The sequence below is a fragment of the Leisingera sp. CC-HEC096 genome (assembly GCF_059429235.1).
In genome coordinates this window covers 1,945,698-2,175,160 of the sequence record NZ_JCAIJS010000001.1, presented here as the reverse complement: position 1 = coordinate 2,175,160, position 229,463 = coordinate 1,945,698, and the positions used below count along the sequence as shown (strand labels likewise).

The window sequence follows — 229,463 nt, the reverse complement described above, 5'->3', positions numbered from 1 at the left end:
AGCGTCTCATGCCGAGGAAGATTGGATGCCTCTTGCCGGTAGACAATAGATCTCCTCGTCTCCCGGCAATAAATCACTCACGGATGCTTCCAGCCTGCAGATTGATAGGGGTAAAACCGGAAGGCAATCGCGCGGGCAGCTGTATTGCTGTGCTGAAAGCCCGCCTAAATTAGCCGCACTCGTCATGGGCAGCACGATCTCATCGGGAATTTTGTGGGCTTTCTAGCCGCCCCAGTCAATAGCGCCAAAAATAGCTCAGCTTTTTGTCCGTTCACTGGTAAACGCGTGGAATACAGATAAGGTTTCTTCGCTGACGTGGTGCTCGATCCCTTCGGCATCATATTCGGCCACCTCTTGCGACACGCCAAGAGCCACAAGGAAATCCACAACGATTCTGTGCCGTTTGCGGCAGGCTTCGGCCAGCTGGCGGCCTTCTTCCGTCAGGCGGATCGAACGGTAGGGCTCCTGCAGAATCAGCCCTTCCCGTTTCAGGCGGTTCAGGTTCTTGGAGACCGTGGGCTGGGTCACGCCTAGACGCTCGGCGATTTCAACAGGCCGCGCTGCGCCGTTCATGTGAATCAACTCGGCAATCAGCTCGACATAATCTTCGACCATCTCGCTTTGATGAGCCGTGCGTACGGCCTCAAAACCGCTTGCCTGTTCATCTGGGCTTCGATTGAGGGCGTTTTCATCTGTTTCGGTCATGTCGCTCATAAGATCGCATGTCATTTTGGCCTCCCTGTATGCCTGCAACAAGGCGGGTTGACAACGGCATAGAAGAAACTACACAATTTAGCCAAAGCTAACTTTTGTAGGTTCGACCATGAAAAACCTCATTTCAGCGGCATTAGTCGGCCTTTTGCCGGTGGCCGCCGGGGCCACAGCGATTGAGCAAGCCCCATGGGCGCCGCGCTCTGCCGCTTACCGCCTGACACTGTTCATGGGGAACCTGACCCCGGTTCCCTGGGAAAAAATCGAAAACAGCTGGACCGCACCGGCACCGGGCAGCGCATTGTCTGAAGATGCCATGTCGCGGGTGAGCCCGGATGAGGCCCGCGCAATCAGCGCGGCTCTTGCATCGCATGACCGCCAGGCGCTGTTCGAGGCGGCCACGGCAGCCGTGGCCCAGGGTATCCTGCGTCACTTGGCAGCGGCAGAGACTGCGCTTGGACAGCCCTACGCAGCACATGAGGTTGCCAATGCCGAAGCGCTGTTCCGGGCGTTCGAGGACGGCATCAAGGCGGCGGATGCGAATGCCGCGCGCGATCTGGGGCGGGCATGGCTCGCCCTGAACTCCTCGCTTGGCACTGCTGGCGTGCTTGGCCATGGAGCGCAAGAGACCGATGCAGAGAGCTTTGCCGCAGCACGTGCAACGCTCGAAACCTATCTGACAGAAAATTATTTGCCTGCCGCCTATGCGGAACGCGAAACGCTGACCCCGGTCCCCGAAAGCGCAGTGCGCTCGGGAACGCCGGTGTCGCTGCCTGCAACCTTGCCGCCGGGGTCGAATATCGCCGATCAGCAGGAATTGCCCCGGCTGGTGCTGCAATTTGAAGAAGCTGGCGAGGATGAGGCGAACCTGCCGCTGGTTGCCTATGGCGACATGCTGTTCGACAGCCCGGAAATTTTTGGCGGCCCGGCTCGCGAACTGGGTATTGCCTGTTCCACCTGCCACAACCGTTCGGATGTGAACCGGGACTTCTTCATCCCCGGACTGTCAAAATACGCGGGCGGCATGGATGTGGACGGCTCCTTCTTCAACCCGATGTTCAATGACCGGGTAGACGACCATCTGGACACGCCTTCAATGCGGGGCATCCGCTTTACTGCGCCTTACGGGCGCGATGGGCGCGAGCCCAGCCTGCGGCGGTTCATCCGCAATGTGATCGTGACCGAGTTCGCAGGCGATGAGCCGACACCCTTCCAGCTGGACGCGCTGGAGGCCTATGTCAAGCAGTTCGACTTTCTTCCGAATCCGAAAATCGACAGGGCGGGCAGGCTGACGAATTTGGCCTCGGAAGCTGCCAAGCGCGGGGAGAAGCTGTTCAACACCGATTTCGCCGGACTGGGAGACCGCTCCTGCGCCTCGTGCCACACGCCCGAGCGTAACTTCCGCGATGGTCTCACATACGACATCGGCACTGCCGAGCCCCCCTTCCCGGGCGGTACGCCAATCCACTTTGAAACGCCCACCTTGCGCAATATCAACTTCACCGCGCCCTATATGCACGACGGGTCGCTGCCAACGCTGGCCAGCGTTGTGGACTGGTTCGACGAAAGCAAAGTTCTGGGGCTGGATGAGGCACAGCGTGCCGATCTGACCGCCTATCTCGAGGCTGTCGGAGATGGTGAGGAACCCTATCAGGCGTTTGAAGGCCGCGACAGCGTGTTCCGCTTGTCCTGGGAAGAACTGACCACTTTCGCAAGCACCCTGGATACGCTGCTGCCGATGCGCGATGCCGAAAACATCGCCCTTCTGGTGGATACGGTCGCCCCTGATCTGGCGGCAGATGCGAGTGTCATGGTTAATCAAAACTCCAAGCCGGAGATCTATGAGTTCGCGGCCATCCTGCGGGCTGTCGGCGATGCAAGCGCCAAAGGCGATTGGGAGGAGGCAGGCCGCCAGTGGGACCTGTTCAAAGCGATGCAAGCCGATATTGACGAGAGGATGTTCTGATGCTGTCGCGCCGCAATTTTCTGGCCGTATCGGCCGCAATCCTCGCCGCGCCAGCCTTGGCAGCGGGTGAGGAGCTGAAACTGGCCTTCATTCCGCAAGAAAACCCCGAAAAGCTGCTGGGCGACATAAAGGCGGTCACCGGCTGGCTGTCCGAACGCATGGGAATGCCGGTGACAGGGTTTGTGACCTTCGACCATGCCGCCGCCGTCGAGGCGCTGCGCAACGGCGATGCAGACATATCTTTCATGGGCGCTCTGCCTTATGTTCTGGCCGAGGATCAGATTGGTGCCGTGCCACTGCTGTCCGAGGTCTACCGCGGGCAGCCGAGCTATGCGGGTCGCGTGTTTGTCCGCAAGGACAGCGGCATCGAGACGCTGGCCGACCTCAAAGGGCGTGACATTGCCTTTGCCGATCCGGTATCGGAGTCCGGCTATCTATACCCGCTTGATCTGTTCGTGCGCGAGGGGCTCATCGCCGATGCCGCCGATGCGGACAATTTCTTTGGCCGGAAGTTCTTTGCCGGGGGCTATCAGCAGGCGATGCAGGCCATGGCGAATGGGCTTGTGGATGCCGCCGGCGCCAGCCAGTATGCCGATCTTCTGCTGACGCCGGATCAGCAGGCAGAAGTCAAAGTCCTGGCCGAAAGCGAACAGATCCCAAGCCATGCGGTTGTTGCACGGCCCGGCCTGGACAAGGGCGTGCAGGCCAAGTTCATCGAAACCATGTTGCAGCTCAATGAGCCAGGCAACCGCCACCTGCTGGCGTATCTCTATGGGCCGGACGGCTACATCGCGGTGGACCGGGACGTTTACGAAGGCGTGCGCGAGACGGCACGGCGCTACGGGTACCTGAAATGACAGCAGCTTTCACCCTGAATGCAGTGTCGCACCACTTCGGCGGCGCCGCGGCGCTGTGCGAAGTGTCGCTCAGCGCCGCACCGGGTGAACGGGTGGCCCTGCTTGGCCCGTCGGGCGCCGGGAAATCCACCCTGCTCGCACTGCTCGACGGCCGCCTGCGCGGCTGGCGCGGCGAGGCCGAGGTTCTGGGGGTGCCGCTTTCGGCAACGCAGGCTCCGCCGCGTGAGCTGCGCACCGGTGCCGGGTTCATCTTTCAGGAATTTGCACTGGTTGACCGGCTGACTGTCTATCAGAATGTGATGAACGGGCGGCTTTCCCGGATGCGCATCTGGCCCTCCCTTTGGGGGCGGTTTGGCGAGCAGGACCACCTCAAAACAGCTGCCGCGCTCGAAGATACCGGTCTCTCCGATCTGGCCCGGCGTAGGGCGGACCAGCTTTCAGGCGGTCAGCGGCAGCGGGTGGCAATTGCCCGTTGCCTGGCGCAGGATCCCAGGCTGATCCTTGCCGACGAACCGGTGAGCAACCTTGACCCCGCCCATGCGGAACGGATCCTCGGCCTGATCACAGGCGCAGCTGACAAACGCGGCATCGGAGTCGTCTTCAGTTCGCACCAGCCAGAACTGGCGCGCCGCTTTGCCGACCGGATTGTGGGGCTGCGAGCCGGCGCAGTGCAGTTCGACAAACCCTCCGCTCAGGTGACCAGCGACGACATCGCCGAACTTTACCACGGCACGGTTCCCGGCGCCGGGCTGCGCGTGGTCAGTTGATGAGCCAGGTGCTGACTTGGATCGTGCTGGCGGCGGCCGTCCTTTGGTCCGCCACAAGCGCAGAAATGGGGCTGGACAAGCTTCCCGGTGCAGGGCCTCGCCTGGGCGAATTCCTCGGGCGGATGATGCCGCCGGACCTGTCGATCTGGCGCGAAGTCATGCGGGGTCTGGCAGAAACCCTGCGGATTGCCATCCTCGGTACTTTCTTTGCGGTCATCCTGTCCGCTGGGCTGGCAGTTCTCGCAGCCGAGACCCTAGTGCCGTCATCCGTTTGGCGCCCGGTGCGCGGCCTTCTGGCGATGATCCGCTCCATTCCGCTGATCCTGGTGGCGATGCTCATGGTTGGTGCGGTGGGGCTTGGGCCCTTGCCCGGGATCCTCGCCATCACCTTCCATGCAACGGGGATGCTGGCGAAATTCTATGCCGAAGCGATCGACAATGTGGCCGCCGCCCCGGTGGTAGCACTGGAAAGTGCTGGCGCCAGCCGCACGCAGCAGCTGCGATGGGCGATTTGGCCTCAGATGGCGCCGGTCATCCTGCGGGACACCGTGTTCCGTTTCGAACTGAACCTGCGCGAAAGCCTAATCCTCGGCATTGTCGGTGCGGGCGGCATCGGGCTTTATGTCCAGACCTACGTGCGCTCGTTCCAATATGACAAGGCCGCGACGGTAACCATGGCCATTGTTGTGCTTGTGCTTGCGTCGGAGGCGGTCAACTCCGCCCTGCACAAGCGGTTTTCCTGAGCGGATCCTTACAGTTTATGACTACGGTTATAGGCGGCTGAAATGCTGAGTGGCCGGCGCCCCTCCACAGCGCGTAGCAAGGGATTCCGAACTGAAGGCTGGAGCCAAGGGAAACAGAAGGGCTCCAGCCTTCTTCTAAGATTGCTTGCCGGCGGACGTTAACTACGCAACGGCATCAAAATGAGAGCGCTACCGATCAGGCATATCATCATTCCTGCTATATCCCAGCGGTCGGGGCGATTGCCTTCGGCCAGCCACATCCAGAACATAGAACTGGCGATATAGACGCCGCCATAGGCGGCGTAGGCCCGCCCGGCAAATGCGCTGTCTGCGCGCGTCAGAAGATACGCGAACAGCACAAGGCTTGCGATGCCGGGCACGAGCCAGAGCGGCGAACGGTCGAGGCGCAGCCACGCCCAGAAGGCAAAGCACCCGGCGATTTCCGCCAGGGCTGCCAGGGCAAAGATCAGAAACGTCCCGGTCAAGATGCCAGCGCCTCCAGCACCGGGCACTCCGGGACATCCTCGCCGGAACATTGGCCTGCTGTTGCGGCCAATACTTTTTCGATCCTGCGAAGGTCTTCAATTTTCCGGCGCACATCGCTGAGATGGCGTTCAGTCAGGGCTTTCACTTCGCCGCAAGTCTGGGTGCCGCCATCCACGAGGCCAAGCAGCCCTTTAATTTCGTCAATGGCAAAGCCGAGCTCGCGGGCCCGCAGGATGAAACGCAGACGCTGAATGTGGCTCTGCCCGTAGATGCGGTGGCCCGCAGCCGTGCGCGGCGGGTCCGGCATGATGCCGGTCTTCTCGTAATATCGGATGGTTTCAAGGTTGCAGCCCGTTGCCTTGGCCAGCTCCCCCCGAGTGAGAGATGTCGCGTTTTTGTGATCTGGCATCGTAAATAACCTCCTTGCCCCTGTAGCTACTACAGGCCCTACACAAGGTGCCAGCCCTATTCGTGAGGAGAAAAATATGAGGATTGCTGAAAAGCAAACCGGAGAAGCGGACACGGGTGTGAACCGAAGCAGCAAAGGCTGGCTTGCCGCGGGCGGTCTGCTTGGCGCGGTTTTTGCGTCCGCCTGTTGCGTCGGACCGCTGGTTTTGCTCACGCTCGGTATCTCGGGGGCCTGGATTGGTAACCTGACCGCACTTGAGCCCTACAAGCCGGTATTCGCTCTGATCGCGCTTGGCTTCATCGGCGCCGGCTTCCGGCAAGTCTATTTCCGCAGGCCAGCCACCTGCGAACCTGGCTCCTACTGCGCCAAGCCTTCTTCGGCACGCATCACCAAAACCGCACTCTGGATCTCGCTGGTTCTTGTTGTGGCAGCTCTGACCATCACCTGGTGGGCGCCGCTCTTCTATTGAAAGGAATATCTCATGAAAAAAATGCTCGCCGCGGTTCTCGGCTTTGGCCTTCTCGGAATGGCGTCCATCGCCTCCTTTGCGCTGCCCGCTGCCGCCCAAAGCGTTGCAGCGGAGGAGACTGTAACCTTCGCAGTTGAAAATATGACCTGCGCGCTCTGCCCGGTGACTGTGAAGCACGCCATGGCGGGGGTGGGTGGCGTGCGCTCTGTAGACGTGGATTTTGAAGCAAAGACTGCCACGGTTGTTTTTGACAGCGCGGCAACAAGCGCTGAAGCTATTTCGGCAGCCTCCGCAAATGCTGGTTATCCGGCGATGGAGAAGGGCTGATCCTGTGCGCGACAGTCTGATGGGAGGCCTCGCCGCGACAATCCTGGCGGCACCGCTGGTGATAATCTGCTGTGGCGGCCGTGTCCTTTTGTCTGCGCTTGTCGGAACGGTTGGCGGGTGGCTGACCGGGTACGGCATGATTGCCATTGGGCTGGCGGCTGCGGCTCTTGCATTGGTCTGGCGTTCGATGCGCTGCGGCTGTTTCTGCCCCCACTAGGATGGTGCTCCTTTGGGGCTGAATCTGATCCCGGCAAAGTTCGCCGGAGCATGAACCAATCACAAAACAACGGCGCCCGCGCGCGCCCTGAAAAGGATCAAAAAATGAACAGCGACTGCTGCACGCCGAATGGAGAATATGACCTTGCTGTCATTGGGGCCGGATCGGCGGGTTTCTCGGCCGCGATTACTGCGGCCAAAGGCGGCAAACGCGTGGCGCTGATCGGGCACGGCACCATCGGCGGCACCTGTGTGAATGTGGGTTGTGTGCCTTCGAAAACGATGATCCGTGCCGCCGAGGCGGTGCATGGCGCGATGGCTGCGCATCGCTTTCGCGGTCTGAAAGCCAGCGCAGAAGTCACAGACTGGGCTGCGATAACCGGGGCCAAGGATGATCTGGTCGCTATGCTGAGGCAGAAGAAGTATGCCGATTTGCTCCCAGGATACGAGGGTGTCACCTATATCGAAGAAGGCCCCGCGCGGCTGGTTGCGGGCGGTGTCGAGGCAGGAGGCCGGTTTATCCAGGTGCCGAAGGTGATCATCGCAACCGGCGGGAGGCCAGCACAGCCAGACATCGCGGGAATTGAAACTGTGCCGTCCCTGGACAGCACGTCTCTGCTGGAATTGGAGCATTTGCCTGAACGCTTGATTTTTCTGGGCGGCGGATTCATCGGCGTTGAATTGGCGCAGATGATGTCCCGGATGGGCGTCAGTGTGTCTCTTGTCTGCCGCTCTCGCCTGCTGCCGCAGGCTGAGCCAGAGGTCTCCGAAGCGCTGGCGGAAATCCTGCGCGACGAAGGCATTACGATTTTGGAAGGCGTTAGCTACGAGGGTAGCCACCGTGAAGGCAGCGAAGCAGTTCTGCACGTGCAAAAGGACGGTGCGGTGCAGGATCTGGAGGCAGATTATCTCGTCCTGACAACCGGGCGCACCCCGAATACCGAGGGACTTGGCCTTGCGGAGCTGGGGGTTGAAACGGATGCGCGAGGGGCCATTGCTGTCGGCGTGGATATGCAATCCAGCCGCCCCGGCGTCTATGCGGCCGGGGATGTGACGGACCGCGATCAGTTTGTCTACATGGCAGCCTATGGCGCGAAACTGGCAGCCCGCAATGCAGTTCTGGGCGGTCAAGAGACCTACGATAATGCGGCGATGCCCTGGGTTGTATTCACCGACCCGCAGGTGGCGGGCGCCGGCCTGACCGAAGCGCAGGCGCAAGCGGCGGGCCATGAGGTGAGAACCAGCGTTCTCACGCTCGACAACGTGCCGCGCGCGCTTGCGGCTCGGGACACGCGCGGCCTGATTAAACTGGTGGCCGATGCCAGGACAGACCAGCTTCTGGGAGGTGTTATCATGGCGCCGGAAGGCTCCGACAGCGTCCAGACTCTGGCCATGGCCTTGAAATTCGGAATGACCGCTAAGTCACTTGGAACTACGATATTTCCCTATCTCACTACCGTAGAAGGGCTGAAACTCGCAGCGCAGACCTTTGACATGGATGTAGGTCAGCTCTCCTGCTGCGCAGGGTGAATTGGGAGCACATCGGATGACCGGTATTGAAGCTCTCCTGCAAGACATTGACAGCCTGTCGCTTATCACGGTCGGTCTGCTGCTTCTCGCCGGTTTGGTGGTAGCATAGCCCGAGTTCGTTTTGCTTGATTGCCGTAGCGACAGGGCTTGGCGCCAGAACGTGGCAGTTATGTTTGCGGCCTTGGGGGTCTGGGGCACGGCAAGCGGTTGGCCTGACCTGATTGTTGCTGCGGTCATGGCAACGTTGTTTCTTTCCCCTGCTTTCCAGATCGTGCGCCAAGCGCTCGCCGAGCGCCGGGAAGTTGGAGAACATCAGCATGTTTGACGAGGATCAAGACAACCTATCTCGAATGATGCGAAATTTGCTCAACTGAGTCGCAAGTACAGAGGACTCTCACTATGCACCTGAAACGCCGCCAAATACTGACTTACGCCGCAGGCTTCGCCAGCACAGCACCATTTGCCACGTTTGCGCAAAACACACCTTCCATCCATGTTCTCAAGGATCCGAATTGCGGCTGTTGCAGTGCTTGGATCGATATCCTTCGGCAGGAAGGCTTTCGCGTTACCGAGGAGCGCAGCTTTGGAACACTGCTCGTCCGCCACAAATTGGACAACGGCATTCCCGAAAAAATGATCTCCTGCCACACAGGCGAGATCGATGGCTACATGATCGAGGGGCACGTACCGGTTGCCGACATTCGTCGTCTATTGGAGGAGCGACCTAGCGCCATTGGACTTGCTGTTCCTGGGATGCCCTACGGTTCGCCTGGGATGGGGCCGGAAGATCGTCGTGAGGCCTACGACGTATTCTTGATCCTTAAGGACGGCAGCACCGAGGTGTTCACGAGTTACGAAGCGGCCTGAGGCGACATTCATCGAGCGGAATCAGTAAGGAGGAGAAGATGACACGGCGTGGATTACGCATTCTTGCCCTTGGCGTTTTGTCTATCGCTATTGCCGGTGTGGCCGGTGCCCAACAGCAAGCAGGAGACTGGTGGGGTCATGGGCCAATGGGACCGGGCCACATGAGGTCTGAACGCATGCCTGGTTGGGGGCATGGCAACATGGGACCTGGCCAGCAGCAGCGCATGCAGCGACACTGGACATACATGAACGAGGGCGTGCCTTCAGCCTATCGGGGGGCTCGAAGCACCATTCGCGCGACACCCGGAAATCTTACGGAGGGTCAGGCACTTTACACGGAAAACTGCGCGAGGTGTCATGGCGCCAAGGGTTTGGGAGATGGTAAAGCCGGACGCTCGCTCGTTCCCTCTCCGGCCCTCCTGAGATGGTTGATCCAGATGCCGATGTCGGGAGATGAGTATCTTCTTTGGGCTATCTCCGAGGGTGGAGAACGCTTCGGAACAGACATGCCAGCTTTTAAACAAACGCTGAGTGAAGAAGACATCTGGAAGATCATCGCCTACATGCGCTCAGGTTTCCCTTGATCTGTCGTCAATCTGCTGGTCTTCGAAGAGATTTTTTGCTGTCGATACTGTGACGATAGTTCCAGCAGATAAAAGTCTGACAAGGCGGCATTCTGGTAGGAAACACGGAAACAGACATTCCTGTAAGCCGCAGCACCAGCAGGTTAGGGGCTCGAAACTCGATTTCGCCGCACGCAGCATAAACGTCTGCTTGCTCCGATGGCAAACCAATGAGTTAATAATGAAGACTGGTGCGAGAGAGGGGAGTCTGCTGAAAAAAAGATTGAGGGGTTAGTGGCGCCTTAGTGAAAAAACTATGTGTCACCCTTCACTAATTGACGCAATCTGACGGATGAGCGCGGGGTCAGCTTGCCGCACCCCGCCTGCGAAAGTGAATGCGCTCATGGCTAAAAAATGGCGTATATGCGGAGCCTAGGCTAACCAAATCAACTTTTTCACCCCGGCATCCTACCTACTTTATCACCCTGATCTTTGCCCCGAAAATGGCTTTCTGCCCCTGATCGGCCTGCAACTGTGTACGGAAGTCCCAGCCGTGCGCCAGAAGCTTTTCTGGCAGATCGGCGGGGGCCAGCTTGGCATACTTGAGCGCCATATCTGGTTTCTTCCAGCCGCCACGCGTCATCAGCAGAAGCAAGTCCTTGTTCATCGCATAGTGCCATGTGGCAAAGGTATGCCGCAGCGTGTGCGGTGTCACATCGCCGCCTAGTTTGGCCGCAACACGCGCCTTGGTGAAGGCAGCTTCAATCTGACCGCCGCTGCCGGTGCTGAGCTTGTATGCCTTTCCCTTCGGCGTGCGGAAAACAGCCCCGGTTTCCGGCAGTCCTGAAGCAGCAAGCAGACGCATCACACGCGCCGGAAATTCGGCCATTTTCAGCTCGCCATTCTTGGATGTCGGAATGAGCGCTTGACGGGTTTCTAGGTGAAGGTTTTCACATTGCAGTCCCAGCGCCTCGCTGGTGCGGCAGCCGGTTCCAAGCAGGAATGTCACGATCGGGAGCAGGTGTGGCTCGCTTGCTTCCAGTAGATCCTCGGCCTCGCCAGGTGTCAGCCAGCGGATTTTGGACTGGGGCTCCTTGCGACGGCGGAAGCGGCGCGGAGTCACATGGCCATCGTCAGCGGCTAGATTGTAGATGGCGCTGATGGGGGTGATGATCTGCCGGTTGATGGTGGCGGGTGCAGCGTCGGGCATCAGGATCGCCCGTGCCGCTTTGTTCGCCGCGTCATTGTCGACGTCGGCCAGCCGTGTCTTTTCCCCGAAGTGAATCAGCAGCGGTCCGATGAACCGGGTTTCCCCACCACTTTCCATGTAGGTCAGCGCAGCCTCGGCAAAAGTCAGGGTTGCCGACTTACCAAGTGTCGCACGCTCGATGATTTCGGCTGACCGTCTTACACGGATGATTTCTGCGGCTTTTTTGTCGCTAACTCCAGTGCTCTCATAAATGCTTTGTCCTGCGAGGGTACCCCGGATGACGAAATTTCCGGTGGGTTTGCCTTGGCTGTTTTTGCGCCGAAAGAGAATGAGGGGCATCTCTGAACCTCCCCCTTAAAGAATGCGTTTAGCAGATCCGGCGGACGGTAGAGGATGCGAACTCGTCCGCTCACCTCAACCCGTGCGAGGCTGCCGCTTTTGAATTTGGAGTCCAGCCCGCTGCGACTGGTGAAGATTTTGAAGCGGGCGAGATAGGCTATAGCTTCCTCTGTGGTCAGCAGACGCTCCTCGGACAGTGCATGCATCGGATGATCCTCAAGCAGGCAGTTGATTGTGGCCGGGCGACCGGGTGTTTCCGGCGCCTGCTGGCTTTTGGCATGTCTTCTCCGGTCCCGTGCCATTGACCGAGGTCTCCTGTCTCCGGCGGGCGGCGGCCGCCCGCGTGCGTTGATGGAGACAGTTTACGGCGCTCGATTGGGTTGGATCGACCCGCGCTATGAACCTGTAGAGGCGAGAGATGTGGATAAGTGCCTAGAAATACGGAACTTTCCCTCTGCAGAGGGCGCCGGGCAGGGACGTTGGGCAAAGAACTGTCCGGCAGGGGTTTTGGGCAAAGTTTTTCCAGGAGGGAATTATCCGGATTTTGGGTCAACCGGTGCCTGCACCGCGGAAGTTTGCGCATAAGCTTTGTGCAAATCCGGTGGCGGCGCGGCTTGGTTGGCGGGCGCATCTACTGGTCCTGGACCGGCTCCGGACCATTTTTGCGCGGCACGTCGCGCAGCCAGGACCGGACCGCTTTGGCATCGAACTCTCGTTTCTGCACCAAGTCTGCAGCCATGTCCTGCAGCAGCTGCTGATGGGGGTACAGCAGCGCGCGCGCGTGGTCCTCGGCGTAGTCGAGTTTCTCACGGAGGCGTTTGCGGTCGGGTTCAGCCAATTGCGCGTGATCCTGCGGTCCAAACCAGCTGTTGCCGAAGGCGCCTAAACCCAGTTCAAAATCCATTGCCAGGACCATCCGCGCTGCTTTCCCGAGGTCGGACGTGGCACTGCCGCCAGCGCCCGCGGACACAGTATTAAAGATGAGCCGCTCCGCTGCCCGACCGGACAAGTGGACGTACAACTGACGGTCGAAATCCGACGGCAGACCTGCATTCGGAGGAACATCCCGTTCGATTGTTCCGCCTGCGGCAGCCACCCGGACCTGTGTGATCGCCTCGCCGAAGATCCAGGCGACGATGGCATGGCCGCATTCATGGACGCAGATGCGGTAAAGTAAGTCATGGCTCTCCTTCAGTTCCATGACTTGCAGATGGCGGCGTAGAAGCTGGAGATCGAGCGGGCAGCCGCTGTGCCGGGCTTCACTGCGGGCAGAGCGCACCGCGGCGTCGATGTCGGCGGCGGTCTTGCCGATGCTGTCCCGCGCCAGCAGCTGCAGATCCCCCTCTTGGACTGCGTCCTGCAGCCGCTCAGCAATGAGGTGCTGCAGCATCGCCTTGCTTGGCAGCGGCATCTCGATCTTGATGTCAAACCGCCCGGCTCTCAGCACCGCGGGGTCTAGGTGCTCCGGGTGGTTGCAGGCACCGACGACCATGATCCCTTCCTCCCGGCTGACGCGGTCCATCTGCTCAAGGAACCCGGCGACCACCTGGCGCCTGTAGCTGGCACTGTTGTCGCCGACGCTGTCGCGGGAACCGATCGCGTCAATTTCATCCAAAAAAAGGATACAGGGAACATTCTTCTTCGCTTCATCGAAGCTTTTGCGCATCGCAAGCAGGAGGTTACCCAAGTGACCGTTGGCCTGCCATTCAGCGCAGCTGGTCTCGATGCAATTAACCTCGGCGCTCCCTCCCATTGCCCTGGCCAGATAACTTTTGCCGGTGCCTGGCTTGCCAAAAAGCAGCAAGGAGTGCGGGATCTCATTCCAGGCCACGCCGCCTTCGGCCCACAGGCGCAGGTCAGCAACCAGTTGCTGGGCGGTGTCATATGCTGGGCCAATGCCTGTGATCTCTTCCCTCGGGGCGTGGGCTTCGGGCGGTGAAGCCGCAGCGGCAGCAAGCGCTTGTGTGATGCGCTGCGCGACCCTTTTGGCAGTGGGCGCACGCAGGGCGAAAGAGAGTGTGGGGGTGGAGAGTTCTTGCAGCTGGCCGCTCGGGGGCAGCGCGGCGCGGGCGGCGGCTTCATCAATGCGGCCCGTGCGGCTGTGGGTCCGACGCAACAGGGCGATCAGAAAATCTGCGTCCACCTGTGGCAATGCCAGCTGATGACAGTGCTCCGCCACCAGCGGCGCCGGCAGGGCCATCTCATCCGGCAGGCAGATCCACAAAGGCTGGCTGTGCGCCAGGCCTTTGATGATTTGGTCGCGCAGCTCATCAATGTGTTGCTGTTCAATCGCACCATCGCGGGCACTGGGGACAGCAAGGGTCACGCGCTGAGGCAGCTGCACCTGGCGCCGGGCGTCATAGGCCTGCCAGCCCGGCGGCAGCAGGGCGTGGTTAAGGAGGTTTTCCACGCTTGAAAAACCGGAAGCAGGAACGTTGCGAAGGATCAGCACGGCGCCACGGGCAAGCTGCGCGTCCACTGCAGCCGGGGAGCCGAAGGCCGCGGCGATCCGCAGCAGCAGAAGCAGCTTGTCTGCCGGCAGGTCTGGGTCCGGCAGCCAGCGGCCCGTGTTGTCACAGGCATATGGGTCGGCACCTTCCTGCTCCAGCGCTTCCCAGAGTTCCGGCGGCAGATGCCGCGCGTCCGGCTGCTCGCTCAGATGTTGCAGCAAAGAATGGGGGTGATCCGGTGCAGGGGGCACAAGGGGCTCCTCGGCGCCAGCACTGTCGTCTGGCGCGTCTTCTTTGAGTGTCTTGCGGCGCGCCTGCTGCAGCTCATGGTAATAGAGATGATAGCGGCGGGCGCAGCCTTCGGCGAACTGCCACCAATCGGGGCGTGCGGATTTGGAGAGATCGAGCTGGCTCATGGCAAGCCTCCTGTGAACAGGCAAAAGGGATCGGGCGCCCGGTGAAACCGGGCGGGAGATGTTGGAAATTGAAGGGGAGGGGGCGCTTAGCTGTCTTCTTCTGCCTCGATGGCGTCGAGCATCGCGAAGATCACCTGGGCCGCATCGGCGAAATAGACCTCGCTGCGGACCCGCAGGGCGTCACTGTAGAGCTCTGGCGGTGCGACTTGATCGGAAAACCCCGCCTGCAGCTTCGCGTGCAGCCGCTTCTCGGCCTGCAAGGCCAGCTGCCCGGTTGCCATCGGAACGGTCTTCAGGATCTTCGCGTCCAGGTCACGGTGCTTCAGCAACTGGTGGCGCAGGCGGGAATCCGGGTTCCGTGAAAAGCCAAGCTTGACGAGGCGCAACCCGGAGGCCAGCCGGAATTGCATCGCGTAGAGGTAGCTTGGTGCGGCAGGCCAGTCCTCACCGCATTGCCCGCAGGCAAACCGGCTGGTTTGCATGTTGGCACGGGCGATCCTTTGTTCGTGGCCGCAGGACGCATGCCGGTACAGACGGTAGTTCTGGTTGCCACCTGTGTCTTCTCCGATCAGGTGCCACCCCCGTTCTTCTGCTTCAGCCTGTTCTTTGTCAGCGTGGCAAATCTCGCACCGTACACTGCACAGGCCTTCGGCTGCCCGCTTCACCATCTCAAATTGCCGGCGCAAGTTATGGCCGCAGGGGGCGATATAGTGGCCATAGTGACGGTCTTCCGGATCGCGGCCTGCCCACTTTAAACCTGCGGCCGCGGCGTCGGCCTGCCAGCGCGCTTCGATGCAATGCGGGCACTGCGGCTGGCTGTTCATTAGAACAAAGATCTTGCTGGCATGTGCCAAGCCGCAGCTTTGGCAGGCTAGAAGCAGATGATACCGGTCTTTGATGCGCTGGACGATTTTGAATCCTTTTGCGTTGGCGGCGGCGCGCCAGTGGGGATGGACCGTTTGCGGGAAATGTTCGCAGGTTGAGTGGGGCATAGCAGCCTCCGCATAGGCAAAATTGGGCTGGGCAGGCGCCGGAACTGGCGCTTGCTGAAACTTCAGACATGGCATGGCTGAGCCGGGCGCAGCGGCGTGTCCGCCGCGGGCCGGGTCAGAAGAATGCTGGGATGGTGGGCCTAGTTGGGCAGAAAGTTCTGCGCTTCAGCCGCCACAGAGAGTTCGATGAGAGCGTTCATCTGTCGCGCGCCTGTCTGCAGCAGGGCTTGGCAATCACCATCTTCGACGGTGAACAGCTCCTGGTTCTCATGGAACAGCTGCTGAAATCTGAGAGCCTCTTCCGGCCCCGTGGACTCGATGAGGAAGTGCAGCAGCATGCTCATGCGCTGCAAAGGCAAGTCGCTGGCCCGGACCACCTGCGCGGTCAGGATGTCGCCGCTGAGTTTAAGGCAATCCTGCCATTTGGCTTCTGCGGCCTCTTGAAAGTTGGTGCAAGCGGGATCCCAGGCGAGGGAGTGAGACAGATCACGCTCCAAATTCAGGGCTTCGTCCACTGCCTTGGTTAGTGCGCCGAAGGTGTGGTTGATGAAGGTGGGGCTGCCATCTGCGACAGATGCGGGCCACGGGTCTTTCAGCGCGCACTCGCGCATGATACGGAAAGTATCAGCCATAGTCGGTCTCCTTCCGCGAGATCGGTTTGGTTAGGGCCGGGCGGGGAGCTTCCACCTTCCCCTCGGTCCGTTGCAAATGTGTGCAACTAAATGCAATATGCACCCATTGAATCTGAATGTCAACTGCACACAAGTGAACACATGGCCAGAACATCAGCGATATCTGTACGAGTGACTGAAGAAACCAAGAAAGCCGTAGAAAAGGCAGCGGCGGAGGATGACCGGTCTGTAGCCTCTTTTGTTGAACGGCTTCTGATCGCGCACCTTAAAGAACAAGGGTATCTGCAAAAGTAAGTGCGGGCGCCTGGAGGAAATGACCCAGGTGTCTGGTTCCAACTTCGCATGATCGGCTTGCTGCCCTTCCAGATTATCGAAAAACAATAAGTCATCCCAGGCCCCCGGCAGGGCGAGTCCAGCAGGCTGCTGGCCGCAGGAAGCATGTTTGGGCGGAGCCCGGACTGCGACCGAGGAGGGGATCGAAGGGGGTATCCCCCTCGCGAACTGGCAAGTTGAAATTCCGGGGTCCAGCCCGGGATTGCAACTTGCCTAGTGAGTTACAAGCCTCACAAAAACAAAAATAAGCCTATCGGGATTTTCTTCGTCTTCGCGGAGACTCGGATCAGAGAAGCAGATCCGAGCAGCAAGATGACAGTACAGCCCAAGTTTACCAACTCAAAGCCCGTAATTCTTAATGAAGCACCGGTCGTGCTGCGATTTGCAGGCTTGTTTCCGCGGGACCTTGGCAAGTTCAAGATGCATGACGAGCGCGGCGGCGGCGACCTGGATCATGTCGACCAGGAGTTGTCGCGGCTGAACCAGGTGCTGGCCGGCGAGCCGGGCTGGCAGCAGCAGATACGCGGCGAAATTGCTGAGATGCGCCGTCACAATCACGAGGAGCATTTGCGCGCTCTGAAGGCCAAGTCACGCATGAAGGACGCCAGGAAGCTGGAGGCGGAAGGGCCTGCAGACCCCTGGCGATCCTGCAGCAGAGGCCCGCTTCGTGAAGGCATATTCACTGTCAACAAAGACTGGTTCGGCGGCGCAGGGCTCTCTGAATGGGATCCGGAACGTGTCTCTGCTTTCCGCAAAACCGCCATGTCGTTCCTCCGTGAAAACTTTCCAAACGGTCAACTGCGCTATGCCAGTGCCCACGTCGATGAGGAGGCTTATCACATCCACTTTGTCGTGGCCGTTTGGACCGAGAAACCATCCGCCAACCGCGGGCATCAGATCCTGCTGCAGGCATCTGAGAACCCGCTCATCAAAAGCTATGAGCATGCCCAGGATCTTGCCGGAGAAGCCTTCGAGACAATTGGGATCACTCGGGGGGAGCGCCGTGCCGAGGCCCGGCGCCAGGCTCGGGCAGAGGGAAAACCTCTGCCCGAGCGGCGGCAGCATGTGCCGCCGTCAAAGTGGCGTGCCGAGGAGCGCCTCAAGGCGCAAGCGGAGAAGAAGCGCATCCTGGGCGATGCCCAGGACGAGGCAAAGGCGGCCGTTGAAACCGGCCGGGACCTGGCCAAGGCCACGGTCAAGAAATCGCGTAAGCGCGCGGTAAAAGAGGCGCGGGCCCGCAAACAGCGGGCCGCGCGGGAAGCTGCAAAGATGATCCGCCGCCGCGATACAGCGGAGGCAGAGGCTGTGCAGAATAAAAAAGCGGCTGACGCCGCGAATGCTCTGAAAAAGAAAATTGTGGCTGAGGTCGGGGTATTGGAGCCGAGAGTGAAAGGGTATGAGGCAAGGGCGGAAGAAGCTGCAGAAAAGTACCGGGCCGAAACGGCAGCGCGGAAGGCCGAAGAGGAAAAACGCGCGCGGGTTATCCAAGAAAGGCAACAGGCCGAGCAGGTGCTGAACGCCACGAAGGCGGAGAAATCTGATCTGGCCGCTCAGCTGCAGCAGATGGTTCAGCACCGCCGTCAGGCAGAGAAAGCGGCTGCTGAGGCCCGGGCTGCCCGGCTGGCTGAGGAGAAGAGGCTGCAGGAGGCAGAAGAAAAGGTCCGGTTGAAGGCAACGGTGGCAGAGGTCATCACGGATGCCATCGAGTCCGGGTTGGATTTGGTTGCTGAAGGGGCGATTTGCTGGCGGGAGGCGTCTGCGGATCAGCAGGCAGGCTTGACCTGGGGCGTGGCCGCTCCGGATACCAAGGGTGCGCGGGCCGAAACGCTGAAAGAAATCCGTCCAGCAATGCGGATAGTCACGCGTATTGCTCAACTGGTGGCCCGGACCGTGAAACGCGTCCTCGCCAAGGAACGGCAAAAGCTGAAGCAGGACGCGGATTATGTGCGCGGCCTGCGTCAGAAATGGGCGCCGGAAGATGATGCGCGGCTGTCAGGGATCTCGCGTGGGGAGCCGGGGAATGGGCCAGTGTAGGCAACAGTGCTAAATACATGCTAAAATGACCTCTGAGACGATCCGCTCAACATGCGGAACCAGAGACTTATTTAAGTGCCTCGTCAGGAACAAAAAACGCGAGGGTATTCAGAAGTCCAGCCGGCTCAGAAGGCACTATCAAGTGTTGTCCATTTTTTGGATACGGTCCCCTGGTGGTTTCAGAAGTGCCAGGCGACGTTCAGGTCGTGCTAGGTATCATCGAAAAAGCTGTCAGATCTGTGGACGAGGGTTACGAAAGTGATACGGTCGCCTGGTTGTCGAATTGGTGTCTGACGCCGAAGCTCGAAATGGTCTCGGTGAGCGCCTTCGGCCGGACTAACCCTTACCGCTGTTCTCAGTATGGCTGGAGACAGGGTTTCTGAGCCAACTTCAGGGTTGGTATGACGCTTTGCTGGCATTCAGGATATTGCTGTTGTGCAGAGCATAGCCCAAAGGTCGTGCTGCCAATCGCCGCTGGGGGTGGCTGTGTTGATCATGAATCTTTTGAGACCAGTGTCGACATATGCCGGTTCTCCGCATTTGACCCGAACCGGGTGTTTCCTAGTGTCGTCGTAGAGAACTGTGCCGTTTGCATCTGTTTGAACCAGTTTGATGGCGACTTCAAAGTCGAAGTCTTCCTCGCTGGTGACCTGGTATTGGGTCACGCTCAATTGAACCGTGGTGGCGTCCGGGAAACTGGCTGTGTGAAAGACTGTCTGTTGACCCGCGCTAGGCGTGGCAAAAAGAAGAAGACCAAACACTATTGGAAGGATATACATATCCCAACTCCCGCAGCGCTCGCCTCGTGACAAAAATAGCACAAATTGCCGCTGCGCACGACTCGAAAATTTGAAACGTAATGAGCTGTTCCAATCTTCGGTGCGCCCCGCGCTGGACCCAGATGCCGCAGGCCGGTGTCAAAATGTTTAACAAATATAGAACTTTAGAGCTTTCGCGCCGGCAGATCGGCTGAGCCGTCGGGAAAGACGTGACGGCCGGTAACCTGCTCCACGGTCCACCGCGAACGCGTCCAGCAGCTGCGTGTTTCCGTGTCTCGGAAACGATGGGAGTGCATCATTTGCGGAAATGACCTGGGTATGGCTATGGGGCGAGAAAAGGGATCTACTTTGCATTAGCAATCGGCAAGCGAGTAATTGTTCGATCACCCGCCACAAGCTTGCCGCTGCTTAGTAGTACAGCAAAAATGCCCAGCTTTTAAGGGATACGTTGAGATACTTGCCCCTAGAAAGGATGCCATCAGGCAGTGCCAGGTGGCATCCAGTAAAGTGTCTTGAGGATCAGTTATCCTTTGGCTGGTCCATCATACCATTGCCGGGCTGATTGCTTTTGGATTGCTGACCGCTATGGGCCATGCCGGATCCTGCCATCATCTGCTTCATGCGTGCCGTCTGGGCTGAGATCTCTTCCTCAGTCACCGCGCCGTTGCCGTCTGCATCGAGATGTTGAAAACGGTCTACCATTTGTTCGCGGATTATAGCGCTGTGGAAGGATTCGAACTCATCGATCGAAAGCGTGCCATTGCTGTCCGCGTCGTACTCCTTCAGAGCGGATTGAAGTTTTTCCGCCAACATGCCGGGTTTGCCCATGCCCAACATCTGGCGGTCCATCATGGCGCTGCCCATGGCGTGCCGCCCGTGCATCTGCATCATCATGTTATGCATTCGCTTCATGTCAGACATCATACCTCGGCCCATCATCTGCGAATCTGCATTTTGTTGCATCATGCCTGATGTATTGGCACCGGGTTTACCGCTGTGGCCGTGGCTGGCCTCTGCCAGTGCTGCGCCCGCCATTGTGCCGGATACCGCGAGAGTAAGCGCAATAAGTTTCAAATTCGTCATGTCCAGACCTTTCCCAGGGTGTTTGGATACATCCAATTTGGGATGTCAGGCGTGAGCTTGCCAGAGCGCCGGGTCGGGGAATTGTATCGCCCTGTCACAGCCGAAGCAGTTGATACATTCTGCGACAAAACTCTGCAGGACCACTTGCAGCAATAACCTATAATCGATGCAAATGAATGAAATGCCACATATTCTCGTCGTTGACGATCACCGTGAAATCCGGGCTGCGGTAACACGATACCTGGAAAAGAACGGCATGCGCGCAACTGCAGCGCAAGACGCGGCAGAGATGGATGCGAAACTGGCAACCGGGCATTTCGATCTGATTGTTCTGGACGTGATGATGCCGGGTGAAGACGGGCTTTCGGTCTGCCGGAGACTGTCTGGGGAAGGCGGTATCCCAATCCTTATGCTGACGGCCCTTGGGCAGGAAACAGACCGGATAGTCGGCCTGGAGATCGGTGCCGACGACTATTTGCCCAAGCCATTCAATCCGCGCGAGCTATTGGCACGCATCAAAGCGATCTTGCGCCGCACCGATCGTTCCGAACCATTGGCAGGCCGCTTGGCCGGGAAAAACGTTCGGTTTGCCCAGTGGGTGCTGGACAGCGACCGTCGTGTCCTCATTGACGGCACCGGGCAGGAAACTGCCCTGACCGGTGCCGACTTCAAGCTGTTGACGGTTTTGCTGGAGCGGGCGCGTTTGGTCCTGAGCCGGGATCAGCTTATGGATTTAACTGCGGGCCGGCGGGCGCCGCCGCTGGATCGGACAATAGACAACCAGATCAGCCGCTTGCGCCGCAAGATTGAGCAGGACCCCATGCAGCCGCGCCTGATCATCACCGTGCGCAACGGCGGCTATAGCTTGGCGGCAGATGTAGAGGTGATGGACGGATGAGGCGTGTCCTCAACAGTCTGCGCGGCCAACTGGTGCTATTGGTGATCCTGGCGCTGGCCGCCGCTCAGGCGGTCAGCCTTTGGCTATTTGTCGACGAGCGCAGTTTGGCGGTACGCGCGGCTCTCGGAGCGGAAACTGCTGGACGTGCCGCCAATGTGGCCCGACTGATCGAAGAAGCGCCTGCAAGTCTACACGCCTCGATTCTACGGGCTGCGAATTCGCCGCTGGTACGGTTCGGTATCGCACCGGAGCCCGAAGTCGAACATATGACGCATAACGGCAATGGGATTGTCGAAGAGCGAGTGCGGGCACTTCTGGATGGTAACTTCAGCCGCGAGATCCGGGTTGAGCTGCATGAGGTTGATGGCGCGGATCTGCCGCTGCCCCACCTCGATCAGGAAATGGCCGCTATGCACCGGGAAATGATGCGCGGACACATGTCGGCGATTGAATTGAAGCTGTCCATTGCGTTGTCTGGCAGCCAATGGCTGAATGTTGATACCCGGTTTGAACGGCCGCCTTTGCAATGGCCGCTTTTTTCGACACTGACTTTTGCGCTTACAGCGGGCTTCATTCTAATTGTTGTGTTCTGGTTCTTGATGAGCCGGGTAACGGGACCGCTGCGCAGGCTTTCCGTTGCTGCTGACCGGTTGGGGAGGGGAGAAGACGTGGACGCACTGCCTGCGGTAGGGCCATGCGAAGTGCAAGATCTGACCGATGCGTTTAACCGGATGCAAGAACGCCTGAAACGTTTTGTTGCAGATCGCACCCGGCTGCTGGCGGCGTTGGGCCATGACCTTCGATCGCCTTTGACAGCTATGCGGGTCAGGGCAGAATTTGTCGACGAGGAGGAAACCCGGGACAGCCTCATATCTTCGATCGAGGAAATGCAGAGCATGGTAGACTCGGTATTGGCTTTCGCCCGGGGGCTGGCGGTGTCCGAGCCGCTAGAGGTGTGTGAACTGGGTAAGTTCCTGGAACAGCTGCGCGCTGATATGCTTGATCGCTTCGATTTACATCCAGGGGTGACGACAGAAGTTGGCCTGCGGCCAAACGCGATGCGGCGGGCTTTGCGCAACGTGATCGAGAACGCGCTGCGCTATGGTGGCTGGGCGCGGGTTGGATACGGGATCGATGGCAAAAACGCTTTGATCACGGTGGTAGACTCCGGCCCAGGTATCCCTGAGGAAGATTTGGAGCGGGTGTTTGATCCGTTTCTGCGGCTGGAGGCGTCGCGGTCGCTCGAAACCGGCGGCTACGGGCTCGGCTTATCCATCGCTCGTACGATTGCGCGGGCTCATGGCGGTGACATAACCCTGGCTAACCGTCCGGATGGCGGGCTGTTGGCGACGCTCGCAATCCCTCTGGCGAAGGATCAAACCGAAATTGAAACGTGAACCGGAGACAAAGATGAAACGACAGGTTGCAACTCTGGCAATTGTGCTTCTGCCCTTGGCTTCTGCTGTGGCTTGGGCGGATACTTCGGGTGACTGGGACCGGGGATATGGCCACATGATGTGGGCAGGCGGCTTCGGTATGCTCGGCGCCCTGATGATGCTGCTGTTCTGGGGAGCGTTTATTGCTCTCATCGTAGTGGCGGTGCGATGGCTGACTGACAAGCGTAGCGCAGGCCCGGACACCTCTAGTGACGCGCTGAAGGTGCTGCGCAGCAGGTTTGCCCAAGGTGAAATCGACGAAGAAGAGTTCAGGCGCCGCAAGGCCGCACTCGACGAATGACATCTCATGCTCCGCGTATTGCGGCGCGTGTCAGAGGCTGAGCCGGAGGCAGGGGCTCGTGAAAGAAATGGCAGGCAAGCAGACGTGCTGATTATCGAGGGCGCAGCGGGTGTTAATCTTTGGCAGGGGCTCAGAAGACTATACGGTACCGGTGAAACAGTCAGAAGGAGGAATTATGCTGAGACGGGATTTCATTGTCGGGGCAGGGGCGTTGACGGTGCTGGGTTCAAAGGGCAGCGCGCATACGCCAACGCTTCCGGTCTACGATATGCCCGAAGAGCTTTTGCCGCGCGAGGTGCGCATCCAGAACGACCTTACGCCATATGAGGTGCATGTGGATCCAGAGCAGTTCGCACTGTACTGGACGCTGCCTGAGGGCCGCGCGATCCGTTATGCGGTCGGGATTGGCCGGCCTGGCCTGTACGAGGCGGGCGAATTCTATGTCGGCGCGAAAAAGGTGTGGCCCAGTTGGAAGCCGACACCGGACATGATACAGCGCGAACCGCACCGCTATGCCAGGTTTGCCGATGGCATGCCCGGTGGTCTCGGTAATCCACTTGGCTCACGCGCGCTTTATCTGTTTCAGCCCGGGCGCGGGGATACGTTTCTGCGTATTCACGGCACCAATGAACCGGACACAATCGGACGGCGCGTGTCGAATGGTTGTGCAAGGCTGGTAAACGATCAGATGATCAACCTCTACGACAGGGTGCCGTTGGATACCCGGGTTGTGCTTCACCCCGTGGTGAACTTGCCAGCCTGAGGTTGCGCATAGGACTTGCCGGTTGTCGGATAGGCAGAGTTCGGTCCGAGATGCAGAGAGATGCGTCCCCAAACGTTCACTAACCGCACCACGGCCTTGGCAGGGGCGCGGTGTGGGAGCTCTAGAAGCCTGTCATGGAAAAGCAGGCGCTCGGGCCCGTCCTAAGAACTTGGGCGAATGTGTCTGGGATACTCTCGGATACAAAAATGGTGATGAGGCGGCATTGACGTTCCCATGCTGGAAGGCGGCAGTGCAAAGCCAAGGGAGACGCGGTTTGGAAGCAGTAGAGGCATACCGCCCTCCGCCAAACTGAGTGAATGTTCTGATTATTGAGATAATCAGAACATCAGTGAACCGTCCCTCGCGGTTCGCTTGTCTGAGAGGAAAGAGAAATGTTTTCAAGACGAGGGTTTCTGACAGCGGCGGGTGCCGCTGGCGTGTTGGCGGAATTGCCGGTCCGGGGGGATGCCCTGGTGCCGGACATGATGGAGTTGCGCGCCACCGTCAAAGCGGTGCAGCTACTGCCGTCAGACTACCCAAAAACTGAGATTTGGGGTTATTCAGGCGGCACGCCGGGACCGGAAATCCGGGTGCCCCAAGGCGGCCGGGTGCGACGGCGTTTTGTCAACGATCTGCCGCAGGCAAGCACGGTCCATTGGCACGGCATCCGCGCGGCGAATTCGATGGATGGGGTTGCTGGGCTTACCCAGGCACCGGTTCAGCCACGGGGCAGCTTCGACTATGATTTCACCGTTCGGGATGCAGGCACCTATTGGTATCACGCGCACAACCGGTCCGTCGAACAGGTGGCGCGCGGACTGCACGGCCCGCTCATTGTTGACGAAAAGGCACCTCCGGATATTGACCGGGATATCACACTGGTACTCGATGACTGGCTGCTGGAACCTGATGGCGGGCAGCTAAATCCAGACTTCGAGACGCGCCATGACCGGTCACATGCTGGCCGGTTGGGCAATTTCATTTCGACCAACGGACAGTCAGCCTGGACCCAATCGGTCAAGCGGCATGAGCGGCTCCGGCTTCGGCTGATCAATGCCTCCAACGCTAGGATCTTCATGCTGGCGCTGGTCAACTTCGAGGGCTGGGTGATGGCGCTGGACGGGATGCCGCTGCCAGCACCCAAGACCGTTTCGGGAGATTTGCTGCTCGGTCCCGGCCAGCGTGCTGATCTCCTTGTAGATGTCACAGCCGGAGACGGCGAAGAGGCGTTTCTCGCGCGGATCGAGGACAATCAAGGCTATGCCCATGCTGCCTTCCCGGTGCGCGGCGTGTCCAGTAGCGCCCGGCGCGGTTCCCCGGCGCCGCTTCCGCCGAACCCGGCGATGGAGGTGACGGGGTTGGATGCTGCGAGGGAGCTGCGGCTTGACATGGCTGGCGGAGCAATGGGTTCGCTGCGCAGTGCTGTTCTTAACGGGCAGAACACCGGGTTCCGGCAAATGGTGGAGGCGAACCAGTTCTGGGCCTTCAACGGTACTGTTGGCATGACGCAGACTCCGCTGGCCACGGTGGCGCGGGGCGAGACTGTCCGGGTCACAGTGTCCAACGACACAGCATTCCCGCACGCTATGCATCTGCACGGGATGCATTTCCGCACCGTAAATGCCGATGGCTCGATGGGCCACCTGCGCGACACGCTTCTCAGCTTTGCCGGCGAAAGCCACGAGATTGCTTTTGTTGCCGATAATCCCGGCGATTGGGCATTCCACTGTCACATGCTTTCGCATGCGGCCTCTGGCATGATGACCTGGATCCGGGTGCAGGCATGACGCGGGCGGTCATCAGTGCGGCGGCGGTGCTGGCGGTCGCCGGAGTTGCAGCGGCGTGGGTTTTCCGGCCTTCTTTCCCGGTCGCGCCAATGGCTGATGCGGTGTCAGTTGCACAGGGAAAGGTGCTCTATGCGGAGTACTGTGCGTCTTGCCACGGGGCAAATCTGGAGGGCCAGCCGAATTGGCGCAGCCCAGGAGAGGATGGCCGTCTGCCGGCGCCTCCGCATGATGAGACGGGCCACACTTGGCACCATTCTGACCGAATGCTGTTCGAGTATACCAAATTGGGGGGGCAGGCTGCGCTAGCAAACAGCGGAGTCGCCTTGGACAGCGGCATGCCAGGCTTTGGCAGCCAGCTGAGTGATGCGCAAATTCGCGGTATCCTGAATTTCATAAAATCAGCTTGGCCCGAGCGCGAGCAGCGGTACCAAGCAGAAAGAACAGAAGTAGAAGCCCAGCAAGAAGGAAGAAACCAATGATCCGTCCTAAACGTATATTGCCGGTACTTTGTCTTACCTTTTTGCCTTTGCCCGGCCTGACCAAAGAATTGACAGAGGAGGAGATCAAGCAACTGGTCTATGAGGCAATCCTGGAGCGGCCCGAAATCATCATGCAGGCGGTCGAAATGCTGCAGCGTGACCAGGACGCCGCCAAAGCTGAAGCTGCTCGGGTGGTTCTTGACAACAACCGTGCCACGCTGGAACGCGATCCCAACGCCCCGGTTCTGGGCAATCCCGAAGGGGATGTAACGGTTGTCGAGTTCTTCGATTACAACTGCCCCTATTGCCGCCGTGCGATGGCTCCAGTGCAGGGGCTGCTGAAAGATGATGCCAATATCCGGCTGGTCTACCGCGAGTGGCCCATCCTGGGTGACGGGTCTGTCTTTGCCGCGCGTGCCGCTCTGGCTTCGCGTATACAAGGAAAGTACGAAGAATTCCATTGGGCTCTGATGGGAATGCAGGGCAGGGCTACGGAGGCTGCGGTCATCCGTATCGCACGTGAAACCGGGCTGGACGTGGAACAGTTGCGCCAGGACATGGACGCGCCAGAGGTGGAGGAGCATATTGCCACTTCTATGGCGCTGTCGCGCAAGTTGGGCTTCAACGGCACGCCGTCTTTCGTGATTGGCGAAAACTTGATTCCCGGTTTTGTTGAGCAACCGCAACTGCAAGAACTGGTAAAACAGGCACGCGAAGCTGCGGAGTGACGACGATTGCTCTATCGCGGGCAACAGCACTCAGGGCCGGTGCAATATTGCTTGGAAAGCTCGCCTATTTGTATCGAGCTGTCGCAAAGCGCTTCGCTACGACTGAGCGATACAATTGCCCATCCGGGCGAGGTGGATCGGCCAATCCTGAATGCCCTAGTCTGTGGAAGATGGCGATACATCAATAAACGCGCCAACGATTTCGACGAGGAAGGCACATGCTGCGCACAGGACGATTACCGGATTTCCGTCGCTGCCACAGGTCGGTGCTAGCGGTTGTGGCCGTCGCTTTGTTGCTGGTGCTTGTTCTTTGGAGGGCTGATGCTTTGCCGCCTGTAATGACGCGTGCAGACATTACAGCCTGGGTCGATGCAGCTGGCATCTTGGGGCCGCTGGTGATCGTAGGGCTCATGACTATGGCGATCGTTGCCAGCCCTTTGCCTTCAGCTCCTGTAGCGGTGGCAGCCGGGGCGGCCTACGGGCATGTGCTGGGCACCGGTCTCGTTGCACTGGGGGCCGAGTTGGGAGCGATCATCGCCTTTCTGATTGCCCGGCGATTGGGGCGCTCGGCTATCCAGCGCCATCTGGGCGCTAAGCTTGAGACAGGTCTCATGGGATCGCAGAATGCGCTGATGCTGACGGTGTTTGGCAGCCGCCTTTTGCCCTTCGTTTCATTTGACTTGATCAGCTATGCAGCAGGGCTGACTGCATTGCGGTTCTGGCGCTTCGCACTCGCAACCGCGGCGGGCATTTTGCCAGCGAGCTTCATCCTGGCGCATCTTGGCAGTGAGCTGGCCGGGCCTGATGGACCTGGTGCCATCTGGGCAGTGCTGGGGCTAGGGCTGCTGACCGGAGCGCCTCTTCTTTGGGCAGCCTGGAAGCGAGAGCAAGGCGGTTGAGGCAAATCAAGGCCTCCGGGTAAATAAAATGTAGACTTGAGTAGTCATTTGGAGAAGCGGATCGTGGGAGTTGCAGGAGTAACGTACAGGAGAATTGGACTGCGGCGGCTTCGCTCGGCGCTTCACCTGACTCTGGTCCTGCTGTTGTCTGCAATTCTGATGGCGTCTGCGGGGTCGGACCGAACGGTAGGTGCAGAGCATTCAATGCCTGGCTATAGCCATGTTCAGGCCTTAGCTGCGGATTTTGGGCAGCAAGAGTCTATTCAGCACGATCAGAACCTCTATAGCGTGCCTGCGTCTTTGGGTGACTGTGGACTGCATGCAATGTGTCACGCCTTGGCTCTACTCCCAATTGTCCTGATGCCTGAATGGAAGCCGGAAATGTCGGTTGCCGTACTCAATATCCGGCTGCTTGCGGACGGAATAGCCCTTTCACCGTCTCCACACCCTCCGAATTTTTCCTGAACCAACCACCCGGTCCAGTTGAGCGCCCAGCCAAGCGGCCCGGTTCACATGCTGTGTGGTGTGTTCAGGAGTTCGAGAAGTGTTTGCCATACTCTATTTTGCGACTGCAGCTCTGCTAGTCTTTGCTGTGCTGCGGCTTGGATGCGGCCCTTGCGCAACCGGTCAAGTTTCTGAGGTCGGCCCCGAAAACGTGATGGCGCCCCCGCGTATCCCTGTCGTCAAGCTGGGCTGGGCGCTGAGCATTTTCCTGGCCGTGACTTATATGCTGTGTGTCGGCTTCGATCTGATCTTTCCGCAGTATGCGATGTACCGCGCTTGGATCTCGCTGATGCCTGGCATGACGTGGCTCACAGCAACTTCCTTCCTGATCGGACTAGCAGAAGCCTTTGCCTACGGTTGGTTCGTGGCACTCGTATTTGGGCCAATTTTCAACGTGATCGCCGCGCGTGGATGAGGCGCAACAAGTCACCTTGCTACCCTAAAGCGTTCGGAGCAATAGAAGAGGAGACGTGCAATGAGCAAGTCGCAGCAACCGACCCTGCGCTTCCTCGGGGCCACCGGGACCGTCACTGGATCCCGCTACCTCGTTGAATGGCGCAGTCGCAGGATCCTGATCGATTGCGGGCTGTTTCAAGGGTTCAAGCAGCTCCGCTTACGCAATCGGAAGCCTTTTCCGGTCCGGCCTCGATCTATCGATACTGTTCTCCTGACACATGCACATCTCGATCATTCCGGCTATATCCCTGCGCTGGTTAAGGCAGGGTTCGCGGGCAAGGTCATTTGCACACAATCGACTAAGGAATTGTGCGGCTTGATCCTGCCCGACAGTGGACATCTGCAGGAGGAAGAGGCGTCCTTTGCCCGCCGTAAGAAGTTTTCGGTCCATGCCCGCCCGACCCCCCTTTACACGCGAAAGGATGCGCAGAAGGCGCTGAGCAAGCTGGAAACTGTGCCATTCGACATGCCAGTCGATTTAGGCGACGGGATCACGGCCAACTTCATCCCGGCAGGGCATTTGCTTGGAGCTGCGCAAATACGATTATGCCTTGGTAGCACGTCATTGCATTTCAGCGGTGACCTCGGCCGTCAAAGCGACCCTCTGATGCGCTCTCCAACCCCGTTTGCGGGAGCAGACGTCCTTGTGTGTGAATCCACCTATGGCAACCGCCTGCATGAGCTTGTCGATGCCGAAGCGCAGCTCTCCCGTGTTATCCGCCGGGTTATCGGGCGGGGCGGAACAATCCTCATCCCGGCCTTTGCGGTAGGGCGGGCACAGGGGCTGATGTATCACATCGCGCGGCTTCGCAGACGCGGTGATATTCCCGAAGTGCCGGTCTTTCTAAACAGCCCGATGGCGACAAATGCCACCGAAATTTATCACCGCCATCACAGTGAGCATAAGGTCAGCTGGGCCGAATGCTTGGATATGTTTGAACTCGCCAAGCGTGTGCGTTCTGTTGAAGAATCCAAGCAGCTCAACACCATGCCTTTCCCCAAAATCATCATTTCAGCCAGCGGCATGCTGACTGGAGGACGTATTCTGCATCACGTTCTTTCATATGGAGGGGACCGCCGTAACGCGATCCTGCTGTCGGGGTTTCAAGCCAGCGGAACGCGCGGTGCTGCGCTTGCCGCCGGAGCAGATCACTTGCGCATCTTTGGGCGTGACATCCCGATCGAGGCTGAGGTGATCTCTCCGGGCAGCTTGTCCGGCCATGCCGATGCCAACGAGCTACTTGAATGGCTGGGCGCTGCGTCGGTCCCACCCCGGATGACCTACGTGACTCACGGTGAGCCAGAAGCGGCCGACGCGCTGCGTTTTCGCATCAACCATGAACTGGGCTGGAAAGCGAGGGTGCCAGAGCACCTTGAAACAATCCGTTTGGAGACGCCGCGATGACGCGTGATAGACATTGCCTTCCGCTAGTACGGGCGGAAATAGACACTTACAGCCAGCCTGTCGTCTTCATGCATCTGGACTGCCATGTTTGCCGCGCCGAAGGGTTTCGTGCGCTGACCCGGGTGCGGATCGACTGCGGCGGACGGTCCGTGATCGCATCGCTGAACGTTGTCACCGGGGCAGGATGGCTGGGTCCGGAAGCGGCAGCGCTATCCGACGCAGCTTGGGCGGCATTGCGGCCGAGGCTGGGTGATATGGGTCAGTTCTCTCACCCCGAACTGCCAGAGGCGGCTTCGCTAATCCGCGCCAAGGTCTATGGTGAGCGGCTGCACCAAGCGCAATTCGCCACGATCATAAAAGATGCGATGGCACACCGGCTGTCGGATTTGGATCTGGCTGCCTTCGTAACGGCTTGTGCAGGAGAGCACCTGAGTACCTGTGAAACCATCGCTTTGACCCGTGCCATGCAGGAGGCTGGCAGATCACTGGAATGGGGCGAAGGGCCTGTGCTGGACAAGCATTGCGTTGGCGGGTTGCCCGGGAACCGCACCACACCGATCGTAGTGGCCATCGTCGCGGCAGCGGGGCTTGTGATCCCCAAGACATCCAGCCGTGCCATTACTTCGCCTTCAGGGACCGCTGACACAATGGAGGTAATGGCTCCGGTGGCGCTCGATACTGCTGCCATGAGCAAGGTTGTCGAAGCGCAGGGTGGCTGCATCGTTTGGGGCGGAGCCTTGGGGCTTAGCCCGGCCGACGACATTCTGATCCGCATTGAGCGGCCTCTCGACTTTGACAGCGACGGGCAATTGGTTGCCAGCATTCTCTCCAAAAAGGCGGCGGCCGGATCGGACCGTGTCGTGATCGACATCCCTGTGGGGCCCACCGCGAAAGTGCGTTCGGAAAATGCGGCCGAAGCCCTGTCGGCGCGGCTGCGCGCCACAGCCCGGGCGATTGGATTGGACCTGGCGATTCATGTCAGCGACGGCAGCCAGCCAGTAGGGTGCGGGATCGGTCCGGCACTCGAGGCAATGGATGTGCTGAAGGTGCTGCGCCGTACACCAGATGCGCCGGGCGATCTGAGAGAACGGGCGCTGGTACTGGCTGGGCTCCTGCTGGAAATGAGCGGAGAAACCGCAGGCGTTGAGCGGGCGAGGGTTTTGCTCGACAGCGGCGCGGCGGAGCATCGGTTCATGGCGATATGCGCGGCTCAGGGCGGGTTTGCCGAGCCGGCTAAAGCCCCCTACCGGATACCTTTTGTAGCCCCTTGCGATGGAGTGATCACAGCTATCGACAACCGCCTTATTGCCCGGGTGGCAAAACTGGCCGGGGCCCCGCAGCAGGCCCGCGCAGGGGTGTTGCTTATGGCGCGGCCCGGGACACTGGTCCAGCTCGGACAACCCCTGTTCGAAATCTGGGCTGAGACGCCGGGCGAATTGGCCTATGCCAGCGATTTTTCCAGCGCGCAGAAAGAGATTTTCCGCATTGAGGTGCCAAAATGAGACCCGTTCTGATCCCATTTCACAATATGCGTCCACTGGCAGATCAACTGGCGGCGCTGATCGGGGCAGAAGTGGCGCCAGTGGACTGGCACCGGTTTCCGGATGGCGAGAGCCGGATAACCCTGCATGGTGATCTCGAAGGCCGCGAGTCGGTGATCCTGTGTTCTTTGTGTGACCCGGACCGGCATGCGATGCCGCTGCGCTTTGCCGCTGATACGGCGCGCGAGATGGGCGCTGTACACGCCGGTCTAATTGCGCCCTATCTGGGGTACATGCGCCAGGACCGGAGGTTCCACTCTGGAGAGGCGGTTAGCGCCAGATTGTTCGCCCGTTTCCTCGAGGAAAGCTTTGACTGGCTTGTGACGGTGGATCCGCATCTGCATCGGATCCAGGCCCTTGATGAGTTGTTTGCCATTCCCGCTGGCCGGGTTTCTGCTGCGCCACTGCTGGCACAGTGGATCGCGGAGAGTGTTGAAAATCCGGTGCTGGTTGGCCCCGATAGCGAAAGCCGGCAATGGGTTGCGGAGGTCGCTTCGCTCGTTGGCTGTCCATACGAGGTTTTGCGCAAGGTGCGTTCCGGCGACCGCAGAGTTGAGGTTAGCAAATCCGGCCGCCAGTGGAGATGTTCCGGCACACCAGTTCTAGTCGATGATATTGCGTCCTCGGGGAGAACATTGGTGGGGGCAATCGAACGGCTGGCGGAAGCCGGAGCCAAGCCGCCTCTGTGTGCGGTAATCCATGCAGTCTTTGCCGGGCAAGCTCACGCCGAGATTCTGGCCGCCGGGGCAAGCCAAGTCGTGACCACCGATACGATTCCTCATGAAAGCAATGCTATCGGCATCGCCCCGCTTCTAGCCGAGGCGGCAAATCATACGCTGGCTGCGTTGACCTTACAGTGACTTGAAAACTCACGATGGCGGCATTCCCCAACCGGAAGGGCAATAACATGAACGAACTTCCCAACAATAAAAGCTCCAGTGTAGCAGACGAAGACAAATTTGTTTGTCCGATGCACCCGCACATTCGGAGCGCTGAAGCTGAAAACTGCCCGATTTGCGGCATGCACCTTGTCCCAGAAGCTGGCAAGGAAACGGCCGGTCATGCTCACCACCATGGGCACGCAGCTTTCGGGCATGGAAAAACTGCTCTGAGTGGAGGTTATGACAAGGTTCCCATTGGCTGGGAAGGCCCTGTGTATACTTGCCCAATGCACCCGGAAGTTCGGCAAACCGAACCGGGCGCGTGCCCTCTTTGCGGGATGGGGCTGGAGCGAGAAGCAGGTTCTGTTGCGGAGGAGGGGCCAAACCCAGAACTCACCGATTTCACCCGGCGGCTCTGGGCCGGTGCGATACTAACAGTTCCATTGTTGGTTCTTACCATGGGGCCCTATGCCGGCCTGGCAGGTGTCCGGGATATTTTCGGGGAACGTAACACACTCTGGATTGAACTGCTTCTTGGCTCGCCGGTTGTCTGGTGGAGCGGCTGGCCGTTTCTTGTTCGCGGCTGGAACTCGTTCCGCACCATGAACCTCAATATGTTCAGCTTGATCAGCATGGGAGTGGCGGCGGCCTGGCTATTCAGCGTTGCGGCAGTACTTGCACCGGGCATGTTCCCTGACGGCTTCCGTGACGCCGAAGGGCATGTCGGCGTCTATTTTGAGGCTGCGGCAGTGATTGTCACGCTTGTTCTGTTGGGGCAGGTGATGGAATTGCGGGCCCGGGAAGGGACCGGGCGGGCGATCCGTGCCCTGCTGGATATGGCGCCCAAGACCGCACGGGTGATCCGCATCGGTGGACAGGAAGAAGAGATCCCCCTGGATGAGGTGCAGGTGGGAGACCGGCTGAGGGTAAGGCCGGGAGACAAGGTGCCGGTGGACGGCACGGTGTTGGAGGGACGCTCCTCGGTCGACGAAAGCATGATTTCCGGAGAGCCTGTCCCGGTCGAGAAGGTCGAGGGTTCCAGTGTTACAGGTGCGACGATCAATGGCACCGGGTCATTGGTGATTGAAGCCACGAGAGTCGGGGCCGACACGATGTTGTCCCAGATCGTCGATATGGTGGCTAAGGCGCAGAAAAGCCGCGCACCAATCCAGAAGTATGCCGACAAGGTGGCAGGCTGGTTTGTGCCGGCCGTGATTGCTGTTGCGGTCTTGGCTTTTGCCGGATGGGCGATCTGGGGTCCGGCTCCTGCGCTGAGCTATGGCCTGGTCGCGGCGGTCGCCGTATTGATCATCGCCTGTCCCTGCGCGCTTGGCTTGGCGACGCCGATGTCGATCATGACCGCGACCGGCCGGGGTGCGCAGGCCGGTGTGCTCATCAAGAACGCCGAGGCGCTTGAGCGGTTCGAAAAGGTGGACACGCTGATTGTCGACAAGACAGGCACCCTGACCGAGGGCAAGCCGCGGCTGATCGCGGTTGTGCCCGAGCCGGGCCATGACGAAGCAGAAGTGCTCCGGCTGGCGGCGACGTTGGAGAAAGGCTCGGAGCACCCTTTGGCCGAGGCCATCGTGACCGGAGCGCTGGAACGGGGCATCAAACTCGGTGAGGCCACGGAATTTGATGCAGTCACCGGGAAGGGGGTGAAGGGGCGTGTGGACGGCCATGCGGTGGCGCTTGGCAACCTCCGCCTGATAGCGGACCTGGGGCTGGAGGCTGCCGGTCTTGCTTCTACGGCCGATGCCCGTCGGGATCAGGGTGAAACCGTAATGTTCGTGGTACTGAATGGCGCCGTGGCCGGCCTGGTGGCCGTTGCCGATCCGGTGAAGGAAGCGACCCCTTCCGCGCTGAAGGCGCTACATGATCTGGGCTTCCGCATCATCATGGCCACCGGCGACAATGAGCGCACGGCCCGCGCCGTTGCCGGGAAGCTGGGTATCGACGAGATCCGCGCGGATGTGCTGCCGCAGGACAAAGCCCGAATTATCCGCGAGTTGCAGGAACAGGGGCGCAGCGTCGCCATGGCCGGGGACGGCGTGAATGACGCGCCCGCGCTGGCACAGGCGGATGTCGGTATCGCCATGGGCACCGGCGCCGACGTGGCCATCGAAAGTGCGGGTTTCACTCTGGTCAAGGGCAACCTGGATGGCATCGTGCGTGCCCGGCGCCTGGCGCGCGCGACCATGCGCAACATCCGGCAGAACCTGTTCTTTGCGTTGATCTACAATGCCTCCGGGGTGCCGGTCGCGGCGGGAGTACTGTTTCCGTTCTTCGGCATTCTGATCAGTCCGATGTTTGCCGCTTTTGCAATGAGCGCGTCATCTGTTTCCGTGGTGCTCAATTCCCTGCGCCTACGCGGGGTAAAGATATGACCGGGCAAACTTTCCTTTTCCTCGCCTCTCTGTCCGGTGTTGCAAGCGCAGTCAGGCGTGGTCGCCGCGTTCAGAGCCAGACGGCTGCAGGCCGCTGTTTCGACACTAGGCGAGTGAACAACCGGGGCCGGGCCGTGAGCGGAGAGCGTGATGGTGCAGGAGGTCGGGGAGGCCCGCGCCGGATCGCAGACGCAACAGCAAACAGCAAAGAAACCAGGCAATTAGTTCATAGGAGTCCGCGATGAGCGAGGAAAGTGAAGGACATGCCCAGGCCGCGGACTACAGGTCCGGCTCGATTTCTCTGACCGGGGCTGTCGCCATGGGCACCGGCGTGATGATCGGGGCCGGTATCTTTGCGTTGACGGGACAGATTGCGGGGTTGGCCGGGTCCTGGTTCCCTCTGTCGTTCGCCGCAGGTGCGCTGGTCACGATGTTCAGCGCCTACAGCTATATTGCGATGTCCAACGCCTGGCCCTCCGCCGGCGGAATCGCGATGATCCTGACCAAGGCATATGGTCCGGGTACGGTGGCGGCTGCGGCCTCGGTTCTCATGGCGCTGTCGATGGTGATCAACGAAAGCCTGGTGGCGCGCACCTTTGCGACTTACGCGCTTCGGCCTTTCGGTATCGATGGCGGACCGTTGGTGCCGTTGATCGGCGTGGCGCTGATCATCTTCGCGTATATGGTCAATGTTTCCGGAAACCGTTCTGTCGGGCGCTGGTCAATCGTGATGTCCGCCATAAAGATCGCAGGGATCGCGTTGTTCGGCATTGCGGCACTCTGGGCCAGCGGCGGTGAATGGCAATCAGGGAACGGCGGTGCAGAAACCAGCGGACTGGGCTTCGCAGCCTCGGTGGCCCTGTCCATCCTGGCGTTCAAGGGTTTCACCACGATAACCAACAGCGGTGCTGAAATCACCGATCCGCACCGCAATGTCGGCAGGACCATCCTGATCTCAATCGCCATTTGTACCGCAGTGTATCTGCTGGTGGCTTTGGCTGTCGGCGCCAGCCTCAGCACAGAGGAGATCCGCGCAGCGCAGGATTACGCCCTTGCCGAGGCCGCGGGCCCGGTGCTCGGGCAGGTTGGATTCTACCTGACCGTGGCACTGGCTATGGTGGCAACTGCGTCGGGGCTGATAGCCAGCATCTTCGCCGTTTCCCGCATGCTCACCATGCTGACCGACATGGAGATGATCCCGCACAGCCATTTCGGCATGTCCGGCTCCATCCGGTCGCACATGCTGATTTATACCGTGTTTGTTGCCGGTGCATTGACCGTGCTGTTTGACCTTGGGCGCATCGCCTCGCTGGGGGCGTTCTTCTATCTGGTCATGGATATGGCAGTGCATTGGGGCGTCTGGCGGAACTTGCGGCGCAAGATCGAAGTGCGCGGCTGGATCCTGCTGACAGCATTGGCTCTCGACGCGGCGGTTCTGGCGGCATTTTCAGTGATCAAGTGGCAGTCGGATCCAATGATTGTGCTGATTGCTCTAGCCGTGATCATCGCGGTGCTGCTGGCTGAGCGGCTGTTTCTTGCCCGGGAAGGGCAACGGGACAACACGTCTGGCGTACACAGCCAGCACCGGCAGCCAACTGAATAGGTAGATGAAAGGAGACTGCAATGAGTAGAGAAACCGGACAGGATAGCATCGTTCGAAACACCCGGAAGCCATCCATCTGGCGCAAATGGGGGCCATTGGCTGGGTCACTTGCCCTTGGCGCAATTGTAATGGGATGGGAATACCGTGAATTCGTATTGCCGCTTATATTGTCGCCGGCCTCACTTTTAGTTGCCTGCCTGGTAATGCATTTCTTGATGCACCGGGGGCACCGTGGCCACGTTGGGACACACAGCTCCGGAAGGCGCGAAAAGGAAGAAGAGGGCACAGTTGGGCCCGGCGATACATCCTAATGGCCATCTCGGGGCGCTGTATCGGGGCAATTTTTTGAAGCGCTCCTTTGCTTCCGGGCCAACGGGGGCGGTGTGCCGGACTGTCTTGAGCTTCCGCCTGGGATGGAAGGGCGGCTGGATGGGTGCCGTCTCACGGCATCTTGTAGGTAAGCGGAAGTTCTTTCGAAAATTGCCATACCCAAACCAAGGATGAGCACGATGCGTCACCAAGGCGAAGCCAATCGAAGCACAAAAGGGACTGGAGAGGGGGGCACTATGGCAGTTGGACACGGCCGCTGAGGATCGCCCGGCTGTCACTCAAAGGGAAGGGAGATTGACAATGGTACAGGACAATGACCATCCGGAACATTCCGGCCCTGGCACCCGGCGCGACATCCTCTACTATGCTACAGGAGGTACCGCAGCCGTGGCCGCTGGAGCCGCCATTTGGCCACTGATCGACAGCATGAACCCGAGTGCCGATGTCTCGGCGCTTTCGGTTGTGCAGGTCGATCTTGAGGGTGTCGAGCCTGGCAGCCGGATCACGTTGAAATGGAAAGGCAAACCCGTTTTCATCGATCACCGGACCGAAGCCCGGATTGCTCAGGCCCGCGCGGATGATGCAGAAACGCTGATAGATCCGGAACTGGACGCCGATCGGGTTCAGAAGCCCGAGTGGCTGATAGTGGTTGGCGTGTGTACCCACTTGGGCTGTATCCCGTTAGGCCAGGGAGGTGGCGATCCGACTGGCGGATACGGGGGATGGTTTTGCCCCTGTCACGGCTCGCACTATGATACTTCCGGCCGTATCCGAAAGGGCCCGGCTCCGCGCAACCTGGATGTGCCGACCTACGAATTTGTTACCGACACGCTGGTGAAGATCGGCTGATGCCGCGGAATTCTGCTGTGGTGCCTTTGCCTGCTGCGCGAAGGGCAACGGAACTGTCGAAGGACTGATGGCTGCCCGGAAGCCGCTGGCGAAACCATGGCTTGCCCGGCAGCGGGAACGCGGGAAAAAGGTGTCCCGAGCCAGAAACAAGGGTGCCGCCATTAGCGGCACCCTTGAACAGTGTCAGCAAACTTCGGACGCGTAGCCTTCCTCTTTGAGCGCTGCCTGGATGCTCTCACGAGCAGCTTTGCTTTCGATCCGGACTTTCCGCGCCTCCATATCAAACTCCAGCGTCGCGCTGCTGTCCAGGTTGGTGACTGCCTTCTCAATTGCCGATTTGCAATGGCCGCAGCTCATGTCGTTGACCTTAAATGTGATCATGCTTGGTTCTCCTTGGTTCCATGCCTGGTGCTACCGGGTTACCGCACGGGAAGGTCAAGCGGGCAATGCACTGTCAATCGCCTGATGAAACTATTTTCAAGCAGGAAAGGGGAATGACCCTTGACCTTCCAGTAACTGGAAGTCCCATGTTGCTGCAAACAACCAGCTTTGGTGATGAAATGACACAGAACGAAACAGTCCGGTTCCAAGTTGAAGGCATGAGCTGCGCATCCTGCGTGGGACGCGTGGAACGCGCGCTGCAGGCCTTGCCCGAAGTCACTGGTGCCACGGTCAATCTCGCGAACGAGACTGCGCAGGTCAGCCACGACGGGTCGCTCTCTGCCGCTGGCCTGGCTGCAGTGCTGAAGGAGGCCGGATATCCCGCCGTGACCGATGAAGCCACACTGGAAGTCCAAAACATGACCTGCGCCTCCTGTGTCGGCCGCGTGGAACGGGCACTGAAGGAGGGAGCGGGGGTTTTGGACGCCGCCGTCAACCTGGCCACTGAAACCGCGACGGTGCGGTTTGCAGCAGGCGCCACGACACCTGCCGAACTTGCAGCGCTGGCTACGGCAGCTGGGTATCCCGCGCAGCCGAAATCAAGTGTGCAGAACAACGCAGAAAAGCGCAAAGCTGAGGAAACCCGGCAACTGGCCCGGCGGACGCTCTTTGCGGCCGTTCTTGCCCTGCCGGTGTTCCTGATCGAGATGGGCAGCCATGTGATTCCAGGCATGCATGAATTCGTAGCGGGCGCAATCGGAATGCAGACCAGCTATTTCCTGCAATTCCTGTTGACCACAATCGTCCTGTTCGGGCCGGGCCTGCAATTCTACACCAAGGGCTTTCCGGCCCTCCTCAAAGGCGCGCCTGACATGAATTCGCTGGTGGCGCTGGGCACATCGGCGGCCTACGGGTTCTCGCTGGTGTCGACTTTCGCGCCCTCATGGCTGCCTTCGGGGACGGCCAATGTCTATTACGAGGCCGCCGCAGTGATCGTCGTGCTGATCCTGCTGGGTCGGCTGCTGGAAGCCCGGGCCAAGGGCCGCACGGGCGAGGCGATCCGTAAACTTGTCGGGCTGCAGGCGAAAACCGCACGGGTTGAGCGTGGCGGCGAAATTGAGGAGCGCGCGGTCGAAGACATTGCTGTGGGCGATATCATCCACGTGCGACCGGGCGAAAAGATCGCGGTCGATGGGGTGGTTTTGAGCGGCTCCTCCTATGTCGATGAAAGCATGATCACAGGTGAGCCCATTCCAGTGCAGAAAACCGAAGGCTCCGAGCTCGTAGGTGCCACTGTGAACGGGACCGGCGCTTTGACCTTCCAGGCGGCGAAGGTGGGCAGTGATACGATGCTGGCTCAGATTATTCGGATGGTCGAGCAGGCGCAGGGCGCGAAGCTTCCGATCCAGGGGCTGGTGGACCGGATTACCACCTGGTTCGTGCCCGCCGTAATAGCGGTTGCGACATTGACCGTCGCTGTCTGGTTTCTGTTTGGCCCCGAGCCCGCGCTCAGCCTCGCTTTGGTCGCAGGGGTGGCGGTACTGATTATCGCCTGCCCCTGTGCAATGGGCCTTGCGACACCGACCTCAATCATGGTTGGAACCGGCCGTGCCGCCGAAATGGGCGTGCTGTTCCGCAAGGGAGATGCGCTGCAGCTGCTGCAGGAAAGCACGGTGGTTGCGCTCGACAAGACCGGCACGCTTACCGCTGGCCGGCCGGAATTGACTGACCTGATCCTGGCCGGGGGCCAGACCGAAGATGAGGTGCTGCGGCTGGTCGCCGCCGTGGAACAAAGTTCGGAGCATCCAATTGCCAAGGCTATCGTTGCAGCAGCGGAAGCGCGGGAGATCAAGCTGCCGGACGCCGACAGCTTTGACTCGATCACCGGCTTTGGCGTCCAGGCATCGGTTGGAGGCCGTCAGGTGCTGATCGGCGCGGACCGGTTTATGGAACGCGAAGGCGTGGATCTTGGTGCGCTGGCCGGGAAAAGCGGTTCGCTGGCCAGCAAGGGCAAGACACCGCTTTACGCTGCTGTTGACGGACAGATTGCCGCGGTGATTGCCGTGGCCGATCCGGTCAAGCCGACAACGCCTGGTGCCATTGAGGTGCTGCACAGGATGGGCCTCAAGGTTGCTATGATCACCGGCGACAACGCCGTGACGGCCCAAGCGATCGCCGACGATCTCGGGATTGACCATGTGGTTGCCGAAGTGCTGCCAGAAGGCAAAGTTGCTGCGCTCAACAACCTGCGTGCGGATGGCGGCAAGCTGGCCTTTGTCGGGGACGGTATCAATGATGCACCGGCCCTTGCTGCTGCGGACGTAGGTATCGCTATCGGCACTGGAACCGATGTGGCTATTGAGACCGCCGATGTCGTGTTGATGTCCGGTGACCTCAATGGAGTTGTCAACGCCTTTGCGGTCAGCCAGGGCACCATGCGCAACATCCGGGAAAACCTGTTCTGGGCGTTCGGCTACAATACGCTGCTGATCCCGGTCGCGGCGGGGGTGCTATACCCTTTCGGCGGGCCGTTGTTGTCACCGGTGCTAGCAGCAGGCGCTATGGCGCTGTCCAGCGTATTTGTTCTGACCAATGCGTTGCGCCTGCGCTGGATTAAGCCAGCGGCAGGAAAGCACCATGTGGAAATCAGAGGACCGAAAGCCGCATTGCAGTCCGCGCCAGCTGAATAAGGCCGACCGAAGGGAGAAACAGCATGAATATCGGGGATGTTGCAGAACGGTCAGGTGTGCCGGCCAAAACCATCCGATATTATGAGGATATCGGATTAGTCAAACCCACGCGCGGTCGCAATGGATATCGCGAATTCGAAGAGAGAGAACTGCACCGTCTTGAATTTATCGGTCGGGCCCGATCACTTGGGTTCACGATTGAGGACTGCCGTGACCTACTGGCGCTTTATGATGACGAGTCCCGCACCAGCGCCGAAGTAAAACGCGTTGCGGAACAAAATCTGCAAGAGATCGACGCAAAAATATCAGGTCTGAAAGCCATGCGAGACACGCTCAGGTACCTTGTTGAGCAATGCTCTGGCGACCATCGGCCCGATTGCCCGATCCTGAAAACGCTCAGCAACGGCCCCGCTCACAACTTATGAACAAAATCAAATGGCGTCCCGCGCTAAAACGCGGGCACTAGTGATGGGCCCACAGGACCGCAAGGGTTATAAAGCCTGTCATGCGCCAGACTACTGCCTACCGGTCTTAGGCCTGTGATCAGTGCGGAAATTACTTCAGTCATGCAGCAGCAATCAAGCCAACTTAGGGTACACCCGGCATTAGTCCTCGAAATGCATGTCAAATTTGCTGCGCAGCTCACTCCAGCTAAATTTTCTGTAGAGTAGTGATCGAAGCCGGCCTTGTCTCCAGCCGCTGGCAGACAGGGCTTACCACCTTGAAGCTAGCTTGAAAGCAAGCCGGTTAGGCCACATTTTGCATGATCTTATGTGTGTGTCGTCGAGGCATGCACAGTCTCCGAAAGCTGACAGATTTCTGCGGTATGATTCGCGCCTTTCACTCAACTTTTGGTTCTCAAGTGTTTCCGGTTTCGGCCACCCCTCCCGCGCGGGAAGGTTTGCTGGAAGCAATGCATGCATTGGCGGAATGTTGCGCAAAATCCAGAATTTCCTTAGGGGCACGCAAATTTGTGCGCTGCATGCATCATTGCCGTCTTGACGCGGGCCGGTCCTGTCAGGAGAAATACCGGAATGGCGTTTCTGGCACATATCTTCCGGCTGATCAGGGTGGCTGCTGCATTTGCAGTGATCCTTTCGCTGGGATTTGCGCTTCCGTCCGCCGCGCATTCCCTCGCTGGCCATCACGGTAGTGCGGTAGTTTCTCATAGTGGGGGCAGCCACGCCGATGCGGCCATCTCAGGCGCGGCATACGACGCTTCCCATACCAGCGCACACGATGGACCGGTCGCTCCCTGGAACGCTGCTGATACCGGAAACTGCTGCGCAGGCGCCTGTATGGCCGTTGCGGTGATTTCTCTGCAGCCGGATTCAACCTTTGTTCAGCAGCCTATCCGCTGGGTAATGGCTTCCGCCCAGCTTCCCTCACAGGACCAGGTCAAGGTCTTGCGTCCTCCAAGAACCTGAGATCCTGAACCGCCACAGCGGTCATTGAATCTGTTCTGTGCTCTAGCACAGAATTTCTACAGATATTTCTCAGGAAAACCACATGAAGTCTCTTTTTCTGGCCGGGGCGGGCGCCCTGCTGCTGGGGGCGTGCGCCAGGACACCGGCGGCACTGCCCGATACCGCAGCCTTGCAAACTGCCGCCGCACCTTCCGGTCCATACCGTTCCTTAAAGTACCAGTCTCCCCTCAAGGGGTTTGAAAACTACGAGCCTAGCGGCCCCGCCTCCTGGCGTGGTGTCAACGAGCAGCAGCAGGAGAACCACTGATGACGGCAAAAACTTGGCGCGTCCTTCTGGCGCCGCCCCTGGTGCTGGCCGCCTGCTCGGCTGCGGTGCCGGAGAAATACACCAGCCCGCAGGCCGGGTTTCAGGAAGTCGCCCGCCAGACCTCTGCCGCCATTGGCAAGCGCACGGCCTTCGCCCAGACACAGGCCCAGAATGAGGCGCTGGCCAAAGAGGTCCGGCAGCTGGTGCAGGGCAAGACGATCTCTGCCGATACCGCGGTGCAGGCTGCGCTCTTGAACAACAAGGGGCTGCAGGCGTCTTACGCTGCGGTTGGCCTTTCAGCAGCAGAGGCCTGGCAGCAGATGACACCGGAAAACCCGGTGGTTTCGATCGGCCTGATGGGGATCGGCGCACCGGAGCTGGGCCTGTACCGGGCGCTGGAATCCACCATCGCTGTGAACCTGCTGGACGTGAAGACCCGCAAGCAGCGCATCGCCGTGGCTGAGGCGCAGTTTCAGCAGGCCCAGCTGAACGCGGTGAACGATACTCTGGCGCTGGCGGGGCAGACCCGGCAGGCTTGGATCAATGCGGTGGCCGCCTTTGAGCGGCTGAGCTATCTGCGCCAGGCCAGCGGAACAGCGGCAGCGGGGGCGGAGCTGGCCAGCCAGCTGGGCAAGACAGGTGCGCTGAACAAGGCGGGACAGGCGCGGGAGTTTGCCTTTAATGCAGAGCTTGCGGGGCAAGTAGCCCGCGCCCGGCTGGAGGCAAAGCTCGCCAAGGAGGAGCTGACCCGGCTGATGGGCCTGTGGGGCAGCGATGCCAATTACTATGTGCCGGATGCGCTGCCGCCGCTGCCAAAGTCCCTGCCGCGGGTTTCGTCGATCGAGACGGCGGCATTGCGGAACCGGGTTGACCTGAAAGTCGCCAAGCTCGGGCTGGAAGCGCAGGCCCGCGCTTTTGGCCTGACCGACCGGACCCGGCTTGTCACCGACCTGGAGCTGATTGCCGGTGCCGAGGCAGAGCGCGAGCGCGAGGACGGGGAAACCCACACCGAAACCCTGCCGCAACTGGAGCTGGAGTTCGCAATTCCAGTATTCGACACCGGCAAGGCGCGGATGCGCAAGGCTGAACTCTCCTACATGCAGGCGGCCAATACGTTGGCGGAACGGGCGGTGAATGTCCGCTCGGAGGCCCGCAGTGCTGAGCTAGCATATCACTCCTCCTATGAGATCGCGCGCCACTACCGGGACGTGCTGGTGCCCCTGCGCAAGTCGATCGAGGAAGAAGGGCTTCTCAGCTATAATGGCATGATCACCAATACCTTCGAACTGCTGACCGATGTGCGTGAAAAACTGGCAAGCTCGCTGGAAGCGGCCAACGCCAAGCGCGACTTCTGGCTGGCTCAGGCAAATGTCAGCGCCGCGATTTACGGCGGCGGTTCCGGCTCAGCCCCGCAGGGCGGAAGCGTGGAAATCGCCGCGGGCGGCGGCGCAGGCCATTGAAAGGATCACATGACATGATGAACAGACGTCAACTGCTTGGGGCCGGCGCCGCGGGTGCTGCGCTGGTGTCCAGCCAGGCCTGGGGCAAGACCGTGAACATGGGCCTGCCCGAAGCCGCCAGCATGGACAGCGCGGCAACCCAGCCGCCGCTGTCGCCCTCCACCGGGCCGGACTACAACCCCGTGGTCACCCTGAACGGCTGGACGCTGCCGTTCCGGATGAACAACGGGGTGAAGGAATTCCACTTGGTCGCCGAACCGGTCGAGCGGGAGCTGGCCGACGGCATGATCGCGCATCTGTGGGGCTATAACGGCCAGTCCACCGGCCCCACCATCGAGGCGGTGGAGGGCGACCGGGTGCGGATCTTCGTGACCAACAAGCTGCCCGAACATACCTCGGTGCATTGGCACGGGATGATCCTGCCCTCGGGCATGGACGGGGTCGGCGGCCTCAGCCACCCAGGCATCCCGCCGGGCAAGACCTTTGTCTACGAGTTCGACCTGATCAAATCCGGCACCTTCATGTACCACCCGCACGCGGATGAGATGGTGCAGATGGCGATGGGGATGATGGGCATGTTCATCGTGCATCCCAAGGACCCGGATTTCATGCGGGTGGACCGGGACTTCCTGATCATGCTCAACGCCTTCGACATCGACCCAGGCTCCTATGTGCCGCGGGTGATGGAGATGACGGACTTCAACCTGTGGTGCTGGAATAGCCGGATCTTCCCGGACATCGACCCGCTGGTTGTGAACCAGGGCGACCGGGTACGGGTCAGGACCGGCAACCTGACCATGACCAACCACCCGATCCACATGCATGGTTATGATTTCGAAGTCACCTGCACTGATGGCGGCTGGGTGCCCGAAAGCGCACGCTGGCCGGAGGTGTCGATCGACATTCCCGTCGGCGCCATGCGCGCCTATGAGTTCGACGCGGTGCATCCGGGCGACTGGGCGATCCACTGCCACAAGTCGCACCACACGATGAACGCGATGGGCCATGACGTCCCGACCTTCATCGGCACCGACAAGCGCAAGCTGACGGGCCAGATCCGCAATCTGCAGCCCGAATACATGCCGATGGGCACCGCCGGCATGGCCGACATGGGCGAGATGTCGATGCCGCTGCCCGACAATACCGTGCCGATGATGGCTGGCTGGGGCCCGTACGGGCCGCTGGAGATGGGCGGCATGTTCTCGGTCGTGAAGGTGCGCGAAGGCATCGATGCAAACGACTACAGCGACCCCGGCTGGTACGAGAACCCGCCCGGCACCCAGGCCTATGAGTGGACCGGCGAACTGCCGGACTTTGCCCGCGCCGAAGACGCGCAGACCCGCATTACCCCAAAACCAACCGCCAAAGGCTGAACGGCCTCAGGCACCCACCCAAACCTCACGAGGAGACAGACATGAACAAGATCCTTTCCGCAGCCCTGATTGGAGCTCTATCCGCTGCGCCGGCCCTTGCTGGCGGCACCCACGGCGGCGGCCATGGCGGCATGGAAGTGGGCAAGCCCGGCGATGCCGCCCATGCGGACCGGGAAGTCGCCGTGACCATGAAGGAAACCGATGACGGCGAGATGCTGTTTGAGCCGTCGAGCTTTTCCTTTGCCAAGGGCGAGACGGTGAAATTCGTGATCACCAACGCCGGCGAGCTGGAGCATGAGTTCGTGCTGGACACGGCAGAGCGCAATGTCCACCACAAGGAGCTGATGGCCAAGATGGAGATGGAGCATGACGACCCGAACTCGGTGCGTCTGGACCCGGGCGCCAGCGGCGAAGTGGTCTGGACCTTCTCCAACGCCGGCACCTTCGAGTTCGCCTGCCTGATCCCCGGCCACTACGAATCCGGCATGCACGGCCCGGTTGCCGTGCTCGAAGGCAGCGGCGGCACCTTCACCGCGGGAACGGTCAAGAAGGTCGATCCCAAGTCCGGCAAGGTCACCATCATCCATGAGGAGCTTGTGGATCTGGACATGCCGGCGATGACCATGGTGTTCCGGGTCGCCGATGACACGATGCTGGAGCAGCTGAAAGCCGGCGACGCCATCGAATTCGTCGCCGAACGGGTCAAAGGCAAACTGACCCTGACCGCCCTGAAATAACCGGTGGCGGAGGCCGCCCGCCGGCCTCCGCCTTTTTCAAACCCCAGCGGTCCCAGCCAGCGCCCAGGAGCAGAAAAACACTTACTTTTCGGCGCCGCTGGTGAACATCAGACAACAGGCAATCATTCCCGCGATGCTGGATCTGCATTCTCTCACACACGACGCCGCGGGCGCTTTCGGGTTCTGGTATGATGATACCGCGCCCGGATGGCTGCACCCGGTGATGCATCTGGTTCTGGTGCTGGCGCCCGCGCTGCTTGTGCTGACCCTGGCAGGTCAGGCCGCCTGGCTGCTGCGCCAGCGTTTTCTGCGGCGGGCGGCACCGTTTACGCCACCCCAGTTACCGGCAGGCGGTCTGGAGCCGGGACTGCCACGCCATATCCTGCGCACGACCGGTAAGCAGCAGACGGTCCTAGTTCTGCTCAGCCTCAGCGCGATGCCGATCCTTTACCTGACCCTGGAATTGCCAAAGCAGATCGTGAACCGGGTCTTCGAAAGCGGAGACGCCGCGATTCCGGTCCTGAGCTTCGAGGTCTCGCAGGTCTCGCTGCTGTTTCTGCTCTGCGGCGGCTATCTGGTCGCGATTTCGCTCAACGGGCTCAACAAATACTGGCTGAACATCCGCAAGGGCCGGGTGGCTGAAAGCTTCGTGCGCCGGCTGCGGCTTGCTGTCTACCGCCAGTGGAGGCAGGATCAGCCCGCGCAGCGCCAGCCTGCCATCATGCCGGTTCTTGGACCCGAGGTTGAACCTGTCGGCGGCTTTGCCTCTGAACTGCTGACCGTCCCGCTGCTGCAGGGCGGGACGCTGGCGACGATCCTTCTGTTCATGTTTGTGCAGGACCCGATCCTTGCGGCGGCCGCCCTGACGGTGCTTCCGCTGCAGCTGATCATCGTGCCGCAGCTGCAGCGGCGGGTGAATGCGGTGTCCCGCAAACGGATCCGCGAGATGCGCCTGCTGGGTGAGAATCTGGACCGGGACATGCGGGCTTCGGGGCAGGGCGCGCTGCCGGTTGCGCGCAGTTTCCGGCAGCTGCAGGACCTGCGGCTGCAAATCCACCGGCTGAAGTTCCTGGCCAAGGCGATCAACAACTTCCTGACCGCCCTGACCCCGTTCCTGTTCTACTCCTTGGGCGGCTATTTCGTGCTGCAGGAGCGGGTTTCGCTGGGCGCGCTTGTGGCGATGCTGTCGGCACACAAGGAGTTTTCTTCGCCGCTAAAGGATCTTTTCCGTTTCTATCAGCAAAGCGAGGATGTGCGGATCCGCTACCAAGAGATCCGCGCCTTCGCATCCGGCTCCCGCGGGGAGCCCGGACCGGCGGAGGCCAGCCAGCATCAGTATGGCCCGAACCCGGCTCACGGCAATTCATTCACCTATGAAAGAAAGAGACCCTCATGAATAAGATTCTCGCCATCCTCGCGGCCGCAGCCGTGGCAGCGGCGGCGGCCTATTTCGTCTACAGCAGCGCCGGCGGCAACGATGCAACTGCGCAGCGCGCCGTTCCGGAGCCCGGCGCCCCGCTCGCCGAGGTTCAGCTGCCGCCGGACCTGAGTGAGGCCGCAAAGATCGGCAAGCGCGCCTTTGACGCGGTCTGCGCCGACTGCCACGGTGACAATGCCGCGGGCCGCAACGGCATGGGGCCGCCGCTGGTCCACAAGATCTATGAACCTTCGCACCATGGCGACGCCGCCTTCTTGCTCGCAGTCCGCAACGGCGTGCGCGCGCATCACTGGGATTTCGGAAGCATGCCTGCTCAGCAGGGGCTGACCGATGGCGACGTCAAAGGCATCACCCAGTACGTGCGGGAGCTGCAGCGTGCCAACGGCATAAATTAATTCGCCGGATGGCCAGGTCAGAGGCAATGTGGATGTGGGATCAAGGTGCGGCCTCCCCGGCCAGCCGGTCAAGTTGTTTAAGCACCGCAAACTGCGCAAGAGCGGCGGTGATGGCCGCCGCAAAAACCGCGGGCGTGGCGATCAGGCTGGCGAGGATGGCGCCCAGCAGGGGTGAGAGGGCGGCAGGTGCAGCGAAGGTGTTGAACCACGCTGAATAGGCGGGACGCCGGTCATCGGGCGAGATTTCCATGAGAAAGCTCAGGTAGCTGATGGTCACGCCATTCATCATTGCGCCGATGACAAGATAAAGCGCCGCAAAGCCCAAAATTCCCGCTCCGGCGGCGAGCAGGGCAAGCATGAGGGCGGGCGCCATGAGGCGGAGGAACGTCACGCACCACAATAATGGCAGTTTGCCCATGCCGTCGCCGATGCGGCCCCAAAGCGGGTTCGAGACCAGTGCTCCTGCGGTCTGCGCGGCCAGGAGCGTGCCAACCCCGGCCAGCCCGATCCCGCTTTCACGTGCAGCTACGATGTAGAAGGGCAGCGCCATCAGCGTGGCGGAGCCAAGCCAGTGAAAGATCAGAAACAGGCGGAACGCGCGGTTCTGCCGGAAGGTGACCAGCCCCTCGCGCAGAAAGTCAGCCGCTCCCGCGCTCCGGACGGCGGGACGCCTGCCGGGCGATGAAGGCGGCTCTCCGGCCGAGACAAACAGTGCTGAGGATAGGAACATCAGCGCCGAACCCAGCGCAAACATGAACGCATAGGCCTGCAACGGGGGCATCACTTCGAGGGCCAGACGCAGCGCCCCCGCGGCGGCGATGGCGAGCAGCCCGCCACCGAAAAACCGCCACGCCAGCATCCGGCTGCGGCGGTTGGAGGGGATCGCACGCCCTACGATATCGTTGTACGGAACCGCAACGACGCCGCTGACAAAAGCATAGGCCGTCCAGAGCGCAAGAAAGCCAGCGGCGAGCGGCTCCGGCGGCCAGTCAACTTGCGGCCAATCCGCTCCACGCCAGAGCAGAAGCGCGATGGCTCCGGCTGCTGCAGCCCGGCCAAAAGCACCAAAAACATAGAACGGCATCCTGCGCTTGGCGCGTTCGGCGAGGTATCCCACCGGCAGCTGCGGCAGAAGCCATCCCAGCCGCAGCACGGCGCTGGCATAGCCGACGGCCAGCGCGCTGCCTGTCAGCATGTGGGTCAGGCTGGCTACAACTGTTGCGCTGTCCACTGCCGCGGATCCGCCCTGAAAAGCCGCGCCCGCACCGGCAATCCGCCAGAACCCCCGCCGGCGTACGGCTTCTTGCGCTTCATGGCCCGGCATTGCCTGTCTCCGCCTTTACACGGGCATGGCGGATGTCGAGACCCGATTGCCAAAGCACAACAAGCCCGATGCCGACCACAAGAATAATCGTGAGGATATAGCTGAAAAGGATCATCAGAAGCGCAGGCTCGTCAGCAACCCCAAGCGCCTTGAGCGCAAAGCCCGCACCGAACACAAAGCCCGCCGGGATCCGCACGAACCGCCCGAGGACCATGGCAAAGCCTGAGAATACCATCAGAAAGAGGTAGTCCCAGGGCCTCAGGAGCACTCCCACCGCAAGTCCCGCCCAAAGGAAATGCGTCGCCGCCACCAGCTTGCCCGCGACGGCCGCGATGATAGCCGCGATGCGCCGCGCGCGCGCCCTTGGCCAGACGATGCCCGCGCCTAGCGATGCCCGCAGCCCCGGACCGCTCGCGCCCATGCGTTCGGTGATCCAGTCGAAGAGACGGCAGATCAGCGGTTCCTCGCGGTTGAAGAGGTCACGGAAACGAAAGAGCACCCAGAGCAGCCCGCCGAAGAGCAGCAGATTCAAGGCACCCGCAACGCTAAGACCGAGGCGCAGATCCCCCTCAATCTGCGGAATGCGCCCTGCGGCAGCCACCGCTCCGGCAAAAAGCGCGAACACGACTCCGTCGAGAAACCTGGCGATGACTGCTGTCGAAAGCACCGTGGCCATTTTTAACCCGTGCAGGCGCGCGACCAGCCAGGCCCGCACCAGCGGGCTGACGCCCAGCGGTACAAGCACGTTCACGCCGTACCCAGCGAGCAGCGCACCTGTCAGTGGCAACGAACCGACCGGTTTCACATCAAAGAGGATTTGCCGCCACTTCCAGCCGCTTAATACCTGTTCAAGCAGGATCGTGGCCGCCAGCACAGATAGCCAAACCGGGTTGGCCTGGCGCAGCCCGTCAAGGAAGCGTGCGAAGTCAAGGCTCCCGTACAGCCGGAAGATCAGCCAGAGCGCCAGTGCTGCACCCAAGACAGGAAGAAGCCAGCGTTTGATGAAAGGTCCCATGCAAATCCCGCTTGCCGGATATGCTACCCTCTGTATCATGGTACGGAGTCAATGGTTGATCCTGAGAGGAGGCTGCCATGGCAACTCTGACGATTGGAAAAGCCGCTCGTTCGGCGGGGATCGGAGTGGAAACTATCCGTTTCTATGAGCGCAAGGGGTTGATCCGCCAGCCGCCGCGGCCAACCGCTGGCGGTCCGCGGGACTATGGCGGCGGAACGCTGCAGCGGCTCAGGTTCATTGCGGGGGCCAAGCGGCTCGGCTTTTCGCTGGCAGAGACCGCCGGCCTGCTCGCGCTTCTGGAAGCGCCCGGCGCGAGCTGTAAGGACGTGCAGGCGCAGGCAAAAGCCAAGCGCGGCGAAGTTCAGGCCAAAATCGAAGGTTTAATCCGCATCCGGGATTCGCTTGACCGCCTCCTTGGTGCTTGCCCTGGAAAGGGAAGTCTTGCGGACTGCGCGATCCTCGAGGCGATTGAGAGTGCTGAGAACTCAGGAGGCACTTCCTGACAAGAGTACAAGTTGATGACGATGGTATGATAACTGGCTGTCAGGGACGGAAGCAGCTTCGCTGCCGCAGCGGATGAGTGCTTTCGTCAATGCCGTTCTCTGCCCGCCCTTTCCTGAATATGTTGACGGATAACCTAACTGGTAGAACAAAACGTTTTGAGGACTATGAGCGCCGCCCATCGGCTTCGTGCCGGAATGGGTGGCAATGCGCTGTGCAATGAATACATACTTCAGCATCAATATGCCTGCCTGGAAATTTGTCCGCAACACATTGGTTGTCAGTTGTGCAGGCCTGTTTCCGCTACTGCTGCTCTATATCGCCCTCACGCCGGGCTTCGGGGCATTGCTTTTGGAAAGTGGGCCCGCGTTCAGCCGGTTTCTGCGGCAGGTCGTGACAAATGGTGTACCTGTTGTATTTGCCGTCAACTACGTGAGCTTCTTTCTTTTTGCCGTAAGTACCGCCAAGCAGCGTGAAGCAGCCATGCAGGCCCGTATCCTCCTGATCGACCTGCCTGCAAGGGTCGTCATTTTCGTCCTGTTGCATGGAGTAATATATTTCATTTCGGCTGACTGGTTCGGCTCGTTCGGAGGGGATCACTGGCAGGCGTTGCAGGTGGTTGGGCCCACACTTGTCCGGTCCGCCTTCTTTGAGAACATTTCCGGTGTTTACCTTTACGCGACGCTGGTCAGCGCCTTGCCCCTATACGCAACAGTGATCGACAGCAGTCTTGAAAGGTGCTCCAGGCGATGGGAATGGCTGCGCGGCTTGGTATGCAAGCTGCCGGGCAAGCTCGGGCCGATCCTGCTTGCGCTGGTTTTCTTCGCAATATTCACGCTTGCTTTGACGGGTGCCGCAGCGGTGATCATGAATCTGCAATCGGTTTGGATCTGCAGCGGATGAGACCCGTGGCGCTATGGCGGGCGGGGCGGGCCCGGGCGGTGGCGGGCAATACTGCAACGGCTGGCAGCGCCGCCGCAAATGTGAACGCCGCGCTTGATGAGTGACCCGCCCCGAGTTTGCCTGTAGCAGCGGATCAGCGGCGCGGCGTTCATGCCCCGAAACCGGAATTTCGGGGCTTCTGGCGCGGCTTCAATGCCGCGCCGGTCAATTCGGCATGATGGCACCGATTGCGTACATTCCGTCAGCGCCCTTGAACAGCATAAGGGTGACTTTGTCGCCGGGTGCGACGTCTCCCATGATCTGCGCGCCGGCCTGCAGTGGCAGGTCCATCGTCATGCCGGGCCAGCCGATTTCGGGAATCGGGTCGTGGCTGACATTTGCGGAACCCTCGCTGATCGCGTTGAGGACGGCGGTGGCGTGTACTGCACCCTCGATCTGGCTCTCGCTCATGTGCATGCCGGAGTGATCCATGCCGTGGGTTGTTTGCGCGAAAGCACCGCTGGCGCAGAAGGCCAGGACAATGCTGGAGAAGGTGAGGTTCTTCATTGGTTTTCCTCTCATGGGTCAGAATTTGGTGCGTTTCATTCGGCCGGAACGGCCGCTTCGTCTGCTGCTGGAGGGGCGCTGATCTCACGATTGACGCGCCGCAAGGCCAACCGCTTCCAGATGACGAAGATTGCGGGGATGACGAAGAGCGTCAGCAGCGTCGCCGTGACCATGCCTCCGACCATCGGCGCCGCAATGCGCTGCATGATTTCCGATCCGGTGCCGTGGCCGTACATGATCGGGATCAGGCCGGCGAAAATCGTCGCAACCGTCATCACCTTGGGACGGACGCGCAGCAGTGCCCCTTCGAACACGGACTCCTCGATGTCGAATGGCGTCAGGCTTCGGTTTTCCGAGATCGCAAGTTTCTTCCTCTTTTCCCAAGCCAGGTTGAGATACAGGAGCATCACGATCGCAGTTTCGACGGCGACACCGGCCAGCGCAATGAAACCCACCAGCACGGCGACTGAAATGTCGAAGCTGAGGTACCACAGGAACCAGACCCCGCCTGCCAGAGCCACTGGCAGCGCGGCAAGGATGATGCCCACCTCGATCACGCGGTTGAATGCCAGGAACAGCATCAGCGTGATGAGCAGAAGTGTGGCAGGTGCCACCAGTGTCAACCGCTCTTGCATCCGCTGAATGTATTCGTACTGGCCCGACCAGGTGATAGAGTAACCTGGCGGGAGCGCTACCTCATCCGCGACGCGGGCGCGTGCCTCAGTCACGTAGCTGCCAAGGTCTCGGCCAGCGATGTCGATGAAGACGAAGCCGGTGCGCCGGGCGTTTTCGGACCGGATCATGCCCGGGCCGTCAACGATGCGGACCTCGGCAAGGGCACCAAGGGGGATGTGCGCCCCCGAGGGAGTCACAACCGGCAGACCCTGAAGGCGTTCAGGGCTGTTTCGCCATTCCTGCGGATAGCGCAGGTTGATCGGGAAGCGTTCGAGGCCCTCGACCGTTTCCGAGACCTGCATGCCCCCGATCGCTGTCTGCACGACATCCTGAACGTCACGCACGCTCATCAGGTAACGCGCGGCGGCTTCGCGGTTGACATCGATTTCGATGAAACGCCCGCCCACGGGCCGTTCGGCATAGGCCGATGCCGTGCCCTCGATCCCGGTCACGGCACGTTCGATTTCAACCCCGATCCCTTCGATGACAGAGAGATCCGCACCCGATATCTTCACCCCCACAGGGGTCTTGATACCGGTCGCCAGCATGTCGATCCGGTTCTTGATCGGCTGAATCCAAACGTTTGTCACCCCCGGCACCTGAACCGTGCGGTCGAGTTCCTCGCGGATCCGTTCCATCGTCATTCCCGGCCGCCATTCGGACTCCGGCTTCAACTGGATTGTTGTCTCGATCATTGTCAGGGGCGCGGGATCGGTCGCCGACTCGGCGCGGCCCAGCTTGCCGTGGACCGTCTTCACCTCGGGCACCGTTGCGATCAGCCGGTCTGTCTGCTGCAGGATCTCGCGCGCCTTGCCGATGGACACGCCCGGATACAGAGACGGCATATAGAGGAAGTCGCCCTCGTTGAGTTCCGGCATGAATTCGGTGCCTATCCGCTGAAGCGGCCACCACATCGAGGCGACCAGCGCCACCGACAGCAGCGTTGTTGCCCAGGGCCAGGCAACCGCGGCGTCGAGAAACGGGCGATAGGCCCAGATCACCATGCGGTTAAGCGGGTTTTTGTGTTCCGGCATAATCCGCCCGCGCACGAAGTACCCCATCAGGACCGGAACCAGAGTAATCGACAGGATCGCCGCCGCGGCCATAGCGTAGGTCTTGGTAAAGGCCAGCGGTTTGAAAAGCCTGCCTTCCTGGCTTTCCAGCACGAAGACCGGGAGGAAGCTTACAGTGATGATCGCCAGAGAATAGAACAGTGCAGGCCCCACTTCGGACGCGCATTCGCCGACGATTCGCCATCGGTTCTGATCGGTCAGCTTTTCCCGTTCCAGCCTGCGGTGCATTGCCTCGATCATCACGATCGCTGCGTCCACCATGGCGCCGATGGCAATGGCTATGCCGCCCAGAGACATGATGTTGGCATTAACGCCCTGCAGTTTCATGACAATGAAGGCCGCGAAGATCCCGAGAGGCAGAGACAGCAGGATCACCAGCGCCGAGCGCAAGTGCAGCAGGAACGCCGCACAAACGAGCACGACGACGATGAACTCCTCGGTCAGCTTGTCCTGCAGGTTGTCAATAGCGCGCTCGATGACGCCAGCGCGGCTGTAGGTAGTCACCAACTCGACGCCTTCAGGCAGGTTCGGGCGGATCTGCTCAATCCGCTCCTCGACGTTTTTGATCGTGGCAAGCGCGTTGCCGCCCCAGCGCAGGATCACGACGCCCCCCACGGCGTCGCCTTCTCCGCCGAATTCGCCAACGCCGCGGCGAAGCTCTGGGCCAAAGCGGATATCGGCGACATCTCCAAGTGTGACTGCCGCGCCTCGCTCGTTCACCATTAGAGGTGCGCGAGCGAGATCCGCCAGTTCATCGACATAACCGGTCGAGCGCACCATGAACTCGGCTTCGCCCATTTCAATGACACTGCCGCCGGTTTCCCGGTTCGCTGCCTGAATGGCGCCCCGCAGTTGCGGAAGTGTGATGTCGTAGGCACGCAGCTTGTCCGGGTCGACCACGACTTGGTACTGACGGACCATACCGCCGATGGTGGCGACTTCTGACACGCCATCGACGGTCTGCAGTTCGTACTTCAAAAACCAATCTTGCAAGGTCCGGAGCTGTGCCAGATCGTGGTTTCCGCTCCGGTCGATCAGTGCGTACTGGTAGATCCAGCCAACGCCGGTCGCGTCGGGGCCCAGCTGCGGAGACACTTCTTCAGGCAGGCGGGATGCGATTTGCCCGAGGTATTCCAGGACGCGGGTCCGCGCCCAGTAAAGGTCGGTGCCGTCCTCGAAGACAATGTAGACATAGCTGTCGCCGAAGAACGAGAAGCCGCGCACATCGCTAGCGCCAGGGACGGCAAGCATCGCGGTGGCAAGCGGGTAGGTGATCTGGTCCTCGACAACCTGCGGCGCTTGCCCAGGGTATGGGGTGCGGATGATCACTTGGACGTCCGAAAGGTCGGGGATGGCATCCACCGGGGTTTCTCGGATCGCCCATACCCCGGCAATTCCGATCATCACAGCAAGCGCAAGGATCATGAACCGGTTGACCAGGGAAAGACGGATGATAGCGGGTATCATTAGCTCACCTCCGGCACAGCTGTGATGCCGACCAGCGTCAGCGAGAAATCGGGGTTACGGCGGAACAGAAGGCCTACTCTCTCGCCGATCGGCAGGGTTGCCTGATCCAGGGTCTCATCCACCGCGAAATCCATGGTCATTCCCGGCATCCCGATCTCGGTCATGGCGTCATGGGTGATGTTCACCATGCCCCGCTCCGGATCCGCCGAGTTGATGGTGCCTGCGACTTTCATCGGGGCGATGACAGGTTCGGCATTCGCCAGCACCAGCGTCATCCCGTCGGGTCGGGCAAAGGTTAGGGTCATCTCGGTCCCAGTGGCCAATGCCGCCGGTTCCAGCTCCTCGGAGATGGGAAAGTCCATCGTCATGCCGGGCATCCCGAGTTCGGTCATCGGGGCATGGCTTATCGTCGCCGTGCGTTCAGCGGGGTCGACGGCGTCGATGGTGCCGCTGACGACGATTGGTGCCGCTGCCGCCATCTCGGTTTTCCCGGACGCCGGCGCCGCAGTGGCAGCTTTTTCCCGGACCGCGATAATGCTGAACATGCCCGCGTCGTTCTTGGCCAGATCGAACTCGACTGGTCTGTCCAGAACGACCGCCTCGGGATCCAGCCCGGCCACCTCGAACTCCATTTCCATTTCGGGCCAGCCAAGCGCCGGAATCGGATCGTGCGACACGGTCAGTGTGCCGTCCGGGTTCACCTCGTGGATCGTGCCAGTCCCCGTGGCGGCAATCCCGTCATCGGCACCGATCTCTATCAGTGCAAGAAGGTTATCCGCGCCCCGGGCAACCGTGAAAGCGATCCCGGAATCTTCGGCCAGATGATCAAGCGGCACATCTGCCCGCACTGGGAAAACGGAGGTCATTGCCGGCCAGTCGAGGCTGTCGAGGGGGCCGTGCTTGATCGTCGCCAGCCGGGTTTCGTGGTCCAGCGTGACAAGCCTGCCAGCGCCGTGCGCGGGCTCTTCGTCTGTTGGCGCCATGCGCATTAGACCGGCGCTGAGCGCGCTTTCGCTGTCAATCAGGAACTGCGCCGACGCGACGACTTCCTCACCCGGCGCGAGCCCTTGTACGATTTCAGTCCGGCCGCCCTCACCGAAACTGTCGCGCAGGCCGGATGTAACCAGCCGCGGTTTGAAGGTTCCTTCACCGGTCTTCAGAATCACGCGCTCGGCCGAACCGGTCCGGATGACCGCCTCGGACGGCACGGTCAGCGCTGTTCGTGTCCGGGACGGAACAAGACTGACGGTTCCAAACATGTTGGGCCGCAAAAGCCCCGCAGAGTTGTCGAACTTTAGCCGAACCGGCAGCGTGCGGGTTTTGGGGTCGAGTTCGGGATAGATATAATCGATTTCGCCTTCGAACGTGCGCCCGGCCAGATGCTCGAAGCGGGCGACCGCGCGCATGTCTTCGCTGAGCCGCGCGATGTCCCGCTCGAATACGTCAACGATCAGCCAGACAGTTTTCAAGTCGCTAAGTGAAACTGCAAGCGTTCCCGGCTGAAGGTACATGCCATCGGCAGCCGAAAGCGAGATCACGACGCCGTCTTGCGGAGCTTCGATCCTGATAGTCCGTGCAAGCTCGCCGCTAGCTTCGATCTCCGCAATCTGAGCCTCCGACATGCCGTGGCTAAGAAGCTTGTTCCGGGCGGCGTCGAGGATCCTGGCGTCTCCGGCCTTGACCGCGCGGACCAAATCTCCGGTCGCCGCGCTGATCACTGGCGAGAACATCTCGAACAGGACATCGCCTTTGAGCACGCGATCGCCGATGGCTCGGGTTTTTAGTTTCTCAATCCACCCGTCTGCACGGGTATGGACATGGCTCGTGCGATGCTCGTCGTACCGCACGAAGCCGACGGTCTCTATCCTCGACGATATGTCCGACATCCGTGAAACAGCGGTGCGTACACCGATTGCGTTGACCTCGGCCGGTGAGAGCGACACTTCAGCGGGATCACCTGCGGGCTCATGGCCGGCATAGACAGGGATCAGGTCCATGCCCATCGGCGATTTCCCGGGCTCGTCGCGCCGGTAGTTCGGATCCATCGGAGCAACCCAGTACAGGATCTCCGGGTCGCCCGAGGTCGGGCTTTCAGTGAGGTTGAGATATGTCCGTTCCAGAAGAACCCCGCCCACCGTTCCTGCGGCAAGGGCAAGGATGCTGAGCGCTGTGTAACGTCCGCGCATGATATCCTCCAGGCTGATCTTCCCGAAGCAGCCTACATAGTTGACAAATTACCGGCGCGTCTCATGAGCTCCGCCGGAAGCGAAATTTGTCAAACGTGCTTTGGAGGCCGGACCGGCGGCGGTGTTTCCAGGTGAACACCGAAATTACCCGCACCAGCTTTCAGGTGGAGCGAGGAGGCTGTCTGGGCTGCAGACGGGATGGCCGCGGACGGCAAGTCGGAGCTGAAGCATGAGCTGCCGATGCAACGGGAAGAAACCTGATCGTTTGCACAGCATGCAAGGTCAAGACTTTGCGATGGAGCCGCCAGGTGCAGGGAATGACCGGACCCGGAATGTGATGAGGGACTGGCTTCTTCCGCGAGGCTTTCCTGGTGCGGCATGTGCATGGCCATCGCTGACGTAAAATTCGCCGCAAAGGAGAAAGCCAGTGCGACGAGAATGATGGTCACGCGCCGTGCCAGACATATCAAGAATCTTCTGCCCACTGTCTGCATATAGCTGCGCTTTGTCTGGTTGCCAAGCTGTCCCGCTAAGGATCCTGTCTCCCAGAGTGCCGACCGCTGTCACAAACCGAGCGGCAGTTCACTTCGCGCTCTTCCAATGGGATGTGTTTCGTGAGTTGGAGCTGCTGGGGAACCTGGCGTGAGTTAGAGTGAGAAGAGGCCGCGCAAGGAACGTACCGGGAAGCTCGGTCAGATTTTGGAAGCTGGGCGTCGAGGCAAGAGTCCTTTCATTGTTACGAACAAAGCATCGGGTGCCCGCTTTTAGGATTTCGGTTTGCGCGATCCGTGATTTTCTATGCCTTTTGGGTTTGCCGTCGTTTCGTGCTGAAACTACGTGGCCTTAACGATGTGTGGGTGGAACGGGGTGTAATCTCCTCGTATGGATCTATCCGCTCGTGGTACAGGTGTTTCGGGTTTGATTTCGCTCTGTGGACACTCTCGGTGCATGCTGGAGCTGCGCAAACACCTCGCGGCTGCGACGACCATGTTTCCGCTCTCCTTCGAACCAAATCGGGCCAAAACTCGCCAGTTTGTACGCCGCCCGCAGCAAGGCCATGGATTCGCTGCCCTGGCAGGCTTTCGCACCGCTGCTTTCTCCCCCATGACCTGTTGCGCGTTGATGCGGCTCCAAGTATTGCGCTGGTTCAGCCACCGTTCACAACGTGGCACTGTCTACTTCCCATTCCGCTTTTCAGAGTTCCGCTTCGGTCTGGGTTTCGCAGAAAACCCGAAAGTGCTCTTCATCGTCCCAATCGTCTGCAACAAATTGCACCAACGAGCTCAGGTTGTCGGGATCCTGCACTGCGTCCAAGAGTATCTCAAAAGCTTCAGGGCTCTCGGCGGCATTGTAACGGGTCATATAATGCTGGTCATTTTCGGCAATGTCTGAAGAAATCGAGACACCCCAGTTCACCTCCATATCACCATCGCTGTCTGCTTGTACGATTTTATCGACAAACAGGAACTGGGTGGACAGCCTGGCGATGGCAGATTCACGGCTACCGCACTCCCATACGTATTCAGAGAGTGCTTCCTCGCAGACCAGGTGGAGAAGATTTTCCGCGCGCATGATGCGGACAAGGTTTTCGTTCATCTGGTGGTTCACCTTTCATCCTGAATTTAGACTTGGGAGTAATGTGGGCGATGAGGTCGAAAATCCAAAGAGGCATTTGTCAGTTCTCCACAAGTCACGGGAGACATGAACCGCAGCCCCCGTTAACCTTCGAGGATCCCGCGCCGAGACCTGCTGCTGTTGCGGCAAGACCAGGGCAGGCTGCCTTTCAAGCCGGCCATTGCCCCCAGATGGCGCTTTCCCTTCTGTTCAACACAGGCATCAGGGCTCGATTAGCATGCAGGTTCCGTTACATCTTTGAAAACATTTGGTGATTGTCTTTATTTCATTGGCCGCCATACACCGAGGAGCTTGAAAATGCGATGTTCCTACCGCAGGCGGGGGCAGTGGCTCTGAAAAAAGTCATTTAAAATCAACGATGTAACGGTGTTACGCTGAGCGTTACACGCCTGTTACGGGGTTAAGTTATTGAAAATACTGGAAGTTTGTATGTATGTCTATGTATGTAACAAATAAATAGTTATATATAAAGAGAGAAAGAGATATCCTGCCGGAGAGAGTAAGAGGTATACACTCTCCCCCGCCGTTACAGGCGTTACGGCGTTACGCTTAGTCTAAGCCATTGAAATTATTGAGGCGGTCCGTAACGCTCCAGCTCGATAAACATGAACGTAACCCCTGATATGTAACGCGGGGGTAGCTTCCCGCTGTACCGTGGCGACCAAATCACCGCCCTTCATGCACAGAGGGGATTGCGGATGTTTCCCAAGACGACGGAAGGCAGTTCTTCTGTCATCCGTACCAAGCGCACACTGCTGCAGACGCGGCATTCCCGGGTCGCCTTCCCGGAAGCGGAGGCCCGGTGAGGCGGTACAGCATACTTTGATGCTGTCGGCTGCAATGGCGTCAGCGAAGCGCAATAGGCGTGCATTACATGGTCCAGGCGCAAGTACCTATCTGCCGAAGCGCTTGCAGCGATGGCCTGCGGTTTCCACTATCGCCAGGGGATAGTCTTTCGTCTCCATGTGCGGCCTTTGGAATGCGGTTTGGTGATTTGGCGACTCTCATTGCGACCGGAGCAGGGGAGGGAATCAAATTTAGATCGATTGCCGTGAACATTGCGCGAACACGGCTGCACGGATTTTGCACGTGAATCACGTGCAGTTCCGCAAAGGTTCCCTGAAAACCGGGGAAACTCCCTGTTTTGCTGGCGCGGAAAAAAATTGAAAAAACGCCTTGTTTCTCTGGGTTGCGGCACATATACGGGTCAGCGGAGACGTGGCCGAGTGGTCGAAGGCGCTCCCCTGCTAAGGGAGTAGGCGGGAAACCGTCTCGTGGGTTCGAATCCCATCGTCTCCGCCATCACACCTAAGTGTTTGATTTTTCAGGTGGAAAATGGCTGTGGTCCGTTTGCCCCTGAGGTACATGATGGACCACATGAGCAACCCAATCACTTCACCCCTAGTGGGGAAGCCTGACATGCGGCATCTGATGAAGCCGCGTGGCAGAGGCTACACCTTCAGGATGATCACGCCCGACGTCTTGGTCGGGACGAAGAACCCGTGGACGGGCAAGCCGTTCGGCAAGGAAATCAAGCTCGGGCTAGGCACGAGGGTCCATGCTGAGGCACTGCGGCAGCGCGATACCTGCTTGGGGCAGGTGCGTCAGCTCGAGGACGAGATGAGGCGAGCCAAGGGCCATCGCGGCGCCGGGCGTATCTTGGACCTGTCGCACGACAGCGCGTTGGAGTGGCAAGACCTGAGAGCGACTACCGATGACCTTGATGGAGTGGATCACGTCCTAACTAACGAACTGGAGCGAGCTGCGCGAGCAGGTCACAAGGAGGAAGTTGAACGGTTCGCTGCGGTAGTCTTCCGGGGGGCGGTCGCTATCAGCACAGCGGTGGAGCTGTATCTGGAGGAGCGAAGCGAAGGGAACCCCTACGGCTTTGACCCACTTGCTCGAACCACTGCCTTGAACGTCCAGTCCACCATCAAGCACCTGATTGCCTTCTTGGGCGGTGACCAGCCTACGCTGCAAGATGTGACACCGAAGAAGGCGTTTGACTTCAGGACGCACTACCTGCCGGTGACCGTGGGTCTTCGGCCCGCGACAGTGAACAAGCACATGACCTTGCTCAAAGGGCTGTGGGCGTGGGCAATCAGCGATAAGCGATACCTGCAGTCTCGGAGCGGCAAGCCTATCCGAAACCCGTGGGAGGCAGAGGCCGCCGGTACTCCGAAGAAGAAATCTGCAAAGAGGGACGAGGGGCGCGAGGCGTTCACGGCAGACGAGGTCGGAAAGCTGTTGGAGGGTTTCCCTAGGTGGGGCAGCCGTCAGGGGGACATCATGCGCCTAGCTCTGGCGACAGGCTGTAGGGCTGACGAGATCGGTGCCTTGCAACTTCAGCATGTTCGCCCCGATGGTTCGGGCTTCGACATCCCTAAAGGGAAGACCCACAATGCCCGGCGGTTCATCCCGGTGGTCGAAGAATGCCAGAAGCTGCTGGCCCAGCGTGTAGCAACCGTGACTGAGAGCCAGAAAGAAGCTCCTGAAGGTGAACGGCGGCTGTTCCCCGACTGGCCGCTGAAGCCGTCCACAGGGAAAGCAAACTCGGTCTCGCAGTGGTTCACCCGCTATCGACGTGAGGTGCTGGGCAAGGCAAGCGATGGGAGGCTGGCTCTCCATTCGTTCCGGCACACATGGCGCACCACTGCCCGCCGTGCGGGCGTCGCTGAGGATCGCATTCGGGAGCTTGGCGGTTGGCAGGGCAAGCAGGACGCGGCTGACATCTATGACCACGGATTGGAGGAGCGACACCTCCGCGAGGGTCAGGCGGCAATCTGGGAAGAGTTCAAGGGACAAGGGTACTTGGACAGGTTCTAGGAGGAGGGGGAAAGGCACCTCGCCTGTATGCAGGCGGTGTCCTCTGAACGGAGCTGATGCCTCCAGTTCCATTGGGTTCCACCATCTATTTGGTTCCACCATTGAAGAACCTGCCCCCATGCGCTCACGGCGACGGCTGTGGCACCACGCGCAGGCAGGTCTTCTGCTGGTCCTGCGGCTTCTGCCTTGGGTTCTCGATGATGGGGCGATGACGCTTCAAGGAGCCTGAGGCAGGGCCGACGCCGGGACCAGCACAATGGAACCAGCAGAAACAAGAGAACACAGACATGATGAACAGTACGCAAGGGCGTCATAGCCCCTGGGAGAGCCACAGCGCGGGCGTAGCAGGGGGTGCAAGCCTTGGGGGGTGCATTTGCACCCTGCCGCTTCTCAGCGGAGGAGCCGAATGACCCGCAGAAACAAAGGTGATGAGAAGCCCCGCCACACGCGTGTCCCGCTCAACAAGCTCGAAACTGACCCAGACCTGTTCCAGCACCGCACCGTGAAGTTGGATAACGCACACGCCGAAGCGCTTGTGCATGTCCTGAGCCGAGGTGAAACCCTCGACCCTCTCACAGCCTGGGTAGGCGACAGGGGGCAGCTCATTGTCGTGGACGGCCATCACCGTCTCGAAGCCTACAGGAGGGCCAACTGGACGAAGGGTGTGCCTGTGGTGATCCACAGCGGCCCCGAGGAGAACGCCCAGTTCCTGGCCATGTCCGACAACGGGAAGCAAAGGCTCCAGATGACCCAGGAGGAGAAATCAAACTGGGCCTGGAGGATGGTGCGGGACTACCCCGAGCTGACTGCGAAGCGGATAGCCGAAGGACCTGTCAGCTTGCGTCAGGTGAGAAACATGAGATCGACGATGAGAAGACTGGAACAGGCAGGTGAAGCACTGCCTGACACCTGGGGCATGGCCTTGGTTATGGATAAGGGTAACGCCGGTGAATGGGACGAGGCCCAGCGTGAAGAACGACGCGTGGCTATGCGGGCCAAGCTCCTTGAGCAGATACGCGCTCACTTGTCTCTCGCAGCCCAAAGAGACCCGGATATGGCTCTTGAGGTCGTGGAGGAGGTCATGGGGCGCAGCAGGTTCGAGATTGCGGCAGACGCCCTCGGATACCGGAAGATGACGCAGGCCGAAATCGAGGGCGACGACCTGCCGTTCTGACGCAAGAAGTTTCACACTGCAAATATCTGAGCGCCTCATCAATATCACATGGAAGCGTAATCTCCCCCCATAGGGGCGTTCTTCACTGTGCGCCCCACAACCGTCCGATACCATCCCACAGGGGGACGAAGATCACGATGACGATCACGACCAGGGCCACAATGCCATGCTTGCCAGTGGCCTCACCTTGCAGGGGTCCCGTCTTGATCTTGATGGTGTCTTGTTCTGGCGGCATGAACTGCTCCTTCTTGTATGTTCCACGTTGGATATTGAGGACATGGGTTTCTTCACGGTTTAGGGAAAAACTTCGAACCACAGTGGTTTATTTCTTCGCCTACCCGCACTCTGACACACCCCATACCCCCCGGAACAAGCGGCTGCCCTCTGCGCCAGCACTTAAATCTGGTGCGTCTATCCGCTCCATGCGTAACGATCACAACCAACCTTGACGATTGCAACATGATGGTGTTACCCCTACGCCAGGCACAGGGGCAAGGGAGCCGACCACATGAAGCGCTATGTCATCTACCGCCGCGTCAGCACTGAGGAGCAGGGTAAGTCCGGCCTTGGCCTGGAAGCGCAGCACCGGGACATTGCACTGTTCCTGGAGAACTTCTCCGAGGAGCCTTACGAGGTGGTCGGGGAGTTCGAGGACCATCTGAGCGGCAAGCACGATGACAGGCCACAGCTTGCAGCCGCGCTGGAGCTGGTCAGGAAGACCGGAGCCGAGCTGCTAGTGGCCAAGCTGGATCGCCTCAGCCGCAAGGTGTCCTTCATCGCCACCCTGATGGATGACCCCAAGGTGAAGCTGCGGGTGGCCTCGATGCCCTCCGCCGATAAGTTCCAGCTCCACATCTACGCCGCGCTGGCTGAGCAAGAGCGAGAGTTCATCTCCGCACGGACCAAGGCAGCACTGGCCGAGGCAAAGGCCAAGGGCGTGAAGCTGGGCGGTCTCCGCGACAAGACCATGAAGCGCAACGAGGTGGTGAAGGCGAATGCCAGGGCCAGGGCTGAGAAGGTGGCCCAGACTGTTCAGCCCCTCAGAGCGCAGGGGGCATCGCTGCGACAGATCGCTGATGCTCTCAATGCCTCAGGGGTTCCCACGGCCCGTGGAGGACAGTGGCAAGCGTCCCAGATCAAGAGGGTCCTGGAGAGGCTTGCATCTGGTTAGCGGTTGTAGCGGGCAGTGTGGTCCCTTTGAGAAGGACTACATTTGTTCTTCAACGGGGGTAAAGTACTCCGCCATAGATCACCTTGGTGTTCGTCGTCCCATAGCGCAACAGACCAATCCTGCCATCACGGGATGCCCTGATCGTTGTAGGCAGAGTACTTCGCGGGACAGGAACGATCTCTTCATGACCCATCAGCTTCGTTTCACTGTCGAATGGGGCAGTGACACCTGCTTGCTCGTCTACACCTTTCCGCCTTTTCATTTGTTTCCTGCGGTTGCAGCTATGCGCGAGTGTATCAAGCTTCGATCTACTTGTGCGTGGCGTGAAGGCGCTCCATGATGCGCGAAAAGAGACCGAGGTATCTACATGAGTGGCATTGAAGAACTGATCGAAGAGGCGCGGGCTTCACTTGAGAGGGTCCAGGAGTTTGACGCCCAGCAGTTAGTACAGCGCGATAGGTTGGGGCAGTTGAGCTTTGAGGATGCAGTTGAGCCAGCCAAGAGGCTTGTAGGGCTGTTTCTCCAGTTGCCTGCCAGTATCGTCGAAGCCATCCCCACCAATGAGTTGACGGCGATCAAGCAGCACTCAAACGCAACCTTCCAGCTATTCCAAGAAGTCCTCGACTTCGATATGGAGCAAGCCGAACCAAGGCAGAGGCATGACGCCGCAGTTCAGAGGATCGTCGAAAAGCATCAGCAGCTCTTTACAGCTCTGTTTCCGTTGATTTCCTACTCCATGGCCAGAACGGTGGATTTCAACCAACTGGAAGCGCAAGGCCGCGCAGCGGTTCAAAGCGTACGCGATCAGGCAGACCAACTGATGAAGGAAATCGAAGGACAGAAGGCTGAAGCGGCGGGTATCTTGGCAGATGTACGCGCAGCTGCTGCGGAGCAGGGGGTCAGTCAGCAAGCGATATACTTCAAGGATGAGGCGGATCACCACAAGACTGACGCGAATATGTGGCGCGGTTACACCATTGTAATGGCCATTGCCGTTGGGTTGTACGGGATAATTACCTTGTTCCTCCACAAGTGGACTTTGATTGCTCCGTCCAACCTGTATGAGACGATACAGTTTACAGTCGGAAAGCTCGTGGTCTTCTTCGTACTCACATACATGCTGGTACTTTGCGCGAAGAACTTCACATCCAACCGCCACAATGAAATCGTGAACAGGCATAGGCAAAACGCACTTATGACCTACAAGGCGCTGGTGGACGCTGGCGGAACACCGGAGGCGCGTGACGTCGTGCTGAACCACGCAGCTTCATCAATCTACAAGCTGCACGAGACAGGCTACGCGAGGGGTAGCGACGGTGCAGGCTCCAGCAGCAGTTCCGTAGTCGAGATGTTGCCCCGAACAACTTTGCCTTTGTCAGGCGGGGGCAGTGGTACGTGAGGCCATTGGATGTGGTCCATGTTGACCAGAAGGCATGAGTGGACCACATTGAATGGGTAAGGTATTGATTTCATATGGAAACAAGAGAATGAGATCGTCTCCCATCGTCTCCGCCATTACCTCGAAAATTGAGATGGCTGAATAATTAAGTCCTGGCACCTCAAGGGCTTGCGTCTGGCCTGAATCACAAGGGCTCCACTTAGGGGTGGCCGGCCGCGGTCGGCGGCAGGCCTTGGCTTGGCACCCTTGCATTCGACTGCCTGCCTGGCGGAAGGCAGTCTCGCATATTCACCCTCTGGGTTCAGAAGCGCAGGGACAGGCAGGACATGCCTCCGTCCAGTTTGGCGCAGTCGGAGTTGTCGATCTCCACGATCTCAAAACCTGCCTTATCCAGCATTTCTGCCGTGCGCGGGAAGCCTGCGGCCATCAGCACCAAATTGTTGAAGCGGATGGCGTTGGCCGCGGCTTCCTCGCCTTCGGGCACATGCATTACCTTGTAACCCTCAAAGCAGCCTGAGGCGTCCAAGCGCGTGGTGGACAGGATCGTCTCCGCATCCATCAGAGAGCAATCGGTCTTGAAGTGGAGAACGCCCTCGGGAGTGAAGACTTCGCGCAGGGAGTGGCCCCATTCAGCAGCGATCTCGGCCAGCTCTGCGACACCTGCGGCATCGGTGCGGTCAGAGCGGCCAACAAGGATCTCCTTTCCAGTCACCAGAATGTCGCCGCCTTCAATGTGGCCGGGGCCGGTGATTTCTCGCACATCGCCATAGCAGGCCCGCAGGGTGGGGGCCATTTCCGCCACTTCGCCTAAACGGGACGGCGCGCCGGGGCGCATCAGGATTGCGCCCTCGGGCAGGCAGAGGGCAGTGTCCTCTACGAACTGAGCGTCAGGGAAGGCCTCCAACGGTTCCAGCTCAATCACCTCCGCGCCAGTGCTGCGCAAGGCGGAAACATAGGCTGCGTGCGCCTTCAGCATTCCCTCGAGACTCGGGTTGCCGATGTCCTCGGCGCGCAAGCCCTGCGCGATGCTGGACGCAGGACGTCGGGTGATGGCGCGGGTGAATTCAAAGGTGGGGTTTCGCATTGGGTTACTCCTGTCCCTGAGCGGGTCCGGTGATTTCGATTTCGACGATGGATGGGGTGCTGCTGCGGCTGGCCTCGCTAAGGGCAGCGGCAACCGCTTGCGGGTCCATCGGAATGCGGGTGTAGGGAATGCCGAAGGACGCGGCGGCGGGACCGAACTCCGGCGGGGTAGGGTCGCAGCCAACGACGGGGACATGGACAGCTTCCATTGAGGTGGCGATTTCACCGTAACCGCGGTTGTTCCAGATCACGAAGGTGATGGGCAGCTTCTCATCCGCCGCGGCCATGATCTCGGGCAGGGAGAATTGCGCGCCGCCGTCGCCGGCGATGCAGATCACCGGAGTGTCCGGGGCCGCAATGGCGGCACCGATAGCGGCGGGGATGCCATAGCCGAGCGCGCCGTAGCCGGTGGCGGCATTGAACCAGCCGCCGGGGCGGTCGTGGTCGTAGTAGAGGTTGCCGGCATAGATCGGCTGGGTGGAATCCCCGACCATCAGCGCATCCGGCACAGCGTTGCGCATGGCGTTCAGCACCTCGACCTGGCCGCGGTAGTCCGCGCCGATCTCTTCAAAGGCAGCAGCGCGGGTGCGGTCTGCGCGGGCCGCGCCTTGGCTATCTTTCGGGTTTGCGGGCAGGGCCGTGAGCAAGGCGGCGATGGCATCAGCGGCGCGGGCGTGAATGGCGAGCTGTGTCTCGTGGCGGGCCAGTTGGTCCTGGCAGATGTCCACCCTGATCAGCCCGGTCATGGCTGCCATGCTGCCGGTGGCGTACATGTCGTAGTCCGTCGGCCCCAGCTCCGTCCCAAGTGCGAGAACGCAATCGGCTTCCTCGATCATTGCACGGATGGCTTGCAGGCTTGGGCTGGCCGGAACGGTCAGCGGGTGGCCGTGCATCAAACCGCGGGCATTGACGGTTTGCACCACCGGGGCGTCAAGGCGTTCTGCGAGCGTCCGGAGGTCCTGGTCGGCAGTCTTGGCGCCCCCGCCGGCCAGGATCACCACCTTGTCTGCTTTGGTAAGGCGGCTCGCAGCCTGGGAGATTTGGTCTGAGTCAACTGGCGGCTGTTCGGCAGCAGGCGCTGACGGGCCGTCCTGTGAAGCGGTGCCCGCCACATCCAGCGGGATTTGGATGTGGGTGGGGCCGGGGCGGCCGGCAGAGAAGGGTGCGAAGGCATTATCCAGCGCGGCTTCAAGTTCGCTGGGCCGGGCGAGGTGTTCCGAAGTGAGCGCAACTGTCTTGGCCAGCGCGTGCTGGTCCGAAAGTTCGTGCAGATGGCCGTGGCCTTTGCCGAGCGTGGCGCTTTCGTTCACTCCGGACACCACCAGCACCGGCACCGAATCCGCGCGGGCCTGGGCCATCGGGGTCAGCGTGTTGGTGAGGCCGGGGCCGGTGATGACAAAGGCAACGCCAGGCTCGCCGGACACCCTTGCGTAGCCATCTGCCATGAAGCCCGCGCCCTGTTCGTGGCGGGGTGTAACATGGCGGATGCCGGAGTCTGCCAGGCCGCGGTAGAGCTCCACCGTGTGCACGCCGGGAATGCCGAATACGCAGGAGACGCCGCGCGCCTTCAGCCCTGCGACCAGAGCCTCGCCAACTGTCTTGCGGGTCATGCTGCGCCTCTTGCCTTGGAGTTTGCGTGCGCCACGATCCGGTCGAGGGCGGTGGCAAAGCTGGTGTCATCTATCGTCAGGGCGACGCGCACCCAGTCCGTGAGGCCCTCGCCGAAGGCTGAGCCGGGCATCACGGCAACCCCGCTGTTCAGCAGGTCCCAGGCATATGCGTCGCCGTCCATTCCGGTTGCGGATACCTCAATCAGGGCAAACATGCCTGCCTCGGGGCGGTGGACGTGCAGGCGGGTCTCGCCATGCAGGCGCTGTTCCAGCAGGGCAGCACGGGCGGCAAATCGGGACGCCATGCCCGCGGCCACCGAGGAGCCCTCGCGCACCGCCTTTTCGGTCATGTCGGCGATGAAGGGCTGATTGCCAAACAGCATCGTTTCCGAGACCGGCAGAAGGGCTGTGCAGAAGTCTTCTGGCCCGGCGCACCAGCCGCTGCGGAAGCCTGGCGCGGCGTGGGATTTGGAGATTGAGGAGACTGCGATCACCCGGTCCGCCAGTGCCGGATCGGAGAGCGGAGAGACGAAATCCGCGCCCTCGAATACCAGCTGCTCGTAGACCTCGTCGGAGATGATCCAGAGATCATGCTGCACTGCCAGTTCGCCGATCTCGCGAAGGTCTTGCGGGGTGAGAATGGCGCCGGTGGGGTTGTGCGGCGTGGTCAGGAGGATGGCGCGACTGCGCGGGGTAATGCGGGCGGCGATGTCGCTGGCCTGCATCCGGAACCCGGCCTCGGGCCGCAGCGGCACCGGTACCATTTCAGCGCCCGAGGCGCGTATCACGCCTTCGTAGGTGGCATACATCGGGTCGCCAACCAGCACTTCGGTGCCGGGTTCGGCCACGCCCTGCAACACCGCATAAAGCGCGGTCTGGGTGCCGGGGAAGCAGAGGATGTTCTCCGGTCCGAAATGCCGCCCGCGGCTGGTGGTATAGGCCTCGGCCAGGGCGGCGCGCAGGCGCGCCTCGCCGCGGCCGTCGGAATAGCCGGTGCGGCCGGCATGCATCGCTTGCGCGGCGGCCTCGATCAGCTCCGGCGGGGTGGGCACGTCCGGTTCGCCGATGGTCATTTCCACCAAGTCCGCGCCGGCTGCGGCCATTTGCCGTGCTTTTGCGTGCACTTCCCATTTGCCGCCGCCAAGTCCGGCCAGCCGTTCGGTGATTGCTGTCAGCCTCATGCCGTTTCAGCCTCCTGCTCCAAATTCAAACCTGTGATTGCGGCAACCGACTGCCGTCCGATTTCTGCCAGCTCACCTGGCGCAAAGGCGTCCGGAAGGGCGCCGCCCTCCAGCCACAGCCCGTCGATCACCGCGTTGCAGGCGATAGCCAGCTGCCGCAGCCGGGCAGGCGCGGCGGGGCGTTTGCCTTCTTCCAGCGCGTCGGCGATCAGCCCCTCCAGAAAGTCGCGGAAGTAGCCATAGGTGCGTTCGTGAGTTGCCTTCATTTGCTCATCCTGCTGCACCTTGTTCAGGAAGCTTGCCCAAAGCGCGATTGATCGCGGGTCCACCACCGGCGGCGTCAGGGAGGCGTTCACGAAGGCGGTGAGCCGGTCCAGCGCCGTGCCATCCACTCCTGCCGCGGGGGCAAAGGTCTGATCGGTCATGGCGGTCATATGGTGTTCGTAGGCGGCGGTGATCAGCTCTTCCTTGGAGCTGAAATAGTGCCGGATCAGACCCTGGGTGACGTTGGCGCGCTCGGCAATGCCCCGCACCGTGGCCCCGCGCACGCCGTTCTCGGCCACTAGCTCCAGCGTGGCGAGAATCAGCGCCTCTTTCCGGGCCTCGGCGGATTCGCGTTTGAATTTGCGGCGCTCGTCGGTCACCTCAGCTCCTTTTTTTACCTGGCGGAGAAATTATACACTTGCATAATTACGCGAGTCGCGGCTTACTGCAATCGGAAATTTCAGGGTGACACAACAATGGACACAGCCACTGCTGCCGCTTCCGCCAGGGAGACCGATACGCGCCGCGAGGCGATACGGGTGGAGAATCTGCACAAGTCCTTTGGCAATCTTGAAGTGCTCAAGGGTGTGGATCTGACGGCGCGGCAGGGGGATGTGGTGGCGATCATCGGCGGCTCCGGGTCCGGCAAATCCACCATGCTGCGCTGCATCAATTTCCTTGAGACACCAAGCTCCGGCAAGATCGTGATCGGCGGAGAAGAAGTGACGATGCGCGGCGATGGCAGCCCGGCCAACCAGAAGCAGATCGAGCGCATCCGCACCAAGCTGGCGATGGTGTTTCAGCAGTTCAACCTGTGGACCCACCGCACCCTCTTGGAGAACGTGATCGAGGTTCCGGTGCATGTGCTGAAAGTGCCCAAAACTGAAGCCACCGACCGCGCGCGCGAGCTTCTGGAGCGGGTTGGACTCGCCGGTAAGGAGGACACGTTTCCTGCTTATCTGTCCGGCGGCCAGCAGCAGAGGGCGGCGATTGCCCGGGCGCTGGCGGTGGACCCGTCTGCAATGCTGTTCGACGAGCCGACCTCGGCCCTTGACCCGGAACTGGTGGGCGAGGTGCTTACGGTGATACGCGATCTCGCCGCCGAGGGCCGCACAATGCTTCTGGTCACCCACGAGATGAAATTCGCGCGCGAGGTCGCGAACCACGTTGTCTATCTTTACCAGGGCCGCATCGAAGAGCAGGGGCCGCCTGCCGAGGTCTTTGGCAATCCGCAATCAGAGCGTCTGAAGCAATTCCTGAGCTCGGTCGCCTGATCCACTACCACCACAATAAAAACCAACTGGGAGAAGAAGATGAAACTGAAAGCACTGCTAGCCGCAGCCACCGCCGCTGCTGCCCTGTCCGCCGGTGCCGCCGCCGCGGAGCAGGTCAAGATCGGCATCGCCGCAGAGCCCTATCCGCCGTTTGCCTCGCTTGACAGCTCCGGCAACTGGGTCGGCTGGGAGGTCGAGGTGATCGGCGCGGTCTGTGCCGCGGCTGAACTGGACTGCGTGATCACCCCGGTGGCCTGGGACGGCATCATCCCGTCGCTGACCGGCCAGCAGATCGACGCCATCATGGCCTCCATGTCGATCACCGAAGAGCGCCAGAAGACCATTGATTTCTCCGATCCGTATTACAACACGCCGGCGGTGATCGTGGCGGACAAGTCGATGGACATCGAACCCACACCGGAATCGCTGGCGGGCAAGATCGTCGGCATTCAGGCTTCGACCATTCACCAGGCTTACGCTCAGGAATACTTCAAGGACGCCGAGCTGAAAGTCTATCAAACCCAGGATGAAGCCAACCAGGACCTGTTTGCAGGCCGCATCGACGCGACCCAGGCAGACAGCATCGCGATGGCGGATTTCGTAGGCTCCGACACTGGCGGCTGCTGTGAGATCAAGGGCGCAGTGGCAGATGACCCGGCGATCCTGGGCCGTGGCGTTGGCGCAGGCGTGCGCAAGGGCGACGATGACCTGCGCGAGGCGCTGAACAAGGGTATTGCGGCGATCCTGGCCGACGGCACCCACGAAAAGATCACCGCCAAATACTTCACCACCAGCATCTACTAAGGCGCTGACGTGACCGGACTGCTTGAACTACTGGGCCTCGGCGCCAGCGCAGAGCTGCTGTCGCTGTCGGGCTGGGGAGGCAACCTGCTGCGCGGGCTTGCCAACTCCCTGCAGATCGCCTTTGGCGCCTTTGGGCTGGGGCTGGTGATCGGGCTGTTCGGGGCCTATGGCAAACTCTACGGCGGGAAGGTCACGCGTGATCTTCTCGCCATCTACACCACGGTGATCCGGGCGGTGCCGGAACTGGTGCTGATCCTGATCCTCTATTACGTGGGCAGCGATATCATCAACAAGATCTCCGAGGCGATGGGCGGCGGCCGGGTCGAGATCAACGGCGTTGCGGCGGGCATCTGGGTCTTGGGCGTGGTGCAGGGGGCTTATGCCACCGAAGTGCTGCGCGGCGCCATCAAGGCGGTTCCGGTGGGGCAGATCGAGGCCGCGAAATCCTATGGCATGCCAGCCTTCATGATCATGCGGCGGGTGACGATCCCGGCGATGATGAGCTTTGCAGTGCCCGGCCTGGCGAACCTGTGGCTGATCGCAACCAAGGATACGGCGCTGCTGGCGGTGGTCGGGTTCAATGAGCTGACGCTGGAAACCCGCCAAGCGGCAAGCAGCACGCGGGCCTATTTCACCTTTTTCCTGGCCGCCGGGTTTCTGTACCTGATGGTGACCCTGTGCTCCGGTGCGGTCTTTGCCCGGGTTGAGAAATGGGCGCGGCGCGGCCAGCCCTCGCTGAAGGGGGGCACGCGATGATCGGCCTGAAGGACCTGATGCAGCCGCATCGCATTGTGATGATGCTGGTGTTTGCGGCGATCGTGATCTGGTGCGCCTTCGCGCTGCGCTGGGACTGGATCCCGAAATACGCGCCCCTTGCGCTGGAGGGGCTGTGGACCACAATCTGGATTCTCGCGGTCTCGACCTTCTTCGGCTTCTTCTTGGCGGTGCCGCTGGGTTTGGCGCAGGCCGTCGGCCCCTGGTATCTGTCGATTCCGGCGCGCACCTTCTGCACCATCATCCGCGGCACGCCGCTGCTGCTGCAAATCTGGCTGCTCTATTATGGGCTGGGATCTCTGTTTCCGCAGTTTCCCTGGATACGCTCGTCAGAGCTTTGGCCCTACCTGCGCCAGGCCTGGCCCTATGCGGTGCTGGCGCTGACCCTGTCCTATGCGGGCTATGAGGGCGAGGTGATGCGAGGTGCGTTCTCCGGTGTGGCCAAGGGGCAGCTGGAGGCGGCAAAGTCCTTCGGCATGCCGCGCTTCACCATGTTCCGCCGCATCTGGCTGCCGCAAGCAGTGCGCAATGTGCTGCCGACTTTGGGCGGGGAAACCATCCTGCAGCTGAAGGCAACGCCGCTGGTGGCGACCATCACGGTTGTGGAAATTTACGCGGTGTCCTCCCGCGTACGGTCCGACACATTTATCGTCTATGAGCCGCTCCTGCTGCTGGCCGTTGTCTATATGGCCATCGCCGGGGTGATTGCCCTGGCATTCCGGAAGCTTGAGAAAGGCTGAGGTCGCAAAGGCTTAGGGTGTTTTACGGCAAGTTTACAAATGTTCCGGAATTTCAGGTTTATCTGACATACATCAAATAACGGCACTGAAGTTCCCTCTAGTGTCAGCGGCAAATGCAGCAAGAGAATCTTGTAACAGATGCCGCGCACACTTTTCATATCTTCTGCCTTCCGCGCCGGGTTCGCCCGGCGTCTGGCGGGGATTTGCGCGGTTTTCATGCTGGTGCTGCAGGTAGCTCTTCCCGGTGCGGGGCAGGCCGCGGCTGGCGGCGAATGGATCGAGATCTGCGGCGAGTTCGGCGCGGTGGAGGTTCAGGTTGCCGGCGGCGACAGCGAAGACAAGCAGGACTGCCCCAAGTGCAGCACCTGCGTCCTGTGCGCGGCTGAGAATGGGGCCGGGCCGGTAGGCCTGCAGCCATACGGCATCACCCGTGCGGCGGACTGTGCCGTGCTGCTGCCTGCGGGAACCGCGGTGCAGCCGAACCCGGCGCAATACTGGCACGAAGGCCGCGGGCCTCCGCTGGTGACCAAGATAGAATCCGTACGCGCCTTGCGCGCGTCCGTGGCAGCCACTCAAGATAAAGGAGAGGCGCCATGGTCCTGACACGCGCCTTCCGGGGCTGGCTGACAGCCCTTATGATGACACTCACCGCCGTATTTGCCGCGGTGACCGCTGAGGCAGACAGCCTCGACTCTTTCCTGACAGAACTGACACCTAGTGATCTGGTGCCCGGCGCTGACGCGTTTGGCCCTGTGCGCGCCGATGTACCGGTGGCGCCGGTGCTGAAGGCGGGCGAAACTGTCGCCTACGCCTTTCTGACCTCTGATTTCGTCGGCACCACCGGCTACAGCGGCAAGCCGATCCATGTGGTGGCAGCCATTGACACCGATGCAGTGCTGACGGGCGTGAAGCTGGTCAAGCACTCCGAACCTATCGTGCTGATCGGCATCCCGAACTCCAAGATGGTCAAGCTGACCGAAAGCTATGCCGGGCTGGATCTGAAGGCCGAGGCGGCGGCAGGCGGCGATGCCCATGACCTCGACATCATCTCGGGTGCGACGGTGACCATCATGGTGATCGACGACAGCCTGGTGCGCGCTGGCATCAAGGTGGCGCGCGCGCTGGGCTTAGGCGGTCTGTCGCCGGTGCAGCCGGACGGGCCTAAGCGCGAGGTCGATATGGCCCGCGAGGAGTCTGCGGACTGGACCACGCTGGCGGGCGACGGCTCTGTGCGGCGGATGACGCTGGACGTGGGCCAGATCAACGCGGCCTTTGAGGCCACCGGCGACCAGCGCGCGATCCGCCGGCGTCAGCGCGGCGCGCCGGACGACACCTTCATCGACATGCATATGGCGCTGGTTTCGGTGCCGTCCATCGGCAAGTCGCTGCTGGGCGAGGCGGAGTACCGGAACCTGAAGTCCTGGCTGAAGGAGGGCGAGCACGCCATCCTGGTGCTGGGGCGCGGCAGCTACAGCTTCAAGGGCTCGGGCTATGTGCGTGGCGGCATTTTCGACCGGATCCAGATGATCCAGGGCGATGCCTCAGTGCGGTTCTTTGACCGCCAGCACAAACGGCTGGGAGGGCTGGCGACAGCAGACAGCCCCAGCTTTGCAGAGCTGGACCTGTTCAAAATCCCGGCAGATGCGGAGTTTGATCCGGCTGAACCCTTCCGCCTGCAGCTGCTGGTTCAGCGCTCCGTGGGCGCGCTGGAGCGGGCGTTCCTGACCTTTGATCTGGGCTACAAGCTGCCGGAGCAGTACCTGCTGCCCGCCGCGCCTGCGCCCAAGGTGGTGGAGGATGATACGAGCGAGGCCGCCGCCAAGGCCGCCCTGTGGCAGCGCATCTGGAAAGACCGCACTGTCGAGATCGGCGTGCTGGCCGTGATGCTGCTGGTGCTGACGGGTGTGTTCTTCTTCCAGTTCCAGGCGACTGTGAATGCGCGGACCTTCTACTGGTTCCGCATTGGATACCTGACTGTCACTTTGGTCTTCCTGGGCTGGTATGCCAATGCGCAGCTGAGCGTGGTGAATCTGATGGCGCTGGCAGGCAGCTTGCGCAGCGGCTTTTCCTGGGATGCGTTCCTGCTGGACCCGCTGGTGTTCATCCAATGGTTTGCCGTTGCAGCCGCGCTCTTGTTCTGGGGCCGGGGTGCCTATTGCGGCTGGCTTTGCCCGTTCGGCGCGCTGCAGGAGCTGACCAACAAGATCGCCCGCGCATTTAAGGTGCCGCAGATCACCCTGCCGTGGGGCCTGCATGAACGCCTTTGGCCTGCGAAATACATGATCTTCCTCGGGTTGTTCGGCGTCTCGATGGTGTCGATCCCGCTGGCGGAAACCTACGCCGAAGTGGAGCCGTTCAAGACCGCGATCATCCTGAAGTTCGTGCGCGACTGGCCGTTTGTGGTCTTTGCTGTGGCGCTGCTGCTGGCCGGGCTGTTCATCGAGCGCTTCTACTGCCGCTACATGTGCCCGCTGGGCGCGGCGCTGGCGATCCCGGCACGGGTGCGGATGTTCGACTGGCTGAAGCGCTACCATGAATGCGGCCACCCCTGTCAGACCTGTGCCAACGAGTGCCCGGTTCAGGCGATCCACCCCACCGGTGAGATCAACCCGAACGAATGTGTGAACTGCCTGCATTGCCAAGTTCTCTATCAATCCGAAGCCAAATGCCCGGTTGTGATCAAACAGCTGAAACGCCGGGCCAAGACCGGCAGCCCTGCGCCAGACGTTGCTCTGGGCCGACCGTCGGCCAATCACCCCAACGCGAACAGGATCAAAGTTTCCTGAAGGAGGACACCATGTCTGAAGACCTGAAAAACAAACTGCCCGTCACCCGCCGCGGCCTCTTGGGGGCCACCGCCTCCGGTGCCGTGCTGGCGGCCACCGGCGCCGGCTCCGCTCTGCTTGGCGCCAAGCCTGCACAGGCGGCCGGCGTCAACCTGGCGCCGGGCGAACTGGATGAATACTATGGCTTCTGGTCCTCGGGCCAGACCGGCGAGCTGCGCATCCTGGGCGTGCCGTCCATGCGCGAGCTGATGCGGATCCCGGTGTTCAACCGCTGCTCCGCCACCGGCTGGGGCCAGACCAACGAATCCAAGAAGATCCTGACCGAGGGCCTGCTGCCGGACACCAAGGAATTCCTGGCCGCCAACGGCAAGGAAACTTATGACAACGGCGACCTGCACCACCCGCACATGTCGTTCACCGACGGCACCTATGACGGCCGCTACCTGTTCATGAACGACAAGGCCAACACCCGCGTTGCCCGGGTGCGCTGCGACGTGATGAAATGCGACAAGATCATCGAGATCCCGAACGCCAAGGACATCCACGGCCTGCGCCCGCAGAAGTTCCCGCGCACCGGCTATGTCTTTGCCAACGGCGAGCACGAGGCGCCGCTGGTCAACGACGGCCAGATCCTGGATGATCCGTCGCAATATGTGAACATTTTCTCTGCCATCGACGGCGACACCATGGAAGTTGCCTGGCAGGTGATCGTCTCGGGCAACCTGGACAACACTGACTGCGACTATCAGGGTAAATACGCCTATTCGACCTCCTACAACTCGGAAATGGGCATGACCCTGGCCGAGATGACCGAGAACGAGCTGGACCACGTTGTCGTCTTCAACATCGCAGCGATCGAAGCGGCTATCGAAGCCGGTGAGTATGAAGAGCTGAACGGCGCCAAGGTGGTGGACGGCCGCAAAGGCGCTCCGGGCAAGCTGACCCGCTATATTCCGATCCCGAACTCGCCGCACGGCATCAACACCGCGCCGGACAAGAAGCACGTCTGCGTCAACGGCAAGCTGTCGCCGACCGTCTCGGTGATCGACGTCGAGAAGCTGGACGCGCTGTTTGACGCCGATGCCGATCCGCGTTCGGCCATCGTGGCGGAACCGCAGCTGGGCCTCGGCCCGCTTCACACCGCCTTTGACAACCGCGGCTATGCCTACACCACCCTGTTCCTGGACAGCCAGGTGGTGAAGTGGGACATCGCCAAGGCGATCGAGGCCTATGCCGGCGCCGATGTGGACCCGATCCTGGACAAGGTCGATGTGCAGTATCAGCCGGGCCACAACTCCACCTCCATGGGCGAAACCGCCGAGGCGGATGGCAAGTGGCTGATCTCGATGAACAAGTTTTCCAAGGACAGGTTCCTGAACGTCGGCCCCCTGAAGCCCGAGAACGAGCAGCTGATCGACATCTCCGGCGACAAAATGAAGGTGGTCCACGACGGCCCGACCTTTGCAGAGCCGCATGACTCGATCATCGTGCACCGTTCCAAGGTGAACCCGGCCAGCATCTGGGACCGCAACGACCCGATGTGGGAAGATGCGCGCAAGCAGGCCGAGGCGGATGGCGTCGATCTGGACGACTGGCAGGACACCATCGTGCGCGACGGCGACAAGGTAAGGGTCTACATGTCCAGCCAGGCGCCGAACTTCAGCCTTGAGAAGTTCACCGTCAAGCAGGGCGACGAGGTCACCGTCTATGTCACCAACCTGGATGATATCGACGACCTGACCCACGGCTTCTGCCTGTCGAACTTCGGTATTGCGATGGAGGTCGGGCCGCTGGCCACTGCCTCGGTCACCTTCATTGCCGAACGTCCCGGCGTGCATTGGTACTATTGCCAGTGGTTCTGCCACGCGCTGCACATGGAAATGCGCGGCCGGATGCTGGTCGAGCCGCGGAGCGCGTAAGGATGAAACGGCTCCTGCCCATATCGTTTGTTGCGGTTCTTGCCAGCCTGACGCCCGCCTGGGCGGCGGATTGGGATGTGCCCAACCGGGCAGGGGCCATCGCTGAAACACTGGCGCAGGCGGCGGATGGCGACACCCTTCGCCTCGCCGCCGGCGAATATGCCGAAACCCTGGTGCTGGACCGGCCCGTCACCCTTGACGGGCAGGGCCACGCCACACTGGACGGCCGGGGGCTGGGGTCGGTCATCACAGTGACCGGTCCCGGCGTAACCGTGCAAAACCTGACTGTTGTTGGCTCCGGCTCCTCGCATCAGGAGATCGACAGCGGTATCAAGCTGACCAAGACGGCCAAGGCACCGCGGATCCTGAACAATGTGCTGCTGGGCAACCTTTACGGCGTGGACATACACGGCGCCAAGGACAGCCTCGTGCAAGGCAACCGGATCGAGGGCCGCCTGGACCGGCACATGAATGCCCGCGGCAACGGGGTCTATGTCTGGAACGCACCGGGCGCGGTGGTGGATGGCAACGAGATCCGTTTTGGCCGCGACGGCATCTTTGTGAACAGTTCCAAGAAGAATGCCTTCACCAACAACGTGTTTCGCGATCTGCGGTTTGCCGTGCATTACATGTATGCCGACAATTCCGAGGTCTCGGGCAATGTCTCGATTGGCAATCACCTGGGTTATGCGGTTATGTTCTCCAAACGGGTCAAGGTGACCGGGAATGTCTCGCTGAATGACCGCGACCACGGGGTGATGCTGAACTACGCCAACCAGGGCGAGGTGCGCGGCAACTATGTGAAGGGGGCCAAGGACAAATGCACCTTCCTTTATAACGCCCACAAGAATGACTTCTCCGGCAACTGGTTCGAGGGTTGCGGCATCGGCATCCACTTCACCGCCGGCAGCGACGGCAACCGGATGGTTGGGAACGCCTTTGTCGGCAACCGGCACCAAGTGAAATTCGTCTCCACTAAATGGGTGGAATGGAGCGAGGAGGGCCGGGGCAACTACTGGTCCGATTTCGCAGGTTTTGATGTGGACGGCGACGGCATCGCCGATGCGCCCTACCGTCCGAATGACAGCATGGACCATGTGCTGTGGACGCAGCCCGCGGCGAAACTCCTGATGGGCTCGCCTGCGGTGCAGCTGGTGCGCTGGTCGCAATCGGCGTTCCCGGCGCTGTTGCCCGGCGGGGTGATCGACAGCCACCCGCTGATGCGGCCAGAACGGCCCGGGGCCGCCAGAAAGGTTGAACAAGATGGATAGAACTCCGCTGCAGATCCGCGCGCTGGACAAGTTCCGCGGTAAGACACAGGTGCTGCATGGCATCGACCTGGACATCGCGCAGGGCGAGCGGCTGGCACTGTTGGGCCACAACGGCGCGGGCAAGTCGACGATGATCAAGGCGGTGCTGGGCCTGATCCGGCATGAGGGCGGCAGCATCCGCATCTGCGGTTCCGCGCCCGGCAGTGCCGCGGCACGGGCGGCCACGGCTTTTCTGCCGGAGGCCGTCAGTTTTCACCCGGCGCTGACCGGGCATGAGCAGCTGTCGCTGTTTGCCCGCCTTGCTGGCGAACGCGCGGACATCGAGGCCCTCTTGGAGCGGGTCGGCCTGGGGGAAGCAATGCACCGCCGCATTGGCGCTTATTCCAAGGGGATGCGGCAGCGGCTGGGGCTGGCGCAGGTGCTGCTGGGTCGCCCGAAACTGGCACTGCTGGACGAACCCACCAGCGGGCTGGACCCGATCTCGCGCCAGGACCTTTACGCCATCATCAACGAGCTGGCAGAGCAGGGCGCAGCGGTACTGATCGCCTCCCACGCGCTGACTGAGGTGGAGGCGCGCACCGACCGGATCGCCATCCTGCGCAAGGGCGTCAAGGTGGCCGATGACACGCTGGCGGGCCTGTCGGCCCAGGCCGGGCTGCCGGTCAAGCTGCGGGTGCAGGCCAGCGGCACGCACGCCGACCGGATCGCGACGGAAACCGGCGGGCGGCGGATCAATGGCGCCTCGGTCGAGATCCTGTGCCGCCCGCAAGACAAGATGGCCGAACTGCGCAAGATCGCCGCCATGGGCGACGCGGTGGCTGACATCGATATGGTGCCGCCGAGGCTGGAAGACCTTTACCGCCATTACTCCGGGGAGGACCGTAAATGAGACGTGCCTTTGCCATTGCCCGTGCCGAGATGCTGATCCTGCGGCGCAACCGCTGGCTGTTCATGGCCACGCTGATCATGCTGGTCTTTGCGCTGGCGCTTTCCTTTGCCGGATCGGCGCCGACCGGGACGCTGGGGGTGGACATGCTGACGGTCTCCGTGGCCTCGATGACCACGCTGTCGGTCTACCTTGCTCCGCTCCTGGCGCTGATGATGGGATTTGATGCGGTAGCAGGCGACCGCGACCGCGGCAGTCTTGCCTTGCTTCTGGCCTATCCCGCAGGACGGGCAGAGATCCTGTTAGGCAAACTGATGGCACATCTGGCGGCCTTGGCGGTTGCCATGTGCGTCGGCTTTGGCGCGGCTGGTGCTGTTGCCGCTTGGTTCGGCGGTGCCGGCACTGAGAGCCTGATGGCGCTGGGGCGGCTGGTGCTGACCTCAATCCTGCTGGGCGCAGTGTTCCTGGTGCTGGGATACGCTTTGTCGGCGCTCAGCAGCGGGGCAACAGCTGCGGCGGGTCTCTCTGCGGGCGTGTGGCTGGTGTTTGTAGTGCTTTACGACCTTGGCCTGCTGGGGGCCGTGGTGATGGACAGCGGCGGGGTCTTCACACAGAAGATCTTTCCCTGGGTGATGGTCGCCAACCCGGCGGATGCGTTCCGGCTGTGGAACGTGGCGGCCTCTGAAAGCGTGGCCTTGTCCAGCGGGATGGCGGGCGCCGCCAATGCGCTGCCCGGTTGGGCTGCACCGTTGTCGCTTCTACTGTGGCCTGCGCTCGGGTTCCTGCTTGCCTGTGCAGCCTTCCGGAGGGTGGAGCCATGAAACGCCTGATCCTTGCTGCCGCCCTGGTCCTGTCCGCCTGCCAGGAGGAAGAGGCCAAGGCCCCGCCCGCGCCGGTGCAGCTGACGGCAACGGCGCTCAGCTATTTCTGCCAGATGAATGTGGCGGAGCATGGAGGGCCGAAGGGTCAGATCCATCTGGACGGCTTCCCCGCGCCCTTGTTCTTTGCCCAGGTGCGCGATCTGGCGGCCTACGTGAAAAGCCCGGAGCGGGATGCGGAGATCACCGCCATCTATGTCAGCGACATGGGCGCGGCGGCAAGCTGGGAACAGCCCGGCACCGACAACTGGATAAATGCCAGCGAGGCGCATTTCGTGGTCGGTTCGAATGTCGCGGGCGGCATGGGTGCGCCGGAGGTTGTGCCCTTTGCCTCCCCCGAGGCAGCCGCGCGTTTCACACAGCGCTATGGCGGAACGGTTGCCGGCTTCGACGGCATCCCGGATGACGCCGTGCTGGGGCCAGTTGACTTGGACCAGCAGCTGGAGACGCCGTCCTGAGCGCGAAGCAGCTTCAGACCGCTTCAGGCAGCAGCCGCATCTCAGCGGCGATGGCGTGGCCCTCCATCCCTTCCATCCGGCTGATCCGGGCGGTGCGCTGGGCCAGTTCATGCGAGGCGGCGGCGTTGCAGCGCTGCCAGGTGACGGTCTTGGTGAACTTGTGCACCGACAGCCCGCCGGTATAACGCGCCGCGCCGCTGGTCGGCAGCACGTGGTTGGGGCCTGAGGTCTTGTCGCCGAAGGAGACTGTGGTCTCCTTGCCCAAGAACAAAGAGCCATAGGCGGTGAGGCGGTCCAGCCACCAGTCGAGATTTTCAGCCTGCACTTGCAGATGCTCCGGCGCGTAGCGGTCGGCCACCTGCGCGGCTTCTTCACGGCTATCGCACAGGACAACCTCGGCGCGTTCGTGCCAGGCGCGGTGGGCGGCAGAGAGGTTGGGTTCTGGAAGCCTGTCGATCAGCGCCTGCGCGCGGGCCATAACGCCCTTGGCCAGGCTCTCGCTGGTGGTGACCAGCCAGACCGGGCTGTCGGCGCCGTGTTCGGCCTGGCTGACCAGGTCCCAGGCGACGGTCTCCACATCTGCAGTTTGGTCAGCGATGACCAGAGAGTCGGTGGGGCCTGCAAACATGTCGATGCCGACCTCGCCGAACAGCATCCGCTTGGCCTCTGCCACGAAGGAATTGCCGGGGCCAACCAGGATGTCGGCGGGCTGCGACCCGAACAGGCCTTGGGCCATGGCGGCAATGCCCTGCACCCCGCCCAGGTTCAGGATCAGATCGGCACCGCACAAGTCCATGGCATAGATGATCGCATCGGGAATGCCGCTGCCGGGCCGCGGCGGGGAGACCGCGGTAATATGGGGCACGCCAGCCACCTTGGCGGTGGTGATGGTCATCAGCGCACTGGCGATATGGCTGTAGCGTCCGCCCGGCACGTAGCAGCCGGCGCTGGAAACCGGGATCTGCTTCTGGCCCGCGATAAGGCCGGGGATTATCTCTACCTCGCATTCCCCCATCGTGGCTTTCTGCGCCTCAGCAAAGCGGCGGATGTTGGCGTGTGCGAACTGAATGTCTTCTTTGAGCTGATCGGAGACCCGGTTGCAGGCCGCGCGGCGCTGGGCGTCGGTCACCACCATGGGTCCGGTCCAGCCGTCCAGTTGCTCCGCATAGCGGCGCACGGCATCTTCGCCTTCGCGCTGGATATTGGCGAGCATGACGGCGACGGTGTCGCGGATATCGCTGTTTTCGGCGGCGGGGCGCGGCTGGGCCTGTTTGAGGTAGGTAATTGCCATTGGGTCAGCTCATTTTCCGTTTAAGGGCCGCCGGATGTGCAAGGGAAGGCCCGGCGCGGGTTGCGCTTAAGACAGCGTTCCCTATGGCAAACGGTCAAGCCGTGCCCCATCGGTTTCGAAAAACACGGATGTTTGTTTCGAATTGCCCTGCGCGCCTAGGCGCCTTTTGCCGGCAGCGTCCGGAACTCCTCTGCCAGCCAGGGAAAACGCTGGCTGATCGGATCTGTAAAGTGATGGCGCAAGGACTTCTGCAGCGCCTCGTGGATCAGCTGCGAGGTGGCTGCCGGGTAAACGCTTGAGGTGAACAGCGACACCGTGCGGGCAAAGCTTTTGCCAGGAAACCGAACCACCTTGACCTTGTCATGGAAGCGCTGGGCGCGGTGGTAGCTGGCGGCGGTGGTGACCGTCCAGCCGCTGCTTTCGGCCACCAGGCCGATGATCGACTGGTTGCACTCCAGCTCGAACCGGTTGGGCAAGGATATCTTGAGCCGGGTCAGCTGGGTTTCGATCTGTTTGCCGATGGTGTGGTCGCGGGAATAGCGCAGGAATGGCAGCGGTGCTTCCGGTTTTGTCAGCTCCTCGACACTGCCGGTGTATCCCGCGGGCACCACCAGAATGAACGGATCGCGCATCAAGGGATACTCGATCAGATCCGGCAGCAGCCCGGCCGGGCGGGTGGCAACGCCCGCATCCAGTTTCTGTTCCTGCAGCTTTCCGATGATCTCATGGCTGGGCCGCGTATAGTGGCGGAAGTTGCAGCGGGGCAGGGCGGTGGACAGGAACTGAAAAAGCTCCGGCCCGACCTCGTTGTCGAAGTCATCCAGCAGTGCCATCCGCAAATCGGTGGCGTGCTGCCAGCTGCCGGAGCGGATTTCCGCCTCGCCGCGCCTCAGGGTCATCAGCCCTTCGTATACGTAACGCGCAAAGACAACCCCGGCCGGTGTCAGCCCCATCGGGCGGCGGGTGTGGTCCACCAAATCAACCCCCAGCGCGCTTTCCAGGCTGCGCAAGTGATTGGAGACGGTGCTGATCGACAGCCCGGTTTCCGCAGCGACCTTCTGTATCGACCCGGATTTTGAGATCAGCTGGAATACTTCCAGCCAGCGCAGACTCAGCGTCTTTTGCATAGGCAGCCCTCCCTTGCGCTCTGCTTATGCTATCCACAGAATTGCACCATTACATCCGAAAAAATCGAAACTAGGTTTTACTTTCGCTGCAAGAGTAAATTTATTCTACAGCGAAATCTCTTCCCGGATATGGTTTGCCGTGCAAAAATCAAAGCCTTAAGGCCTGCACAGAACGGGCCCGGCGTGACAACTGGGAGAACCATTAATATGATCAAAAAGTATCTGCTTTCAACAGCCTGTGCGGTTGCTGCCGCGATTTCCGCGACTGCCGCGTCAGCGCAGGACGAAATCACTGTGGCCTATTTCCTTGAATGGCCGATGCCTTTCCAGTTCGCCAAGGCCAATGGCACCTATGAGGAAGAGATGGGTGTCAAGATCAACTGGGTGTCCTTCGATACCGGCACGGCGATGTCTGCGGCGATGGCTTCGGGCGACGTTCAGATTGCCGTAAGCCAGGGCGTGCCGCCATTTGTGGTCGCCACCTCCGCCGGGCAGGATCTGCAGGCAGTGGATGTCGCGGTGAGCTATTCCGACAACGACAACTGCGTGGTGGCCGAAGCGCTGGAGATCGACAAGGACAGCGCCGGTGAGCTGAACGGCAAGAAGGTCGGTGTCCCGATCGGCACCGCGGCGCATTACGGCTTCCTGTCGCAGATGGCGCATTTCGGCGTTGACGTCAGCTCGATGGAAATCGTCGACATGGCCCCCGCCGATGGCGCAGCGGCCTTTGCCCAAGGCAATCTGGACATGGTTTGCGGCTGGGGCGGCGCGCTGCGGCGGATGGTGGAGCATGGCAACGTGCTGCTGACCGGTGCGGAAAAAGAAGAGCTGGGCATCCTGGTTTTCGACGTGACCAGCGCGCCAGCCGGATTCGTCGAGTCGGAAGGCGAGTTGCTCAGCAAGTTCCTGAAGGTGACCGCAGATGCCAACGCCATGTGGAACGCCGGTGACAAGAAAGACGAGATGCTGCCGGTCATCGCCAAGGACGCGGGCATGGATCTGGCTGATGCAGAAGCCACCATCGCCACCTTCAGCTTCCCCTCTGCCGAAGAACAGCTGTCAGAGAAGTGGCTGGGCGGCGGCGCGCAGACCTTCATGAAGGGCGTGGCCGATATCTTTGTGAATGCGGGCAGCATCGAAGCAGCCCTGGATTCCTACGACGGGGCCGTAAACAGCGGCCCGCTGGCAGCCGCGCAGAACTGAGCCGCAGCAGCTTGAGCATGTCGAACGGCCCGGGTCCCGGGCCGTTTGCATCCAGGGTCGCAGGGCGAACGCCGCAAGGCCCGAACAGGAAGGGGAAAAGATGTCGGGACTGGACATCAAGAGTGTCTCCATGCGTTTTGACCTGCCAAACGGCAGCTCGGTCCAGGCGCTGAAGGACGTTTCATTGAATTTGCAGGCGGGAGAGCTGTTGTCGGTGCTAGGGCCGTCGGGCTGCGGCAAGACCACGCTGCTGAACATTCTGGCAGGTTTCCTGGCCCCTACCGAAGGGACGGTAGAGTTGAACGGCCACGTGGTGACCGGCCCGGATGCGGAACGCGGTATGGTGTTCCAGAAGGGCGCGCTGTTTGAGTGGATGAACGTGCGCGACAACGTGGAATTCGGCCCCCGCATGAAGGGCATGGGCAAGGCGGAGCGGGAGAAGATCTCCGACCATCTGCTCGAAATCGTCGGGCTGCAGGACTTCAAGGAAAAGGCGGTTTATGAGCTGTCGGGCGGTATGCAGCAGCGTGTGGCGCTGGCCCGTTGCCTTGCGAATGAGCCGGACGTGATCCTGATGGACGAGCCGCTGGGCGCGCTGGACGCGCTGACGCGGGAGAAGATGCAAGGCCTGGTGCTGAAGCTGTGGAAGGAGACCGGCAAGACCATCATCCTGATCACCCACTCGGTGGAGGAAGCGCTGCTGCTGGGTGAGCGGCTGATCGTGATGGCACCGCGGCCGGGCCGCATTCACCGCGAATACCAGTTGCCCTTTGCCGAGCGCGGGGTGAATGCCGATCTTCGCGACGTCAAGAAATCCGAAGGCTTTGCCGAGACCCGGGATGAGATCCTCTCGATGATCTGGGAGATGGAGGAGGAGATCATGGGCCGGACGGAGCAGGTGGCATGACAGTCCTGATTTTCTATATCGCGCTGTTTGCAGGCGCCTTTTTTCTGGTGCATCTGATCCGCCGCGGAATGCAGTCGCGCCATGATTTCACTAGCCTGAAGACCGTGACTTTCGGCGACGAAAGCGCCGTGAGCCCGGACCGGGCGGCGTCAATCATTTCGGTGCTGGTGATCTTTGTGATCTGGGCGGCGTTCACTGGCTCCAAGCTGTTTCCCCTCCATGTGCCGGGGCCGTTCAGCGGTGAAACAAGCTTTACGTACACGCTGGAAAACGCCGAAGGCAGCACCGACGATGCGGAGGTCGCGGTGCGCGTGGCCGGATTCGGCGAGGAAAGCCCCAAGTTCGAGGTGGACCCGGGCAACGGTTTCGCCAAGAACGATGCAATGGCGGCGCAGGCCGGGCGGTCTACAACTCTGATCTTTGACCGTAACGACGAGGCGAAACGCAAGGAGGGCGCCAAGATCGTCGCCATCAACGGCGAGCCGATTGGTCCTGGCACGGCTGTCGACACCGGCGATGGCACGGTGACGCTGACCGGTAAGGGTGCCATCAGCTTCACCCCAAGTGCGGGCATGCAGATGAACCCGATCTGGCTGCCGGCCCCGGAAACTGTGGTGGCGCGGTTCTTTGAAATTGCTTCCGAAGGCTATCAGAACTTCTCGCTGTGGCAGCATCTGGGCTGGTCGCTGGCTCGGGTGATTGCCGGGTTCGTGACCGGTGCGCTTGTCGGTATTCCACTGGGCTATGCGATGGGCCTTTCGGGCTGGTTTCGCGGCTGGTTCGACCCGATCGTGGAATTCATGCGCCCCGTGCCGCCGCTGGCGCTGATCCCGCTGGTGATCATCTGGTTCGGTATTTGGGAGACTGGCAAGATCGTCCTGCTTTTCCTGGCCGCACTCTGGATCATGACCATTGCGGCGCGGGCCGGGGTGTCGGGAGTAAACATATCCAAGATCCACGCGGCCTACTCGCTGGGCGCCTCCAAGTGGCAGATCATGCGGCACGTGATCGTGCCGAACTCGCTGCCGGAAATCTTCACCGGCGCTCGGGTGGCAATGGGGGTCTGCTGGGGCACGGTTGTGGCTGCCGAACTGGTTGCCGCACAGAAGGGTGCGGGCATGATGATCATCGCGGCGTCCAAGTTCCAGCTGACCGACATCGTGATCATGGGCATCGTGCTGATCGGGATCATCGGCTACGGCATCGACATCCTGATGCGTAAGGCCGAGAACTGGCTGGTGCCGTGGAAGGGCCGCAGCTGATCCGAGAGCTGTCAGGCAAAGAAAGCGCCCGGGGAATTTCCCGGGCGTTTTGGTTTTCAGGTGTCTGAAAGTGAAGGAAGTAACTGCGGGCAGCGCCTTCCCGTGGGGAGGGGCGGGCGCTGCCCAGCCTGTCGGCCGGGCAAAGAGTTATCCTCGGATCCGAGCAAATTCCGGGTCATAGGGAGAAGGGGCGATGACTGTTGCACCGACCAGATCGCCGCAGAGGTCGAGCTGCATGGTGCTGCCTTCCGCGGCTAGTGCTGGCTCGACAAAGGCATAGGCCAGGTTCATCCCGACCCGGTGTCCCCAGTCGCCGGAGGTCACGGTGCCCACGACTCTATCTCCCTGCATCAGCGAGGCCCCGCTGTGGGCAGGGGCATGGGTGGCGTCGACTTGCAGTGTGACCAGCTTCCTGCGCGGCCCCTCCGCATGGCGCCTCCGCAGAGTTTCCTTGCCAATGAAATCTCCCTTTTCCAGCTTCACGAACCGTTCCAGTCCGGTCTCGTAGGGATCGAACTCGGTAATCAGGTCGGCTTTCCAGTGCAGGAAGCCTTTTTCCATTCGCATGGACTCGACCGCGCGGGCACCGAAGAGCCTCAGGCCATGTTTTTCCCCCGCCTTCCGCAGCGCCAGATAGGCAGCATAAAGCGAAGCGTTGGGGACATGGATCTCATACGCCCGCTCGCCGGAGAAGCTGACGCCCATCACCGTGGCAGGCGCAAAGCCTATGAAGCATTCGCGCACCGACAGCCAGGGGAAGGCATCGGACGACCAGTCGCCCCGGGCGCAGGCGGAGAGCACGTCCCGCGAGCGAGGCCCGGCCAGAACCAGAATGGTCTGCTCATTGGTGAGAGAGCGGATCTGCACGTCTTCTCCTGGCCGGATGTGCTGGCTGAGCCAATCCATGTCGTGGAACTCGCTGGCGGCGGCGGAACCGTACCAGACCCGCTCGGGCCCACGGTCCGAGGCCGGCAGGTTGGCCACCGTGGCCTCGCCCTTGATCATGCCGTGATGGTTCAGCAGATACCCCAACCCCACGCGGCCCGCGCGTTTGGTGACGCTGCCGCAAAACATGCGGTCGAGGAAGCTGTGCCGGTCCGTGCCGGTGATCTCGATCCGGTTGAATCCGTTGACCTCACAAAGGCCGACGTTGTCTTGAACGTTTTTCACTTCCGTGGCGACAGTGCCGAAGGCCTCGTCGAAGTCGAAGGTAAGCGACGGGTGAAAACCCGGCGAGGGCCTGATGTAGTCAACCCGCTCCCAGCCATTCACCACGGTGAACTCGGCACCCTCGGCGGCCAGCACCGGCGTCAGCGGCGTTGTCTTGGCCGGACGGCCCGCCGGGCGGTGTTCATGCGGGAAATGGAAGCGGAATTCATTCTGGTAGTCTTCAATGGCTTTCAGTGCGGTCAGTTCCACGTTGGCGTGGGTGGTGAAGCGGCGCGGGTCGAGGCACCAAGTGTCATAGCAGGCCTCACCATGCACAATCATCTGCGCCAAGAGCCAGCCGTGGCCGCCGCCTTCGCCTAGCCCTGCGCGCAAGCCGATGGCGCAGAAGGCGTTGCGCTTGCCCGGGATCGGACCAATCAGCGGCGCGCCGTCGATGGTATAGGTAATGGGGCCGTTGACGATGGAGCGGATGCCGGTCGCGCGCAGCGCGGGCATCCTTTCGAACGCGCCCTCCAGCACGTCCATCACCCGTTCCAGGTCGTCGGGGCACAGGGCGTTGACGAAATTCGGGTCGATCCCGTCCATGCCCCAGGTCTTGCAGTCCTGCTCATAGAAGCCGATCAGCAGACCGTTCTTTTCCTGGCGGCAATAGTAGTCCGAGATCGGGCAGCGGATAAGCGGCATCCTGTGGCCTGCCTCGATGATGCCGGGAATGTCTTCGGTCAGAAAATACTGGTGTTCCATCGAGGCGACTGGGTGGTGCACACCCATCATCGCCCCCACCTCGTTCACCCGGTAGCCGCAGGCATTCACGACGATGTCGCAGTCGATGTCGCCATGTTCCGTGTGCACGGTCCAGGTGTCGTCCTTGTGCTGGCTTAGGGCCATGACAGGCGTGTTACGGTAAACCTCGGCACCGGCTTTACGGGCGTGATAGGCCAAGGCCTGGCACAGCTGGGCCGGGTCTATATCACCGTCCAGCGGGTCCCACAGGCCGCCGATCAGGTTGTCCGTGGAAATCAGCGGGTGGCGGCGGGCGCATTCTTCCGCGTCGATCACCTCGAAATGCACGTCCATTCCGCGCGCCATTGAGGCAAAGTGCCGGTAGCCCTGCATCTGCGCCTCGGAATTTGCGAGCCTGATGCCGCCGTCGCCGTGGTGGTAGTTGATCGGGTATTCCGGATTTTCGGCCAGTTCCTTGTACAGCTTGATCGAATGGGTTTTGAGACCGACCATCGTCTGGTTCATGCCGAAATTCGTCACCTGTGCCGCGGAATGCCAGGTCGTGCCGCTTGTCAGTTCGTTGCGTTCGACCAGGACGACGTCGCTCCAGCCTTCCTGAGTAAGATGGTAGAGGGTCGAACAGCCGGCGATGCCGCCGCCGATCACCACAACCTTGGTGCGCGATTTCATGACACTGAGCCTCCACACAGATCTGAGGCGACTAAGCGCTCAAGGGCCAGCTGTGGCAATGCGGCTGGCCGCGTTTCTCAAAAATTCGAAAATTTACTTTAATGGTTTGGGAGACATAGCCTTGCAGTTTCCAGACGGTGTCCAATGCAAGAGGCCGTGAAAAGCGGGCAAAGGCCGCAAACGCCGCTTCGGCAAAGTGCAGTCCAAATCTTCTGGACCGGGATGCGTCCTAAGCTCAGGAAATCAGCTTAAAGCGATCTGACAGCCAGGGGGCGGTTTGGTGCAGCGGTTTTATTGCGTGCTCCGTGATCAGCATGCGCGTCCGGTTGTCGACCAGATCCAGTACCGAGCGGGAGCAATCCGGTGTCGAGACGATGGCAAGTGTGCGGGAGAAGCTCTTGCCGGGAAACGCAACCATCCTGAGCTTGGATTGGAACCGCTTCGCGCGGGAGAACAGCAACGGTGTGGTGATGGTCCAGCCGGCGCCCGCGGCGACCATGGCCATCAGCGTCTGATTGCTAGCGCACTCAAAGCGGTGCGGCAAGGGCAGCCCCATGCGGCGCAGCTGGGTCTCGATCTGCCGGGCGATGATCTGGTTGCTGGTGAACCGCAGGAAGGGCAATCCGCTTTTCCCCTCGATTACCCTCTCCAGCCCGTACTCGTTGCCCTTGGGCACCACCACGACAAAGGGATCCCGCAACAGCGGCGTATCTTTCAGGTCGCGGTGGCGCTCGGCTGGAGTGGAGATGATGCCCAGATCCAGCTGCCGGTCGCGCAGCATGGCGTGTATCGCGTGGCTGGAGGCGGTGTGATAGGAAAATTCGCAACGCGGCATGGTACCAGACAGGAACACGGCAAGCTCCGGCACAATATCGTTCTCAAAATCCTCTATGGTGCCCAGCCGCAGGTAGCTGGCATCGGATATGGTGCCGGCTGAGGCCTCCGCCTTGGCCTTACGGATCGCGTGCAGCGCATTGTCGATATTTCGAAGAAACACCTGGCCCTTGGGTGTCAGCACCATGGGGCGGCGGCTGTGGTCGAACAGCTCCACCCCTAAGTGTTCTTCGAGATTGCGCAGGTGATGAGAGATGGTGCTGACCGATAGTCCCGTCTCATCAGACACCTCCTGCAGCGACCCTTTGCGGGCGGTGATCTGAAACAGTTCCAGCGCCTTGAGGCTCAGGTCCTTGCGGGCGGTTTGGCTCGGCATGGGGCTCCTTCCCGTTTAGCGGCTGCCTTATGAGGTTCCGCAGAAACTGGGAACAAAGAAAGCAAAAGCTGGGCGCTGCGCATATTTTTGCGCCAAACGCACCTTTATGGGACCGTCGGATGGCAGACGCGCGGAGCTGCAGCGATGGCCGCCTGACAGGTTTGTGCGTTCCGCTGCCTTCCCATTTGAAGAGGGAACTCCGTTGACGGGTCGCCCCGGCAAGCGCAGACTGCCGGGAGAACGGTGGACTTGAGGCCTTTGAATATGCCGCAAAATGCTGCTCATTGTTCCGAAACTGGCACCATGAAAGGTAATTTGACTGTCAATCTGGCCTTATCAGTTTTTTAAACTGTCACTGTTGGAGACTTGCTAGCCTTCGCAAGGTTTCACCGTTCATACAAAAAAGAAAAATGAACATCAGTCCAAAGGGAGAATTTTTCAAATGACTGTAAAGGCGAATGTTTCACGCCGTGCGCTGCTGAAGGGTGCAGGCGCTGCGGCTTTGGCGGCGCCGCTTTATTCGAAAAGCGCGCTGGCGTCGTCGGGAGAAATCAACATCCTGATGTGGTCGGACTACCTGCCGCCGGAGTTCATCTCCGGCTTTGAGGCTAAGACCGGTATCAAGGTGAATTACACCGGCATCGGCTCCAATGAGGAAATCATCAACAAGATGAAGGCCACCAAGGGCCAGGGCTTCGATATCGTGTCGCCCACCAACAACCGCTCGCTGCAGTGGGGTCCGCTGGAGCTGTTGAAACCCTTTGACATGAGCAAGGTGAACATTAACGCGGTGAACCCGGCGATGGCCAAGATCGGCACCGATGCCTGGAACTTCGGCGGCGAAGGTGTGCACTGGCTGCCGCACATCTGGGGCACCGAGGGCATCGCCTACCGCACCGACAAATGGCTGCCCGCGGGCGATGCGCCGTCCTACGGCGATGTCTGGAGCGAGGAAAACGCCGGCAAGACCATGGGCCGGGCGCATTCGATGATGCTGGGCGCAGGGCTTTACATGGAAGCCTCGGGCGAGATGGAGCCAGGCTCGATCTGGGCGGCTTATGAAGACGAGGAGACCATGCGCAAGGTCTGGGGCCAGGTCACCGACTGGTGCGTGGCGCGCAAGGACCGGATCAAGCTGATCTGGAACGATGCCGACACCCAGAAGAACGGCCTGCTGAACGAGGGCGTGGTGGTCGGCCAGACCTGGGACGGCCCGCCGCTGGCGCTGAAATCCGCAGGCGAGCCGGTGCATTACCAGGCGCCGGTCGAAGGCGCGATGGCCTGGGTTGACGGCATGTCGATGCCGGTCGGCGCCCAGAACGAGGAGCAGGTCTATGCTTTCATCGACTATGCCTACCAGCAGGAGCCCGCGGGCAAGGCGATCGACAGCCACGGCTACAACTCGCCGGTGCTGGGCGCCGACAGCCACTCCGGCGACGTCTACAAGAAGAACTTCGCCGAGGCCTATCCGGGCGACAGCCTGGCCAACCTGAACCCCTGGCCGGCCGAAGCGCCCTGGTACGCCGACGTGCGCACCGAGTTCGTCAACAAGTTCAAGAGCGCCTAAGCGCTGCGCTTGAGAAAATCTGGCCTCCGGGGCACATCCGGGGGCCATCCGCGCATCTAGCGGCGCATTCACAAAAGAACAGATACGGGAAGCAGGTCTTGCGGGGCCGGTGGCATGCCGCCGGATGGCTGCCTGTACCCTGGGGAGAAGCCAAATGAGTGCTGGGGTCGGCGTTGATCTCGAAAACCTGTGGATCCGCTTTGGCGACTTCGTCGCCGTGCGGGATGCCAATGTGAACATCAATGGAGGGGATTTCTTTTCCTTCCTGGGGCCGTCGGGCTGCGGCAAGACGACGATCCTGCGGGCGGTCTCCGGGTTCCTGGAGCCAAGCGATGGGCGCGTGCTGATCGGCGGCAATAACATGAAAGGGATCGGGCCGAACAAACGCCCGACAGCGCTGATCTTCCAGAATCTGGCGCTGTTTCCGCTGATGAAGGTCTGGGAGAACATCACCTTCTCGATGGAAATCAAGGGCGCCTCTGCCCGCGAGCGCCGCAAACGTGCGGATGAGCTGCTGGACATGATCGCGCTGCCCGGCCAGGGCGACAAGCTGCCATCGGAACTGTCGGGCGGCCAGCGCCAGCGGGTGGCGATTGCGCGCGCCCTCTGTGCAGAACCCGATGTGCTGCTGTTGGACGAGCCGTTGTCGGCCTTGGACCTGAAGCTGCGCCAGCACATGCGCACCGAGCTGCGGGAGATCCAGCAGCGGGTTGGCATTACCTTCATCTACATCACCCACGACCAGGGCGAGGCGCTGACCATGTCCGACAATATCGCAGTGATGAAGGCGGGCGTCATTGACCAGATTGCCGATGGCAAGACCATCTATAACGACCCTGCGACCGCTTTTGCCGCGTCTTTCGTGGGTGAAAACAACGTCTTCCGCGGCAAGATCAAGCGCGTCATGGGCAATGAGGCGCTGATCGCCACCAACCGCTCGGGCGACCTGGTGGCGCGGATCTCCACTGCGAACCAAGGCAAGATGAAAGAGGGCGATGAGGCGATGATGTTCATCCGCCCCGAGGCCTTTGCGCTGGCGCCGCAGGGCGCCGCGGGCGATCACTTTGTAACGGCCCGCGTCAACCACGAGGAGTTCGAGGGCAATGTCTTCAACATCTTCATGGAGGGCGAGGGCGGCAAGGAGCTGAAAGTCTCGATCCCCAACCTCGGCCAGTCGTTCGAGGACCACACCGGCCAGAACATCACCCTGGAATACGAGACGAACAATGCCGTCATCGTGCCCGCGGGTGAGCTGGCGGCGGAATAAGGGAGGCCTCTAGCCATGCCAAGCTTCCTAAGGGAGTTCTTCAAACGCAACGGCACCGGCATGGGCAGCCTGATGCTGGGTCTGGTCCTGTTCTGGACCATTGGCCTGATCATCCTGCCGCAGCTGTCGATGCTCGACTTTTCCTTCCGTCCCAACCTGCCGCCGCCGGAAATCGGCGGGCCCAAGGACGTCTACACGCTGGAGAATTACAAATACCTGGTCTACGGGCCGGAAGGCGGCAGCCAGGACTATAACGCGGTCGACCTCAAGGTGTTCTTCCGCACCCTGGTGGCGGCCGTCTGCGTTACCGTCTTCAACCTGATCCTGTGCTACCCGATCGCCTATTACCTGGCCCAGACCAAGGGCAACCACATCCGCATCTTCGCGCTGATGCTGATCATCCCCTACTGGATCAACGAGATCCTGCGGGCCTTTGCGCTGCGCATCATCTTCGGCGAGACCGGGGTTTTGAACAACGCCTTGGTGGGCTTGGGGATCTTCGACACGCCGTTTGACTTCATCCGCAATGACATCGCGCTTTATGCGGGTCTGGGGTACGCCTACATCCTCTTGATGATCTTCCCGATCTACAATGTGATCGAAAGCCTGGACCGCAACCAGATCGAGGCGGCGCGCGACATGGGCGCCAGCTGGGCCAAGATCCACCAGCGGGTGGTGATCCCTTATGCCAAGCCGGGCATCTCCTCCGGCTGCACTATGGTGTTCATGCTGTCGGCGGGCGCGCTGGCCGCACCCCAGATCCTGGGCGGGCCGTCATCCTTGTGGTTCACCCAGCTGATCTATCAGCAGTTCAATGACAACTCAGACTGGCCGCAGGGCGCGGCCTATGCAGTGGTGCTGCTGGTCACCTGTATCCTCTTGGTGCTGGCGGTGATGCGCTTGTTCAAGGTCAACATGGGGGATATCGGCAAATGAAGAGCTTCTCCTTTATGCGCCTGAGCCTCTGGGTCTATCTGGCCATCTTCTTTGCCTATCTCTTGGGCCCGCTGGTGATCATGTCGGCGACCGCCTTCAACTCGCCCTCCTTCCCGCGGATGACCCCCTGGGAATGCCTGACGTTCGAGTGGTTTTCGGCCCTGTTCCGGGACGAACGGATCCTGAACGGCATCTGGAACTCGATCCTGGTGGGGGCGGGCACGGTGGTCTTGTCGGTGGCCATGGGTCTGGCGGGGGCGCTGATGCTGACCCAGATCTGGCCCAAGCTGCGCGCCACCTATTACACCATCATCATCGCGCCGATCCTCATTCCCGGCGTGGTCTTGGGGATCTCGACCCTGGTGTTCTGGGACCGGATCAACCGGATGCTGGGGCTTGGCGCCGACAGCTGGCTCTCGAACGGTCTGTTTCTGACCATCATCGGCCAGTCCACCTTCATCGCCAGCTACTGCATGCTGGTCCTGGTGGCCCGTCTGCAGCGCTATGACGTGGCGCTCACGGAGGCGGCGCTGGACCTCGGCGCCAGCCATGCCCAGGCCTTCCGCAAGGTGCTCTTGCCGTTCATGCGGCCCGCCATTGCCTCGGCGGCGGTGCTGGCGTTTCTCGCAAGCTTCGAGAACTACAACACTACCACCTTCACCTTCGGCGAATACCCGACGCTGACCATCGAGCTGGCCCAGAAGGTCCGCTACGGCATCACTCCCGCGATCTCGGCGCTGGCCTTCATCATCGTGGTGCTGACGGTGATTGCGGCGCTCGCCAACGAGGCCTCGATCCGCCGCAAGGAGCTGGTTGCGGCGGCGCGCAAAAAGGCCACGGTGGAAGAGCTGGAAAGCGGCAGGCTGCGGCTGCCCGGTTTCTTGAGCTCCAACGCCGCGGCGGTGGCGCTGGTGGTGGTCGCCTGCGCCACGGTGGCGGTGGTGGGCACGGCATCGGTCTACAGCCCGGCCCAATGCATCGCCGATGTGCAGGAGCAGAAGCGCCTGGAGACTGAACAGCGCATCCAGGAGCTGCGCCGCCAGCGCGAGCTGCGCCGCCAGGAGCAGCTGGAACAGCAGGGCGAAGCGCCTGCGCCAACTGCGCCCTCGACCGGCGGCAGCTCCGGCTTCGGTGGCGTCTTTGCTCCGGGCAACCTGTCGGGCAGCAGCGACGACGGCGCAGAGACGGAGCAGAACCCGCAGGGCAATTCCTCCGGCTTCGGCAACGTCTTCGATCCAAACGCCCTGTCCGGCGGCGGCGAGGACAACTCAGGCAACTGACCTGGCAAGGAAACTAGAAAAGGCGACCTAAGGGCCGCCTTCTTCTTTACCGGTACCAGCTGGTCTCAGGCAGCTGAGCCAGCCGGGTGGCGGTCTGCGTAATATTGTTTGCGGAAGGCCTGCGGGCTGGTCTTGTACTCGCGCTTGAACCATTCGGTCAGGCTGCTGCGCGAGCCAAAACCGGTGGCGGCGACGATCTCGGCCAGCGGCAGGGTGGTGTGCAGCAACAGCTGGCGCGCCTTTTCAATGCGTAGCTTGCGGTAGGCCGCCAGCGGGCTGGTGCGGGCTTTCTGCTGGAAGCGGCGCTCCAGCTTGCGCGGTGAAACCCCGGCCTGTTGGGCGATGTCGCGGATCAAAAGCGGCTCTTCCAGGTTCTGCTGCATCAGGTCGAGGATCTTTACGATCAGCGCGTCGCCGCCTGCGGTCTGGCGCAGTTGCAGGGACACCTTGGACTGTTCCGATACCGGGCCGAAGGCGAGGCCAAGATAGTCGCAGACCGCGTCGGCAATGAAGGGGCCGCGGTCGGCACGCAGGAACGCGGCAAGCACGCGCAGCGCGGCAAAGCTGCTGACAGCGGTGCTGATCCTGCCCGACGTTGTGGTCAGGGTGCCCGCCGGGGCGCAGGCCAGCTGTTCCTCCGCTGCGGCGGCGGCAAAGTTTGCGTGCACGGCACTTTCAACCGGTGCATTGATCCCGGTTTCGGGCAGCAGGAAGATGGCGCTGCCGGCAAACAGGCAGCGCTGCGCCTGGCGGCAGATCCGCTGCAGGCTTGCCTTTTCTCCGGAATTCAATGGCCACCGGCTGGAAATGCCGCCGAGGAAAATCACCGTCTGCGGCTTCCATCCTGCGGGAACCGCGCGCATCTGCGAGCTGAGATTGCGCACGGCGGTGCGGTAGCCGCTGTCGGGAAACAGATCGTTGGCGGCGCGGAACACTTCGCAGATCATCTGAGCCGCGGCGGGGGGCTCCGACTGCGGCAGAATGATTTCGACGTCGTGGAGGCGGGCCTGTGCCGCGCTGTCAGCGGATCGCCGGGACGCTGGCACGGTCAGCGGTTCGAGACGGGACATCATTCTCTCCTCTGAGCGGGTCATGCGGGGATGCAGCGCCATGGGGGCTGCGGGGGTGCCCCGCCGGGCAGGCCGGCGGGGCGGGAGGCCTGAGGGATCAGGCTTCGCTTTCTTCGTAGTCCGACATCGGCGGGCAGGTGCAGACCAGGTGACGGTCGCCATAGGCGTTGTCGACCCGGTTCACCACCGGCCAGTACTTGTCGACGCCGAGGTTGCCCGGCGGGAAGCAGGCCTGTTCGCGGCTGTAGGGGCGGTCCCATTCGCCCACCAGGTCGCGCACCGTGTGCGGCGCGTGCTTGAGCGGGTTGTTCTCGGGATCGATCTTGCCGTCGATGATGTCCTGCGCCTCCGAACGGATCGACAGCATGGCGTCGCAGAAGCGGTCCAGCTCATCCTTGGGTTCGGATTCCGTCGGCTCCACCATCAGCGTGCCCGCCACCGGCCAGGACATGGTCGGGGCGTGGAAGCCCGAGTCGACCAGACGCTTGGCGATGTCGTCCACGGTGACGTTGCCTTCCTCCGCCAGCGGACGGGTGTCCAGGATGCACTCATGCGCAACCCGGCCCGTTTCCGAGGTGTAGAGGATCTTGTAGGCCTCTTTCAGGCGTGCCGCGATGTAGTTGGCGTTCAGGATCGCCACGCGGGTCGCCTGGGTCAGGCCCTCGCCGCCCATCAGCAGGCAGTAGGCCCAGCTGACCGGCAGGATCGAGGGCGAGCCGAACGGAGCAGCCGAGACCGGACCCACGGCGGTGCCGTATTCCGGGTGGCCCGGCAGGTGCTCTGCCAGATGCGCCTTGACGCCGATCGGACCCATGCCGGGGCCGCCGCCGCCGTGCGGAATGCAGAAAGTCTTGTGCAGGTTCAGGTGGCTGACGTCGCCGCCGATGTCACCCGGACGCGACAGGCCCACCATGGCGTTCATGTTGGCGCCGTCGATGTACACCTGGCCGCCGTGCTCATGGGTGATGTCGCACACTTCCTGCACGGTAGTCTCGAACACGCCATGGGTGGACGGGTAGGTGATCATGCAGCCTGCAAGGTGGTCAGAGTGTTTCTCTGCCTTCTCGCGGAAGTCGGCCAGGTCGATGTTGCCCTTGTCGTCCGCTTTGATCGGAACCACTTTCCAGCCCACCATCTGCGCCGATGCCGGGTTGGTGCCGTGCGCGGAGGTCGGGATCAAGCAGACGTTGCGGTGACCCTCGCCGCGGGCGGTGTGGTAGTTGCGGATGGTCAGAAGGCCCGCGTATTCGCCCTGCGCGCCGGAGTTCGGCTGCTGGGAAATCGCGTCATAGCCGGTGATCTGGCACAGCTTGTCGTTCAGATCGGCGATCATCTGGTGGTAGCCCTGCGCCTGGTCTTCCGGGCAGAAGGGGTGCAGGTTGCCGAATTCCGGCCAGGTGACCGGGATCATCTCGATGGTCGCGTTCAGCTTCATGGTGCAGGACCCCAGCGGGATCATCGCACGGTCCAGCGCCAGGTCGCGGTCGGCCAGCCGGCGCATGTAGCGGGTGATCTCTGCCTCGGCCCGGTTCTTGTGGAAGATCGGGTGGGTCAGATACTCGCTTTCACGCAGCGCGTAGTCGGGCAGGCGGTAGGCGCGGTTCTTGACGCTGTCGTCCTTCTTTTCGATGCCGAAGGCACCCCAGACGGCTTCGATGGTCTCGGCGCGGGTCTGCTCGTCCAGCGAAATGCCGATACGGTCTTCGCCCACCTTGCGCAGGTTAACACCGCGGGCGACAGCCGCTTCCATCACGGTTTTCTGCAGCGGGCCGACCTCGACGGTGATGGTGTCGAAGAACACTTCCGGCTCCACCTTGAAGCCGTGCTCCTCCAGACCCGCGGCCAGGCGCGAGGTCTTGCGGTGCACCGACTGGGCGATCGCCTTGATGCCGTCGGGGCCGTGGTAGACCGCATACATCGACGCGATAACGGCCAGCAGCGCCTGCGCGGTGCAGACGTTGGAGTTGGCTTTCTCACGGCGGATGTGCTGTTCGCGGGTCTGCAGCGCCAGGCGGTAGGCCTTGTTGCCGCGGGCGTCGACGGAGACACCGATGATGCGGCCGGGCATGGCGCGCTTCAGCTTGTCGGTGGTTGCCATATAGGCTGCGTGCGGGCCGCCATAGCCCATCGGAACGCCAAAGCGCTGGGTGGAGCCGATGGCAATATCCGCGCCCATTTCGCCGGGCGACTTCAGCAGCGCCAGCGCCAGGATGTCGGCGGCCACAACGGCGATGCCCTTGTGCTCGTGGATAGCTTCGATTTCCTTGGTGAAATCCCGCACATGGCCGTAGGTGCCAGGGTACTGGAAGATCGCGCCAAAGACCGCGCCCGGGTCCAGCTCGTCCGGATCGGCAACCACCACGTCGATGCCCAGGGGCTCGGCGCGGGTCTGGATCACGGCAACGGTCTGCGGGTGGCAGTTCTTGTCGACGAAGAAGGCTGCGTTGTTCGCCTTGGAGCGCGAGCCGCGGTGCGCCATTGCCATGGCTTCGGCAGCGGCGGTTGCTTCGTCCAGGAGTGACGCGTTTGCGATGTCCAGGCCGGTCAGGTCGCTGACCATGGTCTGGAAGTTCAGGAGCGCCTCAAGACGGCCCTGGGAGATTTCCGGCTGATAGGGGGTATAGGCGGTGTACCAGGCCGGGTTTTCCAGGATGTTGCGCAGGATCGGCGCCGGCGTGGTGGTGCCATAGTAGCCCTGGCCGATCAGCGAGGTCACCACCTTGTTCTTGCTTGCCACCTGCTTCATGTGGAAAAGCGCATCGCGCTCGGTCATCGCCGGGCCCCAGTCCAGCGCCTCTTTCTGGCGGATGGCTGGCGGCACGGTGGCATCGATCAGCTCGTCCAGGGTTTTGAAGCCGATCACCTGCAGCATATCGCGCATCTCGGTCGGCGACGGGCCGATGTGGCGCCGGTTGGCGAAGTCGTAGGCTTCGTAATCGGTAAGTTTGAAGGCCATTTAAAGCGCTCCTGTATGAAGGTCACGCCCGGCCGGAACTGCGGGAGCCTCCGGCGGGGATATTTTTAGCCAGATGAAGAGCGGATCCGGGCGGGTTGCGGCGGATCCGCCAGGGCATTCAGCCGATCAGGGCCTTGTAGCCGTCCAGATCCATCAGATCGTCCAGCTGGGAGGCGTCGGAGATCTTGATCTTGTAAATCCAGGCGTCGCCTTCCGGGCTTTCGTTCAGGGCGCCGGGGTTGTCGGCCAGGGTCTCGTTCACCTCGACCACTTCGCCGTCCAGCGGCGCGTAGATTTCGGAAGCGGCTTTCACCGACTCGATAACGCCGATTTCGCCGCCTTTTTCGAATTCTTCACCGGCTTCGCGCTGCTCGACAAAGACAACTTCGCCCAGCTGGTCTGCGGCGTGCTTGGTAATGCCCAGAGTTGCAGTGTCGCCTTCAACGGTGATCCACTCGTGGTCTTCAGAGTAATAGGTGGCCATGTTGACTCTCCTGATGATGTCTTAGCGTTTGTAGTTCTGAGTGACGAAGGGCAGGGCAACGATTTCAGCCGGCTGCGCCTTGCCGCGGATAATGAGGTTTACCTTGGTGCCGGGCGCGGAATGGTCTGCCGCAACATAGCCCATGGCGACCGGGCCGCCGACGGTGGGGCCGAAGCTGCCCGAGGTGATGGTGCCGAGAGTATCGCCGCCTTCGCTTTGGACTTCCACACCCTGGCGGGCGGGGGCGCGGCCTTCAGGCTTGATGCCGACCAAATTCTTCGACGGGCCCTCGGCCAGTTCCTTCTGGATGCGGGCGGCACCGGGGAAGCCGCCCTCTTCCTTGCGGCGCTTCTGGATCGCCCAGGCCAGCGACGCCTCGATCGGCGATGTCGACTGGTCGATGTCGTTGCCATAGAGGCAGAGGCCGGCTTCGAGGCGCAAGCTGTCGCGGGCACCGAGGCCTGCGGGCTCGCAGTCTTCATGGGCCAGGAACAGTTTGGAAATGCGGATGGCATCGGCTTCCGGGATGGAGATTTCGTAGCCGTCTTCTCCGGTGTAGCCGAGGCGCGAGATGCGGCATTCGACGCCGTCGATGTCCGCTACGGTGGTTTCCATGAACTTCAGCTCACGGGCGGCGGAGCACAGCGCGCCCACCACGTCCTCGGCCTTGGGACCTTGCACGGCAACCAGCGCGCGGTCGAAGATCTCAGTCACTTCGACGCCGTCCAGATGGGCCTGCATATGCGGGATGTCCTGGTGGCGCAGCGCCGCGTTCACCACGACAAAGTAGTGGTCGCCGGCGTTGGAGACGATCAGGTCATCCATGATGCCGCCCTCTTCGTTGGTGAAGAAGCCGTAGCGCGCCTTGCCTTCCTTCAGGGTGGCATAGGCCTGCGGGCAGAGCGTTTCCAGCTTCTCGCCCACGTTCTCGCCGCGCAGGATCACTTGGCCCATGTGGGAGACGTCAAACAGCGCTGCCTTCTCGCGGCACTGCTTGTGCTCGCCCATGATGCCCATGGGGTACTGGACCGGCATTTCCCAGCCGGCGAAGTCGACCATCTTGCCGCCAAGCTCGACGTGCAGGTCATAAAGCGGGGTGCGTTTGGGTGCGTCGGTCATCCTGTGCAGCCTTTGCATTACTAGGGTTTCGGGGTGGGGGAGGGCACAGGGCGCGCCCTCCCGGAGAGCTTATTCCGCAGGGTGGCGGGCTTCTTCCGATTTGCCGCCGGTGGCAAAGAACTCTTTCGTCACCTTGAAGACGATCGGGCTCAGCAGGGCCAGTGCAATCAGGTTCGGGATGGCCATCATCGCGTTCAGCGTGTCAGCCAGCAGCCAGATAAAGCCCAGGTCAGCGGTGGCGCCAAAGTAGATCGCGACGATCCACAGGATGCGGTAGGGCAGCATTACCTTCACACCGAACAGGAACTCCATGCACTTCTCGCCATAATAGGACCAACCGAGGATTGTGGTGAAGGCAAAGATCGACAGCGCGATGGCAATCAGGTAGCCGCCGAAGCCGGGTAGCGAGGTCTCGAATGCCAGTGAGGTCAGCGCCGCACCGGATTCACCAGAGGTCCAGGCGCCGGAAGCGATGATCGCCAGGCCGGTGATCGAACAGACGATGATGGTGTCGATGAAGGTGCCGAGCATCGCGATCAGGCCCTGGTTGACCGGACCTTTGGTCTCAGCCGCGGCGTGGGCGATCGGGGCAGAGCCGAGGCCTGCTTCGTTGGAGAACACGCCGCGGGCCACACCAAAGCGGATTGCCGCCCAGACTGCCGCACCGGCAAAGCCGCCTTCGGCTGCCGAGGGGGTGAAGGCATGGGTGAAGACAAGGCTGAAGGCGGTGCCGATGGCGTCCGCGTTGACAACCAGAACGATGAGGCCTGCGATGATGTAGCTGACCGCCATGAACGGAACCAGCTTGCCTGCCACCGCGCCGATGCGGGTGATGCCACCCAGGATCACGGCGCCGGTCAGCACCATCAGCACGATGCCGGTGATGGAGCTGTTGAAGCCGAAGTTGGTTTCCAGAACCTGCGCCACGCCGTTGGCCTGCACGCCGTTGCCGATTCCGAAGGCGGCGATGGAGCCGAACACGGCAAAGGCAACGCCCAGCCAGGCCCATTTCGCGCCGAGGCCGTTCTTGATGTAATACATCGGGCCGCCGACATAGTTGCCTTCTTCATCGCGCTCGCGGAATTTCACGGCGCAAACGGCTTCGGAATACTTGGTGGCCATGCCAACCAGCGCGGTCATCCACATCCAGAACAGCGCGCCGGGGCCGCCGAGGAACACGGCGGTGGCGACGCCTGCGATGTTGCCGGTGCCGATGGTCGCCGAAAGGGCGGTCATCAGCGCGTTGAACGGGGTGATCTGGCCTTCGCCGGTGCCTTCACGGCCCTTGAACATCAGGCCAAAGCCCATGCCCAGTTTCCGGATAGGCATGAACTTCAGGCCGACCTGAAGGAAGAAGCCGACGCCGAGAATGAGGACCAGCATCATCGGCCCCCAAACCACGCCGTTTACGGCTCCTACAATTGAATTTAACGCTTCCATGGGTCTCCTCCCGCTTGCGTTAAGGTTAAATGCCCTTTGCCAAAGCCATCTGACGGGCCTTTTTCAGGGCGGCAAAATCTTCATCCGCGTGGAACGAAGAGCGGGTCAGCGGTGTCGCTGACACATGCAAAAATCCCTTGGAGCGCGCGATCTGTTCCAGCTGCGCGAATTCCTCCGGCGACCAGAAACGGTCGATCGGATGGTGTTTGGGGGTGGGCTGCAGGTACTGGCCCACGGTCAGGAAATCGACCTGAGCAGCGCGTAAGTCATCCATCACCTGGCGCACGTCCTCCAGCGTCTCGCCCAGGCCGACCATGATGCCGGACTTGGTGAACAGTTGCGGGTTTGCGCGCTTGGCATCATCCAGCAGCCGCAGCGAGGTGTAATAGCGCGCACCCGGGCGCACACGGGGATAGAGGCGCGGCACGGTTTCCAGATTGTGGTTGAAAACGTCCGGGGCAGCCGCAAACACCGTATCAGCCGCCGCGCCCTTGCCCAGGAAATCCGGGGTCAGCACCTCGATAGTGGTGCCAGGATTCTGGTGGCGGGTGGCGCGGATGGTCTGGGCGATATGCTCTGCACCGCCGTCCTCCAGATCGTCCCGGTCAACAGATGTGATCACAACATGGCGCAGGCCCAGCTTCTTTACCGCGGCGGCAACCCGCCCCGGCTCAAACGCATCCAGCGTATCCGGCTTGCCGGTGGTTACGTTGCAAAAGGAGCAGCCGCGGGTGCAGACCTCGCCCATGATCATCATGGTGGCGTGGCGCTTGGACCAGCATTCGCCGATGTTGGGGCAGGCGGCCTCTTCGCAGACGGTGGCCAGATTGTGCTCCCGCATCAGCTTGCGTGTGTCGTAATACTCCGCGCTTTCGATCTTCTTTTTGCGGATCCATTTCGGTTTGCGCGGGATGGCGCTGTCGGCCTTGTGGGCCTTTTCCGGATGGCGGGGACGCAGCTGGATTGTCATCTGACAATTTCCTCCGGATCAGGCGTGAATTGCGCGGCCAAGCGCGTCGAGGCAGGCTTCCTTCACCGCCTCGCCCATCGCCGGGTGGGCGTGGCAGGTGCGGGCAACCTCTTCGGCGCTGGCACCCTTGGTCATCGCCAGCACCAGCTCGGCAATCAAATCGCCGCCATGCGCACCGCAAATATGCGCGCCAAGGATCTTGCCTTCGGGCGTAGCCAGCACCTTCACCGCGCCGTCGGTTTCCCCGGTGGAGCGGGCGCGGGAGTTGGCCATGAAGGCAAATTTGCCGGTGATGTATTCAGTGCCGGCCTCTTTCAGCGCTTCCTCGGTCTGACCGACAGAAGCGACTTCGGGGTCGGTGTAAACCACGCCCGGCACGGTGTTGTAATCCACATGGCCGTGCTCGCCCGCCATGATTTCCACACAGGCAACGCCGTCTTCTTCTGCCTTGTGGGCCAGCATCGGGCCGGGCACGCAGTCTCCGATGGCATAGATCCCCGGAACGGAGGTGGAGAAGCGCTCGTCCACCTCGATGAAGCCACCAGCGTTGATGGACACACCCAAGCTTTCCAGGCCCAGACCGCGGGTCACCGGGCGGCGGCCGATGGCGACCAGCACCTTGTCCGCCTCGATCTGCTCTTCCTTGTCCTTGCCCACGCGGTCCAGGGTCAGGGTCAGGCCGTTTTCACCCTTTTCGACGGTCTTCAGCGCCCGGCCCAGCTGAAACTTCAGTCCGCGCTTGCTCAGCGCCCGCTGGGACAGCTTGGCGATCTCGCCGTCAATGCCGGGCAGGATGCGGTCGAGGTATTCCACAACCGTCACCTTGGAGCCGAGGCGTGACCAGACCTGCCCGAGTTCAAGCCCGATCACGCCGGCGCCGATCACCACCAGGTGCTCTGGCGCGGCTTCGAGGGCCAGCGCACCGGTGCTGCTCAGCACGTCCACCTCGTCGATTTCCACGCCGGGGAGGGGGCTGGGTTCCGAACCGGTGGCAATGAGGATGTTCTTTGCGGTGTAAGCGTCTTCACCCACCTGCACTTGGCCGGGCGCCGGAATGCTGGCCCAGCCTTCAATGTGGTCGACACCGTTCTTCTTGAACAGAAAGGCGATGCCCTTGGTGAGGTCGCCTACAATCTTGTCCTTGCGGGCCATCAGCGCGCCCATATCCAGACTGGCGCCCCCGACGGCAATTCCATGTGCAGCCAGATGGGAGAGCTCAGCATATTTGGCAGAGGAGGTCAGCAGCGCCTTGGAGGGGATGCAGCCGACGTTGAGACAGGTGCCGCCCAGCGAGCCGCGGCCTTCGACGCAGGCCACCTTCATGCCCAGCTGCGCCGCGCGGATTGCTGCGACATAACCGCCCGGCCCAGCCCCGATCACAATCAGATCATATGCGCTCATGTGGTTTCTCCTCCGAAAAGCGGTCTAGGACCGGCACGTATGCTGCCGTATACGACGTTGCGTCTCCTATAGGAAACTTTTTCCCTCTTGCAAACAAAAAGTGCAGTCACGGAAATTTTGACCCGGGAATACATCAAAGCTAAGCTGTTTTCGGATCAGGAGAATTCGCAGAAATGGAACCAATTCCCTTAGAAGAAACAGGACTGGGCCCCGAGGCCATGGAGGCTCCGGACGGGGAAGTCCTGGGGAAAATGATTCGCGACGCCCGTAAGGAGAAGGGGCTGACGCTGGAGGAGGCGGCCAAGGCTGCGGCCATCGGGCGCTCGACTTTGTCGAAGATCGAGAACAACCAGACCCGGCCCAGTTTCGAGATTATCCGCCGCCTGATGCAAACGCTGGAGCTGGAAACCCCGCAGCTGTTCCTGCAGTCCGGGCAAAGCGGCGTGACCGGACGGCGGGACTTTACCCGCACCGGCGAGGGCGAGCACAAGGAAACTACCACCTATGACCATGAACTTCTGTGCAGCGAGCTGACCAGCAAACGCATGGTGCCTTACATCAGCACCATCAAGGCCCGTGATGTCACAGAGTTCGACAATTGGGTGCGCCACCAGGGCGAGGAGTTCATGTTTGTGCTGAGCGGCGAGGTGATCCTTTATACTGAGCATTACCGGCCGCTGCGTATGGGACCCGGCGACTCGGTCTATTACGACAGCGGCATGGGCCATGGCTGCGTGTCGGTCAGCAAGGACGACGCCAAGGTGCTGTGGGTGTCGCTGGAAGTGTGACGGGGATGCCGCCCGCCGCGCTGCAGATTCGGGCGGCCGCCTAACCTCCTTTTCCGTGCAGGCCGCTTGGCATACACCTGCTGTAGAGGAGGCGCGCTGCCATGAAACTGGACCCGGTTGATATCTCGAAAACGGCCTCGGCCTCGGCAGTTGTGTTTGAAGCGCTGCGCAAGGCCATTGTCGAGGGGCGGCTGGCGGAAGGTGAGCCGCTCCGTCAGGACGAGATCGCGCGCCATTTCAAGACCAGCAGGCTGCCCGTGCGTGAAGCGATCAACCGGCTGGAGGAGCACGGCCTGGTCCGGACGCAGCGGTTCAAGGGGGCTGTGGTCGCCGGCCTGTCGGCGGATGAGGCCGCCGAGATATTTGACTTCCGTGCGCTGCTGGAACCGGAGATCATCCGCGATGCCGTGCCGAGGATGTCGCAGGAGCTGCTGGCACAGGCGCGCGCCGATTTTGCCGCTTTCGATGCCTCAAAAAACCCGATGGAATGGGGGGTGCTGAACCGGGCGTTCCATGACGGATTGTACAGTGCCAGCAGGCTGGCCTTTTTCCGCGAAGCGGCCAATGGCGCGATGGACCGGATCGACCGCTATATCCGGGCGCAGCTGGTGATGAGCAACGGCATGGAGCGTGCCGGCCGCGAGCATCTTGCAATTTTGGAGGCCTGCGAGGCGGGTGATGCCCGGCTGGCCTCCGACCTGACCAGAGCGCATATCCTGGAAGCCAAAGCCTCATTACTGGCGCATTTCCCGGTACTGACGGGCGCCTGACAACCGCGGGGCGCCGGGCCTGCTCAGCCCTGACGCGGGGCGAGGACGGACCGGGGCTGGTCTCCCTGCACGCCTGCTGCCGCAAGACGGGAAACATCGTCAGGCTGATTTTTGCGTCTGGCTGTTTTCAAGGCTGACGACAAACCGGATTGTTGTGCCGGAATCCGCATGCGGGTCGCACCAGATTGTCCCATTGTGGCGTTTGGCGATTTTGGCGCAGGTCGCCAGTCCAAGCCCGGTGCCAGGCTGCGTGCTGCCGCGCTGCAGCCGCTTGAAGGGCTCAAAAATCTTTTCCCTGTACTCTGGCGGAACCCCAATGCCGTTGTCCGCTACAGAGATCATCACGCCTGAGCCCGCGGGCTCGGCGGACACCGAAATCTCGGGTGTTCGCCCGCCACTATACTTGATCGCGTTGCCAATCAGGTTCTGCAGCAGCTGAACGATATCGGGAGGAAAGCAAAAGACGCTCAGGCCGCCGGACTGCCATTCGATACGGGCGCCGGACTCCGCAAGGTCCTGCGCCAAAACGGCACGCAAGCTGTCGAACAGGCTCTCGACGGTGACTTGCTCGGCGGTCCCAGTGCTGTGCGGGTTGATGTGGCTTGCCAGCCGTTCAATCAGTTCGGAGGTCTTGCGGACGGATTTCTTCATCAGCTCCAGCTGACGGGTCACTTCATCGAATTCGCCATCCTGGTAATCCTCCTCAATCTGGTCGCTGAGAAATTTGATCGCCCTGAGCGGCGCCCGCATGTCATGCACCAGCACATCGGAAAACAAGCGCAGTTCATTTTGCTGTTCCTGGATCCGCCAGCGCATTTCAGCAACCTTCAGCCCGTTTGCAATCATCCGTTGCAATGCTTCGGCGGTGATGGCGGATTTGGGAATATAGTCGCTGGCCCCGGCCAGAATGACGCTCTTGGCGATCTCTTCGTCGCCTTGGCCGGTGGTCATGAACAGAACCGCCCGCGGCCAGCTGCCGGTTAGCTGCGCGATAAGGTCGAGCCCGGTTCCGTCCGGCAGGAGATAGTCCAGAATGATCACGTCAACTGGCAGGCCAGCTTGAGCTAAGGCGCTTTTCCCGCTGTCCGCCTCGGCCACCTTGGCGTCGGGGTGCAACTGCAGCAAAAGCCTGCGCACCAGTTTCCGGTCGCCTGCGTCATCATCAATGATCAGGATGCTGAGAGCCGTCATCGGATACCTTTCTGATGTGTATTTCGGGCAATTCAACGATGCGCCAATAGTGATCGAGCGTGGCCATGAGATCGACAAACATGTCGCCGGCATTGGACTTGAGAATGTAGCCGGCCACGTTGTTTGCGTAGGCTGCAGAGATATCCCTTTGGTCTTCCGATGTTGTCAGCACGATAAACAGGATCTTGCGCAGAACAGGATCAGCGCGGATTTCCTCCAGCAGTTCTATGCCGCTTTTCCGGGGCATATTGATGTCGCTCAGCACGACAAAGCTGGGCGGCGGCACCTGACTCATCTCGCCCCGCAGAAAGGCCAAGGCCTCGACGCCGTCGGTAAAACGCTGAATCGGATTGGCGATCCTCGCCCGGCTGAAAGCGCGGCGAAGGGCCTTGGCGTCGCCGTCATCATCCTCGACAAGAACGATGTTCAGGGCAGGGCGGCTGGCGGCTCGCGTGTCGGGTGTCATGCTGCTTTTTCCTTGTTCCGGAAAGGCCAGCGGCCGGGGGAGGCGGAACCGGGTTCCACTGGACCGGCGGACTGCAATGCAGCCACACCACAAGCAAGCTTTCGCGTTTTCCCGCGATGGCAGTCCTGTGGCGCAGCCTGCAGAGAAGGCCCTTGGCCATGGGGGCCGGAAGGCTTGGAGTTTCCCGGGAAGGATTTGCTCTGGAGCTCCGGTCCCGCCGGCAAATTCGGCTGGCCGTTACTGCAGCAAATTGGGGGATACTTTGGCGGTAAACTCCCGGGTGTCGTCGATCACGCTGTCCAGGTCATCCATGAATACAACCAGATCCTTGCAGCTGCGTTCCAGCATTGAGACATCTGACAAAATGGGGGGCGGCAGACTGCCATCCTGACGCGCCTGCGACTTGATCACGCGCACCCCGGCGAGCGTTCTGCTCAAAAGCAGCCGGAGATCGGGGCCGCAGCCGACGATGAACCGCTGGAAAATCCGCCTCAGCTCCTTTTCTGAAGCGCGTGCGCTCGACAATTGCCCGTAAAGCGCCCGGCGCTCAAGCGCAGAGGCGATGGATTTCATCAGGGAATCCGTTGTCAGCTCATCCTTGACAATATAGTCCGCGCAGCCCCGGCGCATGGCCTCGACAGCGATATGATAGTTGGTTGCGCTTGTGAGCATTATCGGAACAGCCTGAACCTGATCTTCGTGAGACACCAGCAGTCTCAAAGCATCCAGCCCTGTTTCCATGCCCAGGTTATGATCGAGGAACACCAGATCAAACTGTTCGTCGTCCAGACGCTGACGCATCTCTTCCAAGGTCGCGGCCTCGTGGAATTCGGCCGTCATCCCGGCCTTACGGCACAGCTTATTCAGACGCAGCCTGTCGATCTCATCGTCGTCGACGGAGAGGATGTTCAAATTGACCGGCTGCAGAACCGGCGGGGCACCCCTATTGGAGAACTGAGTATTGCTCATTCTGTTACCTTTTAAACTACGCTGCACCGGGAGCGGCTGTCCCGGCGCTCACTTTAGGTGGAGTTGCTGTCAGTCGATTTCACGCATGGGGTCATTATCTTGAGGTATTTGATTAAGGAAAACTGAGCGCTGGATACGGCAGCCGGGATTTTACGTTAAGGAAACGTTGGGCAAATACTATTTGCGGAACCCTTGCGCTTCATGGTGCCGGGCGGGCAGCCTGGAGCGCTTGGGCTGGCGCATATTCTGAATGGCCTTTGCCGGATCGCGCGCCCGGAAAGCGCTGAGCGGGCCGGGATCCATCAACTTTCCGTGGCAGAGAGGCTGGACGCAGCACAGTTCAGCTGCGAAGGCGCTGCGGCAGAGCCGTGGCTTCCGCGCGCTCCATTGTCATGGCTTAGTCCGGGGCGTCACTAGAGAAAGAAAGCGGCGTGAAGCCCTGCTGCGCAGAGCAAGCGGACCCGGTGAAAGTTATCCGCGTCATGCGCCGTCAGAGACAGTGTTTTACGGCCCGGAACCGCAGTCTGGCGGCTCGAGCAGGGGGCGGATGATGCGCTGCGGTAATTGATCCGCGGCGAACATGCGGCCGCCCCTTGCTGCTTGGGTTTCCAGTCAGTCAGGATGCCGGAAAGCCTTCAGGTCGAGAACCGCCGCTTCAGCCTTGCCAGGAAGCGGCGGCCGGCTCCGCGCCGTCTGCACTGGCTTGGCTCAGAAGTCCTGCCATTTGCCTGCCCCGCCGGTACCTGTTGCTGCAGGGCGAATGGGCTCTTCGTTCCAGAGTTCATCCGCCACCTCATGCACAACCGCACCTGACTTGGGCACACCGTGCTGGTCTGGGCGGGATGCAGTCTGCCCTTCAATCGTGAAATGCGACACAAGCTCTGCCAGCTTGGCAGCATCCGTGTTCAGCATGTGGCCTGCCGCGGTGGCCTCCTCCACCATGGCAGCGTTCTGCTGTGTCACCTGGTCGAGCTGGGTCACGCCTGTGTTGATTTCGGCCAGCCCAGTGGACTGCTCTGCCGCACCCTCGGCAATGCCGGAGACCAGCTGCGAGATATGGGTGACCCGTTCGACGATGCTTTGCAGCGCCTCGCCGGCCTTGCCGACCAGATCCACTCCGCGCTCCACCTGTTGGGAGCTGTCGCCGATCAGGGTCTTGATCTCCATTGCCGCATCCGAGGAACGCTGCGCCAGCGCCCGCACTTCGCTTGCGACCACGGCAAAGCCCTTGCCGGCCTCACCCGCGCGCGCAGCCTCGACGCCCGCGTTCAGAGCCAGCAGGTTGGTCTGGAAGGCAATGTCGTCGATCACCGAGATAATCTGGCTGATGTGGTTCGAACTCTGTTCGATCTCGGTCATTGCAGAAACGGCGTTTCCTACCACAGAACCGCTGGACACGGCGTCGGCTCGCGCTTCGGCCATGGTGGCCTCAACACTGCGGGCGCCTTCTGCCGCGGACTTCACCGATGCGGTCAGCTCATCCAGCGCCGCGGCGGTCTCCTCCAGCGTGGCGGCCTGGCTCTCGGTGCGGTGCGAGAGGTCGTCGGAGGCCTGGCTGATTTCGGCGGCACCGTTGCGGATACTGCCCGCTGCCACGATCACTTGCTGCACAGTGTCCTTCAGCGTTTCCAAGGTCAGGTTGTAATCACGGCGCAGCTGTTCGTGGTCCTCCGGAAAGGCTTCTGTGATAGGCTGCGAAAAATCCCCGGCAGACAGCCGCACCAAGCCGGCGCTCATGCTTTCAACCACGAATTGCTGCTGCTGCTGCTGCTCATTGCGGCGCTCTTCGGCGAGGCGGGCCTGTTTCAGGTCGGCTTGCATAGAAACCAGAGTTTTGCCGATCTTGCCGATTTCATCGTTCCGCCCGGCGGCTTCGATGCTGGTGTCCAGATCGCCTGAAGCAACGGCCTCCATGTGCGCGCAGATTTTGTCGATCGGGCGGGTGATCGACCGCGCGAACAGCCAGCCGAGACAGGAGACAACGGCAGCCAGGGACAGGGAGATCAGCAGCATGATCTGGCGCTGCCGGACAGCGGGCGCCAGTATTTCCTCGCGGTCGAGCTCAGCCACGATTGCCCAATTTAGGTCGCGGTAAGCGAAGGGTGCGGTGACGGCTGCCACGGTACGCCCATCCGGCTTTTGGACGGCAGGGTGGAATATTCCGGCGTGGTCACCGCCCGCGCCAGCAGAGCCGCTTCCGGAGGAGATGCCGGAAAAGGCAGATTCAATGTAAGGCAGGCTGGGGAGCTCTTCCAGTACGCGGTGCCGCCCCTCGAGGCGCGATTGGGTGCGGGCTTTGAAGTCGCCGCCGATCAGGTAAACATCCAGCGTTTCCAGCTCGCCGCCGAAATTGGTGGTGATCGTTGCGATTTCGTCAATGGCAACCTGCAGGGCGAAAACCCCCGCAAACCGGCCTGCCTCATCCACGATCCGGGTTGCCGCGAAGCCCGCCGGGGCATCCGCACTGGGCGCATAGGTTTCGATGTCGGAGAAATAAACCCGGCCGGCTTCTCCGTCCTCCGCCATCCGGAACGCTTTGGCCAGACCTGTGCCGCGGTATTGGCCGGTGATCATGTTGCTGGCGTAGTCGCTTTCCTTGGTGACCGAAAAGACCACGTCCCCTGCCGGACTGATCAGGAAGATGTCATAGAAGCCCATCCTCTCCATAACCCTCTTGAAGGCGGGATGATTGCGCTCGAAGTGAATTTCGTAGGGAGATGCTGCAGAGGCAAACAGTGAAAGGTTCTGCACCTCGGCCTGGCCTTCGCCGGCCCGGGTGGACCAGGTCGCGGTCAAGTCTTTCATGGCATCGGCCGTCGAGGGCACCGAAGCGATCGTCAGAATGGCGGCCTCTATTCCCTCGAAATAGGATTGCAGGGCCAATTCGCGGTCCTGCACCAGGGACTGCATGAACACTTCGCTCTTCTCGAGCACGCCGCGGCGGAAGTTGCTGGTGCTGACGGCAATCAGAACGGCTGTCAGCACCAGTGCAGTGCTGACGATCAGCAGCGGCAGCTTGTAAGCGAGCTTCATGGATTTCAGAATTTTCAATTTGACCTCCAGCGGAGAGGCATCCCGCGGGTGGTGCCGCGTCAGATGCGAGTGATGCGATTGTCTTCATTTTCAACGATAGATAGATTTTTTATCGGTTAATGCGCCTGTACTTTTACGATAGGGTTTCGATTTTTTTACTTCGCTATTAGGTTGAGCAGGGCAATGCGCAGAGCAGTCTGTTGCTGTGGTTTTATGCGCAAGCGCTCATCCGGGACTGCCCGGCCATTAACGATTGCGGCGGCGCGGGCGACGGCAGTGTGGAGCCATCCCCTCCGGCTCAGAGGACCCACGCGGCAGCAAATAGTTAACAAAGCTGAGAGTGCGAATCGCTGGTATAGTGGCTGTACTGCGCTCGAAACCCGGTTGAGCGGCAGAATATTTTACCGCGTTTCCGGGGAGTTCTCTGGTTTCCATCGGCGCTGTGCGGGTTTTTCTGGCAAAGGATGGGTCTTATTTGTCATGGTTAATCATCAATAACCGGGGGGTTAGGGAATTGTTAACGCTGCCGCAATCTGTCCATGAATTTGCCTCTTCACGGCAATTTCGGGCCTCATTCCAGCCGCACGCCTGAATGACGATAGGTTTGCGGGAAGCTGGAGTGGGTAATGAGACGACTAATTGCTGCGATGGCGGCATGCCTGTCCCTGGGCATGCCCATCGGCGCGGCTGCGAGTGATACGCAGTCAGCCGCCGCATCCATTGAGGGGTGGGAGGCCGTCGGACGGCTGAACATTGCAAACGGCAACATCTGCACCGGCGCGCTGGTTGCGCCGGATCTTGTGCTGACGGCAGCGCACTGCCTGTTTGATCCGCGCACAGGGGCGCAGGTTGCGCCGGCGGCGATCTGGTTTGAGGCCGGTCTGTCGGGACGGCAGGCAGTGGCCCTGCGGCAGGTGGTTAAGGCGGTGATGCATCCGCAATACCGTTACCGGCCCGCGGGGAAGCATCAGATCGGCAGCGATCTTGCGGTACTCAAGCTGGACCGCCCGATCAGCCGCAGCCGCATCCAGCCTCTGACAATGTCGCCGGACGCGGCGCGCGGTGATATTCTGGGGGTTCTGTCCTATACCCGCAGGCATGCCACCCGGCCGGGGCTGGAACCGTCGTGCAGCGTATTGGCACGGCAAAGCCGGACCCTGGTGCTGTCTTGCCTGGTGGACTTTGGCGCGTCCGGGTCGCCGGTGCTGGAGATGCGCCCGGGCCTGCCGCCGCGGCTGGTTTCGGTGATCTCAGCCAAGGCGGCGATGGGCAAACGGCGGGTTTCAATCGGCACAGCGCTGGATGCTTCGCTGCGCGAACTCATGCGCCTCGCGGGCTAGGAACAGCCGGAAACCAAAGTAATTGTGCGGCTGCAACGGCCTAGGTCTGGCAGCGTCATCACGGCTCGCGCAGAGCCTCGCGGGATTTGTACAACGGCTTCAGCAGGTATTGCAGAACCGTCTTGGCACCGGTCTGCAGCTCCGCCGTGGCCCGCATGCCCGGTCGGATCTCAATGGATTGCTGGCGTTCGGTGAAGCCGGATTTGTCGACCCGCACCGTCACCCGGTAATAGGGTTCGGCGCGCGGGTTGCGTTCATCTTCAAAAGTATCGGCGGAGACGAAGTCCACCTTGCCGCGCAGTGAGCCGTAGATGGTATAATCGTAGGCCGACAGCTTGATGGTGGCGTCCTGGCCGGGCTGCACGCTGGCGATGTCTTCGGGTTTCACCCGCGCCTCGACAAACAGCTCTTCACCAAGCGGGATGATCTCCAGAATTTCCTCGCCGGGACGGATCACGCCGCCGATGGTGGTCACGGCCAGGCTGTTGACGATCCCAGCCATGGGGGAGGTGATGATGGTGCGGTTCAGCTGGTCCACCGCCAGCCGCTGTTCCTGGCGCAGGGTCGTGAGGTCGCGCAGGGTTTGCGAATACTCCTCCGCCTGTTCCAGCTCTGCCTGGGTGCCGATCTCGCTGTATTTGGCGCGGGCGTCGGTTGCGGCTTTGCGGGCCTTGTTCACCTCGATCAGCGCGACGATCTTCTGCTTGTAGAGCTGCTCCATATTGGCAAGCTCGGCGTTCAGCTGATCCATGATCTGCCGGGCGCTGTCGCGGCGGCTGGTGAAGTCGGTCTGACGCGCAGTCAGCAGGCCGCGTTCCGAGGCCAGGATGCCGGGGGAGCGCTGCGCCAGCATCTCCGGCACGGAGAATTCAAAGGCGCCCTTCATCTGCGCTTCCAGCCTGTGGCGCTTGATCTCCAGCGCGTCGATCTGGTTCTGCAGCTCGTCGGCGGCGGCGCGGAACTTGGTGTCCTGCAGCTTGGCCAGCACCTGGCCGGCGGAAACGATATCGCCCTGACGAACATGCAGCTCCGCCAGAATGCCGCCTTCGAGGTTCTGCACAATCTGCGCGCGGGAGGAGGAGACCACCTGGCCCTCGCCGCGGACGATCTCGTCGATGGAGGCAACGGCGGCCCATATCAGAAAGGTCACAACGGCGGCCAGTGCCAGATAGATGATCCGGCTGGCGCTGCGGGGCGTCTCGGCATTTCCATAGGGATCGTGCAGGGCCATGCTCATTTGCCTTCTCCGGCGGCCAGATGGGCCAGAACCTGATCACGCGGTCCGTCCACCACCATCCGGCCGGACTGCAGGATCAGGGTCCGGTTGGTGAGCGACAGGATCGGCATCCGGTGGGTGGCGATCACCGCGGTGCGGCCCTCCAGCCAGCCTTCCAGGCGGCTGACCAGGGTGCGCTCCAGCGTCTGGTCCAGCGCCGCGGTGGGTTCGTCCAGCAGCACGACGGACGGGTCCTGCAGCCACAGCCGCGCCCAGCCGATCGACTGGCGCTGGCCGATCGAGAGGCCATGGCCGCCGTCGCTGATCTCCAGATCCAGCCCCTTGTGGTGGTTGCGCACATGGGCGCCGAGGCCTGCGAACTCCAGCGCCTCCATCAGCCGGTCGTCATCGCGCTCCAGCTGGTTGAGGTTCAGGTTGTCGCGCAGGGAGCCGGCAAACAGCCGCACATCCTGGCTGAGGTAGCCGATGTTGGCGCGCAGGTCGCGCGGGTCGATCTGTGCCATGTCGGTGCCGTCGAGCAGGATGCGGCCCCGGTCGGGGGCGTAAAGGCCGGACAGCAGTTTCAGGAGTGTGGACTTGCCCGATCCGTTGACGCCCAGCACCGCAACCCGCTGGCCGGGCGTGACCGCCACTGCCTGCACGTCCAGCGTCGGCGCCGCGTCGTCCTCGTAGCGGAACATGATCTCGCGCAGCTCAAACCGGCCTTCGATTTTCTGGCGGCGCAGATAAGTGCGTTCCTGTTCTTTTTCCTGCGGCGCCTGGGCAATCGCATCCAGCCCTTCCAGCGCCGCCTTGACGTTGCTCCAGCGTGCCAGCGTGGCGGCAAACTGCGTCAGCGGCGCCAGCGTGCGGCTGGTCAGAATACCTGTGGCGATGATGGTGCCGACGGTGAACTCGCCCGCAAAGACCAGCAGCGTTCCCAGCACCACCGCAGTTATATAGGTTGCCTGCTGCACGCCCTGCGACCAATAGGTAAGGGCGCTGGACAGCTTGCGCTGCTCGGTCGCGGAATGCGACGACAGCGTATTCAGCTCATCCCACAGCCGCAGCACCCGGTCCTCGCCGCGCTGGGTCTTCACGGTGTCCAGCTCGGTCACCACCTCATGCAGCAGCCGCCCCGCCTTGGCATTGGCGCCCTGCGTCTGGCGGGTATAGGCGATCATCTTTTTCTGCATGAAATAGGCAGGCAGCAGCATCAGGATGCCGCCGGCGATGATCACCCAGACCACTGGCCCGGCGATGGAGGCCACGAGCAGCAGGAACACCGCGATAAAGGGGATGTCTGCCAGCGTCGAGATGGTGGAGGAGGTGAAGAACTCCCGCACCGAACCGAAATCGCGCATCGCGGCAAACAGGCCGGAGGGCGGCAGCGGTTTCTTGTCCGAGCGCATCCCGATCAGGCGGCGCATCAGGTTGTGCTGCACCGACAGCTCGATCTGGCGGCCGGCCGCATCGGTCAGCCGCGCGCGCGCCAGCTTCAGCATTGCCTCCAGCGCGATCGCCAAAAAGGCGCCGACCGCCAGCACCCACAGCGTGGCGTGCGACTGGTGCGGGACCACCCGGTCATAGACCTGGAGGGAGAACAGCGCGACGGAGACGGCCAGGATGTTCGCCACCAGCGAGCCCAGCATGATCTCACCCACCTGGCGGCGGTATTTGGGAAACTCGCTCCAGAACCAGTGGCCGGGATCGATCTGCGGCGTGTGCTTGGCCGCCATCTGGCTGAGCGAAGGGCGGGCCGACAGCACCGTGCCGGTGAAATAGGGAGAGAACTCCGCCAGCGGCACTTCTGTGCGATTATCCGGGCAGGAGGTGTCGTAGATGGTCAGCGCTTCATCTGCCTGGCTCAGCACCAGTACGCACTGGCCGCCGGACATCACCGCAAGCGCAGGCCACAGCGCGGGGGCGAGGCTCTGCTTCTCCAGAATTTTGGGCTGCAACCCGGCGGATTGCACCGCCTTGGCCAGCGTGTGCAGGGACAAATCTCCCGGTGTTTCCTTCCACAGGAAGGCGGCGACGTCGCTGATCGGCACTTCGCTGCCCTTCAGCGCGGCCAGTGTGGCTATCAGGCTGGCGCGGTGCTGAATACGGGCCGCAGCGCCCTCCAGCAGGGAGCCGACCTCTGGCTGCGCTTCTTGCGGCTGGGGTTTGGTCTGATTGTCCGTGCGCGGCTTGAGCGGCGCATTGGGGCCGGGCGCCGGGGCAGGGGTATTGGCGGGCTGCATCCCGGCTTGCGGTGCAGCGTGCGGGCGTGAAGCAGGTACAGCCCGCAGCACCGGTTTTTTGCCGGTGGCGGGCAGGGGGCGCGGGGGCTTTTGTGTCGTGTCCGTCAAATCTTGTCCCCATCGGCCAATAGGCCCAGGTCGCGCGCCAGCTGCAGCTGGATCAGCACCACCTCGTATTTCGCGTCGATAAAGGCCTGCTCGCGGCGCACCAGCTCCTCGTAGACCTGGATCACCTCCATCACCGGGCGCTGGCCAGCCTCGAACTGTTTCTGAAACAGCTCGTAGGTTTCGCGGCTGCGGCGCACCAGGGCTGCCGTCTCGGCCTCCTGGCGGCGGTAGGAAGCTATCTGCTGGATCTGGCGGCTGTAGGTGCGGCGGGCGGTTTCCTCTGCTTCGCCCACCTGGCGGGTTGCGGCCTCCTTGGAGGCTTCCAGCGCCTGGATGGCTGCAGGGGTGCCAAGACCCAGCGGCTGGCCGGTACCGAGGGTGATCCCGGCGCCGGACCCGTCGGTGGTTACATTGCCCGCAGCCGAGATCTGCGGCAGCAGGCCTGCGCGCCCCGACTTGGCCTGGGCAATTGTGCGCTCTGCCTCAGCGCCGGCCTTGAGCACGGACAGGAACTGAACCTGCTCGGGCGGGGTGCCAATCTCCAGATGCGCGGGCTTCCGGGGGAAAGACTGCCCGGTCATAGCCTGCAGCTCGGCGCGCGCTGTGGCGGCGGCGTCCTGGGCGGTAGCGGTGGCGGTGCGTATGCCGCTGATCTTGCTGTCCACGACATTGAGGTCGGCACGGTCTGACACACCGCCGTCAACACGCCCCTGAACGATCCGGCGGAAGTCCTGCATCCGGCGCAGGGCGCGGTTGCCATAGGCAGCTTTCTCGTCGCCGCGCAGGGCAGTGGCATACAGCCCAACCGCCGTTTCCACCCTGCTGTTCATGTCTTCTGACAGGTTGACCGCGGCGACTTCGACATCAGCGGCGGCAAAGGCCCGCTCTGCCTTGCGGCGGCCGTTGTCGAACAGCACCTGCTCGATCAGCAGTCCCGCTACAAGATCGCCCAGATCGGTCAGGCTGACCGAAGGGCCCAGAGTCGGCAGCCAGTTCTTGGAGGCGGCTTCGGCCCGCAGTTTGGCGCTGATCAGCTCGGCCTCGGCCGCGCGGGACGAGGCGGCAATCGCGGCCTGCGCCACCTCGCCGTAAGCGCTGTCATCAGTCAGCAGGGAGCGGCGCTCCATCAGCTTCCGGATCACTTCGGAGGAGGCATCGCCCGATTGGGAAAAATTGCTGCGCGGTGCTGATGCACCGGCGCCTTCGGACCCGCCGGACAGCGGTGACTGGGCGCAGGCCGACAGGCTGCACATCACTGCGATGGCGCAAAGAAAGCGTCCCGGTTGCATCCTGCCCTTTGCCCTTGTGTTTAAGGCTTTTGTTGTGTTGGGCCCGGCGGAATTGCCCGCCAGGCCAGTCGCTCAGATTACGGTATTGACGTCTTCGTCGACGATCAGCGTGGTGCCGTCATCGCCGATGGTGTAGACGTTGTAGGCCTCGCCATCGATGGTCTCTGTGCCCGTTGCGGTCGCGCCGGTAATCGTGAGCGTGTCATCCGCCCCGCCATGCACAGTCACCGAGTCAGAGTTGCCGGACAGCGCGTTGATGTCCGCCTCGGTCAGGGTCAGGTCGACGCCATCAGCATGAACCAGGTTCAGCTCATCGATGTTGAATTGCGACAGGCCTGCGTGGTCCAGCACCGTTGCGCCGGCCCCGTCCTCGAGCACAACCATCGTGCCGGAGCTGTTGCCCGCGTCGTCGACGCGGTTGACCACCAGATGCGAGCCGTCCGGAACGTCCGCGTCGAAGCTGAATAAAGTCCGGCCGGCGCCAAGGTCGGTTTCGGTGCCGGTGATGTCGGCAACCCCGCCACCGCTGGTCAGCTCATGCGCTGTGTCGCCGGCTTCAAAATCGTCGCTGAAGAAACCGCTGACACCGGCGCCGGTGCTGATCACATCCCCGACGTTCGGAGCGTCATACTCGGTGTCGATGCCGAAGGTTTCGGTCAGGGTTTGGGTGTTGCCCGCCGCGTCGGTCGCGGTGATCTCTGCTGTGGCAGTGGTGTTGCCCTCGGGCAGGTCATCCGCGTCAAAGGCGGCGCTCCAGTTGCCGTCCGCATCCACGGTCGCAGCCCGGGTGACGCCGCCGATGGTCACCTCAACGCTGGATCCAGCCTCGACTGTGCCGGTCATGGTCAGGCCCGCCGCGCGCTCTGCGACGTTCAGCACATCGTCATCGGTCTGGCTGCTGTCTGCAGTGAACGGCGTTACCTCGGTGTCGATGGTCAGCGTGTCGCTGATTTCCGAGGTGTTGCCGGCGGCGTCCGTGGCCGTGACAGTGATATCTGCGTCGTAGCTGCCCTGGGCAATGTCGGAGGCGGCGAAATCCACGCTCCAGTTGCCGGCGGCATCGACAGTTGCGGTTTCGGTGGCGTTGCCCAGTTGCACGACAACGGTCGAGCCCGGCTCCACTGTGCCGGTCAGCGTCACCCCGTCGCTGCGTTCGGAGCCGTTGACAACGTTGTCGCCCTCGATGCTGCCGGATTCCAGGGTCAGCGGGTCGACCAGCGTGTCAACACGCAGGTCGGCGGTGGCCGTCGCAGTGTTGCCGGCCGTGTCGGTCGATGTCACGCTGACGGTGGTGTCATATTCGCCGGCAGGCAGCGAGCCTGCTTCGAACACGGCGGCCCAGTTGCCGTCCGCGTCTACCGTGGCGGTGCGGGTCACGCCTTCTACAGTGACGCTGACCGTCGCCCCTGCCTCGCCGGTGCCGGTCAGGGTCAGGCCTGCCGCGGCCTCGGAGCTGTTGACCAGATCGTCGCCGCCTGCCTGGCCGGGATCAATCTCCACCGCTGTTGTTGTGTCAACACGGATGGTGCCGGTCACGCTGCCGGTGTTGCCAAAGCTGTCTGTCGCCTTGACGGTAACTTCTGAGTCATACTCGCCAGCGGCGATTTCAGACGCCGCAAAGTCCGCGCTCCAAGTGCCGTTTTCTGTGGCGGTGACCGTGCGGGTGACACCCTGGAAAGTGACTTCGACAGTCGCACCTGCTTCAGCAGTCCCTGTCAGGGTGACGCCATCCGCGGCTTCCGCTGCGTTGATCATGTCATCACCGCCAGCCTGGCCCTCATCAAGGGTTACATCGGCAACAGTGTCGATCACCACTGTGGGGCCATCCAGGTCGAATTCGGTGCCATCCGGGTCAACAACATGAACGGTTGAATCGTAGTTTCCGTCCGGCGGCAGATCATCAACCGGGAAGGTCACGTTCCAGTTGCCGTCGTCATCGATTGTGGTTGTCTGGGTCGCGGTTCCGACGGTGACTGTCACCTCGGATCCCGGCGCTCCGGTGCCGGTGATTTCAACCGGAGAGGTGGTGGAGCCCGACACCGGGTAGGTGGCGTCCGGGTCATTCACCGTAGGCACGATTGCGGCGGTGCCGCCATCGCCGCCTCCGCCGCTGCCGGCGATGGCGGCTGCGCCAACCACACCTGCTGCGGCCCCTGCGGCCCCCAGGCCGCCGAACAGCGGTGCGGCGAGCGGTGCAACCACCGGCTCGATCCGGTCGACGTCCAGGAACACCATCTCGTCGTAGGCGCTCCACTTGCCGGTCAGGTCGAGCGGTTCGTAGGTGGCAAAGAGCATACCGCTGGACTTGTCCTCCAGAACGACCTCGATGAACTCGCCTTCGGAGCTGAGGAAGAGGTTCTTACCACCGGTGGAGCTGAAGGAGTAATAGTTTTCCAGCACCAGTTCCTGTCCGTTGGCCAGGGTGATGTGAAGGTCGCCGCCGCGGCGGGCATAGCTCTCGACGTCGGCTGGGTTGAGATTCAGCGAAATATCCTTGGCCGGGCCCGCATTAATGCGCGCCGGCGTGCCTTCGGAGAAATTGCCATGCTGTGTAGTGCCCGCCATGTCGCGGGTAATAAATGCTACCGTGCTCATTTTTTTACCGCTCAATCTGTACGCGGCTGCGCCGAAATCAATTGGCGCGCGCTGCGTGGTTCCGTTGCCTGTAGTTTCGCCCACCGGCCGTCTTTTGCGGCCATTTTGAGGCCATACTGTGATGATTTTTCGAGGCCTGTCCAGTGGATGGGCGCCGCTGTTACAGTAAATTAAGCGGCAACCGTGTCCTGGCTGCCGCAGAAATTTTAAGCTTTTTCACGGGAAAGCAGCTGCGGACCAGCCTTAGTGCCGGGGTGGACCCCGCTGCGGCTGGTCCAAGAAAGCAAGCATTCCTGCTGCGGGATATTACTCAGGGGCGAGTTCGCGATGCGATAATCACCTCATGGCGGAAGTGCGCCCGCAAGCCGCTGAAATGCCGCGTTGCAGAAGGGGTGGTTGAAGGGGGTGTTCGCTTTGATGTGATGAAAATTTCCCGCAAAAGATTCTGGCAATTAATTAAAAGTACACCACTTTCAGATAGGAAGAAGTTCGTAATTGGTGTAAGCTCGAGAGTAAGTAAAGACGACGCCGACAGCCCTGGTAACCGGGCGCAGGCCGCCGCCAAGAGCGGCCAGCCGGACGTATAACGCCAGCAGCGGCGCCGAGCAGAAATCAGAACTCAACACTGACGCGGACACTTATGCCCACGTGCTGGGCACCCGTCTGTCCGTGCGCGAAGAAACGCCAGGAGGAACGGCGCCAGTTAACCAGGAGGCTTGATCCACGATGAAAGACATTGCCGAACTTTTTGCAGAGCAGTACGGCGAAACGCGCGAGCAGGAAATGCCGCTGCAGGACTATTTGAATGCCTGCCGCGACGATCCAAGCCTGTACGCGAACGTCGCCGAGAGGATGCTGAGGGCAATTGGCGAAGAGGAGCTGGTAGACACGTCCAAGGACGCGCGGCTCGGGCCGATCTTTCAGAACCGAACGATCAAGCGCTACAGCGCATTCCATGATTTCTATGGCATGGAAGACACCATTGAGCGGATCGTCGGCTACTTCCGCCACGCCGCACAAGGGTTGGAGGAGCGCAAGCAGATCCTCTACCTGCTGGGGCCGGTTGGCGGCGGCAAATCCTCGCTGGCGGAACGCCTGAAGCGCCTGATGGAGGATCAGCCGATTTATGTGCTGAAGGCAGGCAACCAGATCTCACCGATTTTCGAAAGCCCGCTGGGCCTGTTTGACCCGGTCCGCATGGGCAAAGTGCTGGAGGAGGAATACGGCATCGCGCAGCACCGGCTGCCGGGTCTGATGTCGCCCTGGGCGGTGCAGCGTCTGGATGAATTTGATGGCGATATCAACAAGTTCTCGGTTGTGCGCCTGCATCCGTCGCGGCTGCGCCGGATCTGTGTCGCCAAGGTGGAGCCGGGTGACGAGAACAACCAGGATATCTCCACTCTGGTCGGCAAGGTCGACATCCGCCAGCTGGAGCATTTCAGCCAGGATAACCCGGACGCCTACAGCTTCTCGGGCGGCCTGAACCGTGCGACCCAGGGCATTCTGGAATTCGTGGAGATGTTCAAGGCGCCGATCAAGATGCTGCACCCGCTGCTGACGGCGACCCAGGAAGGCAACTATATGGGCACCGAAAGCTTCGGCGCCATTCCCTTCAGCGGACTGATCCTGGCGCACTCGAACGAGAGCGAATGGCAGTCGTTCAAGAACAACAAGAACAACGAGGCCTTCATCGACCGGGTGTCGATCGTCAAGGTGCCGTACTGCCTGCGGGTCTCGGATGAGACGTCGATCTACGAAAAACTCATTGAGAACAGCGAGCTGCGCAATGCGCCCTGCGCGCCGGAGACGCTGAAGATCCTGTCTCGCTTCTCGGTGCTGACCCGCCTAAAGCCGCATGAGAACTCCAACCTCTACTCGAAGATGCGGGTCTATGATGGCGAAAGCCTGAAGGACACCGATCCTAAGGCCAAAACGGTGCAGGAATACCAGGACCGCGCTGGCGTGGATGAGGGCATGAACGGCATCTCGACCCGCTTTGCCTTCAAGGTGCTGTCGACCACATTCAACTTCGACACCAACGAAGTCGCGGCGGACCCGGTGCATCTGATGTATGTGCTGGAGCAGATGATCAAGCGCGAGCAGTTTCCGCAGGAGATGGAACAGAAGTATCTTGAGTTCATCAAGACCGAGCTGGCGCCGCGCTACGAGGAGTTCATCGGCAACGAGATCCAGAAGGCGTACCTCGAAAGTTATACCGAATACGGCCAGAACGTCTTTGACCGCTACATCGCCTATGCCGATGCCTGGATCGAGGAGCAGGATTATAAGGATCCGGACACCGGTCAGCTTTATAACCGCGAGGTTCTGGATGCGGAGCTGAGCAAGATCGAGAAGCCGGTCGGCATCGCAAATCCCAAGGACTTCCGCAACGAGGTCGTGAAATTCGCCCTGCGCCACCGTGCCAACACCGGGTCCAACCCGGCCTGGAACTCCTACGAGAAGCTGCGCGACGTGATCGAGAAGCACATGTTCTCCCAGGTCGAGGAACTGCTGCCGGTGATATCCTTCGGGTCCAAGAAGGACAGCAAGACCGAGAGCAAGCACCAGGAGTTCGTCGAGCGGATGCGCGGCCACGGCTATACCGACCGGCAGGTCCGGCGCCTGGTCGAATGGTACATGCGCGTCAACAAGGCGGGCTAAAGAGGAGCGCTGTGCAACATGCATCATTTCATCGACAGGCGCGCCAATCCGAAGGGCAAGAGCCTCGGGAACCGCCAGCGGTTCCTGCGGCGGGCCCGGGAGAACATTAAGGAGCGCGTCGACCAGTCGGTCCGGGGGAAGTCGATCCAGAACGGAAGCGGCGTCCCTGACGGAGGCGAAAAGGTCACGATCCCGTCGCGGGGTCTGAAGGAGCCGCGGTTCTTTCATTCCTCCAAGGGCGGCTTGCGCCGCCATGTGCTGCCTGGCAACAAGGATTTTGTTGTCGGCGACACCATCAAGCGTCCCCAGGGGGGCGCGGGGCAGGGCGGCCGCAAGGCGTCTGAGGAGGGCGACGGCGAGGACGAGTTTTCCTTTACCCTCACCCAGGAGGAATATCTGGAAATCCTGTTCGAAGGGCTGGAACTGCCGGATCTGGTGGAAAAAGCCACGGTGGAGACTGAAACCATTGGCACCCGCCGCGCCGGCCTGACAACTGCCGGGACGCCCAACAACCTCAATCTGGTGCGCACCATGCGCAACTCGCTGGGCCGCCGAATCGCCCTGCAGCGTCCCACCACCAAATCCCAGCGCGACCTGGAAGAGCAGATCGCTGAACTGGAAGCGCTGGACGACCGCACCCCTCCGCAGGAGGAATTCCTGGAGGCGCTGCGGAAAAAGCTGGACGGCATCATCCGCAAACGCAAGGTGGTCGGCTATATCGACCCGCTGGACCTGCGCTACGACACCTTTGTGCCGGAAAAGATCCGCAACTCCCGCGCCGTGGTTTTCTGCCTGATGGATGTGTCCGGCTCGATGCAAGAGCGCGAGAAGGACCTGGCAAAACGGTTCTTCCTGCTGCTGCACCTGTTCCTGGAACGCTGCTATGAGCACACTGAACTGGTGTTCGTGCGCCACACCCACCACGCGCAGGAAGTGGATGAGGAAACCTTCTTCTACGCCCGCGAAACCGGCGGCACCATCGTGTCGACCGCGCTGGAGAAGATGAAGGAGATCATCGAGGAACGCTATCCGCCGGATGAGTGGAACATCTACGGCGCTCAGGCCTCCGACGGGGAGAACTTCGGCAATGACTCGGCACGCTGCAAGAACCTTTTGCTGAACGACCTGCTGCCGGTCAGCCAGTTCTATGCCTATGTGGAAATTGTAGATGAAGCGGCGGAAATGCTGCTGAACAACCCGGAAGCAGGCGAAGACCTGTGGCAGAACTACCGTGAGGTGAAAGCACAGGCCCCGCATTTCGAGATGCAGCGGGTGTCGCAGCCGGGCCATATCTATCCGATTTTCCGGGAGTTCTTCCTTCCCAAGGTGAAAGGGGTGCAGAATGCAGGCAGCTGAAAAGGCGCGCGCGCCGCTGTTCGACGGGCCGGAATGGACCTTTGAGCTGATGGAAAAGGCGCGCGACGCGATCGAGCAGATCGCGCTCGAAGATCTCGGGCTGGATGTCTATCCCAACCAGATCGAGATCATCTCTGCCGAGCAGATGCTGGATGCCTATTCCTGTGTCGGCCTGCCGCTGATGTATCAGCACTGGTCCTTCGGCAAGCATTTCGCCCGCGACGAGGCGCTGTACCGGACCGGCCGCCAGGGGCTGGCCTATGAGATCGTCATCAACTCCAACCCCTGCATCAGCTACAACATGGAAGAAAACACCATGGCGATGCAGACGCTGGTGATGGCGCATGCGGCCTTTGGGCACAATCATTTCTTCAAGAACAACTACTTGTTCCAGCAATGGACTGACGCGGCGGGCATCCATGACTATTTGGCATTTGCCAAAAATTACATCGCCGCTTGCGAGGAGCGTTATGGCCTCAGCGCGGTGGAGGAAGTGCTGGACGCCGCCCATGCCTTGCAATCCCAAGGCGTGTTCCGCTATGGCCGCCCGCCCAAGCCAACCAGCGAGGAACTGGTCGCGATGCAGAAGGTGCGCGAGGGCTACGAAAGCGGCCAGAGCGTGCTGGACATCTGGACCGATAGCACCCTGGGGCGCGACAAGCTGGAAGAGGCCGAGGATGCGTCCTACAGCGCGCGCCGCAAGCAGATGAACCTTCCGCAGGAAAACCTGCTGTATTTCTTGGAGAAACACAGCCCGGTGCTGGAGCCCTGGCAGTGCGAAATCCTGCGTATCGTGCGGATGCTGGCGCAATACCTCTATCCGCAGAAACAGACCAAGGTGATGAACGAGGGCTGCGCGACCTTCGTGCATTACTACATCATCAACAAGCTCTATGAGGAAGGCCAGATCACCGAAGGCGCCTACATGGAGATGCTGCACAGCCATACCAATGTGGTGATGCAGCCTGAGTTTGACGACCCGCGGTATTCAGGCATCAACCCCTATGCGCTGGGCTTTGCGATGATGCAGGACATCCGGCGCATCTGCCAGGATCCGACCGATGAGGACCGGGAGTGGTTCCCGGACTTCGCGGGCAACCCGGATTGGCGCGGTGTGCTGCGCGATGCCTGGGCGAACTACCGCGACGAAAGCTTCATCCAGCAGTTCCTGTCGCCGAACCTGATCCGCAAGTTCAAACTGTTCACTCTGACCAATGACGCGGATCTGCCCAATCTGGTTGTCAGCCAGATCCACAACCGCGCGGGCTACAAGGCGATCCGGCGCGATTTGGCCAAGCAGTATGACCTTGCCTATCTGGAACCGGATATCCAGGTGACGGACGCGGACCTGCGGGGCGACCGGGAGCTGAAGCTGACACATACCGTGCGCGACGGCATCCATCTGGATGAAGAGGATCAGGAAGAGGTCCTCAAGCACCTGCGCCGCCTGTGGGGCTACGGCGTCAGGCTGGATGCTGCGGAGGCGGCCGGCGAACACTGACCATAATATTCGGGCCTAGCCCTGGTGCTGGGGCATACTGGGCGCTGCAAGACTAGCCCCTCGTCAAAATGAAAACGCAGGCCCTGGGGCCTGCGTATTGCGGTTTGGCAGTCTGCCGGGGACTAGAATTCCACCACGGCGCGGATGGATTTGCCCTCGTGCATCAGGTCGAAACCTTCGTTGATCTGATCCAGGGTCAGCTTGTGAGTGATCATCGGGTCGATCTCGATCTTACCGTCCATGTACCAGTCGACGATCTTCGGAACGTCGGTGCGGCCTGATGCGCCGCCAAAGGCGGTGCCGCGCCAGCTGCGGCCGGTGACCAGCTGGAACGGACGGGTCGAAATCTCGGCCCCGGCCGGCGCCACGCCGATGATGATGCTTTCACCCCAGCCTTTGTGGGCGCATTCCAGCGCGGTGCGCATCACCTGCACGTTGCCGGTGGCGTCGAAGGTGTAGTCGGCGCCGCCGCCGGTCAGTTCGACCAGATGCGCCACCAGGTCACCCTCGACCTCGGCCGGGTTGACGAAGTCGGTCATGCCGAATTTCTCGGCCATTTCGACCTTGCCCGGGTTCAGGTCGACACCGACGATCTGGTCGGCACCGGCCAGACGCAGGCCCTGGATCACGTTGAGGCCGATGCCGCCGAGACCGAAGACCACCGCGCGTGAGCCGATTTCCACCTTGGCGGTGTTGATCACCGCGCCGATGCCGGTGGTGACGCCGCAGCCGATGTAGCAGACCTTGTCAAACGGCGCGTCCTCGCGGATTTTCGCCAGCGCGATTTCCGGCACCACGGTGTGGTTCGCGAAGGTCGAGCAGCCCATGTAGTGGTGGATCGGTGTTCCGTCCTGCATTGAGAAACGGGTGGTGCCGTCCGGCAGCAGGCCCTGGCCCTGGGTCGAGCGGATCGCCTGGCACAGGTTGGTTTTGGGGTTGAGGCAGTACTCGCACTCACGGCATTCGGGCGTGTAGAGCGGGATCACGTGGTCGCCCGGCTTCAGCGAGGTGACGCCTTCGCCGACCTCGACCACAACACCGGCGCCCTCGTGGCCCAGGATCGCGGGGAAGATACCTTCGGGGTCATCGCCCGAGCGGGTGAATTCATCGGTGTGGCACAGGCCGGTTGCCTTGATTTCCACCAGAACCTCGCCCGCCTTGGGGCCTTCGAGGTTCACCTCCATGATTTCCAGCGGTTTGCCGGGGGCAACCGCAACGGCGGCGCGGGTTTTGATCATGTGACTGGTCCTTCGTCCATATTCTCCGGGGCCGGGCCGCCGCAGGGCGGGTCCGGGGTGAATGCGTTGCCAGCGGCAGGGCCGCGGGCCGGAATGACCCAGCGTTACATTTGCCGGCTGGCGCACGCAAGCATTGCCTCGGCACCCTAGCAGTCCCGGTGTGCCGGGCTTTGCCCCGAATGCGACAGCTGAGCGGCGGTCCGCGCCATCTGTTAAGGAAGAAAAAACTGCGTATTCCAGCAGCTTGCCCGCAGGCTTCCAGTTTTGGGAAGGAATCTTGCCGCGGGGCCTTGACCTTCCCCTGACTGGAACCCTCATATGGCCTAACATAGGATAAAACCCGCAGGTCTCCCATGTCAGAAAACAACCGTATTTCACTGCAAATCACCAATCTGAGCTGCGCAGGCTGCGCCGGGCGCGCCGAACGTGCCCTGGCTGCGGTCGAAGGGGTTGAGACGGCCTCGGTGAACCTTGCAAACGCGACCGGCCAGGTCGAGGCCGCGCCGCAGGTGCAACTGGTTCAGCTGACGGATGCGCTCAAGTCCGCGGGCTACCCGGCGGCGGAGTCGGAAGTGACCCTGGCGCTCAGCGGCATGAGCTGCGCGTCTTGTGTGGGCCGGGTGGAGCGGGCACTGCTGGCGGTGCCAGGCGTGCTGGAGGCGCGCGTCAACCTGGCCAGCGAAAGCGCGCAGGTGCGGTTCCTGACCGGGGCGGTCCGCGCCGCCGATCTGGCCCGCACGGTGACAGATGCGGGCTATCCGGCGCGTCTGAGCAGCGGCGCACCGGATGAGGCGGAGCAGGCGAGCCAGCGCAAGGCGGATGAGATCGCCGCGCTGGGGCGGCAGGTGCTGATCGCCGCGGTGCTGACGCTGCCGGTCTTCCTGATCGAGATGGGCGGCCATATAATTCCGGCGCTGCATCACTGGGTTGCCGCCAATATCGGCATGCAGAACAGTTACTTGCTGCAATTTGGCCTGACCACCCTGGTGCTGGCCGGGCCGGGGCGGCAGTTCTACACCAATGGGTTCCCGGCGCTGTTCCGGGGGGCGCCGGATATGAACGCGCTGGTGGCGCTGGGCACCTCGGCCGCTTACGGGTTCTCAGTCATCTCCACCTTTGCGCCGCGGTTGCTGCCCGCGGGCACCGCCAATGTCTATTACGAGGCCGCCGCGGTGATCGTGGTGCTGATCCTGACCGGCCGGTTTCTGGAAGCACGCGCCAAGGGGCGCACCGGCGCCGCGATCCGCAAGCTGGCCGGCCTTCAGCCGAAAACCGCCATGGTGGTTGCCGGCGGCGACGCTGTGGAAACGCCGGTCGAGGAGATCGGGGCAGGGGACCTGATCCGGGTCCGCCCGGGCGAGCGCATTGCGGTCGACGGCGAAATCGTCTCGGGCAGCTCCTACATCGACGAAAGCATGATCAGCGGCGAACCTGTGCCGGTGGCCAAATCCCGCGGCGATGAGGTGACAGCAGGCACCATCAACGGCAACTCCGCGCTGGAATTCCGCGCCACCCGTGTGGGGCGCGACACTGTGCTGGCGCAGATCATCCGCATGGTGGAGCAGGCGCAAGGCGCAAAGCTGCCGGTGCAGGGGCTGGTCGATCGGATCACCCTGTGGTTTGTGCCCGCGGTCATCGTGGTGGCGGCGCTCACGGTGCTGGCGTGGTCCCTGTTCGGCCCGGCGCCGTCGCTGCCGCTGGCGCTGGTGGCCGGCGTCTCTGTGCTGATCATCGCCTGCCCCTGCGCGATGGGGCTGGCCACGCCGACCTCGATCATGGTGGGCATCGGCCGCGCCGCCCAGATGGGGGTGCTGTTCCGCAAGGGCGACGCGCTGCAGCGGCTGCAGGAGATCAAGGTGGTGGCGCTCGACAAGACCGGTACCCTGACCGAGGGGCGTCCGGCGCTGACTGAGCTGATCTGCGCCGAGGGTTTCACCCGCGAGGAGGTCCTGCGCCTGGCCGGTGCGGCTGAGGCGCAATCGGAACACCCGATTGCCCGTGCCATCACGGCAGCGGCAGGTAAGGGGCTGCCCAGGGCGGACACCTTTGAGGCGATCCCGGGCTACGGCCTGCGGGCAGAGGCAGAGGGGCGCGAGGTTCTGGTGGGCGCTGCCCGGCTGATGGTGCGCGAAGGCATTGCGCTTGGCGCGCTGGCGGCGGAAGGTGAAAGGCTGGCGGAACGCGGTGAAACTCCGCTGTACGCAGCCATTGACGGGCAGGCGGCGGCGGTGATTGCGGTGGCCGATCCGATCAAGCCGGGCACCCCTGCGGCGATCAAGGCGTTTCACGATCAGGGGCTGAAGGTGGCGATGATCACCGGCGATGCAGCCGCGACGGCGCAAGCGATTGCCAGGCGGCTGGGCATTGACGCGGTGAAAGCCGAATGCCTGCCTGCGGACAAGGTCGAGACGCTGCAGGAGCTGCAAGCGGAACATGGCGCGCTGGCTTTTGTCGGCGATGGTATCAATGACGCGCCGGCGCTGGCAGCGGCGGATGCAGGCATCGCCATCGGCACCGGCACCGATGTGGCCATCGAGGCGGCAGATGTGGTGCTAGTTTCCGGCGATCTGCGCGGGGTGGTCAATGCGCTGACCGTCAGCCGCGCCACCATGCGCAACATCCGCCAGAACCTGGGCTGGGCCTTCGGCTATAATGTGCTGCTGATCCCGGTGGCCGCCGGGGTGCTCTATCCCTTTGGCGGGCCGCTGCTGTCGCCGGCATTGGCTGCGGGCGCGATGGCGCTGTCGAGCGTGTTTGTGCTGTCCAATGCCCTGCGCTTGCGCCGCCTGAAACCTGCCATAGATGAGGAGCAGGCCGCATTCGCGGCCAAGGATGCCGGCAAGCAGGAGGCGCGCGCATGAACATCGGGGACGTATCCAGCCGCTCAGGCCTGCCCGCCAAGACGATCCGCTACTATGAGGATATCGGCCTGATCAAGCCGCACCGAAGCGCCAACGGCTACCGCTGCTTTGCCGAGACCGACCTGCACAAACTGGCGTTTCTGGGCCGGGCCCGGGCGCTGGGCTTCACCATCGAGGACTGCCGCACCCTGATGGCGCTTTACGAGGATGAAAGCCGTGCCAGCGCCGATGTGAAACAGCTGGCGCAGGAGCATCTGGCCAAGATCGAAGAGAAGATCGCGGATCTTCAGGCGATGCACGACACGCTTGGCGAGCTGGTCAACAGCTGCGCGGGCGACAGCCGCCCGGACTGCCCGATCCTCAAGGACCTGTCCGGCGAGGGGTGATCCTTCCGGCGGGGGAGGCGGGGTGTGCTCCCGCGCCCTCGGCTGCCCTGGCGGGCCGCCTGGCGGCCTTGGGCATGGCTTCGGGCCTTACGGCCCGAAGCGGGCGCTCTCAGGCGGGTCGCAGCTCCAGGATCTCGCGGGCCTGCTGCCAGGTGGCGACGGGGCGCTCGTATTTTTCACACAGCTCTGCTGCGCGTTTCACCAGCGCAGCGTTGGAGGGCGCCAGGGTGTCCCGGTCCAGCCGCATGTTATCCTCCAGCCCGGTGCGGGTATGGCCGCCAGCGGCGATGGACCATTCGTTGACCAGGATTTGCCCCGGCCCGACGCCGGCGCCGCACCACTGGGCCTCCGGCGCCAGCCGCTGCATGGTTTTGACGTAGTAATCGAACACGTCCTTGTCGACCGGCATCGCGTTCTTCACCCCCATCACGAACTGCACGTAAAGCGTGCCGGGAATGCGTCCCTCGCGGTTCATCTTCACCGCCTGGTGGATATGCGACAGATCGAAGGCCTCGATCTCCGGTTTCACCTCGTGAGCGCGCATTTCCGAGGCCAGCCAGTCCACCAGATCAGGGGAATTCTCATAGACCCGGGTGGGGAAGTTGTTGGAGCCCACCGACAGCGATGCCATGTCGGGCCGCAGGGGCAGCATCCCGCCGCGCTCCCGGCCAGCGCCGGAGCGGCCGCCGGTCGACAGCTGGATGATCATTCCGGGGCAGTGTTTCTGCAGTCCCTCCATCAGACGCGCGAATTTCTCCGGGTCCGAGGTCGGCGTCTGGTCGTCGTTGCGCACGTGGCAATGGGCAATCGAGGCACCGGCCTCAAACGCCTCATGCGTGCTTTCGATCTGTTCTTCGATGGTGACCGGCACCGCCGGGTTGTTTTCCTTGGTCGGCACCGAGCCGGTGATGGCGACGCAGATGATGCAGGGTTTGCTCATGGAATTCCCCTTCAGATATCGAAAAACACGGTCTCGTTTTCGCCCTGCAGGCGGATGTCGAAACGGTAGACAGGCGTGCCGCCGCGCAGCTCACGCTTGGCGATCAGGGTGGCGCGGCGGCGCTCCCACTCTATCACATTCAGCACCGGGTCGGCAGCATTGGCCTCTGCCTCGTCTTCGAAATAGATCCGCGTGTTCAGTCCCACGTTGATGCCGCGCGCCACGATCCACAGGCTGATATGCGGTGCCATCATCTGGCCGCCCCGGCCCATCACGGCCCCGGGTTTCACGGTGTCAAAGCCCCATTCGCCGGTTTTAAAGTCGGTGATCACCCGGCCCCAGCCGCGGAAACCCTCCTCCACCCCGCCTGAATGCCCGGGGTGGGCATAGACGCCATCCGCATTGGCCTGCCAAGCCTCCAGCAGCACGTCCTTGACCGGCGAGCCGGTACCGTCTGTCACCACACCCTCGACCCGGATCCGCTCACCCTTGGCGTTGGGGCCGGCAATGTCCCAGCCAAGCTCCTGATCGTAGATTTCGAACCCTGCTGCGCCAGGGGCTAAGCCGATATGGACATAGGGCCCGGCGGTCTGCGAGGGTGTTTCTTTCAGATAGTCCAGCTTCTGGCGCATCAGTTCCCCTCCAGCCGGTTTTCAAACAGGGTGGACCGCCGCCCGCGCAGCACGATGTCAAAGCGGTAGGCGATGGTGTCGAGCGGGATGGTGGCGTTCATATCGAGCCGGGCCACCAGCATCTCCACCGCTTCCGGGTCCGGGATGGTGTTCACGATCGGGCAGCGGGAAATCAGCGGGTCGCCCTCGAAATAGAGCTGGGTGATCAGCCGCTGGGCAAAGCCGCTGCCAAAGACCGAAACGTGGATATGCGCAGGCCGCCAGTCGTTGACCCAGTTGCGCCAGGGGTAGGCGCCGGGCTTCACGGTGCGGAAATGGTAGCAGCCGTCCTCATCCGTCAGGGTCCGGCCGCAGCCGCCGAAATTCGGGTCCAGCGCGCCGAGGTAGGTGTCCATTTTGTGCCGGTAGCGGCCGGAGGCATTGGCCTGCCAGATCTCCACCAGCGTGTTCGGCACCGGACGCGCGTTTTCATCCAGAACCCGGCCATGCACGATGATGCGTTCGCCAACCGGGCTTTCGCCGCGCTGGGCGAAGTTGCTCAGGAGGTCGTTGTCCGTAGCATTGATGTCGTTGTGCCCGAACACCGGGCCGGTGATCTCGCTGGCGGTGTTTTCCAGGCTGATCAGCGGAAACTGCGGCGAGCGGGTGACCGAGGTCTTGTAGTCCTGCGACAGGGCGGGCGGATGCCAGCGCCGGTCGCGCTGATAGAACTCCCCAGGTTTCGGCGGCGTGCTCATGCGGGCTCCCCTCCTTCGGCTGCCATTTCGGCATAGGTCTCTTTGGCCAGTTTCAGCGCCTGATTGGCGCGTGGCACGCCGGCATAGATGGCGACATGCTGGAAGGCTTCCATCACATCTTCCTGCGTGGCGCCGGTTCGGGCCGTGGCGCGGATGTGCATCGGGATCTCGGCAAAGTTGCCGGTCGCCGCCAGCAGCGCCAGTGTCAGCATCGACCGTTCCCGCAAGGAGATCCGGTCCGAGGCCCAGACCGTGCCCCAAGCGCCCTCGGTAATCAGCGCCTGAAACGGCTGGTCCAGCGCGGTCTTGGCGGCCTCGGCGCGGTTCACATGGACATCGCCCAGCACCCTGCGCCGGACTTGCATACCGCGGTCGTATCGGTCTTGCGTCATTGCGATCTTCCTTTGCTTGGGAGTATCGCATACCGCAGGTGATCTGTATAATCCCCAAACAGGCATAAAATGATACCCGTGGTGATATGCGACTTTCGTCTTCTTTGAAGCTGCGCCATCTTGAGGTCTTCGTCGAAGTCGCCCGCAAGATGAGCGTCACCCAGGCGGCTGAGGCGCTGGGCATGACCCAGCCTGCGGTCACCCGGGCGCTGCGCGAGCTGGAAGCGGTTTGCGGCAAGCCGCTGGTGGAAAAACATGGCCGCGGCATCCGGCTCAGCAGCTATGGAGAGCTGTTCCAGGATCACGCGGGGCGCAGCCTGGCGCTGGCGCGTGACGGGGTGGCGTTGTTGCAGGGGCTGGGGGAGGCGGAAGGGCCGCAGGTCGCCATCGGGGCGCTGCCGACCGTGGCCGCGGATCTGGTGCCGGACACGCTGGCGCAGCTGCGCGCAGGCAGTGCTCCGGGCCGATTTACGGTGATGTCCGGCGGCAATCAGTATCTGATCGATCAGCTGCGCCGCGGCAGTCTGGATGTAGTGGTGGGCCGGTTGCCTGCGCCCGAAACCATGGCCGGAGTGGAATTCGACCCGCTGTATCGCGAGCGCGTAACAGCGGTGGTCGCGAAAGACCACCCGCTGGCCGGCGTTTCCCACTTGCCGTCGGGCGTATTCGAGGGCTTTCCGGTGCTGATGCCGTCGGAAGGCTCGATCATCCGCCCCTTTGTCGAGCGGATGTTCCTGGAGCAGGGGCTTGCGCTGCCGCGGTTCCCGGTCGAAACGGTGTCCGCCTCCTTCGGGCGGCGCTTCGTGCTGGCGCATCAGGCGGTCTGGATCATCAGCCACGGTGTGGTGCGGCCGGATCTGGAGGCTGGCACCATGACCGCACTGCCGCTGAACACGGACAGCACATTGGGGCCCGTGGGCCTGTGCACCCGCCGGGAACACCAGCTTAGCGCTGCCGCACAGCGGTTTAGCGCTGCCCTGCGCCGCCATTGCTCCGCTTTAGGGCTCAGGTGATGCCACCGCTGGCCGGCCTGCGGCAAAGCAGGCGTTTCCCTCTCGGCTGCCATGCCTTATAATTCACCAAATGGAATATTTGCATTTGATGCAGGCTGAGTGACACGGGAGGAGAGGTCATGACCTTGAGCAGACGGAATTTCGGCCTGGCGGCTGCGGCGGGGCTGGCTGCGGCGGCAGCACCTGGGTGGGCCTTATCCCGGATCGAACTGGGTACTATGCGGCTCGAAACGCTGTCGGACGGCCACCTGACCCTGCCGCCGGAGTTTATCTTTGGCGGGCTGGACCCGGAGGCGCTGCAACCGCTGCTAGACCAGTACGGGATCGGGGACGGGCCGCTGACGCCGGAGGTCAACGTAACCTTGCTCAGGGACGAAGGCCGGGTGGTGCTGTTCGACGCGGGCTCCGGGCCCGGGTTCCAGGACAGCGCGGGGAGGCTGCCTGAGGCGCTTGAAGCCATCGGGGTTGGCCCGGAGGAGGTAACCCATGTGGTCTTTACCCATTGCCATCCGGATCACCTCTGGGGGGTGCTCGACGATTTCGATGAGCTACTGTTTCCCGAAGCTGCCTTCTTGATGGGGCAGGGCGAGTGGGATTACTGGTATGATCCGGAGACGGCCGCCAGCATCGGCAGCAGCCGCGCTGCCATGGCCGCCGGGGCCCGCCGCAGGATGGAAGTGCTGGAGGACAGGGTGCAGCTGTTCGCCGATGGTGCGGAAATCCTGCCCGGTGTTGCCGCCCGGGCCACACCGGGCCACACGCCGGGGCATATGGCCTTTGAAGTCCGCAGCGGTAGTGAAAGCGTCCTGATCCTGGGCGATGCTGTTGGCAATCACCATGTGAGCTTTGCCGAACCCTCCTGGCCGGTCGGCTCCGACCAGGATCCGCAAACAGCGGCTGCGACGCGCCTGCGCCTGATGGATCAGCTGGCCGCGGAACAGATGCGGCTGATTGGCTATCACTTGCCGGGCGGCGGCATCGGGCGGGCCGAACGTTCCGGCAGCGGCTACCGCTTTGTGCCTGAGGGGTAGGGCAGGGCTGTTCCAGCGCCGCCTTTGTCCTCCCTGCCTGCTTAGGCGGGTGGACCACATGCATCCGCAGAACGGGGCAGGTGCGCCCAAGCCGCTGTCCGGTTGATCCGGGCAAACGCAGCCCGGCCAAACTACAGCAGGTGTGCGGCGGCGCCCTAGGCCCGCATCCGCCGGGTCTCCTCTGGCTGCGGGCTGCTGCTGCTTTGTCCAGTTTCTGCAGCTTGAGTGCGGAAGGCACCGATGGCGCCTGCCATGGCCTGAGCTTCCCTGGACAGGCCCAGGCTGGAGGAGGTGACCTCCTCGAACAAAGCCGCGTTGCGGGTGGTCGCGTCGTCCAGGTTGGCCATCGCCGTATTGATCTCCTGAAGACTTCCGGATTGCTCTGAAGACGCCTGCGAGATGGACTTCATCAGGTCGGCTGCGCTGGCGACAGAGGCAGAGATTTCGCCGATCGCCGTTCGGGTCTGCTCAACCAGATCTGCACCGAGCTCGACGTTCCGGCCAGCCTCATCCACCAATGCAGCGATTTCCGTTGCGGCCTCCTTGGACCGGTGCGCCAGGGTCCGCACTTCCGAGGCGACGACGGCAAAACCCTTGCCAACAGTGCCTGCACGGGCTGCCTCAACACCCGCATTCAGCGCCAGCAGGTTGGTCTGCTGGGCAATGGCCTCGATCATGCCAATGATCCGGGAAATCTTCTCGGAGCTGTCCTTGATCGCCTCCATCGCGCCATAGGTCCGTTTCACCACCTCGATGCTATCGCTGGCGTTCTGCCGCGCGGCCTCGACCGAAGCCGACGCTTCACCCGAAGCCTGGGCGGTGCCGGCAATGGAGACGGACAGCTGGTTCACCGCAGCCGCGGTTCCGGCCAGGGTCTGCGCGGTGTGCTCTGAGCGCTCGGACAGGTCATGGGACGCCGAGGAGATTTCAGTACTGCCGCCTGCAATCGACTGGCCGCTGGTGCTGAGGCTGCGCACGGAGGCCTCCAGTTTTTCCAGCGCTGCATTGAAATCATCGCGCAGCTTGGCGTAGCCTTCGCCTATCTCACCCTGGATGCGATAGGTCAGATCGCCCTGGGACAGGCGTTCCAGCCCGTTGCCGATGGCCGCCACCGCGGCAGTCTGCTCAGCCAGGCGCGCACTGCGCTCGGCCTCGGCTGCCTGCTCCACTTCTGCCTTTTCCACCAGCCCGTCGCGGAAGACGGAGAGTGCCGTGGCGATGCGGAAGATTTCGTCGCTTGAACGCTCGTAGCCGGTCACCGGGCGCAGGTTGCCTGCCGCCAAACGCTCAGTGGTGCCGCTGATGTCTGCCAGCGGCCGCAGGATGAGGAACCGGGTCAGCACCAGCGAACCCAGAAACACTGCCGCCGCGACTGCCGCCAGGATCTGAAGCTGCCGCTGCGCTGCAGTCACATCGGCGGCAAGCCCATCTGCGATAGAGGCAATTTGCTGCTGGCTTTCGGCTCCCAGGCTGGTCGCCTTGTGGGAAAACTCCAGCACCGCCTCCACCGTGGCCCGGGACGCTGCCGCGGCTTCGGCCGCGGCCTCCAAAGCTGCAACCTTGAAAACCGGCAGGCCCTGCGAGGGATCCGCCAGCGCCACCATCCCCTTCAATTCCTGTTCAAATACGCCACCGTTGAAACCGCTATAGCCCGCCAGCATCCGGGCGGCCTCCTGCAGCGGCCCGGCGGCATCTTGGGCCGCGGCAATGTCATGCGCAGCGGCCATGTCCAGCGCTGCCACCTGAAAGGCACTGATCCAGCCGTTGATTTCCAGCAATTGCTGCAGCACGCCGACCTGGTTGTCCAGCAGACCTTGGATCGCAGTGCGGTTGTCGGCGCTGGCCTGGGTCGCCGCAACCGACAGGGTGAACACCATCCGCTCCATCGCCTGGGTCAGCGGGCGCACGCTGGCATTGCGGGCGGCCAGCACGTCTTTGCGGCTGTCCTTCAGCTCCTTGCGGCTGGCCGTCAGCGTATAGCTGAACAGCTCAACGGCCTCACGGACCTTTTTCACGCGAGAAGCTTCCAGGCCTAGCTCTTCCAAACTGCCCAGCACCGGCTCCAGACGTTTCAATGCGTCCTTCGCCATCTTCTTGAGCGCCCGTTTTGTTGGCACATCGCGCACGTGGCCCAACGCCAGCGCCGCGCCGGAGAGAACGCTGATGTCAGCCCTTGCTTCCAGCAGTGTCTGCAGGCCGCCGAATTGCTGCTCCACCAGGTTGTTCAGGACCTCATCGACCTGGATGATAGTTTCTTCGCCGCCGTCCATCAGGCTGTCGCGGGCCTCTGCGGCCACCGCGACAAGCTTGTCCTGCACTGTCTGGCTAAGGGTTTGCAGGCTGGCCGTCTGTGTGTCGATCCAGGCCTGATTGCGAAAGGCCCCCTGGCGCGCAGCGATCAGGTTCCTGAGCATTCCGGCGGCGGCAGACGCCTCCGGTGCGAACAGGGCCTGCTCCGCAGCGGGCAGCCCGGCAACGGTGCCATCAAGATTTGCGACGGCGGCAGCGGCGCTTTCCTCGGCCTGGGCCAGCTCCTCAACCGATCCGGCCTGTAAGACGCCGATCATCGAGTTCTTGGTACTGCCTGCGGCATTGACCAGCCGGCTGCTGAGTTCCAGCTGCGGGACCTTCTCCTGGGTCAGAACCTCCATCTGGCGGCCTGTTTGTGTAAACACCAGGGTGACCAGAACACCGCCAACGGCGGAGGCGGCGCCCATTGCCATCAGAATAAGCGTGACCTTGGCGCCTATGCTGGAAAACAGCCGGAAGCGCCGCCGCGCCGGCACATCATTTATATTCGTCATCGTCTCACCCTAGGCAGCCGCCTGTTTTCATCTGCGCCCGGGCCAGCCAGGGGGGCACGCCCCCACTGCCGTGATGGTTGGGCCAGGCACTTAACGATGCAGGGATGCCGCGATGCGGCTGCCTGCTTCTTTCCGTTAGCAGGGCAGCAAGACTCTAAAGAAAGCATGAGCGGCACGGAGAAAATCGGTCGCATTTTACCGGCCGGCAGCCAGCTCATCGGTTCCGCAATCAAAGTGCCGCTGGTTTCTTGTGGTTCTGAGGCTAGTTAGCGTCCGAGAGCCGCCATACGGCGTGCAAAGGCAGGTTCATGGTTTCGGCCACAGGACGGTAACCGGCCAATGGGTCGAACGCGTGGCGGATCTTGCCGCCCTCGCGGCGGCTAGTGAGCAGAACCGGGCGGCCATTGACGTGTTCGCCGGAAACCGAGACCGGCAATGTTCCGGTTAACCATCCGCCATAGCTGACCGAACCGTTGCGGCCGCGGATGACGATCTCGAAATAGTCCAGCGCTGCCATGCGGAAAATCAGATCCGGAACACCTTCTGGACTGCTGCCAAGATGTTCGACCGTTAGCTCGGCCCCGATCAGATTACGCACCGAGTAGCCCCAGCGGTGCATAAAATCTTCGACAACATCCAGGATGTCCTGCGTTCGCTCCTCAGGCCGCACAGCAGGTCCGAAGTCAGAGAAACTGCGTTCAAATTCCAGGTTTTCGCTCACACGCCCTCCCTATGCTGCCCGCAGCAGGTCATAGCTGCCCTCGTCAGCGGGCAGTTTCCGGCAGATGCTAACACGCGTGGTCCGGCTTATCGGTAAAAGATGCTATTCAAATGCGTATTACTAAGCGTCACCCGGCGGCGGACATTGCCCGCATGGGCGGCTGGACCGGTGTCAGTCCGGCACACCGGCTTGCCGCAAGGCTGAGGCCCACTCCGGCCCGGCCGGGCTCATTGCGGCCGGGTTATCCCGCTGGAATTGCGACAGACAGAATTTCGGCGCCGCCTCAAGCAGTTTATGCACCGTGGTCCGCGCCTCGTCGTCCCGGCCGGACATTTGCAGCGCAATTGCCTTGGAACGCAGCGGTACCGGGAACGCGCCCTTGGCCGCCAACGAGCGGTCGGCCAGCTCTATCGCGCGGCCATAGTTGCGGGCCGAAAGATGCGCCAGCGCCGAAATCGCGTCGAAGTAGTAGCGCTGCGGACCCAGAGGTGTCAGCCTCCGGGCCGCGTCGGTCATCTCAACCGCTTCGTCCGGCATATCCTGATAGGCCAGCGTTGCCCCTTTCAGCAGCAGCGCCAGGGCTTCGTTCGGATTGTCGCGCAATGCCAGGTCATAGGCGTCCTGCGCCAGATCGAAGCGGAAGGTCAGGTGGCTGGAGATGAGCCCCTTGAGGGTATGGGCAAGCGAAAATCCCGGTGCCCCTTCGATTGCCGCTTCCGCCATTCTGCTGGCGAGGCGGCTGTCCTCTCCGCGGTTCGGCGACAGCCCCTTTTCAACCCGCATCACATGCCAGAACCCCATCCAGGTCAGCGGCAGCGCATGTTTTGGCTCCCGCTCCAGCAGGTGGGACAGGATTTCATGCGCCCGCTGGAACTTTTTCACATCCATTTCCTGCATCAGGGAAATTGCGGCCATCAGCAGAACATGGCTTTCCAGCGCCTTCAGCGGTTTGAACCCGGCCAGCCGAACCGCCTCGCCCGCGGCGCTTTGGCCGATCTGAAGTGTGGCGTTGCGCAGCATAGAGCTGCGCCCCTCCGTCAGGCTGTTCTTGCTGCCTTCGAAACTGCGCGACCAGATCACCTTTTCGCGGACCGCATCATGCAGGTCGATTTCGGCGCGGAACCGGTTGCCTTCGCTGGTGACCGTCCCCGACACTAGGAAGTCGACCCCCGCAACGGAAGAAACTTCAGCAGGCCGCACCGTTTCCGGGTCGAACTGGCGCGAGGCCAGATAGGAGGTCACCGAAAACGCCCAGCTGCGGGAAAGGTGCCGCGACAGCTCTTCGGACATCAATGACCCAAGCGGTGCGTCCGCCTCGCCTGGCGACCGGTGGGCAAAGGGCAGCACTGCAATCGACGGCAGCAGCCTGTCCAGGATTACGCGCCCCGGAGTTGCTCCTGAATGAGACGACGGCTGCGCCGAACTGCGGGCAAACTCCGCCCGGGCTTCCGTCAGCCAGGCCTTAAAGACGGATTCATGAGGAAGCTCAAAGCCCTCCATGAATTCTGCATTGCCATTGCAGCTGTCCAGCTCCACCCGGGACAGGTCCAGGATGACCCGTTCGCGGTTGGCAAACAGCAGCTTGGCTGCTTCCGGTCCCAAGTGCCGCCGCAGCGTCGACAGCGCCGTGCGCAGGCTGGCCTTGGCCTGCTCCGGCTGCGCCAGGCACCAAAGTGTCTTTTCCAGAAAAGCCCGCGTCCGGATCCCTCCGTCGGCGGTGGACAGCAACGACATCAGAGCCTGGTGCTTGGCCCCTAGCTGTACGCTGGTTCCATCTGTGTCAAAAACGCCAAAGGCGCCAAACCGGCAAATCTTGAGAAAGACAGTCATCCGCCAACCCCACTATACGGTTGCTACATACTGGATTAAATCACCATCATATTGCATTGCTCGAAACTGTTTTGCAATTAAAGATTGTAAAAGGCGGAAAATTCGGCTTGATGCCTCTGCCTGCACCCGGAATGTGAGTGCGATCAACCTAACATAGTTTACCTTGCGTTAACTTTCAACCGTTCCGCTGCGCAGCGGCCCGAACCGCTCAGGCGCCGTCCCGCACTGCTGTTCGCGCTGACAGGATGCAACTGCGGGTCCGCACGGAATGCGTGTAAACACTTTCTGACAGATGGTTTCTTGGCGGTTTACGGGGCGGCAAGCCCTCTTCGCCAGATCGGAAGCGTACCGGCAGTGACGAATGCAATCGCAACGGACGCCGTACGGACTTGGGTCATCGCGCACCACTTGCCTTCTCCACCAGGCTGCCTTCCGTGCCAGGCTGGCCTCATTCAGTGCAGCTTCAGCGAGGAAGACGGAAACAGGTGGAACTCTGCACAATGCGGAGTTGAAGCCACATCAGCATGATCCGAAGAAAAACACTTCGAGGGAAGCCGCCTCTGATCTTTTTAGAGGTTGGTACCTGAAAAGAATTTTTCTGAGAGGCCGATGGCTGGGGTGGTAGGATTCGAACCTACGGTACACGGTACCAAAAACCGCTGCCTTACCACTTGGCTACACCCCATCGGTGAGGCGCTGTCTAAAGTTTGTTGCGGGGGGGTGCAAGAGGGTTTTTGAAAAAAAATGCAGTTCCTTCTCCATACCCCCGAAAAAATCTGCGAGCAGGTGGCGGAGTGCCTGCCCGGCTGGAGGGATGCGAAAGGAAAAGAGTAATGAATTTAAATAGTTGACCTATTCCCTCCGTACGCCCGCGAGCCGTTCCCGGGTGGATCCAAAGGCCTTGCTGCGGCTGTTCAAACCGTTCGCAGCACGCAAAAAACGGCGGCCAGCCCAGTGAAGGCTGGCCGCAAGTGAAACCGTCTCAGGAACCCCAGATCGCCTGGTGCGCTTCCTCGCCGCTTTCAAAGATATGCGGCTGCACGCCACGGCTGGCGAGCTCGCCTTGCATCTTGAGGCGCATGAAGGCGCTGGTGGTGTAATGGGCGATCGAGGCTGAGTGCGCCTCCAGCGTCTGGCCGACCGAGACAGCGTAGTCGTCCTGCAGGTCTTCGGCGATGCGGAAGCCGTTCTGGTTCATCACCATCTTCACATCGCGGCCGCTCTTGGCGAAGGCCTCCTGCAGAACGCGGTCCAGATCCTCGATGTCGCGCTTCTTCTTCACGCTCCATCCTTCGAGGTTCAGGAACATTGTGTGGCGCGCGGCGTCATAGGTGACCCGCTCGGAGAGGTTGAGGTTGAGCAGGTCATCCAGCAGCCCCATTGGCTCATCCCGGAAAATGCGCGCGTCCATCTGGGCGACGTTTTCGATGATGGGCCTAAACTCCATCTGGTCGAGGATGTCGCGCTGAAGGTCGATACCGGGGGCGATCTCGATCAGCTCCAGCCCCTTGGGTGTCAGCTGCAGCACGCAGCGTTCGGTCACATAAAGCACCGGCTGCGAGCGCTGAGAAGCGTACGGGCCGGAGAAGGTGATCTGCTCGATCAGGCGGACGAACTTCTTGTTGCGGCCCTCCTGAACGATGCGCAGCTCGCCGTCCTCGACCGCAACTTTCAAGCCGCCTGCGGTGAAGGTTCCGGCAAAGACCACGGCGCGGGAGTTCTGGGAGATATTGATGAAGCCCCCGCAGCCATTCAGGCGGCCGCCGAAACGGGAGGCGTTGACGCTGCCCTCAGCATCGCATTCAGCCATGCCAAGGCAAGTGAGGTCGAGGCCGCCGCCGTCGTAGAAATCGAACATCTGGTTCTGGTCGATCACCGCATCGGCATTGGCGGAGGACCCGAAGCTGGAGCCACCCGCCAGCACGCCGCCCACCGCGCCGGCCTCGGTGGTGAGGGTGATATACTGGGTGGCTTTCTCCTCGTTGGCCACCGCGGCCACACCATCGGGCGCGCCAACACCGAGATTCACGGCACCGTTGGGCGGCAGCTCAAAGGCGGCGCGGCGGGCGATGATCTTGCGCTGGTCCAGCGGCATCCTGGCGATGCCCTCCACCGGCACCCGGATTTCGCCGGACAGTGCCGGATTGTGCTGCACGCCATAGTTCATCCGGTGCATGTCCGGGTCATCTGCGACGCAGACGCAGTCCACCAAGAGGCCCGGAATTTTTACGTCCTTGGGCTTGATCGAGCCATCCTCGACGATGCGCTCCACCTGCGCGATGACTATACCGCCGTTGTTATGGGCCGCCATCGCCTGGGCCAGGCAGTCCAGCGTCAGCGCCTCACGCTCCATGCTGATGTTGCCGGAGCGGTCGGCGCTGGTGCCGCGGATGAAGGCGACGTCGATTTTGGTGGCCTTGTAGAACAGCCAGTCCTCGCCATCGACTTCGACGTGCTTGACGATGTCCTCCTCTGTCACCTTGTTGACCTTGCCGCCGCCGTGGCGCGGGTCGACGTAGGTGTGCAGGCCGACCTTGGAAAACAGTCCCGGCTGGCCTGCCGCGCAGGCGCGGTAGAGCTGCGAGATCACCCCCTGAGGCAGGTTGTAGCCGCAGATTTTATTCTCCTGCGCCGCCTGGGCCACCTTGGGCATCCGGCCGAAGTTGCCTGCGATCACCCGCCGCAACAGCCCGTCGTGGTGCAGCCGCCCGGTTCCCAGACCCTTGCTGTCGCCGGCGCCCGCACACATGATCAGGGTGAGGTCGCGGGGGGAACCCTGTTCCACGAACCGCTTTTCCAGAGCGGCATGCAGCATTTCCGGGATGCAGCTTTGCACAAAGCCGGTGGTGGTCACGACATCCCCGTCGCGGATCAGCGCCATTGCCTGTTCGGTGGTGGTTGTCTTGTCTTTCATGGCGGCGCGTCCTCCCCGATGCCGGTTGCCGTCCGTCCAGGAACTGCCTCCTAACGGCGGGATGATCGGGAATGTTAGGCGCGTGCGCCGGCCGGCCTGTCCTTCGATTGCGTCAGCGGATCGAGGAGTTACGACATCGCCCAGTCATGGCTTGCCGGAAGTTTCCGATCGGCTCCTGCAATTTCCGCGGCACATGCATTTTGCATACTGCCGCCGGCCGTTGGGCCTAGAAAAGGCTTGCCCCGGCCTCCAGCCAGTCGCGCAAGGTGATGCCTTCAAAGGTAACGGAGCAGCCGTCGCCGAATGCAAAATTCAGCCCGTCAGCCGTGTCCATCGCCTGTGCGGTCCACGTGTGCGGGCCAACGACTTTGGTCCTGTCTATGCCAAGTTCGAAGTCCGAAATTGTATCCGCACCTGTTTTCCGGGTGTTGAAGACAAAGCAATCGGCGCCTGCACCGCCAGTCAGGACGTCATCCCCTTTGCCGCCAGCCAAAGTATCGTTTCCCGTGCCGCCTTCCAGGGTGTCGCGGCCGGAACCGCCCTTGAGACGATCGTTATGGCTGCCACCGGACAGGAAATCGCTCGCGCTGCCGCCTTTCAGTGTGTCGGCACCGCCGCCCCCGTCAAGGCAATCGCTTCCCCGGTTTCCGCTCAGGCTGTCTCTGCCGCCGCCTCCTTGCAGGTCGTCGTCACCGGATTTGCCTGACAGCACATCCGCCCCTTTGCGGCCAAAGATGAAATCCTGCCCGGACCCGCCGCTCAGAATGTCATCGCTGGCAGTGCCTGCAATCCTGTCCATCGCGGCAAAGGCGTCCTTTTGCAGGTTCTGAACATCTGTGTTGCGCAGGATGACTTCTGACAGCGTGGTGTCCCAAAGCGCCGTCAGCTCCTCTGCCGGGATGCCTGCGCGGCCCTCGCTCCAGAACGGGTCGCCGTCGCGCAAGCGGGTGAATTGATCAACCATGACAACCGTAAAGGTTTCGCCCAGCAGCCCCTTGCCGAAAGCGTCTTCGGCAAGTCCGCCGATCCAGGCGTCCACCAGATTAGTGTCGCCATAGGCGTCTTTCAGCTTGGCGGCCAGCGCCGGGTCGGAGGTAATGTCGGAGAAGCTTTCAGCGCGGGAGAGGCTCAGGGCCTCGCGCAAATCATTGTAGCCGGCCACTCCCAGGTCGCGGCCGCGCTGGATGTTCATCGCGGCCAGATCCAGCCCGCCTGCACCAGGCGGCCCGAACAGGAAAGAGCGCACGTCTTCAACCACCTTGGTGTCTATGGCCTCGGAGGTTTGGGTGGCGGCGCCGCGCAGAACATCCCCAATCATGCCCGATTGGCTGACCAGATCAGGCTGGAAAAACGCGTCGCGCAAGGCCAGCGGGTCCAGTTGAGTTCCGGTTTCAGTGACCCGCTGCAGGTTGGCCGACAGCAGGGTATGGCCCAGCCGGTAGACTGCGCCCGAAAACTCGACTGCAATCCCCGGGTTCACACTGGGGTCATAGCCCTGATAAGCGCCAAAGGCATCTTCGCCCAGCAAGACAGGCAGAAATTCCTTGTAGGTGATGGCTTGCACCAGCGCTTCGACCCGGGCGCGGGCAGCCTCAAACAGCTGCTCACCCGTCAGCGACGGGTCCCTTTCCGCCAGCTCCTCCACCAGGCGGTTGTGCTCGCGCGTGAACAGCGTGTGCATCGAGGTCAAGGCAACATTCTCTGCAGCGCGGACGTCGCCGGTCAGGAACCCGTCACCTTCCAGGTGCAGATGGTCATTTGCGGTCATCTTCAGCTTGCCGCCGCCACCCCGCATGGCCGCGACCATGTCTTCGGTCGAGCCATAGATCATCGAAGCGTCGATACACGCGGTGATTTCATTGACGAATTCGCCGTCGTGCTGTTCCACCCGGGTGAATGGAATGATCGCTTCCCCGGTGCCGAACGGGTCGAAAAAAGGATCGCCCGCCGGAACTTCTATGTTCGCGTGAATGCCGCTTTCGTTTCCGGTCAAAGAAAGGTCGTGGTCCAGGAACTGGCCCCAGATCCACAGAAAATCTGATGCTCCGGCGGCATTGGCCGTCTCGTCATCCTGTGCCGACAGAATGTTGGAAATCTCGCGTGCGTTCGGCCGGCCGGCGCCGGCCATCTCGCCATTCGGCCCCAGCGCGCTGGCGGCCAGCCTTAGCAGTTCGGTGCCGGTTGCACCCCAGTCAGGATGGTCTGGATTTGCGGACGTGCCATCGGAGGGCCGAGCGGCCCCAATCTGTAAACTGGACATGTGATCCCCCAATCACTCGTAAAAAACACTGTCACCGGAAATGCCATCGTGCGGCCTGAAAACGCCTGTGGGCACCTTGCCGCCGAATGCCGAAATCCCCCGCAGATGCAGCTGAACCCGGGCTGCAGTTCTCAGGTAGTGCTTCACGAATTCGTGTCAAACCGTGTGTTTTTCGTGAAATTTGCGGAGGGCAGCGGAGATCGGGGGCGTCTGCCGGTTCAGCGCGCTTTCTTCAAGCCTGCCTGGCCTGCGGCGCGGCGCTGCCGGCCTCACTGGTTCCGGTCCACTTGGCAATCTCATCCAGCAGTTGCGCCTTTCGGATGGGTTTGGACAGGAACCCAACCATGCCAGCCGCACGGCACGCGGCCTCATCAGTGCTTAGGACATTGGCGGTCAGTGCCAGAATAGGGCAGGGCGCGCGGCCGTTATCCCGTTCCCACGCCCGCAGCCGGCGGGTCGCCTCAAGCCCGTCCATCACCGGCATCGACATATCCATCAGCACCAGATCGAACGGCTGCGCGGCAAAGGTCTCGACTGCTTCCTGGCCGTTGCTGCAAATTGTCATCTGTATGCCGGACGGGCCAAGCATCTTTTTCAGAACCAGCTGATTGGTGCGGTTGTCTTCCGCCACCAGCAGCCGCAGGCTGCTGAGCCCCGCGGCCGTCCCGCCAGTTTCAGACCGCACCTCCGGTACAGCGGGCGCCGCACCGGTCTGCAACGCCCTTTGCAGGGTCTGCAGCAGAACGCGGTTCCGGGCAGGTTTCATCAGCACGTGCAAGGTCTTGCACTTCTTGAGCGCCTGGTAGCCTGAGATAAGCCGGCTGCCCACGCAGAAGACCACCGGCAGCTCCCGGCAGCCGGGCAAGCTGTGAAGCCGCTGGCACAAGTTTCTGGCTTGCTCCAGCGGCACGCTGTTCTCCACCAGTACCAGATCCGGCTGCTGCTGGCGGGCGGCCAGCGCTTCCACCTGTTCCAGCAACTCCGCCGGGCCGGCCGGGACCATAGTGTCCGCGCCCCAATACGCCAGTTGCCGGAGCCGCACATCGCGGGAAAACGCCAGATCGGCAACCACCGCCACCCGCTTGCCGGCCAGCGGCCTGGCCGGCGCCGGCGCTGGGGCAGCAACCGGCAGACTCAGACAGACCGTAAAGCAGGAACCTTTACCGGCCTCAGAGACCACGTCGATGCGCCCGCCCATAGCCTGGGCCAGACGGGATGAGATCGCCAAGCCTAGGCCGGTGCCCTCAAACCGCCGTGCGGTGGTGCTTTCCACCTGTTCGAAGGCGTGGAAGATCTGGCCGATGCTGTCCTCGGGAATGCCGACGCCCGTGTCGCGGACGTCGATGCACAACGGAATGGCGTGACTGAGGTCGTGATTCAGGGTGATGCTGATATGGCCTTTCAGGGTGAATTTGACGGCGTTGCCCACCAGATTCATCAGGATCTGCCGCACCCGGCCGCTGTCGCCAGTGAATAGGGCGGGCGTGTGCTCAGGTATGTCGATGCAGATCTCCACTCCCTTGGCGGTGGCGCTGGGCGACATCAGCGTGGCCACATCATAAATCACGTCGCGCAGGTTGAACGGCTGCTGCAGCATCTGCGCCTTGCCGGCTTCCAGCTTGGAAAAGTCCAAGATGTCATTGACGATGCGCAGCAGCGCTTCGGAGGAGGCCAGGATGGTGCCGGTGCAGGATTTCTGCTCGGGGGTGAGGTGGGTCTCGTTCAGCACTTCCGCCATCCCAAGCACGCCGTTGATCGGGGTCCGGATTTCGTGGCTCATAGTTGCCAGGAAACGGGACTTGGTCTCAGTCGCGGCTTCCGCGCGGGCCTTTTCCTGCTGCAGATGCTCGGCAATCCGCTTTTTCTCCTGCAGGCTCGTGTCCAGTGTGTCGAGCGCGGCAAAAACGGCGCCAATCTCGTCACCGGCTTTCGGCAGACCGGATTTTTCACCGCTGGCCAGCCGCTGCAGTTTGGCGGCAGCGGATTGGATCGCTGCTGAAATGGCATGCGCCTTGCGCATTGAAAAGATCAGCGCCGCCGCCATGATCAGCGCGGTTCCTATGAGCCCAAGCGCAAAGATCCGGGAGAGCGCCTGATTGGCCGCGGCGACGGTCAGCTCCGCATGTGCTGCGGCAAGGTTTGTGACCATTGCAGCCTGCCGGGTGACGGCCTCGCTGCTCATCATCAGCGCGCTGAGGGTCGGGATATCCTGGGCTGGTTTGATGCTGAGAAGAACAACTGCCATCAGGCACCATTCGGCCAGCGCGTGGTTCAGCGCTTCGGCCTCGGCCCTGAGCGGCGCGGGCAAGGGCAGTTGCAGCAAGGCGCCAAGGTCGCCGTTGATTTCTTGAAGGTGCTGTTGAAAATTGCCCGCCACCTCCTCCTGCGGGATCAGCCTGGTCATCGCCAGAACGTCCTGCGCATAAGTTTGGGCGGCCGTGATCCCGGTGCTCACGCTGCTGGTGCGGCGGGTGACTTCCAGCGAGGCCTCCATCACGGCGTCCTTGCGGCCTGAGGCATAGACCGCCATGCCGCCGACCAGCAGCACCGCGAACAACGCGGCCACCGTGATGACGAGAACCGGCAGGACAATGGATCTTTTGATGATCATGAACGAATGCCTTCAGCCGCGCGCATCAATTGGCCGGCAGGATCGGGGTTGGCACATTGGTTTCATTGTCCGTCAATGTCTCAAGAAAGGCGATGAGGTCGGCAATGTCGCCTTCGCTGGCGGCAAAGCCTTCGATGCCGGTCTGCCGCGTGGTGCCGGCCGCGCCGCCATCGGCATAATGGCGGATGACCGCAGGCAGCGACGGCAGTGACCCGTCATGCATATAGGGCGCGCGAAGGACGATGTTCCGCAGCCCCGGGGTTTTGAAGCGAAAGTGCTTGTCGGGGTCTAGCTCTGACGCACTGCCGCTGCCCAGGTCCGAGTTGAGCAGTCCGATATCATGCATCTTGTTGTCGGTGAACATCCAGCCGGAATGGCAGGACACGCAATTCGCGCGGCCTGTGAACAGCGCAAAGCCGCGCTTGGCGGCCTCCGGTACCGCGGCAGCATCGCCGCTGACCCAGCGATCAAATCCGGCAACACCGCTGACGATAGTGCGCTGATAGGTGGCCAAGGCGGTGAGGATGGTTTCCTTGCGGATGCCCCGGCCGGGAAACAGCCGCTCGAACCCGGTCTTGTATTCGGTCACCGCGGTCAGACGCGCAATAATATCTTCGAAATTCGCGTTCATTTCATCCGGGGCGGTGATCGGTCCGACAGCCTGTTCCTCCAGGCTGGCCGCGCGCCCGTCCCAGAACAGCGGTGTGATCCACGCGGCATTCAGGATCGTGGGCGCATGGCGGTGCACGGGATTGTCGGAGGCGCCAATCGCCTTGGGAACAGGGGATTCCCAGCCGAAAGAGGGGTTGTGGCAGCTGGAGCAGCTGATGTTCTGTGCGCCGGACAGGCGCGGGTCGAAGAACAGCATCTTGCCGAGGGTGGCGATCCCGCGGTCATAAGGCGCGTTCTCCGGAAACGGCACGGTATCCGGACGCCGGAATGCATCGAGCCCGGCGGGTTGCGCCAGGCTCTGGACGGCCCAAAACAGCAGCGGCACCGCAGCGGCGGCAGCAGCTTTCCACTGCATTCAGGACCTCCTCTTTCAATCCCATTCTACCTACCCGGAATGGCAGCCTCTGAGAAGGCCGTTAATAATACATGACCTATGCAGGTTTCGTTGCGTCAGGGGAGGTTCCCTCCGGTCCGGCCTGCGGCCTTCCGGAGACTTTTTTCGGTCCAATGCGGCGGGTGACCAGCCAGGGCCCGGCTTTCAAGAGCATCAGCGCAAATCCTGCGGTCCAGAGCACCGCAGAGGCGGCGATCCCGTCCCAGCCTGCAGCGAGCTCTGCACTGCCGGCAAGGCGCAGGGCAGCAGCACCCAGCAGCAGCATGAACGCGGCGGTCAGGACCGGGCCTGCAACCAGCGGGCGGCCGCTGTGGCCCATGGTGGCGCGCATCATTACCGCCAGCGTCATGCCGCCAATGGCACCGATGCCCAAAATGTGTGCGGCGGCCGCCGGTTCCAGCAGGCCAAACGGCACGCCGCCCGCTGCGATCAGCCCCGCGGGCACCAGCGCATAGGCCAGGTGCAGCATCAGCAGCAGCGGCTCCGGCAGGGTTGCAAGGCCGCGCCAGCGCGCCAGCCGCACCGCATGCAGCAGGCCGGCTGCCAGTAGCAGCGCGCCGCTGGCAGGGGTCCAGGGCGCTGCGGTCCAAGCCAGCAGCGCCGCGGCGCCAAACACCAGCGCCACCGCGTCGAATTTCCCGAACGGCACCGGCATTTTCTCAGCCCCCTGTTTGGCCAGCCAGTTGCGGGTGAAGCTGGGGATGATCCGCCCGCCGATCAGCATGATCAGGAAGATCAGCACTGCGATTCCCAGACGGCGCGAGACATCGGCCGTGCCTTGGGTCATCGCCTCGATGTGATAGCAGGCGTTGGCAATGCCCAGCAGCGTGACCGGCACCAGGACCTTGAGGTTGCGCCAGTTTTCACCGGCGATGATCTCCCGCGCGATCATGGCAATGACGGCGGCCAGAAAGGCGCAATCCACCGCCATGACCCCAAGTGCGGGCAGGCCCAACCAGCCCGCCGCCGCCAGCCGTCCTGACAGCCACAATCCCGACAGCAGCGCCAGCGGCCAGCCGCGGGCAGGCATCCGCCCGGTCCAATTCGGCACCGCAGTGAACAGGAAGCCCGCAACCACGGCGGCGCCATAGCCGAAGATCATCTCGTGAATATGCCAGTCGGTGGGCAGGAACGGACCTGAATACTCCAGATCGCCGCGCCAGATCAGCAACCAGGCAGGGATTGCCAGCAGGGCAAACAGGCAGGCGCCTAGAAAGAACGGCCTGAAGCCGAATGAAAACAAAACAGGTCCGGTGTATTCAGTTCGCGCAGCCATCACGGCCTCCTTGCATCCGGTCAATGACAGGCGGGCGGCACTGGTCAGGTGCCGCCCGCCGGTCCGGCGCAAGGGACGCAATCTTTCGCCGAACCCCGTGGATCAGCTCCGGCGGGCAGGGAGGAGGGAGGCTCCCCCGGATCCGGGTTCCCGTTTTTCCCGCACGGTTGTTTCCTCTGCCGCCACTATGCGATAACGGCGGGGTGACCTCTTTGTCCTTCAGCAAACTTGCGGTGCATTCTTGTCCAAGCTCGACGAAAGCCTCCTGACCGGGCTGCCGCCCTTCAGCCTCCTGGAGCGCAGCCAGATCCGCGAAATCCTCGATCAGGCGTCGCCCAAGCGTTATGACGAGGGGGCGGAAATCTTTCACGAAGGCCATGATGCCGAGCGGTTCCACCTGCTGCTGGACGGCTACATCCGGGTGGTGAAGACCACCGAGGGCGGCGAGCAGATCATCGCTCTGCATATCTCGCCCGGCCAGCTGTTCGGGATTGCTCCGGCGCTGAACCGCGACACCTATCCGGCCACCGCCATCGCGGCCTCGGAATCGCTGGCGCTGTCCTGGCCGGTGCGTCTGTGGGGGGATTTCACCGCCAACTACCAGGGCTTTGCCACCGAGAGCTACAACACCCTGGGCCAGCGGCTGGGCGAGATGCAGACCCGGATCACCGAACTGGCCACCCAGGCGGTGGAGCAGCGGGTGGCGGCGGCGCTTCTGCGGATGGTGACCCAGTCGGGCCGCAAAGTGGAGGAGGGGATCGAGATCGCCTTCCCGGTGACCCGCCGCAATATCTCAGAGATGACCGGCACCACGCTGCACACCGTCAGCCGCCTGCTGTCGGCCTGGGAGAAGGACGGCGTGGTGAAATCCACCCGCAAGCACATCGTGGTGACAGATCCGCACCGGCTGCTGGTCCTGAGCGGAGCGCAGGGGTAGGGCGGATTTTGGGGCATTTGGCACTTCAAAATTGCCACCGGCATCGCAAACGCTTTCTTTCGCGCACGGCGTGTTCGCCCGAACGCGGCTAGCAGATTGAAACTGCCCGATCCGCATGAGGCGCTGCGGATCCGCTGGCCGCGAGTCACATGGGAAAGAACAGAATGTGCCGGGTTCCCGTCTGGTCGCTTTCGGTTTTCATGCTGCCGTCAAGCTGATTTGTGAATGCTGCCGTCAGCTTCTGGCCCAGACCTGAGTCTACGCGAGCGCTGGGGTCGATGCCTTGCCCGTCGTCTGAAATCGCAATCTTCATGGTTTCGCTTTCGATCGCCATATTCACGCTGAGCCGGCCCGCATTCTGGTCATTGAAGGCATACTTCAGGCTGTTGGTGATCAACTCGTTCACGATCAGGCCCAAGGGAACGGCTATCCGCGTCGACAAGGTTGTCTCGGCAATATCTATTTCCACCGATATCTTGTCAGCCCGTCCTGAGGAGGTCATCAAGTCCTCGACAAGAGCGGTCAGGTACTCTCTGGCCCCAACGCTATCGACCGAGCCGGTTCGGGACAGGTTCCTGTATAGGCTCCCGACTGCGTCGACCCGCGCCCTCATCCTTGCAAAGGCCGCTTTGCACGCTTCATCGCTGAAGTTGCGGGCCTCCAGAATAATGATGCCGCCAATCATTGCGAGGGTGTTCATGACGCGGTGATTGAGTTCTTCTAGAAGACGGCCCGCCTGATCCAGCGCGGCTTCCCTCTCGGCTTCCAGACGCCGCCTCTCAGTGATGTCCTGCATCGCGAGCAGCAGCAGGTGTGTGCGGTTGCCGTCCCGGAAGATTTTGCGCGCATTGAGGAGAATTTTCCGTTCACCGATCTCGGGAAAGGCGTGCCTTACTTCGAAGTCTTCGACGACGGTGTTCTTAGGAACGACCTCAGTCAGAAGTTCCAGAAGCTCAGGGATCGCCCATTGGCCATTGCCCAGATCGTCCAAACGGCGGCCCAGCGTTTCGCCCGGATCGACCCGGAACGTTGTGTAGAATGCCCGGCTTGCGTTGATGACCCCAAGCCGCTCGTCAAGCACCAGAAGCGGTTCGCGGATCGTCTCGACAATGCCCGTGGACATCAGCCGCTCCCGCTCCAGTTCCGCTGCGGCATCGCTTTCCCTGGTGACATCTTCTATGGCCAGAAGGATGCGCCGGGAGCCGTTTCCGGGCCGGACTGTCTTGCGGGCATTCAACTTCATCACCCGCCGGCCGATCTGTTCGAAAACGTGATCGACCTCCACATCTTCAACCGTGTGGCCGTGGTCAACAATCAGCTCAAGTTCCCGCAGCAAGGGGGGGATATGCCATTGCCCGTTGCCGAGCTCGGCGAGCGGCGTGCCGATTGTCTCCTCTGGCTTTACCTGGAAAGTATGAAAAAACCGATCGCTGGCGTATTCAACCACAAGGTCTTCAGTCAGCACCAAAAGGCTCTCTCGAAGGCTCGCAACAATCTCTGCTGGGTCGATCTGCCGTAACATGTCGATACCGATGGTCTTTGCTCCAAAATAAGGCGAAACCAAGTGACGCCTTGAAATGGCGGCTTTTTAACATGGTTTACCGCACCGATGGAAGCCGGTTCTGGCGGCTACACTGGTCTGGAAAACCTGTTCTGAAGTGCGGACCTTCGTTCAATGCACGGATTACTTCAGGTTGTTCGCGAAACAGCAAACCAACTAAGAATTAGCTTTAAGCGTCCACCACGCCCCTCAGCTGCTCCCTAAACGCCATCTCCTCCAGCCCGTATTCCTCACACGCATCAATCAGCGTGTGGAACGGTGCGATCGGGCAGCCGGGGCACAGCATCTGGCGGTTCATGAACTCGCTCGCGCAGGCGGGCCAGTGGTGGAACAACTCGGACAGTGGCAGGTCGGGGTCGTCGAAATCGGGGCGGCGCATGGGGCATCCTCCTTTTCCTGCATCTTGCGTGCAGCAATGCGCCCGGTCTTTGCGCTTCAACAACATATGCGGCGGTGCGCGGGTTTAGGCAGGGCCTATCCGCAACTGTACTCAGGACCGCGATATGTCAGAGATACTTACCAAGTCGCGGGCCAGGAACGTGTTCTACGGGGGCTCCTTGTTCTTCGTCGTCGTGTTCGTGGCCATGACCGCGCACAGCCACCGCTTCATCGTGAACACGTCCACTGCTGGCATGGAGCTGACCGACGAGGTGCGCCAGGGCAAGCACGTGTGGGAGCGCCATTCCTGCATCAACTGCCACACGCTGCACGGCGAGGGCGCCTATTTCGCGCCTGAAGTCGGCAACGTCATGACCCGCTGGGGCGTTCTGGACGACCCCGAAGGCGCCTATGAGATGCTCGACGGCTGGATGAAGTCGCAGCCCTCCGGCGTCGAGGGCCGCCGCCAGATGCCGTACTTCGAGCTGACCGAGGAAGAGACCAAGGCCTTGTCCGAATTCCTGCGCTGGGCGGATCAGACCGACACCCAGAACTGGCCGCCGAACGACGCGGGCTGAGGGGAGAAAAACAATGAAATATCAATCTCAAAAAGTGGCCTACGCCTATTTCATGGTGGCGATGGCCCTGTTCGCCATTCAGGTCCTGGGCGGGCTTTTAGCAGGGTGGATCTATGTCTGGCCCAACACGCTGAGCGAGCTCCTGCCGTTCAACATCGTACGGATGCTGCACACCAACGCACTGATTGTCTGGCTGCTCTTGGGTTTCTTCGGCGCTGCCTATTACCTGGTGCCGGAGGAATCTGAGCGTGAGCTGTTCTCGGTAAAACTTGCCTATATCCAGCTGGCCATTCTGGTCGTCGGGACGCTCGGCGCAGTGGTCTCTTACCTGGCCGGCATCCACGGCGGGCGGGAGTTCCTGGAGCAGCCCCTGTGGGTCAAGTTCGGCATTCTGGTTGCGGCGGTGATCTTCCTTGTGAACATCTCCCTGACTGTGCTGGCTGGCCGCAAGACTGCGATCACCAACATCCTGCTGATGGGCCTGTGGCTGCTGTCGCTCTTGTGGATCTTTGCCTTCATCAACCCGGACAACCTGTCGCTCGACAAGATGTACTGGTGGTTCGTTGTCCACCTGTGGGTGGAAGCCACCTGGGAGCTGGTGATGGCCGCGATCCTTGGCTACCTGATGCTGAAGCTGACCGGTGTTGACCGTGAGGTGGTGGAGAAATGGCTCTATGTTATCGTGGCGCTGGCGCTGTTCTCCGGCATCCTCGGCACTGGCCACCACTTCTTCTGGATCGGCACCCCGGGCTACTGGCAGTGGATCGGATCGATCTTCTCGACCCTGGAAGTGATCCCGTTCTTCGCGATGATGAGTTTTGCCTTCATCATGGTGTGGAAAGGCCGCAAGAACCACCCGAACAAGGCGGCGCTGCTGTGGTCGCTGGGCGCCTCCACTGTGGCCTTCTTCGGCGCCGGCGTCTGGGGCTTCCTGCACACGCTGCACGGGGTGAACTACTACACCCACGGCACCCAGATCACCGCCGCCCACGGGCACCTGGCCTTCTACGGCGCCTATGTGGCGATGAACCTGGCGATGTTCACCTATGCGATGCCGCAGCTTCGCAACCGCGATCCCTATAACCAGGTGCTGAACATGGCGTCCTTCTGGCTGATGACCGGCGGCATGGCCTTCATGACCTTCGTGCTGACCTTTGCCGGCACCATCCAGACCCACATGCAGCGCATCATCGGCGACTACTACATGGACGTGCAGGACCAGCTTGGCATCTTCTACCTGATGCGCCTCGGCTCCGGCGTGGCAGTGGTCCTGGGTGCGCTCCTGTTCATCTACGCAACCGTCGTGGTCCGCCGCGAAATCATCAAACCCGGCCCCGCGGCCGTACCGGGAGAGTAAGCCATGAACGCGATGAACATGCCTTCCGTGCCCTTCTACCGTCCCGCAGGCGATGAATGCACCGTCTTCGAGATGGCCCAAGCCAACGGTCTGCCCCTTCTTCTGAAGGGGCCCACCGGCTGCGGCAAGACGCGGTTCGTGGAACATATGGCAGCCCGGCTCGGGCTGCCCCTCCACACCGTTGCCTGCCACGACGACCTGTCCGCCGCCGACCTGATCGGGCGCTACCTGCTGAAGGGCGGCGAGACGGTCTGGGTCGACGGCCCGCTGACCCGCGCGGTGCGCGAGGGCGGCATTTGCTACCTCGATGAAGTGGTCGAGGCCAGGAAGGACGTGGCCGTGGTGCTGCACCCGCTGACCGACGACCGCCGCCGCCTGGTGATCGACCGCACGGGTGAGGAACTCTCCGCGCCCAAGCCCTTCATGCTGGTGGCCAGCTACAACCCCGGCTACCAGAACATCCTGAAGAAGCTGAAGCCCTCAACCCGGCAGCGCTTTCTGTCGATCGGTTTCGACTTCCCGGAAGCCTCTGCCGAGACTGCGGTGGTTGCCGCTGAAAGCGGGCTGAATGAGGACCGCTCCGCTGCGCTGGTGCGGCTGGCGGGCCATATCCGCAAGCTCTCCGGCATGGACCTGGAGGAAGGTGTCTCCACCCGCCTGCTGATCTACGCCGCCACGCTGATCGCCAAGGGCATGAGCGTCGAGCGCGCGGTGGAGGCCGCCATCATCGAACCTCTCAGCGACGAGGGTGACGTGCAGCAGGCGCTGCGCGACCTTGCCGCCAGCGTCTACGGGTGATGCCATGATCCACGCTCTCGACCTTCTGGAACCCGAAGAAACGGTCGGCAACCTGTGGCATGGCATGGCCACACGGATCGGCGCCGCTGAGGACGGAACCGAACACACCGTCCGGTTCGAGGACATGCGCGCCAGCGTGGCGGCCTTGTTCCGGGCGCTGGGCGGGGCCGGGGGCGTGGAAATCCAGGTGGCGCCCGCGGTGCTGTCGGACCACCGTCCGGACCGGCTGCGCCGCATCGGCACCCCGCGGGAGATGGTGCATGTGGCCAGTTTCGACGGCGAGCGCCTGCGCCTGCCGCCGGAAATGGCCGCCTTTCCCAGCCTCGAGCTGAACCGCAAGGCCTACCTGTGGCTGGCCGCAATGGCCGCCATGATCGAATTGCCGGACCGCAACGAGGACCGTTATCAGGCCGACCAGCTGGAGATCGCTGCCAATGCCCAGGCTGCGGATAAGGTGTTTACCGCTTGTCCGGGGCTGCGGTCCGCCTATGGCGCGTTCTGCGCCCATATTGCCGGAACCCGCAAGCGCAACGGCCTGCCGCGGTTCGAGGCGCGGATTGAAAGGATGGTGCTGGATCAGATCGGCACTGACTGCCGGGTTGCCGAGCCCTGCACCTGCACCGCGCCGCGCGGCTACCGCACCTATCAGCCGGTGCCGTTCTGGCTGCGCTTGGCCGTACCGCAGGCGGGCAGGGGGGCAGCCCCCGAGGCGGAGGAGATGAAAACCCCGGGCCTCGCCGTATCCACCCGCAAGACGGCCAAGCGGCAGGACCAGGACCAGACCACCCGCAAAGACAGCTTCATCGTCCACCGGTTTGAATCCATCCTGTCCTGGGCCGAAAGCCTGAACATCAACCGCATGGTCGATGACGACGACAATGAGAACGCCCAGAAAGCGGCGGAGGATCAGGACAATCTCACCCTCTCGCAGCACATGAAGCGCGCGGCGTCGCGGCTGCGGATTTCGCTGGACCTTTCGCCGCAGGATGCCGAGCACGAACGGCTATCGGGGCAGTTCACTTATCCCGAGTGGAACCACAAGCTGGGCAAACACATGCCCGCCCATACTCGTGTGCTGGAGGCCGAAGGCAAACCCGCCGACAGCTTCCAGCCCGACCCGCGGCTGGTCGCCCGCGTGCGCCGCCAGTTTGCGCCGCTGCACCCGCGCCGGGTGATGCTGCCTCGGCAGTTGGACGGCGACGAGCTGGATCTGGAAGCAGTGGTGAAATCCCATGTCGATCTGGCCTGCGGCCAGCAGGGCAGCGACCGGGTCTGGCAGGCCAGCCGTCCGATGGCCCGCGACCTGAGCGTGGCGGTGCTGATGGACTGCTCCCGCTCGACCGAGGCCACCGTCGGCGACCGCCCGGTGATCGAGACCGCCCGCGAGTCCCTGGCAGCACTTGCCGGCGGTATCGCCACGGCGGGCGACCGTCTGGGCATCTGGGGGTTCTCCTCGCTGCGCCGCGACCGGGTGTTCGTGACCCGCGCCAAAGGGTTCGAGGATCCGATGTCAGAGGCGGTCACTGCCCGCATCGGCGGCTTCAAGCCCGGCCACTACACCCGGCTCGGCGCTGCAATCCGCCATGCCTCCGCCCAGTTGGCTGAGGAAGGATCCGAACGCCGCCTGCTCTTGGTGCTGACCGATGGCAAGCCCAATGATCTGGACCACTACGAAGGCGTGCATGGCATCGAGGACAGCCGCATGGCGGTGCGCGAGGCGCGCGCCCTGGGCCAATCGGTGCACGGCGTGGTGATCGACGCCGACGGGCAGGACTGGTTTGCCCGCATCTTCGGCCGTGCGGGGTTCACCCTGCTGCCCGACCCGGACCGGCTGCCGCGCGCGCTGCCGGAAATCTATCAATCCCTGACAATGGAGCACTGAGATGAAACGCATTCTCTCCTTCGCCCTGCTGGCCCCCTCCAGCGCCTTTGCCGCGACCTTCGAACGCCCCATCCCGCAGCCCCAGACCGAAACCGCCGAGTTCTGGTTCCTGATGGGCTCCATCGCCCTGATCGTCAGTCTGGGGTTCGTCCAATACCTGGTTAGCCGGCGATGACACCGCAGCCCTCCTGGCGGCTTCTGGCAGCGCTCTACCCGTTCGGGGCGGGTGCGGCAGCCGTCAACATCTTCTTTGCCTCGCTGATTGCCAGCTGGATCGGCTGGCGGGTGCTGACCCCCTATGAATCGGTGGCCTGGGGTCTGCTGCTGGGCCTGCCTGTCACTTATGCCTTTGCCCGCCATATCGAGCGGCTGAAACGGCAGGCCGACGGCGGCTGACCCCGCGCCGGGATGCAAAAAGGGCCCTGCACTGCAGGGCCCCGGTACCGTTTAAGACCGGCGTGAAACCAGGTGGCAAGGCGGCTCGGGGGGATGGGGGAGCCGCCTTGCCGCAGGATCAGCTGTCTGCTGCCAGCAGGCCAGCTTCCTCCGCTGCCTGCACTTCGGCCAGATCGGCCTCGCCATCGGCATTGGCGTCAATGGTGGCAAAGGTTTCGACCGTCAGATCCGGGAAGGCCGCCTGCAGTTCCTCCAGCGAATAGGTGCCGTTGCCATCGGTGTCGGCCTCGGTGATGGACTCCATCGCGGCCAGCGGCGAAGCGGCCAGAGCAGCAAAGGCGGCGGCGGTCAGCGCGAATTTTTTCATGTGAGACACTCCATTCGTTTGTTTGGTTTTCTGCTTGCGGCCACGCTGTTCCGCGGGCCGTGGCATAGAGCTATGGCGTCCCGTTCGCTGGTGCTATCCCCTTGAGGTGAATTGGCAATTTCCGGCGCCGGACTGCCTGAACACGGCTGTCCGTTCGGCGCTTTGCTGCCCCTGCCGCAGGCTGGTCCTTTCTCCGCTCAAGGCCGGGGGGCCGTTCTGCAGAATTTTGCCTGCACGGTTTCCGGCCTTCCCGCGCTCCTTGAAAGCTTGCATCGGGAACCAGCAGCGCAATCGGGGGGAGTTCACAAAGATGAGCTGTCCCGCCTCTAGAATCTGCGGCCGGCACCAGATCGGGCGGGCAGTGTCAGGCGGCACTAGAAGCTGAAGCTGTGCTTAGGGTTGGGAACAGCGCGGCTGCACTGCGCCGGCGCGCCTACTGAGACGCAACGGCGAAGCCGCCGTTCAGGGCGCTGACGGCAAGCTCCGGAGTGCTGGTGCGGCTGGCCATCCGTTCCAGATTGACGATGGTCGACAGCATGATGCGGTCATGGCTCCAGTCGCTCGGCCTCTGCAGCAGCATCGCCGTTGCCAGCACCGCCCCGGCCATGGCCAGGGATACCAGCCCCCAGCCCAGCGAGTTCGGCCCCTGCGGCTGAACTGCTGTCACCGCGATAATGCGCCGCTGCAACGACGCGCCGCGGCGGGTTTCGCGGCGGTCCACCAGTGCTACCGCCGGGCTGCGGCGGGTGAACAGGGCGGGCCCGCGGGCGGCATGGGCGCAGGCGCGGATCAGGCATTCGCAATAGGCGCGCACATCGAACCGGGGCCGGGCCATCAGTGCCTGGTCGCAGGCAAACTCACGCAGCAACCGCACTTCGCGCCGCCAAAGATAAAAGGCCGGGTTCCAGAACAGGGCGGGACGCAGCATCTCCAGCAGGAATTCGCATTCGATATCGCGCTGGCGAAAGTGCTGCAGTTCATGCGCCACAGTCAGGCGCAGATCGCGCGGGTCGTTCAGCAGGGCAGAGGGCAGCACCACATATCGGCAAAACAGCCCGCGGGTCGAATAGGCCACGCGGATGGTGTCGGAAACCATCAGCTGTACCCGGCCGATCCGTTTCCAGGTAAAGGCGCCTGCCAGATTCTGACGCAGGCGGAAGACAGAAATAGCCACATGCGCCAGGCAGATCAGCGCCCCGGCAGCAAAGGCAGCGGCTGTCACCTGTGCCCAAAGCGGTTGCAGGCTGCTGAGATCGCGCACGGCGTCCTCCCGCAGGCCGAGCAAGGTTTCAAACTTGCCCGCGCTCATGCTGACATTGCCCTGCAGGTACTGCGACACCAGCATGTCCGAAAAGTTCGGCGGGTGCGCGATGACAAAATGGGTGAAAGCAAGGATCAGAACCGGCGAGGCCGCCAGCAGGACTGTCATCCCGTTCAGCAGCCGCAGTTGCGGCTGGTAGGCGCGGCCCAGCCTGCTTCGGGCCAGGATCTTGCGCGCGGCCAGCCACAGGGCAGCACCCGCCAGCAGCAGGATGTTCAGGTCGATATAGGCGTTCAGCAGAACCTCAGTTGGCATTGTCCCCCAGCCTTTCCTCCAAGAGCGCCCGCATCTCCTCGAGCATCTCGTCGGTCACATCCTCATCATCGACCAGCCGCGCCACCAGTGCGGCGGGCGCGCCGTTGAAGAGCTTGCTCGAAAGGTTCTTCAGAGATGTTTTCTGATACTCTGCCTTGGGAACGGCCGGGCGGTAAACCAAAGAGCGGTCCTTGCGCTCGCTGGTAAGGAAGCCCTTTTGCTCCATGATCTTGAGAACCGTGGCCACCGAGGTATAGGCGCGTTCCTGCACCTTGTTCAGCTCGGCCAGGATATCACGCACGGTGCCGCCGCCCATGTCCCAGACGACGGTCATGAATTCCAGCTCAACCTCGGTCAGCAGGGAAGTGTCGTGTTTCTTGCGCATCGCCTCGGCAGTCCGGCTCATTTGGTGGTTCCAGTCATGCTAGGGGAAGGGGGCTCCCGTGAAAACTATATTTTTTAGAAGACGTGCGGCGGCGGGGGTTCTGTTGTCAAATTGTGCGCTGCCGCGCGAGTCTGTTCAGCAGGATTGCGGGGTGATGGGCCAGTCCTTGGGACGGTGCCTGGCGCATCGGTTCGGGGCTTTGGCTGAGAAGGCCTTGAAGGGCAGGTTTGCCTTCAAGGCCGGTCTCCAGTGTGTTTTAGGTTTGCGCGTCAAGGGCAAGCCGCCTGCGGCGGGGCCTTCGGCCCCCTTGACCCGCAGGGGCAGCATTGAAACTGACCCGCAGGTTATCAGACCTTCCAGAAGCAGAAGATGCCCCAGGCAATCGACAGGCCGAGCGGCCACCACAGCGGCATCCCTACCAGTCCCAGCCAGGCCAGGAAGATGTAGGAGGTGCCCAAGAGGCTGATGAACAGCCGGTCGCCGCGGGTGGTGGTGAGGCCGAGCACGCCCTTGCGGGCCGCGCCGCCGGGGCGGCGGATCTCAGCGATGATCAGCACGCCGATGGCGGTGAAAATGCCGATGAACAACAGGGCAGTGGGCCAGGTCCAGGCCATCCATGAAAGCATTACACCCTCCCCATCGCGAAACCCTTCGCGATGTAGTTGCGGACAAACCAGATCACGATGGCGCCCGGAATGATTGTCAAAGTTCCCGCTGCCGCCAAGAGCCCCAGTTCATAGCCCGCGGAGGACGCGGTCTTGGTCATGGTGGCGGCAATCGGCTTGGCGGCGACGGCGGTCAGGGTTTTGGCCAGCAGCAGTTCCACCCAGGAGAACATGAAGCAGAAGAAAGCCGCCACACCCACGCCTGCCTTGATCGACGGCACAAAGATCGTCGCGAAGAAGCGCGGGAAGGAATAGCCGTCGACAAATGCGGTCTCATCCAGCTCCTTGGGCACGCCGCCCATGAAGCCCTCCAGGATCCACACCGCCAGCGGGATGTTGAACAGGCAGTGCGCCAGGGCCACGGCCAGGTGGGTGTCAAACAGCTCCACCGCGGAATACAGCTGGAAGAACGGCAGCGCGAATACCGCAGCCGGTGCCATCCGGTTGGTCAGCAGCCAGAAGAACAGCTGCTTGTCGCCCAGGAACCGGTAGCGGCTGAAGGCGTAGGCTGCCGGCAGCGCCACCGCAATGGAGATCACGGTGTTGATCGACACATAGGCGATCGAGTTGATGTAGCCCCAGTACCAGCTGGGATCGGTGAAGATGGTCTTGTAGTTGTCCAGCGTGAAAGTCTGCGGGAAAAGCGAGAAGCCCGCGAGAATTTCATTGGTCGTCTTGAAGCTCATCGCCACCAGCCAGTAGATCGGCAGCATGAGGAACAGGATATAGACGATGGGGACGATGGATCGTTTCTGCATTGTGATCCCTCCCTTAGTTCAGGTCGTCTTTGGTCATCAGCGTGTAGAACAGCCAGCTGACCAACAGAGTGATTGCGAAATAGATGAGCGACATGGCAGCTGCGGGGCCGAGGTCGAACTGGCCGAGCGCGATTTTCACCAGGTCGATCGACAACAGCGTGGTCGAGTTGCCGGGACCGCCGCCGGTCAGAACGAACGGCTCGGTGTAGATATTGAAGCTGTCCATGAAGCGCAGCAGGATGGCGATGGTCAAAACCGTCTTCATCTTCGGCAGCTGGATGAACCGGAACACCGCCCAGTTGGAGGCACCGTCGATCTTGGCCGCCTGGTAATAGGCGTCGGGGATCGAGACAAGGCCCGCGTAGCTCAGCAGCACCACCAGCGAGGTCCAGTGCCAGACGTCCATGGTGACAATGGTCACCCAGGCCGCGACCGGATCCTGCGTCATGTCGTAGTTGATGCCCAGCACGTGGTTCAGCGTGTAACCCAAGAGGCCGATGTCAGGCAGGGTGAAGATGTTCCACATCGCGCCGACCACGTTCCACGGGATCAGCATCGGCAGCGCCATCAGCACCAGGCAGACCGGCACCCAGAAGCCCTTGCGCGGCATCGACAGCGCAATCGCGATGCCCAGCGGCACCTCGATGATCAGGATCAGGAAGGTGAACAGGAATTGGCGGCCAAGGGCTGCGTGGAAGCGGTCGGAGCGCAGGATTTGCTGGAACCAGTCCAGTCCTTGCCAGAAAAACACGTTGTCGCCAAAGGTCTCCTGCACCGAGTAGTTGACCACCGTCATCATCGGGATCAGCGCGTTGAAAGCGACCAGCGCCAGCACCGGCAGCACAAAGAACCAGGCTTTCTGGTTTTCGGTTTTCATCAGGCCGCTCCTTGTTCGTCTGCAGCGGGGGAGGTGGCAAGCCAGCCATCCACGTAAAGCCGGGTCATGTCCTGGCGGAAGGCGAGGTGCACGGCGCTGCCTTTTTCGGGGGCGGCGCCATCGGTGATCGCGTTGATGCGCTGACCGCCGGCCTCGCATTCCACCACCGTGTGGCGGCCGATGTCAGAGACCTTGGTGACGGTTGCGGGCAGGCCGGTATTCGACAGGGACACAAACTCCGGGCGGACGCCGATTTCGGTCTGGCCGTTAGCTGCACCCTGAATGGGGCCTTCCAGCGCGATCTGCTGGCCCGCGAACACGGCGGCACCGTGCTGCAGCTCGCAAGGCAGGATGTTCATCCCCGGCGAGCCGATGAAATGGCCCACGAAAGTATGCGCGGGGCGTTCGAACAGCTCGACCGGCGTGCCGATCTGCACCACCTCGCCCAGTTGCATCACCACCACCTGATCGGCAAAGGTCAGCGCCTCGGTCTGGTCGTGGGTGACGTAGATCATCGTTGCCTGGACGCGCTGGTGCAGCTCCTTGAGCTTGGAGCGCAGCTTCCACTTCAGGTGCGGATCGATCACGGTGAGCGGCTCGTCGAACATCACCACGTTCACGTCCTCACGCACCAGGCCGCGGCCCATGGAGATCTTCTGCTTGTTGTCGGGTGACAATCCTGCCGCCTTCTGATCCAGCATCCCGGTCACTTCGAGCATTTCGGCAATCGCCATCACCCGCCGGTGCACGGTGGCCTCGTCCCGGCCGCGGTTGCGCAGCGGGAAGGCCAGGTTGTCGTATACCGTCATGGTGTCGTAGATCACCGGGAACTGGAACACCTGGGCGATGTTGCGCTGGTCCGGGGGCAGGGCGGTCACGTCCTTGCCGTCGAACAGGATCTGGCCCTCAGACGGCACCAGAAGCCCCGAGATGATGTTCAGAAGGGTGGATTTGCCGCAGCCCGAGGGGCCAAGCAGCGCATAGGCGCCGCCGTCGGTCCAGTCGAGGTCGATTTCCTTCAGCGCGTAATCCGAGTCGGACTTCGGTGCCGAAAGATAGCTGTGGCGCAGTTTTGAGAGAGTTATTTTAGCCATTGATGCCTCACGCCGCGCGGCTGCCGTCAGGGGCAAAGAAGTATGCCTGCGCGGGGTCCATGTAGAAATCGTGCAGCTCACCCACCTGATAGGGGTGGACGCCGTGGGCCAGCGAGACCCAGCTGCCGGTGCCCATGTCGAAATGAGCGGAGCTTTCAGAGCCGGAGAGTTCGGTCACCTGCACCTGGCCCGACAGCTGCACATGGGCGCCGTTTTTCGCCACAGGCAGCACGTGGTGCGGGCGGATGGCGATGGTGTAGGTGCCATCGGCCAGCCCGGCGGCGGCACCGCTCAGCTCCCAGGTGACGCCAGCGCCCAGCAGGGCCGTGCTGCCCTGCTTGGTGATCTCGGCGGTGTTGATCGGCGGATCGGAGAACACCCGCGCCGCATCGACATTGCCGGGGTTGCGGTAGATCTCGGCGGTGGGGCCGAACTGCGTCACCCGGCCATCGCGCATCAGCGCGGTCTTGCCGCCCAGGAGCAGCGCCTCTTCCGGTTCGGAGGTTGCATAGACCACCACAGCGCCGCGGCCTGCAAACAGCTCGGGCAGCTGGTCGCGAAGCTCTTCGCGCAGTTTGTAGTCGAGGTTGGCCAGCGGCTCATCCAGGAACACCGCACGGCTTTCCTTGGCAATCGCGCGGGCCAGGGCGCAGCGCTGCTGCTGGCCGCCGGACAGCTCATGCGGGCGGCGGTGCAGCATCGGCTTCAGCTGCAGGATCTCGGCAGCTTCCTCGACGCGGCCGGCAATCTCCGACTTCGCCATGCCTGCCACCTTCAGGGGCGAGGCGATGTTTTCATACACCGTCATGTGCGGGTAGTTGATGAAGAACTGATGCACCAGGCTGATGTTGCGCTTCTGGGTGCTGAGACGGCTGACATCCTCGCCATCCATCAGCACCTGGCCGCTGGCCATCGGGTCAAGGCCCGCCATCAGTTTAATGAGTGAGGTCTTTCCGGAGCCGGTGGCGCCGAGGAGGACGTTAAAGTGACCGGGCTCCAGCAGCAGGGAGGTTTCCTTGATGTGCTGAATAGCGCCGACGCGCTTGGTCACACCCTTGAGTTCGAGTGCCATCTTGCTTTGACTTTCTGGCAGGCGGCCTGTTTGCGCGCGGGGCAGGGGCGCGCTGGGGTCTTGGGGAAAAAGGCCCCGGAAGACGGGAAAGGGTCTCCGGGGCCTGATGCAGCCCGGCCAGATGATGGGGATCGCTGGCCGGGCCGGGAGGAGGCCTTAGTTGGTTGCCCAGCGGGCCACCAGCTCGTCATAGTTGACGGTCTGGCCTTCCGGCTTCTCGTTTTCCAGCTTCGGCTTGGCACCGCCATTGGCGAACCACCACTCCGCGTCCTTCTCTTCGTTCAGGCGCGGGCCGCAGCCGCCATAGACATTCGCCTGCTCGTCTGCACGCTGCATACGGCCCATGGTGATGTCCATTTCCTCGGCCAGACGGTCCATCGCTTCCTGCGGCGTGAAGGCGCCGGAGTTCACGTCACCGATTTGCTGCCACCAGATCTGGGCCAGCTTCGGATAGTCCGGAACGTTGATGCCGGTCGGCGACCATGCCACACGGTCAGGCGAGCGGTAGAACTCGACCAGGCCGCCCAGCTTGGGTGCGCGCTCGGTGAAGCTCTCGTGGTTCACGGAAGAGTCGCGGATGAAGGTCAGGCCGACGTGCGATTTCTTCACGTCCACGGTCTTGGAGACCACGAACTGGGCATAGAGCCAGGCAGCCTGGGCACGGTCCAGCGGGGTGGACTTGAGGAAGGTCCAGGAACCCACGTCCTGATAACCGACCTTCTGGCCTTCTTCCCAGTAGGGGCCGTGCGGGCTGGGCGCCATCCGCCACAGCGGGTTGCCCTCGGCATCAACGGTATTGTTGCCTTCGGACTGCGGCTTCACCATGTCGGCGGTAAAGGCGGTGTACCAGAAGATCTGCTGTGCCACGTTGCCTTGTGCCAGTGCCGGCAGCGACTGGTAGAAGTCATAGGATGCAGCGCCCGGAGGAGCATACTTGCGCAGCCATTCGTCCCACTTGCGGATCGCATAGACGGCCGCCGGGCCGTTGGCAGCACCGCCGCGGGTCACGCTGGCGCCCTGCGGGTTGCAGGAGCCTTCTTCCATGCGGATGCCCCATTCGTCGATCGGCACGCCGTTCGGCTCACCCTTCGAACCGGCACCGGCCATCGACAGCCAGGCATCGGTCATCCGCCAGCCAAGGTCCGGCGCGCGCTTGCCGTAATCCATGTGGCCATAGATTGCGGTGCCGTCGATTTCCTTGACGTGCTCGCTGAAGAACTCGGCGATGTCCTCATAAGCGGACCAGTTGACCGGAACGCCCAGGTCATAGCCGTACTTTTCCTTGAATGCGGCCTGCAGGTCTTCGCGGTCGAACCAGTCCTTGCGGAACCAGTACAGGTTCGCGAACTGCTGGTCGGGCAGCTGGTACAGGTCGCCGTCCGGGCCGGTGGTGAACTGGGTGCCCATGAAGTCATCCAGGTCGAGACCGGGGTTGGTCACGTCCTTGAACTCGCCTGCCATCATGTCGGTCAGGTTATAGGCCAGCTGCAGGCGCGAGTGGGTGCCGATCAGGTCGGAGTCATTGACGTAGGCGTCATAGAGGTTCCGCTTGGTCTGCATCTGGGTCTGCACGGCCTGAACGACCTCGCCTTCACCCAGGATCTGGTGGTTCACCTTGATGCCGGTGATCTCCTCGAACGCCTTGGTCAGAACCTCGGATTCGTAGGAGTGCGTCGGGATGCCTTCCGACAGCACGTTGATCTCCATGCCTTTGAACGGCTCAGCCGCCTGGATGAACCACTGCAATTCCGACAGCTGCTCATCCTTGGTCAGCACCGAAGGCTGAAATTCTTCATCAATCCATTTCTTGGCCGCCATTTCATCGGCATAGCCAATCGATCCCGCAACCATCGCGCAAACGGCGGCTGCGGACAAAAGATACTTCCGCATCTTTTTCCTCCCTGAAAGTCGTTTAAAGCCAGCTATGCATTGGCTGCACCTGACTGCCATAGAGCTTTCATAGGTTGGATTATGTTGTCAAACTAATTTTTTAGTAAGTGCTATGTGATTGTTTTAATTGATACAATGAGCCCATCGTCACGCGCATTCCGCAGGCGCATACCATGCCGCATCGCAGCATCTCCAGTTGTGACGCAACGCCACTTCTCGCCCTCATTGCCGTGAAAAAAGCAGTCGCCGCGCCTGGGCATTCCCGTTACAGAGACGCCATGACGCAAGAAACCACATTCGAGATCTTCCTGACCGCACCGCCGGGGCTGGAGCAGGCGCTGCTGGCCGAGGCCAAGGAGCTGGGTTTTGCCGCGCCCAAGGCGGTGCCGGGCGGTGTCACGGTGCAGGGGGATTGGCGGGAGGTCTGGCGGGCCAACCTTTCGGTACGCGGTGCCGCGCGGGTTTTGGCGCGCATCGGCGAGTTCCGCGCCTTCCATCTGGCGCAGCTCGACAAGCGCGCGCGCAAGTTCCCCTGGGGCGACGTGCTGCGCCCGGACGTGCCGGTGAAGGTGGAGGTCGCCACCAATAAGAAATCCAAAATCTACCACGCCGGCGCCGCCGCCCAGAGGGTGGAGAAGGCCATTGCCGAGACCCTAGGCGCCCCCGTCACCAAGGACGCCGAGCTGACGGTGAAGCTGCGCATCGAGGATAACCTCTGCGTCTTCAGCGTCGACACCTCGGGTGAGGGGCTGCACAAGCGCGGCCATAAATCCGCCGTCGGCAAGGCGCCGATGCGCGAAAATCTCGCCGCCCTGTTCCTGCGCGAATGCGGCTTTACCGGCAATGAGCCGGTGGTCGATCCGATGTGCGGCTCCGGCACCTTTGTGATTGAGGCAGCCGAGATCGCCAAGGGCCTGCTGCCGGGGCGCAGCCGCAGCTTTGCCTTTGAAAAGCTTGCGACTTTTGATGCGGACGCCTGGGCAGAGCTGAAGCAGCAGGGCGAGGCACGCGAAACGGACGTGCTGTTCCACGGCTCCGACCGCAACGCCGGTGCCGTTGAGATGTCCACCGCCAATGCCGAGCGCGCCAGCGTCGCGGACTGCACCCGGTTCATGCAGGCCGCCGTAAGCGATTTGCAGCGCCCCGAAGGCCCGCCGGGCCTGGTCATCGTTAACCCGCCTTATGGTGCCCGCATCGGCAACAAGAAGCTGCTCTTTGCCCTCTACGGCGCCTTGGGACAGGTGCTGAAGGAGCGGTTCTCCGGCTGGCGCGTGGGCATCGTCACCTCCGAAACCAGCCTGGCCAAAGCCACCAATCTGCCCTTCCTGCCGTTTGGCCCGCCGGTTGCCCACGGCGGCCTGAAGATCCGTCTTTTCAAGACAGACCCGCTGCCCTGAACAGGCCCGGGAACGCAAGAGGGCGCCCCGCGGCGCCCTCGACAAGGTTTGCATTGATGAGGCTGGTTCAGCCGATATCGTAGATATCGCCTGTCCCGCCCTCGGTGCCGCCAACGGGCACAGTGCCACCCGCCGGCTGGGTCATCAGCGCCATAAAGTCCTCGGCACCGGGCTCGCCGCTGCTGCCCTGAAACTGGCCTGCCAGGTTGGCGTCATACCAGTTGCTTAAGCCCTCGCCGGTGACACCGCCATTGGCATAAGAGCTGCCGCTGCTGGCCGCCACCGCCGGATCATAGCCGCCTTCCAACACCTGTTGCGACCCGTCCGGGTTGCTCACCACCAGAGACATGCTGCTGAGGTCGATATCCTCCAGCGTCAGCCCGGCGTCGGACCACAGGGTGAAGTTGGCATTGGTGACGGTGCCGTCGGTGCTGTCCGGCACCTGGCCGAATTGCACCATCGCGTCGAAATTGCCGGGCACGGTGGTGCCGGTGTACAGCGCATTGACGGAATTTGCATTGGCCTCATGGCCGGTCACCGGCAGCGCGTTTTCGTCCGGGAAGAAATTCAGCCCGCTTACGCTGGCGTCATCCGCCATGTTGAAAAACAGCCCGTCGATGTCGGCCACTTCACCGTCCCAAGAGGTCGGCTCCATCTTGATGAACAGCTGGTTTTCCGGCGTCTGCAGCACCTCGACGGTGACACTCGGTTCGCCATTGCCGCCGATCTCGAAGAATACGGACGTCTTGCCGCTGTCTCCGCCGCCCCCTGTGTCACCACCGGTCCCCTTGGTGCCGCCAGTTCCGCCGGACCCACTGGTGCCGCTTCCTTTGGTCCCCCCGGTTCCCTTGGTCCCGCCGCTGCCCGAGCCTCCGGTACCGCCGGATCCCTTGGTGCCGGACCCGCAGCCATGCGTTCCACCCGAACCCCTGGTCCCGCCTGACCCGCCTGAGCCACCAGTCCCTCCGGACCCGCCAGACCCTCCGGTTCCGCCGGAGCCGTTCCAGTCATCTTCCTCGCGGTACCACCAGTGCTTTTTGCCGTGATGGCCCTTGCCGCCGCAGCCCTTGGTGCCGCCGGACCCTCTGGTGCCGCCGGATCCTTTGGTGCCTCCGGACCCCTTGGTGCCGCCGGATCCTTTGGTGCCGCCGGAACCTTTGGTGCCTCCGGAACCTTTGGTGCCGCCGGAACCTTTGGTGCCTCCGGAACCCTTGGTTCCGCCAGAGCCTTTGGTGCCGCCGGAGCCGTCCTCCTCATCCTTCCTGTCTTCGCGCCAAGCCTTAAAGCCCTTGCCTTTCCAGCCATAACGGTCAGACAAGTGGCTGTCGTACCAGCGGCCGAAATGCCCGCCTTGCACGCCGCCGTTGTAATAGCTGTTGCCGCCGCAGGCCTGCTTGCCGCCCCAGCCCCATGAAAAATGTCCCCGGCCCATTATCTACCCCCAGGCAATACCTCGAAACCCAATTGCGGATTGGCCTGTGCACAGGACGCAAACACGCAATTGGTAACGGTAAGGAAGCCGGCGGGAAGGGCCAAATTTTCGGCACATTTTAGGCAAATTCCAAGAATTACGGATAGAATGGGGAAACAATCCTCCGTCGCTCGCCCTGATTGTGCCGAGCTCTCCGGTCAATGCAACGTCCCACGTGTTTCCAGGCGGCGCGAATCAGCCTGCGGCCCGCAGCGATTGCCCAAATCTGTCCCGAAAAATGCCGCCTTCGCCCGCTAAGGCGTTAACCGCAGAGGGGTGAGCTGGCCCGGATCCGGGCCAGCGTGTTGGAAAGGGGGCAGGCAATGGCTGACGGGAAATTCGACGACCGCACCGCGTATATCGCGGCGGCGGCCTGGGAGGTGCTTGGCGAGGAACCGGTGGAAATTACCGCCCCGGGCGGCAAGTCGCGCTCCTCGCTGCGGCTGCATTTCAAGGACCGCACGGCGATTGCCACCCTGCGCGCCAATTTCCGCCGCACCCACCTGGAAGCCTTTGTGCTGGAGCAGCTGGCACCGCATTGCGATGACATACCGCGGGTGCTGGGGGTGCATAATGACGTGCTGTTTCAATCCGATACCGGCGAGACGCGGCTGAGCGAGGAGATAATCGAGCACGGCGAAACAGACCAGCTCGACCTGGCGGCCGAGGCCTGCGCCGCGATCTTCCGAATCCAGGCGGCGGCCCGCAAGACTGAGCTGCACACTGTGCTGCCGCATTTGGGCGCCAACCGCAGCTGGATCCGCAACTTCATCAGTTCGGTGGCGGCGCTGGAATCCTATTCCATGGGCGTCCCCGATGCGTTCGACTACCCGGCGGTGGCCGAATACATGGAGCAGCCTGGGGTTCAGTTCCTGAAGTGGGACTGCCGCGCCGGCAATGCGGCGATCGGCGAGGACGGTTATGTCCGCTGGTTCGACTTTGAGTATGCGGGCCTGCGCCACGGGGCAGAGGACTTTGCCTGGCTCATCGGCGACGAGACCTGGCCGATTGCACCCGACAAGATGGCCGATGTGATGATCGAGACCTTCGATCCAGCCTGCGGCCATGAGATCGGCGCATATCTGGAGTATCTCTCGGCCTATACCGCCTTGCACTGCATTCAGCGGCTGGAGCTGATCCAGAAGGAAGTGAAGAATCGCGGCTGGCTCAGCAAGGAGCGTGTGCGCAAGTTGGACGATGCCGGCGTGCATCCGGAATTTGCCGCGCAGCTTTGCCGCACCGGCGCTTATTACGCAGCGCAGTCCCGGCTGACCGCACCGCTCAGCCGCAATTTCGAGGCCGCGGGCCGCGCCTTCAAGGCTATGTCTGAGGGTTGAAGGTTTGTCTCTCCTGTGACGTGCCGTCCGGGTTTCGGTGATGAAATCCGCGGGGTTATCCTGCCGCCAGACACACACGGGGGAGAAGACATGCAGCAGGCCGAAGATTTCCGCGCCGAAAGCCGTGCCCTGGCGGCCATTCTGGAGGACCTGCCGGAGACGGAGTTTCACCGGGCAACCCAGTTCAAGGACTGGACCATTGATCACGTGCTGGGGCACCTGCACCTGTTCAACGCCGCGGCGGAGGCGTCGCTGCAGGGCGAGGCGGAGTTCGCCGCCTTCATCGCGCCGGTGCTGCGGGACATGCAGTCGGGCAAGTCCATCCTCGAATGCCAGTTCCCCTGGCTGGACGGCCTCACGGGCCGGGCGCTGTTTCAGGCCTGGCAGCAGGGGGCAGAGCGCTGCGCTGATGCTTATGCCGCTGCGGACCCCAAGACGCGCCTCAAGTGGATTGGCCCGGACATGAGCGCGCTCAGCGCCATCACCGCTCGGCAGATGGAGACCTGGGCGCATGGCCAGGAGGTGTTCGACCTCCTGGGACTGCAGCGGCAGGAACAGGACCGCATCCGCAACATCGCGCATCTGGGTGTGGCCACCTTTGGCTGGAGCTTCCGCAACCGCGGGCTGGAGGTGCCGGAGCCTGCGCCTTTCGTGCAGCTGACCGGCCCGTCGGGCGCAGTCTGGGAGTGGAACACGCCGCAGGACGGAAATTTCGTCAAGGGCAGCGCAGTGGAGTTCGCGCAAGTGGTCACGCAGGTCCGGAATGCCGGCGACACCAGCTTGCAGGCGGAAGGCGCCGCTGCGCAGGAGTGGATGCGCATCGCCCAATGCTTTGCCGGCCCGCCGGAAACGCCCCCCGCCAAGGGCAGCCGCTTCACCGCAAAGTCCTGATCCGCCACTCTGTTCATCCGGGGCAACTAAAGTGCAGGAGCCCCGGTAAGGTGCAGGAGGAGGAGCTCCCGCCCGGCTTCAGCCGTCCTGGCCAACGGGCACAAGGGGTCCCGGCGCAGCCGGGGCACCTGCGGGCGCGGGAGCGCTTTGTTTTCTCAGGCGCGGGTGGTTGCCGGACGCTTTGAGCGGCGGCCTCTGGTGCATGCGGTCCCACCGGAATTCAGCCGCAGCCGCTCAGCTTCCGTTCCAGGCGCGGGTCAGGCCTTCGAGCGCCATACGGTCGGGATCCGCAAGGCTGACCGGCACCGCCTGCGCCTCCAGCGCGGCCGAATAAAGCGCCTGCGCCTGCGGCTCTGCGATCAGGGCCAGGTTCTGGCCCAGCCAGTAGGGCCGCGCTGCGGCCAGCTCGGCGCCCAGCAGCAGCCCCCAGATCCGGGCGCGTGCGGTGGCGGCCGGCATCTGCCCCAGAACCGCCGCGGCCTGCACCGAGGCCAGGCGGGCCGCCAGCAGCTCCGGCTTGGCAATCCCGTCCGCTGCCGCATCCTTCAGCACCGCCTTGTCCCAACCGCCTGCCGTCTCCAGCCCCATCGCCTGTGCCGTGGCCTGCGCCAGATGCCCGGTCAGGGCGCTTTGGAAACTGACCGCCTCGCGGGCGCTCACCTGCACCCAGTGTGTCACCGCTCCCGGCAGGCACACCACCCCGTCCCAATCCGGGTTCAGCTGCAGGAACCCGCTGAGCCGGGCCAGCGCGCCGTGCATCGCGCCGCAGGGGGCCGCCTGGCTGAGACCGGGCAGGGCATGGACCTCGAGCCCCTCCAGAGGGGTTTTGTGCAGCGGCAGATCCGCCGGCGCAACCGGAACCGGGCGCGGCGGCAGCAGGGAACTGCCGCCCAGCACCACCGGACAGGCAGTGCCGCCCATCGCCTGACGCAGCGCTTGGGCCAGCGCGGCCGGGCGGCCATCCGGCAGGTGCAGCACCTGCGCAGGGGCCGGGGTGGTGCCAGTCACAGTCCAGGCGGTGAGCGTCAGACCGTCCAGATTGGCGGCCAGCCAGCCGACCGCGTTTTGCGGAGGGTGCATGATGTCCTCGTTTCTCTGCCATGGCATTGCACGCGCTTATGGCGGCGATTCCCTTGCCCGGCAAGGGCACAGAGCGCTCTTGGACAGGCCCGGATACCCGTTTGGAGAGGGTCCTGTCCGTTGGTATGCCCGTCATAGGCTATATCGTCCGGGATTTGTTCAAATGACAAGCTTTGAAGCTCTGCGTCACGGATGGAAAATCCAGTATCATCTTTCTGTGGCCAGTCCGGGACAGCACCTGCCCGGCGGAGCGGCCGCAGCGCAGCAGAAAGGCTGCACCGCGCCGGCACTGCGGACTGACTGACGGCAGCACGCCTGCTCTGAACGTCTGTCTGCGCCGGATCCATCAAGTCCGGACCGCGGCTTTGGCCGCAATCACCGCAACCGGCCGTGACAGCAACAGGAGAGACCGCAGACATGCCCGCCGCACCGGCACCGCACAATGCAATATTTGCCCAGCTGGCCGCGCGTCATCTGCTGGCACAGGGCTTTACCCCTGCCGCAGTGTTCGCTGGAACGGGGTTCGGCCAGGGCTTGTTGAACCAGGAAGAGCCTGCCGCGCCCTTTGCCGCGATCGCCGGTCTTTTCAGCCGGGCCGCAGAGCTGTCGAAAGATCCCCTGTTCGGCTTTCGCCTCGGCTGCCGCAGCGACCTGCGCGCGGCGGGCCTGCTGGGCTACATCGCCCGCACTTCGCCAACCGCGGGGTGCTTCCTGCGCAATATCGCGCGGTATGCCGGGGTGATGAGCAGCGGCTGGGAAGTCGATACGTCCCGTCTCGCGTCTCATGGAGAGTTCGCCTGGTCCTGCAAAGCGGCCTCCGGCCAAAAGGCGGATCAGTACATCGAATTCCTGGCGGCGCTGTTCTTCACCGCCCTGCGCGAGGCCGCCGGGACCCGGATCGAGCCGCAGCAGGCGGCCTTTGCCCATCGGCACCGCCGCGGTGTCGATGAGATGGCGGCCTACTACGGCTGCCCGGTGCGGTTCGGCGCCGCGGTCAGCTGCGTTGTCTTCAAACCGGAGGATCTGGACTTGCCGCTGCTGAGTGCCGACCGTCTGCTCTTGCGGGTCTTGCGCGCCTTTGGCGACCAGATGCTGCACGGGCGGGGGCTTGGACGCGGCAGCACCGATCTGACAGCGCAGGTCGAAGAAGCAGTGTCCGCCCGGCTCTCCGGCGGTTCGGCGTCGCTGGCAAATGTGGCGGGGGATCTGGGCATGAGCCCGCGCACCCTGTCGCGCAAGCTGGCACGGGCAGGCACCAGCTACTTCACCATTCTTGAGGAGTTGCGCAAGGCTCTGGCGATCCGCTATCTGCGGGAGAGCAGGCTTTCGCTGTCCGAAATTGCCTTCCTGCTCGGCTATTCCGGCCTCAACAGCTTCAGCGAGGCCTTCCGGCGCTGGACAGGGCAAAGCCCGGGGCAGTTCCGGGGCGGTTGACCGGTGCAAATCGCGCTGGGCTTGCTTCGATTCTGCGCCTGATTTAACTGGATTAGGAACAATTCCGGGAATCCCCAGGAAATTGTTTCCGCCCGCACCCCTTGCTGGCGGCTTTTTTGGGGGTTTCCGGGCGCCTTTCCACAATTTGCGCGAATTTTCTAAAATTTAGTTTAACTAGGGGTGACTGCCGGAATGCAGGGCCGCCAAGGATTTAGGCGGAGCACAATATGGACGCGGGCGCGTGGGGGCGCGCCCCGTTTTGGAACCTGAAAATCAGTAGAGGCGTTCTGCGGCCCACGGCGCGCGGGATACCGGTTTGAGTTTATAACCAGCCGCCCTTTTCAAGGGGGCGGTCCAGCCAAGTTCGGGCTGGAAAACGGGGGTTTGAAATGAAAGACATGGTTCCCGATGGGGCGGGTCTGTCTTTTGCGCAGTTCGAGCAGAAGGCCAGGCAGGGCGCAATAGCCCGCCGGTCCTTGCAGCAGTTGCGCTTGCAGCCGGCCAATATGAACACAGGCCTGACAGGTCTCGCGGTGCCCCGCCTGCCCGCTGTCCGGCCTGCGCGCAGCGCAGGCGGCAGCGGATACTGGAAGGCAGGCAAGCGGGGCTTGGATTTGCTGCTGGTGGCCGTCAGCCTGCCGTTGACGCTGCCGCTGATCGCGCTCTGCGCCGCGGCACTCTGGCTGGAGGGCGGGCGGCCTTTCTACACCCAGCCGCGGCTGGGCCGCGGCGGCAAGGTGTTCCGTATTCTAAAGCTGCGTACCATGGTGCGCGATGCCGACGCCTTGCTGCAGCATTACCTGGCCACCGATCCGGCCATGCGCTGGGAATGGCAGCAGACGCAAAAACTCAAGAACGACCCGCGCATCACCCGCGTGGGGCGTGTGCTGCGGATGACGTCGCTGGATGAGCTGCCGCAGCTGTGGAACGTGATCAAGGGCGACATGAGCCTGATCGGCCCGCGCCCGATGATGCCGAAGCAGCTGCCGCTTTACGGCGATACCCGTGCTTACTTTGCGCTGCGCCCGGGTATTACCGGCATCTGGCAGGTTTCGGTCCGCAACGAAGGCAGCTTTGACAGCCGTGTGCAGGCCGATTTTGAATACTGGGAGGACGTGTCCCTTAGCCGGGACCTGCGGCTGCTTTGGCGCACCGTCGGTGCGGTGATGAAGGGGACGGGATATTAACTTCTGTCTGCTCCGCTGCAGATCTGCGCACCGGGCGCGGCAGCGGAACAGCCAGCCATTGCGGAGGGCGTGTTTGTGAAGCATTTTGCAGTATCAGGGGCTTGTGCTGCCACCCCGGCGCCCGGCCCGCAACAGGGACTGGACAGCGATGAGGACGGGATGAGCGAGCAGGGCTTCAAGCGGTTCCGCCGCCGCCGCTCGGCAGCGGCTGCTGCGCCGCCGTCCGCTGGCGGCGCCGGCGCAGCATCCTCCCCGCCGATGGCGGCACCGGGCACACTGCCTCCGGCGCAGCTGCCGGCAACCCTGCCGGAGCCTTGGGACCTGATCCGCCAGGGACCGTTCGACCCGGTGGTGCAGCGGGCAGCGCGCCTGCCTCTGGTCAGCCGGTTCCGCACCTCGCCTGCGGCCAAATCCTTTGACCTCCTGCGCACCCGGCTGCTGCACACCTTGAAGGAGCGCGGTTGGAAGCGGGTCGCGGTGACAGCGCCCGCAGCAGGAAGCGGCACCACTTTCTCGGCGGTCAATCTGGCGCTGAGCATGGCGCGGGTGCCGGGCAGCCGCACCATCCTGATGGACATGAACTTCCGCCGCCCCGGCGTGGCGCAGGCGCTTGGGATGGCGGCGCATGGCGATCAGGCCGCATTCCTCTCCGGCAGTATCCGGATGGAGGACCAGCTGCTGCGCCCGCTGCCCTCGCTGGCCGTTGGCCTCAACCAGACCGCGGATCAGGACGCGGCGGAACTGCTGCACAGCGGCTGCTGCGGCGAGGCTCTGGACGAGATGATGCTGCGCTCGGGCGCCGATACCGTGCTCTTCGATCTGCCGCCGGTGCTGGAGCATGACGACACTGCCGCCTTCCTGCCGCAGGTGGACGCCGTATTGCTGATCTCGGACGGCACCGGCACCACTGCCGCCCAGCTGGCCGCCTGCGAAAGGATGCTGGCCGGCCACACGGAACTTCTGGGCGTGGTCCTGAACCGCGCCCGCAAGTCGGACAGCCCGCTGAACTGACCGCCGCGGCGTCATAGTTTTGCCCGGTTGCTGTGGTCAAAATCCCGGCACGGGCTGCCGCCAGGCAGGCTGAACCGATACAGACCCAGGCACAGGCAAAGGCATAGGCACGGACTGGGGGCAAGAGAGCAGACAGATGGGGCCGATTTACTCGCTTGGCGATTTTCTGGACATGGTGCGGCGCAGGCTGTTCACCATCGGCTGCGTCTTTGTCCTGGGCTGTCTGCTGTCGCTGTGGTTCGCGGCCAAGCAGCAGCATGAGTATGAAACCGCAGAGGTGCTGCAGGTCACCCAGCCGCAGATCGCAGGTGAGCTGGCCAAATCCACCGTCGAAGGGTCTTCTGCCCGCCGTATGCAGCTGATTGAGCAGCGCCTGATGGCCCGCGGCACGGTGCTGGAGGTGATCGAGAAATTCGGCCTCTATGCGGATATGGAGGCACTTACCCAGTTGCAGAAGGTGGCGCTGCTGCGCGAGTCGGTGCGGATCACCGGAGTTGCCGCCGCCCGCGAGGGCTTTGCCGACGATGGCACAATTTCCGTGCTGACCATCACCGCCCGGATGCCCACCGCCGAGCAGGCGCAGCAGGTCGCCAGCGAATTCGGCCGCCGCACGATTGAACTCAGCGTCGCCACCCGCATCGACCAGGCCCGTGAAACCCTCAGCTTCTTTGCCAGTAAGGAGGCCGCGCTGGCCGATCAGGTTGCCGCGCTGGAGGATGAGATCGCCGAATACCGCAACGAAAACGATGTGACCCTGCCGGGCACCATCGAATTCCGCCGGGCCGAGATTGCCGCTTTGAACGAGGGCCTCCTGGAGATTGCCCGCGAGCGGATCGAAATCCGCCGCGCGGCAGATCAGGCCCAGGCCACCGAACGCCCTGCCACCGCCCGCCGGATGCAGGAGGAAGCGGAGCAGCAGCTGGCCACGCTGGCGGCACAGGAGCAGCTGCTGACCCAGCGCAAGTCCGGTCTCGAGGCTTCCCTGCAAACCACCCCGGAGGTGGAGCGACAGCTGGGTGCCTACGACCGTCGGCTGGAGCAATTGCAGACGGAACTTGCACAGATGACCGCCCGCCGTAACGAGGCCGAGGTGGGTTTCCGCCTTGAAACCGGCCGCCAGGCAGAGCGTTTGACGGTGATCGAACCGGCGCCGCTGCCTGATTACCCGGTAACCGGCGCCCGCAAGACCAAGGCTCTGATGGGGGCTGCGGCCAGCCTGTTCGCTGCGCTGCTCGCCGCTTTCCTGCAGGAACTGCGCCACCCGGTGCTGCGCACCGCCGCTCAGATGGAGCGGGAAACCGGTCTGTCCCCGGTGGTCTCCATCCCGGTGATGGACACCCGCCCGCCGCGCCGTGGACTGTTCAGGCGAAAGAGCTAGACATCAGGCACCTTCGCCCGGCCGCCCCCATGGGCGGGCGCTTTGCTTCCGCCCGCAGTCGGGCGCTGCCCTCAGCGGACAACTTCGATCCTGCCCTCTATGCACGTGCCTAAGGTGCACTCAACGCCGCTGCCATGGCCGTGACCTCTTCCCAATGCCAGCTCAGCGCCGCTCCGCCTGCCGCAACGGCGAACAGCGCAAAACCCGCATCATGCAGCGGGTCCCAAACGTGATGCCGGCGCGCCAGCCGCACCAGCACCGGGTAGGCGGCCAGCATCGCCAGTCCCAGCGCCGCGATGCCGCCCGCCAGCCCGAACCAGACTACTCCGGCGAGGAACAAAACCGTCTGCAAGCAGGCCCGCGCGGCGGAGAACACAAAGAACCCGCGGCTGTCGCCTGCAGCCAGCGCCGCCTGGTCATATGTCATGGTGATCACCGCCGGCGTTAGCGCCAGGGCAATCAGCACGATCATCGGCCCGGCCTGCAGATACCTGTCATCATACAGCAGCTGCACCAGCCATGGCCCGGCCCAGGCCATCACCAGCAGCAGTCCCAGGATCGCTGCGGTCAGACCGCCGCGCAGCTGCCGCTGCCGCCGCAGGTTTTCAGGCGCTTCCCGCACAGGCTTGTCGCGGTAGACCGGGATCATCAGCCGCTGGTTCACGGCATGGCCCAGCAGCATCGGAAAGCTCGCCAGGAAATAGCCGATGTTATAGACCCCCAGCACTTCAAGCGGCACGAACTTCCCCAGGATCGCCCGGTCCCCCTGCGAGGTCAGGAACCAGAAGGCGGTCGACAGGAAAATCCACTTGCCGAAATGGATCAGCTCCCGCGCGGCGGCCTTCTCCCAGCGGAACCGGTTGGCCGCGCCCGGCAGGCCGTAGTGGCACAGCGCCAGCTTGGCCGCCGCCTGGATCACCCCGCCCAGCACCAGCGCAATCACCGACTGGGTGGCCAGCGCCAGCGCAATCATCGCCGCCAGCCCGATCACCTGGCCGCCCAGGTCCAGCACCGTGACCCGCCCCGCCAGCAAATGCCGGTGCGCGGTCTCGATCCGCGTCGGGTTGAAGCCCGCAACCGCCAGCCCGGCGCCGGCAATGGGCAGATAGACCAGCAGCTCCGGCGCGCCATAGAACGCCGCCGCGGGCCAGGCCAAGAGCGCCGTCAGCGCCCACAGGCCAAAGCCGCGGATCACCTGAATGGTCCAGGCGGTGTTCAGGAACTCAGGATCATCCCCCCGCCTGTTCTGGGCAATCGAAGGCCCGATGCCCACGTCCGAGAACAGCGACAGCCCCACCGTCACCACCGTGACCAGCGCCATCAGGCCAAAAGCCTCCGGGAACAGGATGCGGGTCAGGATCAGGTTGGAGGCCAGCCGCAAAGCCTGGCTGCCGCCATAGCCGATCATCAGCCATGAGGCCGAGCGCAGCACCCGCGCCACCATTCCCTGGCCTGCAAAATGCGCTGCAACCCGCTGCATCTTTTCCGTGGCTCCCCAACGTCCGCCACCGCAGGCTAGGGAGGCGGGGCAGGGCCGTCAATCGCGCGGGCGCTTAGGCGATTGAGGTCAGCCGCTGCGGTGTGAAATTCCCGCACAATCCCGCCACCTGTGCCGCATTCTCCACGCCTGCGCGACAAGCTGCCCGCGGTGCTGGGCAAGCCGCCAAACCGCCGCTAACCTGCCGTGGAACTTGCCTTTTCAGACGGATCTCCCAGCGGTGAAGATTGCCTATGTCCTGAACACCTACCCGCAGCCCTCGCACAGCTTCATCCGCCGCGAGCTGCAGGCGCTGGAGCGTCAGGGCGTGGACATCCTGCGTCTGGCGATGCGCCCCGCCGGCGCAGCTTTGGCTGATCCTGGCGACCAGGCAGAGGCCGCGCGCACGGAGTATGTGCTGCAGGCCGGGGCTGGGCGTCTGCTGGGGGCTCTGGCGCGGGAAGCGGCGGCGCCGGCCCGTTTCGGGCAAGCACTCAGGCTGGCACTGAAACTGGCCCGGGCCTCGGACAAGGGCGTCCTGCGGCACCTGGTCTACCTGGCCGAGGCGGCCTATGTGAAACAGCGCTGCGCGGCGGAAGGCGTGCAGCACATGCACGCGCATTTCGGCACCAACTCTGCCGCGGTGGCGATGCTGGCGCATGTGCTGGGCGGCCCGGGCTACAGCTTCACGGTGCACGGGCCGGAGGAATTCGATGCGCCGCACGCCCTGTCGCTGGGTGAGAAGATCAACCGGGCCAGCTTCACCGTGGCCGTCAGCAGCTTCGGCAAAAGCCAGCTCAGCCGCTGGGCCGCGTTCGGCAAATGGGACAGCCTCAAGGTGGTGCACTGCGGCATCCAGCCGGACCGCTTTGCGGATCCCGCACCGCTGCCGCAGGGGCCGCTGCGGCTGGCCGCGATCGGGCGGTTTGTCGAGCAGAAGGGCCAGATGGTGCTGGTCCGCGCCATGGCACGTCTGGTGCGGGAGATCCCGGACCTGCATCTGGTACTGATCGGCGACGGGGGGATGCGCGCGGATCTGGAGGCGGCGATCGCCCGGCAGGGACTAGGCGGCAACATCACCCTGACCGGCTGGCTGCCGGAAGACGGCGTGCGGACAGAGCTGGCCCGCTCCCACGCGCTGGTTATGCCCTCCTTCGCCGAAGGCCTGCCGATGGTGGTGATGGAGGCGATGGCCGCCGCCCGTCCGGTGGTCGCGACATATATTGCCGGCACGCCCGAACTGGTCGTGCCGGAGCAAACCGGCTGGCTGGTGGCGGCCGGGGATGAGGCCGCATTGGCAGAAGCCGTTCTGGCGCTGGCGCAAACACCGCCGGACAGGCTTGCCGCCATGGGACAGGCCGGCCGCGCCCGGGTGCTGGAGCACCACGACAGCGAAAGCGAGGCAGCCAAACTCGCCGCGCATTTCCGCGAAGTCATCCAGCATTAGCCGCGGGAACTCTCCCGCCGGTCGCCGGCGCATCTGCGAGATGCACCGCTCCCGTTGGGCCAGGCTCAGCGCCCTTGGCGCTGAGCCTGGCCCAAGGCCGCCAAGGGTGCGCTGGCGCAGCCAGGGCATCCTGCGGGCGCGGGAGGGTTTCGCTTGTGCAACCGCAATCAGCGGCCGCGGGCCCAGCGGGACCGGGAGGCAAAGAGAGGCGTTTTGACCGCCAGAGCAACCGCGCTGTAAATCAGAAACCCGGCTGGATCCGTCACCAGCAGCTTCAGAACCGCCCCACCGTCCGGCGGCCGCTTGCCATCGTTCCGCATCAGCTGCGGGAACCTGGCCGCCACTTCCGCCACCCCGGCATTCTGCCGCCGCCGCACCCGCACCAGGTTTCGGAACCCTTCCACCATCGGCCAGCTGTAGCTTGCCTCCACCTGCACCCGTTCCGCCGGAGCAAAACTCAGCCGGGCAAAGATGTCGTCGGCGATGATATCGGGCCAGTCCCCCCAGCGCTCCCGCCCGGCGCGGTTCATGGCAAAGACGCCAAAACCCGGCACGCCGCGGGAAAAGAACGGCAGCCGTGTCCACAGCCGCGCATAGGCCCGGGTCACCGCACTGCGGGCAGGGGCCACCTGCGGGCGGCCGCTGGCATAGCGCGGCGCGCCATCCGCCAGGGCCTCAGCCAGTTGCGGGATCAGCGCGGGCGAGACCCCCACGTCGGCATCCAGGTAGATCAGGATATCCCCGCGCGCCGCGGTGTCGCCCGCCGTCAGCGCCCGCAGTTTTCCGCCCTCCGGCTGCTCCAGCACACTGAGCGCCCAGCCGGACGGTGGCTCAAACGCCCGGGCCAGCGCCGCGGTCGCGTCGGTGCAGCCGTTTGCCAGCACCAGCACCTCGCCCGTCATGCCGCCCGGCAGCGGGTCGGAGGCGAACACCGCCTCCAGGCAGTACCCGATATAACCCGCCTCGTTATGGGCCGGGATCAGCACCGACACCCGGGGGGTCATTTCACCGCCTCCAGTGCGTCCCAGCGCGGGTTGGCGTCGCTCAGGGTTCGCAAGGCCCCCCAGCTGCCCCATTTGCCGGGCACGCCCACATCGGCGTAGGCGGTGAACAGCGACCCGCCAAGCGCGCGCCAGCCCGCCAGCAGCTCACGGTAGAGCGCGCCCATTTCGGGCGTATAGTTGAAGTGGGTGAAAAAGCCTGTCAGCGTGCTGTCCTCCACCATCGGGCCGATGCCGACCACATGGCTGCCGCCCTCATACATGATCAGCTCCAGCCCGTGCTTTCGCGCGACGCCCGCATGATACGGCAGCACCCGGCCCAGAAGATCCGCCAGCGTGTCGGCGCTGTCGCCCGAGATCAGCCCATCGCGCAGCTCGGCCCCTGCCTGGGCTGAGGCCGCATCATACTGGTGCCGCTCGATAAATTCCGCCGCCGCCGCACCTGTCAGCCCGCGCTCGGCGGCAACCGCCCGGGCCTGATCCCGGCTGGCGGCGATCCAGGCGCGGACCTGCCCGGCGCGGTCCTTCAGCCCCAGGATGCCGCCGAAATAGCCGGTTACCGCATAGGCGTCGAAATAGGCAGCAGGCGCCAGCCTGTCTGCCCGTTCCGCCTTCCACAGCGGCGCCGTCAGCACCTGCTCCTCCAGCCCCAGCCAGCCGGTCTGCGAGGAGATCACCCGCACCAGCCGGCCGCTGTCCGCTCCGAAAACCTCTGTCCAGATCTGCGCCACCTCCGCCGCGCGGCCGCCATAGAACTGCATCCACAGGCCCTCGCCGCCCCAGCGCGCCTGTGCCTGCGCATCGGCCCAGGCGGCCTGCTGGAACTGCCAGTTCCAGACCTCGTTGGAATATTCCACATAGGCGCGCAGATCCTCGTCCAGCCCGCGCTCCGCCAGCCGGGCGAACTGCCGGACATAGCTGTCATCCGCCATATGCGGCATGGTGAACCAGGGATCGGCGCCCAGCGTATTGGCCAGCGCCACCATCACCTCGGCCGGCACGCCTTTCAGCGCCCAGGTGTAATCCTGCGGCAGGGGGCGGTCCTCCCAGCCGGTCTGGCCGGAGTCATTGGTGGCCATCCAGTCCATGAACCGTAGCGCGGCAAACCCCTCCAGCCGCTCCAGCCACAGCGGGTTGAACAGGGCGCCGCCGTCAAAGGCCTCCAGATGCTCTTCCTTCACCACGGTGATGTTGCGGACATAGCCGCCATCCCGGCCCATGCGCTGGATACGGATCTCCACCGGGCCGGGGCCGGGAGTGTAATCAAACCGCACCTCGCCCTTGCCATAGCGGACGTTTTCCGCGCGGCCCGAGACCTCGACGATGCCTGTACCTTCAAACCGCAGCACATAGCGGCCTTTCAACGAGACCGCGTCCTCCGGCAAGTCGGTCAGGATCACCGTCCCGATCGAGCCCAGCTCCGGCGGGATCGCGGTGGGCCAGCCATCCGGATCCAGATAGCCGGCGGCCAGCAGGTCGCCATGATCTGCGCCGCCCCATTGTCCGGGCAGATGGCCGATCCAGGGCCGCGCGGTCTTGAAATGGTCGAGGAACGGCGTCTGGGTGCTCCAGTCGGCAATCCCCGCCAGGTTGATGGCGATGGGCTGGCGGGCGGGTTTTCCTGTCAGCTCCGGCACGTCTTCCAGAACCGCAGCGTTCAGCACGGGCAGCACCGGATCCTGCGGCAGCGCCGCCGGTTCCGCGGGCAAGGCAGCGGTGCGCACGCTGTCGCCTTGTGCTGCGGCCCAGGCAATGTCCTGCAACCGCTCCGCCAAACCAGGCGGGGGCGCCTGGTAGGGTTTGCCCCAGCGGTCAGCCAGCCGGTGCGGCAGGCCCGCGGGGTTGTTGCCGGTCAGCACCGCATATTGCAGCAGCGCCAGAAAGTAGAACCCCGTGGCATTGGGGTGGATGTCATCGGCAAAGACATCGCGGATGCTGCTGAGCCCCGGCATCGTGCCCGCGCGGATCGCATCGTCGAGCCGCGCCATAGCCTGGCCCGCGGGCAGCAGCTTCACATCACCGCCGGTTGCCGCATTGACCTCGTCCACCAAGGCCTGCCAGCGCGGCAGATCCTGCTCCAGCCGCTGCCGCCAGGTCACATCCGCGCCATCGTCAAAGGGCACCGCGGCACCGGTGCCGCTGTTCAGGCTGTGCCAGGTTTCCTGCAGATAGAAGTCCACCTCCGGGTTCGCCGCCCGCGCCAGCTCATAATACCGGGTGACGGCGCCTCCGGTATCGCTCCACTTCAGGTGATTGGCCAAGGGGATCGCCTCGGTCACGATCACCGCATCCGCTGGCTGGCGCAGCCTTTCACGTGAATCAACGCCCTCCGCCGTGCTGCTGTGCTGCCAGTTGTAGCTGAGCGGCGCGCCATTGATGATCTGCGCCTCCACCGCCGCCTCCGCGCGCGCGTCCAGCAGCTGCTCCAGCATCTGCGGATTGTCCGGACCGAACAGCGAATGGCCGATCATCACAACCGAGGTGATCAGCGCGTCCAGGTTCATGCCGGGGCTCCCGCCGCGGCCAGACCGGTGCGGGGCAGGCGGCGCACAACCTGCCAGACGATCTGCTGCACCTTGGCCGCCGCCTCTGCGCTGAAGGCCTCTGCCGGGGTGGCATCGGCGCGGCTCAGTTCATGCGGCAAGCCGACCGGAGAGCGCTGATACAGCACCGTGTAATGCGTCAGCGCCACCGCATAGGCGCCCAAGTCATTGATATGGATCGTGTCCAAGTCCCCGTCGGGTGTGCGCGCAAACAGCGATTCACGTGAAGCCAGGCCCGGGATCTCGCCAGCCTCCGCCGCCCGCGCCACCGCCGCCAGCACCTGGCCGCCGGGGATCAGATACACCGGATGCTGAGGGTTCTGGCGGCTGTCTGGTCCCAGCAGCTTGCCCACCCACAGGGCCTCCAGATCGCCATCTATCCGCTCCAGCCAGCCACCTGCATCATCCAGCCGGTGCCAGGTCTCATAGAGGTACAGGCGGGTTTGCGGCGAAGCCTTGCGCGCCAGATCGGCCCATTTCCCCAGATACTTGGCCGCATCGAAATACTTGATTGCGTCGCGCAGCTCGACCATTTCGGTCAGCACCAACGCGCCGTATTCGCCCGACCCGATGGCCTCCCTCGCCTCCCGGAAGGCAGGCGCGCGGTTGGCCGTCTCAAAATTAAGGATATCCTCCCCCGGCTCCCAATGCGCCCGGAGAGAGGTGCCGGACCCAAGCTGGCTGTTATACCCGTGCCCCTCCGGCGCCAGCTGCGCCAGCATATGCGGCATGTCCGGCCCGACCAGCGAATGGCCCAAGTGAAACACCTTCAGCGGCCCCCCCGGCGGGGTCAGCGGCGGCGGCACCGGCACGGACCGGCTGCGGGTTGCAAACACCATCAGCCCCAGCGTGGCGGCGGCAGCCCCCAAGGCCAGAAACCCGCGCCGCCCCATCATCCGCGCCCCCGGATTTCCGCCGTAGTCATGATCAGGCCCGCGCCAACCGCAAACCGCCCGCCAACCGCCTCGCCACGCGCAAACGGCGGCCGGTCGGCGGTGAAAAACGCCTGATAGGCCCCCGCCGCCAGATCGAATTCCAGCTCCATCCCGTCAAATCCGTAAAACGCCCGGCTCAGCGTGTACTGGGCCTTGTAAGCCGCTTCCTTGGCGGAAAAGATCACCTTCGCCATCTGCCCCGGATTGTCCTGGCCCTTCAGCCAGGCCTGTTCCCGGTCCGAGCAGATCGCGGGCAGCAGCTCATCCTTCAGCGGCGTGTCTTCCTCCACGTCGATACCCAAGGCCTGCACCTCGCCTTCGCGCGCCAGCACCGCCATGGCGCAGCTCTTGGTGTGGGTGATCGAGCCGACCACGCCCGCAGGCCAGACCGGCGCCCGGTCGCTGCCAACCTGCACCGGGGCAGGGGGAAAGCCTAGTTGCACCATCGCCTGATGCACCGCGGACCGCCCGGCAGCAAACTCGTTGCGCCGCTTCTCCACCGCATTGGGCGACAGCCCCGCGGCCTCAGCCGCCAAGGGCGCCGGCGGCGCGCCCAGCGGATCCGCCCCGGCCAGCGCCACGTCGGCGGCAAAAAGCGGCCGGACCAGGGCCAGCCGCTCTGCCAGTTTGCTGTTGGTCTCTGTCATCCGGCCCTTGCCCTGCGGTTTGCCCGCATCGCCCGCCGTTTCGACATGGTGTCAGCGCGGTCCGGCCCTGCGGTCTCCTGCGGCTGTTCTTCCGTATTTGCCGGGGTGCCTGCAAGCCCCTCGATATGCGCCGCCAGCCCCGCCAGCGTCGGGAAGCGGAATATATCGGTGATCGACAACGCCGCCGTGCCCAGTTCTGCGCGCAGCTCCCGGTGCGCCTGCACCGCCAGCAGCGAATGGCCGCCGAGCGCAAAGAAGTTATCTTGCGCCCCGATGCCGCTGACACCGAGAATGCGTCCCCAGACCGTGGCGATCCTGGCCTGCGCACCCGCATCCAGCGGCACCGCTGGCACGGCTTCGGTCCGCGCCGGCTGCGGGTCCGGCAGCGCCTTGCGGTCGATTTTCTTGTTCGGTGTCAGCGGGAAAGCCGCCAGCGTGACGATATGCGCAGGCACCATCACTTCTGCCAGCCGGGCCGCGAGCGCCTGTTTCAGCGTGTCCTCGGACACCGGTGCAGAGGCGGTGACATACCCAATCAGCTGCTCGGCTCCTGCGTCACCGCGCGGCACCACCACGGCACCGGTCACACCCGGCTGCGCCGCCAGCGCTGCCTCGATCTCACCCAGCTCGATCCGCTGGCCCCGGATTTTCACCTGATGGTCGGTTCGGCCTAGGAACATAAGCGTGCCACCCGCCGTCCAGCGCACGAGATCGCCGGTGCGGTACAGGCGGCCTTCAGCGAACGGTGCGTTTACAAACCGTTCAGACGTCAGCTCCTCACGCTGCCAGTAGCCTGCGGTGACACCTGCGCCGCCGACATACAATTCGCCGGGAGTCCCCGCGGGGACAGGCAATTGTTTTTCGTCCAGCACATAGACCTGCGTATTGGCAATCGGCGTGCCAATCCCGGCCGCCCCCGCGGGGACAACTCCGATTTTCTCCACCGTGGACCAGATCGTCGTCTCGGTCGGGCCGTACATGTTGTGGATCTCCGCCCGGGTCGCCTCGCGCAGCGCCTGCACCAGATCACCGGGCAGCGCCTCGCCGCCGACCAGCAGATGCTGCAACTGGCCCAGACAGGCGCTGGCATCTGCATCCGCGGCAATCATCCGCGCCATCGACGGCGTGCACTGCATGTGGCTCACCCCATGCCGCACGATCTGCGCCGCCAGCGAGAAATCATCCGCCGCCAGCTCCTGCGGCGCGTTCGACAGGCGCAGCACCTCGGCCAGGGGTTTCAGCCCCTCCAGCACCACGCCGGGCGCAATGCCATAGTCGATCAGGCAGGCCACTTCATCCACACCGATACGCTTCAGCTGCTCCACCCGCTCGCAGGCGTCCCCGATGGTGCCGAACAGGCCGGAGTCCTCGAAATAGCGCTCAAAGGCAAAGTCGAGGATCGCCTCCAGTTCCTCCTCCGACAGCATCCCCAGGTCCATCTCGAACGGGTTGTTCACCCCCTCCGGTTTCTTGAAGGCGGGGAAGGCCCAGGCGTACTGCTTGATCAGCCCGGCGGCGGAGCGCAGGTAGTCCTTCATCGGCTCCCGCGCCACCCGTCGGGCCTCCTCGCGGGTCTCCGCCAGATAGCTGTGCAGCATCAGCGTGACCTTGAAATCCGCGGGGTCGTGGCCTGCCTCGCGCAGGGCCTCGTGGTAGATGCGGATCTTGCCCGCGACCTCATCAATGCTCTGGCCCAGCAGGTGGGTCAGCACGTTTGCCCCGATCGCCCCGGCCTCGCGCCAGGTTTCCGGGTTGCCCGCGGTGGTGACCCAGACCGGAAGCTCCTTGGAGACCGGGCGGGGCTGGGTGATCACGCTGTGCTCGCCGCCGTCCTTGCGGGGGAAGGCCACTTCCTCGCCGCGCCAGAGCTTGCGCACGGTTTCAATCGCTTCGAACATCGCGGGTTTGTTGGCGGGTGGTGTGTTCTCTGGGCGGAGGATGAAATCGTCGGGCTGCCAGCCGGAGGCAAAGCCGATGCCCGCACGCCCGGCGGTCAGGTTGTCGATCACCGCCCATTCCTCGGCAATCCGCGCCGGATGGTGCAAGGGCGCCACGCAAGAGCCGGAGCGCACACCGATGTTCTGCGTCACCGCGGCAACCGCGGCACCCGTTACCGACGGGTTCGGATATGGCCCGCCAAAGGCGTGGAAGTGCCGTTCCGGTGTCCAGACCGCGTTGAACCCGTGCCGGTCTGCAAACTTGGCGCCTTCCAGCAGCAGATGGTATTTCTGCGGCCCCGGTCCGTCGTCATTGCCCCAGTAGAACAGGTTGAAATCCATCTTGCGGTCCGACAGGGCCACCGGCCCCTTGGACAGCTCCAGCCGGCTTTCGTCGCTCGACAGCACCAGCTTGAAGCCGCGCGTGAGGGGCCAGAACAGCTCCAGTACCGAGATGTCGAAGCTGAGGCTGGTGACCGCCAGCCAGGCGTCTCCGGGCTGGTGCGGGATGCGCTGATCCATGCCGGCAAAGAAGTTCGAGACATTGGCGTGGGTGACCATCACCCCCTTGGGCACGCCGGTAGAGCCGGAGGTATAGATCAGGTAGGCCAGATCGCTGCCGGTCGCGCCGCCGTCGAAATTCTCCTCCGTCCCCGCGGGGACAGATTCAATCTCCAGCACCTGCGCGTCTGAGGCAGGCAGGCTGGCGGCCAGCGCGGCTTGCGTCACGATCACCTGCGCCTGGCTGTCGGCGATGTAATGCGCGATGCGGTCGGCGGGGTAGGCGGGGTCCAGCGGCACATAGGCGCCGCCGGCCTTCATCACACCAAGCGCGGCAAAAACCAGCTCCGGCGCGCGGCGGATGTGGATGCCCACATGGCTGCCCGGTTTAACGTTCATTTCACGCAAGAGCCTGGCCACCGTATTGGCGCGGGCGTTGACCTCGGCGTAGGTGAAGCTCTGGTCCTCGAATACCAGCGCGGAGGCCTCTGGGGTCCGGGCGGCCTGCGCCTCAAACGCGGCGTGGATGGTCAGATCTGCGGGATAGTCCGATGCGGTCTGGTTCCAGTCCTCCAGCAGCAGTTTGCGCTCAGCCTCGGGCAGGAAGGGCAGCTCTGCAACCGGGCGGTTTCCGTCCCCGGCGATGGCGCTCAGAACCAGTTCCAGCCGGGCGGCCAGCAAGGTCGCAGCATCTGGCGTGAGGGTGGCCGCGTCGCAGTGCAGCGCCATGGCGCCACCGGTCAGGGCGATGGTGGCGGTGCAGCCTTCGACCGCGGTATCCCGGCCAAGCATCAGGCCGATGCCGGGCATGGCCTGCGCCGAAATCTCCGGATCGCGGGCCACCAGGTCCTCGGCAAAGCCGCCGGATTTCCGTGCCTTGCCAATCTCTTGCGCGGTGTGCTCCACGAGGGCCGCAACGCTGTCCTGCCGCCGGGTCTGCAAGGGCACCCAGGCTGAGATCAGGCCGGGCAGGCCCTCCATCCCCTCCACAGACAGCGCCGCATCACCGGTTTCGCCGCCGCTGCTGAGCAGGGCAAAGGCAAGCGCGGCAGCGGCGGCATGTTCTTCGCTGAGACCCGCAGGCATTGAAATTTCACGGCGGATGGAGCCGCTTCCACCCGCATCCAAGGCCAGCGGCACCTGCACCGGCTGCATCGCCGCAAGCCGCTGGCGCCAATGGCTTTCGCCGGTTTGGACCGCAGCAAGACGGGCGGTGAGAGCCTCGGCCTCTGCTGCGGTCAGGGAGGGAACCATGTCTCCGGCTTTGACCAGTTTGGAGATGTCCAGCGGTTGGCCCGCGGGTGTGGTCAGGCGGGACAGGGTCAGGGCGCCGTCACCGGTGGCGATTTTTATGCTGGCTTTACCGGTCTCAAGCACGGTGCCCGGCTCGCCACTGCCCTCCGCAATTTCCGCGCCGCCGGCCAGCACAATGGTCCCGCCGACGCGCAGCTTGGCGGCGCACATCGGGTTCCAGTAGCCGCCGGTGTCAAGCGCCCGCACCAGCCGGGCGAGTTCCGCCGAAGGGCGGGTGAAGTCCAGCATACCGCCCGCGGCCGGGCGGTCGGATTTTCTGAACAGGCGGCGCTGGCTCAGGTCTTGTTTCCGGCGGCTCAGATCGCCGGTTTCCAGCTGGGTGACGACCTCGCCAAAGCTGTCCATCGCTGCGGCGTAGCATTTGGAGTTGAGGCTGAAGGCGGTCTCATCCGCCGCCACGTCGAACATCCGCTGGGCCAGGATATCGCCCTCGTCGACGCCGCCCTCGATCAGGTGCCAGGTGATGCCGTGCTGCGGCTCGCCGTTGATCAGCGCCCAGTTGGGGGTGTTGAGGCCCGCGTATTGAGGCAGGGGTCCGTCGTGGAAGTTGACCGCGCCCGTGGCGGCTAGGGCCAGCACATTATCCGGGATCACGGTGAGGTTGGCTATCGACAGCAGCCAGTCGAAACCGCCGGTCAGGCCGGCGGGTTTATCCAGCACTTCCAGCCCCTTATCCACGGCCCAGGCGCGGATGTCCGCGTCCTGTGAAACGACAGCCCGGATCTGGTGGCCACGGGCCAGCAGCGCATCGGCACAGCCGATCAGAAGGGATTCATTGCCGATCAGGGCACAGGTGAATGCGGTCATTTCTGCTCCTTTGCAAGCGGAGAAGGGAGGCGCGTTTCCGAAGGCGGTGTGCGGCGCGGCGCAATCAGCGCGCGCAGGCTGTGCAGGCAGAGATCGCGCAGGAAATGCGGCGGATCCGCTTGCGGCTTGTTCTGGATGAGGCGGCGCAGGCCGTAGATCAGGCTGCCGCTGATGCGGGCCAGGGCGGCTGCGGCGGCATAGGCGCGGCCGTGGTTTTTGACAAAGTAGTGCAGGCGCGAGTCGAACCAGTAGCCGGGCGTGCGCTGCCAGCCCCTCATCCCGGTGGAGGCGGAGCCGATGTGCGCAACCTCACTGGCGGGCACATAGTGGGTGCGCCAGCCCGCGCGGGCGGCACGGCGGCAGAGGTCGGTCTCCTCGAAATAGAGGAAGAAGGTCTCGTCGAAACCGCCCACGGCTTCGATCACCTCGCGGCGGATCATCAGGCTGGCGCCGGCGGTCCAGTCGACTTGCACCTCGCCCCGCGGCATCTCCATCGCCACCACCCAGGGTCTTAGGAGGCGGGTAAAGATGCCAGTGCGCACGCTGGCCTCGAACTCCCCCGCGATGGAGGGGAAGCGGAAGGCGGTGCGGTGCGGCTCCCCATCGGTTCCATGCACATAGGAGCCGGCAAGCCCCGCGCCGGGGCGTTCCAGCAGGAAGTCGCGCAGGGTGCGGATGGTGCTGCCTTGGACAAAGGCGTCGGAGTTCAAGAGGTAATAGAACTCCGGCGCGCTGCCGTCCGCGAGGCCCGCCTGGATGCCGATGTTCATGCCTGCGCCGAAGCCGCCGTTGACCGGTGAGGCCAGCAGCCGCAGCCGCCCGCTGTCCAGCCAGCCGCGGGCCTCTGCCTCTTTGCGGATATGGTCAAAGGATCCGTCGCCGGAGCCGTTGTCGATGATCAGCAGCTCGCCCGGCAGGTCCTCCATCTCGCGCAGGGCCGCCTCTGCCGCCTGCAGGGTCATCTCCGGCGTTCGGTAGTTCAATAGAATGGTGAGGATGCGCTGCTGGCTCATGCCGGTCACTCCGCCGCCTGGGCATAACGGGACCGCCCGGCGGTGGCATCGGCGGCGTCCAGCCGGGCCTTCACACCTGCAGCCAGCACGCTGACGTTGGGCACCAGCACCATGCTGTCGTGATCGCCCGGCACTTCGGCCACTTCAGTGGCGGGGGCCCATTTGGTCCAGTCATTGTCGTCAAACACATACTCACGCTCGCCGCTGACCCAATTGCCGTTTGAGACCTGCCACTTGCGGTCCAGCGGCGGCCGGAACAGGGTGAGCGGGCCATGCCAAGGTTTGAGGGCATAGGCCTCGACCGCGGCGCGGAAGGCCAGTTCGATCTTGCGGTTGTTGAATTCCGGCCGGGCGCCGGTCTCCGCCGGGCTGGCACGGCGTTTCTCAAATTCCCAGGCGATGCGGTTCCGGGCCCATTCGCCAAGGTAGCCCAAGCCCTTGCTGCGCAGTTCCGCAAGTTTGATCAGGGCCTTGTCGCGGCGGCTGAGGGCCGGGCGCACCGGCAGTGGCGTGTCCAGCAGGATCAGTGCGGCGGTGTCCTGGCCCTGGACCTTCAGCTGCTGCGCCATCTCATAGGCGGTGATGCCGCCGCCGGAGAAGCCGCCCAGCAGATAGGGGCCCTCGGGCTGGATCCGGCGGATTTCGGACAGGCAGCTGCGGGCGGCGTCTTCAATCCGGCTGTGCGGGGTATCGTCGCCCACAAGCCCCTTGGCCTGCAGGCCATAGACCGGGCGGTCCTTGCCGACCTGCAGCGCCAGATGGCGCAGGTTCAGCACATTGCCGAACATGCCCGCCACCAGGAAGAAGGGCCGCCGCCCGGTGCCGTCGCCGGGATGCAGCTGCACCAGATGGGTATATTGCGGCTGTTCCTTCGCGGTTTCGGGCGCGTCCCACGGTTCCGCCGCCACGCCGCCGCCGGTGCGCTCGATGATACGCTCGGCCAGTGCCGCGACGCTGGGCGCCTCGAACAGCACCGACAGCGGGAATTCCACGCCAAAGCTGCGTTTGACCTGCGCGAACAGCCGCACCGCAATCAGCGAGTGGCCGCCAAGGTCAAAGAAGCTGTCCTCGATCCCGACCTGCGACATGCCGAGGAGCGCGGCAAACAGCTTGGCCAGCTCCTCTTCCACCGGGTTGCGCGGCGCGATGTAGTCGGTGTCGAGCTGCGGGCGGTCGAAGGTCTGGGCCTCAGCCTCCGCTGGCGCGCTTTGGCTGGCCTGGGCGATCAGCGCCGGCAGGTCCAGCGAGGACACCACCACCTGCGGCAGGCCGGCGGCAATGGCGCGGGCCAGGGCCCTGCCGCCTTCTTCCGCCTTGATGCCATTGGAGATGTTCAGCTGCATGCGGCGTTCTTCGGGCGAGAGCGGCTGCGCGCTGCGGGCGGGCTCCAGTCCCAGCTCAGCGGCACTGGCGTCGGGCTCAGCCGCTGAGGTCGCGGCGTCAATGCCGGAGGCGAGGCGCTGCATACGGAAGCCTTCGATGTCGGCCAGCACTTTGCCGTCAGTATCTGTCAGGGTGACGTCGAAAACGGCGGAGGCGCTGTCCGGTGCTCCGGCCAGCCGCACGTGGCTGCAGATATTCGGGGTCAGCGGGGCAAAGACGCGGATCGCACTGTAAGACACCGGCACCCACAGGGCAGTTGCCTGGTATCCCGGGATCAGCCCCATTGCCCAGCCGGTCGCCAGGTCCATCAGGCCTGGATGCAGCAAAGTGCCGTCCTGCGCCGCAGCCTGCGGCAGGGACAGGCAGGCAATGCCTTCACCCTCGCCCAGGGCGGCGCGCTCCAGAACATGCCAGCGCGGGCCAAAGCGCAGATGCGCCTCCTGCGGGGATTGCAGGCGCCCGCCGACAGGCGCCTGCACCTCCGGGCATTGGGTGAAAATCTTCTGGAGGTTGAGTGCAGCGGGGCGTTCTGCCGCCGCTGCGAAGGCCAGCAAAGCCTGACAATTCAAAGAGTAACCATTTGTATACGCCGAGTAAATAAACAGTTCATAACCATTTTCTTTAGCTTCTAGCTTAACCAGAACCGTCTTGGGCGCACCGTCGTCCACGATCAAGGGGCGCAGGAAGTAGAGGTCGCGGATTTCGAACGGCGCTTGGACGCCCGCCGCCGCCATCGCCTCCGCTGCCATCTCGATGTAGCCGGTGCCGGGCACCAGGGCGGTGCCATCCGCGGTGCGGTGCTCGTCCAGCAGCCAGTCGCCGGTGCTGAACCGGGGGGTGAAAATGCGGTTGCCGGCGGCGTCGAAGCTTTGCTGCTGCAGCAGCGGCTGCGGGCAGGGCTCCGGCGTGCTGGCTCCCGCGGCGCTGTTGCGGGCGCTCATGGCGTCGGCGGCCATGCCGGTATCGGCCCAGACGCCCCAGTCCACCGCGACGACACGGGTTTGCCCGCCTGCGCGGTGCTTGGCCCAGGCATTGAGGTATTCGTTGGCGGCGATGTAATCCACCTGGCCCGCGGGCCGGGTCACGGCGGAGGAGGAGGAGAACAGCACCAGCAGCTCCAGGCTGCCGTCCGGGAACACCGTGTCCAGGGCGCGCAACCCGCTCACCTTGGGGGCCAGGACGCGGGCGATCTGGTCCTCGTCCTTGGCCAGCAGCGGACCGTCGTTGATCACGCCGGCGCCGTGGATCACACCGGTGAGCGGACCGTTAGCGGCCTCGGCCTGCTCCCGAGCAGCGCGCAGCTCGCCCGCGTGGCAGACGTCGGCTGTGAGCGGCAGCACGCTGCCGCTGCCGGTTTCCTCCAGCGCCATGACTGCACGGATGCGCCGGGCCGTGCGGTTGGCCGGGCTGTGGCTGCTGAGATACCGGTCCCAAGCTGCGCGCGGCGGCAGGCCTTCGCGGGAGATCAGCGAGATCCTGGCCCCGTAGTCCTGCATCAGGTGGCGCGCAACGGCCAGGCCGATGCCGCCATAGCCGCCGGTGATCAGGTAATGGCCGCCCTGTTTGAAGGGCGGAGTCTCCGGTGCCGGAAGCGGCTGCGGGCGCCAGGTGAGTTCGAACCGCTTGTCCCCGCGCCAGGCGGCGGTGGTGTTTGCGGGCTCTGCCATCAGCTCTTCCAGCAGAGGCGGGGTGAGATCCGTGTCCGCCGGTTTGCGGGCCAACAGGCCCCGCGGCGCCTCTGGCAGTTCGATGTCCACGGCGGTACAGGTCAGCCCCGGCAGCTCGCGCGGGATCACACCCAGCGGGCCTGCGATCATTGCCTTCTCGGGATAGGGCAGGGCCTCGTCCCGCACCTGTGCGGCGCCGGTGGTGAAGACGGTCAAATGCACCGGTCCGGGCAGATCAGCGTTACCCAGTTCCTGCGCCAAGGCGGTCAGGGCGTGGAAGCCCATCTCCAGATTGCGGTCAAAGAAGGAGGAGCCGGGGCGGAAAGTTTCCTGTTCCGTCACTAGCCAGAAATGAGCGATCCGGTCCGGCAGTATCCCGGCGCCGGCCAGATCTGCCAGCAGCGCGCCATGGGCGGCGCGGCCCTGCTCCGGCGGCAGGATATAGGAGTTCGGCGCAAGCTGCGCATAGGTATCGCCTGCGCGCACCCGCGCAACGGTATGGCCTGCGGCCTCCAGCCGGTCTGCGGCGCGGGCGGCATGGCCGGCGTCATCCTCGAAGATCAGCCAGGTGTGCGGCTCTCGGTCCAGCTCCTGCAGCACATCCAAGGAGCAATCGGCCAGACGCGGGCGCCAGGCGGGGCGGTAGCCCCAATCCTTGGGGTTGCTGTGGCGTTCCGGTGCGCGGTCTTCCTCCACCGCCGGTTTGCCCGGCTCGATGAAATAGCGGTTGCGCTGGAAGGCGTAGCCGGGCAATGGCAGGCGGTTGCGCCGCGCTTCGCCCCAGATCTGTTCCCAGTCGGCGTCCACCCCGCAGGCCCAAAGCCGGCCGATGACGCCAAAGAAATAGGTGTCGTCCATCACCTCTTGGTCCGGGTGGCGCAGCGAGCTGAGCACCTGGCCCTGTTTCACCGCCGGCGACATCTGCGCCAGGGCGCTGAGCGCCTTGCCGGGGCCGACCTCCAGGAACACGCGGTTCGGGGTTTTGGCGAGAGTCTCAACACAGTCGGCAAAACGCACCGTGCTGCGCAGCTGGCCGACCCAGTAATCGGCGCTTGTGGCCTGTTCGGCAGTCAGGGCTGCGCCGGTGCGGTTGGAGATCACCGGCAGCTTGGGCGCTTTCAGCTCCAACGTACGGATGAAATCGCCGTATTCCTGCAGGATGCCGTCCAGCATCCGGGAGTGGGCGGCAATGTCGATCTGGATGCGCTGGTGCTCCACCTCGCGGTCAGTCAGCTCCGCCGCCAGACGGTCCAGCGCGTCCTGCGGGCCGGAGACGGCGGTGAGGGCAGGGGCGTTTACACTGGCAATGTCCAGGTCACCGCCGATGAGGGCCTCGACCTCTGCCAGCGGCAGGGCAATCGACAGCATCCCGCCCGCAGGGACGGTGTCAAACAGCCGCCCGCGCAGCAGCACCAGGTCGATGCAGTCCTCAAAGCGCATCACGCCGGCCAGGCAAGCGGCGGTGTTCTCACCCATGGAATGGCCGACAAGCGCGGCGGGCTTGACTCCCCAGCTGATCCACAGCTGCGCCAGCGCGTATTCCACGATCATGATCAGCGGCAGCTGCACCGAGGGCTTCTGCAGGCGTGCATTGGCGGTGTCTTCCTCGCCCTCTTCCGGCAGCCAGAGGGCGCGGATGTCGTAGTCGAGGCTCTTTTGCAGATGCTCCAGCCCGCGGTCCATCCACTCGGCAAAGACCGGCTCGGTCTCGTATAGATCCCGCGCCACGCCGGCATATTGCGCGCCGCCGCCAGGGAACATGAACACCACCTCCGGCGCGTCACCGAGGCGGTCGTGGGTGAAGACCTTGCGCGGATCGTTTTCTTCAATCAGTTGGGCAGCTTCGGCAACGGTCTCCGCCACCAGCACCCGCCGCTTGGCAAAGCCGCGGCGGCCTTCCTTGAGGGTGAAGGCCACGTCGGCCAGATCGGCCTGGGGATTGGCCTGCAAATACTCCGCCAGCGCCTGGGTGTTGGCATCCAGCGCCGCCTTGGACTGGCCGGAGACACAGAGGATCTGGAACGGGAAATCGCTTTCCTCGGACGCTGCACGCTCTGGCGCTTCTTCAAGGATCACATGAGCATTCGTGCCGCCGACGCCGAGCGAGTTGACGGCTGCCCGGCGCGGCCCCTTGTGCGACGTCCAAGGGGTGAGGGCGGCGTTCACGCGAAACGGCGAGGTCTCGAAATCAATCGCCGGGTTCGGTGCCTCATAGCCCAGCGAGGGCGGGATTTCCCTGTGATGCAGTGCCAGCGCGGTCTTGGTGAGGCTGGCAACCCCCGCCGCGGTGTCCAGATGGCCGATGTTGGTCTTGACCGAGCCGATGCGGCAATAACCGGTGTCCTGCGTGGTCGCCCGGTAGGCATCGGTCAGCGCCGAGACTTCAATCGGGTCGCCCAGATAGGTGCCGGTGCCGTGGCACTCGACATAGTCGATGGTGTCCGCCGGGGTGCCCGCGACTTGCAGCGCGGCCTGAACTGCCGATGACTGGCCACCGACTGAGGGAGCGAGATAGCCCGCCTTGTCCGCGCCGTCGTTGTTGATGGCCGAGCCCTTGATCACCGCCCAGATGTGGTCGCCATCGGCAATGGCATCCTCCAGCCGCCGGAGCGCCACGGCGCCTGCGCCAGAGCCGAAGACGGTGCCTTGCGCCCGGTGGTCGAAGGCATGGCAGTGTCCGTCCGGGCTGAGGATCTCGTTTTCCTTGTAAAGGTAGCCCCGCCCCTGCGGCAGCTCGATGGTGACACCGCCCGCCAGCGCCATGTCGCATTCGCCCTCGCGCAGGGCTTTGCAGGCGTAATGCACTGCCACCAGCGAAGTGGAGCAGGCGGTCTGCACGTTGACAGAAGGCCCGTGCAGGTCGAACACATGGCTCACCCGGGTCGACAGGAAATCCTTGTCGTTGCCGGTGTGGCGCAGCAGGAACATGCCCACATCGTCGACCAGGGCCGGGTTCGAGCAGATGTTGAAATAGAAGTAGCTGCCCATGCCGCAGCCCGCGTAAACGCCGATGGGGCCGTTGATGCTTTCCGGCGGGTGGCCCGCGTTCTCCATCGCGCCCCAGGCCACCTCCAGGAACTTGCGGTGCTGGGGATCGAGGATCGCGGCCTCTTTCGGGCTGAAGCCGAAGAATTCGGCATCAAACTCGTCAAACCCCTGCAGCCGGGCCGATGCCGGCACATAGTTGGGGTCCGCCAGCACGGAAGCCCGCTCGCCATTTGCCAGCAGGGTGCCGCGGTCCAGCACCTCAATCGATTCAATACCGTCACGCAGGTTCCGCCAGAACGCCTCGGCAGAGCCAGCGCCCGGCACCGTCACCGACAGACCGACAATGGCAATATAGCCGGAAGAGTTTTTCTTGGCAGCGCCCGCCGCTGCGGATGTTCCATCCTGCATCGTCAATACCTGACCCCACTGGCCCTTCGCAAACAGCCCGGCACGCCGCAGCCAGTCCGCTTCGCGAAACTGGCAGGGCCCGCCGGACGGGTTCATTGTCTGGTGCCGGGGTTTCCCCGGCGAATGCGCCGGCCTTGCGGCATAGATCCCCATCTGGTCCGCAGGGCCGGCTGATCTCATTTTTACCTTCGTCAATCCATGCGGCTGTCCTGTGGACGCATTGTGTCAATTTCGGCCGCAAACGCGGAAAGATTGCGGCATCACAGGATGCTGCGCCGCTCGGGCCCGGCGGCGTCCGGCAGCATCGCCTGCGCCCCGCCGAACAGGGCGGGTTTGGGGCGGAACAAATCCGGGTAGAGCAGCCGCTCCGCGTAGCCCAGAACCGACCCGGCGCACATCCATGTGATCGGGATCAGCGTCGCGTTCAGCAGCATGTCGACCATGGTCGCGGCGAGGATCAGCGCAATCGGCGCGGCATAGGGCGAGACGCTGCCGGCAGGCGCCCGCCGCGCGGCATGGGCCAGCAGCAGCAGCGGCGCGGCCAGCAGACCCATCTCGGCGATGTAGCCCAGCCAGCCGAAGGTGCCGAAAACGATGATCCAGCGCCCGTCCGGGATCGACAGGATCTGGCCGGTCTCCTCGTGCCGCAACAGGTTGCGGCCCCAGCCGCCCCAGCCGAACCAGGGCTTTTCCGCGGCCCGCGCCAGCAGCTGCGCCTCGTTCTCGAACCGGTAGTTCAGCGAATGCGCCCGCTCGGCGCTGATCATCTCGGCCTGGGCCACCAGCGCCTCGGTCGGCACCAGCCCGGTGTTGCGCAGCATCGGGTAGACCACCGCGATCAGCGCCAGCACCAGCGCGGCCCGCAGCTGCCAGCGCAAGGGCGCCAGCGCCACCACCGGGGTGAAGGCCAGCGCATAGGCCAGCGAAGCCAGGCTCTTGCACAGCACCAGCACGACGAACAGATAGGCCGCCGCCAGCGCCAGGCGCAGCCGCTGCCTTCCGGATGCCGCGCGCGCCAGCGCGGTGGCGGCCAGCAGCGCCGAAAGCATAAAGAACGCCAGCCACAGCGCATGGGGCAGAAACACGATGGGCCGGAAGCCGCCCTGGCGCATCATCTGGCTGAAGTCATGCTGGAAGAAACCGTAGATCCAGACGTTGATCTGCGGGCTGAACCGGATCTCGATCAGTGACGGGATGGTATAGGCCAGCGCGCCGATCATCAGCGCCAGCAGCAGCTCGCGCTGGGCTTCAGGCGTGGACAGGTAGCGGCGCGCCAGCAGGAACGGTATCAGCACAATCATCTGGTTGATGATGACGGACCCCAGGTCGCGCCAGCGCAGCCCGGGCAGCTGATCGGTCAGGAAGAGGATCGGGTCGGAATTGGCGATCCGGCGGAACAGGATCGGCTCGCCATTGGTCAGCACGGTGGGGATGACCCCGAACACGAACAGCAGCACGAGCAGCCGCACCGCCGGGTGCCGCGGCAAAAGCGGAACCGGCTTGCGCAGCAGAAAGACGCACAGCAGTAACGCCATCACCGAGGGGATGGCGAACTTGTCCATGTCCGGCACCAGCGGCAGGTCGAACTCGGCCAGCGGCGGCAGCAGCAGATAGCCCGCGATGATGCACCACAGCACCGCCCGTTCCAGCGGCAGGCGCCGGAACAGCACCAGGCTGGCCAGCGGCCACGCCAGCAGCATCAGATAGGCCAAAGCGTTGGGCAAAGCCCCGTGCTCCCTCAGTTCCCCGGTTGTTGGTTCAAAGTTTAACGATTGCCGCAGGCGCTGTCGCGCGGATTTGCAAGAACCGGTAAACGGTGTGCAGCTATGCCACGCTGGCGGCGGGGATCGGCTTCCCGCGCTGGCCTGACACGGGCGCGGGATGTATCAGGGAGCCGTCTAAGACCGGGGGATGGAGTGCATTTTGATTTCAACGGGCGCAGGGTGGCGGTGAACATGCCTCGCCGGGCGCTGCTGGAAGCGGAGATCCGCGCCCGGTTCAAGGCGGGCCAGGGCTTTGCGCTGGCCACGGTCAATCTGGATCACCTGGTGAAACTGGCGCAGTCGCCGGAGTTCCTGGCCGCCTATCAGGCGCAGGATCTGGTGGTGGCGGACGGGCGTCCGATTGTTTGGCTGTCACGGCTTGCGGGCCGCCCGGTGGAGCTGATGCCGGGCTCGGACCTGGTGCTGCCGCTGTGCCGGCTGGCGGCAGAGGCCGGGGTGCCGGTGGCGCTGGCAGGCAGCTCGGAAGAGGCGCTGGCGGACGCCGCAGCAGCGCTGACCGACCAGGTGCCGGGACTGGAAATCGCCTGGTGCCACGCCCCTTCGGGCCGGTTCGATCCGGACGGCGAAGAGGCGGACCGGATCCTGCACCGGCTGGATGAAACCGGCCCCTGCCTGTGTTTCCTGGCGCTCGGCGCCCCCAAGCAGGAGCGCCTGGCGCAGCGCGGCCGCCGCCTGGCGCCGCGCACCGGGTTTGCCTCTGTCGGGGCCGGGCTGGATTTCCTCGGCGGCCATCAGAAACGGGCCCCGGCCTGGGTGCGGGCGATTGCGATGGAATGGCTGTGGCGGGCGTTCTCCAGCCCGTCCCGAATGCTGCCGCGCTATGCCAAATGCCTGGCCATCCTGCCTGCCCAGATGCTCAGGGCCTGGCGGCTCCGGACCCGCTGAGCAGCCTGATGCGAGGCTCTGCCTCGCGCTCCGGGATATTTTCGGCCAGATGAATAAAGGATCCGGTCTTCATCTGGCTGCAAATATCCTGGGGTGAATTGGCCGGAAGGCCAAGAGGGGCAAAGCCCCTGCAGGCGCTACTTGTATTCCAGAATGCCGCGCGCCGTGCCGCGCCAGCGGCGCCAGCAGTACTCCAGCGCGCCGGAGGCCTCGGCGAATTTGCCAAGCACCGAAAACAGCGCCTGCTCGTACCCCATGCGGCGGGACAGGCGCAGAACCTGCGCCGGATAGATCAGCGCCGCCAGCAGCAGGGCGGGGCTGACCAGCCCGGCGGCCGCGATGGCTGCGGGCAGCACCGCACCCCAGGCAAGCGCGCGGCGGGTCTCGGCCACCCAGTGGCGCTCCGGTCCCGTGCCATGCAGCGCTGCGCCCTCGGCAAAGGCGTGGCCCGCCCGGCGGCTGCGGTTCCACCACTGGCCGAACCGCAGCATCTGCGCGTCGTGCAGCGTCATCTCCGCATCCAGCCGCCAGACCTGCCAGCCCGCCCGCCGCAGCCGCAGGCACAGTTCCGGCTCCTCGCCCGCGATCAGGCTCTCGCGGTAGCCGCCCGCGGTATAGACCGCCGCCACCCGCATCAGCGCATCACCGCCGCAGGCGCTGGCCTCTCCCACCGGCGTGTCCCATTCCGCGTCACACAGCCGGTTATAGACCGACGCCTCCGGGAACCGTTCCCGCCGCCGTCCGCAAACCACGGCCACCCGGGGATGCGCCTGCAGAAATTCCGCCGCGGCGGCGATCCAGCCGGGGTCCACCTCGCAATCGCCATCTACGAATTGCACCAGCTCAATTCCAGTGCTGAGCGCTGCCAGCCCGGCATTGCGGGCACGCGCCGCGGTGAAGGGGCGGCTCAGGTCCAGGTCCACTACTTCGGCCCCCAAGCGCCGCGCCGCCTCCGTTGAGCCGTCGGTGGAGCCGCTGTCCACATAAATCAGCTGCTGCACCTGTCCCTGCAGGGACCGCAGGCAGCGGATCAGCCGTTCGCCTTCGTTGCGCCCGATCACCACGGCGCCGATCGCCGGGGCGCTCATGCGCCGCCCCTTGCCAGATAGTAGCTGTAACCGGGCGCGCGGCGCAGGAAGCCCAGGTGCTGGAGGCCGGCGATGCTTGCGTCTTCCAGCGCCGCATCGGACCACAGGCTCAGCTCCGGCTGCGCCTGCATCGCATCGCTGCGCAGCCTGTCCTCGCCATGTTCTGAGACCGCCTCGGCCCGGGTCTGGAGATCGCGTGCCAGGCTGTCGCCAGCGAATTTGTAATGGCGGATCAGCCCCTCAACGTCCGCCACCGCCACCCCGGCAGAGACATGCGGATGCACCGCTGCCTGCACGCCGGCACCGTTGAAAACCAGCGGGTGCTTGCTGAGGCAGCAGCGCTCGCCGAAGACCTTGCCGCGAACCCCGCCGTACAGCATCTGCGCGCCGCCCGGCGGCAGGCTGTTCTGGCGCAGGTAATAGGCAAGCCCGGTGTCGTCGTGGCCATAATCCAGCGCCTGCACCGTACTGACGTCGCAATAGCGGAACGCCTTGACCGCTTCGGCATAGGACAGTCCGCGGGCCGCTGCCAGCGGGCCCTTGGGGAACATCTCCAGCATCTGCGCCTGCAGCGCCGTATAGCCCTGCTGCGCCAGATAGCCGGTCAGCCCGCTCAGCCCGGCGGTACTGCTGCCCTCGAAATCCAGCAGTTCGTCCATGTCGGCAAACAGGCACCAGCGGGCGCGGCCATAGCGGCTGGCGGCATAGGCGCGGAAGCTGTTCTCGAACTCCAGCCAGGGCAGGGCGGAGCGCAGCACTGCGGTGCCCGGCTCCTGCCGGATGCGGTCCACGGTGCCGTCGGCAGAGCCGTTGTCGATGAACACAAAGCAGCTCACACCCAGCCGCCGGTAATGCTCGAAAAACACGTCGAGGTAATAGGTCCCGTCCCGCACCAGCGCGATCAGAACCACCTCCTGCGGCGCGGCAAAGCGCCGGGCGGGCCCGTGCAGATGGCGCAGCGACCTGTGCAGCCGTGCGCGGTGCAGGGCGTCTTGCGCCATCCGCCCGGCGCGGGCCGCCAGTCTGTGGCCGATTGATCTGTGCACGCGGGGCTCCGTCTTGCGCCTGCCGGGAAATTTGCTGTCAACCTGCAAGGTTCCGCCGGCGGCTGCAAGCGCTGCCTGCCCGCTCAATTGCAATTGCGGCGGGATTGCTGCAGGCTCTAAACCGGGGAAACGATCGGAAAGGACCGCGGCAGATGGCGGCTGAGCTGACCGTTCTGGCCGGAGTTGCCGGCAGCAGCAGGACCCGGCTGGCCCTGGCGGCGCCCGGGATCGGGGTCACCGCGCTGCAGAGTTTTTCCAACGACAGTTTCGCCAGCCTGCAGGATGTGCTGCAGGCCTATTGCGCGCAGCCCGGCTTGCCGCCGCTGCAGGGGGCCTGCCTGGCGGTGGCCGGTCCGGTCAGGGACGGGCGCTTCCTGCTCAGCAACCGCAATTGGAGCGGCTCGGCAGTTGAGATTGCCGCGGCACTGGGCCTGCCCGGCAGCGCGCATGTGACGGTTATCAACGATCTGGCGGCGCTGGGCCATGCGCTGCGGGTACTGATCCCAGGGCAGCTGTCTTGCCTGCGCCCCGGACGGCAGACTGGGACCCAGACGCTGGTGGCGGGTATCGGCACGGGGTTCAATGCCGCCGCTATGGTGGAAGGGGAGGCGCTGGAGGCCGAACTGGGCCATACCGGCCTGCCGCAGGCGCTGTGCCGCCGGCTGGACAGCCTGCTGGGCCATGCGCCGGAGTCGTTCGGCAGCATCGGGGCGCTGTTCTCGGGGCCGGGACTGGTCCGCTTTCATCAGGCGCTGACCGGTGCCGCAGCCAGCAGCGCCGAACGGATCGAGGCGGCTTATCTGGCTGATCCTCACACGCCGGAGGCGCGCACCGTCTGCGAATGGGCGCACCTTCTGGGCCTGCTGGCGCGGGAGCTGACAGCGGCCTATCTGCCGCGGCAGGGGCTGTTCTTTGCCGGCAGCGTGGCCCGTGGCATCCTCAGCACCCCTGCGCGGGAGCATTTCCTGGAAAGCTATACCGCCCCCGGCGGCCGGCTGGGGGAGGTCTGCGCGGACATCCCGCTGTGGCTGATCACCGATGACGCCGCGGGCGTCAGCGGTGCTGCCCAAGTGGCGCTGGCCGCCGCCGGGGCGGCGGAAACCAGCGCGGAAACCGCGTGAATTCCAGGCCGTGAACCGGCAGCCGCACCGCCGTCAGTAGTCGCGCTTGAAGAACAGCCCGAAGCCGGTCTCGCCCTCGCTGTCCACCGTGCCCTGCACCGTCAGGCTCTTGGTCACATCCAGGTTGATGCTCAGCTCGCTGTCGCCGCGGGTGTTGACGTTGAAATCGGTATAGACGTTCTCCGCGACGTAACCGCCCAGCCCCAGCTGGCCTGCCCCCAGGTTGTCGGCGCCAATATCGACCGTATCCGCGCCGGTAGCCTCGCGCACCCTGCTCTGGGCGCCGCCGCCGCGCCCGCTGAGCGTCAGCGCCGAGCCCGCCAGCCGGGCCAGCGCCAGCGGCGAGATGTCCTCGATATTGTCGCCGAACAGCAGCAGCGCCAGCGCCTCCTCGGAGGGGCGCGGCGGCTCCGCCGTCACCTTGATCTCCGGCGCATCGACCCGGCCGGAGATTTCCAGCGTGGCGGTGCCCTCCTCGGTGGCGGCGGAAGATCTGAACTCCAGATAGGGTTTCAGGTCGCCCAGCAGGGTGATCCGCCCCTCGTCCAGCTCCAGCCGCCGGCCCAGGATGTCAAAGGTGCCGCGGATCAGGCTGATCTGGCCCGAGGGCGACAGCCGTGCGGAGGTGCCGCGCAGGCGGATGTCGCCGCCCAGTTCCGCGCGCAGGCCGCGGCCGCGCGCAAAGATCCGCGATGGCGCGCTGATCAGGATGTCCAGTTCGGTCCTGGCCGAGCCGCCCCCGCCGCCGCCGTTGTTGCCGGTCAGCCCGGCCCGCGCCAGGGTCTGGCGCACATCGCGCGGCGCGTTCACATGGCGGATCGGCGGGATCGGTGCCGACGAGACCGAGCCGCCTGCGGTATTGAGGTTGATATTGGTCTCGCCCACATTGATCTGCCCGTCGACCCGCTTGTCGCCCGCCATCGCTCCGGACAGGGTCAGGCTGCCGTTCAGCAGGGTTTCATAGGAGAGGTTGTCGGTCACCACCAGATCGCCGATGGCAATCTGAAGATTGCTGCTGAAGGGCGGGCGCATCGCCACCGGGCCGTTGATCCGCAGGGTGCCGCCGTCACGGCCGCGGGCCGAGACCTGCACCTGGGCGCTGGAGCGGGCAAAGGAGACGGTGGCATTGATATCGTCCAGCCGCTGCGCCGCCGCCGGGATCACCAGCGAGGCGCCGGGAACCGACACAGTGCCGCTCAAGGAGTCCAGCGCCGGCTGCCCGCGCAAGGCCAAATCGAAATTCGCAGGCCCTTGCAACAGGTTGGGAGAGATGAACGGGTTCATCCCCTCCAGCCGCAGAGTGCCCCTGGCGTTCACATTAGCGGTGCCTTCGGCCTCGTTCCAGCTGCCCGCGATGCGGCTGTCGATGCCTGCAGGGCCGCTGGCGGTGCTGTCCACCGTCCAAGTGCCATCGCGGCGGGTGGCGGTGCCCTTGGCGGCCAGCCGCCCGGCCAGGTCAGGCACCAGCTGCTGCAGTCGGCCGATGGCGCCCTCAAACTTCAGATCGGTGTCGCCATTGCTCTCGGCAAAGCGGCCCTCGGCCTTGACGCCAAGGTCCGCCGGGCCATCCGCCCTCGCGGCGATCTGCCATTCGCCGTTGCGCCGCTCTGCGGTGCCTTCAGCGGTCAGGCGGCCCGCCAGTTCCGGCACGAAGCGCTCCAGCTCGTTGAAGGCGGCGGCAAAGTCGAAATCGGCATCCCCTTCCAGCGTCACCGACCCGTCCAGCTTGGCGCTGGAGGAATGCGGCCCGGTCAGCTCGGCCACGCCATCAAACCGCCTGCCGGTGCGGGTGAGGGTGGTGGCCAGCTCCAGCGTGCCGGGGGCCTGCGGCAGCAGCACCTCCACCTTGGTCAGACGGGCTGTGATCTCCATCTGGCCGGATTGGTCGTTCAGCGTGCCCGCGGCAGAGGCCTCCAGCGCGCTGCCCGCCAGCTCGAAGGTGTCGACGGTAATGCCGATCTCGTCCCGCGACGCCTTGAGCACCAGCGTGGTGGTGCCCGCCAGCAGCTCATCCGCCTTGGCAATCCCGGCAGAGAGGTTCTCGGCGGTGAGGTCCAGATCGGTGTCAAACGCACCGGACAGCGGTGTGAAGGAGCCCTGCACATCCGCCCGCACCGCGCCGCCAAGAGGCCGCCCGGCGAGGTCCGAGAAGCGCGCCAGCTCCGACGCCTCCGCGGTCAGATCCGCGGTGATCTTCAGACCCTCCTCCAGACCGTCCAGGGTGACATCGCCCGCTGCCTGGTAATCGGTTCCGCGCAGTTCCATATCCGTGATCCGCAGCGCCCCGGGGCCCTGGGTGCTGAGGGTGCCGTCAAAGCGGATGTCGTTGCCGGTGGCCTTGGCCAGCGCCGGGTCGCGCGGCTGGAAGCCGCTGAGCGCCGCCGACAGCCGCCCCTCCAGCGCAAAGCCGCTGGTTTGGTCGAGCGTGCCGCGGCCGGTGACCGCTGCCTGATCGACCAGCGCGCCCGGGTGGCTCAGCTGGTTCAACACTCCGTCCAGGCTCCAATTGCCGTCCGTCCGCTTGCGCAGCTGCAAATCCGCTGCTGCCAGCGTGGTCTGGCCGCCGCCCACCGGCAGGGCCACCGCGGCCTGGCCCGGCGGCGGAGTGATGGCGGCCTTGAGGTTGGCGGTGTCCAGCCTGCCGCCCGCCGCCAGCGCCGCGGCGCCGCTCACCTGCAGCGCCCGGGTGCGCAGAGCCAGCGTGTCCAGTGCTACAGCGCCGCTGCCTTCGCGCGTGCCCTTGACGTTCAGCCGCAGGCCGGGACCGAAGAAGGGCCGGTGCACCGGCGGCAGCAGCACGTCGATATTGCCGCCCAGATTTGCGGAAAAGCGGATATCGCGCGGGCTCTCCGGCGCCGCGTCTGCGGGTAAAGGCTGGGCCGCCAGCACCACCTGGCCCGCCAGCCGCTCCGTCCCGTTGGAGCTGAAGCTGATATCGGCGGTGAAATCCGTGACCGGCCCGCTGCCCTTGGCGGTCAGCTGCAGGTCGGGGTTGCCCGGCAGATCCAGGCTGCGCGAGATCAGCCCGCCCGCGGCCTCATCCGCGGTCAGATCCAGAGTGATCTGCTGGGTTTCGTTGGCATAGCCCGCCTCCAGCCGCAGGTGGTCGCCGGGCTTGTCCAGCCGCACCGCCTCCAGCTTGGTGTCAAGCGCGCCGTCCGCCAGCCGCAGCGAGCCCTCGACCCTTAGGCTGGCGGCGGTTCCCGCCAGTGCCTCGCCCAATTCGATCCGCGCTGCCTTGATCACGCCCAGCTCGATCGCCACCGGCAGCTCCGGCAGTGCAAAGGGCGTCGCCGCCGCTTCCGGCAGTTCCGGATCGGGCGGCAGCGGCTTGGGCGCGCGGTCCACGGCGATGCGCTCCGCCGACAGCTCATTGACCGAGAACCGCCCGCGCAGCAGCTCCAGCCGGTTCCAGTCCAGCGCCGCGCCCTCGATGGTCAGCCAGATGCCGTCCTCGTCGGCCACCGTGATCTTCTGGATCTTGGCCTCAGAGGAAAACGCGCCCTCCAGCCCGCTGACGCTGATATAACGGCTGTCGCCGGACAGCGTGTCTTCCAGGAAATCGACCAGCAGCCCGCCGGCGTCCTCCTTGGTGGTGTCCTGCGCCGCCAGCGGCGCGGCCGCCAGGCCCAGGGCCAGGCTATAGGCAAGAAACTGTCTCAAAACGCCTGTCCTATCCCGATGTAGAATTGCAGCCCGTCTTCGGACCCGCCGTCGACCGGATAAGCGAGGTCAAGCCGGATCGGCCCGATCCCCGCCACATCATAGCGCAGACCGATGCCGGCGCCTGCATGGCGGGCGGAGGACCCGGACACAAAGCTGTCCGCATCGACAAAACCGATGTCGTAGAAACCGACCAGGGAGATCGTGTCGGTGACCTTGCCCCGCACCTCGCCCGACAGCGCCGCGAAGCTGCGCCCGCCGGCGATGCCGCCCGCAACCGGGACGCCCAGCGACTGGAATTCATGCCCGCGCACCGTTCCGGCGCCGCCGGAGAAGAACAGAAGGGTCGGGGAGATTTCACTCAGCGACGGCCCGACGACCGAGCCCAGCTGCAGCCGCCCGGCCAGCACGATCCGGTCGTCTGCGCCCAAGCCCCAATAGGCGCGCCCGTCCGCCTCGATCTGCAGCCCGGACTTGCTGCCGTCAAAGCCGACAAAGGGTGTCGCCGTGCCCTGCAGGTAATAGCCGCTGGCCGGGTTCACCCGGCTGTCGCGCCCGTCGTATTCGGCGCGCAGGCGGCCTGCGATGTATTTGAACCGGCGCTGGCCGAACACGTCCTCCGCCAGGATCGAGGACACCCCCAGCGCGGCTTCGGCAAAGAATGTGTCGGAGAAGGTGCGCCGCACGCCCGCTGCACCAAACACTTGGGTGGCCTTATAGTGCTCCTCGTCCAGCTTTTCGGCCTCGGCCAGGTAGAAGATCAGGTCATCCGGCCCCAGCGCCGCGGGCCGGTCCAGCCGCACGGCCACGCGCCCGTCGATGTCATTGCTGCTGCCGATGCCGCTGAGCCGCGCCTCGATCCGCAGCTTCTCGGCAGCCCCGAACAGGTTGCGGTGCATCCAGCTGCCCGACAGCTCCACTCCGTCCGAAGAGCTGATCTCGGCGCCGAAGGTCAGGCGGCGCGGCGGCAGGTCCTCGACCACCGCGGTGTAGTCCAGGGTGCCGTCCGGGTTCGGCTGCTCCGCCTCGCGCAGCACAACGCTGGAGAAAGTCCCGGTGCGGCGCAGGCGGGTGGCGGATTTGGCGATCAGATTGGGGTGGAATTCTTCCCCCGCCGGGAAGCCGGCGATCCTGCGGATGGCCTCCTCGCGGACCCGGGTGTCGCCGGTCACGGCCATCCGGCCAAAGCGCAGGCGCGGGCCAGGGGCCAGCCGCAGCTGGGCATCCAGGCGGGCCTGCAGGTGATTGGCGGTGATCTTCTGGTCCGCCACCGTGGCCTTGGCATAGCCGCTGCGCCGCCAGGCCCGCACGCCGGCCGCTGCCGCATCCCGGATCGCGCCGGTGCTGGCGGGCCGGCCGGGGGCGTATTCCTCGGGGAATTCAACATCGCTTTGCCGGGGCAACGGCGACATCTCCGCCTTGCCAAAGGCAAACCGGGGGCCGGGCTGGACGGAAATTTCCACCTTGCTGACGCTCTGCGGCGGGTTCAGCGGCTCGATCAGCGCAGCCTCGCGCCCGTCCAGGCGGATATTCACCACCGGCGCGAAATGGCCTGCGTCGTACAGCACCTGCACCAGTGTCCGGTAATCGGACAGCGCTGCCGCCAGGATCTCCTGCACATTGGTCTCGCCGCTGGCCGCAACCGAGGCCGACGCGCCGCGCAGCCGGTCCGCCAGCGCGGTATCGGCACCTGGGGCTTGCAGCGTGGCGTCCGCGCCAAAGGCGGCAGGCGGCACAAGGATCAGAAAGCTGAAGGCAAGGGCACGCGCGGTCAAACGCGGGCGGAATGGAAAATTCATGTCTGCTCCCGGCGGCGGGCGTAAAAAATCAGCCTTGCGGCCCGGCAGGGCAGCAGGCGTCAGGGCTGAGCCTAGCACGGGGAAATTGCGGGATGGAACCAGCAAAGCGGCGGCATTCCGCCTGTCCCCGGCGGCGGCGGATTGCCGCGCATCGGTTTCGCCTGATGGGCACCGGCTGCGGCAAGCACGGATTACGCCGGATGCGGCGGCGCTATTTTGCCACTTTGGCGCGTGCGCCGAATAATTGACCGTAAAGGTGATTGGAATGTGATTATTAAACTGTACTATTCAGTTCAGCTCCGGCAGGTAGAACTGCCGGAGCTGTCACTGATTAACAAACACTACATCAGGTAACGTCAGGCGCAGCCACCACTCACATGCAGCTAGGCCTGGCAGAATGATACCACGTGGATTATTGCTGTCCATATAATTGTCAGTTTGATAATTTCACGTGGTATCACTTTGCACGGCTTCGCCTGAAACAGAAGGTAGAGATTTCAAGGGGTAAGAGTTTTGAATAGTCTAAGATCAATTTTCGAGCTGCGGGACATGCTGTACCAGATGGAACGCGATATGGGGCTCGACCGGCTTAGCCCGGCGGAGCGGGATGTGCTGCTGGCGGCCCACGCTTTGACCAGCGCGCCGGGGGCGCCGGTGCAGTCGGACCAGATCCGCAGCCACCGGCTGGTGCAGGGAATTGCCCAGGCCACCTACCACCGCACATTGAAATCGCTGCTGGGCATGGGGCTGCTGGAGCGGGCAGGCGGCAGCCGGGCCAAACATTACGTGGTCCGCTTCGATCCTGCTCTCCAATGAAGGCAGGCCGCTTGCGGTAAAACATCGGATTGCAGCTTCCGCGGCCTGTGTCTAAACGGGCGGCATGAGTCGATATTACAAGTTGCTATCCCGGTTTCAGGGTTTTGCGGTGATCGCCGCCGTCTACGTCGTTTGCCACGGATTGACCGCATGGGTGGTCACTCCGGTGCAGAATCTGTTCCTGCCGGACATCACTGTCTTTGCCAGCCTGGCCTACCTGCCGCACGGTGTGCGCGTGCTGTGCGTCTGGCTGTTCGGCTGGAAAGCCATCCCGCCCCTCGCAGCAGGCGCGCTTTTGTCGGAAGTGCTGTTCACCGAGGCCAGCGTGCGGACGCTGATGGAGCCGGTGCTGCTGCAATCCATCGGCGTCGGAGCCTTCTCCGCCTTTGCGGCCTTTGAAATCGCCTGGCTGTTCGGCTGGAGCCTTTATGCCGGGGAGTCGCGCCGGATCGCCTGGACCGGTCTGCTGGCCATCGGCGCACTGGCGTCGGTCATCAACTCGCTGGGGCAGACGGTGGTGTTCTCAGGCCTGATATTCGCAGACGACCAGCTTCCGGTGATGGCGGTTTATGCCGCCGGCGACCTGATCGGGCTCGCGGCCTGCATGTTTGTACTGATGCTGATCTTCCGCTGGTTCCGGCTGGCGGGGCAGCGGCACAGCCCGCAGTAACAGCCGGGCCCGCCACGGGCGGGCCTGCGGCGGACACTTGCGGCTGAGGCCCGGGCGGTTCTCAGCCCGCCATCAGCCGGGCCACATCCAGCATCCGGGCGGAAAATCCCCATTCGTTGTCATACCAGCCAAACACCCGCACCTGGGAATGCCCCGCCATGCGGGTTTCGGGCCCGGCAATCACCAGCGATTCCGTCCGCGCCCGCAGGTCAGAGGAGACCAGCGGCATATCCGTCCAGCCCATCACCTTGGAGGCGGCGATCCCTTCACGCAGGGCGGCGGTGAAATCCGCCTCGCTCATCGGGGTTTTGAGCTGCGCCACCAGATCCACCGCCGACACGCTGGCGGTCGGCACCCGCACCGCGGCGCCGCTGACCCGGCCCTTCAGGTGCGGCAGCACCTCGTCGATCAGATGCATGGCTGAGGTCGTCGTCGGCACCATCGACTGCGCCCCGCCGCGCGAGCGGGCAAAATCGCCGCGGGGCGCGTCCACCATCGGCTGCGAGTTGGTGTAGCAATGGATCGTCGTCATATGCGCGGTGTCGATGCCTGCGATCTGGTCCAGCAGCTTGACCAGCGGCGTCAGCGCATTGGTGGTGCAGGAGGCGTTGGAGACGATGCGGGTATCCCCCAATGCCTCCTCGTTGGCGCCCAGCACCATGGTCAGTTCAGCCGCCGGGGAGGGGCCGGAGATCAGCACCTTGCCAGCCCCCGCCTTCAGCCCGCGCTCTGCCACGTCGGATGTCCGGGCGATGCCGGTGCACTCCAGCACCAGATCGACGCCGCTCAGGTCGACCGATGTCAGATCGGGTTCGTGGCTGACCGGAATGCTCCGGCCCATCACCTGCAGCGCGCCGCCGCCGTGCTCCACCGGATGGGCAAAGGGGCCGAAGGTGCTGTCGTACTGGAACAGATAGGCGCACATATCCAAGGGCGCGATATCGTTGATCCGCACCACCTCGATGCCGTCGCCGCGCGGCGTGGTCAGAATCTGGCGCAGGATGGCGCGGCCGATGCGGCCGAATCCGTTGATAGCAAGTTTCATGCGCAATCTATGGCAGGCGCGCTGGGACCGCTCAATCCGTATGCCCCGGGAAAATGATCACATTTCCCAAGAGGATGTTTCAGAAAAAGACGGCAAAACCCCGCAACCGTCAGCGGCGTCCTTATTTGCGGCAGATCACCTGGGCATAGTAGGTTCCGGTGATGCTGCGCACCATCGTGTCGAGGTTGACGCTGCAGCCGGTGGCCGCCCGCATGGCCCGCACCGCCTGGCGGGCGGTCAGCACCGCGGGCGGGCGGAAGGCCAGGTGCTCCAGGTTCATCCGCGTGGCGCTGTAGCGGCCCGCGGTGCCCTCGACCGGCACTACCAGCCAGTCGCGGCCCAGAACGGAAACCTTGGTGCCTTCCACGCCTTTTGCGGATGCGGCGGGCGCAAGTGCCGCGCACAGGGCCGCGGCCAATGCAGTCTGTTTCATCATCGAAATGCTCCTGCGGAAAATGCCTGCGCTCAGCCTAGCGCAGCCCCGGCACAAAGCAAGACACGCCTTACAGGTGGTCCACCGCCTCAGCCTGGCGCAATTCCGCCGCGCACAGTTGCAGCCCGCGCAAGAGCCGCTCGGCATCGGCCTGCGGCTGCCGCCCGCGCGGGGCGGAGCAGCCTGCCACGATCGGCGTCTGGCCGGGCCGCGACACCGGCACCGCATAGCCGGTGATCCCGGCCTCGAACTCGCTGTCGGTCAGGCAATAGCCCTGCTCGCGCGCCTGGACGATACGCTCCAGAATGGCGGCGGGATCGGTCAGCGACTGGCCGGTGTGGTGCGGGATCTCTGTTTCTGCCAGCACCGCCGCGGCCTCGTCATCCGGCAGCCCGGCCAGCAGCATCCGCCCCAGGCTGGTGTGGGCCAGCGGAATGTGCGAGCCGGCAGTGAAGCCATAGGTGATATGGCCATGATCCACCGTCGATTGCGCCAGCAGCAGCACCCGGCCCTGATCGAGCATCGCCAGCGTCACCTCGATCTCCATCTGGCGCGCGTGCCGGTTCAGCACCGGCTGCACCCGGCGGCCGAACTGGTTGGCCTGCAGGAACCCGCCCGCCAGCGCCAGCACCCGCGGGGTCAGCGACAGCATCCGCCCGTCCTGGCGCAGGTAGCCCGCCTGCACCAGCGTCAGCGCCCCGCGCCGTGCGGTGGCGCGGTCCTGGCCGGTGCGCCGGGCGATCTCGGCCAGGGTCATGCTGGGGGAGGCCGCATCAAACACCGCCAGAACCGCCAGCCCCTTGGCAAAGCTCGACGAAATATTCCTGTCCTGTTCCACCGCTGTCATCTGCGCCGCCTAACCTGTTCTTGAAATGCTGCCGCCGGTTCCGGCGGGTCTGTGCGAATGCTGCACACAATGTTCGCCTGATGAACTCTGTCAAGCCGTAAAACCTCCGTAATATCCGGATTACGCAACGGGTTACCGGGAAACCCGGCGGCAGACTGGACGCTGGGGGCAAATCCGGTGCAATTTCAATCAGCTCACTCGCCAAGAGGCCGCCCATGGCACAAGATTTCACATCCGGAAAACTGGCCCGCCTGGGGCTGCTCAGCGCAGAGGACTGCCGCAAGGCGGCAGAGATCACCTCCCGCGCGCAGTTCGACGGGATCGAGACGGTGCGGGTGCTGTTCCCGGACCAGCACGGGCTGTTGCGCGGCAAGACAGTGATGGCAGAAGCCTTTGCCAGCGTTTTCGAACGCGGCCTCAACGTGCCCGCAACCCTGCTGCTCAAGGACACCTCCCACCGCAACGCCTTTCCGGTGTGGGAGGGCGGAACCGGGCTGGCCGGGCCGATGCAGGGGGCGGGCGACGTGCTGCTGGTGCCGCGCCCGGACACCTGGCGCGCGCTGCCCTGGTCCGGCCACTCCGCCTGGATCTTCTGCGAGCCCGTCTACCCCGACGGCCAGCGGATCCCCTTTGCCTCCAGTGGCGTGCTGCAACGGGCGGTGGACCAGCTGGCGGGGCAGGGCATGGCCGCCACCTTCGGGCTGGAGGTGGAATTCCACATCTTCGAGCTGACGGACACATCCGCCGCACACGACCAGGCAGGCCGCCCCGGCGCGCCGGTCCAGACCCGCAACCTGACGCAGGGCTATCAGTACCTCACCGAAACCCGCTATGGCGAGGTGGAGGGCGTGCTGGACCTGTTGCGCCGCAATGCCCAGAAACTGGGCCTGCCGGTGCGCTCGGTCGAGATCGAAATGGGCCCCAGCCAGGTGGAGTTCACCTTTGCCCCCGACAGCGCCATGGCCCAGGCCGACGCGATGGTGATGTTCCGCACCATGGTCAAGGAGGTCTGCGCCAGGAACGGTCTGCACGCCAGCTTCATGGCCAAGCCGCGGCTGGACAACGCCATGGCCAACGGCTGGCACGTGCACCAGTCGCTGCAGGACCTGGCGACGGGCCGCAACCTGTTCATGCCGGAAACCGCCGGGATGCTGACCCCGCCCGCCAGCGCCTGGATGGCCGGCCTCTTGAAGTACGCCGCTGAGACCTCGCTGCTGACCGCGCCCACGGTGAACAGCTACAAGCGCTACCTGCCGTTCCAGCTGGCCCCGAACCGGATCGGCTGGGGCGAGGACAACCGCGGCGCCATGCTGCGCGCGCTGATGCAGCCCCATGACCCCGCCAGCCGGATCGAGAACCGCGCCCCCGACAGCTCCGCCAACCCCTATTACGCGCTCGCCGCCCAGATCATCGCAGGCGCCGCCGGGATCACCGAGGGGCTGGAGGCCCCGAAACCCACTCTGTCCCCCTACAGCGAAGACGCCGAGCGCCTGCCTCGCTCGCTGGGGCAGGCGCTGGAGGGGTTCGCAGGCTCAACCCTGTGCCGCGAGGCGCTGGGCGCGGACACCGCAGATTACCTCCTGCAGCTCAAGCAATTCGAATGGGAGCGCTATCTGGATACCGTCAGCGAATGGGAGCAGGTCGAGTATTTCAACCTGTTCTGAGCTCCCGCGGGGCGTAAAAAATCTATCCATTCCGGGATTGCCGTCTTGATCGCCGGCCCCGCCCGTTGATACCGTATACCCGCGTATGCGGGGGTCGGCCTCCCGCCATATGCGGCGCCCTTTCCGGCGGCCTCAACCCATTCAAAACCCACGCCTCTTCGAAGGACAAAACCCCCATGAAATATACCGAGGAACACGAGTGGCTGCTGCCCGAGGACGACCTGATCACCGTCGGCATCACCGCCCACGCCGCCGAACAGCTGGGCGAAGTGGTCTATGTCGAACTGCCGGAGCCGGGCACCGAGGTCTCCAAGGATGACGAGATCGTGGTGATTGAATCGGTCAAGGCCGCCTCCGACATTCTCGCCCCGCTCGATGGCGAGATCGTCGAGGTGAACGAGGCGCTGGCCGATGACCCCGGCAAGGTGAACGAGGACCCGGAAGGCGGCGCCTGGTTCTTCAAGATCAAGCCCTCCGACCTGTCGCCGATGGACGATTACATGGATGAAGCCGGCTACAAGGACTTCATCTCCTGATAACCCCTGCCTGCTGCGGCCCCCGCGGCAGGCTGCGCGCGGCGGCGATCACGATCCCGCTAGCGCCCTATGCACCTGCCGGTTGCGGGCTACTATCCGGTCATCGCCAGAACACCCGCGATCAGCAGGAGGTGCGCCATGACCGGATTTGCAGGGCTCAAGGCCCTTTTCATCAACACATCGCTGAAAAAGGACGGCAGCAAAAGCCACACCCGCCTGCTGATGGAGGCATCTTCTGCCATCATGGAAAAGAATGGCGTCGCGGTGGAGCATCTGCACATGCTCGACCACCAGGTGCCGCCCGGCGTCTACCCGGATATGACCGAACAGGGCTGGGAGCGCGACGACTGGCCCGGGATCTGGGAGAAGGTGAAGGCGGCGCAGATCCTGGTGATCGGCACCCCGCTCTGGCTGGGCGAGGAAAGCTCTGTCTGCCGCATCCTGATCGAGCGGCTCTATGGCATGAGCGGCGAACTGAACGACAAGGGCCAGTCGATCTATTACGGCAAGACCGGCGGCACCGTCATCACCGGCAACGAGGACGGTATCAAGCACACCGCGATGACGATCTGCTACGCGCTCAGCCACCTGGGCTTTACCATCCCGCCGCAGGCCGATTGCGGCTGGATCGGCGAGGCCGGGCCGGGGCCGTCTTATGGCGATGAGGTGGAGGGCAAGCCCGCGGGGTTCGAAAACGAGTTCACCCAGCGCAACACCACCATCATGACGTGGAACCTGATGCACCTGGCCGCCATGCTGCGCGATGCGGGCGGCTACCCGAACGAAGGCAACGACCGCAACGCCTGGTCGGCGGGCTGCCGGTTCGATTACGAAAACCCGGATTATCGCTCCTAGGTCTAGGAGTGTGTCAGGCGCTGGCTCGGGAAACCGCCTTGTTTCCTGGGGAAACAAGGCGGTGCCTCCGGCGGGGATATTTTCAGCCAGAAGAAGCAGACGGAGATTTTCCGGACGTCCGCTCAGTACCCGCGCTGCCGGTCCACTTCGTGCAGCAGGTCCCGCCCGGCCTCCAGCCGGCGGTAATTCTCCACCACGTCCTTGAGCGCATCACCCAGGTGCCAGCCCGACACATGCGGGGTGATGGTCACCTGCGGGTGCGTCCACAGCGGGCTGTCCGCGGGCAGCGGCTCCCGGCTCACCACATCCAGCACGGCATGGCCGGGCGTGCCTTTGTCGAGCGCCGCCAGCAGCGCAGGCTCATCCACCAGATCGCCGCGGCCTGCGTTGATCAGCACCGCACCCGGCTTCATCGCCGCCAGCGTGTCTGCGTTCATCAGCCCGCGGGTGGCGGGGGTGGAGGGCAGGATCGAACAGACGTAATCGCATTCGCCCAGCATCTGCGGCAGCGCGGCCTCGCCGTGGCGGCAGCCGACGCCTTCGATCTCCTTGGGCGAGCGGCTCCAGCCCAGCACCCGGAACCGCATGTCCCGCATCAGCCTTGCCGTCATGCCGCCGATATGGCCCAGGCCCAGCACCCCCACGGTTGTCTCCTGCGGCCGCCCCGGCGCCCGCGGCTCCCAGGCGCTGCGGGATTGCGAGGCCGCATGCGCCGCCATGTTGCGCTGGCCGCGCAGAACATAGGCCAGGCAATATTCGGCAATCTCATGCGCGGGCTCCTGCGGCTTCAGCCGGGTGACCCGCACATGCGGCGCCAGGCCGGGATGGGCGACGATGCTATCCACCCCGGCCCCCAGCTTCTGCACCAGCTGCAGGTTCGGCAGCCGCGCCGGCAGATCGCCCTTCAGCGACGAAACCGCCAGCATCGTGATTTCCTCCAGATTACCGGGGGCTGAGATGGGGCGGATATCGGCGCCGGGGTCTGCCGCCCGCAGCTCTTGTGCCAGCTGTTCCTCGGTGTACCAGCCGTCGTGGCCGATGCTGATCAGCACTGCCATGGGTCTCCTCCTCCTCCCCGCTGCCTGTGTCCTCATGCCGGACTAAGCCACGGCCCGGGGCAAAGCGGAAGCCGCTTTTTTGCAGCGCCCGCGCGGGCCGCCGCGTCAGTCCAGCCGCCGCACCAGGATCTGGTTGCCCTCGCCGCGCTTGGTCTCGAACAGCTTGAGAGAGGCAATCAGATCGCTCAGCTTGCGCTTGCCATAGCTGCGGGTGTCGAAATCCGGCGAGGCGGCGGTGATGTACTGGCCGATCTGGCCCAGCGTGAACCACTCGTCGTCCTGGTCGATCGCATCCATCGCCCGGATCACCAGCTTGGTCGGGTCCGCGAGTTCCGCCGGCGCATTGCCGTTGTCCTCCTCCGGTTTTTTGGGTTTGGGCTTGGCCTTGCCCGTGTCCTCCAGCAGGTTCTCGACATAGATGAACCGCTTGCAGGCTTTGACAAAGGCGGCAGGGGTCTTGCGCATCCCCATGCCATAGACGTCCAGCCCCTGTTCGCGGATGCGGCTGGCCAGCCGGGTGAAATCGCTGTCCGATGAAATCAGCACGAAGCCGTCAAACCGGCCCGAGTGCAGGATGTCCATCGCATCAATCACCAGCGCGATGTCAGAGGCATTCTTGCCGGTGGTATGGGCAAACTGCTGGTGCGGCACGATGGCAAGCGAGGCCAGCTTGTCCTTGTTCCAGCCCTGCGGCCCGCCGCCGGCAAAATCGCCATAGATGCGCCGGATGCTGGCCTCCCCGAAGGAGGCGATCTCCTCGAACATCGCCTCGGCGAATTTGGCGGAGATGTTGTCGGCGTCGATCAGGACGGCCAGGAGCGGCGGTTTGGTGGTGTCGGCCATTGCGGATGGTACCTTTTGCAAATCTGTTGGGGCAGGACGGCGGCGTATTTGCCTGCCATTGCCTGCTGCCGGACTGTCCGGGCTGAGTATGGGGGGCGCCCGCCAGGATGCAAGGGGCGGGACGCCGGACCCCGTCAGCGGCCGCCGGGCGGTGCACAGGGGGTGTACGGGGGGTGCACAGGGGGTGCCGCCGGTTTTCCGGCCCGGCAGCGCCTCAGGCGAAGGGGTCCTCCGGATAACCCACCCGCGCCAGATAAAGCCCATGGCCAGGGCAGACCGGACCGCAGGCAGCCCGGTCGCGGGCCTCCAGCGCGGCCTTCGCATCCGCCGGATCCCAGGCGCCCGCGCCGACGCGCTCCAGGGTGCCGACAAAGCTGCGGACCTGGTTGTGCAGGAAGCTGCGGGCGCGCACATGGAAATGGATCTCCGGCCCGGAAAAGCCCTGCACCCGCTCGACTGTCAGCTCGTCCAGCGTCTTGACCGGGCTTTGCGCTTGGCAGATCGAGGAGCGGAAGGTGGTGAAATCGTGGTTTCCGATCAGATAGTTGGCGCCTTCCTGCATGGCGCCGGCGTCCAGATCATGGCTCAGCTGCCAGACCTGGCCCGCGTCGTGGGTGGCAGGCGCGCGGCGGATCAGGATGCGGAACAGATACTGCCGCTCCACGGCTGAGAACCGCGCGTGCCAGTCGCCCTCGACCCGGGCGCAGTCGACAATCGCTACCGGATCGGGTTTCAGGTGGTAATTCAGCGCCTCCGACAGACGGAACGGGTCCCACTCTTTGGCCAGATCGCAATGCGCCACTTGTCCCAGCGCATGCACGCCTGTGTCGGTCCGCCCGGCGGCGGCGATGGTGTGCTCGCCCGGCTCCAGCTTCGCCAGCGCAGCCTCGATCGCCCCCTGAACGGACGGCAATTCCTTCTGCCTTTGCCAGCCGGCAAAAGGCTTCCCGTGGTATTCGACTTTCAAAGCAAAACGCGGCATGGGCGGGCAAGTAGCAATGCAACAGGGCCGGGGCAAGTCCCGTCTGCACTCTGGTAAGCCGCCGGCCGGCTGCCTATCTTGGTGCGGGCAAGAACAGAGCAGGATCAGGGCCTTGGTGATAACGTCCCTTGCAGACGGGGTAATGAGCGGGGTGGAGAGCGTCACTAGCGGCCTCTCCTCGGCGCTGTTCGACCGGCCCTTGCGGCTGGGCGTCACCGGGCTTGCGCGCTCCGGCAAGACGGTGTTCATCACCTCGCTGGTCGCGAACCTGATGGACCGGGGCCGGATGCTTCAGCTGAATGCCGCCCGAGAAGGGCGGATCGAGGCCGCCTTCCTGCAGCCCCAGCCCGACGACACCGTGCCGCGGTTCGATTATGAGAGCCACCTCGCGGCGCTGACCGGGCCGTCACCCCATTGGCCGGACAGCACCCGGGCGGTCTCAGAGCTGCGACTCAGCCTGAAGGTGCGGCCCGCCGGCCTTCTGTCCGGGCTGCAGGGGCTGCGCACGCTGCATCTGGATATTGTCGACTACCCGGGCGAGTGGCTGCTGGACCTGGCGCTGCTGGACAAGAGCTATGCCGAATGGTCCTCGGACGTCCTCTCCCGCATCGCCGCACGCCCGCAGGCGGAACACTTCCTGGCAGAGAAATCCAAGGCTGTCCCCGCGGGGACACATGACGAGCCGCAGGCGCAGGCGCTCGCCGCCGCCTTCACAGGCTACCTCAAGGCCGCCCGCGCCGCGGGTTTCTATGACTGCACCCCGGGCCGCTTCCTGCTGCCGGGCGACCTGGAGGGCTCGCCGGTGCTGACCTTTGCACCGCTGCCGCCGGAGGCCAGCCCGCCCCGCGGCAGCCTGTGGCGCGAGATGGAGCGCCGCTACGAGGCTTATAAATCCAAGGTCGTCAAACCCTTCTTCCGCGATCACTTCGCCCGCATCGACCGCCAGGTGGTGCTGGTGGATGCGCTGTCCGCGATCCACTCCGGCCCGCAGGCGGTGGAGGATCTGCGCCACGCCATGGCCGATATCCTCGGTGCCTTCAAACCGGGCCGCAACCGCTTTTTGACCCGGCTCCTGGGCGGCAAGCGGGTGGAGAAGATCCTGTTCGCCGCCACCAAGGCCGACCATCTGCACCACGCCCAGCACGGCCGGATGACCGCCATCATCGAGGCGCTGACCCGCGAGGCGCAGGACCGTGCCCGCTTTGCCGGGGCAGAAACCTCGGCGCTGGCCATGGCCTCCCTGCGCACCACCACCGAGGAGATGCGCCCGCACAACGGCACCGAACTGCCCTGCGTCCGCGGCACCCTGCTGGAGACCGGCAAGCAGGCGGCCTTTTACCCCGGCGCGCTGCCTGAGGACCCGTCCCAGCTGCTCACACCCGCCCGCCAAGGCGCCGAGCGCTGGCTGGAGGGAGACTATCAGGCGATGGCCTTTGCGCCGGCGCCGCTGACCCTCAAACACGGCAGCGGCCCGCCGCATATCCGCCTCGACCGCGCCGCCGAATTCCTGATCGGAGATGCCCTGTGACCCCCGCCCTGCGCCCCGCAGCCCCCCTGGATGCCGGTGCCGTGGGGGATATCCTCTACCGCTTCCAGCAGGACACGGAGTGGATGCCCAAGCTCTACACTTGGGCGGAGGTGATCTCCTTCTGCGGCATGATGATCGACCGCGGCTGGGTCACCGTGGCAGAGCTGGAGGGCTGCGTCGTGGGGTTCCTGGCCCAGGACGGCCAGGAGGTCTGTTCGCTCTACCTCGCACCCGGAGCCTGCGGGCAGGGGGCGGGCAAGGCGCTGCTGGACGCTGCCAAATCGTCCGCACCGCGTCTCACCTTGCGCACCTTTGCCGCCAACACCCGGGCGCAGAAGTTCTACCTGCGCGAGGGCTTTGCCGAGACCGGCCGCGGCGATGGGTCGGGCAACGAGGAAGGCCTGCCGGACATCGCCTATGAATGGCAGGCCAAGCGGGAGGCTGCGGCATGAGCAAGAAGCCAGTCCTGTTCGACTTGGAGGAAGAGGCCGCGGCGCCCCCGGTTGCGGAGGCACCGCCGGTGCCCGAGCCTGCGGCGCCGGTGCCTCTGCCGCCCTCCGCAATGGAGCAGGCGGCACGGATTGCGGCCCGCAAGCCGTCGCGTCTGGCGCGCTGGTTCTGGGCGCTGCTGGTCGCGGTCGTTGGGGCCATGGCCTCGGTCGCGGCCTGGGACTTTGCCACCGGGCTGATCGCCCGGGTGCCGGTGCTGGGCTGGGCCGTCAGCGCCGGGCTGGCGGTGCTGCTGCTGCTGGCGCTGGCGATGGGCTTACGCGAGCTGGCGGCGCTGTCGCGGCTGCGTCGTGTCGATACCCTGCGGCACCAGGCGGCGGAGGCCGCGGACTTGGCCGCTGCCCGCGCCTTCACCAGCCGGCTTGAGGGCTTCTACAAGGGGCGCGAGGATCTCACCTGGCACCAGGCCCGGCTGGCGGAGCGCCAGGCGGAGGTCCTGGACGGCGATGCGCTCTTGCTGCTGGCGGAGGAGGAGCTGCTGGTGCCGCTCGATGCGCTGGCGCTGCGGGAGGTGGAGGCCGCCGCCCGGCAGGTGGCCACTGTGACGGCGATCGTGCCGATGGCGCTGGCGGATATTCTGACAGCGCTGATCTCGTCCTTGCGGATGATCCGCCGGGTGGCCGGGATCTATGGCGGGCGGCCCGGCTTCTTCAGCTCCTGGCGGCTGACCCGCGCGGTGCTGGCGCATCTCGCCGCCACCGGCGCGGTGGCCGCAGGCGATGACCTGCTGGAGCCGGTGCTGGGCGGCTCGGTCCTCTCCAAACTCTCCCGACGGTTTGGAGAAGGCCTGGTCAACGGCGCGTTGTCCGCCCGCGTCGGCATCGCCGCCATGGAGGTCTGCCGCCCGATGCCGTTTTCCCCGCAGCACCGGCCCAGCACCCGCAAAGTGGTGCAGCGGGCGCTGACGGGCCTGTTCTCCAAGGAAAAATAAAGGGCGCGCCCAGGCTCATGCGCAGCATGAGCCGGGCCCAAGTCTGCTGAGGCGGACTGGCGCAGACAGGCCGCCGGCAGGCGCGGGAGCCCCCGGCGGACGGGTTTCAGAACAGTTTCGGCGGCTGGTCCTTGGGCTGGCGCATCGCCACAATGCCGGTGCGGAAGCCTTCGCCGATGCGGTCGGCCAGCGCGCCCCATTGCAGCGCGGTGCGCTCCGGCAGCTCAGCCCGCAGCACCTCGTGAAACAGGCCGAGCCACAGCGGGAAATGCTCTGCCTTCACGTCCGGCCGCGAGACATGCACCCGCATCGGATTGCCGCTGTAGCTGCGCTCCCGCAGGATCGCATTGCGCCAGAACCCCGCGATCTTCTCCTCATGCTCGGGCCAGTCAGTGACATGGGCGGCAAAGACCGGCCCCAAGACGCCATGCGCCCTGACGCGCGCGTAGAAGACCGCGACCACGCGGGAGATCTCCTCTGCGGTGATCTCGAACCGCGCCAGCGGGGTGTCTTTGGGGATGCTGATCGTCATTGAAGGCTCCTCTGGCTGGCGCGGATTTACAGGAAAGCCCGTGCTTTCGCAAACCTCTCAGGTGTTTGGCGCTTGGTTAATGATGTTTTAACGATTGCAGGGGAGAACTCTCCTCTCAATTATAAGGAGATTGAGCATGGCTGTAGGGATTGTTCTGCAAGGCACCAACGGCAGTGATGTATTAACTGGAACTACTGGTGCCGACACGCTAATCGGGATGTCGGGGGCGGATACGCTGGATGGCGGTGACGGTGACGACTTCCTATTTGGCGGCAACCAGCAAGACACGCTGACGGGCGGCGTGGGTCATGACTCGCTGGATGGCGGCGGCGACGCCGATGTGCTGGAAGGGGGCAGCGGGTTTGACACGCTGCTGGGCGGCAGCGGCAACGACACGCTGCTCGGCGGCGGCGACAGTGATACCTTTGTCTTTTCTTCTGGTTATGATGTCGTTCTTGATTTTGGAGATGGCGCTGACGAAATTGCTTTCTCCAGCGCTGATTTCGGCGGGTGGAGTGCAAGCATGATACTCGCCTTGGCATCGCCTCGGGCGGATGGCAGCACTGTCTTTACCTTTGGCGATGGGGACAGGCTGACGGTATTCGGTGACGATGTGACCCTTGGCGACATTATCTTTGTCTAGCATGGAACGGGCCTGTCCTGCCGCTTGGCGGAAAAAAGCCCGGGCACCGCTTGCCCTTTGGGGGTGAGCGGTGCTCCGGACGAAATACCCGGCATTCTGCCGCTTTACGCTCCTGCCGCACCGGCCTATAAGGCGGTTCATGTCCCTATTCGCGGCCATCATTATTCGAATTATATCCCCGGCGCTCTGAAACCATTGAGCCGCCGGGCAAAGGCGCTTGAGCCATCGCGCCGAACCGAATATCCCACATTCCGACCTTGATCATCCAAAGGACGCCCCCGATGTGCGCCGACACGCCCCAGACGCCTGACTATAAAGACACCCTGAACCTGCCGAAAACCGGTTTTCCGATGCGCGCGGGCCTGCCCAAGCGCGAGCCTGCCTGGCTGGAACGCTGGGCGCAGATCGGCGTCTATGACAAACTTCGCGAGAAGGCCGCCGCGGCCAAGGGCGGCGACGCGGAACGCAAGCCGTTCACCCTGCATGACGGCCCCCCCTATGCCAACGGCCACCTGCACATCGGCCACGCGCTGAACAAGACCATCAAAGACATGATCGTGCGCTCGCACCAGATGATGGGTTTTGACGCGCGTTATGTGCCGGGCTGGGACTGCCACGGCCTGCCGATCGAATGGAAGATCGAGGAGCAGTACCGCAAGAAGGGCAAGAACAAGGATGCGGTGCCGGTCGTGGAATTCCGCCAGGAATGCCGCGCCTTTGCCGACAGCTGGGTCGATATCCAGCGCGAGGAGTTCAAACGGCTGGGCATCACCGGCAACTGGGATGATCCGTATCTGACCATGAACTATCACGCCGAGGCGGTGATCGCGGATGAGTTCATGAAGTTCCTGATGAACGGCACCCTCTATCAGGGCTCCAAGCCGGTGATGTGGTCGCCGGTCGAAAAGACCGCGCTGGCCGAGGCCGAGGTCGAGTACCACGACAAGGAAAGCTTCACCATCTGGGTGAAGTTCAAGGTGGCCGAAGCTGGCGGTTTTGTGGCCGCGGACGGCGAGGATGCTGATTTCGCCGGTGCCGACTCGGCGATCGTGGCGCAGGATCTGGAAGGCGCCCATGTGGTGATCTGGACCACCACCCCCTGGACCATCCCGTCGAACAAGGCAGTGGTTTACGGGGCAGAGATTGCCTATGGCCTCTATGAGGTGACCGGCACGCCCGAGGAATGCTGGGCCGCTGTTGGCGACCGTTTCCTGCTGGCCGATAACCTGGCCGCGGATGTGTTCAAGCGCGCCCGCCTGGGTGAAGATCAGTTCAAGCGCTTGCGCGGAGTCTCCGCCGAGGAACTGTCCAGCCTGTCGCTGAAGCACCCCCTCGCGGGCGCTGAAGGCGCAAACGGCGAATGGGACGGTATCCGCGACTTCCGCGCGGCGCCTTTCGTGACCGACACCGAAGGCACCGGCTTTGTCCATTGCGCGCCGAGCCACGGGATGGAGGAGTTCGAGCTCTACCGCGATCTGAACATGCTGGAGCAGATGATCACCTACAACGTGATGGACGACGGCGGCTTCCGCGCCGATCTGCCCTTCTTCGGCGGCACCTATATCCTCAACCGCAAGGGCGGCGAGGGCGATGCCAACAAGAAGATCATCGACAAGCTGGTCGAGGTCGGCGGCCTGCTGGCACGCGGCAAGATCAAGCACAGCTACCCGCATTCCTGGCGCTCCAAGGCGCCGATCATCTACCGCAACACGCCGCAATGGTTCGCCTCCGTCGACCGCAAGCTGGACGACGGCATGGATGAGATGGGTGACAGCATCCGCGAACGCGCGCTGCGCTCGATCGACGAGCTGGTGAAATGGTGGCCGCAGACCGGGCGCAACCGCCTGCATTCGATGATCGAGAGCCGCCCCGACTGGGTGCTGAGCCGCCAGCGCGCCTGGGGCGTTCCGCTCACCTGCTTCACCAAGAAGGGCGCGCTGCCGACCGACGCGGATTTCCTGCTGCGCAATGAAGACGTGAACAAGCGCATCGTGGCCGAGTTTGAGGAACACGGCGCCGATGTCTGGTACGAGGACGGATTCAAGGCGCGGGTTTTGGGTAACAGCGTGGACCCGGACGACTACGACCAGGTGTTCGACGTGCTGGACGTGTGGTTCGACTCCGGCTCGACCCATGCCTTTGTGCTGCGCGACCGCGAGGACGGCACCGAGGACGGCATCGCCGACGTCTACATGGAAGGCACCGACCAGCACCGCGGCTGGTTCCATTCCTCGCTGCTGCAGGCCTGCGGCACCAAGGGCCGCGCGCCTTACCGCAACGTGGTGACCCACGGCTTCACGCTGGACGAGAAGGGCATGAAGATGTCCAAATCGCTCGGCAACACCATCGTGCCCGAAGAGGTCGTCAAGCAATACGGCGCCGACATCCTGCGCCTGTGGGTGGCTCAGACCGATTACACCGCCGACCAGCGGATCGGGCCGGAAATCCTGAAGGGCACCGCCGACAGCTACCGCCGTCTGCGCAACACCATGCGCTTCCTGCTGGGGTCGCTGGGCGACTTCCAAGAAGAGCAGCGGGTGGCGCCGGAAGACATGCCGGAGCTGGAGCGCTGGGTGCTGCACCGTCTGGCGGACCTCGATCAGAAAGTGCGCAAAGGCTACCGCGAGTTCGACTTCCAGGGCGTGTTCTCGGCGGTGTTCAACTTTGCCACCGTGGACCTGTCGGCCTTCTACTTCGACATCCGCAAGGATGCGCTCTATTGCGATGGCGACACCCTGAACGCCCGCGCCGCGCGCACCGTGCTGGATATCCTGTTCCATCGCCTGACCACCTGGCTGGCGCCGATCCTGGTGTTCACCATGGAAGAGGTCTGGCTGGAGAAATACCCGGGCGAGGGCAGCTCCGTGCATCTGCAGGACATCCCGGAAACGCCCGCCGAGTGGCTGAACCCCGATCTGGCCGCCAAATGGTCCAAGATCCGCCAGGCCCGCCGGGTGGTGACCGCGGCGCTGGAGGTGCAGCGCACCGACAAGGTGATCGGGGCCTCGCTGGAGGCCGCCCCGGTGGTGCATGTGCGCGACACGGAGGCGCTGGAGGCGCTGAAGTCGGTCAACTTCGCCGATATCTGCATCACCTCGGACATCGCGCTGACCAATGATCCGGCCCCGGCCGAAGCCTTCCGGATGCCGGAAGTCGATGGTGTCTCGGTGGTGTTCGAGAAGGCTGAAGGCGGCAAGTGCCAGCGCTGCTGGAAGATCCTGCCGGATGTGGGCGACCACAGCCATGCGGGCGTCTGCGGCCGCTGCGACAGCGCGCTCGGCTAACCCGAATTTCACCTTTTAGATGTGTTCAACGCCCGGCCTATGGCCGGGCGTTGTCTTTTTTACGATACAGTCACGGTTTTTCCTGCACTTTTTACGTGTGCTGCCTTGTGTCCCTGGAAATTGAATTCCGCTAGATGTTGACCGGTTTTCCACAACTGGTTAAGAATTCGTTAATTCCATGAAGAATTTCAGCCGTATATTCAAAACATGGCATGGGCAGGGGGGCAGTTTTCGATGCTGAAGCTGAAAGCGGACGCGCAACCGGCGGACGAGCTTGGCAAGCCGCGCAGAATGGCAGTCCGGATCGACGGGGTGTCTGCGCCGAAAAATATGAAAATCGGGCTGGTGGCTGGCGGCACAGGCCAAAAGGCAAGCAGTGCTGCGGAACCGGCAAAGGCGCCCGAACCCGCTGTAAAGAGCTCGGCAAAGGCGGCAAAGGCAATCAAGACGGCCCCTACCGCCCTCAAAACTCTCGCGGCTCAGCAGCCCTTGGCGGCGGCGGGAACCGGCAGCACCTTGCCGAAACTGGGCTTGGCAGCGGCCGGGCTGGCGGTGGCATCCGCCATGCTGCTCTATTTCCAGTTCGGCGCCGGGCCTGAGGCTGCAACCGCAGCGCAGGCCAGCCTGCAGACGGAGGCCGTTCTGCCTGCCGGCGCGGCCTCGGCTGCGGGCCTGGAAGCGGCGGCAGGCAGCGGCGAAGACGCCCTGGTTGCCCGCATCACCGCAGGCACGCTGGCGGCGCTGCGCAGCAAGCAGGCTGAGTCTGGCACGACGGCGCCTGCCGCCGCCGCAGCCGCGCCGGCCGAAGGCACCGCCTTGTTCAAGATGGTAATGACTGCCGCCGCTCAGGGCCAATCAGAGGCCTATATCGACCAGATGGTGAACGGCGCATATGCGCGCCAGGAGATCACCGTTCCGGCCAGTCTGATTGGCGCAGACGGGCGGGTCGACACGGCGACGCTGATGGCGCTGTTCGTCGGCAATTAATCTTTGCTCCGGCGGCTGCGCCGGAGCTGCCCTTCGGCAAGCAGGCGCAGCTATCTGCGCTGCCGGGCCGGGGATTACACAACAAAACAAAATCAAGACGCGCCGCAGGCTGCAACGGGCCGCGGTGCATTATCCTTCCGGGGGGACCATGAAGACGTTTTTTGCTGCCGCAGCCATGGGGCTGTTTGCCCTTGCTGCCAATTCCGCAGCTGCCGAGACTTGCGGCGGGGTGTATACGGTACAGTCCGGCGACAGCCTGTCTGTGATCGCCGACAAGATGTACAAAGACGCCGGCAAGTGGAGCGCCATCCACAACC

Annotated in this window: 186 protein-coding genes, 2 tRNA genes and 1 pseudogene (1 of these 189 only partly in view); 102 read left to right on the top strand and 87 right to left on the bottom strand. The window is 63.1% G+C overall.

Annotation, left to right across the window (positions count from 1 at the left end; all coding sequences use genetic code 11):
• Positions 1–255 precede the first annotated feature (255 nt).
• Entirely contained in the window at positions 256–714 is a 459-nt protein-coding gene (gene mntR, locus AC5STI_RS10515; protein WP_152612216.1) for a manganese-binding transcriptional regulator MntR, read from the bottom strand.
• Between the two features lie 226 nt (positions 715–940).
• Between mntR and AC5STI_RS10510 the strand changes: the two genes are divergently transcribed.
• The 4 genes from AC5STI_RS10510 to phnE are packed head-to-tail and all read left to right on the top strand — an operon-like array spanning position 941 to position 5,044.
• Positions 941–2,677 (top strand): cytochrome c peroxidase, encoded by a 1,737-nt coding sequence (locus AC5STI_RS10510; RefSeq protein WP_490399977.1) that lies wholly within the window; start codon positions 941–943, stop codon positions 2,675–2,677.
• Complete coding sequence (locus tag AC5STI_RS10505; protein WP_027255756.1) at positions 2,677–3,534, top strand: phosphate/phosphite/phosphonate ABC transporter substrate-binding protein; 858 nt, start codon at positions 2,677–2,679, stop codon at positions 3,532–3,534. Before AC5STI_RS10510 ends, AC5STI_RS10505 begins: the two co-directional genes overlap by 1 nt.
• Positions 3,531–4,301, top strand: a complete 771-nt coding sequence (locus AC5STI_RS10500) for a phosphonate ABC transporter ATP-binding protein (RefSeq protein ID WP_027236539.1) — start codon at positions 3,531–3,533, stop codon at positions 4,299–4,301. Before AC5STI_RS10505 ends, AC5STI_RS10500 begins: the two co-directional genes overlap by 4 nt.
• Positions 4,301–5,044, top strand: a complete 744-nt coding sequence (gene phnE / locus AC5STI_RS10495; RefSeq protein ID WP_036797393.1) for a phosphonate ABC transporter, permease protein PhnE — start codon at positions 4,301–4,303, stop codon at positions 5,042–5,044. Before AC5STI_RS10500 ends, phnE begins: the two co-directional genes overlap by 1 nt.
• A 158-nt stretch (positions 5,045–5,202) precedes the next feature.
• Here the strand turns inward: phnE and AC5STI_RS10490 are convergent, their stop codons facing one another.
• Positions 5,203–5,580, bottom strand: a complete 378-nt coding sequence (locus AC5STI_RS10490) for a YnfA family protein (RefSeq protein ID WP_051357805.1) — start codon at positions 5,578–5,580, stop codon at positions 5,203–5,205.
• Positions 5,526–5,939, bottom strand: coding sequence for a MerR family transcriptional regulator (locus AC5STI_RS10485; RefSeq protein WP_039173608.1), 414 nt, complete (start codon positions 5,937–5,939; stop codon positions 5,526–5,528). The genes AC5STI_RS10490 and AC5STI_RS10485 overlap by 55 nt, the downstream gene beginning before the upstream one ends.
• Positions 5,940–6,015: 76 nt before the next feature.
• Between AC5STI_RS10485 and AC5STI_RS10480 the strand changes: the two genes are divergently transcribed.
• The 6 genes and pseudogenes from AC5STI_RS10480 (at position 6,016) to AC5STI_RS10455 (ending at position 9,932) form a co-directional block, all read left to right on the top strand.
• A complete protein-coding gene (locus AC5STI_RS10480) occupies positions 6,016–6,408 on the top strand; it encodes a mercuric transporter MerT family protein (protein WP_039173611.1) in 393 nt (130 codons plus the stop codon).
• A gap of 12 nt (positions 6,409–6,420) precedes the next feature.
• Complete coding sequence (locus AC5STI_RS10475; protein WP_027236544.1) at positions 6,421–6,735, top strand: cation transporter; 315 nt, start codon at positions 6,421–6,423, stop codon at positions 6,733–6,735.
• Between the two features lie 321 nt (positions 6,736–7,056).
• Positions 7,057–8,481 carry a mercury(II) reductase gene (merA, locus tag AC5STI_RS10470; protein ID WP_027236545.1) on the top strand — a complete coding sequence of 475 codons (1,425 nt, stop codon included), beginning with the start codon at positions 7,057–7,059 and terminating at the stop codon, positions 8,479–8,481.
• A 157-nt stretch (positions 8,482–8,638) separates the two neighbouring features.
• Positions 8,639–8,806, top strand: a pseudogene (locus AC5STI_RS10465) (cation transporter); the annotation flags it as partial.
• A 74-nt stretch (positions 8,807–8,880) separates the two neighbouring features.
• Complete coding sequence (locus AC5STI_RS10460) at positions 8,881–9,348, top strand: DUF411 domain-containing protein (protein WP_027236546.1); 468 nt, start codon at positions 8,881–8,883, stop codon at positions 9,346–9,348.
• Between the two features lie 38 nt (positions 9,349–9,386).
• Complete coding sequence (locus AC5STI_RS10455) at positions 9,387–9,932, top strand: c-type cytochrome (RefSeq protein WP_082023082.1); 546 nt, start codon at positions 9,387–9,389, stop codon at positions 9,930–9,932.
• 451 nt (positions 9,933–10,383) lie between these two features.
• Here AC5STI_RS10455 and AC5STI_RS10450 read toward each other — a convergent pair whose 3' ends face one another.
• From AC5STI_RS10450 to AC5STI_RS10435, 4 genes are all read right to left on the bottom strand, one after another.
• A complete protein-coding gene (locus AC5STI_RS10450) occupies positions 10,384–11,460 on the bottom strand; it encodes a tyrosine-type recombinase/integrase (protein ID WP_027236547.1) in 1,077 nt (358 codons plus the stop codon).
• Positions 11,461–12,091: 631 nt separating this feature from the next.
• Positions 12,092–14,326 carry an AAA family ATPase gene (locus AC5STI_RS10445; protein WP_495446606.1) on the bottom strand — a complete coding sequence of 745 codons (2,235 nt, stop codon included), beginning with the start codon at positions 14,324–14,326 and terminating at the stop codon, positions 12,092–12,094.
• Positions 14,327–14,412: 86 nt separating this feature from the next.
• Positions 14,413–15,150, bottom strand: a complete 738-nt coding sequence (locus AC5STI_RS10440; protein ID WP_245597377.1) for a GIY-YIG nuclease family protein — start codon at positions 15,148–15,150, stop codon at positions 14,413–14,415.
• A 308-nt stretch (positions 15,151–15,458) separates the two neighbouring features.
• Positions 15,459–15,950, bottom strand: coding sequence for a hypothetical protein (locus AC5STI_RS10435; protein ID WP_027236549.1), 492 nt, complete (start codon positions 15,948–15,950; stop codon positions 15,459–15,461).
• A gap of 171 nt (positions 15,951–16,121) precedes the next feature.
• Here AC5STI_RS10435 and AC5STI_RS10430 point away from each other — a divergent pair, with 171 nt between their 5' ends.
• Positions 16,122–16,244, top strand: coding sequence for a hypothetical protein (locus AC5STI_RS10430; RefSeq protein ID WP_206539693.1), 123 nt, complete (start codon positions 16,122–16,124; stop codon positions 16,242–16,244).
• 255 nt (positions 16,245–16,499) lie between these two features.
• Positions 16,500–18,317 (top strand): plasmid recombination protein, encoded by a 1,818-nt coding sequence (locus AC5STI_RS10425; RefSeq protein WP_206539694.1) that lies wholly within the window; start codon positions 16,500–16,502, stop codon positions 18,315–18,317.
• Between the two features lie 419 nt (positions 18,318–18,736).
• Here the strand turns inward: AC5STI_RS10425 and AC5STI_RS10420 are convergent, their stop codons facing one another.
• Positions 18,737–19,096, bottom strand: coding sequence for a hypothetical protein (locus AC5STI_RS10420; protein WP_036797399.1), 360 nt, complete (start codon positions 19,094–19,096; stop codon positions 18,737–18,739).
• A gap of 519 nt (positions 19,097–19,615) precedes the next feature.
• The gene (locus tag AC5STI_RS10415; RefSeq protein WP_226429035.1) at positions 19,616–20,179 is read right to left on the bottom strand and encodes an EF-hand domain-containing protein; all 564 of its coding nucleotides are present in this window, start codon (positions 20,177–20,179) and stop codon (positions 19,616–19,618) included.
• Between the two features lie 172 nt (positions 20,180–20,351).
• On the opposite strand from AC5STI_RS10415, the gene AC5STI_RS10410 reads away from it, so the two are divergent.
• The 16 genes from AC5STI_RS10410 to petA all read left to right on the top strand — a co-directional run bounded on the left by AC5STI_RS10410 (position 20,352) and on the right by petA (position 37,426).
• On the top strand, positions 20,352–21,077 hold the full coding sequence (locus tag AC5STI_RS10410) for a response regulator (protein ID WP_027236553.1): 726 nt from the start codon (positions 20,352–20,354) through the stop codon (positions 21,075–21,077).
• Positions 21,074–22,474 carry an ATP-binding protein gene (locus tag AC5STI_RS10405; protein WP_027236554.1) on the top strand — a complete coding sequence of 467 codons (1,401 nt, stop codon included), beginning with the start codon at positions 21,074–21,076 and terminating at the stop codon, positions 22,472–22,474. The genes AC5STI_RS10410 and AC5STI_RS10405 overlap by 4 nt, the downstream gene beginning before the upstream one ends.
• Positions 22,475–22,487: 13 nt before the next feature.
• Positions 22,488–22,814, top strand: a complete 327-nt coding sequence (locus AC5STI_RS10400; RefSeq protein WP_226429034.1) for an SHOCT domain-containing protein — start codon at positions 22,488–22,490, stop codon at positions 22,812–22,814.
• 175 nt (positions 22,815–22,989) lie between these two features.
• Complete coding sequence (locus AC5STI_RS10395; protein ID WP_036797401.1) at positions 22,990–23,577, top strand: L,D-transpeptidase; 588 nt, start codon at positions 22,990–22,992, stop codon at positions 23,575–23,577.
• A gap of 482 nt (positions 23,578–24,059) precedes the next feature.
• A complete protein-coding gene (locus AC5STI_RS10390) occupies positions 24,060–25,364 on the top strand; it encodes a multicopper oxidase family protein (protein WP_495447753.1) in 1,305 nt (434 codons plus the stop codon).
• Positions 25,361–25,843: a c-type cytochrome gene (locus tag AC5STI_RS10385; RefSeq protein ID WP_039173618.1), complete on the top strand. Its 483-nt coding sequence runs from the start codon at positions 25,361–25,363 to the stop codon at positions 25,841–25,843. The genes AC5STI_RS10390 and AC5STI_RS10385 overlap by 4 nt, the downstream gene beginning before the upstream one ends.
• The gene (locus tag AC5STI_RS10380; RefSeq protein ID WP_052254265.1) at positions 25,840–26,571 is read left to right on the top strand and encodes a DsbA family protein; all 732 of its coding nucleotides are present in this window, start codon (positions 25,840–25,842) and stop codon (positions 26,569–26,571) included. The genes AC5STI_RS10385 and AC5STI_RS10380 overlap by 4 nt, the downstream gene beginning before the upstream one ends.
• Positions 26,572–26,909: 338 nt before the next feature.
• Positions 26,910–27,470 (top strand): VTT domain-containing protein, encoded by a 561-nt coding sequence (locus AC5STI_RS10375; RefSeq protein WP_152612228.1) that lies wholly within the window; start codon positions 26,910–26,912, stop codon positions 27,468–27,470.
• Between the two features lie 544 nt (positions 27,471–28,014).
• Positions 28,015–28,389, top strand: coding sequence for a DUF5676 family membrane protein (locus AC5STI_RS10370; RefSeq protein ID WP_193747986.1), 375 nt, complete (start codon positions 28,015–28,017; stop codon positions 28,387–28,389).
• A gap of 60 nt (positions 28,390–28,449) precedes the next feature.
• Entirely contained in the window at positions 28,450–29,835 is a 1,386-nt protein-coding gene (locus AC5STI_RS10365; protein WP_039173621.1) for an MBL fold metallo-hydrolase RNA specificity domain-containing protein, read from the top strand.
• Positions 29,832–31,337, top strand: coding sequence for a thymidine phosphorylase family protein (locus AC5STI_RS10360; RefSeq protein WP_027236563.1), 1,506 nt, complete (start codon positions 29,832–29,834; stop codon positions 31,335–31,337). Before AC5STI_RS10365 ends, AC5STI_RS10360 begins: the two co-directional genes overlap by 4 nt.
• Positions 31,334–32,236 carry a ribose-phosphate diphosphokinase gene (locus AC5STI_RS10355; RefSeq protein ID WP_027236564.1) on the top strand — a complete coding sequence of 301 codons (903 nt, stop codon included), beginning with the start codon at positions 31,334–31,336 and terminating at the stop codon, positions 32,234–32,236. Before AC5STI_RS10360 ends, AC5STI_RS10355 begins: the two co-directional genes overlap by 4 nt.
• A 47-nt stretch (positions 32,237–32,283) precedes the next feature.
• Complete coding sequence (locus AC5STI_RS10350; RefSeq protein ID WP_027236565.1) at positions 32,284–34,644, top strand: copper-transporting P-type ATPase; 2,361 nt, start codon at positions 32,284–32,286, stop codon at positions 34,642–34,644.
• 241 nt (positions 34,645–34,885) lie between these two features.
• Positions 34,886–36,247 (top strand): APC family permease, encoded by a 1,362-nt coding sequence (locus tag AC5STI_RS10345; RefSeq protein ID WP_051357809.1) that lies wholly within the window; start codon positions 34,886–34,888, stop codon positions 36,245–36,247.
• A gap of 20 nt (positions 36,248–36,267) precedes the next feature.
• On the top strand, positions 36,268–36,558 hold the full coding sequence (locus AC5STI_RS10340) for a DUF2933 domain-containing protein (RefSeq protein ID WP_082023084.1): 291 nt from the start codon (positions 36,268–36,270) through the stop codon (positions 36,556–36,558).
• Between the two features lie 319 nt (positions 36,559–36,877).
• A complete protein-coding gene (gene petA, locus AC5STI_RS10335) occupies positions 36,878–37,426 on the top strand; it encodes a ubiquinol-cytochrome c reductase iron-sulfur subunit (protein ID WP_036797405.1) in 549 nt (182 codons plus the stop codon).
• Between the two features lie 183 nt (positions 37,427–37,609).
• On the opposite strand, the gene AC5STI_RS10330 is transcribed toward petA, so the two are convergent.
• The gene (locus AC5STI_RS10330; RefSeq protein WP_027236567.1) at positions 37,610–37,807 is read right to left on the bottom strand and encodes a cation transporter; all 198 of its coding nucleotides are present in this window, start codon (positions 37,805–37,807) and stop codon (positions 37,610–37,612) included.
• A 179-nt stretch (positions 37,808–37,986) separates the two neighbouring features.
• Here AC5STI_RS10330 and AC5STI_RS10325 point away from each other — a divergent pair, with 179 nt between their 5' ends.
• From AC5STI_RS10325 to AC5STI_RS10285, 9 genes are all read left to right on the top strand, one after another.
• On the top strand, positions 37,987–40,497 hold the full coding sequence (locus tag AC5STI_RS10325) for a heavy metal translocating P-type ATPase (protein WP_027236568.1): 2,511 nt from the start codon (positions 37,987–37,989) through the stop codon (positions 40,495–40,497).
• Positions 40,498–40,520: 23 nt separating this feature from the next.
• Positions 40,521–40,922 (top strand): Cu(I)-responsive transcriptional regulator, encoded by a 402-nt coding sequence (gene cueR / locus AC5STI_RS10320; protein WP_027236569.1) that lies wholly within the window; start codon positions 40,521–40,523, stop codon positions 40,920–40,922.
• A gap of 609 nt (positions 40,923–41,531) precedes the next feature.
• Positions 41,532–41,924 carry a hypothetical protein gene (locus AC5STI_RS10315; protein ID WP_152612217.1) on the top strand — a complete coding sequence of 131 codons (393 nt, stop codon included), beginning with the start codon at positions 41,532–41,534 and terminating at the stop codon, positions 41,922–41,924.
• An 82-nt stretch (positions 41,925–42,006) separates the two neighbouring features.
• The gene (locus AC5STI_RS10310; protein WP_051357810.1) at positions 42,007–42,231 is read left to right on the top strand and encodes a hypothetical protein; all 225 of its coding nucleotides are present in this window, start codon (positions 42,007–42,009) and stop codon (positions 42,229–42,231) included.
• On the top strand, positions 42,231–43,691 hold the full coding sequence (locus AC5STI_RS10305) for a TolC family protein (protein WP_027236571.1): 1,461 nt from the start codon (positions 42,231–42,233) through the stop codon (positions 43,689–43,691). Before AC5STI_RS10310 ends, AC5STI_RS10305 begins: the two co-directional genes overlap by 1 nt.
• A 14-nt stretch (positions 43,692–43,705) precedes the next feature.
• Positions 43,706–45,064 carry a multicopper oxidase family protein gene (locus AC5STI_RS10300; RefSeq protein WP_027236572.1) on the top strand — a complete coding sequence of 453 codons (1,359 nt, stop codon included), beginning with the start codon at positions 43,706–43,708 and terminating at the stop codon, positions 45,062–45,064.
• A 41-nt stretch (positions 45,065–45,105) separates the two neighbouring features.
• A complete protein-coding gene (locus AC5STI_RS10295) occupies positions 45,106–45,801 on the top strand; it encodes a copper-binding protein (protein WP_027236573.1) in 696 nt (231 codons plus the stop codon).
• A 100-nt stretch (positions 45,802–45,901) separates the two neighbouring features.
• Positions 45,902–47,197, top strand: a complete 1,296-nt coding sequence (locus AC5STI_RS10290; protein ID WP_193747987.1) for an ABC transporter ATP-binding protein — start codon at positions 45,902–45,904, stop codon at positions 47,195–47,197.
• Positions 47,194–47,634, top strand: coding sequence for a c-type cytochrome (locus AC5STI_RS10285; RefSeq protein WP_027236574.1), 441 nt, complete (start codon positions 47,194–47,196; stop codon positions 47,632–47,634). Before AC5STI_RS10290 ends, AC5STI_RS10285 begins: the two co-directional genes overlap by 4 nt.
• A gap of 40 nt (positions 47,635–47,674) precedes the next feature.
• Here the strand turns inward: AC5STI_RS10285 and AC5STI_RS10280 are convergent, their stop codons facing one another.
• Together AC5STI_RS10280 and AC5STI_RS10275 are read right to left on the bottom strand one after the other, a co-directional pair.
• Positions 47,675–48,787, bottom strand: coding sequence for an MFS transporter (locus AC5STI_RS10280; protein ID WP_495446605.1), 1,113 nt, complete (start codon positions 48,785–48,787; stop codon positions 47,675–47,677).
• A 157-nt stretch (positions 48,788–48,944) separates the two neighbouring features.
• Positions 48,945–49,973 carry a lysylphosphatidylglycerol synthase transmembrane domain-containing protein gene (locus AC5STI_RS10275; protein WP_027236576.1) on the bottom strand — a complete coding sequence of 343 codons (1,029 nt, stop codon included), beginning with the start codon at positions 49,971–49,973 and terminating at the stop codon, positions 48,945–48,947.
• 77 nt (positions 49,974–50,050) lie between these two features.
• Between AC5STI_RS10275 and AC5STI_RS10270 the strand changes: the two genes are divergently transcribed.
• Both AC5STI_RS10270 and AC5STI_RS10265 read left to right on the top strand, forming a co-directional pair.
• Entirely contained in the window at positions 50,051–50,476 is a 426-nt protein-coding gene (locus tag AC5STI_RS10270; RefSeq protein WP_027236577.1) for a MerR family DNA-binding protein, read from the top strand.
• Between the two features lie 187 nt (positions 50,477–50,663).
• The gene (locus AC5STI_RS10265; RefSeq protein WP_495446604.1) at positions 50,664–51,377 is read left to right on the top strand and encodes a hypothetical protein; all 714 of its coding nucleotides are present in this window, start codon (positions 50,664–50,666) and stop codon (positions 51,375–51,377) included.
• 204 nt (positions 51,378–51,581) lie between these two features.
• Here AC5STI_RS10265 and AC5STI_RS10260 read toward each other — a convergent pair whose 3' ends face one another.
• From AC5STI_RS10260 to AC5STI_RS10245, 4 genes are all read right to left on the bottom strand, one after another.
• Entirely contained in the window at positions 51,582–51,923 is a 342-nt protein-coding gene (locus AC5STI_RS10260) for a copper-binding protein (RefSeq protein WP_027236579.1), read from the bottom strand.
• A 35-nt stretch (positions 51,924–51,958) separates the two neighbouring features.
• The gene (locus AC5STI_RS10255; protein WP_027236580.1) at positions 51,959–55,138 is read right to left on the bottom strand and encodes an efflux RND transporter permease subunit; all 3,180 of its coding nucleotides are present in this window, start codon (positions 55,136–55,138) and stop codon (positions 51,959–51,961) included.
• Entirely contained in the window at positions 55,138–57,324 is a 2,187-nt protein-coding gene (locus AC5STI_RS10250) for an efflux RND transporter periplasmic adaptor subunit (protein ID WP_036797408.1), read from the bottom strand. The genes AC5STI_RS10255 and AC5STI_RS10250 overlap by 1 nt, the downstream gene beginning before the upstream one ends.
• A 1,194-nt stretch (positions 57,325–58,518) precedes the next feature.
• Positions 58,519–58,932 carry a hypothetical protein gene (locus AC5STI_RS10245; RefSeq protein ID WP_152612218.1) on the bottom strand — a complete coding sequence of 138 codons (414 nt, stop codon included), beginning with the start codon at positions 58,930–58,932 and terminating at the stop codon, positions 58,519–58,521.
• A gap of 1,239 nt (positions 58,933–60,171) precedes the next feature.
• Between AC5STI_RS10245 and AC5STI_RS10240 the strand changes: the two genes are divergently transcribed.
• The 3 genes from AC5STI_RS10240 to AC5STI_RS10230 all read left to right on the top strand — a co-directional run bounded on the left by AC5STI_RS10240 (position 60,172) and on the right by AC5STI_RS10230 (position 62,959).
• Positions 60,172–60,261: transfer RNA gene (locus tag AC5STI_RS10240), tRNA-Ser, on the top strand.
• 117 nt (positions 60,262–60,378) lie between these two features.
• Positions 60,379–61,785, top strand: coding sequence for a site-specific integrase (locus AC5STI_RS10235; protein WP_495446603.1), 1,407 nt, complete (start codon positions 60,379–60,381; stop codon positions 61,783–61,785).
• A gap of 406 nt (positions 61,786–62,191) precedes the next feature.
• Positions 62,192–62,959, top strand: a complete 768-nt coding sequence (locus AC5STI_RS10230) for a ParB N-terminal domain-containing protein (RefSeq protein WP_495446602.1) — start codon at positions 62,192–62,194, stop codon at positions 62,957–62,959.
• Between the two features lie 82 nt (positions 62,960–63,041).
• On the opposite strand, the gene AC5STI_RS10225 is transcribed toward AC5STI_RS10230, so the two are convergent.
• Positions 63,042–63,194, bottom strand: coding sequence for a hypothetical protein (locus tag AC5STI_RS10225; protein ID WP_495446601.1), 153 nt, complete (start codon positions 63,192–63,194; stop codon positions 63,042–63,044).
• Between the two features lie 273 nt (positions 63,195–63,467).
• Between AC5STI_RS10225 and AC5STI_RS10220 the strand changes: the two genes are divergently transcribed.
• Positions 63,468–64,130, top strand: a complete 663-nt coding sequence (locus AC5STI_RS10220) for a recombinase family protein (RefSeq protein WP_495446600.1) — start codon at positions 63,468–63,470, stop codon at positions 64,128–64,130.
• 367 nt (positions 64,131–64,497) lie between these two features.
• The gene (locus AC5STI_RS10215) at positions 64,498–65,529 is read left to right on the top strand and encodes a DUF6161 domain-containing protein (RefSeq protein ID WP_495446599.1); all 1,032 of its coding nucleotides are present in this window, start codon (positions 64,498–64,500) and stop codon (positions 65,527–65,529) included.
• Positions 65,530–65,830: 301 nt separating this feature from the next.
• Here the strand turns inward: AC5STI_RS10215 and AC5STI_RS10210 are convergent, their stop codons facing one another.
• The 4 genes from AC5STI_RS10210 to AC5STI_RS10195 are packed head-to-tail and all read right to left on the bottom strand — an operon-like array spanning position 65,831 to position 70,047.
• Positions 65,831–66,613 carry a dimethylarginine dimethylaminohydrolase family protein gene (locus tag AC5STI_RS10210; RefSeq protein ID WP_495446598.1) on the bottom strand — a complete coding sequence of 261 codons (783 nt, stop codon included), beginning with the start codon at positions 66,611–66,613 and terminating at the stop codon, positions 65,831–65,833.
• Between the two features lie 4 nt (positions 66,614–66,617).
• Complete coding sequence (locus AC5STI_RS10205) at positions 66,618–68,222, bottom strand: 5-guanidino-2-oxopentanoate decarboxylase (RefSeq protein ID WP_495446597.1); 1,605 nt, start codon at positions 68,220–68,222, stop codon at positions 66,618–66,620.
• Positions 68,219–69,403: a pyridoxal phosphate-dependent aminotransferase gene (locus AC5STI_RS10200; RefSeq protein ID WP_495446596.1), complete on the bottom strand. Its 1,185-nt coding sequence runs from the start codon at positions 69,401–69,403 to the stop codon at positions 68,219–68,221. Before AC5STI_RS10200 ends, AC5STI_RS10205 begins: the two co-directional genes overlap by 4 nt.
• Positions 69,400–70,047, bottom strand: a complete 648-nt coding sequence (locus tag AC5STI_RS10195; RefSeq protein WP_495446595.1) for a TetR/AcrR family transcriptional regulator — start codon at positions 70,045–70,047, stop codon at positions 69,400–69,402. The genes AC5STI_RS10200 and AC5STI_RS10195 overlap by 4 nt, the downstream gene beginning before the upstream one ends.
• 96 nt (positions 70,048–70,143) lie before the next feature.
• Here AC5STI_RS10195 and AC5STI_RS10190 point away from each other — a divergent pair, with 96 nt between their 5' ends.
• The 11 genes from AC5STI_RS10190 (at position 70,144) to AC5STI_RS10140 (ending at position 81,457) form a co-directional block, all read left to right on the top strand.
• The gene (locus AC5STI_RS10190; RefSeq protein ID WP_495446594.1) at positions 70,144–70,941 is read left to right on the top strand and encodes an ABC transporter ATP-binding protein; all 798 of its coding nucleotides are present in this window, start codon (positions 70,144–70,146) and stop codon (positions 70,939–70,941) included.
• 39 nt (positions 70,942–70,980) lie between these two features.
• Positions 70,981–71,745: a transporter substrate-binding domain-containing protein gene (locus tag AC5STI_RS10185; RefSeq protein ID WP_475047168.1), complete on the top strand. Its 765-nt coding sequence runs from the start codon at positions 70,981–70,983 to the stop codon at positions 71,743–71,745.
• Between the two features lie 9 nt (positions 71,746–71,754).
• Positions 71,755–72,501: an ABC transporter permease gene (locus tag AC5STI_RS10180; RefSeq protein ID WP_475047167.1), complete on the top strand. Its 747-nt coding sequence runs from the start codon at positions 71,755–71,757 to the stop codon at positions 72,499–72,501.
• A complete protein-coding gene (locus tag AC5STI_RS10175) occupies positions 72,498–73,259 on the top strand; it encodes an ABC transporter permease (RefSeq protein WP_490399752.1) in 762 nt (253 codons plus the stop codon). Before AC5STI_RS10180 ends, AC5STI_RS10175 begins: the two co-directional genes overlap by 4 nt.
• 138 nt (positions 73,260–73,397) lie before the next feature.
• Positions 73,398–73,862 (top strand): hypothetical protein, encoded by a 465-nt coding sequence (locus tag AC5STI_RS10170; RefSeq protein WP_495446593.1) that lies wholly within the window; start codon positions 73,398–73,400, stop codon positions 73,860–73,862.
• Positions 73,853–76,045, top strand: a complete 2,193-nt coding sequence (locus AC5STI_RS10165; RefSeq protein ID WP_495446592.1) for a 4Fe-4S binding protein — start codon at positions 73,853–73,855, stop codon at positions 76,043–76,045. The genes AC5STI_RS10170 and AC5STI_RS10165 overlap by 10 nt, the downstream gene beginning before the upstream one ends.
• 11 nt (positions 76,046–76,056) lie before the next feature.
• The gene (gene nosZ, locus AC5STI_RS10160) at positions 76,057–77,964 is read left to right on the top strand and encodes a TAT-dependent nitrous-oxide reductase (RefSeq protein WP_495446591.1); all 1,908 of its coding nucleotides are present in this window, start codon (positions 76,057–76,059) and stop codon (positions 77,962–77,964) included.
• Between the two features lie 2 nt (positions 77,965–77,966).
• Complete coding sequence (locus AC5STI_RS10155) at positions 77,967–79,235, top strand: nitrous oxide reductase family maturation protein NosD (protein WP_495446590.1); 1,269 nt, start codon at positions 77,967–77,969, stop codon at positions 79,233–79,235.
• Entirely contained in the window at positions 79,228–80,124 is an 897-nt protein-coding gene (locus tag AC5STI_RS10150) for an ABC transporter ATP-binding protein (protein ID WP_495446589.1), read from the top strand. The genes AC5STI_RS10155 and AC5STI_RS10150 overlap by 8 nt, the downstream gene beginning before the upstream one ends.
• Positions 80,121–80,942 carry an ABC transporter permease gene (locus AC5STI_RS10145; protein WP_495446588.1) on the top strand — a complete coding sequence of 274 codons (822 nt, stop codon included), beginning with the start codon at positions 80,121–80,123 and terminating at the stop codon, positions 80,940–80,942. Before AC5STI_RS10150 ends, AC5STI_RS10145 begins: the two co-directional genes overlap by 4 nt.
• Positions 80,939–81,457 (top strand): nitrous oxide reductase accessory protein NosL, encoded by a 519-nt coding sequence (locus AC5STI_RS10140; RefSeq protein ID WP_495446587.1) that lies wholly within the window; start codon positions 80,939–80,941, stop codon positions 81,455–81,457. Before AC5STI_RS10145 ends, AC5STI_RS10140 begins: the two co-directional genes overlap by 4 nt.
• A 13-nt stretch (positions 81,458–81,470) precedes the next feature.
• Here the strand turns inward: AC5STI_RS10140 and hisD are convergent, their stop codons facing one another.
• Together hisD and AC5STI_RS10130 are read right to left on the bottom strand one after the other, a co-directional pair.
• Positions 81,471–82,748 carry a histidinol dehydrogenase gene (hisD, locus tag AC5STI_RS10135; protein ID WP_495446586.1) on the bottom strand — a complete coding sequence of 426 codons (1,278 nt, stop codon included), beginning with the start codon at positions 82,746–82,748 and terminating at the stop codon, positions 81,471–81,473.
• A gap of 155 nt (positions 82,749–82,903) precedes the next feature.
• Complete coding sequence (locus AC5STI_RS10130) at positions 82,904–83,875, bottom strand: LysR family transcriptional regulator (RefSeq protein ID WP_495446585.1); 972 nt, start codon at positions 83,873–83,875, stop codon at positions 82,904–82,906.
• A 207-nt stretch (positions 83,876–84,082) separates the two neighbouring features.
• Between AC5STI_RS10130 and AC5STI_RS10125 the strand changes: the two genes are divergently transcribed.
• The 3 genes from AC5STI_RS10125 to AC5STI_RS10115 all read left to right on the top strand — a co-directional run bounded on the left by AC5STI_RS10125 (position 84,083) and on the right by AC5STI_RS10115 (position 87,247).
• Positions 84,083–85,078 carry a taurine ABC transporter substrate-binding protein gene (locus tag AC5STI_RS10125; RefSeq protein WP_475047149.1) on the top strand — a complete coding sequence of 332 codons (996 nt, stop codon included), beginning with the start codon at positions 84,083–84,085 and terminating at the stop codon, positions 85,076–85,078.
• Between the two features lie 100 nt (positions 85,079–85,178).
• Positions 85,179–85,985, top strand: coding sequence for a taurine ABC transporter ATP-binding protein (locus AC5STI_RS10120; protein ID WP_490399741.1), 807 nt, complete (start codon positions 85,179–85,181; stop codon positions 85,983–85,985).
• On the top strand, positions 85,982–87,247 hold the full coding sequence (locus AC5STI_RS10115) for an ABC transporter permease (RefSeq protein ID WP_475047146.1): 1,266 nt from the start codon (positions 85,982–85,984) through the stop codon (positions 87,245–87,247). Before AC5STI_RS10120 ends, AC5STI_RS10115 begins: the two co-directional genes overlap by 4 nt.
• 147 nt (positions 87,248–87,394) lie before the next feature.
• On the opposite strand, the gene AC5STI_RS10110 is transcribed toward AC5STI_RS10115, so the two are convergent.
• The gene (locus AC5STI_RS10110; protein ID WP_495446584.1) at positions 87,395–89,830 is read right to left on the bottom strand and encodes a GcvT family protein; all 2,436 of its coding nucleotides are present in this window, start codon (positions 89,828–89,830) and stop codon (positions 87,395–87,397) included.
• A gap of 235 nt (positions 89,831–90,065) precedes the next feature.
• Positions 90,066–91,040 carry a LysR family transcriptional regulator gene (locus AC5STI_RS10105; RefSeq protein WP_495446583.1) on the bottom strand — a complete coding sequence of 325 codons (975 nt, stop codon included), beginning with the start codon at positions 91,038–91,040 and terminating at the stop codon, positions 90,066–90,068.
• Between the two features lie 442 nt (positions 91,041–91,482).
• Between AC5STI_RS10105 and AC5STI_RS10100 the strand changes: the two genes are divergently transcribed.
• The 4 genes from AC5STI_RS10100 to AC5STI_RS10085 all read left to right on the top strand — a co-directional run bounded on the left by AC5STI_RS10100 (position 91,483) and on the right by AC5STI_RS10085 (position 96,090).
• A complete protein-coding gene (locus AC5STI_RS10100) occupies positions 91,483–92,607 on the top strand; it encodes an extracellular solute-binding protein (protein WP_490399737.1) in 1,125 nt (374 codons plus the stop codon).
• Between the two features lie 154 nt (positions 92,608–92,761).
• Positions 92,762–93,874, top strand: coding sequence for an ABC transporter ATP-binding protein (locus AC5STI_RS10095; RefSeq protein WP_495446582.1), 1,113 nt, complete (start codon positions 92,762–92,764; stop codon positions 93,872–93,874).
• A gap of 15 nt (positions 93,875–93,889) precedes the next feature.
• The gene (locus AC5STI_RS10090; RefSeq protein WP_495446581.1) at positions 93,890–94,810 is read left to right on the top strand and encodes an ABC transporter permease; all 921 of its coding nucleotides are present in this window, start codon (positions 93,890–93,892) and stop codon (positions 94,808–94,810) included.
• Positions 94,807–96,090 (top strand): ABC transporter permease, encoded by a 1,284-nt coding sequence (locus tag AC5STI_RS10085; protein WP_495446580.1) that lies wholly within the window; start codon positions 94,807–94,809, stop codon positions 96,088–96,090. The genes AC5STI_RS10090 and AC5STI_RS10085 overlap by 4 nt, the downstream gene beginning before the upstream one ends.
• Before the next feature lie 65 nt (positions 96,091–96,155).
• On the opposite strand, the gene AC5STI_RS10080 is transcribed toward AC5STI_RS10085, so the two are convergent.
• From AC5STI_RS10080 to lpdA, 7 genes are all read right to left on the bottom strand, one after another.
• The gene (locus AC5STI_RS10080; protein ID WP_495446579.1) at positions 96,156–97,160 is read right to left on the bottom strand and encodes a helix-turn-helix domain-containing protein; all 1,005 of its coding nucleotides are present in this window, start codon (positions 97,158–97,160) and stop codon (positions 96,156–96,158) included.
• A gap of 97 nt (positions 97,161–97,257) precedes the next feature.
• A complete protein-coding gene (gcvP, locus tag AC5STI_RS10075) occupies positions 97,258–100,116 on the bottom strand; it encodes an aminomethyl-transferring glycine dehydrogenase (protein WP_495446578.1) in 2,859 nt (952 codons plus the stop codon).
• A gap of 118 nt (positions 100,117–100,234) precedes the next feature.
• Complete coding sequence (gcvH, locus tag AC5STI_RS10070; RefSeq protein ID WP_495446577.1) at positions 100,235–100,600, bottom strand: glycine cleavage system protein GcvH; 366 nt, start codon at positions 100,598–100,600, stop codon at positions 100,235–100,237.
• A 21-nt stretch (positions 100,601–100,621) separates the two neighbouring features.
• Positions 100,622–101,719 carry a glycine cleavage system aminomethyltransferase GcvT gene (gene gcvT, locus AC5STI_RS10065; RefSeq protein WP_495446576.1) on the bottom strand — a complete coding sequence of 366 codons (1,098 nt, stop codon included), beginning with the start codon at positions 101,717–101,719 and terminating at the stop codon, positions 100,622–100,624.
• A gap of 69 nt (positions 101,720–101,788) precedes the next feature.
• A complete protein-coding gene (locus AC5STI_RS10060) occupies positions 101,789–103,159 on the bottom strand; it encodes an alanine/glycine:cation symporter family protein (RefSeq protein WP_495446575.1) in 1,371 nt (456 codons plus the stop codon).
• 25 nt (positions 103,160–103,184) lie between these two features.
• Positions 103,185–104,129: a lipoyl synthase gene (lipA, locus tag AC5STI_RS10055; RefSeq protein ID WP_495446574.1), complete on the bottom strand. Its 945-nt coding sequence runs from the start codon at positions 104,127–104,129 to the stop codon at positions 103,185–103,187.
• 18 nt (positions 104,130–104,147) lie between these two features.
• Positions 104,148–105,530, bottom strand: a complete 1,383-nt coding sequence (lpdA, locus tag AC5STI_RS10050) for a dihydrolipoyl dehydrogenase (RefSeq protein WP_495446573.1) — start codon at positions 105,528–105,530, stop codon at positions 104,148–104,150.
• A 173-nt stretch (positions 105,531–105,703) separates the two neighbouring features.
• On the opposite strand from lpdA, the gene AC5STI_RS10045 reads away from it, so the two are divergent.
• Together AC5STI_RS10045 and AC5STI_RS10040 are read left to right on the top strand one after the other, a co-directional pair.
• The gene (locus tag AC5STI_RS10045; protein ID WP_490399727.1) at positions 105,704–106,318 is read left to right on the top strand and encodes a helix-turn-helix domain-containing protein; all 615 of its coding nucleotides are present in this window, start codon (positions 105,704–105,706) and stop codon (positions 106,316–106,318) included.
• A 101-nt stretch (positions 106,319–106,419) separates the two neighbouring features.
• Positions 106,420–107,088 carry a GntR family transcriptional regulator gene (locus AC5STI_RS10040; protein WP_495446572.1) on the top strand — a complete coding sequence of 223 codons (669 nt, stop codon included), beginning with the start codon at positions 106,420–106,422 and terminating at the stop codon, positions 107,086–107,088.
• Between the two features lie 99 nt (positions 107,089–107,187).
• Here the strand turns inward: AC5STI_RS10040 and AC5STI_RS10035 are convergent, their stop codons facing one another.
• The 4 genes from AC5STI_RS10035 to AC5STI_RS10020 all read right to left on the bottom strand — a co-directional run bounded on the left by AC5STI_RS10035 (position 107,188) and on the right by AC5STI_RS10020 (position 112,747).
• A complete protein-coding gene (locus tag AC5STI_RS10035; protein WP_495446571.1) occupies positions 107,188–108,279 on the bottom strand; it encodes a sensor histidine kinase in 1,092 nt (363 codons plus the stop codon).
• A complete protein-coding gene (locus tag AC5STI_RS10030; RefSeq protein ID WP_475047115.1) occupies positions 108,251–108,745 on the bottom strand; it encodes a response regulator in 495 nt (164 codons plus the stop codon). Before AC5STI_RS10030 ends, AC5STI_RS10035 begins: the two co-directional genes overlap by 29 nt.
• Before the next feature lie 237 nt (positions 108,746–108,982).
• On the bottom strand, positions 108,983–109,714 hold the full coding sequence (locus tag AC5STI_RS10025) for a response regulator (RefSeq protein ID WP_475047114.1): 732 nt from the start codon (positions 109,712–109,714) through the stop codon (positions 108,983–108,985).
• 708 nt (positions 109,715–110,422) lie between these two features.
• Positions 110,423–112,747, bottom strand: coding sequence for a methyl-accepting chemotaxis protein (locus AC5STI_RS10020; protein WP_495446570.1), 2,325 nt, complete (start codon positions 112,745–112,747; stop codon positions 110,423–110,425).
• A 626-nt stretch (positions 112,748–113,373) separates the two neighbouring features.
• Between AC5STI_RS10020 and AC5STI_RS10015 the strand changes: the two genes are divergently transcribed.
• Positions 113,374–114,087, top strand: coding sequence for a trypsin-like serine peptidase (locus AC5STI_RS10015; RefSeq protein ID WP_495446569.1), 714 nt, complete (start codon positions 113,374–113,376; stop codon positions 114,085–114,087).
• A gap of 58 nt (positions 114,088–114,145) precedes the next feature.
• On the opposite strand, the gene AC5STI_RS10010 is transcribed toward AC5STI_RS10015, so the two are convergent.
• From AC5STI_RS10010 to AC5STI_RS09995, 4 genes are all read right to left on the bottom strand, one after another.
• Complete coding sequence (locus tag AC5STI_RS10010; protein WP_495446568.1) at positions 114,146–115,324, bottom strand: HlyD family type I secretion periplasmic adaptor subunit; 1,179 nt, start codon at positions 115,322–115,324, stop codon at positions 114,146–114,148.
• Complete coding sequence (locus AC5STI_RS10005) at positions 115,321–117,657, bottom strand: type I secretion system permease/ATPase (RefSeq protein ID WP_495446567.1); 2,337 nt, start codon at positions 117,655–117,657, stop codon at positions 115,321–115,323. Before AC5STI_RS10005 ends, AC5STI_RS10010 begins: the two co-directional genes overlap by 4 nt.
• Positions 117,654–118,946: a TolC family protein gene (locus AC5STI_RS10000; RefSeq protein ID WP_475047105.1), complete on the bottom strand. Its 1,293-nt coding sequence runs from the start codon at positions 118,944–118,946 to the stop codon at positions 117,654–117,656. Before AC5STI_RS10000 ends, AC5STI_RS10005 begins: the two co-directional genes overlap by 4 nt.
• Before the next feature lie 72 nt (positions 118,947–119,018).
• Positions 119,019–121,541: an Ig-like domain-containing protein gene (locus tag AC5STI_RS09995; protein WP_495446566.1), complete on the bottom strand. Its 2,523-nt coding sequence runs from the start codon at positions 121,539–121,541 to the stop codon at positions 119,019–119,021.
• 143 nt (positions 121,542–121,684) lie between these two features.
• Between AC5STI_RS09995 and AC5STI_RS09990 the strand changes: the two genes are divergently transcribed.
• The 4 genes from AC5STI_RS09990 to AC5STI_RS09975 all read left to right on the top strand — a co-directional run bounded on the left by AC5STI_RS09990 (position 121,685) and on the right by AC5STI_RS09975 (position 127,059).
• Positions 121,685–122,128 (top strand): hypothetical protein, encoded by a 444-nt coding sequence (locus tag AC5STI_RS09990; protein ID WP_495446565.1) that lies wholly within the window; start codon positions 121,685–121,687, stop codon positions 122,126–122,128.
• Between the two features lie 139 nt (positions 122,129–122,267).
• Entirely contained in the window at positions 122,268–124,202 is a 1,935-nt protein-coding gene (locus tag AC5STI_RS09985) for a PrkA family serine protein kinase (RefSeq protein WP_475047102.1), read from the top strand.
• A gap of 18 nt (positions 124,203–124,220) precedes the next feature.
• On the top strand, positions 124,221–125,558 hold the full coding sequence (locus AC5STI_RS09980; RefSeq protein ID WP_475047100.1) for a YeaH/YhbH family protein: 1,338 nt from the start codon (positions 124,221–124,223) through the stop codon (positions 125,556–125,558).
• Positions 125,545–127,059, top strand: a complete 1,515-nt coding sequence (locus AC5STI_RS09975; protein WP_475047098.1) for a SpoVR family protein — start codon at positions 125,545–125,547, stop codon at positions 127,057–127,059. Before AC5STI_RS09980 ends, AC5STI_RS09975 begins: the two co-directional genes overlap by 14 nt.
• 122 nt (positions 127,060–127,181) lie before the next feature.
• Here the strand turns inward: AC5STI_RS09975 and AC5STI_RS09970 are convergent, their stop codons facing one another.
• Positions 127,182–128,294, bottom strand: coding sequence for an S-(hydroxymethyl)glutathione dehydrogenase/class III alcohol dehydrogenase (locus AC5STI_RS09970; RefSeq protein ID WP_475053008.1), 1,113 nt, complete (start codon positions 128,292–128,294; stop codon positions 127,182–127,184).
• A 356-nt stretch (positions 128,295–128,650) separates the two neighbouring features.
• On the opposite strand from AC5STI_RS09970, the gene AC5STI_RS09965 reads away from it, so the two are divergent.
• Both AC5STI_RS09965 and cueR (AC5STI_RS09960) read left to right on the top strand, forming a co-directional pair.
• Positions 128,651–131,158: a heavy metal translocating P-type ATPase gene (locus tag AC5STI_RS09965; RefSeq protein ID WP_495446564.1), complete on the top strand. Its 2,508-nt coding sequence runs from the start codon at positions 128,651–128,653 to the stop codon at positions 131,156–131,158.
• Entirely contained in the window at positions 131,155–131,544 is a 390-nt protein-coding gene (gene cueR, locus AC5STI_RS09960; RefSeq protein ID WP_039181103.1) for a Cu(I)-responsive transcriptional regulator, read from the top strand. The genes AC5STI_RS09965 and cueR (AC5STI_RS09960) overlap by 4 nt, the downstream gene beginning before the upstream one ends.
• Positions 131,545–131,653: 109 nt before the next feature.
• Here the strand turns inward: cueR (AC5STI_RS09960) and AC5STI_RS09955 are convergent, their stop codons facing one another.
• Genes AC5STI_RS09955 through pcaC form a run of 4 tightly spaced genes read right to left on the bottom strand, consistent with a single transcriptional unit; the run spans position 131,654 to position 134,245 of the window.
• Positions 131,654–132,484, bottom strand: coding sequence for a 3-oxoadipate:acetyl-CoA acetyltransferase (locus AC5STI_RS09955; RefSeq protein WP_475047094.1), 831 nt, complete (start codon positions 132,482–132,484; stop codon positions 131,654–131,656).
• Between the two features lie 11 nt (positions 132,485–132,495).
• Positions 132,496–133,116, bottom strand: coding sequence for a protocatechuate 3,4-dioxygenase subunit alpha (gene pcaG, locus AC5STI_RS09950; RefSeq protein WP_495446563.1), 621 nt, complete (start codon positions 133,114–133,116; stop codon positions 132,496–132,498).
• On the bottom strand, positions 133,116–133,853 hold the full coding sequence (pcaH, locus tag AC5STI_RS09945; protein ID WP_495446562.1) for a protocatechuate 3,4-dioxygenase subunit beta: 738 nt from the start codon (positions 133,851–133,853) through the stop codon (positions 133,116–133,118). Before pcaH ends, pcaG begins: the two co-directional genes overlap by 1 nt.
• Positions 133,850–134,245 (bottom strand): 4-carboxymuconolactone decarboxylase, encoded by a 396-nt coding sequence (gene pcaC / locus AC5STI_RS09940; RefSeq protein WP_495446561.1) that lies wholly within the window; start codon positions 134,243–134,245, stop codon positions 133,850–133,852. The genes pcaH and pcaC overlap by 4 nt, the downstream gene beginning before the upstream one ends.
• A gap of 86 nt (positions 134,246–134,331) precedes the next feature.
• Here pcaC and pcaQ point away from each other — a divergent pair, with 86 nt between their 5' ends.
• Both pcaQ and AC5STI_RS09930 read left to right on the top strand, forming a co-directional pair.
• Entirely contained in the window at positions 134,332–135,258 is a 927-nt protein-coding gene (pcaQ, locus tag AC5STI_RS09935) for a pca operon transcription factor PcaQ (protein WP_495446560.1), read from the top strand.
• A 119-nt stretch (positions 135,259–135,377) separates the two neighbouring features.
• Positions 135,378–136,289, top strand: a complete 912-nt coding sequence (locus AC5STI_RS09930; RefSeq protein WP_495446559.1) for an MBL fold metallo-hydrolase — start codon at positions 135,378–135,380, stop codon at positions 136,287–136,289.
• 155 nt (positions 136,290–136,444) lie between these two features.
• Here AC5STI_RS09930 and AC5STI_RS09925 read toward each other — a convergent pair whose 3' ends face one another.
• From AC5STI_RS09925 to AC5STI_RS09885, 9 genes are all read right to left on the bottom strand, one after another.
• Complete coding sequence (locus AC5STI_RS09925) at positions 136,445–139,093, bottom strand: methyl-accepting chemotaxis protein (protein WP_495446558.1); 2,649 nt, start codon at positions 139,091–139,093, stop codon at positions 136,445–136,447.
• Between the two features lie 262 nt (positions 139,094–139,355).
• Entirely contained in the window at positions 139,356–139,814 is a 459-nt protein-coding gene (locus AC5STI_RS09920) for a hypothetical protein (RefSeq protein WP_495446557.1), read from the bottom strand.
• 171 nt (positions 139,815–139,985) lie between these two features.
• Positions 139,986–141,644: a transcriptional regulator gene (locus AC5STI_RS09915; RefSeq protein WP_495446556.1), complete on the bottom strand. Its 1,659-nt coding sequence runs from the start codon at positions 141,642–141,644 to the stop codon at positions 139,986–139,988.
• Between the two features lie 610 nt (positions 141,645–142,254).
• Positions 142,255–142,329 (bottom strand) — tRNA-Gln (locus tag AC5STI_RS09910).
• Between the two features lie 297 nt (positions 142,330–142,626).
• Positions 142,627–144,558 (bottom strand): acyl CoA:acetate/3-ketoacid CoA transferase, encoded by a 1,932-nt coding sequence (locus AC5STI_RS09905; protein ID WP_495446555.1) that lies wholly within the window; start codon positions 144,556–144,558, stop codon positions 142,627–142,629.
• Positions 144,559–144,784: 226 nt separating this feature from the next.
• A complete protein-coding gene (locus tag AC5STI_RS09900; RefSeq protein WP_495446554.1) occupies positions 144,785–146,818 on the bottom strand; it encodes a peroxidase family protein in 2,034 nt (677 codons plus the stop codon).
• A gap of 232 nt (positions 146,819–147,050) precedes the next feature.
• Positions 147,051–149,429 carry a hybrid sensor histidine kinase/response regulator gene (locus tag AC5STI_RS09895; RefSeq protein ID WP_495446553.1) on the bottom strand — a complete coding sequence of 793 codons (2,379 nt, stop codon included), beginning with the start codon at positions 149,427–149,429 and terminating at the stop codon, positions 147,051–147,053.
• Between the two features lie 25 nt (positions 149,430–149,454).
• Complete coding sequence (locus tag AC5STI_RS09890) at positions 149,455–150,456, bottom strand: cytochrome-c peroxidase (protein WP_495446552.1); 1,002 nt, start codon at positions 150,454–150,456, stop codon at positions 149,455–149,457.
• Positions 150,457–150,532: 76 nt separating this feature from the next.
• Positions 150,533–151,771, bottom strand: coding sequence for an NnrS family protein (locus AC5STI_RS09885; RefSeq protein WP_495446551.1), 1,239 nt, complete (start codon positions 151,769–151,771; stop codon positions 150,533–150,535).
• Between the two features lie 241 nt (positions 151,772–152,012).
• Here AC5STI_RS09885 and AC5STI_RS09880 point away from each other — a divergent pair, with 241 nt between their 5' ends.
• On the top strand, positions 152,013–152,708 hold the full coding sequence (locus tag AC5STI_RS09880; RefSeq protein WP_495446550.1) for a Crp/Fnr family transcriptional regulator: 696 nt from the start codon (positions 152,013–152,015) through the stop codon (positions 152,706–152,708).
• A gap of 145 nt (positions 152,709–152,853) precedes the next feature.
• Here the strand turns inward: AC5STI_RS09880 and AC5STI_RS09875 are convergent, their stop codons facing one another.
• Positions 152,854–154,230 (bottom strand): sensor histidine kinase, encoded by a 1,377-nt coding sequence (locus AC5STI_RS09875; protein WP_495446549.1) that lies wholly within the window; start codon positions 154,228–154,230, stop codon positions 152,854–152,856.
• 208 nt (positions 154,231–154,438) lie between these two features.
• Positions 154,439–154,648 carry a hypothetical protein gene (locus AC5STI_RS09870; RefSeq protein WP_495446548.1) on the bottom strand — a complete coding sequence of 70 codons (210 nt, stop codon included), beginning with the start codon at positions 154,646–154,648 and terminating at the stop codon, positions 154,439–154,441.
• A gap of 124 nt (positions 154,649–154,772) precedes the next feature.
• Here AC5STI_RS09870 and AC5STI_RS09865 point away from each other — a divergent pair, with 124 nt between their 5' ends.
• The 6 genes from AC5STI_RS09865 to AC5STI_RS09840 are packed head-to-tail and all read left to right on the top strand — an operon-like array spanning position 154,773 to position 159,658.
• Positions 154,773–155,225, top strand: coding sequence for a c-type cytochrome (locus AC5STI_RS09865; protein ID WP_495446547.1), 453 nt, complete (start codon positions 154,773–154,775; stop codon positions 155,223–155,225).
• 13 nt (positions 155,226–155,238) lie between these two features.
• The gene (locus AC5STI_RS09860) at positions 155,239–156,582 is read left to right on the top strand and encodes a cbb3-type cytochrome c oxidase subunit I (protein WP_495446546.1); all 1,344 of its coding nucleotides are present in this window, start codon (positions 155,239–155,241) and stop codon (positions 156,580–156,582) included.
• Between the two features lie 3 nt (positions 156,583–156,585).
• Positions 156,586–157,380, top strand: a complete 795-nt coding sequence (locus AC5STI_RS09855) for a CbbQ/NirQ/NorQ/GpvN family protein (RefSeq protein WP_495446545.1) — start codon at positions 156,586–156,588, stop codon at positions 157,378–157,380.
• Positions 157,381–157,384: 4 nt separating this feature from the next.
• A complete protein-coding gene (locus AC5STI_RS09850) occupies positions 157,385–159,262 on the top strand; it encodes a nitric oxide reductase activation protein NorD (protein WP_495446544.1) in 1,878 nt (625 codons plus the stop codon).
• Between the two features lies 1 nt (position 159,263).
• Positions 159,264–159,437 (top strand): hypothetical protein, encoded by a 174-nt coding sequence (locus AC5STI_RS09845; protein ID WP_475047055.1) that lies wholly within the window; start codon positions 159,264–159,266, stop codon positions 159,435–159,437.
• Positions 159,434–159,658, top strand: a complete 225-nt coding sequence (locus AC5STI_RS09840; protein ID WP_475047054.1) for an NnrT protein — start codon at positions 159,434–159,436, stop codon at positions 159,656–159,658. The genes AC5STI_RS09845 and AC5STI_RS09840 overlap by 4 nt, the downstream gene beginning before the upstream one ends.
• 118 nt (positions 159,659–159,776) lie before the next feature.
• Here AC5STI_RS09840 and AC5STI_RS09835 read toward each other — a convergent pair whose 3' ends face one another.
• From AC5STI_RS09835 to AC5STI_RS09795, 9 genes are all read right to left on the bottom strand, one after another.
• Positions 159,777–160,025 carry an EF-hand domain-containing protein gene (locus AC5STI_RS09835; protein WP_495446543.1) on the bottom strand — a complete coding sequence of 83 codons (249 nt, stop codon included), beginning with the start codon at positions 160,023–160,025 and terminating at the stop codon, positions 159,777–159,779.
• A gap of 433 nt (positions 160,026–160,458) precedes the next feature.
• Positions 160,459–161,601, bottom strand: a complete 1,143-nt coding sequence (locus AC5STI_RS09830; protein ID WP_495446542.1) for a M56 family metallopeptidase — start codon at positions 161,599–161,601, stop codon at positions 160,459–160,461.
• Entirely contained in the window at positions 161,591–162,007 is a 417-nt protein-coding gene (locus tag AC5STI_RS09825) for a BlaI/MecI/CopY family transcriptional regulator (protein WP_475047049.1), read from the bottom strand. The genes AC5STI_RS09830 and AC5STI_RS09825 overlap by 11 nt, the downstream gene beginning before the upstream one ends.
• Before the next feature lie 326 nt (positions 162,008–162,333).
• Complete coding sequence (locus tag AC5STI_RS09820) at positions 162,334–162,612, bottom strand: DUF2160 domain-containing protein (RefSeq protein ID WP_495446541.1); 279 nt, start codon at positions 162,610–162,612, stop codon at positions 162,334–162,336.
• Complete coding sequence (locus tag AC5STI_RS09815; protein ID WP_421055566.1) at positions 162,612–163,409, bottom strand: carbohydrate ABC transporter permease; 798 nt, start codon at positions 163,407–163,409, stop codon at positions 162,612–162,614. The genes AC5STI_RS09820 and AC5STI_RS09815 overlap by 1 nt, the downstream gene beginning before the upstream one ends.
• A gap of 13 nt (positions 163,410–163,422) precedes the next feature.
• Positions 163,423–164,286 (bottom strand): carbohydrate ABC transporter permease, encoded by an 864-nt coding sequence (locus AC5STI_RS09810; RefSeq protein ID WP_475047047.1) that lies wholly within the window; start codon positions 164,284–164,286, stop codon positions 163,423–163,425.
• Entirely contained in the window at positions 164,286–165,380 is a 1,095-nt protein-coding gene (locus AC5STI_RS09805) for an ABC transporter ATP-binding protein (protein WP_475047046.1), read from the bottom strand. The genes AC5STI_RS09810 and AC5STI_RS09805 overlap by 1 nt, the downstream gene beginning before the upstream one ends.
• A 7-nt stretch (positions 165,381–165,387) precedes the next feature.
• A complete protein-coding gene (locus AC5STI_RS09800; RefSeq protein ID WP_475047044.1) occupies positions 165,388–166,452 on the bottom strand; it encodes an ABC transporter ATP-binding protein in 1,065 nt (354 codons plus the stop codon).
• Positions 166,453–166,608: 156 nt separating this feature from the next.
• On the bottom strand, positions 166,609–168,342 hold the full coding sequence (locus tag AC5STI_RS09795; protein WP_490399360.1) for an ABC transporter substrate-binding protein: 1,734 nt from the start codon (positions 168,340–168,342) through the stop codon (positions 166,609–166,611).
• A gap of 278 nt (positions 168,343–168,620) precedes the next feature.
• Here AC5STI_RS09795 and AC5STI_RS09790 point away from each other — a divergent pair, with 278 nt between their 5' ends.
• Positions 168,621–169,739 carry a THUMP domain-containing class I SAM-dependent RNA methyltransferase gene (locus AC5STI_RS09790; protein ID WP_495446540.1) on the top strand — a complete coding sequence of 373 codons (1,119 nt, stop codon included), beginning with the start codon at positions 168,621–168,623 and terminating at the stop codon, positions 169,737–169,739.
• Positions 169,740–169,806: 67 nt separating this feature from the next.
• On the opposite strand, the gene AC5STI_RS09785 is transcribed toward AC5STI_RS09790, so the two are convergent.
• On the bottom strand, positions 169,807–171,171 hold the full coding sequence (locus AC5STI_RS09785) for a hypothetical protein (protein ID WP_495446539.1): 1,365 nt from the start codon (positions 171,169–171,171) through the stop codon (positions 169,807–169,809).
• Positions 171,172–171,533: 362 nt separating this feature from the next.
• On the opposite strand from AC5STI_RS09785, the gene AC5STI_RS09780 reads away from it, so the two are divergent.
• Positions 171,534–172,547, top strand: coding sequence for a hypothetical protein (locus AC5STI_RS09780; RefSeq protein WP_495446538.1), 1,014 nt, complete (start codon positions 171,534–171,536; stop codon positions 172,545–172,547).
• A 90-nt stretch (positions 172,548–172,637) separates the two neighbouring features.
• The gene (locus tag AC5STI_RS09775) at positions 172,638–173,438 is read left to right on the top strand and encodes a TIGR03084 family metal-binding protein (RefSeq protein WP_495446537.1); all 801 of its coding nucleotides are present in this window, start codon (positions 172,638–172,640) and stop codon (positions 173,436–173,438) included.
• Positions 173,439–173,672: 234 nt separating this feature from the next.
• Here the strand turns inward: AC5STI_RS09775 and AC5STI_RS09770 are convergent, their stop codons facing one another.
• Positions 173,673–174,545 (bottom strand): 2-dehydro-3-deoxygalactonokinase, encoded by an 873-nt coding sequence (locus AC5STI_RS09770; RefSeq protein ID WP_495446536.1) that lies wholly within the window; start codon positions 174,543–174,545, stop codon positions 173,673–173,675.
• A 363-nt stretch (positions 174,546–174,908) separates the two neighbouring features.
• On the opposite strand from AC5STI_RS09770, the gene AC5STI_RS09765 reads away from it, so the two are divergent.
• The 4 genes from AC5STI_RS09765 to AC5STI_RS09750 all read left to right on the top strand — a co-directional run bounded on the left by AC5STI_RS09765 (position 174,909) and on the right by AC5STI_RS09750 (position 179,528).
• Complete coding sequence (locus AC5STI_RS09765; protein ID WP_495446535.1) at positions 174,909–175,952, top strand: AraC family transcriptional regulator; 1,044 nt, start codon at positions 174,909–174,911, stop codon at positions 175,950–175,952.
• A gap of 389 nt (positions 175,953–176,341) precedes the next feature.
• Positions 176,342–177,139: a sugar transferase gene (locus tag AC5STI_RS09760; RefSeq protein ID WP_495446534.1), complete on the top strand. Its 798-nt coding sequence runs from the start codon at positions 176,342–176,344 to the stop codon at positions 177,137–177,139.
• Positions 177,140–177,298: 159 nt separating this feature from the next.
• Entirely contained in the window at positions 177,299–178,150 is an 852-nt protein-coding gene (locus AC5STI_RS09755) for a CpsD/CapB family tyrosine-protein kinase (protein WP_495446533.1), read from the top strand.
• Positions 178,151–178,286: 136 nt separating this feature from the next.
• A complete protein-coding gene (locus tag AC5STI_RS09750; RefSeq protein ID WP_495446532.1) occupies positions 178,287–179,528 on the top strand; it encodes a GumC domain-containing protein in 1,242 nt (413 codons plus the stop codon).
• A 109-nt stretch (positions 179,529–179,637) separates the two neighbouring features.
• On the opposite strand, the gene AC5STI_RS09745 is transcribed toward AC5STI_RS09750, so the two are convergent.
• The gene (locus AC5STI_RS09745; protein WP_495446531.1) at positions 179,638–181,008 is read right to left on the bottom strand and encodes an oligosaccharide flippase family protein; all 1,371 of its coding nucleotides are present in this window, start codon (positions 181,006–181,008) and stop codon (positions 179,638–179,640) included.
• Positions 181,009–181,246: 238 nt separating this feature from the next.
• On the opposite strand from AC5STI_RS09745, the gene AC5STI_RS09740 reads away from it, so the two are divergent.
• Positions 181,247–182,452 (top strand): glycosyltransferase, encoded by a 1,206-nt coding sequence (locus AC5STI_RS09740; RefSeq protein ID WP_495446530.1) that lies wholly within the window; start codon positions 181,247–181,249, stop codon positions 182,450–182,452.
• A 167-nt stretch (positions 182,453–182,619) separates the two neighbouring features.
• On the opposite strand, the gene AC5STI_RS09735 is transcribed toward AC5STI_RS09740, so the two are convergent.
• The 8 genes from AC5STI_RS09735 to AC5STI_RS09700 form a co-directional block, all read right to left on the bottom strand.
• Positions 182,620–183,456, bottom strand: a complete 837-nt coding sequence (locus tag AC5STI_RS09735) for a glycosyltransferase family 2 protein (protein ID WP_495446529.1) — start codon at positions 183,454–183,456, stop codon at positions 182,620–182,622.
• On the bottom strand, positions 183,453–185,957 hold the full coding sequence (locus AC5STI_RS09730) for a hypothetical protein (protein ID WP_495446528.1): 2,505 nt from the start codon (positions 185,955–185,957) through the stop codon (positions 183,453–183,455). The genes AC5STI_RS09735 and AC5STI_RS09730 overlap by 4 nt, the downstream gene beginning before the upstream one ends.
• Complete coding sequence (locus AC5STI_RS09725; protein ID WP_495447752.1) at positions 185,954–186,889, bottom strand: hypothetical protein; 936 nt, start codon at positions 186,887–186,889, stop codon at positions 185,954–185,956. Before AC5STI_RS09725 ends, AC5STI_RS09730 begins: the two co-directional genes overlap by 4 nt.
• On the bottom strand, positions 186,889–187,578 hold the full coding sequence (locus AC5STI_RS09720) for a 4'-phosphopantetheinyl transferase family protein (protein WP_495446527.1): 690 nt from the start codon (positions 187,576–187,578) through the stop codon (positions 186,889–186,891). The genes AC5STI_RS09725 and AC5STI_RS09720 overlap by 1 nt, the downstream gene beginning before the upstream one ends.
• On the bottom strand, positions 187,575–192,137 hold the full coding sequence (locus tag AC5STI_RS09715) for a MupA/Atu3671 family FMN-dependent luciferase-like monooxygenase (protein ID WP_495446526.1): 4,563 nt from the start codon (positions 192,135–192,137) through the stop codon (positions 187,575–187,577). The genes AC5STI_RS09720 and AC5STI_RS09715 overlap by 4 nt, the downstream gene beginning before the upstream one ends.
• On the bottom strand, positions 192,134–193,150 hold the full coding sequence (locus AC5STI_RS09710; protein ID WP_495446525.1) for a glycosyltransferase family 2 protein: 1,017 nt from the start codon (positions 193,148–193,150) through the stop codon (positions 192,134–192,136). Before AC5STI_RS09710 ends, AC5STI_RS09715 begins: the two co-directional genes overlap by 4 nt.
• Positions 193,151–193,155: 5 nt before the next feature.
• On the bottom strand, positions 193,156–199,596 hold the full coding sequence (locus AC5STI_RS09705) for a type I polyketide synthase (RefSeq protein WP_495446524.1): 6,441 nt from the start codon (positions 199,594–199,596) through the stop codon (positions 193,156–193,158).
• Positions 199,597–199,856: 260 nt separating this feature from the next.
• Positions 199,857–201,320 (bottom strand): hypothetical protein, encoded by a 1,464-nt coding sequence (locus AC5STI_RS09700; RefSeq protein ID WP_495446523.1) that lies wholly within the window; start codon positions 201,318–201,320, stop codon positions 199,857–199,859.
• A gap of 192 nt (positions 201,321–201,512) precedes the next feature.
• Between AC5STI_RS09700 and AC5STI_RS09695 the strand changes: the two genes are divergently transcribed.
• Positions 201,513–202,265, top strand: a complete 753-nt coding sequence (locus AC5STI_RS09695; RefSeq protein ID WP_495446522.1) for a WecB/TagA/CpsF family glycosyltransferase — start codon at positions 201,513–201,515, stop codon at positions 202,263–202,265.
• Positions 202,266–202,402: 137 nt separating this feature from the next.
• On the opposite strand, the gene AC5STI_RS09690 is transcribed toward AC5STI_RS09695, so the two are convergent.
• Both AC5STI_RS09690 and AC5STI_RS09685 read right to left on the bottom strand, forming a co-directional pair.
• Positions 202,403–203,353, bottom strand: coding sequence for a glycosyltransferase family 2 protein (locus AC5STI_RS09690; protein WP_495446521.1), 951 nt, complete (start codon positions 203,351–203,353; stop codon positions 202,403–202,405).
• Positions 203,350–204,399, bottom strand: coding sequence for a glycosyltransferase family 2 protein (locus AC5STI_RS09685; protein ID WP_495446520.1), 1,050 nt, complete (start codon positions 204,397–204,399; stop codon positions 203,350–203,352). Before AC5STI_RS09685 ends, AC5STI_RS09690 begins: the two co-directional genes overlap by 4 nt.
• A 152-nt stretch (positions 204,400–204,551) precedes the next feature.
• Between AC5STI_RS09685 and AC5STI_RS09680 the strand changes: the two genes are divergently transcribed.
• Positions 204,552–205,520: a glucokinase gene (locus AC5STI_RS09680; protein ID WP_495446519.1), complete on the top strand. Its 969-nt coding sequence runs from the start codon at positions 204,552–204,554 to the stop codon at positions 205,518–205,520.
• A 33-nt stretch (positions 205,521–205,553) separates the two neighbouring features.
• Here the strand turns inward: AC5STI_RS09680 and AC5STI_RS09675 are convergent, their stop codons facing one another.
• Together AC5STI_RS09675 and AC5STI_RS09670 are read right to left on the bottom strand one after the other, a co-directional pair.
• On the bottom strand, positions 205,554–209,183 hold the full coding sequence (locus tag AC5STI_RS09675; protein ID WP_495446518.1) for a translocation/assembly module TamB domain-containing protein: 3,630 nt from the start codon (positions 209,181–209,183) through the stop codon (positions 205,554–205,556).
• Positions 209,180–210,982 carry an autotransporter assembly complex protein TamA gene (locus AC5STI_RS09670; RefSeq protein ID WP_495446517.1) on the bottom strand — a complete coding sequence of 601 codons (1,803 nt, stop codon included), beginning with the start codon at positions 210,980–210,982 and terminating at the stop codon, positions 209,180–209,182. The genes AC5STI_RS09675 and AC5STI_RS09670 overlap by 4 nt, the downstream gene beginning before the upstream one ends.
• A 549-nt stretch (positions 210,983–211,531) precedes the next feature.
• Here AC5STI_RS09670 and AC5STI_RS09665 point away from each other — a divergent pair.
• Both AC5STI_RS09665 and AC5STI_RS09660 read left to right on the top strand, forming a co-directional pair.
• The gene (locus AC5STI_RS09665; RefSeq protein WP_490399336.1) at positions 211,532–211,798 is read left to right on the top strand and encodes a hypothetical protein; all 267 of its coding nucleotides are present in this window, start codon (positions 211,532–211,534) and stop codon (positions 211,796–211,798) included.
• A gap of 64 nt (positions 211,799–211,862) precedes the next feature.
• On the top strand, positions 211,863–212,468 hold the full coding sequence (locus AC5STI_RS09660) for a hypothetical protein (RefSeq protein WP_495446516.1): 606 nt from the start codon (positions 211,863–211,865) through the stop codon (positions 212,466–212,468).
• Between the two features lie 61 nt (positions 212,469–212,529).
• On the opposite strand, the gene AC5STI_RS09655 is transcribed toward AC5STI_RS09660, so the two are convergent.
• From AC5STI_RS09655 to AC5STI_RS09645, 3 genes are all read right to left on the bottom strand, one after another.
• Positions 212,530–213,513, bottom strand: a complete 984-nt coding sequence (locus AC5STI_RS09655) for a type I glyceraldehyde-3-phosphate dehydrogenase (protein WP_495446515.1) — start codon at positions 213,511–213,513, stop codon at positions 212,530–212,532.
• Positions 213,514–213,634: 121 nt separating this feature from the next.
• Positions 213,635–213,949, bottom strand: a complete 315-nt coding sequence (locus AC5STI_RS09650) for a hypothetical protein (protein ID WP_490399333.1) — start codon at positions 213,947–213,949, stop codon at positions 213,635–213,637.
• A gap of 67 nt (positions 213,950–214,016) precedes the next feature.
• A complete protein-coding gene (locus AC5STI_RS09645; protein WP_495446514.1) occupies positions 214,017–214,793 on the bottom strand; it encodes an IclR family transcriptional regulator domain-containing protein in 777 nt (258 codons plus the stop codon).
• A 215-nt stretch (positions 214,794–215,008) separates the two neighbouring features.
• Here AC5STI_RS09645 and AC5STI_RS09640 point away from each other — a divergent pair, with 215 nt between their 5' ends.
• From AC5STI_RS09640 to AC5STI_RS09630, 3 genes are all read left to right on the top strand, one after another.
• A complete protein-coding gene (locus AC5STI_RS09640; protein WP_495446513.1) occupies positions 215,009–216,457 on the top strand; it encodes a glutamine synthetase family protein in 1,449 nt (482 codons plus the stop codon).
• Between the two features lie 176 nt (positions 216,458–216,633).
• Positions 216,634–216,993 carry a glycine cleavage system protein GcvH gene (gcvH, locus tag AC5STI_RS09635; protein ID WP_027236694.1) on the top strand — a complete coding sequence of 120 codons (360 nt, stop codon included), beginning with the start codon at positions 216,634–216,636 and terminating at the stop codon, positions 216,991–216,993.
• A gap of 138 nt (positions 216,994–217,131) precedes the next feature.
• A complete protein-coding gene (locus AC5STI_RS09630) occupies positions 217,132–217,848 on the top strand; it encodes a flavodoxin family protein (protein WP_495446512.1) in 717 nt (238 codons plus the stop codon).
• Between the two features lie 122 nt (positions 217,849–217,970).
• Here the strand turns inward: AC5STI_RS09630 and AC5STI_RS09625 are convergent, their stop codons facing one another.
• From AC5STI_RS09625 to truA, 3 genes are all read right to left on the bottom strand, one after another.
• Positions 217,971–218,906: a 2-hydroxyacid dehydrogenase gene (locus AC5STI_RS09625; protein WP_495446511.1), complete on the bottom strand. Its 936-nt coding sequence runs from the start codon at positions 218,904–218,906 to the stop codon at positions 217,971–217,973.
• Between the two features lie 105 nt (positions 218,907–219,011).
• Positions 219,012–219,749 carry an NYN domain-containing protein gene (locus tag AC5STI_RS09620; protein WP_490399327.1) on the bottom strand — a complete coding sequence of 246 codons (738 nt, stop codon included), beginning with the start codon at positions 219,747–219,749 and terminating at the stop codon, positions 219,012–219,014.
• A 214-nt stretch (positions 219,750–219,963) separates the two neighbouring features.
• Positions 219,964–220,731 carry a tRNA pseudouridine(38-40) synthase TruA gene (gene truA / locus AC5STI_RS09615; protein ID WP_495446510.1) on the bottom strand — a complete coding sequence of 256 codons (768 nt, stop codon included), beginning with the start codon at positions 220,729–220,731 and terminating at the stop codon, positions 219,964–219,966.
• Between the two features lie 112 nt (positions 220,732–220,843).
• On the opposite strand from truA, the gene AC5STI_RS09610 reads away from it, so the two are divergent.
• The 3 genes from AC5STI_RS09610 to AC5STI_RS09600 are packed head-to-tail and all read left to right on the top strand — an operon-like array spanning position 220,844 to position 223,700.
• Positions 220,844–222,259 carry a YcjX family GTP-binding protein gene (locus tag AC5STI_RS09610; RefSeq protein ID WP_495446509.1) on the top strand — a complete coding sequence of 472 codons (1,416 nt, stop codon included), beginning with the start codon at positions 220,844–220,846 and terminating at the stop codon, positions 222,257–222,259.
• The gene (locus AC5STI_RS09605; RefSeq protein ID WP_495446508.1) at positions 222,256–222,711 is read left to right on the top strand and encodes a GNAT family N-acetyltransferase; all 456 of its coding nucleotides are present in this window, start codon (positions 222,256–222,258) and stop codon (positions 222,709–222,711) included. Before AC5STI_RS09610 ends, AC5STI_RS09605 begins: the two co-directional genes overlap by 4 nt.
• Complete coding sequence (locus AC5STI_RS09600; RefSeq protein ID WP_495446507.1) at positions 222,708–223,700, top strand: YcjF family protein; 993 nt, start codon at positions 222,708–222,710, stop codon at positions 223,698–223,700. Before AC5STI_RS09605 ends, AC5STI_RS09600 begins: the two co-directional genes overlap by 4 nt.
• Positions 223,701–223,806: 106 nt before the next feature.
• Here AC5STI_RS09600 and AC5STI_RS09595 read toward each other — a convergent pair whose 3' ends face one another.
• Positions 223,807–224,232, bottom strand: coding sequence for a group III truncated hemoglobin (locus AC5STI_RS09595; protein ID WP_495446506.1), 426 nt, complete (start codon positions 224,230–224,232; stop codon positions 223,807–223,809).
• A gap of 136 nt (positions 224,233–224,368) precedes the next feature.
• Here AC5STI_RS09595 and AC5STI_RS09590 point away from each other — a divergent pair, with 136 nt between their 5' ends.
• The 4 genes from AC5STI_RS09590 to AC5STI_RS09575 form a co-directional block, all read left to right on the top strand.
• The gene (locus AC5STI_RS09590; RefSeq protein ID WP_495446505.1) at positions 224,369–224,875 is read left to right on the top strand and encodes a calcium-binding protein; all 507 of its coding nucleotides are present in this window, start codon (positions 224,369–224,371) and stop codon (positions 224,873–224,875) included.
• A gap of 281 nt (positions 224,876–225,156) precedes the next feature.
• Positions 225,157–228,159 carry an isoleucine--tRNA ligase gene (gene ileS, locus AC5STI_RS09585; protein ID WP_495446504.1) on the top strand — a complete coding sequence of 1,001 codons (3,003 nt, stop codon included), beginning with the start codon at positions 225,157–225,159 and terminating at the stop codon, positions 228,157–228,159.
• Positions 228,160–228,366: 207 nt separating this feature from the next.
• Positions 228,367–229,146: a hypothetical protein gene (locus AC5STI_RS09580; protein ID WP_495446503.1), complete on the top strand. Its 780-nt coding sequence runs from the start codon at positions 228,367–228,369 to the stop codon at positions 229,144–229,146.
• 148 nt (positions 229,147–229,294) lie between these two features.
• Positions 229,295–229,463, top strand: the start of a protein-coding gene (locus AC5STI_RS09575; RefSeq protein WP_495446502.1) for a LysM peptidoglycan-binding domain-containing protein. It continues 911 nt past the right edge of the window; 169 of the gene's 1,080 nt are visible here — the first part of the coding sequence; the start codon lies at positions 229,295–229,297; its stop codon lies off the right edge, out of view.

What these genes read in the sequence shown, in the direction of transcription:
- gcvP (WP_495446578.1), bottom strand. Translation starts at nt 100,116, where the DNA reads ATGGCCTTCAAACTTACCGATTACGAAGCCTACGACTTCGCCAACCGG.
- AC5STI_RS10130 (WP_495446585.1), bottom strand. Translation starts at nt 83,875, where the DNA reads ATGCAAAAGACGCTGAGTCTGCGCTGGCTGGAAGTATTCCAGCTGATC.
- AC5STI_RS10025 (WP_475047114.1), bottom strand. Translation starts at nt 109,714, where the DNA reads ATGAGCAATACTCAGTTCTCCAATAGGGGTGCCCCGCCGGTTCTGCAG.
- AC5STI_RS09830 (WP_495446542.1), bottom strand. Translation starts at nt 161,601, where the DNA reads ATGCCAACTGAGGTTCTGCTGAACGCCTATATCGACCTGAACATCCTG.
- AC5STI_RS10125 (WP_475047149.1), top strand. Translation starts at nt 84,083, where the DNA reads ATGATCAAAAAGTATCTGCTTTCAACAGCCTGTGCGGTTGCTGCCGCG.
- AC5STI_RS10390 (WP_495447753.1), top strand. Translation starts at nt 24,060, where the DNA reads ATGATGGAGTTGCGCGCCACCGTCAAAGCGGTGCAGCTACTGCCGTCA.
- AC5STI_RS10285 (WP_027236574.1), top strand. Translation starts at nt 47,194, where the DNA reads ATGAATAAGATTCTCGCCATCCTCGCGGCCGCAGCCGTGGCAGCGGCG.
- AC5STI_RS10215 (WP_495446599.1), top strand. Translation starts at nt 64,498, where the DNA reads ATGAGTGGCATTGAAGAACTGATCGAAGAGGCGCGGGCTTCACTTGAG.
- AC5STI_RS10040 (WP_495446572.1), top strand. Translation starts at nt 106,420, where the DNA reads ATGAAACTGGACCCGGTTGATATCTCGAAAACGGCCTCGGCCTCGGCA.
- AC5STI_RS09805 (WP_475047046.1), bottom strand. Translation starts at nt 165,380, where the DNA reads ATGGCTAAAATAACTCTCTCAAAACTGCGCCACAGCTATCTTTCGGCA.
- pcaG (WP_495446563.1), bottom strand. Translation starts at nt 133,116, where the DNA reads ATGCGCCAGAAGCTGGACTATCTGAAAGAAACACCCTCGCAGACCGCC.
- AC5STI_RS10015 (WP_495446569.1), top strand. Translation starts at nt 113,374, where the DNA reads ATGAGACGACTAATTGCTGCGATGGCGGCATGCCTGTCCCTGGGCATG.
- AC5STI_RS10170 (WP_495446593.1), top strand. Translation starts at nt 73,398, where the DNA reads ATGCCGCGCACACTTTTCATATCTTCTGCCTTCCGCGCCGGGTTCGCC.
- AC5STI_RS09735 (WP_495446529.1), bottom strand. Translation starts at nt 183,456, where the DNA reads ATGACCCCCCGGGTGTCGGTGCTGATCCCGGCCCATAACGAGGCGGGT.
- AC5STI_RS10145 (WP_495446588.1), top strand. Translation starts at nt 80,121, where the DNA reads ATGAGACGTGCCTTTGCCATTGCCCGTGCCGAGATGCTGATCCTGCGG.
- AC5STI_RS09770 (WP_495446536.1), bottom strand. Translation starts at nt 174,545, where the DNA reads ATGCCATGGCAGAGAAACGAGGACATCATGCACCCTCCGCAAAACGCG.
- AC5STI_RS09875 (WP_495446549.1), bottom strand. Translation starts at nt 154,230, where the DNA reads ATGTTACGGCAGATCGACCCAGCAGAGATTGTTGCGAGCCTTCGAGAG.
- AC5STI_RS10330 (WP_027236567.1), bottom strand. Translation starts at nt 37,807, where the DNA reads ATGATCACATTTAAGGTCAACGACATGAGCTGCGGCCATTGCAAATCG.
- AC5STI_RS09705 (WP_495446524.1), bottom strand. Translation starts at nt 199,596, where the DNA reads ATGCAGGATGGAACATCCGCAGCGGCGGGCGCTGCCAAGAAAAACTCT.
- AC5STI_RS09820 (WP_495446541.1), bottom strand. Translation starts at nt 162,612, where the DNA reads ATGCTTTCATGGATGGCCTGGACCTGGCCCACTGCCCTGTTGTTCATC.
- AC5STI_RS10375 (WP_152612228.1), top strand. Translation starts at nt 26,910, where the DNA reads ATGACGCGTGCAGACATTACAGCCTGGGTCGATGCAGCTGGCATCTTG.
- AC5STI_RS10380 (WP_052254265.1), top strand. Translation starts at nt 25,840, where the DNA reads ATGATCCGTCCTAAACGTATATTGCCGGTACTTTGTCTTACCTTTTTG.
- AC5STI_RS10010 (WP_495446568.1), bottom strand. Translation starts at nt 115,324, where the DNA reads ATGAGCATGGCCCTGCACGATCCCTATGGAAATGCCGAGACGCCCCGC.
- AC5STI_RS10095 (WP_495446582.1), top strand. Translation starts at nt 92,762, where the DNA reads ATGAGTGCTGGGGTCGGCGTTGATCTCGAAAACCTGTGGATCCGCTTT.
- nosZ (WP_495446591.1), top strand. Translation starts at nt 76,057, where the DNA reads ATGTCTGAAGACCTGAAAAACAAACTGCCCGTCACCCGCCGCGGCCTC.
- mntR (WP_152612216.1), bottom strand. Translation starts at nt 714, where the DNA reads ATGAGCGACATGACCGAAACAGATGAAAACGCCCTCAATCGAAGCCCA.
- AC5STI_RS09660 (WP_495446516.1), top strand. Translation starts at nt 211,863, where the DNA reads ATGAGTCGATATTACAAGTTGCTATCCCGGTTTCAGGGTTTTGCGGTG.
- AC5STI_RS09760 (WP_495446534.1), top strand. Translation starts at nt 176,342, where the DNA reads ATGAAAGACATGGTTCCCGATGGGGCGGGTCTGTCTTTTGCGCAGTTC.
- AC5STI_RS10235 (WP_495446603.1), top strand. Translation starts at nt 60,379, where the DNA reads ATGCGGCATCTGATGAAGCCGCGTGGCAGAGGCTACACCTTCAGGATG.
- AC5STI_RS10460 (WP_027236546.1), top strand. Translation starts at nt 8,881, where the DNA reads ATGCACCTGAAACGCCGCCAAATACTGACTTACGCCGCAGGCTTCGCC.
- AC5STI_RS10140 (WP_495446587.1), top strand. Translation starts at nt 80,939, where the DNA reads ATGAAACGCCTGATCCTTGCTGCCGCCCTGGTCCTGTCCGCCTGCCAG.
- AC5STI_RS09850 (WP_495446544.1), top strand. Translation starts at nt 157,385, where the DNA reads ATGATCCACGCTCTCGACCTTCTGGAACCCGAAGAAACGGTCGGCAAC.
- AC5STI_RS09650 (WP_490399333.1), bottom strand. Translation starts at nt 213,949, where the DNA reads ATGATGAAACAGACTGCATTGGCCGCGGCCCTGTGCGCGGCACTTGCG.
- AC5STI_RS10300 (WP_027236572.1), top strand. Translation starts at nt 43,706, where the DNA reads ATGATGAACAGACGTCAACTGCTTGGGGCCGGCGCCGCGGGTGCTGCG.
- AC5STI_RS09620 (WP_490399327.1), bottom strand. Translation starts at nt 219,749, where the DNA reads ATGGCCGACACCACCAAACCGCCGCTCCTGGCCGTCCTGATCGACGCC.
- AC5STI_RS10415 (WP_226429035.1), bottom strand. Translation starts at nt 20,179, where the DNA reads ATGACGAATTTGAAACTTATTGCGCTTACTCTCGCGGTATCCGGCACA.
- AC5STI_RS10510 (WP_490399977.1), top strand. Translation starts at nt 941, where the DNA reads ATGGGGAACCTGACCCCGGTTCCCTGGGAAAAAATCGAAAACAGCTGG.
- AC5STI_RS09590 (WP_495446505.1), top strand. Translation starts at nt 224,369, where the DNA reads ATGGCTGTAGGGATTGTTCTGCAAGGCACCAACGGCAGTGATGTATTA.
- AC5STI_RS09930 (WP_495446559.1), top strand. Translation starts at nt 135,378, where the DNA reads ATGACCTTGAGCAGACGGAATTTCGGCCTGGCGGCTGCGGCGGGGCTG.
- AC5STI_RS10340 (WP_082023084.1), top strand. Translation starts at nt 36,268, where the DNA reads ATGAGTAGAGAAACCGGACAGGATAGCATCGTTCGAAACACCCGGAAG.
- pcaH (WP_495446562.1), bottom strand. Translation starts at nt 133,853, where the DNA reads ATGAGCACGCCGCCGAAACCTGGGGAGTTCTATCAGCGCGACCGGCGC.
- AC5STI_RS09890 (WP_495446552.1), bottom strand. Translation starts at nt 150,456, where the DNA reads ATGCAGTGGAAAGCTGCTGCCGCCGCTGCGGTGCCGCTGCTGTTTTGG.
- AC5STI_RS09655 (WP_495446515.1), bottom strand. Translation starts at nt 213,513, where the DNA reads ATGAAACTTGCTATCAACGGATTCGGCCGCATCGGCCGCGCCATCCTG.
- AC5STI_RS10435 (WP_027236549.1), bottom strand. Translation starts at nt 15,950, where the DNA reads ATGGCTGATACTTTCCGTATCATGCGCGAGTGCGCGCTGAAAGACCCG.
- AC5STI_RS09915 (WP_495446556.1), bottom strand. Translation starts at nt 141,644, where the DNA reads ATGACTGTCTTTCTCAAGATTTGCCGGTTTGGCGCCTTTGGCGTTTTT.
- AC5STI_RS10020 (WP_495446570.1), bottom strand. Translation starts at nt 112,747, where the DNA reads ATGAAGCTCGCTTACAAGCTGCCGCTGCTGATCGTCAGCACTGCACTG.
- AC5STI_RS10255 (WP_027236580.1), bottom strand. Translation starts at nt 55,138, where the DNA reads ATGATACCCGCTATCATCCGTCTTTCCCTGGTCAACCGGTTCATGATC.
- AC5STI_RS09845 (WP_475047055.1), top strand. Translation starts at nt 159,264, where the DNA reads ATGAAACGCATTCTCTCCTTCGCCCTGCTGGCCCCCTCCAGCGCCTTT.
- gcvT (WP_495446576.1), bottom strand. Translation starts at nt 101,719, where the DNA reads ATGACCGACGCACCCAAACGCACCCCGCTTTATGACCTGCACGTCGAG.
- AC5STI_RS10325 (WP_027236568.1), top strand. Translation starts at nt 37,987, where the DNA reads ATGACACAGAACGAAACAGTCCGGTTCCAAGTTGAAGGCATGAGCTGC.
- AC5STI_RS09885 (WP_495446551.1), bottom strand. Translation starts at nt 151,771, where the DNA reads ATGGCTGCGCGAACTGAATACACCGGACCTGTTTTGTTTTCATTCGGC.
- AC5STI_RS09725 (WP_495447752.1), bottom strand. Translation starts at nt 186,889, where the DNA reads ATGGGGCGGCGCGGGTTTCTGGCCTTGGGGGCTGCCGCCGCCACGCTG.
- AC5STI_RS09680 (WP_495446519.1), top strand. Translation starts at nt 204,552, where the DNA reads ATGGCGGCTGAGCTGACCGTTCTGGCCGGAGTTGCCGGCAGCAGCAGG.
- AC5STI_RS10115 (WP_475047146.1), top strand. Translation starts at nt 85,982, where the DNA reads ATGACAGTCCTGATTTTCTATATCGCGCTGTTTGCAGGCGCCTTTTTT.
- AC5STI_RS09995 (WP_495446566.1), bottom strand. Translation starts at nt 121,541, where the DNA reads ATGAGCACGGTAGCATTTATTACCCGCGACATGGCGGGCACTACACAG.
- AC5STI_RS10310 (WP_051357810.1), top strand. Translation starts at nt 42,007, where the DNA reads ATGAAGTCTCTTTTTCTGGCCGGGGCGGGCGCCCTGCTGCTGGGGGCG.
- AC5STI_RS10480 (WP_039173611.1), top strand. Translation starts at nt 6,016, where the DNA reads ATGAGGATTGCTGAAAAGCAAACCGGAGAAGCGGACACGGGTGTGAAC.
- AC5STI_RS10475 (WP_027236544.1), top strand. Translation starts at nt 6,421, where the DNA reads ATGAAAAAAATGCTCGCCGCGGTTCTCGGCTTTGGCCTTCTCGGAATG.
- AC5STI_RS10450 (WP_027236547.1), bottom strand. Translation starts at nt 11,460, where the DNA reads ATGCCCCTCATTCTCTTTCGGCGCAAAAACAGCCAAGGCAAACCCACC.
- AC5STI_RS09670 (WP_495446517.1), bottom strand. Translation starts at nt 210,982, where the DNA reads ATGAATTTTCCATTCCGCCCGCGTTTGACCGCGCGTGCCCTTGCCTTC.
- AC5STI_RS10190 (WP_495446594.1), top strand. Translation starts at nt 70,144, where the DNA reads ATGGACACAGCCACTGCTGCCGCTTCCGCCAGGGAGACCGATACGCGC.
- AC5STI_RS10250 (WP_036797408.1), bottom strand. Translation starts at nt 57,324, where the DNA reads ATGCGCGGACGTTACACAGCGCTCAGCATCCTTGCCCTTGCCGCAGGA.
- AC5STI_RS10175 (WP_490399752.1), top strand. Translation starts at nt 72,498, where the DNA reads ATGATCGGCCTGAAGGACCTGATGCAGCCGCATCGCATTGTGATGATG.
- petA (WP_036797405.1), top strand. Translation starts at nt 36,878, where the DNA reads ATGGTACAGGACAATGACCATCCGGAACATTCCGGCCCTGGCACCCGG.
- AC5STI_RS09780 (WP_495446538.1), top strand. Translation starts at nt 171,534, where the DNA reads ATGGCTGACGGGAAATTCGACGACCGCACCGCGTATATCGCGGCGGCG.
- AC5STI_RS09755 (WP_495446533.1), top strand. Translation starts at nt 177,299, where the DNA reads ATGAGCGAGCAGGGCTTCAAGCGGTTCCGCCGCCGCCGCTCGGCAGCG.
- AC5STI_RS09665 (WP_490399336.1), top strand. Translation starts at nt 211,532, where the DNA reads ATGCTGTACCAGATGGAACGCGATATGGGGCTCGACCGGCTTAGCCCG.
- AC5STI_RS09980 (WP_475047100.1), top strand. Translation starts at nt 124,221, where the DNA reads ATGCATCATTTCATCGACAGGCGCGCCAATCCGAAGGGCAAGAGCCTC.
- AC5STI_RS10210 (WP_495446598.1), bottom strand. Translation starts at nt 66,613, where the DNA reads ATGCGAAACCCCACCTTTGAATTCACCCGCGCCATCACCCGACGTCCT.
- cueR (WP_027236569.1), top strand. Translation starts at nt 40,521, where the DNA reads ATGAATATCGGGGATGTTGCAGAACGGTCAGGTGTGCCGGCCAAAACC.
- AC5STI_RS09790 (WP_495446540.1), top strand. Translation starts at nt 168,621, where the DNA reads ATGACGCAAGAAACCACATTCGAGATCTTCCTGACCGCACCGCCGGGG.
- AC5STI_RS10000 (WP_475047105.1), bottom strand. Translation starts at nt 118,946, where the DNA reads ATGCAACCGGGACGCTTTCTTTGCGCCATCGCAGTGATGTGCAGCCTG.
- AC5STI_RS09985 (WP_475047102.1), top strand. Translation starts at nt 122,268, where the DNA reads ATGAAAGACATTGCCGAACTTTTTGCAGAGCAGTACGGCGAAACGCGC.
- AC5STI_RS10090 (WP_495446581.1), top strand. Translation starts at nt 93,890, where the DNA reads ATGCCAAGCTTCCTAAGGGAGTTCTTCAAACGCAACGGCACCGGCATG.
- truA (WP_495446510.1), bottom strand. Translation starts at nt 220,731, where the DNA reads ATGCCGCGTTTTGCTTTGAAAGTCGAATACCACGGGAAGCCTTTTGCC.
- AC5STI_RS09810 (WP_475047047.1), bottom strand. Translation starts at nt 164,286, where the DNA reads ATGAAAACCGAAAACCAGAAAGCCTGGTTCTTTGTGCTGCCGGTGCTG.
- AC5STI_RS09785 (WP_495446539.1), bottom strand. Translation starts at nt 171,171, where the DNA reads ATGGGCCGGGGACATTTTTCATGGGGCTGGGGCGGCAAGCAGGCCTGC.
- AC5STI_RS09840 (WP_475047054.1), top strand. Translation starts at nt 159,434, where the DNA reads ATGACACCGCAGCCCTCCTGGCGGCTTCTGGCAGCGCTCTACCCGTTC.
- cueR (WP_039181103.1), top strand. Translation starts at nt 131,155, where the DNA reads ATGAACATCGGGGACGTATCCAGCCGCTCAGGCCTGCCCGCCAAGACG.
- AC5STI_RS10355 (WP_027236564.1), top strand. Translation starts at nt 31,334, where the DNA reads ATGAGACCCGTTCTGATCCCATTTCACAATATGCGTCCACTGGCAGAT.
- AC5STI_RS09860 (WP_495446546.1), top strand. Translation starts at nt 155,239, where the DNA reads ATGAAATATCAATCTCAAAAAGTGGCCTACGCCTATTTCATGGTGGCG.
- AC5STI_RS09900 (WP_495446554.1), bottom strand. Translation starts at nt 146,818, where the DNA reads ATGTCCAGTTTACAGATTGGGGCCGCTCGGCCCTCCGATGGCACGTCC.
- hisD (WP_495446586.1), bottom strand. Translation starts at nt 82,748, where the DNA reads ATGGCAATTACCTACCTCAAACAGGCCCAGCCGCGCCCCGCCGCCGAA.
- AC5STI_RS09825 (WP_475047049.1), bottom strand. Translation starts at nt 162,007, where the DNA reads ATGAGCCGGACTGCCGAGGCGATGCGCAAGAAACACGACACTTCCCTG.
- AC5STI_RS09710 (WP_495446525.1), bottom strand. Translation starts at nt 193,150, where the DNA reads ATGAGCCAGCAGCGCATCCTCACCATTCTATTGAACTACCGAACGCCG.
- AC5STI_RS09625 (WP_495446511.1), bottom strand. Translation starts at nt 218,906, where the DNA reads ATGGCAGTGCTGATCAGCATCGGCCACGACGGCTGGTACACCGAGGAA.
- AC5STI_RS09775 (WP_495446537.1), top strand. Translation starts at nt 172,638, where the DNA reads ATGCAGCAGGCCGAAGATTTCCGCGCCGAAAGCCGTGCCCTGGCGGCC.
- AC5STI_RS10385 (WP_039173618.1), top strand. Translation starts at nt 25,361, where the DNA reads ATGACGCGGGCGGTCATCAGTGCGGCGGCGGTGCTGGCGGTCGCCGGA.
- AC5STI_RS10350 (WP_027236565.1), top strand. Translation starts at nt 32,284, where the DNA reads ATGAACGAACTTCCCAACAATAAAAGCTCCAGTGTAGCAGACGAAGAC.
- AC5STI_RS10225 (WP_495446601.1), bottom strand. Translation starts at nt 63,194, where the DNA reads ATGCCGCCAGAACAAGACACCATCAAGATCAAGACGGGACCCCTGCAA.
- AC5STI_RS10205 (WP_495446597.1), bottom strand. Translation starts at nt 68,222, where the DNA reads ATGACCCGCAAGACAGTTGGCGAGGCTCTGGTCGCAGGGCTGAAGGCG.
- AC5STI_RS09750 (WP_495446532.1), top strand. Translation starts at nt 178,287, where the DNA reads ATGGGGCCGATTTACTCGCTTGGCGATTTTCTGGACATGGTGCGGCGC.
- AC5STI_RS10485 (WP_039173608.1), bottom strand. Translation starts at nt 5,939, where the DNA reads ATGCCAGATCACAAAAACGCGACATCTCTCACTCGGGGGGAGCTGGCC.
- AC5STI_RS10100 (WP_490399737.1), top strand. Translation starts at nt 91,483, where the DNA reads ATGACTGTAAAGGCGAATGTTTCACGCCGTGCGCTGCTGAAGGGTGCA.
- AC5STI_RS10275 (WP_027236576.1), bottom strand. Translation starts at nt 49,973, where the DNA reads ATGGGACCTTTCATCAAACGCTGGCTTCTTCCTGTCTTGGGTGCAGCA.
- AC5STI_RS10200 (WP_495446596.1), bottom strand. Translation starts at nt 69,403, where the DNA reads ATGAGGCTGACAGCAATCACCGAACGGCTGGCCGGACTTGGCGGCGGC.
- AC5STI_RS10455 (WP_082023082.1), top strand. Translation starts at nt 9,387, where the DNA reads ATGACACGGCGTGGATTACGCATTCTTGCCCTTGGCGTTTTGTCTATC.
- AC5STI_RS09720 (WP_495446527.1), bottom strand. Translation starts at nt 187,578, where the DNA reads ATGACAGAGACCAACAGCAAACTGGCAGAGCGGCTGGCCCTGGTCCGG.
- AC5STI_RS09925 (WP_495446558.1), bottom strand. Translation starts at nt 139,093, where the DNA reads ATGACGAATATAAATGATGTGCCGGCGCGGCGGCGCTTCCGGCTGTTT.
- AC5STI_RS10395 (WP_036797401.1), top strand. Translation starts at nt 22,990, where the DNA reads ATGCTGAGACGGGATTTCATTGTCGGGGCAGGGGCGTTGACGGTGCTG.
- AC5STI_RS10490 (WP_051357805.1), bottom strand. Translation starts at nt 5,580, where the DNA reads ATGTTCCGGCGAGGATGTCCCGGAGTGCCCGGTGCTGGAGGCGCTGGC.
- AC5STI_RS09870 (WP_495446548.1), bottom strand. Translation starts at nt 154,648, where the DNA reads ATGCGCCGCCCCGATTTCGACGACCCCGACCTGCCACTGTCCGAGTTG.
- AC5STI_RS10400 (WP_226429034.1), top strand. Translation starts at nt 22,488, where the DNA reads ATGAAACGACAGGTTGCAACTCTGGCAATTGTGCTTCTGCCCTTGGCT.
- AC5STI_RS10165 (WP_495446592.1), top strand. Translation starts at nt 73,853, where the DNA reads ATGGTCCTGACACGCGCCTTCCGGGGCTGGCTGACAGCCCTTATGATG.
- AC5STI_RS09955 (WP_475047094.1), bottom strand. Translation starts at nt 132,484, where the DNA reads ATGAGCAAACCCTGCATCATCTGCGTCGCCATCACCGGCTCGGTGCCG.
- AC5STI_RS10365 (WP_039173621.1), top strand. Translation starts at nt 28,450, where the DNA reads ATGAGCAAGTCGCAGCAACCGACCCTGCGCTTCCTCGGGGCCACCGGG.
- AC5STI_RS10500 (WP_027236539.1), top strand. Translation starts at nt 3,531, where the DNA reads ATGACAGCAGCTTTCACCCTGAATGCAGTGTCGCACCACTTCGGCGGC.
- AC5STI_RS09965 (WP_495446564.1), top strand. Translation starts at nt 128,651, where the DNA reads ATGTCAGAAAACAACCGTATTTCACTGCAAATCACCAATCTGAGCTGC.
- AC5STI_RS10505 (WP_027255756.1), top strand. Translation starts at nt 2,677, where the DNA reads ATGCTGTCGCGCCGCAATTTTCTGGCCGTATCGGCCGCAATCCTCGCC.
- AC5STI_RS10270 (WP_027236577.1), top strand. Translation starts at nt 50,051, where the DNA reads ATGGCAACTCTGACGATTGGAAAAGCCGCTCGTTCGGCGGGGATCGGA.
- merA (WP_027236545.1), top strand. Translation starts at nt 7,057, where the DNA reads ATGAACAGCGACTGCTGCACGCCGAATGGAGAATATGACCTTGCTGTC.
- AC5STI_RS09600 (WP_495446507.1), top strand. Translation starts at nt 222,708, where the DNA reads ATGAGCAAGAAGCCAGTCCTGTTCGACTTGGAGGAAGAGGCCGCGGCG.
- AC5STI_RS10080 (WP_495446579.1), bottom strand. Translation starts at nt 97,160, where the DNA reads ATGTCCCGTCTCGAACCGCTGACCGTGCCAGCGTCCCGGCGATCCGCT.
- AC5STI_RS09865 (WP_495446547.1), top strand. Translation starts at nt 154,773, where the DNA reads ATGTCAGAGATACTTACCAAGTCGCGGGCCAGGAACGTGTTCTACGGG.
- AC5STI_RS09835 (WP_495446543.1), bottom strand. Translation starts at nt 160,025, where the DNA reads ATGAAAAAATTCGCGCTGACCGCCGCCGCCTTTGCTGCTCTGGCCGCT.
- AC5STI_RS09800 (WP_475047044.1), bottom strand. Translation starts at nt 166,452, where the DNA reads ATGGCACTCGAACTCAAGGGTGTGACCAAGCGCGTCGGCGCTATTCAG.
- AC5STI_RS09815 (WP_421055566.1), bottom strand. Translation starts at nt 163,409, where the DNA reads ATGCAGAAACGATCCATCGTCCCCATCGTCTATATCCTGTTCCTCATG.
- AC5STI_RS09595 (WP_495446506.1), bottom strand. Translation starts at nt 224,232, where the DNA reads ATGACGATCAGCATCCCCAAAGACACCCCGCTGGCGCGGTTCGAGATC.
- AC5STI_RS10360 (WP_027236563.1), top strand. Translation starts at nt 29,832, where the DNA reads ATGACGCGTGATAGACATTGCCTTCCGCTAGTACGGGCGGAAATAGAC.
- AC5STI_RS10105 (WP_495446583.1), bottom strand. Translation starts at nt 91,040, where the DNA reads ATGCCGAGCCAAACCGCCCGCAAGGACCTGAGCCTCAAGGCGCTGGAA.
- AC5STI_RS09690 (WP_495446521.1), bottom strand. Translation starts at nt 203,353, where the DNA reads ATGAGCGCCCCGGCGATCGGCGCCGTGGTGATCGGGCGCAACGAAGGC.
- AC5STI_RS09640 (WP_495446513.1), top strand. Translation starts at nt 215,009, where the DNA reads ATGGCACAAGATTTCACATCCGGAAAACTGGCCCGCCTGGGGCTGCTC.
- AC5STI_RS09795 (WP_490399360.1), bottom strand. Translation starts at nt 168,342, where the DNA reads ATGCGGAAGTATCTTTTGTCCGCAGCCGCCGTTTGCGCGATGGTTGCG.
- AC5STI_RS10405 (WP_027236554.1), top strand. Translation starts at nt 21,074, where the DNA reads ATGAGGCGTGTCCTCAACAGTCTGCGCGGCCAACTGGTGCTATTGGTG.
- AC5STI_RS10420 (WP_036797399.1), bottom strand. Translation starts at nt 19,096, where the DNA reads ATGTATATCCTTCCAATAGTGTTTGGTCTTCTTCTTTTTGCCACGCCT.
- AC5STI_RS09580 (WP_495446503.1), top strand. Translation starts at nt 228,367, where the DNA reads ATGGCATGGGCAGGGGGGCAGTTTTCGATGCTGAAGCTGAAAGCGGAC.
- AC5STI_RS10260 (WP_027236579.1), bottom strand. Translation starts at nt 51,923, where the DNA reads ATGAAGAACCTCACCTTCTCCAGCATTGTCCTGGCCTTCTGCGCCAGC.
- AC5STI_RS10445 (WP_495446606.1), bottom strand. Translation starts at nt 14,326, where the DNA reads ATGAGCCAGCTCGATCTCTCCAAATCCGCACGCCCCGATTGGTGGCAG.
- AC5STI_RS10085 (WP_495446580.1), top strand. Translation starts at nt 94,807, where the DNA reads ATGAAGAGCTTCTCCTTTATGCGCCTGAGCCTCTGGGTCTATCTGGCC.
- AC5STI_RS10030 (WP_475047115.1), bottom strand. Translation starts at nt 108,745, where the DNA reads ATGACACCCGACACGCGAGCCGCCAGCCGCCCTGCCCTGAACATCGTT.
- gcvH (WP_495446577.1), bottom strand. Translation starts at nt 100,600, where the DNA reads ATGGCCACCTATTACTCTGAAGACCACGAGTGGATCACCGTTGAAGGC.
- AC5STI_RS10045 (WP_490399727.1), top strand. Translation starts at nt 105,704, where the DNA reads ATGGAACCAATTCCCTTAGAAGAAACAGGACTGGGCCCCGAGGCCATG.
- pcaQ (WP_495446560.1), top strand. Translation starts at nt 134,332, where the DNA reads ATGCGACTTTCGTCTTCTTTGAAGCTGCGCCATCTTGAGGTCTTCGTC.
- lpdA (WP_495446573.1), bottom strand. Translation starts at nt 105,530, where the DNA reads ATGAGCGCATATGATCTGATTGTGATCGGGGCTGGGCCGGGCGGTTAT.
- AC5STI_RS09645 (WP_495446514.1), bottom strand. Translation starts at nt 214,793, where the DNA reads ATGACAGCGGTGGAACAGGACAGGAATATTTCGTCGAGCTTTGCCAAG.
- AC5STI_RS10305 (WP_027236571.1), top strand. Translation starts at nt 42,231, where the DNA reads ATGACGGCAAAAACTTGGCGCGTCCTTCTGGCGCCGCCCCTGGTGCTG.
- AC5STI_RS10110 (WP_495446584.1), bottom strand. Translation starts at nt 89,830, where the DNA reads ATGAAATCGCGCACCAAGGTTGTGGTGATCGGCGGCGGCATCGCCGGC.
- AC5STI_RS10315 (WP_152612217.1), top strand. Translation starts at nt 41,532, where the DNA reads ATGGCGTTTCTGGCACATATCTTCCGGCTGATCAGGGTGGCTGCTGCA.
- AC5STI_RS10345 (WP_051357809.1), top strand. Translation starts at nt 34,886, where the DNA reads ATGAGCGAGGAAAGTGAAGGACATGCCCAGGCCGCGGACTACAGGTCC.
- AC5STI_RS10185 (WP_475047168.1), top strand. Translation starts at nt 70,981, where the DNA reads ATGAAACTGAAAGCACTGCTAGCCGCAGCCACCGCCGCTGCTGCCCTG.
- AC5STI_RS09630 (WP_495446512.1), top strand. Translation starts at nt 217,132, where the DNA reads ATGACCGGATTTGCAGGGCTCAAGGCCCTTTTCATCAACACATCGCTG.
- AC5STI_RS10410 (WP_027236553.1), top strand. Translation starts at nt 20,352, where the DNA reads ATGAATGAAATGCCACATATTCTCGTCGTTGACGATCACCGTGAAATC.
- ileS (WP_495446504.1), top strand. Translation starts at nt 225,157, where the DNA reads ATGTGCGCCGACACGCCCCAGACGCCTGACTATAAAGACACCCTGAAC.
- lipA (WP_495446574.1), bottom strand. Translation starts at nt 104,129, where the DNA reads ATGACAATCCAGCTGCGTCCCCGCCATCCGGAAAAGGCCCACAAGGCC.
- gcvH (WP_027236694.1), top strand. Translation starts at nt 216,634, where the DNA reads ATGAAATATACCGAGGAACACGAGTGGCTGCTGCCCGAGGACGACCTG.
- AC5STI_RS09730 (WP_495446528.1), bottom strand. Translation starts at nt 185,957, where the DNA reads ATGAACCTGGACGCGCTGATCACCTCGGTTGTGATGATCGGCCATTCG.
- AC5STI_RS10440 (WP_245597377.1), bottom strand. Translation starts at nt 15,150, where the DNA reads ATGAACAGCCAGCCGCAGTGCCCGCATTGCATCGAAGCGCGCTGGCAG.
- AC5STI_RS09905 (WP_495446555.1), bottom strand. Translation starts at nt 144,558, where the DNA reads ATGAAAGACAAGACAACCACCACCGAACAGGCAATGGCGCTGATCCGC.
- AC5STI_RS10295 (WP_027236573.1), top strand. Translation starts at nt 45,106, where the DNA reads ATGAACAAGATCCTTTCCGCAGCCCTGATTGGAGCTCTATCCGCTGCG.
- AC5STI_RS09895 (WP_495446553.1), bottom strand. Translation starts at nt 149,429, where the DNA reads ATGATCATCAAAAGATCCATTGTCCTGCCGGTTCTCGTCATCACGGTG.
- phnE (WP_036797393.1), top strand. Translation starts at nt 4,301, where the DNA reads ATGAGCCAGGTGCTGACTTGGATCGTGCTGGCGGCGGCCGTCCTTTGG.
- AC5STI_RS10220 (WP_495446600.1), top strand. Translation starts at nt 63,468, where the DNA reads ATGAAGCGCTATGTCATCTACCGCCGCGTCAGCACTGAGGAGCAGGGT.
- pcaC (WP_495446561.1), bottom strand. Translation starts at nt 134,245, where the DNA reads ATGACGCAAGACCGATACGACCGCGGTATGCAAGTCCGGCGCAGGGTG.
- AC5STI_RS09715 (WP_495446526.1), bottom strand. Translation starts at nt 192,137, where the DNA reads ATGACCGCATTCACCTGTGCCCTGATCGGCAATGAATCCCTTCTGATC.
- AC5STI_RS10120 (WP_490399741.1), top strand. Translation starts at nt 85,179, where the DNA reads ATGTCGGGACTGGACATCAAGAGTGTCTCCATGCGTTTTGACCTGCCA.
- AC5STI_RS09745 (WP_495446531.1), bottom strand. Translation starts at nt 181,008, where the DNA reads ATGCAGCGGGTTGCAGCGCATTTTGCAGGCCAGGGAATGGTGGCGCGG.
- AC5STI_RS09975 (WP_475047098.1), top strand. Translation starts at nt 125,545, where the DNA reads ATGCAGGCAGCTGAAAAGGCGCGCGCGCCGCTGTTCGACGGGCCGGAA.
- AC5STI_RS10230 (WP_495446602.1), top strand. Translation starts at nt 62,192, where the DNA reads ATGACCCGCAGAAACAAAGGTGATGAGAAGCCCCGCCACACGCGTGTC.
- AC5STI_RS10155 (WP_495446590.1), top strand. Translation starts at nt 77,967, where the DNA reads ATGAAACGGCTCCTGCCCATATCGTTTGTTGCGGTTCTTGCCAGCCTG.
- AC5STI_RS10150 (WP_495446589.1), top strand. Translation starts at nt 79,228, where the DNA reads ATGGATAGAACTCCGCTGCAGATCCGCGCGCTGGACAAGTTCCGCGGT.
- AC5STI_RS10060 (WP_495446575.1), bottom strand. Translation starts at nt 103,159, where the DNA reads ATGGAAGCGTTAAATTCAATTGTAGGAGCCGTAAACGGCGTGGTTTGG.
- AC5STI_RS09855 (WP_495446545.1), top strand. Translation starts at nt 156,586, where the DNA reads ATGAACGCGATGAACATGCCTTCCGTGCCCTTCTACCGTCCCGCAGGC.
- AC5STI_RS10035 (WP_495446571.1), bottom strand. Translation starts at nt 108,279, where the DNA reads ATGACGGCTCTCAGCATCCTGATCATTGATGATGACGCAGGCGACCGG.